The sequence below is a fragment of the Arthrobacter zhangbolii genome (genome assembly GCF_022869865.1).
GTDB lineage: Bacteria > Actinomycetota > Actinomycetes > Actinomycetales > Micrococcaceae > Arthrobacter_B > Arthrobacter_B zhangbolii.
Map to the genome: position 1 here is coordinate 3,038,171 of NZ_CP094984.1, position 225,588 is coordinate 3,263,758.

Sequence of the window (225,588 nt, forward strand, 5' to 3'; positions counted from 1 at the left end):
GAGACCATCAGCACGGCGAGGAAGCGTTTGCTGGCCCGGGCGGCGGCAACGGCGCCGAGGATCACTGCTGCGCCGATCACGGCCTGAAGGGGATTGTCGTACAGCCGGAAATCCTGCGGCATGGGTGCGGCACGAACCAGCAGCGCCGACAACGGCGTCACAATCGCCATGGACAGGATGACGAAGAGGTAGAAGGACAGCGAGCCTCGCTGGGTGCGTCCGGTGACCCAGACGGCGACGTCGTCGAGCACGCCGATGGTGCCGCGGTAGGAACGCTCCGCGTCCAGCGGGAAGGCAATGTCCCGCTGGAAGGACTCCACGTTCCGGCGCAGCAGGAACAGTGCAACGCCGGCAGCAATGGTCAGTCCGGTCAGCCCGAGGGCCGGCGTCAGCCCGTGCCAGAGGGCCAGGTGCGTGGGCGGGCCGTCAGCCGGGAACAGGTCGGCGTAGGAGGCAATCGCGGTATCCAGCGGTCCCGGCCAGAGACCAAAAACCACGGTGGCCGCGGCGAGGATGGCCGGCGCGGCGAGGAAGGACCAGGAAACCGCTTTGAACGGGGTAGGTGCGCATCCGCCCTTGGTGGCGAAGGCACCCCAGATGAAGCGCGCACTGTAGGCGAAGGTAAGGACGGAACCGATAACGACGCCGGCCAGCAGGATCCAGCCCGCGAAGGTGCCTTGCTCCTCGCCATAGTGCACGTAGGTCTCGTAAACGGATTCCTTCGCCACGAAGCCCAGGAACGGCGGGATGCCTGCCATGGAGGCGGCGCCGATGACGGCAACCACCGCCAGTTTCGGCGCAGCGCGGAAGATGCCGGAGAGTTTGCGGATGTCACGCGTTCCGGCCTGATGGTCAATGATTCCCACCACCAGGAACAGGGTGGCCTTGAAGAACCCGTGGGCAAGCAGCAGGCCCATTCCGGCCACCGCCGCTTCGCGGTTGCCCAGGCCCACCACCAGGGTCAGGAAACCGAGCTGGCTCACCGTCCCGTAGGCAAGGATCAGTTTGATGTCGAACTGCCGCAGCGCCCGCCAGCCGCCGACCAGCATGGTGAGCAGGCCCAGGATCAGCACGATCGGGTGCCACAGCAGGGTCTCGGAGAATCCGGGGGCCAGCCGCGCAATCAGGTAGATACCGGCTTTCACCATGGCCGCGGCATGCAGGTACGCGCTGACCGGAGTGGGGGCGGCCATGGCGGCCGGCAGCCAGAAGTGGAACGGCACCAGCGCGGACTTCGAGACAGCACCCACCAGCATCAGGGCGATGGCCACGTTGACCAACGTGCCCTGGGAGACCAGCTCCGGGGCCTGCGCCAGGATCTCCGAAATCCGGTAGGTCTGCGCTGCCGAGCCGAGCATGATCATGCCCACCAGCATCGCCAGACCGCCGAAGGTCGTCACGATCAGCGCCTGCAATGCCGCACGCCGTGCCGACAGGCGGTGTGCTGCGTAGCCGATCAGCAGGTAGGACAGGATGGTGGTCAGTTCCCAGAAGATGAACAGCAGGATGAGGTCATCTGCCGTAACAAGGCCGAACATCGTCGCTGCGAAAGCCAGCAGCTGCGCGCCGAAGGATCCCATCTTCGGATCATTGGGCCGGAAATACCGGGCGCAGTAGAACAGGACCAGCGCGCCAACACCGAGGATAAGGATGGAAAGAACCGCGGAAAGCGTGTCCATCCTGAACGCCAGCTCTACCCTGAGGTCAGGGATCCACGGAATAGTGACTGACGGGGGTGCGTTCGGGGCACCCGAGGCGAGCGTCTGGTCAGCACCTGTGTACCGGGGGAAGGTGGCCACCAGCCAGATGAAGGCGGCGGCAGGGAAGGCCGCAAGAACGTAGAACGCCGACCGGCCCACCTTCCGGAACAATAAGGGCGCAACCAGTGCCACCGTAAACAGAACGGTGAGCACAAATAGCACGATGATCTCCCGGACTCTCTTGTCGATGTTGCAGCGTTACAGAGCTGTAGTTATCAGGCTGTACTTATCAAGGGGCGGTCAAGGTCGGTCTATACATTCTACCCATGGCATAGACGCCACTTCCTATTCGGGCTCTTCCGCACCGGGGGCACACATCCGCGCAGCGGCGTGGAATACACGGGAAAACCCCGGTTGCGGTTAGGCTCTGCGCATGAGTCTCAGCACACACAAGGAGCCCGCGGTGGCGGCGCCCTCCCCGCAACCGGCACGCTGGAAGCAGGTGCTCGCCTGGGCCTCCTGGGACTGGGGATCCGCTGCCTTCAACGCGGTGATGACCACCTTTGTGTTCACCGTCTACCTCACCTCCTCCTCCTTTGGCGATACGGACGAGAACTCGGCAGTGCTCGGCGCCGCCCTGGCTATCGCCGGTGTGGCCGTCGCCCTGTTTGCCCCCGTTACCGGACAGCGCTCCGACGCCGGCGGCCGGCGCCGCAAATGGCTGACCATCAACACGCTGCTCACCTGCGCCCTGATGGCCGGGTGCTGGTTTGTCCTCCCCTCCCCCAATTACCTGATCCTCGGCGTGACGCTCATTGCCCTCGCAAACCTGTTCTTCGAATTTGCGGGCGTGAACTACAATGCCATGCTCCGCCAGATCTCCACCCCGGCATCCGTGGGCAGAATCAGCGGGCTCGGCTGGGCCATGGGTTATGTGGGCGGCATCGCCGCCCTGGCACTGGTTCTGGTGGGCTTTGTCCAGCCCGACGTCGGCTGGTTCGGTGTCACATCCGAAGATGGACTGAACCTGCGGTCCGTGGCCCTGTTCTCAGCCGTCTGGTTCCTGCTTTTCGCCCTGCCCCTGATGTTCGCGGTCCCCGAGGTGCCGCGCCAGGAAGCAGTGGCCCGGCTGGGTATCATTGCCTCCTACAAACTGCTCTTCAAGCGCATCCGGTCCCTGCTCAAAAGCAGCCCCCACACCATCTACTTCCTGCTCGCCAGCGCCGTCTTCCGTGACGGACTGGCCGCAGTGTTCACTTTCGGCGGAGTCATCGCGGCCGGCACCTTCGGATGGGAACTGTCCGAGGTGATTATGTTCGCCATCTTCGGCAATGTGGTGGCAGCAGTGGGATCCGTGATCGGCGGATTCCTGGACGACCGTGCCGGCCCGAAGGCCGTTATTGTGGGCTCGCTGATCGGACTTATCCTGGCCGGCACCGCCGTCGTGGTGCTGGGACCGGGCGACCAGGACATGCTTGGCCTGCAGTGGACAGGGGACACGACCTTCTGGATCTTCGGCCTGCTGCTCTGCCTGTTTGTGGGGCCTGCGCAGTCAGCGTCGCGGGCGTTCCTTGCCCGGCTTGCCCCGGAGGGTGAGGAAGGCGAACTCTTCGGCCTCTATGCAACCACCGGCCGTGCCGTCAGCTTCCTGGCACCCACGCTGTTCTCCGCCTGCATCGTGATCTTCGGCGCGCAGCGCTACGGAATCATCGGCATTATTGCCGTGCTGCTGGCCGGCCTGCTCGTGCTGCTGCCGGTGCGCTCCCCGGCCGCCGTCGGACACCCCCGCAAGGGCTCCGACGGCGCCCGGCATAAAGGCAACCGCTAGGAGGAAGCGCGGACTTCCGTCTGGCCGGCGGCGCTGACCGCGGCGTCGTCGGCCACATTGGTGCGGTGGAAGTTCAGGTGGCTGCGCGACGCCGTCGGACCACGCTGGCCCTGGTACCGGTTGCCGTACTGCCCCGAACCGTAGGCAAACTCCGCCGGCGAGCTCAGCCGGAAGAAGCACAGCTGGCCGATCTTCGACCCGGGCCAGAGCTTGATCGGCAGCGTGGCCATGTTCGACAGCTCCAGGGTGACATGCCCCGAGAAGCCCGGGTCGATAAAGCCTGCGGTGGAGTGCGTCAGCAGCCCCAGCCGGCCCAGCGAGGATTTCCCCTCCAGCCGTGCGGCGATATCGTCCGGCAGCGTGACCTGTTCATAGGTCGAACCCAGCACAAACTCGCCGGGGTGGAGGATGAACGGCTCGTCCGGTTCCACCTCCACAAGGCGGGTCAGCTCCGACTGGTCCTGCGACGGATCAATGTGGGCGTATTTGTGGTTATCGAAGAGCCGGAAGAACCGGTCGATGCGCACATCGACGCTGGAAGGCTGGACCATTGCGGGGTCATACGGGTCCAGGGCGATCCGGTTTTCGGCAATCTCGGCTCGGATGTCACGATCAGATATCAGCACTCTTCAAAAATAGCGCATACCCCTAGCGCCCGATCTCCGCACGGACGGCATAAAGCTCCGGGAAGAACGTGAGGTCCAGTGCCCGCCGGAGGAAGCCCGCACCGCTGGAACCGCCGGTGCCGCGCTTCATGCCGATAGTGCGTTCCACGGTCTTGAGGTGTCGGAAACGCCACAGCTGGAAATTGTCCTCCAGGTCCACCAGCTCCTCGCAGGCCTCATAAACATCCCAGTTCGCCTCGTGGTTCTCATAGACGTATTTGTAGACCTCCAGCAGCGACTGGTCGTAGACATGGGCCTTGCGCACATCCCGCTGAAGCAGGGCAGCGTCCACCGCGTAGCCGCGGCGGTGCAGATACCGGATGAACTCGTCATAGATACTGGTCTCCCCCAGCAGCCCCGACAGCAGTGCCTGCGCCTGCGGGTCAGCGGAGAATACTGCAATCATTGACTCGTTCTTGTTCCCCAGCAGGAACTCCACGGCACGGTACTGGTAGGACTGGAACCCGCTGGAAGCCCCGAGATCTCCGCGGAACTGCGCATATTCGGAGGGGGTCAGGGTTGCCAGTACGGACCACTGCTCGGTCAGCGAGCGCTGGATGTGCTTGATCCGGGCAATCCCCTTCATTGCTGAACGAAGGTCATCCTCCTGCAGCCGGGACCGCACGGCCAGCAGCTCATGCAGGACCAGCTTCAACCACAGCTCCGAGGTCTGGTGCTGGATGATGAACAGCATCTCGTCGTGGTGCTCGGGCCGGCTGACCGGATGCTGCGCAGAAAGCAGTTCATCCAGTGCAAGGTAGGACCCGTAGCTCATTTTGTCGCTGAAATCCCGTTCAATACCAGCTTCAAGGCTGCGGGTGTTCTCGTTGGCTTCCATGCCCACCACGGTATCCGCTGGGTATGCCAGACTTGGGGTTTTGACCCCGATCTTTCCAAGGAGTCCCAGATGGAACCGGACAATACTCCCGACGTCCCCGCAATGCCGCTGGCCAACGAGGACGCACCCGCCCCAGGCGCAGCCCTCGAGGAAGCCGTCAAAGCCGGCCGCGAGGGACGCCTCTCCAACCGTGAGGTCATGTCCGTGATCTGGACGTCCGAGCTGCTCAGCGTGGGCCGGCTGGCAAAGGAGGACGATTCCTCCTCCTTCCAGGCACTGGTGCTCAAGGCCCCCGATTCCGAGTATTCCGTGGCCGCCGTGTTCTCCACTGCAGACCGGATCCCCCAGCAGCTGCGCGAGGCGGCACCGGTGGTCGTCAAGGCTACCGGCGAGGCCACCATCCGCAGCATCGCACCCGGCTACGGCATGGCACTGAACCCCGGGCACGACGTCGGCATGGAGATCGGCCCGGACGTGGTGGCGTCGCTGACCGCCGCCTATGACCAGGCTGCCGAGCAGGCGGCACAGGAAAATTCAGTGCGTCCGGAACGCCCCGGGACGGACGGCTAATCCACCCCGATAAGGACCGAATCGGGCAGGTTGGGTTGCGTTATGGCCATTTGATGGCATTTTGCGGTCTCAGCCCTTGAAGTGTCAGTGACGGGGCCTACGCTGGTGATCCTCACCAGGAGGGCTGACAAATGACCAACTCACGCGTGACACATTCAATCTGTTCCATCGTTCCGCCGTATCTGCTGACCCGTCTCGCCGCCGCGGAAGACCCGGGCCGGGCTGCAGCGGCCGCCGCCGCGCGTCGCACCCTGACCACCCTCGGAACCGTCGAAGCGGCCCGGTCCCTGCCGCACCCGCCCCCGTCCCGCAGCACGGGGACCGCGTTCACTCCCACTCTGCGACGCATCGTCTCGGATGCCCTTGGCCAGGAGGAGCTGCCCGGCACCCCGGTGCGGTCCGAGGGGCAGCCCGCAACCGGAGACGCCGCGGTCGACGAAACGTATGAGGGGCTCGGTGCCACGTACCACCTGTTCAGCGATGCCTACGGCCGCTCCTCTGTGGACGGCGCCGGGCGGACGCTGGAAGCCACGGTGCATTACGGCCGCGACTACGACAATGCCTTCTGGGACGGGTCCCGCATGGTCCTCGGGGACGGCGACGGCGAGGTCTTTGAGCGCTTCAGCAAATCCCTCACCGTAATCGGCCATGAACTTGCACATGGATTCATCCAGTACACCGCGCAACTGGAATACCGGGACCAGTCAGGTGCCCTGAACGAGTCCATCGCCGACGTCTTCGGCGTACTGGTGGAGCAGAAGCTGCTGGGCCAGGAAGCCGGCCAGGCGAGCTGGCTGGTGGGCGAGGGCCTGTTCACCGAACATGTGGGCGGGCAGGCCCTGCGCTCACTCAAAGCACCCGGAACGGCGTACGACGACGACGTGCTGGGCAAGGACCCGCAGCCCGGATCCATGGACGACTACGTCCGCACGGCAGCGGACAACGGCGGCGTGCACATCAACTCGGGCATCCCCAACCGCGCCTTCTACCTGGTCGCAGCCGCACTGGGCGGGTATGCCTGGGAACGCGCAGGACAGATCTGGTACGACACCATTACCGAGCCCAATTTCCCGGCCGACGCCACGTTCGCAGTCTTCGCCGCTGCCACACTGACGGCCGCCGAAAAACGCTACGGAGCGGGAACCGAGGAAAGTTCTGCTGTTCAGTCCGCATGGAAAGAGGTTAACGTCATGGTATGAGACTGGTAGTAGTGCGCAGCGGCGGCTTCGCGGGAATGCAGCGTGAGTGGAGCACACAGGTCAGCCCCGAGGAAGCACGGGACCAGTGGCTGCCCCTCCTGAGCGACCCGCCGGAGACTGCGGATGACGAACCGGACCGCTTTACCTACGAGATTTCCGTCGGTCCCGCAGCGGTGACCATTCCCGAGCGCCAGGTCAAAGGCCGGTGGCGCGAGCTTGTGGAACGTGCCCGCAGCGGGGCACCCGTTGACGCGGCTGCGGCGGAGGAGCCTTCTGACGTCTCCCCCGAAGAAAACACACACCGTGCCGGCCCGGACACCGGCGGGAATAAGGGGTAAGTGACCGGGCGGGCCGCTCCGCCCAACGCGTAAACGGATCAGCCCGGCGCGTAAATTCGGCAACCGCCCGCTTCCATGTAAAGTAGGGAACTGTGCCGGAAATCTCCGGCGCTGCGGGCGTAGCTCAATGGTAGAGCGCTAGCTTCCCAAGCTTGATACGCGGGTTCGATTCCCGTCGCCCGCTCCACAGCACCGGCCGGGGTTCCCCGCAGAGCCGGCTCCCTCCCCCGCCAATCCCACGGCAGCCTGTCAAGAGCGGGGGCTCGAACTCTCCTGTGATCGGCGTAGACTTGTCCGCGATGAACCGGAAAATGTTTAAGTCCAAGATTCACCGTGCAACGGTGACCCATGCAGACCTGCACTATGTTGGGTCCGTAACGGTTGACCTCGACCTGCTCGAAGCCGCGGATATCCTCCCCGGCGAGCTCGTCTCCATTGTCGACGTCGACAACGGCGCCCGGCTGGAAACCTATACCATCGCCGGTGAGCGTGGCTCCGGGGTGCTGGGCATCAACGGCGCCGCCGCCCACCTGGTGCATGTCGGCGACACAGTCATCCTGATTACCTACGCGGACATGACCACCGACGAAGCCCGCTCCTTTGTGCCGACAGTGGTCCACGTGGATTCCTCCAACCGCATCCTGGAGCTGGGAACCGATCCCGCCGAAGCAGTCACGGAAGGGACCGAGCGTCCGCCGCTCGCCCTGAACAACACCCTCGTCCAGGGCAACACCCCGGACATCGCCACCGCCGGATAAGCGCAGCCGGTGCTGGGGGTACTCACCGGATTCGCGGTTGTCTGGCTCATCATCCTGACCGGTTATGTCATCGGCAGGCTGGGGGTGCTGGGCGAGAACGCGCAGACAGTCCTGAGCCGCCTGGCCTTCTTCGTCGCCTCGCCGGCGCTGCTCCTGACCACCCTCAGTGAAGCGGATCTGCACACCGTGTTCTCGCTGCCCCTGCTTGTGGCCGCCGCCAGCGCACTGGCCACAGCCGGGCTGTATGTGCTGGTGACCCGCTGGTGGCTGAGGCGGCCGGTGCCGGAACTGCTTATCTCCTCCATGTCGGCTTCGCTGGTCAACGCCGCGAACCTCGGGTTGCCCATCTGCGTGTATGTGCTCGGGGACGCGGCGTACATTGCCCCGGTCCTGATTTTCCAGCTCGCCTTCTTCACGCCGCTGTTCCTGATGATGCTGGATTCAGCCACCAGCGGCCGCCGCACGTCGGTCACCGTTTTCGCCGGGCAGGTGGTCCGCAACCCGATTGTGGTCGGCTCCCTGATCGGCCTCCTGCTGGCCGCCACCGGCACCCGCCTTCCGGAGATCATCCACGAACCGGTAAGCCTTATCGGCGGTGCCGCTGTGCCCGCCATGCTGCTGGCCTTCGGCCTCTCTCTGGTGGGTTCCCGGCCGATGAACGCCGACGGCGGACGCCGGGTGGACGTTGCCCTCGCCTCCGGGTTCAAGCTGGTACTCCAGCCCCTGCTGGCATACCTGCTTGCCCGCTACCTGCTTGGCATGGACGGGCACCTGCTCTTTGCCGTAGTAGTGACGGCAGCCCTGCCCACAGCGCAGAATGTGTTCGTAGCCGCCGCCAGATACGGACAGGGCGTCCTCGTTGCCAAAGACACCGTGCTGATGACCACCGTGGCTTCCCTGCCCATCCTGGTTCTGGCTGCAGCCCTGCTCGCCTGAACCGCACTTCGGCTACCCGCTTTTGTGTGGCGTAAATTACGATCAGGGCATATGGTCAAATCAAAGGCTGCTTAGTGTTGCGGCCCGTCCGCTGTCCGTCAGCGGATGCCTACGACGAGGTGGAGGCACTGTACCGATGCCAAAGGATGCAAGACACTGGGGGCGCTCCCGGAAAGGGGCCCGGTCCGCCGTCGGCGTTGCCCTGGCCCTCGGTGCGACTCTCCTGACCGGCTGCGGATCCGATGAGGGCGCAGCACCAACACTGACTTGGTACATCAACCCGGACGCCGGCGGACAGGCCGAACTGGCCAAACAGTGCAGCGACGCGTCCAACGGCGCCTACACCATCGAAACATCCCTGCTCCCCAACGACGCCGCTTCGCAGCGCGAGCAGCTGGCACGGCGTCTGGCCGCCGGGGATAAGTCCATGGACATCATGAGCCTGGACCCGCCGAACGTCCCGGAGTACGCGGAACCGGGCTATCTCGCCCCGGTTCCCGACGACGTCGCAGAGCGCACTACGCAGGGGGTCCTGGAAGGTGCCCTGGCAGGTGCGAAGTGGAAGGACGAAGTGGTGGCCGTCCCGTTCTGGGCCAACACGCAGATCCTCTGGTATCGCAAATCCGTGGCTGAAGCCGCAGGGCTCGATATGAGCAAGCCGGTGACCTGGGACCAGATCATCGAAGCCGCGAAGAGCCAGGACAAATACATCGGCGTGCAGGGGGCACGTGCGGAATCCATGACCGTCTGGGTCAATGCCCTGGTGGCATCGGCCGGCGGCACCATCGTGGAGAATCCCGATGCCTCTGCCGATGAAATCCAGCTTGGCCTCGACAGTGATGCCGGCAAGCAGGCGGCCGAGGTGGTCTCTACCATTGGCAAGGAAGGACTCGGCGGGCCGGGCCTGCCCACCCAGACCGAAAACACGTCCATGGTCCAGTTCCAGGGTGACCAGGGCTCCTTTATGGTGAACTATCCGTTCGTCTGGCCCGCCACCAATGCATCGGTGGAGGAAGGCGCGCTGCCGGAGTCCCTCATTGACGACATCGGCTGGACACTGTTTCCGGCCATGAACGAGGGTGAGGACACCGCTCCCCCGCTCGGCGGCATTAACCTCGGTGTGGGCTCCAACAGCCAGCACCCGGACCTGGCCTACGAGGCCATCGAGTGCATCGTGTCGCCGGAAAACCAGGCCCAGTACTTTGAGACCAACGGCAACCCGCCCTCGAATGAAGCCGCCTACGAGACTCCGGGCATCGAAGAGACCTTCCCGATGGCCCCGACCATCCGGGATTCGCTCGAGCTGGCCGTACCGCGCCCGCAGACCCCGTACTACAACGAAATCTCCACCGGCATCCAGCAGACGTGGACTCCGCCGAGCGACGTCAATCCGGATACCACCCCGGCCACCAGCCAGGAGTTCATCACTGAGGTCCTTCGAGGGGAGAAACTGCTGTGAGCACATCCATAGATGCGGTCCGGAACACCCCGGCCGAAGCAGCACCGCGCAAACAGCCCCTCAGCGACCGCGCCAAGGCTGAACGGCGGCTTGGTTTCTGGCTGGCGGGACCGGCTTTCATCATCATGCTGGCGGTCACCGCCTACCCCATCCTGCTGGCACTGTGGGACTCCCTGTTCAAATACCGGCTGACGGCCCCGGACGACCGCGCATTCGTCGGTCTGGGCAACTACGCCACCATCCTCACGGACGGGCTCTTCTGGCGGGATCTGGGTGTGACGGTGCTGATCACGGTGATCACGGTGGTGGTGGAACTCATCCTGGGTTTCGCGCTGGCACTGGTCATGAACAGCGCACTGAAGGCCGTCCGTGGCTGGCTCCGAACCGCCATCCTGGTGCCGTACGGCATCATTACCGTTGTTTCGGCCTTCGCCTGGTTCTACGCGTTCGACATCAACTCCGGGTACATCAACAGCTGGTTCAGCTGGGTGCCGGGCATAGATCCGGACCTGAACTGGTTTGCCGACACCTGGACGGCCCTGTTTGTCATCATGGCATCGGAAATCTGGAAAACCACCCCGTTCATCTCCCTGCTGCTTCTGGCCGGCCTGGCCCAGGTGCCCGGGGAGCTGACCGAAGCTGCGGAAGTGGACGGCGCCACCTGGTGGCAGCGGATGTCCAGGGTCATCATCCCGAACATGAAGGCCGCCATCATGGTTGCCGTGCTGTTCCGGGCACTGGATGCCTTCCGCATTTTCGACAACGTCTACATCATGACCAACGGCGCGTACGGTACCGAGGTGCTCTCGCTGCTGGCCTACCGGACCTCGATCACGCGCCTGGAGATCGGCATGGGGTCCGCCGTGTCCGTCCTGCTGTTCATCTGCGTCATCATCATCTGTTTCATCGCCATCAAACTGTTCAAAGTGGACCTTTCCGGCGCACGAGGGGGTAACTAGTGAAGTCCTCACCAGTCAAACGGCGGGTCATTTGGACCATCATTTCGGTCCTGGTCATTCTCTACGCGCTCTTCCCGGTGGCCTCGATCTTCGCGACCTCGTTCAAGCTCCCCAGTGACCTGACCTCCGGGACCTTCCTTCCCACCAACTGGTCAACCAGCAACTACGAGCAGATCCTGGTGGGCGACGCCCAGGGACTGTTCCTCAGTTCGCTCCGGAACTCGATCGGCATCTGCCTCATCGCGACGTTCATCGCGGTCATCCTGGCCACGCTGTGCGCGTACGCGATTGCCCGGTTGGACTTCCCCGGTAAGAAACTGGTCCTGACCACCGCGCTGGGTGTTTCCATCTTCCCGGTGATCTCCATCGTGACCCCGCTGTTCAACCTGTGGCGCAACATCGGCCTGTACGACACCTGGCCGGGCCTGATCATCCCCTACCTGTCCCTGACCCTGCCGATCTCCATCTGGACGCTCGCAGCGTTCTTCCGGCAGATCCCGTGGGAGCTGGAGCAGGCCGCACAGGTGGACGGCGCCACCACGTGGCAGGCGTTCCGCAAGGCCATCGTGCCCCTGGCTGCGCCGGGTGTTTTCACCACCGCCATCATCGCGTTCTTCATCGCGTGGAATGACTTTGTGTACGGCATCTCGCTGACCTCAACAGAGGCTGCCCGCCCCGTCCCGGCAGCGCTGGCGTTCTTTACCGGGGCGTCACAGTTCGAGGAGCCCACCGGTGCCATCTCCGCGGCAGCCATCATTGTCACCATTCCCGTAGTTGTCCTGGTGCTGGCGTTCCAGCGCCAAATCGTCTCCGGTCTAACCCAGGGCGCCGTCAAGGGCTAGCGCCCTTCGGCATCCGGACTCAGAAAAGGATCCCTAACCATGGCATCTATTACGCTCAACCACCTCGTCAAGAAGTACGGCGACGGTTTCCCGGCCGTCAACGACGTCAGCCTGGACATTGCCGACGGTGAGTTCATCATTCTGGTGGGCCCCTCCGGCTGCGGCAAGTCCACCCTGTTGCGCATGATCGTTGGCCTGGAGGACATCACCTCCGGAGACCTGCTGATCAACGGCGAACGCGTCAATGACAAGGCACCGCGGGACCGCAACCTGGCCATGGTGTTCCAGAACTACGCGCTGTATCCGCACCTGACCGTGTACGAAAACATCGCCTTCCCGCTTCGCCTGAACAAGGGCAAGTACAAGGAGGAGCAGGTCAAGAAGCTGGTGACCGATGCGGCCGCCACCCTGGAGCTGACCGACCACCTGGAACGCAAACCCGCCAACCTTTCCGGCGGGCAGCGGCAGCGTGTGGCCATGGGCCGTGCCATCGTCAGGCAAGCTGATGCCTTCCTGTTCGACGAGCCGCTGTCCAACCTGGACGCCAAACTGCGCGGACAAATGCGGTCCGAAATTGCACAGATGCAGCGCCGGCTGGGAACCACCAGCGTGTACGTCACCCACGACCAGACCGAGGCCATGACGCTCGGTGACCGGGTGGCCGTACTCAAGAAGGGCGTCCTGCAGCAGGTGGCTTCTCCCCGGGAACTCTATGAACAGCCGGTCAACCTGTTTGTGGCCGGTTTCATCGGTTCACCGTCCATGAACTTCCTGCCGGCCACCCTTGAAAACAATGTGTTGAAGACCGCGGTGGGTGACATCCGCATCCCCGAGGAAAAGGCCGCCAAAGCCGCCGGCAAAAAGGTGGTACTGGTCGGGATCCGCCCCGAGTTCTTCGAAGATGCGTCCCTTGTGGAGGAGAGCAAGCTGCACCACGGGTCCACGTTCACCGCACCGATCACCCACACCGAGTGGCTTGGCAACGAGCAGTACGGGTACATCCACTTCGATCCGACCCCCGAGGTCAGGGAGCTGCTCGACAGCCTGGCCCGGGATATGGATGCCGACGAGCTGCGCCCGCAGGTGGTGGTGACCCTTGACGCCGCCAGCCGGATCCGCGGCGGCCGGGACGCTGAGCTGTGGCTGGACACCCGCAAGGTGCACCTGTTCGATCCGGAGACAGGGGAGAACCTGACCCGCGATGCGGACGCCGGCGCCCGCCTGACCGAGGAAGCCAACGCCGCCCGGGCCGAGGAAATCGCGGCCGCACGTGACGAGGTTCCCGCCGCTTCCTAACGACGCCTGGCCCACCTGACACGAAGGCCGGAGCGGGACACCGATCCGGCCTTCGCCTGTCAGGACAGGTAACGTAATACCGGTGCAGGGAACATCACCGGTAATCAAGGCAGTGGCCGCATGGCTGCTAGCCCTCATGCTCACTATCGCCGCCGCCATCGTGGCGGTCTATTTCGTCAATGCCAAGGCTTACGGGCCCGAGCAGCATATCCACGACTATGTCCGGACGCTCACTGACGGTGACGGCGGTCAGGCCCTGGGTCTGCTCCACGCCGACGTCCCGGAGGCCAACGCCGCATTGCTCGACGACGACGCCCTCCGCGCATCTGTCGAGGGGCTGGCCATATCCGGGTTCGGCGACGTAAAGGACATCGGCGAGAACCGGGTCGAGGTACCCGTGACCTACACCTACGGGGACACGGAGGAAACCGCCACCTTCGTTCTGGAGAACACTGGCAAACGCTGGCTGTTCTTCGATACGTGGGATTTCGTTCCCTCGACACTGCCCACCGTCCAGATCACTGCCCCCGTACTGCGCGAAGCGTCGCTGAACGGTGTCCGGGTCACGCTGCCCGAGGGCAGCAACACCTTCGCCGCCTTCCCGCTCTCGCGGGTGGCCGCCTCATACAAAAGCCAGTACCTGGCTGCACCGGAAGAGTCCGCGGTGGTCACCGCCGAGTCCGGACGGCAGCTCACGCTGGCACCCGAAGCCACCGATGAACTGCTCTCAAAGGTGGACACGGGAATCCGTGAATTCCTGGACGGTTGCACGGCCGAAGACCGCCTGGCGCCGCCCGGATGCCCGTTCTACCACCTGACCAATAACCGGGTGGAGCAGCCCATCAAGTGGAGCATCGCCAGCTATCCGGAGGTGGAACTGACGCAGGCAGAGGGCCGCTGGATCCTGAGCCCGCTGACCGGCACGGCCCGGGTCACTGCCACCCAGGTGGATCTGTTCACCGGCGACAAGAGCCCGCTGGTAGCCGAGGAGGAATTCACGTTCAACGCCGCACTGCGGGTGGACGGCGAGGATGTAACCCTCAGCCCGCAGGTGAACTGACAACCCCGGCAGCGCAGCACCGCATGCCATAACAAAACCGCCCCGGCCATTTACGGCCGGGGCGGTTTTGTTCTACGTTCGGTTCCGCGGGGGGTCAGTCCAGTCCGCGCAGGTCCAGGACCAGTTCGGATTCCCCGCCCGGGGTGATCACAACCGGGATACCCCAGTCCTGCTGGTACATGTGGCACGCAGCGTGGTCGGGGATCTCTCCGCCGGGCTCGCCGTCGCAGGCCGCCGCACGGGCAGTGATGTGCAGGACGCCTTCGGTAACCGTGTCGGAAAGGACGATGTCCCGGGTCAGCCCCGTGGCCGTGCCGCCGCCGGAGACGAGCAGCTCTTCCGGGGAGGCGGAGATCTTCAGCTGCGTGGGGTCACCCCAGCGGTCGTCGAGCTTCTGTCCCTTGGGAGCTGCGAAGCGGACGGTGAGGGCCATCGGGCCGGCCTCCACGGCGGTCTTGGGGCGCTGTGTCTGGCGGGCCCCCTCGTCCACGGACTGGGCTTCCTTGGGGATCGGCAGCCGGAGCAGCTGATGCCGGTTGGATTCCACCACAATAAGCAGGGGCTCCCCGGCACTGCTGTCCACCAGGACATCCGAGGGTTCGGAGAGGCCGCGGGCCAGGGTGGAGACGGTGCCGGTAGCCGGGTCGTAACGGCGCACCGCGCCGTTGTACGTGTCGGCGATGGCTACGGAACCATCGGGCAGCACTGCAACGCCCAGCGGGTGCTGCAGCCGGGCAGCAGCTGCCTCACCATCACGGAACCCGAAGTCGAACAGACCGGCACCAACCGCGGTTTCCACCGTGACCCCGGCGTCGCTGACCGTGAGACGGCGCAGGGCCGACGTTTCGGAATCAGCCACCCACAGGTTGCCGTCGGCGTCTTCGGCCAGCCCGGAGGACTGGGCAAACCAGGATTCAGCCGCCGCTCCGTCGAGCAGGCCCTCCAAGCCGGTGCCGGCGAGGACGCTGACCGCACCGGTGAGCGGATCGAACGCGAAGATCTGGTGGGTGCCGGCCATGGCAACCACCAGGCGCTGCAGCCGTGCGGACCACACAAGGTCCCAGGGGGAGGACAGCGAGACCTTCAGCGGGTCCGCGCCGAGCAGATCCGAGGCATCCGCCGGAGCACTGTCCGCGAGGCCGGGTACCGCAGGCTCAGCGGATTCGGCAGCTGAACCGGCCTTGGTCTGGTTCCCGGCATCGAGCAACCTTTGCACGCCGTTGCCGGCGAGGGTGGATACGGTGCCCGTTTCGAGGTTCACGCCGCGCAGGCGGTGGTTCACGGTGTCCGCGACAACGACGTCGTACCCGGCCTGTTCCGCCACTGCAGCGGGCAGCAGGGCCACACCCTGGGGTTCATTGAACTGTGCAGTACCGGCGTCGCCGTCGGCCCAGCCCTTGGTCCCGTGGCCGATGACCCGGCGGACGGTAGTGAGATCCGCCTCCAGTTCCACGAGGCGGTGGTGGCCGGTGTCTGCCACCAGGAAGGTGCCGCCCGGCAGTGCCGTGACCTTGCCGGGGAAGCGCAGGTCACCGGCAGTAGGCTCTGCAGGCACGTAGGGGCCGTCTCCGCGGTGCAGGGTGCCCTTGGCCTCGTGTTCCTCCACAAGCTCGGCTACAAGCGATTCCAGGCCCGCTGCGTGCCCTTCACCGGACAGGTGCGCCACGATGTAGCCCTCCGGGTCCAGCACCACGAGGGTGGGCCAGGCGCGGGCGGTATAGGCCTGCCAGGTGACCAGCTCGGGATCATCCAGCACCGGATGGTGGATTTCGTAGCGTTCCACGGCCGCAGCCAGCGCTACCGGGTCAGCTTCATGCTCGAACTTGGGCGAATGCACGCCCACGGTGACCAGCACATCGGAGTACTTCTCTTCCAGGGGCCTCAGTTCGTCCAGCACGTGCAGGCAGTTGATGCAGCAGAAAGTCCAGAAATCCAGCAGCACGATCTTGCCGCGGAGATCTTCAAGGGTCAGCTGCCGGCCGCCGGTGTTCAGCCAGTTCCGGCCCTCAAGCTCAGAGGCCCGCACCCGGTATCCGGCGCGCACGGTTTCAGTCATTAACGATCTCCTTGGTCCGGGGTCCTGGCATCACGCTGCGCCAGGTTTGCAAACATGTTGTTGTAAGCGGCGAGGTCGGCGTCATTATTCCGCTCCGCTGCGCGGTCCGATCGGCGGGTCTCCCGCGCATCGGACTTGGACCACTGATACGCGACGCCGATGGCGACGAAGAGGGTCGGGATTTCACCGATCCCCCACATCAGGGAGCCGCCGAGCTGCTGGTCCTCCAGCGCGGAGAGACCCCATTCCCGGCCCATGTTGCCGAAGTAGGAGGCCTGGATCAGCGAGGTCCCGCCCATCACCGCCACACCGAAGAAGGCGTGGAAGGCCATGGTGGCCAGCAGGATGACCAGGCGCAGCGGGTACGGTGCCCGGCTGGGCAGCGGATCGATCCCGATCATCGTCAGGATGAAGATGTAGCCCGTGAGCAGGAAGTGAACCACCATCAGTTCATGGCCCACGTGTTCCCGCAGGGCAAATCCGAACAGGTCCGAGTAGTAGAAGACCACAATTGATCCGGCAAAGTTCACGGCAGCGAAGATCGGATTGGTGATGATCTTCGAGTAGCGCGAATGCACGCCGATCAGGATCCATTCACGGATACCCCGGGTGCCGTCCGGCCGCGGAGGAAGAGCCTTGAGCGCAAGGGTCACGGGGGCGCCGAGCACCAGGAACAGGGGAACCACCATGGTCAGGGCCATATGGCCGAGCATGTGGGTGCTGAACAGGACCATGCCGTACACCTGGGGTGCACCGCAGGTGATGTAGAACAGGGCCACCAGGCCAACGAGCCAGCAGATGGTCCTTAGCACCGGCCATTTGTCTCCGCGCCGGCGGACCTTGACCGCGCCGATCAGATAGGACGTGGCGAGGGTGAGGATGATGGCCACCCAGAGCCAGTCCGGCCGCCACTCGGTCAGGTAGCGTTCGGGCGTCAGCTCGGGCGGAAGGTCGTAGCCGGTGAGGATCCGGGCCGGGGAGGCATCCGGGGGAAGCTCTTCCGAGCGCGGCGGCGCGGTGCGGCCCAGGGCCACGGCAACGCCGGAAACGGCGCCCATCACCGCCAGTTCCACGGCGATCAGCTGCCACAGCACGCGCTGGGCTGAAAGCTCACCCTTCGACCCGGGGACGGCGGCGGTGCCGGTTGCTGCTGCTGACGGTGTGCGCGCCGGGTTGGCGCCGGCAAGCCGGGGAATGATCCAGCGTCGGTGCATCAGCCCCAGAAGGCCCAGCAGGAGCGTCAGTGCCGCCTTGGTGATCACCAAGGCGCCCCATTCCGTGGCGAGCTGGCCCGGGGAGGTAATGCGCAGGGAAGCGTTAACGACGCCGGAGAGAAAGACGAGCGCAAAGGCAAAACCGGCCAGTGCGGAGAACCGGGTCAGGACTACCCCGGTAATGGATCCGAGTTGCCGGGAGATTACGGCCAGCACGATCATGCCGCCGATCCAGAGGCAGACGCCGAGCAGATGCAGACCGATGGAATTCACCGCCGCGCTGTGGTCATCACCACCGGCAGAATGCCCGATCAGGGCCGTGGGCAGGAGTGCGCCGGCGGCGAGAATGCCGGTAAAGGCCAGCATGTTCAGGGACCGGACGCCGAAGGACAGTGCGGTGACAACGGCGGCAATAATGCTCACGGCCAGCCAGGCCCGGCCGGTGGCGAAGTCTGTCAGGAAGGACGCCAGGCCGGATGTGTAAGTGGGGTCCCCGCTCAGCGGCAGCCCGGAGACGTCGGAGTAGGTGAACACCATGACTGCCAGCGCCGACAGGGTCCAGGTGACAGCCGCCGCCGAGGTCAGTGTCAGAGTGCGGGTGAAGGCCGGATGTTCCGGTTCCGCCGATGCCGTCCGTTCCGTGGCGGACTTGCGGCTGCGTTTGTAGTTCAGGTTCTTGGGCAGGATCGCCACGGCGAACACCAGTGAGCCGATCACTGCGGCCATGGAAACGTTCTGCACCGCTTTGGCCACGGGCAGCGCCCAGCGTGTCAGTGCACCGGGATCGCCCAGCTGTGAGGCGCCTGCTGCGCCGGTGAAGAGCAGCGCTGCCACCAGGGCCACGAGAACCAGTGCCCCGGCCGCCGCCAGCCAGCCGTTGCGTACCGCCGGAACGGCGTTGCCGCTACCCCTCGGGGCAGCGGATTCGTCCCGGCTTCCGGCGTTCGGGGGCAGCGAACTGCCTGCGGAGCGGTCGGTCTGGGTTTTGGCGGATTTTGGCACAGTACCTATTCTCTACCCGCTGTAAAAATAGGGCCAATCATTGTTGCCCCTCTCACGGTAAACGGGTGGGTCCGGCACCTGTCCCGGGCCCGGGACAGCGGAAGGGCCGGCATCGACGATGCCGGCCCTTCCGTTACTGCGGCATCCTGCCGCTGTGGTTACTACTTCTTGGAGACAGCAGCCTTCAGCTTGGAGCCGGCGGTCAGCTTGACGCTGTGGCCTGCCGGGATCTGAATGGTTTCGCCGGTCTGCGGGTTGCGGCCCGTGCGTGCGGCGCGGTCGGTGCGCTCAACTGCCAGCCAGCCCGGGATGGTGATCTTTTCGCCGTTTGCAACGGAGGTTGCGAAGATGTCGAAGACGGCATCCAGCACGCCGTTGACTGCGGTCTGGCTGTTGCCGGACTTTTCTGCAACTGCGGCAACAAGTTCACTGCGGTTCATAGCCAATTTATGTCCTCCTGGACTCTGGGATTACTCGTGCGGAAACGCGGATGCGAAACCGCCGCTGTTCGAAAACTTACCAGCTTGCACCCCCAACTCCTGCAAAAACCCCTGATTTTCGGGGATTTTTCGGGTTTTTCGGCTTGAAAACGCGCTTTTTCTGCCTTCCAGCGCATCGATCAGGCCGACGGCGCCCAACGGCTCGCCGATCCGTACGGCGGCACGCCGTGCCCCGCCGCCGGGCCGGTCCGGCGGCGTTAAAGACAAAAGGACGGCTCCCGTTCAGGGAGCCGTCCTTTTTCAGCCGGTGATTACCAGCTGGACTTCTTGATACCCGGCAGTTCGCCTGCGTGGGCCATGTTGCGGAAACGCACGCGCGAGATACCGAACTTCTGGAGGGTACCGCGGGGGCGGCCGTCAATCTGGTCGCGGTTGCGAAGGCGGACCGGGGAAGCGTTGCGCGGAAGCTTCTGCAGGCCGAGGCGTGCAGCTTCGCGGGCTTCGTCGGTAGCGTTTTCGTCTACCAGAGTCTTCTTCAGTTCGAGGCGCTTTGCAGCGTAGCGCTCAACAACGACCTTGCGCTGCTCGTTGCGGGCAATCTTGGACTTCTTTGCCATTCTTAGCGCTCCTCACGGAATTCGACGTGCTGGCGGATCTTGGGATCGTACTTCTTCAGAACCATACGATCCGGATCGTTGCGACGGTTCTTGCGAGTTACGTAGGTGTAGCCGGTGCCCGCAGTGGACTTCAGCTTGATGATCGGACGTACGTCCTTATCCTTAGCCACTACAGCTTCACACCCTTCGCGATCAGGTCGGTAACAACAGCGTCGATGCCGCGGATGTCAATCGTCTTGATGCCGCGTGCAGAAACCTGCAGCGTCACGTTGCGGCGCAGGGACGGAACCCAGTAGCGCTTCTTCTGAATATTCGGGTCGAACCGACGCTTGTTGCGGCGGTGCGAGTGCGAAATGCTGTGACCAAAGCCGGGGATGGCTCCGGTTACCTGGCAGTAAGCTGCCATGATCTCTCCTCCAGTTGTAGTAAATATGACGGTCCTCAAAAAACAGACACAAGGCCAAAGCGCCTAAGCACCTGCCATAAAGAGCGTCCCGCCACCAGTTTTGACACCGTTATTACTGCGACTTTCCGGAGGTTGACCTGGCGGGGTGAGATCCAGCCGAAGTGCCTCGCCGCGGGGAAGACGGTGAAGTTCAGGCAGCCGAACGGGGAAACCCGGCTCGACAGCCTTCAATTCTAGGTTTATACGGGTGGCCACGCAAATGTTCAGCTGTCCGCACGGGGCAGGCAGATTAACACACGCATGACTTAACGCCTCTCTATCCTAGGGCCATCCGGCGTTTCGTTCAAACTCGCAGATACCCGGGTGCCGGCCGTCACGACGACGGCGGGTCCACCTTTGAATCCCGGGCCACCACTGCCACGCCCTTCTCCGGATCTTCCTGCGCGCCGTCCAGTTTCCGCCCTGCTCCGATCACCGCCCCGGAATCCACCACCAGGTTGGCCAGCCGCGCGCCGGAACGCACCGTAACGCCGTCCAGGAGCACGCAGGAATCCACCTCCGCCCCGGCCTCCACCACGGTTCCGGCGCTGAGGACGCTGCGGCGAACCGAGCCGTCCACACGGGCTCCGGGGGCGAGCAGGCTCTCCCGCACCGCCGCGTCCCGGCCTATATAGGCCGGAAGCCGCCGCGGGCTGGCTGACAGGATAGGCCACTGCTCATCATCGAAGTCCAGCCCGTGGCCCTCAATCAGGTCCATGTGTGCCTGATGGTAGCTCTGCGGAGTACCCATGTCCCGCCAGTACCCCGGCAACCGGTGCTCCACCACCTTTGTGTTTTCCACGAGGTACGGGATGAGCTGGTCGCCGTAGTCCTCCAGCTGTCCGTCACGCTTCACCAGCTTCTCCAGTGAGTCCAGCAGGACATCGGCGTCGTACAGGAAGATTTCCGCAGCCACGAGATCGGTTGCCGGCTTTTCGGGTTTGTACTCGAATCCGGTGACGGCGCCGTCGTCGGACACTTCGACCACACCATGGTCGCCGGGATTGTGCTCAACCCGGGTGGTGACGACGGTCAGTGCCGCGCCGCTTTGCTGGTGGGTCTGCACCACATCCCGGAAGTCCAGGCGGTAGAGATGGTCGGCACTGAGCACCAGCACCAGGTCGGGATCGAATTCCCGGATGTAGTCCACCTGCCGGTACAGGGCATCGGCGTTGCCCTGCGCGAAGCCTTCCCCCTCACCGCCCTGGAACGGAGGGAGCACACGCAGGCCGCCGTTGGTACGGTCCAGGTCCCACGGGCGGCCGCTGACCAGCTGGTCATTCAGCGACTGCGGTTTGTACTGCTCCACGATCCAGACATCACCGAATCCGCTGTTATGCAGGTTGGAGAGGGAAATGTCGATGAGGTTGTAGGAGCCGGCAACCGGCATGGCCGGTTTGGCCCGGTGATCAGTCAGGCTGCCCAGGCGCCCGCCGGTGCCACCGGCGAGGATTACGGCCAGGATTCGGGGAAAGCGCATGCTTTGGTGCCTCTCGTCGTGCCGTCTGCGATACCTACCACGCTAACAAGGACGGACACCGGAGCCGTAACCGCTAGGGTGCCTGGTCCGGGCCAAGGATGCCGTTCTCCGGGTCGATCCGGGCCAGGATCTTTTTCCCGACACGTTCCAGGTCCGCCACGTCAGCGGGAGTAAGGCCGTCGAAGACCGCATCCCTCACGGATGCCACGTGGTCCGGGGCCAGTTCCACCAGGGCGGCCATTCCCTCGTCCGTCAGCGCCGCCGTGGTGACCCGGGCATCCTCCGGAGAGGGCGTTCGGGACATCCAGCCGCGTTGTTCAAGCTTTTTGACCACGTGTGAAAGCCGCGACAGGGAGGCATTGGACCGGGCTGCCAGTTCGCTCATGGGCAGGCTCCGCTCCTCCGCTTCGGAGACCATGGCCAGGACGTGGTAGTCGAAGAGAGTGATGCGCGCCCGGCGGAACAGGTCTGTATCCAGGACTGCGGGGAGCCGGCTGGACACCGCGTACAGCGCCAGCCAGGCCTGCCGTTCCTCTGCGCTTAGCCAGCGCGGTGCATTCTCAGTCATAACGGCCCTCGTCTCGATCAAAACTTTACGCTTCAATCATCTCAGGTCCGGGACCGTCATGGAACCAGGATCCGGGGGGCCGGCAGCGTGCCTTAACCGACAGCGCCGCCGAACCATCCCTGGGGAGAAACAGTCCGGCGGCGCGTGCCGGATGCGGCCGGTAAGCGGCGGGAGCTTAGCGCTCGGCGGGCTCGGCGGGCTTGCTGCCCAGCGTGTCGAAGGGCAGCGAATCGACGTCGAGCAGCGGGTTCTCGTCCTGTCCCGCTACCAGCTCGCGGGCTTCGGCATTGCTGTCCACGCTGGGCATGGACCCGGGCATCGGGCGGTTCGCTGATTCCTTCATGATGCCCACGGCAATGGCGCCGGCGACGGAGGTGAACATCAGCCAGTAGGCGGGCATCATGTCATCACCGGTGAGCGTGATGAGCCCCTGCATGATCAGCGGCGCGGTGCCGCCGAAGATGGCAACGGCGAAGTTGTAGGAGATGCCCATGGCGCCGTAGCGGCTAGCGGTCGGGAAGAGGGCCGGCAGCGAGGACGCGAGGTTGGAGACATAGAAGGTCACCGGCACGGCCAGCAGCGCAAGCCCCAGCAGTGTGGTGGCGATGGGCCCCTGGTCAATCAGCACAAACGCCGGGATGGCCAGAACGATGGTGGATCCGGCACCCATCCAGAGCACCGGGCGGCGGCCGATACGGTCCGAGAGCCGGCCGGTCAGCGGGATGCACAGGGCCATCAGCACCAGGACGGGAATGGTCAGCAGCGTGCCGTGCAGCGGGTCGTAGCCCTTGGAGTCCGTCAGGTAGGAGGGCATGTAGGAGGTCAGGGCGTAGCCCACCGTGTTGGCGGCGGCCACCAGGACCATGGCCAGCACAATCGGGCGCCAGTAGGAGCGGAAGATGCCGAAGGTACCCAGCGCCTGGCCGTCGCCGGCAGCCGAGCTGTTGCCCACTTCCTGCGCGTCCAGGGTGGCCTGGAAGGCCGGTGATTCCTCGATCTTGAGACGGAAGTACACCGCAATGGCACCCAGCGGACCCGCAATCAGGAACGGGATCCGCCAGCCCCAGTCCAGCATGGCCTCTTCCGAGAGGCTCAGCTGCATGATGGAGACAACACCGGCGCCCAGGGCAAAACCCATGTAGCTGCCAAGGTCCAGGATGCTGGCCAGGAAGCCGCGGCGCTTGTCCGGCGCGTATTCGGTGACGAAGGTGGTGGCACCGGCATACTCGCCGCCGGTGGAGAAACCCTGGAGCATCTTCATCAGCACCAGGAGGACCGGCGCCCAGAAACCAATGGTGGCGTAGCCGGGCAGCAGGCCGATGGCGAACGTGGACGCGGACATCAGCAGCAGTGTGATGGCCAGTGTCTTCTGCCGGCCCACCCGGTCTCCCAGGCGGCCGAAGACCACTCCGCCAAGCGGACGGGCCAGATAGGTCGAGGCGAAGACGCCAAGGCTGAAGAGCAGCTGCACGTCCTTGTCGGCGTCGGACATAAAGACGGCACCCATGGTGACGGCCAGGTAGCCGTAAACACCGACGTCGAACCATTCCATGGTGTTACCGACGACGGTGCCGCTGACGGCTTTTTTCAGCATGGATTTGTCTACAACATTTACGTCATCAACCTCGAGCCGGCGGCGGCGCCGGGACGGGAAGCGCGGCTTTTTCGCCGTTGTTGCAGACGGTGCGTCCGGGGCCTCGGAAATATGGGGTGGTGCATCTTTCGGCATGTCGGTCTTCCCTCAATTTGAAGTCAGCGGCTGTGAACAGAAGCAACCGCGCGGCGCACAGTTGTGCCGGGCAGACCTACAAGTTTAGAAAAATGCACTCCCCCTGCCGAATTGAAAGCCGGTTTTTAGCCCTTTTAGGTAGCCATGCACCCGGCCGCTTATCAGATAACAAGCGGACTTATGTTTAATTCTGTGAGTTGGGACACATCAGCCCTATCGGGCGGGCAAAGGAGGCTGGATCAGCTCCGGATAGCGAGGGTTCAGGTTGTCTCCGGAGGAGACACCGCGGAGGCGCCGGCTGACCCACGGACCAAGATATTCGCGTGCCCACTGGGCATCCCGGCGCAGCTGTTCCACCCGGTTCCTTGAGCGCTGTTCCTCCAGTTCGGGAAGGTCAATGGCGTCGGTGCCGCGGAGCACTTCGAGGACCTTCTTGGCCGTCAGCATGTGGCCCGCCGGAGACATGTGCAGCCGGTCCACCGCCCAGTAGCGTTCGTCCTGCAGGATCTTCATCCGCCAGTAGTCCACCAGCACGGCGTCATTCTTATCCACGATTTCCCGGACCAGTTCGTTATAGAGGGCTGTCCGGCCCCGTGTCCGGCCGAAGACCGGCGACTGGCCGGAGTCGAATCCGGTGAAAACAAGGACGGCTGCACCGCTGGAGCGCAGCTTGGCAATCCCGCCGTCGTAGGCATCAACTATTGCGTCGATATCCACTTTGGGGCGCAGGATGTCATTCCCGCCGGCATAAACGGTGACCAGGGTGGGTGACAGGGCGATCGCGGCATCCACCTGCTCATTCAGGACCTGGTGCAGTTTCTTGCCGCGGATTGCCAGGTTGGCGTAGCCCCACGAATCATCGGCGAGCACCAGCTGCTCGGCCACGCGGTCCGCCCAGCCGCGCACGCCGTTGGGACGGGACTCGTCCTCGTCCCCCACGCCTTCCGTAAACGAATCCCCCAGGGCCACATATCGCTGCGTAAAAGTCACCACCACAGCGTACAAGCAACCGGCCGGGGACAGGGCCGGCACAGCGCCTCAGTCCGTTGCGCCGGATCCCCGGTTAGACTCAGAGCCGGTACTAGTTCGCCTGCTTACGATAAGGACCCCATGACCAGCCAAGAGACCCCGGCCCGCCAGCGCGCCGCTGTCATTGTGAATCCAATCAAGAAAACGGATTTTGACGTGCGCGTCCGGGTGGCTGAAATCTGCGCGGATGAAGGCTGGGACGAGCCGCTGTTCTTCGAAACCGAGGAAGACGATCCCGGGCATTCGATGGCACGGAAGGCCATGGAGGCCGGCGTTGACCTGGTGATCGCTGCCGGCGGTGACGGCACCGTGCGGTGCGTTGCGGCGGAACTGGCCGGCACCTCGTTCGCCATGGGCCTGCTGCCACTGGGCACGGGCAACCTGCTGGCCCGGAACCTGGACATTGGCGTGGATGACCCTGAGCAGGCTGTCCGCGCCGCCCTGAACGGAACCGAGCGGCGCATCGACGTCGTCCGTGTGACCGTGGACGAGTCGGTGGACAGTGACACCTTCCTGGTTATGGCCGGACTGGGGTACGACGCCGGCATGATGGCGGACACCCGGGACGTGCTGAAGGATAAGATCGGCTGGCTGGCCTACGTTGACGCCGGGATCCGAAACCTGCCCGGCAAGCCCGTGAAAACCACCATCTCAATTGACGGCGGCAAACCCATCCACCGCCGGCTGCGCAGTGTGATGGGCGGGAACTGCGGCAAGATCACCGGCGGTTTGGAGATTTTCCCCGGCGCGAAACTGGATGACGGGCTGCTGGACATCCTGACCCTGGCCCCCAAAGGCAAGCTGGGCTGGCTGGGCGTGATCTCCGGCCTGCTCCGCCGAGGGAAGGGAAGCAGCACATCGGTGGAGTACTACCAGTGCAAACGCGCCGAGGTCTGGACCGAGTCTCCGCTGGACTTTGAAATGGACGGCGACCATCTGGGGACGGCCACCCACATTCTCTTCGAGACGGACGCCGGTGCCCTGCGCATCCGCATGCCGCACGGCAAGAAGGACCCGGCGGTGCTGACGAATCCGGAGCCCTGACGGGCCGGCTACAGCCAGCCCATCGGATCTTCGTAGTCCCCGTGCCGCAGCACTTCAAAGTGCAGGTGCGGGCCGGTTGAGTTACCGGTGCTGCCTACACCTCCTACCACCGCGCCGGCGTCAAGGTTCTGCCCCACGGAGACATCGATGCTGTTCAGGTGGTTATAGGTGGTCTGCAGCCCGTCACCGTGATCAACCACCACACGCAGTCCCCCGCCGCCGGTGGTGTGCCAGCTGGCCTCGACCACCGTCCCGCCGAGCATGGACTTCACCGGGGTCCCGGTGACCGCACCGAAGTCCGTGCCGGTATGGAACTCGGGGTAACCAGGTGCCAGCGGATTGTCGCGGTAGCCAAACGGGGAAGTAACCACCATGTCATCCACCGGCGCAACCGGGCCCGGCTCGGCAGGCTCGGGGGCCGGAGCGTCATTGACGGGAGGTTCGGCTGCGGGTTCAGGTTCAGTGGCAGGCGCGCCTTCGCCGGCCTCGCGCCCGGCATCGGTGTCCAGTGTGGTCACCATAGCCTGGCGTTCAAGCTTTAGCTCCGGCTCTGCGGTGGCCGCGGTGCCGGCAACCACCCCGGACAGGGCGACGGCGGCGGCCACCCCCAGCGCACCGGTGCGGCGGTTGGGCGTGTCATGATCCTGAAGCCAGGCCCGGGTCCTGCCCCGCAGCGCCTTGGCGCGGACACGCAGCTGCTCGGCATCAGCGGCAAAGTCACGGGGTTTCCGCAGTGCGGCGTGCTCGCCCGGCGGACGCCGCTCCAGCAGGTCGGCAGCCCGGTTCCGGAGGTTTTGAACCGTGCGCAGCATCATCCGGGAGGAAACGGTTTCATATGCTCGTGCGGGTTCCAAAAAGTGCTCGGTCAACAATCACCTCAGTGTGAGTATTGGTCAAGGACTCTTTTGTCCCCGGACTCCTGTGTCGGGGACCGGTGGGAGCCGCCCTAATTCCCGCAGGCGGCACCACTTCCATGGTAGGAAATCCACAATGGCTGTGTCCGCCTTTTGTGGCCAATCCCAAACTCCCGGGTGACCTGCTGCGTTTCCTCCTGTGGCCGCCCTCTCACAGCCTTCCTTTACGCGCCTCCGCAAACAGCAGATACCCGAGATAGGCGCTGCCCAGCGCAGCGGTGAAGATTCCGACCGGCAGCGACGCCGCACCGAATTCAATGTGCTGGACGGCGAAGTCCGAGAGGATCAGCACCAATGCGCCCACCAGCGCCGGAGCCACGACACCGGGAGCAGACGTCCGCAGCAGCCGCAGGGCAATCTGCGGCGCCACCAGTGCCACGAAGGCCACCGGCCCGCAGACGCTGACAGCCGTGGCTGCCAGCACCACGGCCAGAATCACCGCCAGGGTTCGGGTCCGGTCCACCCGGACGCCGAGGGACTCGGCCAGCTCATCCCCCATGGCGACGAGGTTCAGCCGCCTTTGCAGCGCCGCCGCCAGGGGCAGCACCACCAGCAGCGCAAGGCCAATGGTCGCCGCATGGGACCAGGACCGGGAGGCCAGCGACCCGTTGAGGTAGAACGCCAGTGTCTGGGCCTGCTGTTCGCCCAGCGTTGTCATGGCCAGCGAGGTCAGGGCTGAGGCCACGGCTGAGATACCGATGCCTGCCACGATCATCCGTCCGGGCCGGGCGAACCCGCGGCCGGTGCTGAGCCAGACCAGCACCACGGCCAGGCCGCCGCCAAGGATGGCAGCAACGGGAACGGGCACGTATCCGGGCCACAGGGCGGTGGCCGCTGCCCCGGCGGCAGCCCCGCTGGTCAGGCCCACTACTTCCGGGCTGCCCAACGGATTCCGGGTCACCGTCTGGAAGAGTGATCCGGCCACCCCCAGTGCCATGCCGGCGCCAACGGCGGTCAGGAACCGGGGTCCGCGCAGGCGTTCGAGGACAAAGGCAGCACTCCCCTCCGGTGGGGAGACGGCCAGGGCAAACAGTTCCTGCCAGTCCAGGCCCAGCTGGCCGGCGGTGAGCGTAAACGCACCTACCAGGGTAACGGCAGCGGCCAGGAGGATGGAAAGGACCAGGCTGCGCCTGCGGTACCTGAAGCTCAGCTTCCGTCCCCATCGGAGCGTGGATACCGCCGGCGGGTTCCGGACCGGGCTCATGCGACTGCCCGCATCCGGCGCACGGCCAAGATCAGCAGGGGTGCACCCAGCAGAGCGGTCACCACGCCGGTGAGCACTTCGCCGGGCCGGGCGACGAGGCGTCCCAGGACATCGGCGAATAGCAGCAGGGACGGCCCGGCCAGGAGGCTGAGGATCAGCAGCCAGCGGTGGTCCGGACCGGTAAGGCTGCGCACAATGTGCGGCACCGCGAGTCCTACGAAACCTATGGGCCCGACGGCGGCAGTGGCCGAGGCGCACAGCAGCGTGGCCGCCAGGGCGCCGGTGATCTTGGCTGCCTGCGGGCGTACGCCCAGCGAGGCGGCAGCCTGCTCGCCCAGCGCCAGGGCATTCAGGGACCGGCCGGTGGCCAGCGCTGCCACCAGGCCCACCAGGAAGAACGGAAGAATGTCCCGGGCCTGTTCCAAGGTGCGGCCGCTCAGGGAACCCACCGCCCAGAACCGGTAGAGGGAGAAGACGTCCGGGCGGGTAAGGGCGATGGCCTGGATATAGGACATCAGCACTGCGGACATCACGGTTCCGGCCAGCACCAGCCGTACCGGTGAGGAACCGCGCCGGCCCGAGGCCAATCCGTACACCACCAGGACGGTAAGGACTGCGCCGGGCAGGGCAATCCACACGTTGGCGCCGGTGGCTCCCACGCCGAAGAAGGCCATACCGGTGACCACGGCGGCTGCTGCGCCGGCGTTGATGCCCAGGATGCCCGGGTCGGCCAGCGGATTGCGGGTCAGCCCCTGCATGATCACCCCGGCAAGAGCCAGGGCGGCCCCTGCCATGATGCCGAGGACGGTGCGGGGAATCCGGCTGGCAACGACGTCGTCGGCGTAGGAGCTGCCCGTGCCGTTGAGCTCCGCCCAGAGGGAGGCTGCCACTTCGGCGGGTCCCAGCTGGTGGGCACCTACCGCAAGGCTCGTTAGCACTGCTGCTGCCAGCAGTGCTGTTCCGGCAGCGAGCAGCACTGTCCCGCGGGCAGGGCCCACGGGACCGCGCGGGGTAATACGCCCGGCGGCCGGTGCACCTGCACCGGCCGCCGCCGGGTCCGCGGTTTCCGCCGGAACCTGCAAGGGGGTGGAACTAACCGACCTTGGCAACTGCTTCTTCAATCATCGGCTCGAACCGATCAAGGACCCACGGAACACTCAGCGGGGTGAGGAAGCTGGAGGCCATTCCCACCTGGCGGTCCAGGTTGCGAACCACGGAGCCGCGCTCGACGGCGGGAATCTGGGCGAAGAGCCGCTGCTCCTCGGTGCGCTGCTGCTCGGCTTCGTCGTTGTACCAGGTGAACAGCACATCAACGTCGTTGAGCTTTCCTGCGTTCTCCAGGCCGAGTTCCGACGTGAAGCTTCCTTCGGAGGAGGGAATGTCCTTCACCTCCGGTGCCACTGTCATTCCCAGTGCAGTGAGCAGGTCAACCCGTGCGTCACCCTCGTTGTAGAGCACCAGGGATCCCGGGGCGCCGCCGCCCCAGACGTAGGCGAAGCTCTTGCCGGCAAAGTCAGGGTGCTCGGCGGCACTGTCCGCCAGGGACTGTTCGATGCCTGCCACCGCTTCTTTTGCGGCGTCCGGCTCGCCCAGGGCCTTGCCGATCACGGTGATCTGGTCATCCCAGTCAATGTTCCAGGCCTTCTCCGGGTAAGCCACGGTGGGTGCCAGGTCATTGAGGATGTCGAAGTCCTCCTGCGTGATACCGGAGTTCGGGGCCAGGATCAGGTCCGGTTCCAGCGCCACAATGGCATCAATGTCAATGTCGGTGCCGCCGGTGAAGGTGGCCGGAAGGTCATCGCCGCGCTCCTGGATGGCTTCCGTGACCCAGGGGTAGTTCCCGTGTTCATCGTTGCCCCAGCTGACTTCCTCCACGCCCACGGGGGTGGTGCCCAGCGCGACGGCGGTGTCCGCGGAGCCCCAGCCGATGGTTACTACCCGTTCCGGCTTGGCTTCGATGACGGCCTCGCCCAGCGCGGAGTCAACGGTTACCGGGAACTGGCCGGACGCCTGGCCGGAGTCCTCCTGCGCCGTATCCCCGGCTGCGTCGGCACCGCAGCCGCTCAATGCCAGCAGGAGAGCGGGAACCGCCAGCAGAGCGGCGGCTTTCGGGGCACGTTGCATGAATTTTTCCTCTCAGAAGTCCGGCCCGCCGAGCGGCGGGCCGGTAATAAAACACAAAACGGTGGAAGCGGAAGGCGGCACGGAACGGGCGTTCCGCGGACGCGGCTAGGACTCGGCGCGTCCCTTGCGCCAGTAGCCCATAAAGGCCACCTGCTTGCGGTCGATGCCGACATCGCGGACCAGATAGCGGCGCAGTCCGCGGACCACGGCTGCTTCACCGGCAATCCAGGCGTAGAACGGCAGGGCGCCGGAAGGGGTCCCCGGGTTAGGTGAAGCCTGCACTGCGGCCTGGTCCAGTCGCTGCGGGGTTTCCCAAAGGATGGTTTCATCCACGTTGATTTCCTCGGGCTCGGTCAGCGTCCGGGTCCTGAACGGGAGGCCGTCCGCCGTTTCCACCGAGGCCCAGCCGGGCAGCGCCACGGACTGCCGTACAGCGGCGTCCAGCAGTTCCCCGTGCGGGCGGGAGCCGCGGGCCAGCCAGATGATCTGCACCCCGGAGGCGGTGGTAACGGGCTGCCGGTCCGCTGAGGAGGGAATCTCCATCAGGGCGTGGCCGGTGACGTCTGCGGGAAGGGATTCCAGAATGGAGGTAATCGCGGGAACGGCCGTTTCATCACCTGCCAGCAGCACGTGCCGGGCCATGCCGGGACGCCATTCGATGCCGCCATAGGATTCTGCCGTCACGCAGTGGGCACTGTTGGGGCCGATGATGCAGACCCGGTCTCCGGGCTGTGCGGCAGCGGCCCAGCTCGACGCCGGCCCGCCGTTGCCCTCGTCGTCGAAATGGAGCACGAAGTCCACGTCGATCTCCGGTTCCGGTCCCGAGCAGCGGGCGCCGCGCACGGTATAGGTACGCATGCAGCCGCGGGTGGCCGGGTCCAGCCTAAGCCAGTCCTGGTACCAGCCCGCTTCCAGGGTGGAGAGGTCCGGCAACGGCAGGGACGTGCCGTCGTCGTCCACGCAGGGCACAATCACCTTGATCCGCAGATCGTGGGTGTCGCCCTGGACACCGAACTCGGCCAGCCTCTCGCCCGCAAACGTAATCCGCCGGAAGTTGGCGCCCAGCTGCACCGTCCGCTTGACCTCCACGTCAAAGGACATAACGGCACCGGCGGCCTTGGCACGCCTGGGCCGGGCCGGGGTACTGACGGCAGCAGCCGTTGCCCCGTTGGCGGACACGTGGCTCATGATGCTGCCTCCATGGATTCGTTGATGCTTGAACGGTGGTCACCGGGGTTGGGCAGGTATCCCTGCCTGACGTCCGGTTCCGGTTCCGGCACGGTGCTGTGGTGGCGGCCCAGCGGGACCACCATGGGCGTTCCGGAGACCGGATCCGGGATGACCCGGGAAGCCAGGCCGAAAACGTCGCGGACCAGGTCCTCGGTCACGACGTCGGCCGGGGCGCCCTCCGCGGCGATCCGGCCGTTCTTCATGGCCACCAAATGGTCCGCATAGCGGGCGGCCAGGTTCAGGTCATGCAACACAATGGCAACGGTGGTGCCGGAGCGCCGGTTCAGGTCCGTGATCAGGTCCAGCACCTCGATCTGGTGCGTCACGTCCAGGAACGTTGTGGGTTCATCCAGCAGCAGGATGTCCGTTTCCTGTGCCAGTGCCATGGCAATCCAGACCCGCTGGCGCTGGCCGCCGGACAGCTCGTCCACGTTGCGCGACGCCAGCTGGTCGGTCTGTGTGGCGGCCAGGGCGGCGGCGACGGCGGTGTCATCCTCCGGTGTCCACTGCCGGAACCAGCCCTGGTGGGGATAGCGCCCGCGCCCCACCAGGTCCGCCACGGTGATGCCTTCGGGTGCGGTGGGGGTCTGTGGCAGCAGGCCCAGGGTGCGGGCGACCTGACGGCTGGGCAGGCTGTGGATGTCCTTGCCGTTGAGGTAGACGGTACCGCCGGTGGGCTTCAGCAGCCGGGCAAGCCCGCGCAGCAGGGTGGACTTGCCGCAGGCATTGGCCCCCACGATGATGGTGATTTTTCCCGCGGGCAGCTCCAGCGAAAGTGATTCCACCACCTTGCGCTCGTCATACCCGAGCTCCAGTTTCTGTGCGGAAAGCAGGTTCTCCATGTCAGCCTCCTTGGCCTACGCGGTTGGACGTGACCAGCAGCCACAGAAGGAAAGGTGCGCCCAGAGCGCCGGTGACCACGCCTACGGGCAGGGTGACCCCGGGGATGAGGTTGGCGCCGGCAAAATCGGCGGCGAGTACGATGCAGGCGCCCACCAGCCCTGCGGTCAGCAGCGTGGTTTCCCCGCGCATCAGCCGGCGGGCGATGGGTCCGGACAGGAACGCCACAAAGGCCACCGGCCCGGCAGCGGCCGTAGCGACGGCGGCCAGCGCCACGGCCACGATGATCAGTGCCAACCGCGCTGTTTCGACCCGGATACCCAGGCCGGCGGCGGCGTCGTCGCCCAGTTCCAGGCCGCGCAGTCTGCGCGCAAGCAGGGCCGCGGCGGGCAGCAGCACCAGCAGGGAGCCGGCAAGCACTGCTGCACGGTCCCAGCTGCTGTTGTTCAGGGAACCGTTCAGCCAGACCAGTGCCTCGGAGGCGGTACGGATATCGGTGCGGGTCAGCAGGAAGCTGACCAGTGCCTGCATCACGGCGGCGAAGCCGATGCCCACCAGGATCAGCCGATAGCCGGCCACTCCCCCGCGGCGTGCCAGGAGGTAAATGAGCAGGGCCACTGCCAGCGCCCCGACCAGCGCTACGGCGGACACGGTGGTCCCGGCAGCACCGAACAGCACAATGGCGGCAACGGCGCTGGCGCTGGCTCCGTAGCTGATGCCGATCACGTCGGGACTGGCCAGCGGGTTGCGCAGCAGGGTCTGGAAAACGGCTCCGGCAATTCCGAAGCCCACCCCAATAAGGGTGCCGATGACTGCCCGCGGGAGCTTGCTCTCCATCAGGATGTACGTGGCGCCGGGGATCTGCTCGCCGAAGAGGATGCGGAAGAAATCCGGGATGGTGAACGTGTAGGTGCCGAGCAGGACGTAGACCGCGAAGAGGACCAGCACGGCAGCGCCCAGCAGCGACGGGACCAGGACACGGTGCCTGCGGGCCTGCTTGCGGGCGGCGCGGACGGCCTCGGCGGCGCCGGCGGGTGCGGTCCGCACGGCGCGGGTTTCGGCAGCAGTGTTCGTTGCGCCAGCAGTGTTCGTTTCGGCAGCGGTGTTCACAGTTCGGCCAGCTTCCGACGGCGGACCAGCCAGATGAAGACGGGGGCGCCGATGACGGCCGTAGTGATGCCTACCGGGATCTCCCCCGGCGGCAGCAGGACCCGTCCGATGACGTCCGCGATGACAAGCAGGGCGGGGGCGAGGAGCATGGAAAAGGGCAGGATCCAGCGGTAGTCGGGACCGGTGAAGCTGCGCACCACATGGGGAATGACCAGGCCAACGAAGGCAATGGGACCGGCGGCGGCGGTGGCGGCACCGCACAGCAGCACCACGCCCAGGGCAGTGATGCCGCGGCTGAGCCCCACGCGCTGGCCCAGCCCGCGCGCGACGTCGTCGCCCAGGCTCAGCCCGTTGAGGGCACGTCCGGAGAGCAGCGCAATCAGGGCGCCTGCGGCCAGGAAGGGCAGCACGGCGAGGATGGTGTCCCAGTCACGGCCGGAAACGCTGCCCACCCGCCAGAACCGGAAGGTATCCAGCGTCTGCTGGCTGGAGACCAGCACGGCGCTGAGCATGGACATCAGTCCGGCGCTCAGCGCGGCTCCGGCCAGGGCCAGCTTCACCGGGGTGGCGCCCTCGCGTCCAATGCTGGCCACCATGTACACCACGACGGCGGCAAGGGCGGCGCCGGCGAGGGCGAACCAGATGTAACCGGTGAGGTTGGTAATGCCGAAGATGTAGATGCCGAGCACCACGGCAAAGGCCGCTCCGGCATTAACGCCAAGGATGCCGGGATCAGCCAGCGGATTGCGGGCCACGCCCTGCATCGCGGCACCCGCGAGGCCCAGGGCTGCGCCGGTTACCAGGCCCAGGACGGTGCGGGGCACCCGGGACATCACCACGGCGTGGTCGCCGTTGGCGGGGTCGAAGGCGGTGAAGGCGTCCCACACCGTGCCGGGGGCTACCGGGCGGGCGCCGACGGCCACGGATGCGGCGCAGGCCAGCACCAGAACGGCGACCGTGAGAAGCAGCAGCATCATGCGGGTGCCGGGGCGCTTTCGCCCTGCGGGGGCGGGACGTCCCTCTGCTGCCCGGGTCTGCCCGGGTGCGCCGGAGGGAACGCCGGCGGGGCGTGCGGCAACGCTCACGTAGGCACCTCCCCGGGCAGTAGCAATGCGATTTGCTTAAGTAAGGCTAGCCTATGCTCAGGGTGTTTAAGAAACGTTTATGTTGCGTATTAGGACCCGGCGCGGGTTCCTTTTCCGGCCGGGCCCTTCCGCCCGGCCCGCCCTAGTTTCCGCCGGCCCCGTGCCCGGGGGTCACGCGCTCGGATTCACGTACCGGTCCCGGCGCTGTTCCGTTCCCAAACGGCCTTCCGCCAAGGGCCTCCCGGCCGTGTTCCGAAAGCCAGTTGGAGGTATCCGGGCCCTTGGGGATGATGCCGATGGGATTGATGTCCTCGTGCACCACGTAGTAATGCGCCTTGATCTGCTCGAAGTCCACGGTGTCACCGAAGCCGGGGGTCTGGAACAGGTCCCGGGCGTAGCCCCACAGAGCCGGCATTTCGGTGAGCTTGTTCCGGTTGCATTTGAAGTGGCCGTGGTAAACCGGGTCGAAGCGCACCAGCGTGGTGAAGAGCCGGACGTCAGCCTCGGTAATGGTGTCCCCGATGAGGTAGCGCTGCGTTGAGAGCCTGTCCTCCAGCCAGTCCATGGCAGTCCACAGCCGGTCATACGCGGCGTCGTAGGCTTCCTGCGATCCGGCGAACCCGCACCGGTACACGCCGTTGTTCACCTCGGTGAAGATCCGCTTGTTCACCGCCTCCATTTCCTCCATGTGCTCGGCAGGCAGCAGGTCCGGCGCACCCTCGCGGTGGAAGTCCTTCCACTCGGTGGAGAAGTCCAGGGTGATCTGGGGAAAGTTGTTGGTAACCACCGCGCCGGTGGGAACATCCACTATCGCGGGGACGGTAATGCCGCGCTGATAGTCGGGGACGCGCTTGAAAAAGGCTTCCTGCAGGCGTTCGATGCCCAGCACCGGGTCCTTGCCGTCCGGGTCCAGGTCGAAGGTCCAGCTGCGCGCGTCATGGGTGGGGCCGGGCAGCCCCAGGGAAATCGCGTCCTCGAGTCCCAGCAGCCGGCGGACAATGATGGTCCGGTTGGCCCACGGGCAGGCCCGCGCTGCGACCAGCCGGTAGCGGCCGGCTTCCACCGGATAGCCGTCCCGGCCGTCACGGGTGATCCGGGTTTCTATGTAGTTGGTATCCCGGGTGTATTCGGTTCCGCCGGTAACGTAGGCACCCTTGGTGCTGTGGGAAGTCATGGCAATCAGACTACGCGCCCTGCCCCTCCCCTGCAGGCCTCTGCGTCCCTGAGGCTGCCGCAAACCGGAGGCACCGGTAGAGTCGGTTTCAACGCCGGCAGCAGTGCAACGGAAGGACCTTCACCATGCGAGTAGCCGTAATTGGAGCGACCGGGAATGTCGGGACTGCGGTGCTGCGCCGGCTGGCGGATGCCCGCCGGGAACGCGGCGGGGATTTGGAAGTCGTGGGCATTGCCCGCCGCATCCCCGACAAGCAGCAGCCGCCCTACAACGACGTCGAGTGGCACAGCATCGACATTGGCGACCGGGGGAACACGGCCGCCCTGACCGAAGCACTAAACGGTGCCGATGCAGTAATCCACCTGGCCTGGCTGATCCAGCCCAACCGCGACGAGGCCGAGCTGCACCGGGTCAACGTCGGGGGAACGGAAAACGCCCTCGCCGCAGCTGCCTCAGCCGGGGTACGCCAGTTTGTCTGCGCCTCCTCGGTGGGTGCCTACAGTCCCGCCCCCAAGGACCGGCTTACTGACGAGTCCTGGCCGGCCCGCGGCATTGCCAGCTCGCACTACAGCAGGCACAAGGGTGAACAGGAGGCCCTGCTGGACCGGTTTGAAACGGAGTATCCGGAGATTCCCGTGGCCCGCCTGCGGCCCGGGCTGATCTTCTCCTCGGATGCCGGCAGCGAAATCGGCGATTACTTCCTTGGCCGCCTGGTCCCGAAGTTCTTCCTGAACAGGCTTTCACTGCCGCTGATACCGCTGCCCTCCTCCTTTATCTTCCAGGCCGTGCATGCCGACGATATTGCCGATGCGTACTGGCGGGTGGTGGACCGGCGGGCCGAGGGAGCGTTTAACATTGCCGCGGATCCGATCATCACACCGGACCTGCTCGCCGGCGTGCTCGGTGCAAAGCGGATCCTGGACGTGCCGGTGAAGTTCATCCGCGCCGTCGTCGGCCTTACCTGGGCGGCCGGCCTGCAGGCCACCGATCCCGGCTGGGTGGACATGGCGGCCGGAGCGCCAGTGATGGACACTTCACGGGCCCGCGAAGTGCTGGGCTGGGAACCGCGCAGGACCTCGCTGGAATCCCTGCAGTTTGTCCTGAACGGGATGAGCGGGGGCGACGGCGTGGCCGGCTCGCCGCTGCTGGCCCCCCGCAACCGGCAGCGCTAGCCGGCAGCTGCCGGTCCGGGAAGGGTCAGACGGCTTCCCGGATCGCTGCTTCCTCGAGTCCGGCCGGCTCTTCCGGGCCGTCCTGCTCCCCAGCGCCGCCCTGCTCCCCTGCGCCGTCCTGCTCCCCTGCGCCGTCCGCAGCCGATGCCACGGCCAGCCCGAGGTCCTCTTCGAGCAGCTTTGCGTTGACCACCACGGCCAGCCGGTAGGCGTCTCCGGCTGCGGCGACCACCTGGGCCGAGGGGTCGGTGGCATTGCCGACGGCCCACACCCGCTCCTGGCTGGTGCGGCCGAGTTCGTCAGTAACTATGCAGCCGTCCCCATCGAGCTCAAGGTGTTCCGTCAGGCCCGGCTCGAGCTCAGCCTCGGGTTCAAGGAACAGCGCCTCGCAGGGGACCGTACGGCCGTCGGCAAGCACCAGTCCGGCCAGGGCGCCGCCTTCCGTTGCCAGACCGGCAACCTCTCCGCGAAGTGTCCGGATGCCCATTGCGGCAAGCCCGCCCGCGTCCTCCTCCCCCAGCTCAATGTCCCCGGGCAGCACCAGTGTCACGTCCTCGGAGAAGGTACGTACCAGCTGGGCCTGCTGGATGGATGTCCGGGCAGTGCCCAGTACGGCCAGCACCTTGCCCGCCACCTCGTACCCGTGGCAGTAGGGGCACTGCAGCACGTCCACTCCCCAGCGCCCATCAAGACCGTCAACGTCCGGCAGGACGTCGCGCAGCCCGGTGGCCAGAATCAGCTGCCGCCCGCGGAAGCTGCGTCCGTCTGCGGTCCGCACAGCAGCCGGGGGTTCCAGGCCGGTGACGGTTGCGTCCACCAAATCGACGCCGTAGCCGGCCACCTCCGCCCGTGCCAGCTCCAGCAGTTCAGCCGGAGGAACCCCGTCCCGGGTCGGAAAGCCGTGGACGTGGCCGGCCGGCGCGTTGCGCGGGCTGCCCGCATCGATAACCAGCACGCGGCGGAGAGCACGGGCGAGGACCAGCGCGGCGGTGAGGCCCGCCATGCCTCCGCCGATAATAACGACGTCGTACTCTTCGGAGAGGATTTGCGAAGTTGCCATAGGAAATTTTTACCGGACGCGGACGCGATCATCAGCATTCTTAGTAAATTCTTTACACTTTCCTTCATGGGAGAAATTACGCAGGAGAAGCCTGCATCCAAACTCAAGCAGGGCATCACCGGCCCCATGCTGTATCTGTTCATCCTTGGCGACGTTCTCGGCGCAGGCATCTATGCACTGGTGGGAGAGGTCTCGGGCGAAGTGGGGGGCGCCATCTGGGTGCCGCTCGTTGTGGCGCTGGTCCTCGCGCTGCTCACCGCGGCATCCTACGCGGAACTTGTGAGCAAGTATCCGCGCGCCGGAGGCGCGGCTGTTTTTGCCGAACGGGCGTTCAAGGTGCCGGCTATTTCCTTTCTGGTGGGCTTCGCGATGCTGGCCGCCGGAGTCACCAGCGCGGCCGGACTGGCACTGGCTTTCACCGGGGACTATCTGGCGCCCTTCCTGGATGTGCCGGCCGTTCCGGCCGCCATCGTGTTCCTGCTGCTGGTGGCTCTGTTGAACGCCCGCGGCATTTCCGAATCCGTGCGCAGCAATGTCGTGATGACCATCATCGAGGTCTCCGGGCTGGTCCTGGTGATTGTGCTGGTGGGCCTGATGCTGGGCAAGGGCGAGGGCTACACCGAGCAGATCACGCAGTTCCCCGCCGGCGTGAATCCGGGCACCGCCGTCCTGGCCGCTTCGGTGATTGCCTATTACTCATTTGTGGGATTCGAAGTGTCCGCCAATATCGCCGAGGAGGTTCGTGATGTCCGCCGGGTCTACCCGAAGGCCATCTTCGGCGCGATGCTTACCGCGGGCCTGGTCTACGTCCTGATTGGGCTGGCCGCGTCCGTGGCACTGCCCACGGAAGACCTGGCCGGATCCTCCGGGCCGCTCCTTGATGTAGTCAGCGCCACCGGATTCGGTATCCCGGATTGGACCTTCAGCCTGATCGCGCTGGTGGCAGTGGCCAACGGTGCCCTGCTGACCATGATCATGTCCTCCCGCCTGACCTACGGAATGTCCGAGCAGGGGCTCCTGCCCGGTGTGTTCGGCAAGGTCCTGCCCAACCGCAGGACCCCGTGGGTGGCCATCGCCGCCACGACAGTGGTGGCCATGATCCTGACCACCACCGGCGGCCTGGCGTCCCTGGCCGAAACGGTGGTCCTGTTGCTGCTGTTCGTTTTCCTGAGCACCAACATTGCCGTGATTGTGCTGCGCAGGGACAAGGTGGAGGAAAAGCACTTCCGCACCCCCATTGTGGTTCCTTACCTCGCCATCGCCTCCTGCATCCTGCTGCTTACCCAGCAGGACGCCGCCGTCTGGCTGCGGGCCGGGATCCTGATGGCCATCGGCCTGGTGCTGTTCGCCGCCCGCCGGCTGACCAAGGGCAAGACCTTGGGCTCAAAACGCCCCGGAGCCAAGGAAGCCAAGGGGAAGGAATCCGCGGCGCAGCAGTAAGCCCCGCACATCGAGAAGGCACGACTTACCGTTTTCGAGCCGGAAAACGGTAAGTCGTGCCCTCTCGTTTGGCAGACCTGCACTTTGTGCCTTTTCGATTGAGGCCAGGGCCCCCGCACCATGGAAAACGCCCCGGACCGCGTGGTCCGGGGCGTTCCCTATGCGTGGTTACTCATGCAGGTCGTCGTCGTAGTCCTTGCCGGCGTGCTCCTGGCGCAGCTTCCGGCCCTCCGCGATGTCCTCTTCCTCCTGCTCCTGCCGCTTCTCCGTCTGGCGGGTGTCGCGCGGGGGCAGCTGCACGGATTCCTCGGCCTGGATCCCGGCCTGCAGTTCGCGGCCGCGCTCCACCTCTGCGTCGAACTCGGCGCCGAAGAGCAGGGACAGGTTTGCCAGCCAAATCCACAGCAACAGGACAATCACGCCGCCGATGGCTCCGTAGGTAGCGTTGTAGTTGCCGAAGTTGCCGACGTAGAAGCTGAAGCCGAGGGTGGCCACGGCCAGGATCAACAGTGCGATCAGCGACCCCATGCTCATCCAGCGGAACTTGGGCTGCTTCACGTTCGGCGTGGCGTAGTAAAGGATGGCGATGATCAGCACGGCGAAAAGCACCATGACCGGCCACTTGGCAATGTTCCAGACGGTCACGGCCTGGCTCCCCAGTCCGATCACGTTGCCGATCGCTTCGGCGATCGGCCCGCTGATCACCAGCATCAGCAGCAGCGCGGCTGCCAGCAGGATCATGACCAGGGTGACCAGCAGCTGCGTGGGAAGCAGCTTCCAGATGGGCCGGCCCTCGTCGATTTCGTAGATGCGGTTCATGGACCGGCCGAACGCCTTCACATAGCCGGAGGCGGACCACAGGGCACCGAGAATACCGACAATCAGGGCGAGCCCGGCACCGCTGGATGAGGTCAGCTGCTCAATCGGGCCCTGGATCACCTTCACGGCATCCTCCGGGGCGAACTGCCGCAGCAGGTCCAGCATCGCGTTGGTGGTGGCTTCGGCCTGCCCCACCAGGCCCAGGATGGACACCATGGCCAGCAGGGCCGGGAAGATCGCCAGGACCGTGTAGTACGTCAGGGCCGCGGCCAGGTCGGTGCACTGATCCTTGGAGAATTCCCTGATGGTCTTCTTCAGGGTGTATTTCCAAGTGGGCTTGGAGACCTCGGTGGGATTGTCCGGTTTGCTCGCATGGTCCGGACTGGGAGCTGTCTCGGCCTTGCTTTTGCTGTCCTGCGCCACTACGGCCTCCTGCGGGAATCGGTGTTCAGCTTCCCATCGTATTAGTAAGCGTCCTTAGCACCAACAAGGTACCCGCAACGGGAAGCCGGCTACCGGGCAGTGCCCAGGCCGTAATAGTCCATCAGGACCGCTTCCTCTTCGGGGCTCAGCGGGTTTTCCGGATTTGCGCCGGGGGAATCGGAAATCTGGTCCTTGGAGTAGTTCACGAAGATGTCCTGCCCGTCACGCCGGGCCGCAGCCAGGGGCACGTAGTGTTCGCCGGTGTCGAAGAGCCCCAGATCCACGGTGATCCACACCGGCTGGCCGGTGCCACGGTCCAGATGAACTTCCCCCACCAGACCCAGCCGCTCGCCGTCGTTGGCCCAGACGTTGGATCCCTGGATCTGGTGGAGCACAAAAGCGTCCGTCATAACCCCTCCCTTCCCGCGCCCGGCGGGGATGCCGGGCTATCCCATTGGCGCGCGCGGCACCGGCCGGTGTCAACAGCGGGAGGGTTCCACCGGTCCCCGACGGCGGAAATCGGGATTAGCGCCGGGCGTCCTCCCCCGCGTTCTCCTCACGCTCGGCGAACACTTCCTCGCCGGGGCCGGAGAAGACCTGCCGGCGTTCCACGGCGTCGATACTGCCGGTGAAGAGCTGCGAATCGCTGGTGTCCGAACTGCGCGGCAGCGGGGCCTTCCGGGGAGCTGCAGCGGTTTCCGGTGCAGGGTTGCTGACTTCCTCCCACCGCTGGCGGGGCAGTGCATCCGGATGCCGCTCCTGCAGATAGGTCACCATGGTTTCCCGGATCAGGCAGCGCAGGTCAAACAGGGTGCCGCTGTCTGCAGCGCTGACCAGGATACGCACGCGCACCACGCCGTTCACTGCCTCTGTCACCTGCAGCACGCTGGTGCGCCCGTCCCACAGCTCGGTGCCGGCCAGGGTCTCCTTCAGCTTGGCCCGCAGATCACCCACGGGCACCCGCCAGTCCAGGTCCAGCTCCACGGTCCCCAGGATGGCCGACTGGCGGCGGGTCCAGTTCTGGAAGGGTGTGGTGGTGAAGTAGGTCGAGGGCAGGATCAGCCGGCGGTCATCCCAGATATGCACCACCACATAGGTCATGGTGATTTCCTCGATAGTGCCCCACTCGCCCTCCACCACCACGACGTCGTCGGCGCGGATGGCGTCGGTGAAGGCCAGTTGCAGTCCGGCGAAGACATTGCTCAGGGTGCCCTGCACGGCGAGGCCGGCCACAATGGAGAGCAGGCCGGCGGAGGCGAGGATACCGGCGCCAAGTGCGCGGACCTCCGGAATGGTCAGCAGCACAAAGGCCACGGCAATGGTGATCAGCACGGCAATGCCGATCCGCCGGCCCAGGATCACCTGGGTTTTCAGGCGCCGCAACCGGCGATTATCCCGGGTGTCCGTGCTGTATTTGGTGAGGATCATGGCCTCGATGATCAGCAGCATCACGACGCCGAACCAGGCCACGGCACCGATCAGCCCCACCACCAGCAGGTAGTCCAGGGTGGGCAGCCAGGAGGCACCCGGAGCCGTGGCTCCGAGAGCAATCCGGATGCCGATCAGGCTCAGCACCAGCCGCAGCGGATTGCGCGCGCGGACGGAAACATCCCGAATGCCGGGCACCTTCCGGAATGCCTTGTTGGCTGCCACACGGGCGGCAAAGGCAATGATCAGGGAGATACCTACCGCCACGAGTACGGCGAAGAGCGGTTTCAGTCGAACAGCAAGCTCAAGCAGGTCTTCCATGCAATCGATGATTGCAAACCCCGGTGGGGGGCTGTCCAATCCGCTGTTCATTGCCGGCTGAAAACAAACGGACGCCCCGGGAGGTCCCCGGGGCATCCGTTACTTCTGCGGCTGTGTTTCTACTTGGCGTTGTCCGCGGCAGTGGCGGCGTCTGCGATCATCGGCACCACGTTGTCCAGGGCGTAAGGGATACTCAGGACGTTGATGGCCGAGGTGGAGAAGACGCGGGTTGCATCGGCATCAGCCACCAGGCTTCCCTTTTTGGCAGCGGGGATCTGGCTGAGCAGCGGATCCGAGGCGATGCTGTCCGCCACCTCTTCGCTGGCGACCCAGCTGACAAAGATGTCGGAGTCCAGCTGGTTCAGGTTCTCGTCGGACCAGGGGATGTAGAACTCATCGCCCTTGCTGTTTTCGGCCACCACCGGAGCCTGGGTCAGGCCCAGCGATTCCATGAACCGCGGCCGGTTATCGAGTGCGGTGTAGACGCCGTTCTCGGCGCCCGGAGCCAGGTTGCCGTAGATGAAGGTTTTCCCTTCGAGCTGCGGGTACTCGGCGGCCTTGTCGGTGATGCTCTTTTCAGTCTCGGCGACCAGTTCGTCCGCCTTGTCGCTCAGTCCCAGCGCCTGGCCAGTCATCCGGGCGGTGTCCTGCCAGGAGGTGCCCCAGGCAGCGTCCGGGTAGGCGACCACGGGAGCAATCTTGGCCAGCTTGTCGTAGTCCTCCTGGGAGAGCCCGGAGTACGCGGCGAGGATGACATCGGGGTTGGTTGCGGCAACGTCGTCGAAGGCGATGCCGTCAGCCTCGGAGTACTGCGCCGGGGCATTGTCCGAGCCGATCGGCGCGTCCAGTTCTTCCAGCGCCTCGTCGATCCAGGGTGTGGTTCCCTGCTCATTGCCGCCGAACTCGATCAGCGGCATGCCCACCGGAACCACGCCGAGGGCCAGGGCTGTTTCAGCGTTGGCCCAGGACACAGCGGCTACCCGCTCCGGCGCCTCTTCAATGACGGTCTCACCGAAGGCATGTTCAATGGTGACGGGGAACTGATCGGCGGCGGCAGCGCTGCCGGTCGATTCGTTTTCCCCGGAGGCACCCGTGGAGCAGGCGGAGAGGGAGAGGACGGCGACGGCGGCCGCGGCAGCGGCGCGGCGCATCCGGGACAGGGCCATAGGGGGCTCCTTGTAATGAGAATTCACTGTTAACGGACGAAGCGGATCCACTCAGGCGTGGACCCAAAAGTAAGGTTAGCCTAGGTTGAGCCCAATTACGCAACGCTAACGTTGCGTAATGTGCCACGCACCCGAATGAGTCCCGATTCAGGGCCTCGCGCGGGCCATCCGCCGCAGGTCCGCTCCCGCATCCGCCAGTGCCGCAGGATCGACAGCTCGCCCCGACTCGATCAGCCTCCGGGCCGCACGGACGCTGGTTCCGGCGTCGACGGCGGCCACTCCGGCCAGCGTCCCGTCATCGGCCACACGGAACGTCATAAAACCGGGGCCGGGTGCCCCGCGCAATATTGTCCGGCCCGGCACTGAAAGGCTGCCTGCCACTTCAAGGTGCACGCCGTAACGGTCGGACCAGAACCAGTCCGCGCCGGGGGCGGGCGGTGCGTCTGCAAGGATTCCGGCCGCCGCTGCCTCGCCGGTCCGCCTGGCGGCATCCCAGTGCTCGAAGTGCCGTCCGGACAGGCTGCCGCCACCCCTCAGGCGTGCCGAGTCGCCGGCGGCGAAGACCCGGGGATGCGAAGTGCGGCCTGCCCGGTCCACCAGAATGCCGCCGTCCACCTCCAACCCGGCGTCCTCGGCAAGTGCGGTGACCGGCTCACCACCCACGGCCACAAGCACCGCTGTCGCCGTCAGCCTGCGGCCGTCTTCCAGATCCACCGAAAGGGCACGGCCATCCGCCGCGATTCCCACTGCCCGGCCCCGGACATAGCCGGTGCCGTGCGCTGCGTGCAGACCGTGCAGGTATCCAGCCATCTCCGGCCCCACCGCCCGCTCAAAGGGGAGCTCCGCCGGGTCCACCAGTGTCACTTCGGCCCCCAGACCGCGCGCCGTCGCAGCGGTTTCGGCACCGATCAGCCCCGCTCCGAGGATAACCAGCCGGGCCTCCGGCCCCATCAGTGCACGCAATTGCCCGGCATCCCCTGCAGTGCGCAGCGTCAGGACGCCGGGAAGGTCCATGCCTGGCAGTGGCAGGCGGCGGGCACGCGCTCCGGTGGCCAGCAGCACCACGTCGGCCGCCTGCTCCTGGCCCGAGGAAAGTGTCAGGACAGATTCAGCGCTTCCGGGATTAAGCTTGCAGACGCTCTCCGCGAGCAGTTCAACGCCGTTGTCTGCATACCACCGCGCCGGCGCCAGCTGCAGCCGTTCCCGGTCCAGGCTGCCGGCGAGGAAGGCCTTGCTCAGCGGCGGGCGGTCGTATGGCAGTCCGTCCGGATCCACCAGTTGGAGCGTGCCGGCATACCCTCGGCGGCGAAGCTCACGGACCGCACTGAATCCGGCTATGCCGCCGCCTACCACCGCCACCGAGGCGGGGCCTGCCGCCTCGCTCAAGCGTCCTGCGGCGTCTCGTTGGGGTACAGCCATACTTGGTCTTCGCGCACTTCCACGCGGTGCGCCTTGGCATTCACCATCGCCGGCAGGCACAGTGCTTCACCGGTGCGCAGGCAGAACCGTGCCGAGTGGATGGGGCACTCCACCTCGTCGCCTTCGATCCAGCCTTCGGCCAGAGAGGCTTCTTCGTGCGTGCAGGTGTCGTTCAGGGCGTAGAAGCGGCCGTTGTCGCTGTGGAACACTGCAATGTCATCAGCGGTGCCGGCCTTTTCGGCATCCACCACCAGGGCCTCGCCCTCGCTTATTTCATCGACATCGGCAACGCGGATACCCTCGCTCATGCCATTTCCTTCCCCGGCGCCATGCCACTAACGTGTTGTGCTGCTCTTACCTCAACACGTTACCCCGGTCCGGCCTGCTCCCCGGCGGGGACCGTCGGGGAGGATCCGTTCCCGACGCTTTCCGGCCGCAGTACCATGGCTTCCTGCGTTGTGGCCCCGGGCTCAAGGCTTCGAATCAGCGTGATCAGCTCCGCCCTCAGTTCCGGACCGATCCCGACGGTGGAATTATCCTGTTCGAGGTTCTCCGCGTCGGCCAGCAGCTTCTGCCCGCGCTCGGAGATGGCCATCAACCGGCCGCTTTTCCCCGCAGCGATGGCCACCTCTTCCACGAGGCCCTGCCCCGCCATACTCACCAGCGCCGTCCCCAGTGTCTGCGCCGTGACGCGCAGACGCCGGGCCAGCTCCGCCCGGCGCATGGGCCCGTCCACCAGCAGGACCCGCAGAACGGTGACCCGCTCCTGCGTCAGGCCCACGGCCCGCAGCTTGTTGTCCACTTGGCGCCTTACCAGCCGTGCGGCGGTTGAGAGCAGCCGCACGGGTTCCCAGTCCCCCTCGTTCTGCATCATCCTGCTTCCCTGATACGTCGTCGGTAAGCGATCCAGCTCGTCTGAAACAATCAGCGTGCTTACTATTTCAACGTGACCAGGGGTGTGCTTGTCAAGCCGGGTGGGGGTTACCGGGCCGCCCACTCGCGGAAGGCGCGCACGGCATCCCCGCCGCCTTCAATGCTCACATTCGCCGCTGCACGCCGGCCCATGGCATGAAGCGCCAGCTCCACCACGTCGGCAGAAACCAGCACCGAGGGCGACCCGGCCTTGACCCGGCGCCGCCCGAACCCGGGCAGGGCAAGCTCAACGCCGACCGGGCTGCTGCGATAGCCCATCCGGGCCATCATGCCCAGCTGCTTCCACAGCGCCTGCTGCTGCCCGGCCGGCAGCTGGCGTGCGGCGGCCGCCCCTGCCCCGCGCCGGATGTCCTCGTGATGGATGACGTATTCCACCAGGTTGGCTGCGTCTGTCCGGAAAGGTGACAACCGGCCCGGCCCCGCAGCGAACCTGTCCACCAGCGCTGCGTAGCCCTGCGGGGTGCCGGCGGCATTGGCCTCGGCCCCCAGGTTTTTCTCCTGTCCGGGTTTGGGCCGGCGGGCCACGTCGGCGGCAATCCGCCACGGAGCATGTTCCCGGAGCACCAGATGCGCCAGCAGCCTGCGAACGTCCCACCCTTCACACAGGGTTGGCGCGAAGGGGTCCGTCTCCCGCAGCGTCCGGACCAATTGCGCGCGTTCCGTTTCCACCCATGCCATGACTGTCTCCTTCGGATTGGTCTGCCGGGATACTCGCATCCGTTCCAGCGGATTTCCACGGCAATACGGTCTGCGCCCCACATTAGCCGCGAACCCCCTTTACCCTTACCTACCGCGGCGTAGCATGGTCCCCACAGCGAGCCGAGGCTGCGAGCACGGTGCGGCCCTGAACGAGGAGAAATCCCATGAGTGCCACCGATATCCAGGATGCCCAGGACGCCGGCCGAAACGGCAGTGCCCGCAAAATCAAGGACCGTGTCGTCACCGAGCAGGATGCACGCAATGCCACCGAAGCGGCCCGGGACACCGGTGAATCCCGGCCGAGTTTTGCCAAGGGCATTTATCTCGGCAACTACAACCTGGACCTGATCCGGTCCCTGCCCGACGCCGACCCGGACGAGGAAGCCCGCGCCGAGCTGTTTCTGGAAGCGCTCACCGAATACTGCCGGACCCTGGACGGCCGGCTGATCGAGCGCACGGGCGTCATTCCCGACGAGTACCTGCGCGGTCTGGCAGACCTGGGCGTTTTCGGCATCAAGATCCCCCGGCGCTACGGCGGACTCGGCCTGTCGCTGCTGCACTACGGCCGGGCACTGATGATCCTCGGCACGGTACACCCCAGCATGGGCGCACTGGTCTCCGCGCACCAATCCATCGGCGTGCCGGAACCGGTGAAGGTCTTCGGCAATGACGCGCAGAAAGAGGAGTACCTGCCCCGCTGCGCCGCCGGAGCGGTAACCGCCTTCCTGCTCACCGAGCCCGACGTCGGCTCCGACCCGGCACGGCTGCGGACCACGGCCATCCCGTCGGAGGACGGCAGCGAGTACATCATTGACGGCGTGAAGCTGTGGACCACCAACGGCGTGATCGCAGAACTGGTGGTGGTAATGGCCGCCGTCCCGCCGCACGGCGGGAACAAGGGCGGCATCAGCGCATTTGTCGTCGAGATGTCCTCCCCCGGGATCACCGTGGAAAACCGCAACAACTTCATGGGGCTGCGCGGCATTGAGAACGGGGTTACCCGCTTCACCAATGTGCGTGTCCCGGCGGCAAACCGGTTGGGCCGGGAGGGACAGGGGCTGAAGATCGCCCTCACCACGCTGAACACCGGCAGGCTGTCGATCCCTGCCATGTGCGCGGCGGCGGGCAAGTGGTCGCTGAAGATTGCCCGCGGCTGGGCCGGGGCACGTGAACAGTGGGGCCGGCCCATCGGCCGGCACGAGGCCGTTGCCAAGAAGCTCGCCTACATCGCGTCGACCAGCTTCGCCCTCGAAGCGGTCTTCGAACTCTCCGCCGAGCTGGCGGACGCCGGCACCAAGGACATTCGGATCGAAGCGGCCCTCGCCAAGCTCTGGGCCAGCGAGATGGCCTACAACATTGCCGATGAGCTGGTTCAGGTGCGCGGCGGCCGGGGGTTCGAGACGGCCGATTCCCTTGCAGCCCGGGGCGAGCGCGCCGTCCCGGCGGAACAGCAGCTGCGGGACCTGCGCATCAACCGGGTTTTCGAAGGGTCAACGGAAATCATGCACCTGTTCATCGCCCGCGAAGCGGTGGATGCCCACCTCACGGCCGCCGGGGATCTGGCGGTGGCCGACGCACCGCTGAGCGCCAAGGGCCGTGCCGCCGTAAAGGCCAGCGGCTTCTACGGCAAGTGGCTGCCCACGCTGGCCGTAGGAAAGGGCAGCGTGCCGACGTCGTACGCCGAGTTCGGTATCCTCGGCAAGCACCTGCGCTACGCCGAACGGGCCTCGCGCCGGCTCGCCCGGTCAACGTTCTACGGGATGGCCCGCTGGCAGGCGGGGCTGGAGCAGCACCAGGTGTTTTTGGGACGGATAGTGGACATCGGTGCGGAGATTTTCGCGATTTCCGCCTCCTGTGTCCGGGCCTTGGCTATCCGCCGGGAGGATCCGGCGGAGGGCCAGGGTGCCTTCGAGCTCGCGGATACATTCAGTGCCGAGTCCCGGGTGCGCATCGAATCGCTCTTTGACGAACTGTGGCGGAATTCGGACGACGCCGACCGGCAGCTCGCCAAGGGCGTCCTCGCCGGACGGTACACCTGGCTCGAGAAGGGTGTGCTTGACGCTTCCGAGGGCACCGGACCGTGGATCTCCGAAACGGCGCTCGGATCCGAGCCCAAGGAGAACCTGCACCGCTGGTACCGCTAAACCGCCGGTACCGCTGAGGTTCTGCCTGAGGTTCTGCCGGGTGGCCGGCAGGCGGCGTGACAGGCGGGGGCCGCTACCGCGCCTGGACCGTGCCCCGGCAGATCTGCACGTAGCGCGCCGCCAGTTCCTCCGGGCTGAGCGGACCGCCGGCCCGGTACCACTGGGCAACACCGGTGCACATGGTGGTGACCGCCCGGCTGGCGTCCTTGGGATACCGGGTAGCGAACCGGCCCAGCCGGGACCCTTCGGCCACGACGTCGTCCAGCAGCTTCTGCTGCCGGTCACGGGCGGCGATGTGGCCGGCGCGGGCGGGGCCTTCCAGGCTGCGGATCTCGCTGGCGGCAATAAAGGCGTGCTCCCAGCGGTAGGCATGGACCAGCACCAGGCATTCGACCAGCAGTGCAAACCGCGCCTCCACGTCTTCCCCGGCCTCGCGGAGCGCCGCGCTGCTGCGGGCGTAGAGGTCCGCCATCGCGGATTCCGCAATGCCCACCAACAATGCCTGCTTGGACGGATAGTGATGGTAGAGACCCGGGACCGAGAGTCCGGCATGGGTGGCAACGGTGCGGATGGCCGTGCCGTGGTAACCGTGCTCGACAAAGCAGTCCAGGGCCGCGCCCAGCAGGGGCGGCAGGGCGGGAACGGAGAAGTCGCGCCAGTTCGGCGGCGTCCCGGCGGCTGTCATGGCACCCTTTCGATGGATTCTCCGGCACTCTGTGACTCTTGACACAGCTGCGGTGTCTCCATCAGACTACCCATACCGAGCGGTCGCTCGGTAGTTGATGACGGAAGTTGGCGGAGCAGATGACGGAACAGACACCGGAGCAGCACATACCCGGAACCGGCGCACGGTTGGAAGGCAAAACCGCCATTGTCACCGGCGCCAGCCGCGGTATCGGACTCGCCATCGCCCGCCGTCTGGCCGCCGAAGGCGCCCGCGTCTGCATCACCGCCCGCAATATCGGCCCGCTCAAGGAAGCTGCCGCCGAGTTCCCGGAAGGCAGCGTGCTGGTGGTTGCCGGCAAGTCCGATGACCCGGACCACCGCGCCGAGGTACTGGAGACGGTAACCCGCGCCTGGGGGCAGCTGGACATCCTGGTCAACAACGCCGGCGTTAATCCGGTCTACGGTCCGCTGACCGAGCTGGATCCGGCCGCCGGCCGGCGGATCCTGGACGTCAATCTGCTCGGCACGCTGGGCTGGGTACAGGACGTCTGTGCCTACGCGGCCCTGGATTTCACCGGCCGCGGCGGGGCCATCCTGAACCTCTCCTCCGTCTCCGCCCAGACCCCGGCGCACGGCATCGGGTTTTACGGCATCAGCAAGGCCGCGGTTGAACAGCTCACCCGGACCCTCGCCGTGGAACTGGCCCCCAGCGTGCGCGTTAACGCTCTGGCGCCCGCCGTCGTCAAAACACAGTTTGCCCGCGCCCTGTACGAGGGCCGGGAGGAAAAAGTCAGCGCCTCCTATCCCCTCAAACGGCTCGGCACCCCCGAAGACATTGCCGGCGCTGCGGCCTTCCTGGTCTCCGAGGACGCCGCCTGGATCACCGGGCAGATCCTGAACCTCGACGGCGGCCTGCTCGCGGCCGGTGGCTCAGCCTAAACGCCGCTGGTTCCGCATTCTCCCCCGCTTCCTTCGCCGCGTTCCCGCCGCGTTCCCCGCCAAACCCAAAGGACCCGCCATGAGCCCCGCATCCCTGCCCCCGGAGATCGAAGACCTGCGCCTGCGCACCCGTGACTTCATCCGCGGCACGGTGATGCCCGCAGAGCCGCGTCCCGGCGAGGTGGTGCCGGAGCCGCTGCTGAAGGAACTTCGCGAAGCCGCGAAGGCGGCCGGCGTCTTCGCCCCGCATGCACCGCGCGACTACGGCGGCCAGGGAGTGCCGCTGGAACACTGGTCCCCCATCTTCCAGGAGGCAGGCTACTCGCTGATCGGACCGTCCGCATTGAACTGCATGGCACCCGATGAAGGGAACATGCACATGCTGCACCTGATCGGCAGCGAGGAGCAGAAGCGGCGCTATCTCGCCCCGCTGGTCGCCGGGGATGCCCGCTCCTGCTTCGGCATGACCGAGCCCCATCCCGGCGCCGGATCCGATCCGGCGGCCCTGCGCTCCCGTGCGGAGAAAGTCGACGGCGGCTGGCGGATCACCGGCCACAAACGCTTTACCAGCGGGGCCAACAACGCCACCTTCTGCATCGCCATGGTCCGCACCGATGCCGTGGACGGCGCACCCGCCGGAGCCACCATGCTGCTGGTGGATATGGACGCCCCCGGGGTACGGATCGGCGAGCAGCTGCACACCATGGACCGGGCCATCGGCGGCGGACATCCGCACGTGCATTTCGAGGACGTCTTTGTGCCCGACGGCGCCGTCCTCGGCGCGCCGGGCGAAGGCTTCCGCTACGCACAGGTACGCCTGGGCCCGGCACGCCTTACCCACTGCATGCGCTGGCTCGGCCTGGCCCGCCGCTCCCTGGACATAGCCCTGGACCGCACCAACCGGCGCGAGATCTTCGGCTCCGTCATGAACGAACTCGGCCTGGCGCAGGAAATGATCGCCCAGTCAGTCATTGACATTGAAACCTCCGACGCCATCATCACCAAGACCGCCGCCCTGCTGGAGGCCGATGCCAAGGCGGGCTCCGCCCTGTCCTCCGTGGCCAAGGCACACACCTCCGAGGCGGTCTACCGCGTGATCGACCGCAGCCTGCAGCTCTGCGGCGGCGACGGCGTCACCGACCGGCTGCCCCTGGCCTCCTACCTCAACGAGGTGCGGGCGTTCCGCATTTACGACGGCTCCAATGAAACCCACAAGTGGGCCATTGCCCGCCGGGCCTCGTCCGGCCGCCGCCGCGAGGTGGAGCACGGCGCCCCCTATCTTGCCGACGTCACGGACGCGGCCGGTCCCGCGGCCGGCAGCACACTGACCGACGACGCCGCGTTCCCCGCCGATGCGAAAGCCTGAACCCATGCACACCACCCCTGACGGCACCGAAGTAGTAGCCACCCGCGCCGAGGCAGAGGCTCTGGCATCCCCGCCGCTGCTGATCCTCGACGAAGTCACCGCGTTTTTCGACACCCACGGTCTTGGCGCCGGGCCACTGGCCTGGGCCTCCATTGGCGACGGGCAGTCCAACGTCACCTACCGGATCCGGCGCGGCAATGAAGACTTTGTGCTGCGCCGCGGCCCGCGTCCGCCGCTGCCGCGCTCCACCCATGACATGGTCCGCGAGGCACGGATCCAGCAGCTGCTGCGCGTGCAGGGCGTACCCGTGCCGGAAATCCTGGCCGTCTGCGAGGACGAGTCGGTGCTCGGCGTGCCCTTCTACGTTATGAACTACCTCGACGGGCTGGTCATCACCAACACCATTCCGCCCGCCCTCTCCTCGCCGGAGGACCGCCGGGCCACCAGCGCCGCCGTCGTCGACGCGCTGGTCCGCATCCACTCAGTGGACGTGAGCAGCGGGGATCTGGCCGGTTTCGGCAAACCCGAGGGATACCTCAGCCGCCAGGTGTCCCGGTTCTCTTCCCTCTGGGAGGTCAACACCATGCGCACCCTGCCCGACGTGGCACGCATCGGCGGCTGGCTGGCCGACAACGTGCCGGACAGCCAGGCCGCCGCGGTGCTGCACGGCGACTACCGGCCGGGAAACCTGATGTTTGCCCCGCAGTCCCCGGCCCGCGTCATCGCCATCCTGGACTGGGAGATGTCCGCCATCGGGGATCCGCTCGCGGATCTGGGGTACCTCACCGCCACGTATTCCGAGCCCGGCAGCGAGTCCACCCCGCTGGAGCTCACCGGCGTGACCCGGCACCCCGGGTATTTCACCCGGGAGGATGTCATTAGCGCCTACCGGGAGCGGATGGACCTGGACCTGACCGCGCTGCCCTGGTACCAGGCCCTGGCGCTGTGGAAGGCATCCATCTTCTGCGAAGCCATCTACACCCGCTGGCTCAAGGGCGAGCGCCCGCATGACACCGTGTTCGGCCCCTCGCTGGAGGAAGGCGTGCCGCAGCTGCTGCGCACCGCGGCGCAGTTCGCCGGGCTGGACCGCGCTGCACTGTAGCCGCCACGCGGTCCGCCGCCCGGCGTTGGTCAGGGAACGACGACGGCGCGGCCCAGCAGCTGGTTGTTCTTCAGCTTCTCGTAGGCGGCCGGGGCATCATCCAGGCTGAAGGTCTCGGTGTGCACGTTGATTCCTTCGCTGCGGGCGAGATCCAAAACCTCAAACAACTCCGAGCGGGAGCCCCAGTAGGGGGCACGGATGGAGGTTTCCCAGGCAGAGGTCGCCGCCATGCCCACCGGCAGGGTGCCGGCACCGACACCCACCAGCACCTGATCCCCCTGCGCCGCAAGCATCGCCTGGCCCAGGTCCAGGGTGGCCTGGTTGGTCACGAAGTCAAAGACGGCGTCCACCCCCCGGCCGCCGGTCAGGTCCCGGACCAAGGCCACCGCCCCGGGCTCGGACGGGAAGGTGTAGTGCGCTCCGACGTCGGTGGCCAGGTTCAGCTTGGCCTCGTCAATGTCCAGTGCCACCACGGTGGCAGCCGTCATGGCCCGCAGGATCTGCACCCCCACGTGGCCCAGCCCGCCCACGCCGATCACTACGGCGGTGGAGCCTGAGGGCAGCTTATCCAGCGACCCTTTGATCGCGTGGTACGGAGTGAGGCCGGCGTCCGTCAGGGAGACATTCTGCACCGGGTCCAGGTCCCCCAGGGGCACCAGGTGCCGCGGGCTGTCCACAATCAGGTATTCCGCCATGGCCCCGGGGGCGCCCAGCCCGGGCGGGGCGATGCCAAGTGCCGCGGCGTTCCGGCAGTAGTTCTCCTTGCCGCTGGAGCATTCGTAACACATCCCGCAGCCCCAGGGACCGTAGACGGCCATGGAGGTGCCGACGTCGATGTTTTGCACGCCGTCGCCGATCCGGTCCACTACCCCGGCGGCCTCATGTCCCAGCGTCAGGGGCAGTCCGTAGATGTATTCGCCCTCCGGCAGGCTCATGATGAATTCATCCGAGTGGCAGACCCCGGCGGCGGTGATCTTCAGCCGCACCTGGCCCGGTCCCGGTTCGGGGGTTTCGATTTCCACCACTTCGGGCGGCGCGCCCAGGGTGCGGTATTGAAGAGCCTTCATGGCGTGCTCCTACTCTCCGCACCGGCGAAGCTCCGCCGCAGGTACGGGTGGATGGCTTTAGCACCTTAATCGTTGCACCCGGGCTCCGGTTGCACAGCCCCTGCGCGGCCCCGGTACCGTGAGGGGCATGAAGAATCCGCTGCTTTCCCTTGCCCTTGCCGCTGTGTCTGCTGCAGGTACGCTCAGCCGGCCCGCCGACTGGTCCCCGTCCCTGCGCCGCCTTTACATCCTGGCACCGGGCGCAGCCATCGGCGCCATCAGCGTTGTGGCAGTGCAGAAGGGCACCCGCAAGGGCAGGGAACTGGCGGCCGCCTCAACGGTTGACCTGGTTACCCCGTTCACGGCCGCGGGTGAGGACGGCGCTGCGGGTGAGGCAACCGCGCCTTCCTATCTGCGTGCAGCCGGTTCCGCGCCGCGAACCCCGGCCATCGCACTGGCCGGCATGGCTGCGCTCGTGGGGGTCACCGTCAGCGGCGTTTTGGCACTGACCCTGGCACTGGATGAACAGGTTGAGAAATGGTTGGTCCGGCGCGGGGCGGCCCGTCCCCGGTGGGTGATGGCGGCGGCCGCCGCCGCCTCTTCCCTGCTTCTGGACTATGCCTTGGACGGGGCAACGGACTCCGGGGACTCCGGGAAGTCCAAGGGCTGACCAGCCCCCCCTATCCGCACACCGGACAGCCGTCAGCCGAACAGTGCCGCTGCCCGGCTGAGGGTCTGAAAGACGCCGTACGCCAGCGGAATTCCCACCAGCAGCCAGCTCACTGTGACCATCGCTTTGTTGCTCATGCGTGCTCTCCGTCCGGGGTTGGTGTCTGCGCCGGAGCCTCCGGCTCGGACTTCGGTTCGTGGTGGCGGGAGTGGACCGGTGTCACCAGCAGATTCGCGATGAACCCGACAATCAGCAGGCCCACCATGGTCAGCAGGGCGGGATAGTAGGCCCCCGCGGTCAGCTCGCCGGGAGTGCCTTGCGCGTCCAGGAATGAATTGACGATGAGCGGTCCGGCAATCCCGGCCGCGGACCAGGCGGTGAGCAGCCGGCCGTGGATGGCGCCCACTTGGAAGGTGCCGAACAGGTCCCGCAGATAGGCCGGAACCGTGGCGAATCCGCCGCCGTAGAAGGACAGGATCACGAAGGCCAGCGCTACGTAGAGGATGGTGGAGGTGTCTCCGAAGAAGGAGAGCAGGGCGTACAGGATGGCGCCGCCGCCGAGGTAGAGCATGTAGATGCGTTTGCGGCCGATCAGGTCCGAGGTGGCGGACCAGACAAAGCGGCCGCCCATGTTGCCGATCGAGAGCAGGCCCACGAATCCGCCGGCAACGGCGGCTGTGACCAGGGACGCGCCGTCGGACTGGCGGAAGAAGTCCTGGATCATCGGCGCGGCCTGTTCCAGGATGCCGATACCGGCCGTCACGTTGCAGAAGAGCACAATCCAGACGAGCCAGAACTGCCTGGTCTTGATGGCGTTGGCTGCCGAGACGTGGTTGGTGGTGACCAGGGATTTGGCGGCGACGGCGGAGGGATCAAAGCCCGCCGGTTTCCAGTCCGCGGCCGGAACCCGGATGGTCGCGGCGCCGTACAGCATGTAGATCAGATAAATGGCTGCCAGGGTCAGGAACAGCTTGCCCACCGCGTCCCCGCTGGCCACCCATCCCGGGGTACCCGAGGCCGGATCGTAGAAGGCCAGCAGCGCCGAGGACAGCGGGCTGGCAATCAGTGCACCACCGCCGAATCCCATGATCGCCATGCCCGTGGCGAGCCCGGGCCGGTCCGGGAACCACTTGATCAGGGTGGACACCGGGGAGATGTAGCCGATGCCCAGGCCGATGCCGCCGATCACCCCGTATCCCAGATACAGCAGCCAAAGCTGGTGGGTGAAGATCCCCACCGCTCCCACCACGAAGCCGCCCACCCAGAACATGGCCGAGACAAACATCGCCTTTCGGGGTCCGTTGGCATCCACCCAGGTACCCATCACAGCTGCCGAAAGCCCCAGCATCACGATGGCAATCGAGAAGATCACACCGATCTGCGTGAGGCTGGCGTCGAAATAGTCCACCAGCGCCGTCTTGTAGACGCTGGTGGCGTAGACCTGGCCAATGCACAGATGGACGGCCAAAGCGGCCGGCGGGATGAGCCATCGGTTGAAACCGGGCGGGGCGATGGTGCGGTTGCGATCCAGCCAACTCATACGGACTCCCTTGTCAGGCTGCGTCGTGCTCAGACTGTGTGTAGGAGTCAGGATGCGCCCTGAAGAACGCCGTGTCCCGGAATGACACGCGTTTTGCCGTATCGCAGGAAAACATACCGTGCAACCTACTCACCGGTAACTAATTTCCCAAAACGCTTGCTTTGTTACCGCTGGGTAGCTTAGATGTAACAGACATCACACTCACCCGGGTCGGTTTCGTCATCTGCGGAAACGGACCGGACACCATGCATTCGCGAAGGCTGCGCCCACCGGCGTGCTGCACGCAGCTCAGTCAGTCTCGACCCGTATGAAGCAGAAAAAGGATATTCAATGACGAGTTCCACGTCCGGGCGCGCATCATCCCGCCCGCACACACTTTTAACCGCCCTTTTGGCGTTGTTCCTGATCCTCCTGCTGGCCTTCTTTGTGCTGTTTACCGGCAAGGTGGCCGACGGCGCGGTGCAGCTGAGCGATGGTGCTGAGCGTGCCTCCACCGGTGCAGGGGACCTAAAGGAAGGCGCGGCCAAGGCCAAGGACGGTGCAGACAAGGTCGCTGCCGGCTCCAAGAAGGTCGACGACGGCGCCAACACCCTGGCCAACGGCATCTCCTCCGCCAAGGCCGGCGTGACCACACTGAAGGAAGGCGCCACCACGCTCGATGAGGGTGCACTGAAGCTCCTCACCGGTGCCGAGGCTGCCAACACCGGCGCCAACAAGCTTGCTGCCGGTGCCACCACTGCCAACAGCGGCGCCGGCCAGCTGGTCGTGGGCGCCAACAGCGCATCCGAGGGCGCCAACCAGCTCGCCAACGGCGCTACCACCGCCAACAACGGTGCGAAGGAGCTGCAGGCCGGTGCGAACAGTGCCGCTGACGGTGCGGGCAAACTGGCCGCCGGTGCCACTGCGGCAAACACCGGTGTCAAGGAACTCAAGACCGGCGCCAGCTCGGCCGCATCCGGCGCCAAGCAGCTGGCTGAGGGCGCTAAGTCGGCGAAGGACGGGTCGACCCAGGTGGCTGGCGGGGCCAACGAGCTTTACAAAAAGATGGAGCCTCTCTACGAGAAGGCACCCGCCCTCGCAGGGGGCGCGCAGCAGGTTGCAGACGGGATTGCAAAGGCGGCACCGGGAGCTGCCGCCGTCAACGGTGGAGTGCTGCAGATTGACGCCGGCATCAACACGGTTCAGGAAGGCCAGTCCGACACGGTGGCCAATCAGATCAAGGCTGACCTCGTCCCCTACGGCCCGAACGGCGAGTCCATGGGCGCCGCCGAACTCGAAGCCGCTGCAGACCGCATTCAGCTCCTGCCGGAAGCTTTCGGAGGCGGAAAGGAACCGGCCGATCGCCTGCGCCTGGCGGCAGCGAAACTTGAAGGCCTCGAGCGTCTGGTTGCCACCATCGATCTTGGCCTTCAGGGCAACGGAACCCCCCAGCAGCCGGGCCTCAAATACGGTGCCGCCGCAGTCTCCGACGGCTTGGCCCAGCTCAACGATCCTGCCGCTGCGCCAGCACTTGCTGCGGGAGCCGGCCAGGCCGCGGAAGGTATCGAACAGCTTTACGCAGGAGCAGGCCGGCTCTCCGCCGGCGCGACGGAACTCGATAAGGGTCTGGAAGTTCTGAAGCAGGGTGCTGATGCCCTTGCTGAGGGCAACGGCAAGCTCGCCGCCGGCGCAGGCACCCTCGCCACCGGCCTCGGCGCCCTGGAGAAGGGTTCGAAGGACCTCGTTGCAGGCAACGGCAAGCTCGCCGCCGGTGCAGGCAGCCTCGCCACCGGCCTCGGCACCCTGGAAAACGGTGCGTACACGCTGGCCGACGGCAACGGGAAGATCGCCGCCGGCGCAGGCTCCCTGGCCACTGGGCTGAGCACGCTGGAGACCGGCGCTTACACGCTGGCCGACGGCAACTACAAGATCTACGATGGCACCATCAGCCTGGCTGACGGCACCGGCCGCCTCTCCACCGGCACCGAGTCCCTGGACGAGGGCGTCACCAAGCTCGACGACGGCGGCAAGACCCTGACCGCAGGCACCAAGGACCTGAAGAAGGGTGCAGCGGACCTGGCTGACGGCAATGCCAAGCTCGCCGAAGGCAGCGAGACGCTGGCCAACGGCAACGGGGACATCGCCGACGGCGCCGACACCATGCGGGCCAGCACCACGGCCCTGACTCCGGGCGAGATCCTCACCTCCCCGAAGATCCTCGCCGTGCTGATCCCGCTGCTGCTGCTGCTGGTTCCGATCGGTATGCTGGTCGCCGGTACCCGCCGCAACGCACAGCACTAGCGTTTCGGAGCACCACCGCATCACCTCGCACCACTAAAGGAAGGGCAGGAACCGCAGCCGCGGTTCCTGCCCTTCCCCGTTAACGGGAAATGTGATGCCTAGCGTGCGGCGAGGTTCAGCTCTGCGGAGATGCGTTCCGCCGCTCTGCGCAGGGCGGGGATGGCACGGCCGGCAAACCCTTCATCCACGCGCGACACAGGACCGGAGACGGAAACAGCGGCAGGTGTGGGTGCGTTCGGCACCGCCATCGCGAAGCACCGCACGCCGAGTTCCTGCTCCTGCTCGTCGATGGAATAGCCGCGCTCCCGGATGCGTGCCAGGTCCGCCAGCAGCGCTTCGGTGCTGCCCAGGCTGTAAACGGTAGGGGTAGGCATGCCGGCCCGCTCCACCATGCTGCGCACCTTCGCATCGGGCAGCTGCGCCAGGATGGCCTTGCCGACGCCGGTGTCATGGGTGTGTGCGCGGCGCCCCACTTCAGTGAACATCCGCATGGAGTGCTGTGACGGGACCTGCGCAATGTAAACCACCATGTCGGCGTCGAGCACCGCCATGTTGGCGGTCTCGCCCAGCTCGTCCACCAGTGCCTTCAGATGCGGCAGGGCCACCGAGCCCAGCTGCTGGTTTGCCCCTTCGCCCAACCTGATCAGCTTCGGGCCCAGGGCGTAGCGCCGGTTGGGCAGCTGCCGGGCGTAGCCCAGTGCCACGAGGGTGCGCAGCAACCGGTGAATGGTGGGAAGGGGCAGACTGGCGGACGCGGACAGTTCGCTCAGCGTCACTGCACCGCCCGCATCGGCAATCAGTTCCAGCAGTTCAAAGACACGTTCCACCGACTGCACGCCGGATCCGGCGGCTCGTTCAGCCATAGTTGACCCTCCCGATACTCTCCCCGGAGTTTATCGCATCGCGGAAAAGCGTTCTCGCTCTGAGGGAGCTATGTCCCCTTGCGCATCAGGGTGACCGCCAGCGCACCGGACTCGGTGGTTTCCTTTTGGGTCAGGGTGTATCCGCCCAAATCGGCCGGGCTGCTGAACAGCCGCTTGCCCTCACCCACGGTTACCGGCAGCACCATCAGCCGGTAACCGTCCACCAGGCCGGCCTCATACAGGGAGCGGGCCAATTGGTAGCTTCCGTGCACCTGGATTTCGCCCATGCCGTGGGACTTGATCTCCTCCACTTTGTGCATCACGTCGCCGCGGATCACGCGGGTGTTGTGCCAGCCCGGGTTCTCCAGCGTGGAGGAGACCAGGTACTTGGGCATGTGGTTGAGGTGGGTGGCCACGAAATCAAACGGATCGGTGTCCGCTTCCCAGAATGGCCACAACATCTCGTAGGTGTTCCGACCCAAAAGCAGGGCATCCCCGTGGCCGAACCACTCCCCGCCTATGCGGGCAACCTCGGCGTCCATGTGCGGAATCATCCAGCCGCCGTGGGTAAATCCGCCGGAGGTGTCCTCATCGACGCTGCCCGGGCCCTGCATCACGCCGTCCAGCGTCAGGAAAGTATTGACAGTCAGTTTCACCGGACACCCCTGTTCCTCGCCCTCGTTCCAGCGTCGGCCCGGGGGGAGCGGGTGTCAACGGTCGGCGGGCAGCCTGGGCGCCGCCGTCGTCCTACCAGATGTGGGGAGCAGGACGGCGGGTGCTCGGCAGGGCCACACTGGCGCGCCATTCCTTGATCCATTCAGGGAGAACAAGGTCCGACGGCGGAACCGCGCCCACCTTCTTGAAGATCTCCTCGTTGGACAGCGGGCCGTTCTTCGAGAGGAACCTGCAGCCAATATGCGCGCTGGCGTAAATCTCGCCGTCGGCGACCATCCGCTGCTCCAGGTAGATCGCCCGGTCATCAAAACCGACAATCCTGGATTCGATGGTGTAGCGCTGATGCAGCTGCAGCGACTTGCGGAAGCTGATGGTCTCGTTGTTCACCACCGGGCTCCACTTGTGCTTTTTCATCAGATCCCACATGCCGCTGCGCACCAGCAGGTCGAACCGGCCCAGGTCCATCAGCGAGAGGTACATGCCGTTGTTCAGGTGCATCGCCACGTCAATGTCCGTGACCAGCACCCGCATGGGCACGGAGGAGGACTCAAAGAACCCCAGCTTGGGGCGGCGGCGGGCGCGGAAGAGGATCAGGATGGTGCGCAGAATCAGGTGCATGGCCGCTATATTACCGCTCAGTAACTTAGTCCGGTAGACGGCGCGGTTTCTTTTCCTTCCCGCGTCGCCGCCGCTGCCAGGCACCCGCCCTTCCGTGAGTTCCCACACCACTCTGTCCCGCCGTCGTCGGCCGCGCTAGCCTGCCCGGCATGCATACCCTTGTTGTCCTGTACGGGCACCCGCTGGATCACGATGCGTTTCGGACGCACTTCACCACCGTGCACCTGCCGCTGGCCCGGAACATTCCCGGCATCCGCGGCTTCCGACACTCGCACCGGCTCACTGCACCGGAGGGTACGGCACCCTACTTCGCCCTGTTCGAGGCGGATTTCGACGACGAGCCCGCCATGCAGGAGGCCATGACCACCGCCGAGGGCCAGCTGGCCAACGCCGACATCCCCAACTTCGCCAGCGGCGGGGTGACCGTTTTCACCTACCGGCGCTAGCTGCGCGGGCACTGTCAGTCCTCCCCGGCCACATGCTTGTACCCGCGCCGGCGGCCGTCCATCCACAGGATGACATCCATGACCCGCAGGGTGGAGACCGGGGCGGGCAGGTCCGCGCGGCTTTGAACGGCTGCGAGCCGGCGGGCCAGGTCCCTGTCATCCATGGTCAGCAGGGAATGCCATTCCTCCCACTGCGTGAGTGACGTGCCCAGACCGGCGCTTCTCGCCACCGTCGCATCCCAGATCGGGATGAGTTTGGGCCGCTTCCGTGCCAGCAGCTTGCTGGCCTTGCCGGCCCCCGTCTTCCACTGCCCGCCCTTGTAACCGCGGAAAAGATCCCAGAGCAGCCAGGCCGGGCTTTCCTTGCCCAGCACGTGGAAGTACTCCACGGGAGTGACATCCTCCATGGCAAGGTCCGCCGGGATGAGTTCCAGCAGCTCACCTATCTGGGCTGCCTTGGTTTCGAGCAGGCCTACCACCGCCGGACCGGTAATTTCCTCACCCAGCAGGGCAAGGGCCACCAGGTCATCGGCGGTGATGCGGTTCGCGACACCCGGTGCGTCCCCTCCGCCGGCCCACGTATCGAACCGCGCGCCGGTCCGCACATGCCCGGAGGTGAGTTTCTGCCGGTAGTAGCGGTGCAGGAGGTCCGCGGCGTCGTCGATGTGCTTGGCATCCAGGATTGCTGGCAGGTCCACGGTGTCCACCTCACTCGGGAGCGGTAATCAGGCCCTTCAAAACCATCCAGTCATAGGCGACGTCGGCCGGCTCCTCGCCGTTCACGTCCACTGCCAGGTTCATTTTCCTCAGTTCCTCGTCCGTCAGCAACGGTGCGATCTGGGCGAAAACGGCTTCGAGTTCCGGATATTCCTCCAGTGCTTTCGTGTTGAAGACCGGTGCGGCGTTGTAGGCGGGGAAATACGCCAGATCATCCTCCAGGATGGTCAGCCCCAGTGAGTCGATCCGCCCGTCCGTGGCAAAGACCTCGCCGAAGTTGCATTCGCCGGTATCGGTGGCCGAATACACGGCGCCGGTGTCGTAAATGCCGATGTTGCCCTCCGGGACACCCTCAGGTGAGCCGCGGGGGAGGCCGTAGCGTTCCAGCATCGGGTTCATGCCGTCGGGTCGGGAGTTGAATTCCGCCTCCAGGCAGAACGTGCGTTCCTCCACCGGCAGGGCGGCAATGTCTGAAATGCTCTCCACCCCCAGTTCCTCCGCGGCCTCATTGCGGATGGCAAACGCATAGGTGTTGTTCATGGGCGCGGGTGCCCCCCACGTCAGACCGTTGGCCAGATCCGCATCGTGTACCGCCTGCCACTGCTCCTGTTTGTCCGCTATGCCTTCGGTCATCCCCAGGTACGCAATCCAACCGGTGCCGGTGTACTCCCACGTCACAGCCGCCTGCCCGGAAACCATCAATTCGCGGGCCGGTTGGCTGCCGGGAATGTTGGTCAGGTCGGTGACCTCGAACCCGGCGGCCCTGGTGGCCAGCACGGAGATTTTGCCCAGGATCAGCTGTTCGGTGAAGTTCTTCCCCGTGACGGTAAGTTTCGCGTCATCAGGCAGGCCTTCGAGCGGCTGGATCAACCCGGGTTCGGCGTCCGGAACGTAGGAATCTGCCGGCTGCAGGCCGCATCCGGTGAGCAGCAGGCCGAAGGCGGCACCTGCTGCTGCGAACCGTAAACGGGCCGTTGACCGCGTCTTCATCAGAGTCCTTTCGGCCGGGCCATGTGTTCCACAACGCGCCCGATCCAATCCACGATCAGGGCGAGCAGGGCCACCAGCACGGCACCGGCCACCAACACGGTGGTGAGGTTCAGGTTCACTCCGGTGGTGATGAGGATGCCCAGCCCGCCGCCGTTGACGAAGGTCGCCAGGGTGGCGGTGCCTACCAGCAGCACCAGTGCGGTCCGCACCCCGGAGAGCATGATCGGCACGGCCAGCGGAAGCTCAAGTCTGAACAGCACGCCAGTCGAGCTCATTCCCACGCCGCGGCCGGCTTCTACGATGCGCGGGTCCACCTGCTGCAGCCCCACCATGGTGTTCCGCATAACGGGTAACAGGGCATACACCACCAGCGCAGTGACTGCGGCCCGGAATCCGAATCCGAGCCAGAAGGCCAGCAGTACCAGCAGCCCGATCGCCGGTGCCGCCTGCCCTATATTGGCCACGGCCATCACGGGCCCGGTGATCCGGTGCAGCCGCCCGCGTGTCAGGACCACGCCCAGCGGGATGGCAATCACCAGCACAATCACCGCGGCAACGCCGGTGAGGAGCAGATGCTGCACGGTGTAGTCCCAGAGGGCCGCCGGGGCCAGAGTGGTGCGCTCGGAGGCACTCAGCTCCGCCGTGCTCAGCCACAGCGTCAGCAGTGCAAAGGCCACCGCGATTCCTGCCAGCTGCAGGATCAGCGGACGCCACGACGCCGGCGCGGCACCATCCTGTGCCTGGGTCTGGGCCGCCGCCTGCGAAGCCACCGCGCTCACTGCGGTGCTCCGGTGCCGGCGACGTCCTGGACGGGGACCGGGTCCCCGGCACGCTGGATCATGCCGCTGTTGATGCCCACCGGCGCACTCGATGACCCCTGCTGCGCGGCGTCGTTCGCTGCAGTGATGGCCTCCATCACGGTCTGGACTGTCACCATGCCCAGGAAACTCTCGCGCGGCCCGGTGACCAGTGCCGCGCCGGTGCTGGAAACCAGCATGGTGTCCAGGGCGTCGTTCAAAGTTGCCTGGTTACCGATCACCGGAAGCCGCGGATCAACGGCGTCGGTGTGCCGGTCCAGGCGGCTGAGCTGGCGGCGGGAAAGCCATTGGATGGGCCGGCCGCGTTCATCGAGCACCACAGCATTCTGTTCGCCGGCTCCCTGCAGGCGCGAGAGGGTGTCGCTGGTGAGGTCCCCGACAGATGCCGTCACGGGCATCACCAGATCCACTTCGTTGACGCGGGTCAGGGTCAGCTGCTTCAGCCCGGCACCGGAGCCGATGAAGTTCTCCACAAATTCGTTGGCCGGACTGGCCAGGATGCGTTCCGGGGAGTCGTACTGCACCAGCTGGGCGCCCTCGTCAAAGATGGCGATCCAGTCGCCCAGCTTCACCGCCTCGTCGAAGTCATGGGTGACGCAGACAATCGTCTTGTGCAGCTCGGACTGGATATGCAGGAGTTCGTCCTGCAGCCGCTGGCGGGTGATCGGGTCCACGGCGCCGAACGGTTCATCCATCAGCAGCACCGGCGGGTCGGCCGCCAGGGCACGGGCCACACCCACCCGCTGCTGCTGTCCGCCGGACAGCTCCTTGGGATACCGGTCCCGGTACAACGCCGGGTCCAGGGACACCAGTTCCAGCAGTTCGTCCACCCGTGACCGGATACGTTCCTTGTCCCAGTTCAGCATTTTCGGAACCACGGCGATGTTCGCGGCCACGGTCATATGCGGAAACAGCCCGCCTGCCTGGATCACGTAGCCAATGCCGCGGCGCAGCTGGTCGCCGTCGATTCCGGTGACGTCTTCGCCATTGAGGATGATCCGGCCGCTGGTGGGTTCGATGAGCCGGTTGATCATTTTCAGCGTGGTGGTCTTCCCGCAGCCCGAAGGACCGACCAGCATGACAATGCTGCCTTGCGGGATCTCCATGGTCAGTCCGCCGACAGCCGGTTTCTCCTGCCCCGGGAATCGCTTAGTGACATCTTCGAGCAGGATGCCGGCACCGGCGGCCCTACCGCCGTTTGAGGGGATTTCAGTCTCAGACACGGATACCTCGCGGGGTTGTGAGCCGGCCGAGGCCGACCAGGAGCAGGTCCAGGATCAGAGCCAGCAGGATTACGCCGACGACGCCGACCACCACCGATTGGAGGGAGTTGGCACCGCCCAGCCGGGACAGGCCCGAGAAGATGAATCCGCCCAGGCCGGGGCCCAGGGCATAGGCCGCGATGGCGGCAATGCCCATGACCATTTGTGCAGAAACCCGCACCCCGGCCAGAATGACCGGCCAGGCCAGGGGCAGTTCAATCCGCAGCAGGGTACGCAGCCGGCTCATGCCGATTCCGCGTGCGGATTCCACGACGGCGGGTGAAATCCCGGACAGGCCCACCACCGCATTGCGGAGGATCGGAAGCGTCGCGTAGAACGCCACCACAATCACCGCCGGTGTGGCCCCGAATCCGACCGGAGCTATCAGCAGGCCGATCAGGGCAAAGGACGGCAGTGTCAGGCCTACGGCCGAGACGGCGTTGGCCACACCGGTAAGGGTCTTATTACGGTAGACCAAGGCCCCGATGAGCACGGCAATGACGGTGGCCAGGATCAGGCACTGCACCACCAGGCTGAAGTGCTGCCATCCGGCGAAGAGGATCTGCTGATACCGGTCCGCCACGAATTCCCACACATCAAGACCTCTTCGCTCTGGCTAGGAAAGTACCCTGGGCTCCGTTCCGGTCCTGCTGAACGGTTGCCGTGCAACGGCCGGGCCGCTGCTTTTTCCAGTTGCTTCTTCCCATTAAGCGCTGATCGGCCCGGAACCGGAACAACCCCGTGCTTGTACAGCGGGTTTACCTTGGTTTCCGGTCCGGGCGTTTGCCGCGGCTTCAGGTTCATGAGTCCGGGTGGGGCCGGTGTGGGTGCAGCACCACTGGGTCGGACTCCATGCTTTCCGACGCGCTCCGCCCGGTTCATAGCGCCACAGCACAGGCGGGTTTACCCAGTCTGCAAAAATCGACCGGTTTGGGAAATAACAGCCACTGCGCGGCGGAGGGATTTCCCAAACTGGCAGGGAAACACACAAACCGGAGCGAAACCGCTGTGCTGACGTCCGGCACCACCGGTGGCACGACGAACCATCCCTTGCGCGGTTCCGGGACGCCTTCGCGCTACGCAGTCGCGTGCTCGCTGAACCCTTTGGGGCGGCCCTGCAGCTAGTCTTCGCGGGGCTTCACGATCTCGATGACCACGTTGGTTCCACTGTCGGGGTGGTAGCTCCACGAGGCAGAGAATTCTCCCCATTCGGCGCTTTGCCGGCCGTCCATGGCCCGGGTGTTGCCCAATCGGCTGTCCACTGCATCGGGTATGTCCAATGCACGCAGGACACAGTCGACCTGGGCATCATCCGCTTCATCGCCGCCGAGGTAATCGTCGTAGCCTTCGGTGTCCATGGTCAGGCTCTGGCCTTCATCCCCCAGCTCGATACCGGCCTGGTCGGTTAGGCCGCAGCCGCGTACAGCCTCGGTCAGGGCCATCGATGGCTCCGGCTCAGATGAGAGATCGATCTGGGCGAACAGGAGCCCCGCACCCAGGCCCACCACGAGTCCAGCACCAGCGAACAGGGCATAGTTCCGCCGGTGGGATACCGGTTCGGGCGCTGTCCGGTAGGGTTCCGGCCTGTACGGTGCCGTCTGTGCGGAGGAAGAGTTCAGCGGTTCGGCGCGCGGAGGCGGCGGTACTGCCATGCCGCCGGCGGCGGGAGGAGGCGGTACCGCACTGCCACTGTCGGCGTTGGCTGGTGCAGGGGTCTGCGGGTCCGGCGTCATATTGTTTTCCTGCATTACTGCTTCTCCCATTTGCCGCAGCGGCTGGACTTGAAGTCCTGGCCCTCCGAGATTGTCACTGACGGCCGGCCGCCGCCGGGAATGTCGTTTTCGATGATGTCGTCGCCGTTCGAACCGCTGCGGTAAATGCCCCAGTAACAGCTGGACCCAACGTCCGTCGTCGTGGTGTAGGTGCCGGCACTGATGGACTTACCCACCGTCCAGGTCCCGTCGGTGATGGTGTTGGCGGCCTTTTTGGCTTCGGCGGAGGTCACGGCCGTTTCACGCGCCTTCACTGCGGTTTCCGCGGCGGCAACTGCGTCCTCCCGCTCGCCGACCTTCTTCTCCCGGTCATAGATCCCGGCGGAGAGCTTGTTGTAGTCCGTCTTCATTGCGTTGTAGTCGCTCTGGGACTTCTCCAGCTGGGCCTGGCGCTGTGCGGACTCCTCACTCAGCGCCGCGTATTCGTCGCTCCGGGTCGGATCGGTCAGGAAATGACCGCCCACGGCACCGCCTGCCAGCAGCACGACGCCGGCCACTGCCAGCCAGATCCGCTTGCCTTTCCGTGCGCCTGGGGCATCGGGGCCGACCTGCTTCGCCGCCTTTGCCGCTTTGCGGCGCTTGCCCGCCTTGGCTTCCTTGCCGGCCTCGCTGACGGGGGTATCCGAGGCGGGCGGAGCGGGCGGCGGCGGCATCGCAGGTGAAGGGATCTGGTCGGGGCTGCGTTCTTGCATGGTGCTGTTCATTTCTGGGAAAGGCCACAAAGCGGGATCCGCTCAGGCACCTTAGGTGCCGTCCTCCATTACTGTCGGCACCGGCCGCTCCGTGGTGCACACCATACACAGTGACGATGGTCACGGCAGGTCCTCCACGCGCAGCCAGCCAGGCCGAAAGGGCCGCCGCAAGGCTCCATACTGCCCGTGATTATCCCCGGATATGTCCCCGGCGTCCCCTAGAGTGTCTGTCCATGGACTCCCCGCCGCCGATCGCCTACATCGTCTTCGGCGTCGGCCTTGTGGTTCTTGGGCCTGTGTCCCTCGTGATGGGCATCCGGGCCTACACCGGACGCTATACGTCATGGCTTGCGCTGAGGGTGGCGACAGGCTCCACCGCCAAGCACTCCCGTCTGGGATTCGTTTGCTTTTGGGGAGGGTTGATGTTCACCGGGGCCCTGGCGGCGATCAGCCTGGGCCTGGTGGGCATGCCGGAAACCCTCGTCCGGGTGATTGCCGTGCTTTCATGGTCCATTGGCTTGCCGATCGCCATGATGCACCAGTATTTCCTGCCGAAATTCCTCCGGCCCGTGCTGCTGCCGCAGTGGTACCGGGAGTGGGAAGCCGCCCAGTTTGAGCGCGAGGAACGCGAGGATCAACGACGCCGTGCCCGGCGCCAACGCCGCCGGGAGAAACGCCGGAAGGAAAAAGACGCCGCCAGGCGTTAGCGCCGGCGGCCTTCCTGGCCCCGCAGCGCCTTCCAGGCACCGGTGGACCACATCGCCCAGATAACCAGCAGCGGCTGGAAGAAGAGCCGGACCAGCCGCGCGCGGTCCGAGTCCAGCCCGAAGGCGTCAGTATGCGTGACGTATTGGGAGATGTTGCCCGGGAAAATGGCAATAAAGAACGCGGCAGCAGCCAGTCCCACAGGTACCCGGCGTTTGCGCAGCAGGATCAGTTCGGCCCCGAGGCTGAGTTCGGCGACGCCGGAGAGCAGCACCACGGCGTCCTCGTCCAACGGCACCCAGTCCGGAACCTGGGCCTGGAATTCCTGCCGGGCAAAGGTCAGGTGCGAGGTCCCGGCAAAAGCCAGGAACGCACCGAGGGCGACGGCGCCGGCCCGCCGGGGTTTCGACGTCGGCGGGGCAGGGCGGACAGCAACGGCACGAAGCTTGGAAAGTGCAGACATGCCCCGACGCTAGCATCCGCTGCGCGGCCCCACACCCGCACCCGGCCCCTCGCGCATGCCGGAAGCCCGGCACAGATCACGCCATGTGCCGGCCTAGGTCAGCCGGTTATAGGCCAGCTGCGCCAGTGCCGCGGCCTGGTCCCCCAGCACCGAATCGTCGAATACCACCCGCGGCGAGTGGTTCCAGGCCGCGGTCACGGGATTGACCTCCGGCGGGGTGGCGCCCAGGAAGAGGAAGGTGCCGGGTACTTCGTTCAGGATGAGGGAAAAGTCCTCCGAGCCCATCAGCGGGTCCCGTGATTCAATCACCCGGTCCTCGCCGAAGATCTCCCGCAGCCCGATCATGGCTTCGCTGGTCCGCCCGGCGTCATTGGTGGTGACCGGATACCGGATGGTGAAGTCCACGTCGACGCTGCAGCCGTGGGCGGTGGCGATGCCTTCGGCGAGCGCCTTGGACTCCACAATGACCCGGTCCAGGGATTCCTCCGAGAGGGTCCGCACGGAGGCGCCCAGCCGCGCGGTGTCCGGGATGACGTTGATGGCTTCGCCGGCGGAGAGCTGGGTAACGGTCAGCACGATCGGGTCAAAGGCGGAGAACCGCCGGGTGGCCATGGTCTGCAGTGCGGTGGCAATCTCGGTCAGCGCGGGCACCGGGTCAACGGCGGTCTGCGGCTGGGAGCTGTGCCCGCCGGATCCCTTCACCGTGATGCGCAGTTCGTTTGCTCCGGCCATCAAAGTGCCGGGCTTGGTCCGGAAAACACCCAGCGGGCCGGGCCGGACGTGGATCCCGTAGGCCGCGACGGGACGTTCACCGGCGGCGTCGAGCACTCCTTCATCAATCATCAGGCTGGCCCCGTCATGGCCTTCCTCCCCGGGCTGGAACATAAAGATGACGCTGCCGGAAAGGTCTTCCTGCTGCGCGCACAGGAGCCGGGCGGCACCCACCAGGCCGGCGACGTGCAGGTCATGGCCGCAGGCGTGCATATTGCCATTGCCGGAGGCATAGTCCAGGTCGGTCAGCTCGGCGACAGGCAGGGCATCCATATCCCCGCGCAGCAGCACCACCGGTCCGGGCTCTGCACCCCGCAGCACGGCAATCACCGAGGTGGACTTCACTCCCAGCGTGATCTCCAGGTCAAGGCCCTCCAACGCTGCCAGGACCTTCGCCTGCGTCAGGGGCAGGTCCAGGCCGGTCTCCGGTTCGCGGTGCAGGGACCGCCGCAGCGCCACGAGCTCCGGGAGGATCGCCTGTGCTTCTTCTACAAACATGCTTCTAGTCCTGTCATCCGCGCTGATGCCCGGCTCCGGGGTCTCCGGCTGCCGTTACTTACGCAGTAAATCACTCCTTTCCCGCAGGCACAGCCTTCGAGACGGTCCGCTACCGTCCCGGACGGTAATCCAGCGGCCAATCCCATCGAGTGGTACTGATGTCCCCCTGGGGGAACCACTCGCCCCACCAGCACCACTGGATGGGAAATGCTGCCGACCGGCGGGCCCCAAGCCCGCGACGTTCATCCCTGCGGCGGACCGGCGACGTTCATCCCTGCGACGGAGCCTGCGGCACCGGCCCGGATCCTAGACTGGTCAGCATGATGGAGACTTTGGCCTTCGAGACAGCCGGCCCGGAGGCCGGGCACCGCGGCTCAGACCGCCCGCGCCGTCGGCCCCTGCTGCCCTGGCGAACCGGCGAGGACTGGGAACGCCCGGGCCCCACTGAGGAGCAGCAGCGCAATGACGTGATCGGCACGCTGATCCTGCTCCTGGTGGCTGCCGTCATTCTGGAAATCAGCCGCGGGATCGGCGCCGCAGCCGGTGAAACCCGCCCCATCTGGGCGCAGCACGCCGCGCTGGCACTGATGATCCTGCCGCTGGTGGTGCGGCGCCGCTACCCCGTCCTGGTGATGCTCGTCAGCAGCGCCGCGTTCCTGTCCCTGTCCCTGCTGGTGCCCAGCATTGCCGGGCAGGCAGCGTTCCAGGCCGCCTACTTTGCCTCCCTCTACACCGCCGTGGCGTGGGCCCGTGACCGCAGGATCCTCTGGCTCGGCACCGTGGTGGTCATAGCCGTGATGGCGTTGTGGGTACTGCTGTCCTTCACCGTCTCCTCTTCCTATGACGGCATGCTCGAACGGCTAAACGAAGGCGATGAGACCTACCGGGGCTTCCTGCCCCCGCTCACGTCGCTGGCCATCTACAACCTCGCCATCAACGGGGCCTACTTCGGCGGGGCGATCATGTTCGGCATGAGTTCCTGGCGCAGCGCGCACCAGCGCGAGCTGCTGGTGAAGCAATCCGCCCAGCTGGAGGCCCAATCCGCGGAGCTGGCACGCCAGGCGGTGCTGGATGAACGGCTGCGCATCGCCCGTGAACTGCACGACGTCGTGGCGCACCATATCGCCGTCATCGGTGTGCAGGCCGGTGCCGCACGCCGTGTGCTCGAGAAAAAACCCGATGCCGCGGCCGGTGCCCTGCAGACCATTGAAGCGTCCTCCCGTGAAGCGGTGGCCGAAATGCGCGCACTGCTGGGGGTTCTGCGCGCCGAGGACCAGCCGGCGGCGGAGTCCGACGGCGGTGCGCGGCGCACCCCGGAACCCGGCCTCGCCGATCTGCCCGCCCTGGTGGCCGAACACGAACAGCTGGGCCTGCGGGTGGCCTACCACCGCTCCGAGGAGGAGCCCGGTGCCCTGGACCGCATCCCGGCGCCGCTGGCGCTGTCCATTTACCGCACGGTGCAGGAATCCCTGGCCAACGTCCGCCGGCACTCCACGGCGTCAGCCGCCGTCGTGGCCCTGCGCACCGGCTCCACCGGGGCGACCAGTTCCACCGGTGCCGCTAAATGGGTGGAGGTGGAAACCGTGGATGACGGCCGTCCGCGCAGCGGCAGTACCGCCGGCTCCGGGTTCGGGATCCGCGGGATCCGGGAACGGGCGGCCCTGCACCGTGGCCACACTGAGATCGGTCCGCGGGAAGGCGGCGGCTGGCGCGTCCGGGTCCGCTTTCCGCTGTCCTGACCGGCGCGGAGGACGGGGGCTGGGGACACAACGCTGAGAACCCGGCACGTATGACCCGGCGCGTATGACACAGTCCTGTCACATCCCCGCCCCGGCCGCCGGTCCTCCCCGGGTACGGCCGCCCGTGCCGCTACCGTGGTGGTACGCGGTCTGTGCAGGCATGGTCCGCGCTGTGGGGGGGGGTAATCCCGTGGAAAGGGAGGATAAACAGATGGAACCGATCCGTGTCCTGCTGGCAGATGACCAGGCACTGGTGCGGGCCGGCTTCGCCATGATGCTCTCCGTCGAGGAGGAAATCGAGGTGGTGGGCCAAGTGGCCAACGGCCGCGACGCCGTGGAGTTTGCCGCCGCGAATCCGGTGGACGTCATCCTGATGGACGTGCAGATGCCGGTTCTGGACGGGATCCGCGCTACGGAACAGGTGGTGGCGGCAGGGACCGCCAAGGTCATCATCCTGACCACCTTTGAGCGCGATGACTACCTCTTTGACGCCCTGCGTGCAGGTGCCAGCGGTTTCCTGCTCAAAAACGCGGACCCGGATGACCTGGTGGCTGCGGTGCACGCCGTGGCCTGCGGGCATGCCCTGCTGGCGCCGGAGATGACGGTGCGTGTCATTGAACGTTTCGCCAGCCAGCAGCGGGACGAAACCGCCGCGGCGGATGCCGCCGGGCCGGCGTCGCCCGTCCCGTCCCCGGCCGCCAGGGAGACGCAGAAACTCCTCGATTCCCTGACCTCCCGCGAACGCGAGGTCCTGGTAAATGTGGCCGCCGGGCGCAGCAACGCCGAGATTGCCGCCGGCATGTTCGTAGCCGAGGCAACCGTCAAAACGCATGTGTCCAACCTGCTCGCCAAGATCCAGGTCCGGGACCGGGTACAGGCCGTGGTCTTCGCTTACGAATCCGGGCTCATCCTCGCGGGGGACAAACCCGCCGCGGACTAACCCGCACGGCTCTCCCCCGGACGGCTGATCCTCCGCTGCGGTGCCCTGACTAGGCTTAATGGAAACGATTCCCCATTGAGCCCGGCCTGCCGGGAAAAGGAGCGGCCACCATGCTGCAGGTACGCAGCCTCACCCGGCGGTTCGGCGACAAAACCGCCGTGGACAACGTCAGCTTCGACGTCCCCTCCGGCAAAATGACCGGGTTCGTGGGCGCCAACGGTGCCGGCAAAACCACCACCATGCGAATGATCATGGGGGTGCTCACCCCCAGTGACGGCGAAGTCCTGATGGATGACGTGCCGCTGACCGCGAAGATGCGCTCACGTTTCGGGTACATGCCCGAAGAACGCGGCCTGTATCCCAAGCAGCCCATCCTGGACCAGCTGGTTTACCTGGGCCAGCTGCACGGCATGAGCCAGAATGATGCGCGCAGTGCGGCCAAGGACATGCTGGAACGGTTCACCCTGGCGGACCGGGCCAAGGACAAACTCGAATCCCTGTCCCTGGGCAACCAGCAGCGAGTGCAGATCATCGCGTCCCTGATGCACCGGCCCACCGCCCTGATCCTGGATGAACCGTTCTCCGGCCTGGACCCGGTGGCCGTGGATTCCATGGTGGAACTGCTGCGGGACTACACCGCGCAGGGCGTGCCGGTGCTCTTCTCCAGCCACCAGCTGGACCTGGTGGACCGGCTCTGCGACAACCTGGTGGTCCTGCAGCAGGGCCGGATGATTGCTTCCGGCACCGGCGAGGACCTGCGGGCCCGCGCCGCCAACCGGCACCGGCTTACCGTCCATCCCGACGCCGGCTGGATCCGTGAAGAGCCCGGCGTGCGCGTGCTCGACGTCGCCGGCCCGGACGCCGTCGTCGAGTTCGACGACGACGCCGCCGGGCAGCGCCTGCTCGCCGCCGCCCTCCGCCGCGGCAGCGTTGAACAGTTCTCCCCCATCCGTCCGTCCCTGAGCGAGATCTACCGCGAGGTCACAGCATGAGCACCGAACGCAGCACCGCCCCCTGGGCCATCGTCACCCTCCGCGAGGTGATGGTGAAGGCCCGGGACCGCAGCTACCTCATCTCCACCCTGGTCACTCTGCTGATCATTGTGGGCACGGTCCTGTTCAACGCGTTTATGAGTTCCCGCGGCGAGGAATACACCGTTGCTGTCACCGGCACCGAAGGCCAGTCGGTGGTAGCCCTCGCGGATGAGGCAGGCCAGGCCGACGGCGGCAACACCGCCTTCGAAGCCGTCACCGCGGATTCGCCCGACGCCGCCCTGCAGCTGGTCCGGGAGGATGAGGCGGACGCCGCCCTGGTGCGTGAGGACGGCACCTGGACCCTCACCGGGCTCACCGAAATCGGCAACGGCCTGCAGGGCGGCCTGGCGGAGGCGCTGCGCAGCTACGCCCTGGAGAGCAATGCGGCTGCCGCCGGCACCACCTCCGCGGAACTGCTGGCCGGCTCCGAGCTGGAATCCCAGCTGCTGGAAGGCAGCGCGGAGAACCAGCTGCTGGCCACCATTGTCGGCTTTGTCTTCGCGTTCCTGTTCTACATGGCAGCAATTGTGTTTGGCATGGCCATTGCCACCTCCGTGCTGGAGGAAAAGCAGAACCGGGTGGTGGAAATCCTGGCTACCGCCATTCCCATCCGCCAGCTGCTGTACGGCAAGGTCGCCGGCAACACCATCCTGGCCATGGTCCAGCTGGCCCTCTATGCCGGTGCCGCCCTGCTGGCCCTGAACCTCACCGGGACCGCGGAAACCGTGGGGGCCATTGTGCCGGCGTCGGGCTGGTTCCTGGTCTTCTTCCTGGCCGGGTTCCTGATCCTCGCCTCTGCCTGGGCCATGATCGGTTCCATGGCCAGCCGCAGCGAGGACCTGAACAACAGCTCGGCCCCCGTGCTCACCGTGATCATCGTGGCCCTGTTCGCCGGGCTGTTCGCCAAGGGCCAGCTGCTGGTCGCCGCGTCCTTTGTTCCGGTGGTCTCCTCCGTGGCCATGCCGGTGCGGATGCTCAACGGCGACGTGCCGCTCTGGCAGACCCTGGTGTCCCTGGTTATTGCCCTGGCCGCCGCCTACGGCCTGCTGCGCTTCGGCGAGCGGATCTACCGCCGGGCAGTGATGCAGAGCGGCGGTTCGCTGACGCTGCGCAAGGCCATGAAGCTGGAGCAGTAGGGCTTAGAGGCCTTCCTGCATCAGGGCCGCCAGGGAACGGAACCGTTCGTTGTGCTCCAGGTCCTCAAGCAGCACCGCTTCACCATCGGGGCCGCTGAGGGGTATCCGCCAGTTCGGATACTCATCGGCGGTCCCGGGCTGGTTCTGGGTCTTTTTCTCCCCCACCAGGTCCGCCAGCGCCACTCCCAGGAGCACCGACGGGGTCTGCAGCACAAACCGGTGCAGCGCCTCCACGGTCCGCTGCACTTCCTCCCCCTCAAGCTGTCCCGCCGTCTGCCCGGAGGCATCCGCGGGCAGCAGCCCGCGTTCACGCAGGACGGCCAGCACGGCTTCCTGCGCCTCAGTGTCCGCCCGGCGCTCTTCTTCCACCGGCCGGTTGAGCAGGCCCAGGGATTCGCGCAGGTTCACGTGTTCGCCCGCCAGGTACCCCGCGGTGGGCGGCAGGTCGTGGGTGTTCACGCTGGTCAGCGCACCCACCCGGTACTCCTCGGGGGCACGCGGGCCGTCTTCGGTCTGCTCGAACCACAGGATCGAGGTGCCCAGCACCCCGCGCTCGGCCAGGTACTCCTGCACCCACGGTTCGAAAACACCCAGGTCCTCGCCGATAACGACGGCGCCGGCCCGCTGGGCTTCCAACGCCAGGATGCCGATGAGCGCCTCGTGGTCGTAGTACACGTACGCGCCCTCGCCGGGGGACTCCGCGTCCTGCGGAATCCACCAGAGCCGGAACAGGCCCAGGATGTGGTCCACCCGGATGCCGCCGGCGTGGCGGAGGATGGTTCGGATCATGTCCCGGTAGGCGGCGTAGCCGGATTCGGCCAGCCGGCCCGGGTGCCACGGCGGCTGGCTCCAGTCCTGGCCGCGCTGGTTGAACATGTCCGGCGGGGCGCCCACGGAGATGCCCTGCGTCAGTACGTCGCGCAGCATCCACGCATCGGCACCGCCGGGGTGCACGCCCACGGCCAGGTCGTGGATGATGCCGATGCCCATGCCGGCCTTTTTGGCGGCCCGCTGCACGTTCTCCAGCTGCTCGTCGCAGATCCACTGCAGCCACTTAAAGAACTCGATCCGGTCCTGCAGCCGCGGCAGCTGCGCCAGCACGTACTCGCTGTCCGGGCCGGTGGCGTCGTTCCATTCCGGGGCGCCGGGCTTCAGGTCTTCGGCCAGGGCGCACCAGCGGGCGAAGTTCTCCAGGCCCTGCCCGGCGTCGGCCTTGAATGCCTCGAACTGGCGCTGCCGTCCAGGCGTGCGCTCCACAGCGAACACGTCGCGGAGCACCGCCAGCTTGGCGGCGTAGGTGGCGTCGCGGTTCAGCTCCTCGGCGGAGGAGTTGGCCGGGTAGAGGGCACGGGCCGCCTCCCCTGCAGCTTTCCGCTGCGCGTCACCGAGGTAGGCGAATTCCGGTACCGCCTCCACCCGGATGTACAGCGGGTTGAAGAACCGGCGGGTGGTGGGCAGATAGGGCGAGGGTTCAATGGGCGGAACGGGTTCCGCGGCGTGGAGCGGGTTGATCAGCACAAACCCGGCGTTGTAGTCGGCGCCGACGACGGCGGCGAGGTCCGCCAGATCCGTCAGATCCCCAATGCCCCAGGAGCGGCGGGAGCGCAGCGAGTACAGCTGGGCCTGCGGCCCCCACGCCGGCTGCTCCTGCAGGGCGTCCGCGGTGTCCAGCCGGTCCGGGGTCACTACCAGGGTCGAGGCGGCACGGGTCTCTCCGGCTTCCAGCTCCAGCCGGTGCCATCCCAGCGGCAGGCCGCTCGGCAGGGGAACCTGTGTGCGGGCCAGGACCGCGCCCTCCACGTCGAGTTCCGCGTCGGCCTCCGCAGGCCAGTCCAGGCTGAGTTCGCTGCCGTCCTCCAGCCGGATGCGCAGCTTCGCTGCGGTGTCCCGGGGCAGGTGTACGGGCACAGCGCCGGGCCGGCCGCGACGGACGACGGCGGTGGGCGGCAGCGGACGCTTCCAGGCGGCCGTCTCCGACTCGGCAAGGGACCGGAGCAGGTCCTGCTCTGTGTCCACGGCGAGCCCGAGTGCGGTGAGGACACTGCGCAGGGTCTTCTCCGAAACCTGCTGCTCGGCCCCGTCCCATCCGGTGAACGTGGTCGCAACTTTGTGCAGGCCGGCAAGCCGGTGGAGCGGGTCGCCGGTTATGGGGGCGGACTGGGTGTTTGGCGTTTCACTCATGCACCCAATCTATGGCCCCTGTCCGGCCGCCGCATCCGCAGCTTCCGGCTGCGGGCATGCCGGAACCGGCTAGGGACTCTCCTGCGTGAGCCGCCAGCCGTCCTGGAAATCCGGATGGTCCTCGTGGACGGCCGCCAGTGCGGAGAGTGCCAGGCGGGTCCATTCCAGTTCCTCGCGGAACCGTGGATCCTCGTCGTCATCCTCTTCCAGGACCATGCGCGAGAGGGCATGGCGGCGGGCGCCCCCGATGATCTCGATGAGCATGAGCTTGGTTTCGCATTCCTTCAACAGACGCTCTTCGTACCAGCGGTCGGAGAGGGAAACATTGGAAGATGCGAGTAGTTTGCGGGCCTCGGAGATGTCCTCCTGGAAGCGTGTGACCAGGAAATCCACGATATCCATGGCCGAAGCTTACCGGCCGGGGGCGCCCCAGCGAGAGGGTCCTATGCGTGATCGGGAATATTTTATGGGTATACGTCTGTTGGCATAAATATCAACAATCTCAGGAGGCGCCTTTTGCCGGTAGCTAACGCTCCCACTCCGCCCACGACTGCCCGCGCCAAGCGCGTGCGCAGCATCCGTACCCTTCGCCGCGGGGACACCATAGAAGCCCGCAGCGGTGGCGAAACCTATTTCCACGGTGAGGTCCAGGACACGGCCCCCGGTCTGTCCACGGTCTGGATCCGGGATGAATCCAGCGGACTGCGGACCGCACTCAGCATGGATGATTTCACCCTCTGGAAGATCCCTGCCTAGGGTCCTTCCGGTCCCCTGCGTGCCCGGATGCGTCAGTCGATGAGGCTTCCGGCACTTATGTTCAAAGTTGCAGCTGTCATGCTGGCAGCCCGGTCGGAAGCGGCAAACGCCGCTGCATAGCCGACCTCGTCCAAGGTGGCGGCGCGGCCCAGCATGGTGGCGGTGGTGATGGCGTCGGCGATTTCGCCGGCGCCTTCCATGTTTTCCGGCAGGCTTTCCGGAATGCCGCCGGAGCGCAGTGTCACCACCCTGATACCGAACGGACCCAGCTCACTGGAGAGCTGGCGGCGCATGGACTCCATGGCTTCGAACGCCGTCTGGAGTCCGCCCAGGTACATCCCGGGCACCGGGTTCCCGGAGCCGCCGAACACCAGGATCACCCCCGAACGCTGGCGCATCATGTGCCGGGCCGCTGCCTGGGCGGTCAGGAACAGGGTTTGCACGGCGGTAGAGACCGGACGCAGATAATCCGCCAGGGCCATCTCCGCCATGGGGGTGCCCTGCACATCCCCGTGCTGGATAACGTTCACGGAGATGTCCAGGCTGCCCGCCGCGGCGGCCACATCATCGGCATGCCGGTTGACGGCGCTCTCATTGGTGGCGTCCAGCAATGCCGTCTGAACCTCTCCCCCGGCCCGGCGGATGCGCTCCGCAACTGCCTCGAGCGGTTCCGCCGTGCGGCCGGCAAGGAACACCCGGGCACCTTCCCGGGCAAAGGCCTGCGCTATGGCACCGCCAATGGCCCCGCCTCCGCCGTAAATGACCGCGTTCCTGCCGATGAGCATGGGCTCCATGGGGACCTCCCGGGGTTGGCCTGCGACAGCCATCATGAACCGGGCAGTGGAGGAAACACAATGTCCGCTTCAAAAGCTCCCTCACCTAGCATGGACACCATGGCCGTGGAGTGATCCGTGGCACATCTGATGGAACGGAGCTGCTTTTATGTCCTTTTCCCGTACTGTCCCGGGGCCGGTGGCCCCTGCCGTCCTGCTGTGCGACCGCCACCCGGCGGACGCGGTGGCCTTTACCGTTATTGATCCGGATCTCACGTCCGTGGACCTGACCTACGGCGAACTGCGGGAAGGCTCCGAACGGGCCGCTGCCGCCTTCGCCCGGCTCGGGGTACGCCGGGGAGACCGGGTGGCCACCCTGATGGGCAAGAGTGCCGAGTTGGTAACCGCCCTGCTGGGCCTGTGGCGCCTGGGCGCCGTCCACGTGCCGCTGTTTACCGCCTTTGCCACCCCCGCCATTCAGGTCCGGCTGGCGGCCAGCGGCGCCGCGGTAGTACTGGCCGACGCCGGGCAGCTGGACAAGGTGACGCCCCTGGTACAGGACCTGGGGCTGACGGTGCTGACCGCGGGTGGCGACGGCGGTAATGCCGCCGGTCGGGGAACTACCGGCCCGGTGGAGGCACGGGACTGGGACGAGCTGCTGCTCGCCGAGCAGCCGGGACTGGCACCCGCCGTGCTTGACCCGGCTGAGCTGCTGGTGGAAATCTTCACCTCCGGCACCACGGGGGACCCCAAGGGCGTGCCCGTACCGCTCAAGGCGCTGGACGCCTTTTCCGCCTATTTCCACTACGGACTGGACGTGCGGGAGGATGACGTGTTCTGGAACGCCGCCGATCCCGGCTGGGCCTACGGGCTCTATTACGGGATCCTGGCACCGCTGGCGGCAGGGCGGCGCAACCTGCTGCTGCGCGGAGGTTTCAACGCGAAGCTCTGCTGGGACATCCTGGACCGCTTCGCCGTGACCAATTTCGCCGCCGCGCCCACCATTTTCCGCTCCCTGCGCGCGGAGGCGCCCGACGGCGTCGGGCAGCTGTCCCTGCAGCGTGCCTCCAGTGCCGGTGAACCGCTCGACGCCGAGACCATCGGCTGGGCCGGGCGCACCCTGGGCACCGTGATCCGGGACCATTACGGGCAGACCGAAATGGGCATGTGCATTGTTAACGGCTGGGAGGAATCGGTGAACCGGGAGATCCGGCCCGGCTCCATGGGCCACGCGTTGCCGGGCTATCGCACCGAGGTCCTCAATCTCGAGGACGAGGAAACCGCAGCGGCGGGCGCGAAGGGCCGGGTGGCCATCGACGTGCCCGCCAGTCCGCTGATGTGGTTCAGCGGTTACACGGACAATCCGGACAAGAGCGCCGAGCGGTACAGCAGCGACGGGCGCTGGTACTTCACCGGGGACACCGGTTCCCGGGATGAGCAGGGCTACACCTATTTCTCCGCCCGGGACGATGACGTGATCATTATGGCCGGCTACCGGATTGGGCCGTTTGAAGTGGAATCGGTTCTGGCCACCCACCCCGACGTCGCGGAAAGCGCGGTGGTCGGCGTACCGGACGAACTGCGCGGGGAACGCCTGGAGGCATACGTGGTGCTGCGGTCCGGTTCCGGCTCGCCGGAGCTGGCCTCGGAGCTGCAGCAGCTGGTGAAGACGCAGTACGCCGCGCATGCCTATCCGCGGACGGTGCATTTTGTTGCCGAACTGCCAAAAACGCCGAGTGGAAAGCTGCAGCGTTTCCTGCTGCGTGCTTCCCACCCGGCGTCCGGTTCCTGAGGTTGGCCGGCCTGCCGGGCAACCTCAGGCGGAGCTAGATCAGCGCGTCCGAAAGGTGGTTCGGCGTGCCGAAGCGGTGCGCGGTGATGCTGACGGCCTGTTCATGCAGGAACGGCAGCAACTCCACCCGGCCCGCTTCGGTAACCGGCTGGGCGTACACGGCGATATCCGGGGTACCGCCGGTGGCTTCGGCCAGCGCCAGCGGGGATCCACCGATCAGCCGGACCCGGCCGGAGGTCAGCGCGGCGGCTGAGGCCAGCCACGCGGCGTCGCTCTCCACGGTGAACCCGATGCCGAGTTCGGTGAGTACGGCGCGGACACCGGCGGGCAGGTCGAGCGCGGAGGAGACCGTCACTGCCGATCCTGCGGTCACGCCAGCGGCCAGGACCCGAACCAGTTCAGCTGCGGACCCGCCCTCGGAGAGGCGGACCGTCACCGGCACCGGCACGTAGCGGAAGACGTTGCGCTCGGCGGACAGTGCCGAAACGTCCTTCGCGGTGCCGAACTCCGCTGCCCAGGCAGCGGCGTCACTGTGGGCGGCGCGGCGCAGGAACGCGGCGTCGGCGGCGTCGGCGGCGTCGAAGACCGTACCGGCCGATTCCGCAGCCGAGACCAGCCGTGCGGCGGTGCTTTCCGTGCCCAGCTCCGGGGCCCCGGTGCCTGCCGCGGTTTCCCAGTTGCCCAGACCGATCAGGTAGTTCGGGCCGCCGGCCTTGGTGCCGGCGCCCACGGCGGACTTCTTCCAGCCGCCGAACGGCTGGCGGCGGACAATGGCGCCGGTGATTCCGCGGTTCACGTACAGGTTGCCCGCCTGGATGCGGTTGAGCCAGACATCCATTTCCGCCGGGTCCAGCGAGTGCAGTCCCGCGGTGAGGCCGTAGTCAATGTCATTGGCCATGTCGATGGCCTCTTCCAGCGTCGCGGCGGTCATCACGCCCAGGATCGGGCCGAAGTACTCCGTGAGGTGGTATTCCGAGCCGCGGCGGACACCGGTGCGGATGCCCGGGCTCCACAGCCGGCCGCTGTCATCGAGCTGTTCGGGCTGCAGCAGCCAGGTCTCACCCTCGCTGAGCTCGGTGAGGCCGCGCAGCAGCTTGCCGGCGGCCGGTTCAATGACCGGGCCCATCTGCGTGGTGGGATCCTCCGGGTAGCCGACCTTCAGGGACTGCACTGCGTCCACCAGCTGGTTGCGGAAGCGCGGGGACTTCGCCACGGAACCCACCAGGATCACGAGTGACGCGGCCGAGCACTTCTGCCCGGCGTGGCCGAAGGCGGATGCGGCGACGTCGCGGGCGGCGAGGTCGAAGTCCGCGCTGGGGGTGACGATCACGGTGTTCTTGCCGGATGTCTCTGCCAGCAGCGGCAGGTCCGGGCGGAAGGAACGGAACAGTTCGGCGGTCTCGTAACCGCCGGTGAGGATCACGCGGTCCACGGCGGGGTTGGAGATCAGCTGGCGGCCCAGTTCCTGCTCGCCCAGCTGCACCATCTGCAGCACGTCGCGGGGCACACCTGCTTCCCACAGCGCCTCGACCATGACGGCGCCGCAGCGGGCGGACTGGCGGGCGGGCTTGATGACGACGGCGGATCCGGCGGCCAGCGCGGCCAGGGTGGAGCCGGCAGGGATGGCGACCGGGAAGTTCCACGGCGGGGTGACCACGGTCAGCCGGGACGGCACAAAGGTGGCGCCTTCGACCGTGTCCAGCTCACGGGCCAGTTCGGCGTAGTAGTGCGCGAAGTCGATGGCTTCGGATACCTCGGGGTCCGACTGGTCCAGGGTCTTGCCGGTCTCGGCAGCCATAACCTCCATCAGATCCGCGCGGCGGGCCTCCAGGACCTCACCGGCACGGTGCAGCACTTCGGCGCGCTCGGCACCGCTGAGCGCACCCCAGGCCTTGCCCCTGGTTACCGCTGTATCGATGACGGTTTCCAGTTCGGCTTCGGTGCCGACGGCGGCGGCAGCCACGGCGGCCTTGCCCAGCTCGGAGCCGGGCACCCGGGAGAGGATGTTCCGACCCCAGGCCTGGTTGGCGGGCAGCGACGGGTCGCTGTCCGGGGTGTTGTCGAAGCTGTCCGTGGCGGCTGCTGCGGCGGGCAGGGTGCGGTCCTGCACGCGGTGCGGAGCCGGCACCGTGGTGTCCAGGTTCTCCACCGAGGCCAGGAAGCGCAGCTTTTCGCGCTCGAAGAGTGCTTCATTCTCCGCCAGTTCGAAGACGGCGGACATAAAATTCTCGGAGCTGGCTCCTTCTTCGAGCCGGCGGATGAGGTAGGCGATGGCAACGTCGAATTCCGCCGGGTGCACCACCGGGGTGTAGAGCAGCAGGCTGCCGACGTCGCGGCGTACCACCTCGGCCTGGCCGGCGGCCATGCCCAGCAGCATTTCGAATTCAATGCCGTCCCGCACGCCGCGTTCCCCGGCGAGCAGCCAGGCGAAGGCGACGTCGAAGAGGTTGTGTCCGGCCACGCCGATCCGCACGTTGCCGATCCGGTCCGGGTGCAGGGCGTAGTTGATCACGCGCTTGTAGTTGGTATCGCTGTCTGCCTTGGTGTGCCAGGTGGCCAGCGGCCAGCCGTGCAGGGAGGCTTCGACCTGCTCCATGGGCAGATTGGCACCCTTGACCACGCGCACCTTGATGGCGGCGCCGCCATCGGCACGGCGGGCGGCGGCGAATTCCTGCAGCCGGATCATGGCCGAGAGGGCGTCCGGCAGGTAGGCCTGGAGCACAATGCCGGCTTCCAGGTCCTTGAATTCGGGGTTGGAGAGGATGCCGGTGAAGACCGCCATGGTCATCTCCAGATCCTTGTACTCTTCCATGTCCAGGTTGATGAACTTCTTCACCGGTGACTGCGCGGCACGGCGGAAGAGCGGGGTCAGGGACTCGATCACGTGTTCCACCGCTTCGGTGAAGGCCCAGGGGGAATGCGGGGCCACCGTGGCGGAAACCTTGATGGAGACGTAGTCGACGTCGTCGCGGGCCAGCAGGGCGTGGGTGCCCTCGAGCCGGCGGGCTGCCTCGTGCTGGCCCAGGACGGCCTCGCCCAGCAGGTTCATGTTCAGCCGGATGTTCTCCTTGCGGATGCCGGCGATGGCCTTGCCGAGCTTGGCATCGGTGGCGTCCACAATCAGGTGGCCCACCATTTCGCGCAGCACCTTGCGGGCGGCAGGGATAACCACCTGCGGCATGACCGGGCCGAGGATGCCGCCGGCGCGCACGGCAGCGCGCATGTACCAGGGCAGGAAGCCGGGTACGCGGGGGGCCAGGGCCGCGAGGTTGCGGGCGGCCACGCGGATGTCTTCGGGACGGACCACGCCGTCCACAAAACCCACGGTGAAACCGAGGCCGTCAGGGTCCTTCAGGACACCGGCCAGCTGTGCTGCCGAGGCATCCACGGGGACGGCTGCAGCCTCGGTAAGCCAGCGGCGCACAAGTGCCACGGACTGCTCTGCGAGCTGCGGATTGGGGACTGCGCCGGCGACGTCGCGGTCCTCAAAGATTTCGGTCATAAGCTGGTGCTCTTTTCGTCTAACAAGTGGCTATCCCCCCGGGGTACTGACCAATCATCCGCTTGTAGTTCAATTAGATAAAGCGATCTTTTCCCACCAATACCGGTTAGGTCTTCCGAACAATCGAAGGGGTGCTCTGCATGCTCGATATCCGCCGCCTGCGGCTGCTGCGCGAGCTGAAGGTCCGGGGCACTTTGGCCTCGGTTGCCACCGCCCTGAACTTCAGCCCGTCCTCGGTTTCACAGCAGCTGGCGCTGCTGGAAAAAGAGGTGGGCGTTGAGTTGCTGCGCAAAACCGGACGGCGGGTCACACTGACCCCACAGGCCGAGATCCTGGTGGATCATGCCGCGCAGATCCTGGACTCAATGGAACGTGCGGAGGCGGATCTGGCGGAGTCCCTGACCACGGTCACCGGTACGGTGCGGCTGGCGGTTTTCCAGTCCGCGGCACTGGCCCTGGTTCCAGATGCTCTCACCATCCTGGGGCGGGACTACCCCGAAGTGCGGATCGAAATGACCCAGCGCGAACCGGAAACGGCGCTGTACGAAACCTGGGCACGGGATTTTGATCTGGTGATCGCGGAACAGTATCCCGGACATGCTGCTCCCCGGTATCCGGGGCTGGACAGGATGCAGCTCACCACTGACGCCATCCAGCTCGCCGTACCCGAGGACCGGCTGGGCGGAGCGGATATCCGGTCCATTGCCGACACCGCCTCCTGCGCCTGGGTGATGGAGCCCCGCGGAGCGGCCTCCCGGCACTGGGCGGAGCAGGCCTGCCGCCAGGCCGGCTTCGAACCGGATGTCCGCTATGAAACGGCAGACCTGCAGGCGCAGATCCGGCTGATTGAGTCCGGCAACGCCGTCGGCCTGATGCCCGAACTGGTGTGGACCGGCCGCACCCCCACCGTGCGGCTGCTGGACCTGCCCGGCATGCCCCGGCGGACCATCTTCACGTCGGTCCGGGAAGCCGGCAGCCGCCGTCCCGCCATCCGGGCCTGCCGCGAGGTCCTGGAGCGGACGGCCCGGCTGGTGGCGTAAGGCCCGGCTGGTGGCGTAAGGGCCGGTGCGGGTTCGTCTGCTCATGGGGGTTCCGCCCGTCGTCTGCCGGTGGGGGTTCCGCGCGTCGTCTGCCGGTGGGGGTTTGGGCGCCTCCGTCTGCCGGGATGGGGTTTGGGCGCCTCCGTCTGCCGGGATGGGGTTTTCCGCACGGTTCGGGTTTCTGCTGCCGGTTTGGGACATCGCTCCTCCGCAAACCGGCAGGGATTTCCCAAACGCGCAGGGAAACCACAAAGCGGCAGGGTTTCCGGTGGCTTGTGTCCCCGATTCCCCGGGAGGACTGAGGTTATTGCCGGACGGACTCAGCTGCCCTTAGAGCCCACACGTTGCCTGAATGTCGGCAATGGTGCTTTGCCACGCAAACATATCGAATCCCGAGGCGGCATCCGGGCTTTCCGCAGCGCTAATGGCCGTGCCCAAGGACAAAATGAACTCCTCCAACTGCACGTTCAAGCCCTCCGGCGCGGTGGCGGCGATGCTGCGGATCTGCATCGCCACTGTGCGGGCGCTCTCCGGTGGCGCATTGAATCCGTAGGTGCCCTCCTGGATTCTGACAAAATAGACGGCCTGGGAAAGCGGCGCTTTGCTCTCCGGTCCGGCGAGCTTGCGGCAGGATTCCTCCAACGGATCCTTCGCCGAGGCTACCGGGGTTACAGAAGGGGCGGCCGGGAAGGAATCCGACGGCGCTGCAGCGGGTAAGGCTTCTTCCGTTGCCGAACTGCACCCGGTCAGCAGCATCAGGGCAAGGGCCATGTTGGCAGCGGTTTTTCGCATAGGTTCCCCCGGGCTCCGTGGACAGTTGCCCCAGCCTAACCCAGAACCCTTAGGCCGGAGCTTGGACTCCAGCCGTGCGCTGCGCCGATTGGGACTGCAGTCGCTGATCGCGGAACGCGTTGCCTGAGGCACGATGCGGGTTCGCCTGCCCGGCATGTTTTCCGCACGGTTCAGATTTTTTCGCACTGTTTGGGCTTATCCGCACGGTTCAAACCATCCGAAATCCACCAAACCGTCGGAATTCACCAAACCGGTCGATTTTTCCCTCCGTGCGGGAGGGGAACGCAGCAAACGGCGGGCCCCGGGAAACCCAGGACCCGCCGCTGTGGTTCTACGCCGCTGTGGCTCTGCGCTGTTGCGGTTCTACGCCGCTGTGGCTGTGCGCCGTTGTGGCTGCACGCGGTGAAACCGATAACTACACGCGGTGAAACCGTACTAGCGGCTGCCGCCGGAGCTGCCCGAGCTGCCGGAGTCCGAACCCCCGGAACCCGAACCGCCTGAGCCGCCGGAGCCGGACCCGCCCGATGTGCCTCGCCGGATGTTGGTCTCGTCTACATCCGTATCGATTTGCTCCTTGCGGACCTCCTCGGAAATGCTCTCCGTATCCGTGACGGTCTCGGTCTCCAGCCGCACACGCTCCACCGGTTCGGTGTGCTTGGAGATCACAGGTTCCTCGGCATGCAGGGTGACCTCGTGCTCATCCTCGGTCAGCTCGGCACCGGAAAGGGCGTCACCCGCGTTGGCATCCGTGATGGGCTCACGCTCAATCCGGACCTCCTCGTGGCTGACCGGAACCTGCTGGGTCACCGTTTCCGTCACGATGTACTTGCGCAGCCGAGCCTTGCCCACGGAACGGTTTTCGGTGCCAACGTTCAGGCGCTCCTCGGACCGGGTCATGGCGTCATCGATGTTGGCTCCGGACCGGGACTGATCCGAAAGGTCTGACGTGCCCGCGCCACTCGAGGTGTCGGCAGTACGCTCGTCAGAGACCAGCCCGGCGTCCATGCCGCGACCCGACTCGGTCCCGCTGCCGGTTCCGCCGCCAACGCCAGTGCCGCTGCCAACGCCGGTTCCGCTGCCACTGCCGAAGCCGGTGTCACTGTCCGATCCGGAACCGCTGTCCGTCATGGTGTCGCGTCCACCCATGGTCCCGTCGTCGGCGGAAATCGTCTCCGTTTCAGTGATGGACTCGCTCGAACCGTCGTCGTAGGCGAACCCGTAGTACCGGTAGAGGGTCACTTCCTCTTCCGGACTGATGGAGCCGTCACTGTCGATGTGCGGCGCGTTCCTGACCTCTTCCTTGGAATACGGCACCAGGACGTCAACACCGTCAACGCTTGCTTCGGTGAGGGGAATGAACGTTTCCGACGTACCGAAAAGACCGGTGTTCACCGTGACCCAGGCCGGCTCGTCCGTTTGGTCATCCAGGTAGAACGTGCCGACCGAGCCGATCCTGTCACCGTTGGGGCCCAGCACATTGCCGGACCCGGCCATAAGCCCTTCGACCTGCTGATTCGTGATCATCGTGTTCTCCTCGCGACAGCGAATCCGCCGAGTCGGTTGACCGGCGGCGGTTCACCACAGACCGCAGGAGGGGGACGCTGGCTTGTCCACGTGCATCCCGGCGGCCAGTTGGTTTGGAAGGGACCTGGCAGATACCAAGCCCACTTACAATTCCAACCCGCTGCCGGGACCCCGTCAATAGGTACCGGCAGCCCGGAGAGCCAGAGTGCCCGTCCGGGGGACGGGCACTCTGCAGGACAGGCAGGACGGCACGGGCAACCGCACAAGCAACCAGGCACGGGCAACGGGGCGCGGGCAACCGCGCGGGCAGCCGGGCGCGGGCAACCGGGCACAGGCAGGAGGGGCGCAGACAGTCAGGCGACCCGCCCGCCCGGGAGAAGAAAGCCTATGCGTCCTTCAGCAGGCTGTCGCGGACCTGCCGGCGCAGCACCTTGCCGAGCATGGACTTGGGCAGCTCCTCGATGGCAAGGATCTTCCGCGGCACCTTGTAGGGGGTAAGCCGTTCCCGGCAGTAGGCGCGCAGGGCGGCCTCATCCAGTTCCGCACCTTCCTGGAGTACGACGGCGGCCACCACCTGCTCGCCTCCGTCGGCGCGGGGCAGTCCCACGACGGCGGCGTCGAGGATGAGCTGGTGGGTGCGCAGCACTTCCTCCACCTCCGTCGGGGAGACGTTGAACCCGCCGGTGATGATCAGTTCCTTGCGCCGGTCCACCACCTTCACAAACCCGTCCTCATCAACGGTGACGATGTCCCCTGTCCGCAGCCAGCCGCCGTCGAGCAGTACCTCTGCGCTGCCTTCGGGATTGTTCCAGTATCCGGCGAACACCTGGGGTCCGCGGATCAGCAGTTCGCCGGGGGTGCCGGGATCCACATCGTTCTCCGGAGCTTCCGGATCCACCACGCGCATCTCGGTGCTGGGGAACGGAACGCCGATGGTGCCGTTGCGCCGGGAAGGGGCAAAGGGGTTGCCCAGTGCCACGGGCGAGGATTCGGTCAGGCCGTAGCCCTCCACCAGCAGCCCGCCGGAAACCTCTTCCCAAAGCTGCACCGTGGCTGCCGGCAGGGTCATGGCGCCGGAAATGGCGTAGCGGATGGTGGAGAGGTCCACACCGCGCTTCTTGGACTCCAGCGCGGTCTTTTCATAGATGGGCGGCACGGCGCAGAAGACGGTGGGCTTGGACTTCTTCGCCGCGGTCATCACCAGATCCACATCGAACTTGGGGAAAAGCACCAGCCTCGAGCCGGTGAGCACGGAGAAGGTCAGGTACAGGGTGAGGCCGAAGGCGTGGAACATCGGCAGGACACCGTAGATGACTTCCTTGCCCTCCTGCGCTCCGTGCATCCAGGCCTTGCCCTGCAGGGCATTCGAGCGCAGGTTGAAGTGCGTGAGCATTACCCCCTTGGGCACACCGGTGGTGCCAGAGGTGTACTGCAGTGCCGCCAGGTCGGTGACCTTGGGGCGCGGATGGTCCTTCGCCAGCGGAGCGGTGTCCAGCAGCTCCTCCCAGGCCAGGGTGTTTTCCGTCTTCGCCGTCAGTCCCTGGCGGGTCCGGCGTACCGACGGCAGCGGCAGGGTCAGCGCCATCCGCTTCAGCCGCGGCATGGCCTTGGTGATGTTCACGGCCACGATGGTGTCCACAGCGACGTCGTCCGGGAAGTCCTGGACCTTCTCCACCACCTTGTCCCACACGATGGCGACCTTGGCACCGTGGTTTTCGAACTGGTGGCGCAGTTCCCGCTCGGTGTACAGCGGGTTGTGGCCGACGACGACGGCGCCCAGGCGGAGCACGGCGTAGAACGCAATGAGGTACTGCGGGCAGTTGGGCAGGATGACGGCTACGCGGTGGCCCTTGCGCACACCCAGGCGGCGCAGGCCTTCGGCGGCCCGGTTGATCCGGTCGCCCAGCTCCTTGTAAGTGGTCTCAGCGCCGAAGAATTCCAGTGCCACCTTGCTGCCGAAACGGTCCACCGCGTCTTCCATCATGGCGGTGAGGGATTCCGTGGGCAGGTCAATCTGCGCCGGAACACCGCTCTGATAGTTCTTCACCCACAGCGGTTCAGACACAGATTCGGCAGCAGCGGACATGGATAGGCTCCTTAGTTTGGCTAACAACGACTATATCGAGGCACCGCTTCCGGAGATAAAAAACGAGGCCGGGCCCACCCTGGTGCCCGCTTCCGGCGCAGATCACACCTGCTGTGGCGGAGAAGTGGCGCAGAAGTGGCGGAGAAGTGGCGCAGAAGCGCCGGGCTGGCGGCGCCGGGAGCCGGGCGGCTAGGCGTCCTGGCCGGCTAGGCGTCCTGGCCGGCTAGGCCGGCGAGGTACCTGGCCAGCGCCCGCGGCGCGGACCGGGGTGCCACCGCCTCAACGGCGGCGTTGTAGTTGGTGTTGGTGTTCACGTCATAGGTGAGCAGCCGGCCGTCGGCCGCTTCGATGAATTCGATGCCGCAGACCTCAATCCCGTTGCGCCGGGCGAAGTCCAGGTACTTGGCGATCACCGGCGAGTCGAAGTCCTCGCGCAGGCTGAACAGCTGGGTGTCTGCGTCGGGGGCGATGGTGGCCCCCGGGGGCATCACGGGCCGGCCGGTGACCGGGTCAATGGCGCAGGCGTCGGCCGGGCAAAGCTGGAAGCCGCCGCGGGCGGTATCCGCCCGGATCGCGTAAATGAACTCGCCGCCGACAATCTCCGCCCGGGTAATAAAGGGTTCGGCGGCAACAATGAATTCCTGGACCAGGGTGATGCCGTCCACAGGTTCCTCGAACTCCTCCGAGGCAACGTAATCCGCCAGCTCGCCGTGCGACTCGAACTTCCGCACCCCGAGGCCCTTGCCGCCCTGGTTGTGCTTGAGGATGAACGGGGCTTCAAATTCCTTCGCAGCCGCCAGGATCTGGTCGCGGCCCACCGCTGCCACGGTGCGCGGGGTGTCAATGCCCGCAGCGCGCAGCGCGGTCAGCTGGTCCACCTTGCTCATTTCCATCTCCAGCACGCGGCGGCCGTTCACCGTGCGTCGGCCGTGCGCCTCAAGCCAGGACAGCACGGAGCGGGCATAGTCCTTGGACAGCCCGTGGTCGCGGGTATGCGCGGAGGCACTGATCCGGGACCAGAAAATCCCTTCCGGCGGTACGGCGTCCAGGTCCAGCACCCCGTCGGTGAGCAGCCATTCCTCCACGTGGATCCCCTCTGCCTCGAAGGCGCGCGCAAAGGGCGGAAACCATTCGGGATTCTCATGCAGGGCATAAACCGTGGGGGTGCTCATGGGGTTCGCTTTCGCCGGTGTACTCGTTGGTCCTGACGCGTCCCGGTGGGGCGCACCGCCACCCTAGGCCCGCCGTCGTTCTCCCGCCAGCCCGTGTGACGCTGCACGACGGCGGGGGCGGGCGCCCGGAAGCGGCCTAGCGTCCCCTGCCGGCGAGTTTGGCTACCAGCGTCTGCGGCGCCAGCTTGCTCACGGCCGCCACTACCCGGTACCGCCTGGAGGGGATGGACATACCCTTCCCGGCAAAGGCATCGGCGAGCCCCTCACGCACCACCTGCTCAACCTGCAGCCACATCCACTTGGGGTAGACGCTCTTGTCCATCTGCATGCGCTGGTGGAACTCGGTGTGCACAAATCCCGGGCACACGGCGGTGACGGTGATGCCGCGGTCCTTGTAGTAGATGTTGGCCCAGCGGCTGAAGTTGATCAGCCACGCCTTGGCGGCACTGTAGGTCCCGCGCGGCAGCAGGCCGGCAAGGGAGGCCACGTTGATGATCCGGCCGCCGCCGCCCGCCTGCATGGCGTTCAGCGCCGCATGGCTGAGCTTCAACGGAGCCGTCACCAGCACATTGAGGTGGTCCACCTCGGCATCAAGGTCATTCCGGGCAAAGTCGTTCTTCAACCCGTAGCCGGCGTTGTTCACCAGGATCCGGACGTCGGGCTCCTGCACCCGCCGGGCCACGGCGGCCACGCCGTCCTCGGTGGAAAGGTCCGCCCCGATGTATTCCGTTTTTACCGAGTATTGCTCCGCGAGCCGTGCGGCGGCATCCGCCAGCCGCCCGGTGTCCCGGCCGGTGAGCACCAGGTTGTAGCCGCGTTCGGCCAGACGGCGGGCGAATTCCGCACCGATGCCGGAGGTTGCCCCTGTGATTACTGCTGTCTGCGTCATAGCCGCCACTTTGCTATGTCCCTGCAGCTTTGGCAACGCGGCAGGCTCCTTCCCGAACGGGCTTGCCGCCCTCCCGGCGCGGGCCTAGCGTGAAGAAAACACCACCTGCCGGAAATGGGCCCCATGCCGGAATCCGCCACCCCTCCAGGCCCCGTCCCCCCGCACGGATGGCGGGACCGCACCGATGCCGGCCGTCAGCTGGGCGCAGCGCTGACGGCCTATGCCGATGCACCCCAGCTGCTGGTGCTGGGCCTGCCCCGCGGCGGTGTGCCGGTGGCAGCGGAGGTGGCGGCCGCCCTGGACGCCCCGCTGGATGTGGTGGTGGTCCGCAAAATCGGATATGCGTTGCAGCCCGAGCTCGCCGCCGGGGCGGTCGCCGGGATAGCGGGAATCACCGGAGTGGTGCGGAACCATGACGTGCTTAGCTACTGGCGCAGCCGCAGCAGCCGGGCGGACACAATGTTTAAGGCTGCCGCCGAGGAAGAGCTGGCCGAAGTGCGGCGGCGGGAAGAGCTGTTCCGGCCCGGAACCCCGGTGCGGGCGGTGCCGGGGGCAACAGTGATCCTGGTGGATGACGGCCTGGCCACCGGCTCCACTATGCGCGCGGCGCTGGGGGTGGTCCGCCGGCTGGCCCCGGCCTGGCTGGTGGCTGCCGCCCCCGTGGCCTGCGGCAGCGCAGCGGACATCCCGGCGTCGCTGGCCGACGACGTCGTGGTGCCGTGGGCACACAGCGGACTGGACGCCGTCGGACTGGCCTATGACAGTTTTCCGGAGACCACGGACGCGGAGGTCCGGGCCTTTCTGGGGGTGGGCGGACCTCCGTGGCTGCAGTAACTCTGGCCGCTGGGAACGCGCACGGGCAGACTGTCCGCTTATGGAGACCCAGCAGAGCAGTGCACAGCCGCGTCCGAACTTCTCCGGTGCCGGGTATGTCGCCCTGGGCAGCTCCTACGCTGCCGGCCCGGGGCTGGGGATTCCGGTCCCCCGCTCAGCGCCCGGCGCCCGCCGCACCGACGCGAACTATCCCCACCGCCTGGCGTCCGCGCTGGACCTGATGCTCACCGACGTCACCAGTTCCGGGGCGGTCACTGCGGACATTCTCTACCGCCGGCAATACGGCCAACCGCCCCAGGCGGACGCGCTGACCCCGGACACGGACCTGGTCACCATCACTGTGGGCGGCAATGACATTGGCTACGTCATGGGTCTGGTGGCCGCCGGTTTGCCGCCCGGTCCGGCCCGGCTCGCCGGGCTGGCAGGCGGACTGCAGCGGCTCGGCACCGGGGGCCTGGACCGGCAGCTGGTTCTGCTCGAAGCCTCCCTCACCATGGTGGGCGAACTGGTCCGCCGGCGCGCGCCGCGGGCACGGGTCCTTTTTGTCCAGTACCTTCCCGTGCTGCCGCCGGACCCCGTGGTCCGTGTGCCGCGGATGAGTACCCGGCAGGCAGCGTCCGGGCGGAGGTTCTTTACGCATCTGGCCGGTGCAACGGCGCGTGCGGCCGCGGCTACCGGGGCAACTCTGGTTCCGGTAGCCGCTGCGGGTGCGGACCACCATGCCTGGTCCGATGACCCCTGGACCACCGCGGGCATCCGTCCGCGGCCGGGCGGCCCGCTGCCCTTTCACCCAAACACGGAAGGCATGGCGGCCGTGGCCGCAATGATCGGGGCTGAGCTGACGGGTTCCGGCGCCGCTCCCTAGAGAAGCAGGGCGTGCCCGGCGGATACTTGAGGCGGGTCCAGCCGGTCCGTGGGGGCAATCTCTCTGGAGGTCCTAAGCATGTCCGCATCAGGAAGCAGTTCATATCGTCAGGACAACGGGTTTGCATTGGACGCCCTGAATCTTGCCAGATCCGCCATCCGCGGGATCCGCATCGGGCTGGGAATCACCGGCCTGGTATCCGTAATTCTTGGCCTGCTGGTCCTTTTCTGGCCCGGAGCGACACTGGAGGTCCTCGCTTTTCTCTTTGGGCTCTATTTCCTGGTTGCCGGCATTATCCGTGTGCTGCTGGGCATCTTTACCGGAATCGGCGTCGGCCTGAAGATCCTGAACATTCTTGTAGGGCTGGCCCTGCTGGTGGTTGGCGTTATTGCCATCCGGAATCCGGCGGCAACCCTGACTGCGCTCGCACTGCTGCTGGGCATCGCCTGGATCGTGGAGGGCGTCATGAGCCTGGCCGAGTCCGACCGCGGGGGCTCGCGCTGGTTCGCCATTGTGCTGGGCATCCTCAGCATCCTCGCCGGAATTGCGGTGCTGATCCTGCCGCTGGGCTCCCTTGCCGTGCTGGTGATTTACGGCGGCATTTTCCTGATCGTCCTTGGCGCCCTCCAGCTGATTCGGGCATTTACCTTCGGCCGCGGGCTGCCGCGCACGGCATAGCCTGCCAGCCCCTGTCCCCGCGGTGCACACAGCATCCAGCGTTCTTACAGCAGACACCCAGCCGGTGTTAACACAGCGCTAACCTGCAGGCGCTGCCGCGCGTAACATCGGGCCGCCACCCTTGAGGGAGCGTCTCCGCCGCGGCTGCGGCGGGACTGCCGGTCAGTAATGGGGGCTGATCCATCCCTTGACCCGCCGGCTGCACCTGCCCTTCCCTGAATGCCTGGTCGGTGTTCCGGGGGGGGGCAGGTAAACAGCGGGCACCCGACCCGAACGGGAGTACCTCCATGGACTCTGGAAACACGGCCTGGCTGCTGGCCAGTTCCGCGCTGGTCTGTCTGATGATCCCCGGCATCGCTTTTTTCTACGGCGGCATGGTGGGTTCACGGCGAATCCTGAACATGATGATGATGTGCTTTGGCGGAGCCAGCCTGGTAGCCGTCCTCTGGGTGCTGTACGGCTATTCCGCGGCCTTCGGCAACTCGCTGGGCGGGGTAGGGCTGCTGGGAAACCCGCTGGAGTTCTTCGGACTGTCCGAACTGCTCACCGAGGATCCCGCGGCATCCATCCCGCTGGCACTATTCGCCGCCTTCCAACTGATGTTCGCGTGCGTCACCACGGCCCTGGTGGCCGGGTCCGCCGCCGGGCGGATGAAGTTCGGCGCGTGGATGGTCTTCGCCGGCCTCTGGGCCTCGCTGGTCTATTTCCCGGTAGCGCACTGGGTCTTCGCATTCGACAATGCCGACGGAACGGTGACCGGCGGCTGGATTGCCAACCAGCTGGGCGCCATCGACTTTGCCGGCGGCACCGCGGTGCATTTGAACGCCGGGGTTGCCGCCCTGGCGCTGGCCCTGGTCCTGGGCCGGAGCAAGGGCTGGCCGCACTCACACGGCCAGCCGCACAGCCGGCCGCTGATCCTCCTCGGAGCCAGCCTGCTGTGGATCGGCTGGTACGGGTTCAACGCCGGGTCCGCGCTGAGCGCCGGGCACTCGGCCGCCGTCGTTTTCCTGAATACCGCCGTGGCCGCTGCGGCCGGCCTGCTCGGCTGGGCGCTGATGGAACGTATGCGCCTGGGCCGCTCCTCCAGCCTCGGAGCGGCATCCGGACTGATTGCCGCCCTCGTGGCCATCACCCCGGCCTGCGGTGCCGTCAGCCCGCTGGGCGCCGTAGCCATTGGGGCAATTGCCGGGCTGGTCTGCTCGCTGGCCATTGAGCTGAAGTTCCGGCTGGGCTTTGACGATTCCCTGGACGTGGTGGGGGTCCACGCCGTCGGCGGCCTGCTGGGCACTCTGCTGATCGGCCTGTTCGCCACCGACGCGGCACCCAACGGGGTCAGCGGCCTGTTCTACGGCGGTGGTTTCTCGCTGCTGGGCATCCAGGCGCTGGCCTGCCTGGCGGTGCTGGTGTACTCGTTCGCGGTGACCTGGCTGATTGCCAAGGTGCTGCAGCTGACCATCGGGCTGCGCATCCCGGAGGAGAGCGAACTCAAGGGCATTGACCTGATCGCCCACTCCGAATCCGCCTACCGCAATGACGAAGAACCCGTGGAACTCGGCGCACCGGCCCGCTCCTAGCCTCCTCATAGGGCAGGCCGGTTCGCTGAAAGGAGGAACGGACGCACCCTTCACGGGTGCGTCCGTTCCGTTATCCCGGCTCAGAGATCGTCGTAAAGCCCCTCCTCCTGCGCCAGGTAGGTGTCCAGCAGCCGCCGGGAATGTTCGCCCGCGGCGCCCTCCTGTGCCAGCCCGTCCTTCATGGTTTGCGCCTGGGCAGCTCCGGCGGGGAAGGGCGGCAACAGCGGCACAGCCGGATCTGTCACGACTTCGATCAGGAACGGCCGCTTGGCGGCGAGCGCCACGTCCCAGGCCTCCCCCAGCAGTTCCGGGTCCTCCACCCGGATACTTTCCAGGCCCAGCAGTTTGGCGTATTCGGCGTATTTGAAGTCCGGCAGCGACTGGCTGTCCTCGAACCGCGGGTCCCCCTCCATCTCGCGCTGCTCCCAGGTCACCTCCGCCAGTTCGCGGTTATTCAGCACACACAGGACAAACCGCGGGTCCTCCCACTGCTGCCAGAGCCGGCTCAGGGTGATCAGCTCGCTCACGCCGGCCATCTGCATGGCACCGTCCCCGGAGAGCGCCACCACCGGACGGTCGGGAGCAGCAAGTTTCGCCGCCAGTCCGTACGGCACGGAGCAGCCCATGGACGCCAGGGTGCTGGAGAGGTGCGCCGGCACCCCTTCCGGCAGCTGGAGCTGCCGGGCGTACCAATAGACGGAACTGCCGACGTCGACCGCCACCTGCGCGTTGTCCGGCAGCCGCTTGTTCAGTTCCCAGACCACGCGTTCCGGGTTGACCGGGTCCGCGTCGGTCATGGCGCGGACCCGGGCCAGCTCGTGCCAGCGGCGTACGCTTGCCTCCACCTTGCCCCGCCAGGGTGTATCCGGCTTGGCCTCCAGCAGTGGAATGAGGGCATCCAGTGCGGGACCGGCGTCTGAGGTAATGCCCACCTCCACCGGGTACCGGTTGCCGATGGCCGAGGCATCCCGGTCAATCTGCACGGCCCGGGCCGATCCGGGCGTTGGATAGAACTCGGTCCAGGGGTCATTGGAGCCGATGATCAGCAGGGTGTCGCAGTTATCCAGCACGTAGCCTGCGGACGCGGTGCCCAGATGCCCCATGGTCCCCGCGGCCAGGGGCGCCGTTTCATCCACGTAGGGCTTGCCGAGCAGGCTGGTGGTGATACCCGCACCAATCTTCTCCGCCAGGGCATGGACCTGCGCCCGCGCGTGCCGGGCACCCTGGCCTACCAGCAGCGCCACCTTCTGCCCGGAATTGATCAGGTCTGCCGCGGCCTGCACATCAGCCTCGCCGGGCTGGGTGCGGGCGGGACGGAACACCGGGGCGGTGTTCAGGATGCCGTGTTCCTGTTCCAGCTCCGGGGCCGGGGCCTGCTGCACATCATGCGGAATGATCACGACGGCGGGTGTGCCGGTAGCGAGCGCCTTCTTGAAAGCCCGGTCCAGGACCAGCGGCACCTGTTCCGGGGAATTGACCTGCTGCCGGAAGGCCGAGGCCACGTCCCGGGTCAGGTTCATCAGGTCCACCTCCTGCATATAGGAGGACCCAAGCACGCTGCGGGACTGCTGGCCGACAATGGCGACCACGGGCACACCGTCCAGCCGTGCGTCATACAGTCCGTTGAGCAGGTGGATGGCTCCCGGGCCCTGCGTGGACATCACCACCCCCACTCCGCCGGTGTATTTGGCGTGCCCCACAGCCATAAAGGCGGCGTTTTCCTCGTGCCGGACCTGGATGAATTCGGGATCTCCGCTGCGGCGCATGGCGCCGAGCACGGTGTTGATCCCATCGCCGCTGTACCCGAAGACGCGCTGCACGTTCCAGGCTTTCAGGCGATCGACAATCACATCAGCAACAAGCCGTTCACTCATGTTTCGTCCTTCCGCGTTCCGTCCGGCCGGAGCCGCCCGGCGGCCGGATGCGCACATAGTCAGGGTGCTTATGGTGCTTTCCTTTCAACCTATCCCCTTCGCGGCGTCCACGCCTCACCCGCCCATGATGTCCGGCGTCCTGATCCCGTTCCGGCACCACCGCCGGCTCCCGTCCCCTGCCTTTCGGCGGACGCTGCGCGTAATCTTGCAGCATGCCCAAGGTCATCTATTACGTAGCCTCGTCCCTGGATGGCTTTATTGCGACGGCCGACAACAACCTGGACTGGTTGCTGCAGTTCGGCTTCGAGCCCTTCCAAGCGCACTATGACCGGTTCATCGCCGGAGTCGGTGCGGTGATTATGGGTGGAGAAACCTACCGCTGGCTCCGTGCCGAGGAGCCGGATGCCTGGGCCTACAGCCAGCCGTGCTGGGTGCTGACTTCCCGGGAGGAAACCCCGCCGCCGCAGGGCGACATACGGTTTGCCGCCGGGAACGTGGAGCAGGTACTTGACGAAGCCCGGGACGCCGCCGGGGAGCGCAACGTCTGGGTGGTGGGAGGCGGCAATGTGGCGGCCCAATTTGCTGACGCCGGGCTGCTGGACGAACTGTGGGTGACCTACATGCCCGTTGCCCTGGGCAGCGGGCGGCGGCTTCTTCCGGTGGACCGCCCCACCCGGCCCATGCAGCTGGTGGCCACCACCCAGTTCAACGGCGGGGCGGCCGAGCTCCGGTTCTCCGTCCGCTAATTCCAACCGGCCGTCCATTCCCTCATCCGGCGGCATAAGAGTACTGTTTTTCACCGCATTGGAATCCTCCGCCGCGGAACACATTAGAGGGCATATTTATGCACCCCGGGCTGGCAATTAAGGCCGCGCGGAACCTGTAAAGTGTGCAGTTGAATCCGCTCTGGGCCCCGGGCGGGGATTGCATCAGAAGAAAAGCAGGCGCTGGGACACATGAAGACTGATATCCGGACCCGGAACAACGTTCGAGTGCTCGGACGCACGGAGGGCCCGGTATTGCTTTTCGCGCACGGGTTCGGCTGCGACCAGGGGATGTGGCAGCATGTGCTGCCGTATTTCACCGATGACTACAAGGTCGTCGTCTTTGACCACGTGGGCGCCGGCGGCTCGGACCTCGATGCCTATGAACCGGAAAAGTACTCCACGCTGGACGGCTACGTTTCCGACGTCCTGGAACTGTGTGAGGACCTTGACCTGGAGGATGTCACCTTCATCGGCCACAGCGTCAGCGCCATGATGGCCGTGGCCGCGGCGGCAAGGAAGCCCGACCGGCTGGGCCGGATCATCCTCGTGGCTCCCTCCGCCAGCTACATGGACTACCCGGAGGACGGATATACAGGTGGTTTCAGCCGCGCCGACCTCGACGACCTGCTGGTCTCCCTGGACACCAATTATCTGGTCTGGGCAGCAACCATGGCACCGGTCATCATGGGAAACCCCGACACTCCCGCCCTGGGCACCCGCTTGGAGGACAGCTTCTGCCGGGTCAACCCGGCCATCGCCCGCCAGTTTGCGCGGGTGGCCTTCCTGTCCGACGTCCGCCACCTTCTGAAGGACGTTTCCCTTCCCACGCTGATCATGCAGGCCTCCGCAGACCTGCTCGCCCCGGATCACGTGGGCGTCTATCTGCAGGAACGCATCCCCGGCAGCACGCTGGTGCGGATGGAAGCTACCGGCCACCTTCCGCATGTGAGCGCGCCTAAGGAGACGGCAGGCATCATCTCGCAGTATCTGCAGCAGTCGACGTAACCGTGGAGCAGCTTTTCCCTCTCGACTACGAGGCGTTGTTCAACAATGCCCCGGCCGGACACATCCTGACCCTGACGGACGGAACCGTCGTGTCCGCCAACACCATGCTCCTCTCCTGGATCGGCAAGTCCCTGGAGGAGCTGCGCGGCACCAGCCTGCTCCAGCTGCTCCCCGTGGGCGACCGCATTGTCTACACCACCCACGCCATGCCGCAGCTGGGAATGAAAGCGACTTTCGCCGAGCTCGCCGTCGACCTCCTGGGACCCGAAGGCCGGCGCATTCCGGTGCTGCTCTCCGCCACCCGCACCCCCGCCACCGCCGACCGCCCGGCGCTTGACCAGGTAGTGGCGTTCTACGCGCATGAGCGGCGGCTGTATGAACGGGACCTGATTTCCGCCCTGCGCACCGCGGAAGAGGCCGAAGCGGCACGCGCTGAGGCCGAAGCCACTCTGACCGCGCAGACCGTGGTGCTGCAGGAGAAGGACGTGGTGCTGCAGGCCTCCCTGTTGGAGAGCCTGCGCAAGGAGCTGATGCTCGAGTCCATCCTCAACACCGTGCGGGTGGGTGTGGTGGTCATTGACGAGGAAGGGCGGCGCCTGCTCACCAACCCCCGCCAGCAGTTCCACGAACGCCTGGCCGCCCCCAGTTTCACCCGGCGCCCCTCCGAGGCCGAGTTGCTCATTTTCGGGCCGGACCGCATCACCCCGGTTCCGCCGGCCGAGCGTCCGGTGCAGCGGGCATCGGAGGGGCACTCCTTCTCCGACCAGCTGGTCTGGTACGGCGAGGGCGAGGAGCAAAAGGCACTTAGCGTCTCGGCCCGTTCCATGCACGGCGACGACGACGCGTTCCAGGGCTCGGTGATCGCGTACAGCGACGTCACGGGCCTGGTGAATGCGGTGGCTGCCAAGGACGACTTCGTGGCCAATGTGTCCCACGAGCTGCGCACCCCGCTGACCTCCATCATGGGGTACCTGGAACTGGCGCTGGATGAGGAAGACGCCATCCCCTCCTATGTGGCGTCCTCCCTGAAGGTGGCGCAGCGGAACTCCGAGAAACTGCTGCACCTGGTCTCGGACCTGCTCTCCGCCGCGGCCGGTTCCGCCAGCATGGAGCTGGAGGTCACCGACCTCAGCGAGCTCATCCGCGCAGGCATCACCTCTGCGGCCCCGCGCGCGGAAATGAACGGCGTCGACATTGTCACCGAGCTGCCCGAGAACCTGCCGGCCATGCTGGATCCCAAGCGGATGGCGCAGGTCCTGGACAACCTGCTCTCCAACGCGGTCAAGTACTCCCCCGACGGCGGACAGGTCACGGTCAGCGCCTGGCGCACGGAAGCCGGGACCACGGTGCTGCGGGTCGCCGATTCCGGCATCGGCATGACCGGCGCCGAGCAGGCCGAGGTCTTTACCAAGTTCTTCCGCTCGGGCACGGCCCGCAGGGCACAGATCCCCGGCGTCGGCCTTGGCCTGGTGATTTCCAAGCGCATTGTGGAAGAGCACGGCGGCACCATCGCCTTGGAGAGCGAATCCGGCAAGGGCACTGTATTTACGGTCACACTGCCCTGATCCAGCTTGCCAGCGAACTGATTTTGCGGCCGAATGCACGGTGTGCAATCATCCGAAGGTAAAAGGCCCGGCCGTGTGTACGCACCGGCCCGGGCAGGAAGCAGCCTCCCGGGCGAGCGCGGTTGAACGGATTTCGGTAATGGCAGGAACCACAGGGGTGCGCAGGATTGCTCACCGGCTGGGCTCATTTTCAGTGGTGGGCACCGTCGCGTTTGTGGTGGATGTAGGCCTGTTCAACATCCTCTCGGCCACCCTGATCCAGGACAGCCCCATCTTGGCCAAGACCATTTCCGTGCTGGCCGCCACCACCGTGTCATGGCTGGGCAGCCGGTACATTACCTTCCGGAAACTCCGTACACGCAGCATCCGCAGTGAAACGCTGCTCTTTGCCCTGACCAACCTCGTGGGGCTGCTGATCTCCGCCGGCTGTCTCTACGTCTCGCACTACCTGCTGGGCTTCCAAAGCCAGTTCGCGGACAACATTTCCGGCAACGTGGTAGGTATCGCACTGGGCAACATCTTCCGGTATTTCGCCTACCGGTACGTGGTGTTCAACGGCCCCAGCGAGCACGCGGATGCTTCCCGGCCGGAACCGGAAAGCAGCCGCGCGGCCTGAGCGGCAGGGGCTCAGCGCTTCTTGGGAATGCGGATCAGCTTCCGGTTCACAAACTCGGCCATCCCGTACCGGGCCAGTTCCCGGCCCACGCCCGAACGCTTGACGCCGCCGAAGGGCAGGTCCTCCTGCGTACCGGAAGTGCCGTTGATCCAGACCATACCGGTCTCCAGCCGGTCAGCCACCTCCAGCGCCCTGCCTTCATCGGTGCTGAACACGGCCCCGCCCAGACCGAAGGGCGAGTTGTTGGCCAGCTCCACTGCTTCATCGGCGTTGGCGACCTTGTAAATCACGGCCGCCGGCCCGAACAGTTCCTCCGAGAAGGCACGCATGTCCTCAGTGACGTCGGTCAGGACTGTCGGCTGGACGTAGGATCCGGGACGGTCGATCCTCCCGCCGCCGGTGCGCAGGGTGGCGCCCCGCTCCACGGCGTCGCGTATCTGTTCCAGCAGCCCGTCCGCGGCGGACTGTGAGGAGAGCGGACCAAACCGCGTCTCCGGCTGCAGCGGGTCTCCGGGCTCGATGGCCGCCATGCGGGCGGTGAACTTCTCCACGAACTCCTCGTAGAGCTCCTCCACCACAATGAACCGTTTCGCCGCATTGCAGGCCTGCCCGGTGTTACCCATCCGCCCGGCAACCGCTGCCTTGACCGTCGCGTCCAGGTCTTCGGAGTCCAGGACAATGAACGGGTCGCTGCCGCCCAGTTCAAGGACATACTTCTTCAGGTTGCGTCCGGCCACTTCGGCGACGGCGGCACCGGCACGTTCGCTGCCGGTCAGCGACACACCCTGGATGCGCGGGTCGGCAATGATGTCCGCGGCCTGCTCGTTGGTGGCGAAGATGTTGGTGTAGGCACCGGAGGGGACACCGGCATCGGCGAAAATCTGTTCCATGGCCAGCGCGGACTGCGGGCAGTTGTTGGCGTGCTTGAGCAGCACCGTATTGCCCAGCATCAGGTTCGGCGCCGCGAAACGTGCCACCTGATAGTAGGGATAGTTCCACGGCATGATCCCCAGCAGGGCACCAACGGGCAGGGTACGCACCACGGCGCTGCCACCGCCCCGGGGATCAAGCTGTTCATCCGCCATAAAGCCGGGCCCCTCGGTGGCGTAGTACTCGTAGATGTTGGCGGAGAGCGCCACTTCACCCTTGGCTTCGCGCAGCGGCTTGCCCATTTCCAGGGCAATGAGGGCGGCGAGTTCGTCGGAACGCTCCCGGTAGAGTTCGGCGACGCGTGAGAGAACCTTGCTGCGGTTTTCCACCGGTTCGGCACGCCAGTGGGTAAAAGCGGCATGGGCTGAATCGATGGCCTGGCGGATTTCGCCGTCGGTGGCCGTGGGGAATTCCTGAAGGGTCTCTCCAGTGGACGGATTTACGCTCTTGTAAGCAGTCATGTGCGCCACGCTACCCGCGCGTATCGCGTCTGTAAAAGCACGGATTCCGGGGACTAAGTCCGGTTGTTTCAGTGTTTAGGCGGACATTTTTTGCTAGGAATGCCGGGGCGCGTCCGGCGATTCTTCGCTGGTGCCGTTTCCGTTCCGGCGCAGGCGCGGCAGCTTCAGTTTCGGTCGCGGCCAGCCGGCTCCGGGACGCTCCGCTGGCCGTGCCCGCCGCGGCAGCCGGACGTTGAACTCCCCCGGCCCGGGCAGCCGCCAGCCGCGCCGCCGGGCCAGGATGCACAGCACGGCGGCCGTGCCGATGGCCACGCCCATGCCCACGTTCTGCAGGCCCATGTTGTACAGGACAGCCATTTCCACGGCGGCCACCAGTGCACCGGTGGCGTACAGCGTGTTGCCACCGAAAATGGCGGGCACCCGGCCCACCACAATGTCGCGGATCATGCCGCCGCCCACGGCCGTGGCCACACCGATGAGGATGGCCGGCAGCCAGTCCAGGTTCACGGCGAGTGCCTTGGCAGTGCCGGTCGCGGCCCAGCAGCCCAGCGCGAACGCGTCGATCACTATGAGGAAGCGGTTGGCCCATTTGCCTTTGAGCTCAATGGCGTAGGCGATGAAGGCACCGGCGAGGGCGGTGATGAGGTAGGCGGGGTTGGTCAGCGCCACCGGTGTCCCTTCCTGCAGCAGGGTATCCCGCAGGACACCGCCGCCCAGGGCGGATGTCAGGGCCAGCACGATGAACCCCACCGGGTCCATCCGCAGCTGCCGGGCGACGGCTCCACCCAAAACGCCGTTGGCCAGGACACCGGCCAGGTCGACGACGTCGAAGACCGCCGCCGGGTCAAAGTAATTCACGCCGCTCCTGCTGTTGATCTGCCCCTTGTGCCGCCGTTCATTCTACGCGGGCCGGCACGCCGGCAGCGGTGCCGCAGCCGGGAATCCGCGGCCGCGGACCCTGATGCGGCACGTCCGGTACCGCTGGAGCGGGCAGGGCATCACGGCATCAGCCGTCCCCCTGCGGATAGTCCTCGTCGCTTCCCGGAACGTCGGTGTTCTGTTCCAGGATGTCGGCCTCGGACCCGTCGGGGTACACCCGGCCTTCCGGACCTGCGTCACCGGCCCCCGGCACCTCCGGGATTTCCTGCTCGATACCGTCAGTGCCGTCCCGGTGGATTTCCCCCGCGGGCCCGGCATCTCCTGCACCGGGAACGGCGGGAATGTCCTGCTCCGCCCGGTCAGCTTCGGAACCGCCGGGAATCAGCGGAAGATCGGTGTCCTTATCCATCTGAGTGCCTCCAATGCGAGCTGGCGTGACCGCGGCGGCGGCCGCTTTGGTCCTTCCTGTGTATCACCGAATCCTCCGCGGCTGAATAGCCTGCGGAACCGGTCAGGCGTCCTGCAGGTCAAGCACCACTTTGATGTCCTCGCCCTGATCTTCAAAGGCCCGGGCATAGTCAGCGAGCGGGACCCGGCGGGAGATGATCTTCTCCAGCCATCCCGTGTCGGTCCGTGCCAGCACTTCAGCGGCCTTCAGGTAATGCCTGCGGTTGGCATTGACGGTTCCAAAGACCACCCGGTTGTCCATGACCAGTCCCAGGTTCAGGGCGCCCAGGTCCAGGGGCTCCTCGGCACCGGTTTCGGAGACACCGGTCAGGCAGGTGACGGAGTTTTTGGCGCCGCGGTGCAGGACCTCCCGGATCACCGCGGGCGCACCTGTGCATTCGATGATGATGTCCGCGCTGATGCCTGAATCCGTGAGGCTGTCCGTGTGGAACACAGCCCCCAGTTCCTTCACCAGATCCGCCTTGGGTCCGTCTTCCTCCAGGTCAAAGACGTGCACTTCGAGTCCGCGCTGCACTCCGAACAGGGCGGCCAGCAGGCCCACCGGTCCGGCGCCGGTCACGGCGGCTACCCGCGGACGGAAATAGGCACGGCTGCCAATCCGGTCAATCTGCTCCCAGGCCTTGGCCAGGATGGTGGCCGGCTCCAGCAGCACTCCCACCCGGTCCAGTGACGGGTCCAGTTTCACCATCTCTTCCGGTTCGCCGCGCCAGCGTTCGCGGGCAAAACCGTCCATCCCTTCAATGCCGTGCTCGGTATAGGTGCCGGTATGGCACATGTCCCATTCGCCCGCAGCACAGGCAGGGCACTTCTCGGCACAGGGCCGGCGGACAATACCCACCACCAGGTCTCCGGCGGCAAGCCCGGAATCTTCCGGCGCCTCCAGCACGCGGCCAAGGTTCTCGTGTCCCATCACCAGATAATCCCGGTTGGCGGGTGCCGTGCCGAACTCAGCGGCAATAACCTCCCGGTCGGTGGCACACAGTCCCACCGACAGGATCTCCACCAGCACGCTGCCTTCCGCTGCATCCGGTTCCGGCAGGTCCCTCAGCTCCAGCGAATCCTTTTGTCCGGGGCTGATTGTCAGTGCCTGCATGTCCATCCCTTCGCGCACGGGGCCGTTTGCCCTCTGCATCCCACATTAGTGCCGGAGGCAGAAGGTGCTTCAACGCCAGTACACGGGGCCGGACACGCGGAAAGGCCCGCCCCTTCAGGGGCAGGCCTTTCGCCTGGTGTGGAGATGGGGGGAATCGAACCCCCGTCCGGTGTTGTTTTGCCAGGGCTTCTCCGGGCGCAGTATGCGTCGGATTTTCTCGGCCCCGGCCATCCTGCATACAGGTGGCCGGTCCGGGCCCAGCCGTCAAAAAGTCCCGAACACCCCGACGGCGGAAGTGTTCAGCAGTGGCCCTCTAAACGACGCCAGGATCCGGAGCGAGAGCGACTCCGGGCTGACGGACTACTCCGGCTGCTTAGGCAGCGAGAGCGAAGTCAGTGCGCATAGGTTTGGCACTTATTTTTTTGCAGAGAGCGTTAACGAGATAACTCTGCGTTCTCGGCCCGCTTCCCCTGGCACAACCAACATCGTCGAAACCGATCATCCCCGTATTGACTTGCCAATCAACAAGTTGCCAATCAAGCGGCGGCGCCGGTGTCCCGGCTTCCGCTGCGGGCCCTGTTCCGCCCGCATCAGGTATAACGACGACGCCGGGCCGATGATTCCCGCTCTGCCCTGCCTTGTGCCGCGGGCTTGTTGCCGCGCAGGCTGCCGCCGGCACCGCCGGGCCGGGACCGTTGTCCCCGCCCGGCAGCCAGGGAGAATCAGCGCTTACGGCCGAAGACCAGCGAGGCCAGGGCCACGGCGCCGGTCACGGTATAGACGGACGGCCAGGCCCCAATTTTCTTGGCCAGCGGGTGGGACAGGCCGAACGCGGCCACGTAGCCGGCGGTGAGGGCTGCAGCCTTGCCCGTGCCGGCGTCGCGCTTCCACAGGGCAAAGGCAGCGGCACCTGCGGCGGCAAGGACGGCTCCACCAAGCTGGCGGTTGCCGGTGTCACGGGCGGTCTTGTAGCCGCCGATCAGGCCGGCACTGGTAATCAGGGGGGTCAGCAGGGACAACGTATCTCTCCTCGGGTAGACAACAACCCCAGCTTAGGCCGGGCAAAGGACTGTGCGCACGGCGGGTCAGTGGCTGGTGGTGCCCTGCCTGGATTCCAGGACCGGCGGGATCAGGGCATCTGAGACCACACCGGTAATCCAGGCATAGACCGTCTTGTGCCAAACATCTACTGCGGTCTCGGACAGCGGCCACGAGGTGGGCGGGGCTCCGATGCCGGTGGCGTTTTCAAGTGTCTGGTCCGTGGCCAGGCGGACAACGCTGAAGGTCGTGTTCGCAACCGGGCCGCGGATCCCGGTGACGGACCAGACCCCGCGCAGGGCACCGAGAACCGCGCCCGTCCCCCAGTGCATGGCGTGGTTCCAGAGCGGGGGCCGGGCATCGGCAGCGGGTTTTTGGCCCAGCAGGCTCAGCAGGGTGCGGGCCGGAACGTAGGAATTGGGCCTCCGGGTCACAGCCTGTTCCAGTTTTTCGCCGGCGGTCATTGCTGCGACACCGGCCAGTCCGGCAACTGCGCCCTGCCCTGCTGCTTTCAAGAGCTTGCGTCCTCGGAAATCTGACATATCTGCCTCCTCGTGTGCTCGGCCTTTGCCCACCACCATAGGAGAACCGGCGGACATTTTCCTGTCCGGGCGCCCGTTGCCAAGGCACCGTAGACTGGCACTTTCCGGGCGGCGAAAGACGTGGGCAGAGGAGAATGCGGTTATGTCCTTCCCTACTCTGAGGCAGCTGCAGGACAGGCTGACGGCGTTGGCCGGATCCTGTACCGGAACCCTCGTCATTGGCGTCACCGGTGCGCCGGGGGCGGGCAAAACCACCCTGGTTGAGGCCCTGGTCCGTGCCCTGAACCCGGAACACCAGCCCGTGGAGTCCCGCCGCTTTGCCCATGTGCCGATGGACGGTTTCCACCTCTCGGACCGGGAACTGGACCGGCAGGGCCTGCGGGAGCGCAAAGGTGCCCCGGAAACCTTCGACGCATACGGCTACGCTGCCCTGCTGGACCGGTTGCTCTCCGCCGGGCGTACCGACGTCGTCTACGCCCCGGGGTTCGAGCGGACTCTGGAGCAGCCGCTGGCCGGGGATATCCCGGTTTTCCCGGCAGCCCGGATCATCCTCACCGAAGGCAACTACCTCCTGCTGGACCGCCCCGAGTGGGAACAGGTACGTGCCCGCTGCGCAGAGGTCTGGTACTGCGAACCGGAGGAGGACCTGCGGGTGCAGCGCCTGGTGGAACGGCATATCCGCTTCGGCAAGAGCCCGCAGGCAGCCGCTGCCTGGGTACAGAAGGTGGACCAGCCCAACGCGGAGCTGGTCCGGGGCTCCCGCGGGCGGGCCGACCTACTGATCCGCGGTTTCCGTAACCTGCCCTGATCACTGCCCGGCTTGGGCCGTGCCCCACGCTCGCGTATAAAAGGACGCAGACCGTACGCGCTTGACCCGGGCCCCCTGCGGCCCCGAACAGGAGACAAAGCATGGACGCAGACGCATCCCCCCGGACGCTGCTGGAAACCGGAGCCGCACTGGAACAGGTGGGTACGGGCGCGGTCTGGGCCGAGGGACCCTGCTGGGTGCCCGGACGCAACGCCGTACGGTACAGCGATGTGCGCAGCAACCGGATCCTGGAATACAGCGAAACCAGCGGTGAGCTCAGCGTCTACGGCCAGGACGTGGAGTTCACCAACGGCCGCGCCCTGGACGCGGACGGGTCGGTGGTCCAGTGCTCGCACGGGCGCCGCGCCATTGAACGGGACCGCGACGGCGCCGTGGAAACCCTGGTGGACCGTTTCGGCGGGGTGCGCTTCAACTCCCCCAACGACGTCGTTGTGAAGTCCGACGGCACCATCTGGTTCTCGGATCCCTCCTATGGCATCGACAACCCGGCCGAAGGCCACCCCGGCGAGCTGGAGTACGGGGACCGGTACGTGTTCCGTTTTGACCCGGCCAGCGGGGAACTCACCGCAGTCATCACGGACATCATGGCGCCCAACGGGCTGGCATTCTCACCGGATGAGTCCGTCCTCTATGTCTCGGACACTGCCGAGGAGACCGTCTCCCCCGCCGGTCCCGCCCAGGCCGACGGCAATCCGATCCGCGCCTACGACGTCGTGGACGGCCGGCAGGCGAAGAACGGCCGGGTGTTCGTGCGGGTAGCCCCTGGCGTACCGGACGGTTTCCGGGTGGATACGGACGGCAACATCTGGTCCTCCGGCGGCGACGGGGTGCGGGTCTTCTCCCCGGCCGGGGAACTGCTGGAACACATTCCGGTGCCGGAGACGGTCAGCAACGTCTGCTTCGGCGGCGCAGACGGCCGGACCCTGTACATGACTGCCACGTCCGGCCTGTACCGGATCCGCACCACCGCTACCGACGCCGCCGCTGCCCTCCGCGCCGGGCACTAGCGTCCCTCCTGCGTCCCGGCCCCCAGCGGGCCCGGGGACAGGTTCAGGACACTAACCGGCGCAGGCGGTACTCGAGTTTCCCGCGCCGGGTGCCGTCCTCGCTCAGGTGTGCGGTGCGCTGGATATACGCCCTGCCCCATTGCTCCAGCAGGTAGTCATCCGCGGCGCGCACATGTCCGGGCGGGAAGCGGTAGCGCAGCCGGTCAGCCAGGGCTGTCCAGTCCGCCGAGCGCAGCAGGGCCGTGGCCTCCGACAGCGAATACACGGTGTTGGCCTCAAGCACCTGGACCAGCCAGTCATAGTGTTCGGCGCGGCTGCGCGGGTTCTCGGGCAATTCCTGCTCCAGCACCTCGCGCAGGGCGGCCGCGTTCAGCTCGTCGCCGCTCTGCACGCCGGCCACCCGTGCCTCGCCGCGCAGCCGCTGCAGCGCGACCACATGGTTAATGGCGTCGAACTCCCGGTCCGCCAGTTCAATCAGCCCGGAGGCCAGGGTGAACGCCCGGTTGACTTCCGGCGGGACAGGTCCGGTGCCCTTGTACCGGATCTCATGCTCAAACTCGGCCCAGGCGTGCTGCAGGATGGTGCGGAACTGCACTTCAAAACGCTGTCCGCAGAAGTTTTCGCAGCCGGCAGGCGGGTTGTCCCGGGGCACCCGGAGGACCAGGTGCTGGCCGGAGTAGCCGAAGTCGCCGCGGGCTTTCTGCTCGGCGGATTTATCCACGTGGTCCAGTTCCTCGAAGGCGCCCGCCAGCGCTTCCATGGCGGCCGGAATATCCGATTCCAGGAACAGGATGATCCGCACGCCGATCAGGTCATCGATGTCCTCAAGCCCGTTGGCGTACCGGGGCGTGCCGTCTTCGGTGCGCCGGTCCAGTTTCCGGCCCAGGGAGTCCGCCTCCTTCACCCGGTGCTGGATGTGGTGGTAGTTCAGGCCGTCATCGCCCAGCCGGGCAAGGACTGCTGAATGGATTCCCTCATCTGCGCCCTGATAACGGCTCAGGTCCATTGCGTACGTGCCCAGCCAGTCATTGATCCGCATACTGTGCGTCGGCAAAAGTTCCATGGACAACGCGTTTCCCCTGTCTCCCACGGTTCTCCGCAGCCGGCGTCCGGCGGCGGGGTGGAACAACTGCCTCAATTGTGTGGCGCGGGCCCATGCCCCGCAAGGGTCCGGCCGGGACAGGAACGGGGCCGGGGCGGGGGGCGGGGCCGGAGCGGGGGCGCCGGAAGGGACCGCAGGGGCGGGACCGCCGGAAGGGAAGCAATTTGTCCGCCCCTCTAGACTTGGGGACATGTCAGCGCCGCTCAGCAGTGCCTTGGCGCAACGCGTCGTGGACCGCATCTCTCCCACGCTCCAGCACAACGTCAACGTGATGGACGCCGCCGGGATCATCATCGCCTCCCGGGATGCCGCCCGCATCGGCAGCCTGCATGCAGGTGCCCGGGAGGCGGCAGCCACCGGCAACCCCGTGGTCATCCGGCGCCCCGGGGAACAGGACGGAATGCGTGCCGGCGTGAACTGTCCCATCACGCTGGAGGGCACGGTTGTGGGGGTGGTGGGACTCACCGGACCGCCCGACGTCGTGCTGCCGCTGGCCGACGTGGTTGTCCTCACCATCCGCCTGCTGCTCGAGCGTGAGCGGGAAATGGATGCCAAAGCGCTGCGGGAAGCGCTGGACAGGGACCTGTTGGGACGCCTGCTCAACGGCGGGTTCGAGCCCGGATCGGTACAGCGTGCACTGGCCGGCGGCTCGCCGTCCCTGCCCGGCCCGTGGCGCATCGCGGCTGTCCTGGCGCGCGCCGAGGACGGACGTCCCATCCACCGGCTTCCGGTTGACGCCGGCAAACTCACCGATTTCCTCTCCCGCTCCGGCCGCTACCGCTGGGCGTCCTTTCAGGGTGCCCTCTGGATCCTGCTGGACGCGCACGACGACGCCGCGCTGGCTGCCGCGGCCGGCCGCAGTTCGGTGCTGCTCCTGGGCGATGCCTGCAGCGCGGACGGGCCGCTGCACGAAAGCGCCGCAACTCTGGGGCAGCTGGCGGCCCGCCCGGAGCTCCTGCCGGCGGATGAAGCCGTCCTGGGGCTTCAGGACCTGAGCGCGGAACTGGCGGTCGCCTGCATGCCCAGCGGAAGCGCCCGGCATCTGGCCGCCCGGATCGCAGAGCTGTCCGAATCCCAGCGCTCAACGCTCGCCGCGTTCCTCGGCACCGGCAGTTCCATCTCGGAGACCTCCCGCCGGCTGTTTACCCACCGCAATACCGTGATCCAGCGTCTGGAACGGATTGCGCAGGTCACGGCGCTGAACCCGCGGGACGTCCGGCATGCTCTGACCCTGCAGCTGGCCCTGGTGGCAACGCGGGCCTGACACTATGCGTTGTGCCCACTTTCGGCCGTGGATAAACGGTAATCAGTGGTTATTCCAAACATAGGCCTGTGAGTACAGACACCCTAAAGTTGGGTGGGTGCCTGATTCCCCTCCGCCCGTTATCGTCGTTGCCCCGGACTCCTTCAAGGGCAGTATCTCTGCTGCCGGGGCCGCCGCAGCCATGGCCCGCGGTGCGCGTTTCGCTTTTGGTCCGGACGCCGAGATGATCGAGATTCCAATGGCTGACGGAGGTGAAGGGACCCTCGACGCCCTGCTCGCCGCCTGGGGCCGCCCGCCGCTGCTGGTGCCCGCCACGGACGCCCTGGGACGGGCGAAAACGGCCCGCTACGGAATCTCCGCGGACGGCCGCACCGGGATCATTGAAGCGGCCGAGGGCAACGGGCTTCCCGACGTCTCGGACGTACCCCTGCAGCCGCTGCGCGCAGACAGCTACGGCGTGGGCACCATTGCCCGCGGCCTCCTTGATCAAGGCGTCGAAGAGATCCTGCTGTGCATCGGCGGGTCCGCCAGCACCGACGGAGGCACCGGGCTGCTCAGCGCGCTCGGAGTACGCTTCCTCGAAGCCGGCGGCGCCCCTGCGGCTCCCGGGGGCGGCGGACTGGCGAAGATCAGCACCGTGGACGCGTCCGGGCTGCATCCGCGCGCAACGGCCGTGAAGTGGCGGGTCGCCGTCGACGTCGCCAACCCGCTCTGCGGCAGCCACGGCGCTGCAGCCGTGTTCGGACCGCAGAAAGGGGCCGGACCGGAGGATGTGGCGCTGCTCGATGCTGGCCTGGCCAACCTCGCCAGGGTCCTCGCGGCACTGCGTCCTGACGCGGACCCGGACACCTACCTCGCCACCCCCGGCTTCGGTGCGGCCGGCGGCCTGCCGCTGGCCCTGGTTGCCCTCCTCGGAGCGGAAACCGTTCCCGGCGCGGAACTGGTGGCCGATGCCGTTGGCCTGCAGTCGGCACTGGCACGCGCCGACGTGATCCTGACCGGGGAGGGCTGCCTGGACACCCAGTCACTGGGCGGCAAGGTGGTGGACGCGGTCCGCCGCCTCGCGCCGGCAGCCAGTCCCCTGGTGGTGGTGGCGGGAACGGTTCGGCTCAGTGCTGCCGAGTGCCGGGACGCCGGGATCACCACCGCGGTGTCCCTGGCCCGCGGACCGGCAACGCTTGAGGAACTCACCGAAGATGCAGAGCTCCTCATCGAGGATGCTGCGGCCCGCGCCTGTTCAGGCCTGGCGGCCGCAGGGCAGGCCCCGCGGCGTTTTGGACTTGCCAAACACGCGTGATTCCATGATTTGTCCTGTTGATAAACATCGACGTTTTTCACTCTAAAGGAACCCCATGATTGATCTGGTAATACTGCTGGTGCTGGTAATCGGCATTGTCTTTGTCACGGCAAAGCTGAAAATCTCGCCTTTCCTGGCACTTCTCGGGGCGGCCTTCATTGGCGCATTCGCTTTCCGGCTGCCCGTTGAGGAAATCATTCCGACCATTACCACCGCGTTCGGAAACACCATGGGCAATATTGGCCTGGTGATCCTGTTCGGCACGATGATCGGCGTGATCCTGGAACGTTCCGGCGGAGCGATTGCCATGGCCGATGCGCTCATCAAGGTACTGGGCACGCGCTTCCCCACCCTGACCATGAGCATCATCGGCTACATTGTCTCGATTCCGGTGTTCTGCGATTCCGGCTACATCATCCTCAACTCGCTGAAAAAGGCCATGGCGGAGCGGGCCAAGGTGTCCCTGGTGGCCATGTCCATCGCCCTGATGACCGGCCTGTACGCCACGCACACCATGGTCCCGCCCACACCCGGGCCGCTGGCTGCGGCGTCCAACCTGAACGTGGTGGACAGCCTGGGCCTGCTGATCGGCCTGGGCCTGGTGGTGGCCGCAGTATCCGCCGGCGCCGCACTGCTCTTTGCCAACCGCTTCCTGAAGAAGGACGTGGAGCTGCTCCCGGTTCCCGCCGAAGAGGCGGATGTCAGCTATGAAGACCTGAAAACGCAGTACGGCAAACTGCCGAGCGGCTTTATGGCGTTCCTGCCGATCCTGCTGCCGATCCTGCTGATCTGCCTGTCCTCCATCACCAAGCTGCCCGGCGCACCGATGGGCGACGGCGGCCTGGCCGCCACCCTCACGTTCATCGGCACGCCCGTCATCGCCCTGGCCTTCGGTCTGGTGGCAGCCGTGTTCCTGCTCCAGGGCAAGGGCAAGCTGGCCACCTTCAACACCAACATCACCGACTCCATTGTGCTGGCCGCTCCCATCCTGCTGATCACCAGCGCCGGTGCGGCCTTTGGCGGAGTGCTGGGCAAGAGCCCGATCACGTCCTTCCTCTCCGACAACCTCGCCACGCTGGGCCTGGGCATCGCCGTGCCGTTCGTCATTTCCGCCGCGCTGAAGACCGCCCAGGGCTCCTCCACGGTGGCCATGGTGACCACCTCGGCCATGCTGCTGCCGCTGCTGGAGCCCCTGGGCCTGGCTACGGGCGCGGGTCCGGTGCTGGCGGTTTTGGCCATCGGCGCCGGAGCCATGGTGGTCTCCCACGCCAATGACTCCTACTTCTGGGTGGTGTCCCAGTTCAGCCGGATCCCCACGGCCACGGCCTACCGCACGCTGACGCCTGCCACCGCGGTGCAGGGTTTTGCCGGCTTCGGCGCCGTCTGGGTGCTGAGCCTGTTTATGATCTGATCCCCTGACGCTGCGGCGGGCTGCCCTCCGGCCGGGGAAAAGTGCCCCGGCGGGGTACCCACCCGAACGCTGCGGGTCCATACTTCTGCCGTAGCGGGTGCCGGGTCTCTCTTCCGGCACCCGGTCCCGGCGGCGGACGCCGCAAACGGATGGGAGCGGATATGGCCATCACTTCAGGCGGGAAAGGTTCAGTCCTGCGGCGGAAGCCGATTGACGACGTCGACGACGAAAAAACCGGCAACAAACTCTTCAAGAGCCTGGGGTTGTGGCAACTGACGGCCATCGGCGTGGGCGGCATTATCGGCATCGGCATTTTCACCCTTGCCGGGCTGGTGGCCAACGGCGGCCCGGACGCCTCACCGGTGGGCCCCGCCGTGTTGATTTCCTTCCTCGTGGCGGGTCTGGCCAGTGCCGCGGCTGCCATGTCCTATGCCGAATTCGCCGGCATGGTGCCGCGTGCCGGTTCCGCCTACACCTACGGTTACGTGGCCCTGGGCGAACTCATCGGCTGGTTCATCGGCTGGGACCTGCTGCTGGAATACACCGCCATTGTGGCTGTGGTGGCAATTGGCATTTCAGGTTATTTCACCGAGTTTCTCGCCGGGTTCGGCATTGACATGCCGGTGTGGATGCAGGGCACCGGGGACACCGTGGAGGGCGGGGTGATCAACCTGCCCGCCGCCGTCGTCTGCCTGTTCATCACCTGGATCCTGAGCCGCGGAACCAAGACCTTCGGCCGCTTCGAGCTGGTGGCGGTGGGCCTGAAGGTGCTGCTGATCCTGTTCATTGTCGGGTTGGGTATCTTCTACATCAACACGGATAACTACACCCCGTTTATGCCCAGCGGTTTCGGGGCGGTCTTCACCGGCGCCGCCACCGTGTTCTTCGCGGTGTTCGGCTATGACGCCATGAGTACTGCCGCCGAGGAAGCCAAGGACGGCAAAAAGCACATGCCCAAGGCCATCCTGCTGTCCCTGGCCGTGGCCATGGTGCTGTACGTACTGGCCACACTGGTGCTCACCGGAATGCAGAACTACCGCGACATCAGCCCCACCGCGGGGTTCGCGTCCGCGTTCCAGTCCGCCGGCCTGCCCGTCATTGCCACGGTGATTTCCGCCTTTGCCGTCCTCTCCATCCTCACTGTGATGCTCACCTTCCTGCTGGGTGTAACCCGGGTCTGGTTCTCCATGAGCCGTGACGGGCTGCTGCCCGGCTGGTTCGCCGGCACGGACAGGCACGGCACACCGCAGCGGGTGACCTGGATAGCCGGCGGCGCCTCGGCCCTGCTCGCCGGGTTCTTCCCCATCCGCGCCGTTGCCGACCTGACCAACATCGGCATCCTCGCTGCCTTCGTAGTGGTCTGCGTAGCCGTGATTGTGCTGCGCTACCGCCAGCCCGATGCGCCGCGGGAATTCCGGCTGCCGCTGATGCCCTGGGTACCCGCCTTCGGCGTCCTCGCATCAGGATTCCTGATGCTGCAGCTGCACTGGGAAACCTGGCTGCGCTTCGGTATCTGGCTGCTCATCGGGATGCTCATTTACGGGTTCTACGGGTACCGCCACTCCCTGCTGAATCCCAACAGTCCGCGACTGCGGCAGGTGCGGCCGGATCCGCAGCCGGAAGGCTGACCGGCACACGCCCGCAACACGGCGAACGGGCGCACATCCTATCCGCCATTTCGGTAAAAACCGGCTATTATCTGCATTAGGTCCGCATTTGGACATTAGTTGGGGAGAACAACCGAATGGGCAGTCAGTCTCAGGCCATGCCTTCTGCGCGGAGGCGGTCCACCATGCTTTACCGCCGGGCACGCAGCGGGCTCGTGCTGATCGCTGTTTTCTGGCTCTGGATGCTGATCGGCGCCGCAGACTTCATCGCCTCCCTCTTCGAGTCTCCCTTCCACGCCGCCCTGGCCCTGTACGGGCTGGGGGCACTCACCCTGGTGTCATTGCTCTTCCTCCCCATCTGTATTGCCTACCTGGTCCTGAACCGCCCTGTGTCCACTGCCCGGAACGCTTCGATGGTGCAGACGGCGGAAAACGCGGCACACAGCGACGAGGCCGGGCACGGGCTGGCACCGGTAATCCGCATGATGCCGCGCCGCGCCGTGGCCCGCGGAACGGACCTGACCAACCGTGCGGCCGCCAAGTGGCGGGACCTCGCCTCCTAGCACCTGCAGGGCCAGGCGGCCCCGCCCGGGAATGTCAGTGCCGGTTGCCAGAGTGGAGGCATGCGTTCCTCCGAGACCTCCCGTTCCGTCCTGACGGCTTCCACTGCCGCCGTTGTTCCCGCCGGACCCGTCACCCACGCCCATTACCGGCGGGAGCCGTATGTCCGGTGCCGCACGGCCAGCGGCACCGTTGACGCCAAAGCGGCGGCCTGGACACGGACGCACGTCCTCCTGCACTGGATCGACGACGACGGGCTGGCGCACAATCGGTGGACTCCCGCCGCTACGGTGCACCGGATCCCGCGGGATGACTCCGCCTGGCGTGATCCCTACGACGACTTCCGCTTCTACTACCGTCCGGTCCCTGCTGCTGCCTGAGCGTCCGCCGGACAGCCGGTGGACGCGATCCCATGCCGGAGGCCCCCGCCCGGGCGCACACTCTTGACGCCGGCCCGCCCGCGGGGGCTGATGGACGTACGCAGACGGACATAAGGTGGCGGGGCTGAGTGGATTTCCAGCATGTGATCGAGGCCGTGGGGCAGGTAATGGACCTGGCAGGCGTGGCGGCCATTGTGTTGGGTGCCCTGGCCGCCACCGTTGCAGCGGCGGCGGCGGCTCTGCAGCACCGCGGGCCGGTATACGAGGAATACCGCCAGCGGCTGGGCCGAAGCATTCTGCTGGGGCTGGAGCTGCTGGTCGCGGCGGACATCATCCGTACCGTGGCGGTTACCCCCACTTTCGAATCGGTGGGGATACTGGCCGTCATCGTGCTTATCCGCACTTTTCTGAGCTATTCCCTGCAGCTGGAAGTCACCGGATATCTCCCGTGGAAACGCCCTGCCGTAACCGGTAACGAAACGAAAAAATAAACGTTCAACAAACACGAGGCGGGCCCTTGACTTCTACTCCGGAGCAAATATCGTTCTCGGCATGATCAATCCAGTCTCGATTCTTCCGTCTGTTCTTTCTGCCTCCGAATTCGGCACAACCACCACGGAGACCACCGTTGGGGCCGGTGCACTGTTTGGCTCCATGCTTGTCTTCGGCGTCATTGGCATAGTCCTGGGCGGACTAGCCATGATGGGCATGTTCAAGAAGGCCGGGCGCAAGCCCTGGGAAGCCTTTGTGCCCGTGTATGCCCAGGTGCTGCTCTTCCGCATCGCCGGCATGTCCGGCTGGTGGTTCCTCGCCATGCTGGTGCCGGTCCTGAACCTCGTGGCCCTGGTGCTGTTGTCCATCAACCTTGCAAAGGTCTTCGGCCAGACAGCCATCATGGCGGTCCTGCTGTTCCTTTTCGGCACCATCATGTACTTCTACCTTTCCTACAGCTCGGTCCGTTACTTTGGCCCGCAGGCCACCAAGGGTCCGTTTGGCCAGGCCAGCAACCCCGGCCAGCCGTCCTACGCACCGCAGGCCTAACCCCTTCCCTACCAACCGATCGAAGGCGTGTACCGGAAGGTGCACGCCTTCGGCGTATCCGGAACCGTTCCCGGGGATGTTCCAACGGGGTTGTTCCGGCCGGGGTGTTCCGGGGCTGAGGCAACCGATTTCACCGGCGTGGAGGCACTCCCGCAATAATTGTTAGGCATGCCGAACTTAAACTGCTAGGTTGCTGTCATGGCTCGCGCTCAGATGACCCCCACCGCCCCAGGCACCCGTCCGCAACCACCCACCCGGCCGCGCAATATCCTCTTGCTTCTCGGCCCGGCACTCGTAGCCGGCGTCGCCTACCTGGACCCCGGCAACGTTGCCAGCAACATGACCGCCGGCGCCAAGTTTGGCTACCTGCTTGTCTGGGTGGTGGTGGTCGGCAACATCATGGCCTGGCTCATCCAGTACCTCTCCGCCAAGCTGGGGCTGGTCACCGGACGCAGCCTGCCCGAACTGCTGGGTGAGCGGATCGGGCGGAAGCCGGCCCGGCGGCTGTACTGGCTGCAGGCCGAACTTGTGGCAATGGCCACCGACGTGGCCGAAGTTATTGGCGGCGCCGTGGCCCTCTGGCTGCTCTTTGACCTGCCCCTGCTGCTGGGCGGGATCATCACCGGAGTCATTTCCATGGTGGTGCTCCAGCTGCAGAACACCGGCAGGCAGCGCGGCTTCGAGTACGTGATTGTGACCATGATGGCCGTTATTGCCGTCGGTTTCACCGCCGGTGTCTTCATCAGTCCGCCGGACGGTTCCTCACTGGTCGAGGGCCTGGTGCCCCGCTTTGAAGGCAGCGAGTCTGTGCTGCTTGCCGCCTCGATCCTCGGGGCCACGGTCATGCCGCACGCCATCTACGCGCATTCGGCCCTCACCCGGGACCGTTTCCCGCAGCGCTCCGCCACGCTGACCACACCCCGGCTGATCAAGGCCACCAAGTGGGACGTCACCATAGCCCTTGCGGTAGCGGGCTCGGTCAACCTCGCCATCCTGCTGCTGGCCGCCAGTTCCCTGCAGGGCGTGGAGGGCACCGATTCGCTCGAGGGCGCCCATGCCGCCATCGGCGCTTCCCTGGGCGGCGCGGTGGCGACGCTGTTCGCCGTCGGCCTGCTGGCCTCCGGCCTGGCCTCGACATCGGTGGGTGCCTATGCCGGCGCCGAGATCATGCAGGGGCTGCTGAAGGTCCGCATCCCCATGCTCCTGCGCCGCCTGATCACGCTGCTGCCTGCACTGGCGATCCTCGCCGTCGGCATCGACCCCACCTGGGCGCTGATCCTGAGCCAGGTGATCCTTTCCTTCGGTATTCCGTTTGCGCTGATCCCGCTGGTCTGGCTCACCGCGCAGCGGGGACTGATGGGCGCGTACCGGAACCACTGGGTGACCACGGCGCTGGGAGTGGTGGTCTCCGTGCTGCTGGTGGGACTGAATGTCACCCTGCTGGTGCTGACTTTCACCGGCGCCTAGTTCTACCAGGAGCGGCGCTATCCGTTGAGCGAGCCTTCCACCAGGGCAGTGGCGATGCTGTCGGCGTCGGCAACAGCGGCAAGATACCGTTCGGCGTCCAGTGCCGCGGAGCAGCCGGTCCCGGCTGCGGTGATGGCCTGCCGGTAACGGTGGTCCACCGCATCCCCGCAGGCGAACACCCCGTCCAGGTTGGTCTGCGTGGTGGGCGCCGCCACCCTGATGTATCCGTTCTCATCCAGCTCCACCTGACCCGCCAGCAGATCCGTCCGCGGAGCATGCCCGATGGCCACGAAAATTCCCTGGGCCGGAAGCTCGCGGGTGGCCCCGGTGACGGTGTCGGTTAGCGTCAGTCCGGTGACCTTGTCCTCACCGTGGATCGCGGTGACCTCAGAGTTGAATTCAAAGCGGATTTTGGCGTGGTCCCGCGCCCGCTGGGCCATAATGCGCGAGGCCCGCAGGGTGTCTCGCCGTACGACGACGGTCACGGAGTCCCCGAAGCGGGTCAGGAACAGTGCTTCCTCCATGGCTGAGTCCCCGCCGCCGACCACAACAATGGCCTGGTTGCGGAAGAAGAACCCGTCACATGTGGCACACCAGGAGATGCCGCGGCCGTTGAGTTTCTTCTCCTCCGGCAGACCGAGTTCCTTGTACACCGAGCCGGTGGCGAGGATAACGCAGCGGGCCTTGTAGCTTTGCCCGTTTCCCCCGGCCACCTTCTTGGTGTGCCCGGCAAGATCCACCGACACGGCGTCGTCGTACTCCACCACGGCACCGAACTTCTCCGCCTGCCTGCGCAGGTTTTCCATGAGGTCCGGGCCCTGGATGCCGTCGGCAAAGCCCGGAAAGTTTTCCACCTCGGTGGTGTTCATCAGGGCCCCTCCGGCCGTGACGGACCCGGCCAGGATGCGCGGCTTCAGCCCGGCACGTGCGGCGTAGATGCCCGCGGTGTAGCCCGCCGGACCGGATCCGATGATCAGTACGGAATCGGTGCCCATTTCAGTGTCCCTTTCCGGTGCCGCCGCGGGGTTTCTTCAAGTCTGGCGGGGATCAGGTTAGGGTCGTAACCCCGGACGCAGATAAGCGGTATCGGAACCGGCAAAGGAGCCAGCATTGGCAGCGGCACTCAAGAGCATCCAGCTGATCCAGCTTCCCCGCGGGGTAATCGACGCGTTGGCGGCGGGCGATCTGGACGGCGCCAACCGTCAGGCACCTCTGGAACTGACCGAGCATTTCTCCCGGGACCGCCAGCCGCTGTGGCGGATCCGCAGTGCCCAGCTTCAGGAGCACCCCGGCGACGCTGTCTGGATCACCCGGGCCGTTTACGATCCCGAGCTGCGGCGGGCTGTGGGACTGGCCGGGTTTCACGGGCCGCCCGACGATGCCGGGATGGTGGAAGTGGGATATTCGGTGGACCCGGCGTACCGGCGGCAGGGTTATGCCCGGGCCGCTTTGGAGGCGCTGCTGGCCGTTGCCGCGCAGGAACCCTCCATCCACATAGTCCGGGCCACCATCAGCCCGGATAATGAAGCGTCCCGCCGGCTGGTGGAACAGTACGGTTTCGTGGCCAACGGCGAGCAGTGGGATGACGAGGACGGGCTGGAGATCATTTACGAGGTGGACACCGGCGGGTCGGCTGGCTCAGGCGGCTGACGGCGCAGGCTCTGGAGCGGGGCTGCCGGGTGACCGGCGGCGGCGGCCGGTCGAGTACGCCGCTGGCGGCGCCGTGTGCGACGACGGCGGCCAGCTGACTACGCAGCCCGACGGCGGATTCAAAGTAAGTAGGTTGCTCCTAAAGACAGGTATTTTTCGGTCAACGACGAACGGTTTTTCGGCTCATTTCGGGACCGAAAATGTCAGTGCCGGATGAAATCCTTAGGCATGGGTCAGCTCGGGAGTACCGAACGGATAACCGAAGAATCAGGGACACAACACCAGACGGCCGAAGGCCATGCTGGCAATAAGGATGGCGCCGGCACCCCGCGCATGCTCGCGGTTTTCCATGCCGACGGCGGCGGTACGGCCGACTACGGTACGGCCGCCGACGCCGGACGTACCAGTGGACCTGCTGCAGCGGCAGACGCCAGCGCAGATTTTCCGGACGGGTTCACGGGGATCCTGACGCTGAAGAATTGGGACAGTTTTGATGAACAGGCCACCTGCGACGTGCTGGCCCGCATGGCCCATTTGGTCCGCTGGGCACAGGCTCAGGAAACGCGCCTGATCAATCACTTGGAAGAACTCTTCCGCTCAGGTCTCTGCAAGGATCTCGGCCGGGAAGAACCCGGACTGGCATTTAGCTTGGCAGCCTCGGAATGCGCCGCCGTTTTGACCGTCCCGCAGACCACCGCGCAGGCCATGATGTCGGAGGCGGCCAGGCTCTGCGAAGCCCATACCGCTACCTTGTCCGGGCTCGAAGAAGGGCGCTTCTCCTATGCCCATGCCCAGGTGGTGTTGGATCAGTGCGAGACCGTTCCAGCGTCGGAACGTCACGGGTTCGAATCCGAACTGCTGGACAAGGCCGAAGGCACAACCCGTGCCCAGTTCTCTGCCCAGGCCCGGCGACTGCGGGAGCGGACATATCCCCGGACCATTCCCGAACGGCACCTGACCGCCTTTGATAAGCGGCGGGTTGTTCTGGACCGCGACGAGGACGGCATGTCATGGCTGTCCGCGCATCTGCCGGCGGCGGACGCCCAGCAGATCTACACGGCGCTCTCCACAGCGGCCCGCGGCGAACGGACGGCAGGGGACTCCAGGACCACGGACCAGCTGCGCGCAGACATCCTGGCCCAGCTCCTTATGGGCGGTCTGGGTTCCGTCCCGTCCGGCGGGCGCAACCGTGCAGGTGCCGGCAATGAAGCCCAGCCAGGAGGGGGCAGCGGATCCAAGGATGCCGACCCCGACGCGTTCCTACCGCGGGCAGAGATTATGGTCCTCATCAACGCCGAGACTCTATTCGGTGCCAACGAGGAACCGGCCGAGCTGCACGGGTACGGTCCGATCAGTGCCGAAGCGGCCCGTAGGCTCGCCCGCACCGCTACCCGCTGGACCGGTTTGGTTCAGGATCCGGATACCGGAGAGATCCTCGGGGTTGGCAGGCGCCGAAAAGTCCCTGCCGGATTGGCCCGATGGCTAAGGGCCCGGGACGGGACCTGCCGGTTTCCTGGCTGCAGGGTTAGCACTGCAGTCTCGGAAATCGACCACACCACGGAGTGGGGAAAGGGTGGCACAACGGACCATGGAAACCTGGCCCACCTATGCCGGCGGCACCACCGGTTCAAGACGTTGGGGTTTTGGACTGCGCGTCAACCAGCACCCGGCGTGATGGAGTGGACCTCGCCTACGGGCCGGGTTTATCGGACCGACCCCTTCCTGGAAATGGGACACCGGGACACCGATCAGACGTGCCCCGAACCTGCACCGTTCTGACCCTGCGACCGGGCTCCTCGTCGGAGCCGTGAGGGGTCCGAAGCAGATGGGGCTCGGAGCAGGCTGAGGCCCGGCCAGAGCAGGTGAGACTTCCGTCGGAACGGGCTAGGGCTAGGGGCCCGGCCGGAACAGGTGAGGCTTCCGCCGGAACAGACTATGGGCCCGGCCGGGAGACGGTTAGGCTTCCCGGATGACATCGTGGGCAGAAATCACTGACGCCGTGGCAGTAGCTCTGGGCGGGAACCGGACCGAAGGAAGACGGCGTCTCCTCACGTGCTGGGAAGGTACGGGTCCGGGCGAGCACGCCCACCGATGCATCCTGGCGCACTATCTGGCAGATACGGAATCGGATCTACCAGCTGAAATAGCCTGGGACGAGGCCGCCCTGGCTGAGTATGCAGGCGTCCGGGACGGGGACCTGGTGCCTCTCGGCATCCCCTCAGCCCGCGGGTTTGCACCCTCGCTGCACCTGAACCTCGGCGACGGCTACCTCCGCCGCGGCGAGCCCGGCAAGGCACGCCGCCACCATGTATTGGGTCTCGCCGCCGCGGATGTACTGGGCACCGAAGGCTACGGCGCAATGATCCGTGCAGGTCTGGAAAACCTGGGGCTGCGAATCGAGGCGGCCCGCAACGCCGGCCCGGGCACGGCAACCGGCACATCGACCGGCACGACGGTCCACAACGCCGGCCCCGGCACAGCAACCGGAACACCGGCCGGCACGTAACTGTGGCCGGCGCCGTCGTCAGCGAATGCGGGACCGGATCCGCACCGCGGCGAGGACGGTAAAGACCACCACCATGGCCACCAGGACCAGAACAACGTAGCCCGTGGGCACCGCCCAGTCCCCCACATAGGCCGAGATGCCGAACAGCCGCTCCACCTCGTCGACCGCCTGCGGCTGGTCCGTCACCGCGCTCAGGGGACCTTCGGTCATTTCCTGGCGGACCACCATGGAAGCCTGCAGGAACGGCAGCGCACTCACGAAGTTGCGCACCCCCTCCGGGAACGCCCCCACCGGAATGTAGGAGCCCGCCGCGAAGCCGAGGATGGTGCCCACCAGCGTGGACAGGGCAGCAAAGGACCCGGGAGTGCGGACAAACGTGACAATGAACGAGCTAAGCGCCCCGAAGGCGGTACAGCTGAGCACCAGGTATCCATAGGTGCGGGCCAGCTCTCCCGCACTGAGGAACACGCCGTCGGCCAGGGCCAGGTAGGCCAGGCTCACGGCAAACACCACGGTGGTCATGATCAGTGCAATCACCACCGTGGACAGAAGATAGCCCAGCACCAGCTGCCCGCGGCCGATGGGCGAGACAAGGAAGTCCCGGAAGCGGCCTGTGGCAGTGTCATCCACAATGACGTTCACGGCGGCCAGGCCCGTGGTGATGGCGGTGATGCCGACAATGCCGGCAAACATCCAGGCGTCAACAAAGCCCTTGATGTCCTCTTCCGAGGCCTGCGGAAAGCTCTCGGCCAGGCCCTGGGTCTGCTGGTTGCCCAGAAAGAGGGTATAGAGCAGGAACAGGACCAGCGCGCCCAGCAGAGAGAAGAAAACATTCAGCCGGTCCCGGAAATACAGGCGCAGGTTCCGGCCGGTAATGTCCATAACCACGTTCACTCGGCGTCCCCCGTCCGGCCGGTGAGGGCCAAGAATACATCGTCCATGGTGCCGTGGCGGAACTCGAAGTCCAGCACGTTGCCGCCGTGTTCGGCGAGGAGCTCCCGGGCCGTGTCGGAGCGCTCCACAGCCAGCCGGACCATGTTGGCTTCACCGCCGATGACGTCCACTCCCGTCTCCCGTGCCAGCATGCGCAGGGCGCCGGGATCAGCGGAGGTGATGGACAGGACACTGCGGCTGTATTGTGCCCGCAGCGTGGTGGGCGTGCCGTCCGCGATGATCCGGCCCTTCTCGATCACGCAGACCCGGTCCGCTTCCTCGGTTTCCTCCATGTAGTGCGTGGTGAGGAAAACGGTCAGACCCTGGTTTTCGCGCAGGTCATGGATGGTGGACCAGACTATTGCGCGGCTGGCCGGATCCAGCCCGGCAGTGGGTTCGTCCAGAAAGATGATCGACGGCGAGTACAGCAGGGCACGGGCAATATCAACGCGCCGCCGCTGCCCGCCCGAGTACGTGCTGTAGCGCCGGTCAATAAAATCCTCCAACCCGACCAGACGGCTCAATTCCTGGATCCGGGCATTGTTCGCGGCCTTGTCCGGGGAGTAGAACCTCGCCCGGGTCTGCAGGTTCTCCCTGCCGGTCAGGATGGGATCCAGCATCGAATCCTGAAAGACCACGCCGATGGCCTCGCGGACTCCGTTGCCGCGGCGCACCACATCGTGCCCTGCCACCTCCACTGTTCCGGCGTCGAAGGGAAGCACAGTGGTGAGGCAGGAGATTGTGGTGGATTTACCTGCTCCGTTGGCGCCCAGGAAGGCAAACACGCTGCCTGCCTCCACCTCGAAGGACAAATCGTCCACGGCAGCAACCCGGCCGAACCGTTTGGTCAGCCCCCGCACCGCAATAGCCGAGTCTCCGCGCACCGTTCGCTCCAGTCCCACCCATCAGCCGGGCAGATCGTTCCATTCAAAGGGTGTGACCGTCTCGTTTTCCCAGTCAGTCCGAAGTATGGCATAGGCCACGGAAGCGACCCGGGAACCCTCTGCCGTGGGCCACGCCTGACGGTAATGCGCTTCCTTCACGAACCCTGCGCGGACAAACGTTTTACGCATGGCGATGTTGTCTTCCCGGGTCTGGCCCTCAAACCGCACTATCCCGGGCATCTCGGTGAAGACCAGGCGACACAGGGCCCGGACGACGTCGACGCCGAGTCCCTTCCCGCGCCAGCCTTCCGCCAGCCGCAGGTCGAAGACCGGATTATCGTCTCCGAGGTCCTCCAGCACCGTCATGCCCACGTCCTCGCCGTCGGACCGGATCCAATAGCCCTGCGACTCCCCGCTCCAGAAGTCGCCGGCGGCCACCCGCGACGCGGCCTGCTCCGCCGTTGGAGCAGGGTTCATATGGAAGGGGAAGCGGTTGGCGGAGAGGAATGCGGTAACGGCATCCGCGTCTGCGGCCGTCATCCGGTGAAGGGTGATGCTCATGCCGGGAGTCTAACCGGCCAACGCTATGGGTGGGTGGTCACCATGATCAGCTGCCAGCCTTCGGGGACCTGCGCCTGCAGCGCTTCACGTGCTTCCAGGAAGCTCTCACCCTCGGCTTCCAGTTCCCGGGTTTCGACAGGACGGATAATGCCAGTGACTTTCATGTTTCCAGCGTAGGCAGTCCGGCCCCGCAACCGTGGGCCGTCCGGTGTTGTGTCCCCCACCCCTAGTAGGATCGGGTTTCCACCGGCGGTGCATCCTGCGCTGATTCCCGGGGATCACGTACTCACTGAACACAATCGCCAGGCAGGTACCTGGTACAAGGCACAAGGCACAAGGCACAAGGAAAGGTCCGTCTCATGGCCGAGGCCCGCAGCGACACCGGGTATCCCGCGTACGCGCACCAGACCGGCTACCGGGAAACACCCCCGCCTCCGCTGCCCCCGCAGTCCTCCAGCCGGCGGGTGGCTGCCGGTGTCCTGGCCATTCCGCTGATGATCGTCAACGGGCTCGGCGCAGCCACCATGTTCACCAGTGACCGGGCCCTTTCCCCGGCCCTTGGAGTGCTGGCGGTGCTATGGCTTGCCCTGACCTGTGCGGTGCTCGCAGCCGGGATTGGACTCCTGCTCCGGCGCAGCGGCGTCGATAAGAAAGCCCCGATGCTCCTGCTCGGCAGTACAGCGGCGCTGATTGCGGTCGGTGCCCTCACCGCCTTCCTCCGTGAGGCAGCAGGGCCCATACTGTTCAGCGCATTCTTCGGCCTGCCGATCATCATTCTGCTCCTGACCCGAATGAGGCGGGAGAAAGCCGAGCGCGCCGTCCTGAACAAGCGGGCCTGACCGGCCGAGACCCCGCCGGAATTCCCGGACGGAAGCTCGACCCGCCGAATCCCCAGCCCGCCGGAAGCCTCCGCCGAATCCCCAGCCCGCCGGAAGCATCCGCCGAAGCCCACCGCCGGGTTCCCCCGCCGGAATCCCCCGACCCGGGGTATTAGAGCGCAGTACCCGTTTCCGCTGCGAGGGCCTGCAGCAGCTCGTCCTGGAAAGCGGTGTCCAGAACAGCGGCATGGGGCTGTCTGCGCCTCCTGTGGTACCAGTAGCCGCCGCTGGTGAGCGCGTCGGGATCCTCGCTGGCCGCGAGCCATTCCTGGGTTTCGTGGCCCAGGGCAAAATCATCCGGCGCGTTCGGGCCGCCCATTTTGGTAGGCACCCAGCCCGGATCCACCGCGTTGGCCAGCACCTGCGGACGGCGGCGGGCAAGGGCGGCGGAGAACGTGGTCACGTAGAGTTTGCTGTCCGCGTAGGATCCCGGTTTTCCGCCGGTCCAGTCGGCGCCGGACAGTGAGGGACGGCCGCTGAAGTGGGAGCTGCTGCTCAGGTAGATGTGCCGCTGCGGTTCCTCGAGCAGGGCGGTGAGCAGGTAGGGTGCCACCACGTTGACTTCCAGCACGGACGGACCGGTTTCCACACCGGCGTTATGGATCACCGAATCGAGGCGGTGGCCCGTGTTCAGGGTCCCGGCCAGGTTCCGTACCGAGTCCCGGTCCGCAAAGTCGGCCACCACTGCTTCCGCACCGCGGTCCAGCAGCGGTTCGAGGGCGGAGGTCCGCTCCCTGCTGCGGGCATGGACGACGACGTCGTGTCCGGCGGTAAGCAGCGCATCCGCCGCGGCGTACCCCAGTCCGTCAGTGGAACCGGTAACGAGGATCCTCATCAGCTGCACGCCTTTCCCTTTAGGCCCGGCACCGCACCGGACTATTCAACGAGGTTCGCCCTGATACCGGCGAGGAACTGCTCGCCCGCCCCGGTCAGGGAAATGTCCTTCCGCCGGGCTCCGGTCCGGGGCACCTCCACCTCTTCACCGTGCAGGAGTCCCGCGTCCTGAAGCCGTTTCAATGTCCGGTAGAGGCTGCGCTCGGTGATCTTCCATCCTGTACCGGAGGCAACCCCTGCGGCAATGCCGGCCACTGTGACCGGCTGGTGCTCGGCCACCACCCGCAGGATCACCGGTGTCAGCATCGATTTTTTGTAAGTCTCCACCCAGGAGGCGATTCGCGCCCGGATCCATTCCTCTTCCTCTGAGGGATGTGCCACCCCTTAGTCCTCCCACCCACGGCCCAGGACGGACCCGGCCAGGTGGATCAGCACGCCGGTCCCCCACACGGCACTCATCAGCAGCGTGGCTCCGAACCAGGGCGTTGCCAGCAGCTCCTGCGCCGCCTGCGCTTCCGTTCCGTCTGGTCCCAAGGCGAACAGCCGAATGACGGCGTGCAGGTTAAAGGACGCGGTGACGGCGAGGAAGGCAATGACGTGGGCGATGGCCAGTCCAAAGCGGATCCGGGTCAGCCGGCGGTAATTGCGCCAGATCCAGGCTGCGGTTCCGGCGGCCACCGCAGCGGTCAATGCGCCGCCGGCAACGCCGATTCCTCCCCCGGTCAGGGCGATGACGGCTTGGACCAATGCCATGGCGGCAACCAGGGCCAGCAGATACGGCAGCAGGAGGGAGCGGGCGTTGAGGGTGCCTGACGAGGCTGTAGTGGTGTCCATGGCTGGCACTGTACCAATAGAACACTACCTACGGTAGGGGTATATTTCCGGTACCCGGAACAGGAAAGGACCTGCAGCATGGACAGGCCCTGAGGAACATGAAAAAGGGGCCCGCTCCCCTTGCTAACAGGGAAAGCGGACCCCTTCGGATCTGTGGAGCTTAGGGGAATCGAACCCCTGACCTTTTCATTGCGAACGAAACGCTCTACCAACTGAGCTAAAGCCCCAAACTGCGCCACACGGCGCGGGTCCGGCATCGCCTTCGGCATCAAAGCCGACATCACACCGGATAACCACCCGCTAGGCTACATCGATTCTAATCACGCCGCCGTGCCGCAGCCAAACCATAAGCCCCCTTTGGAAGTCCTGCACGGTGTCGTTACGGTGGTGGCAAGGCCGCGGCCGGAGCCCGGGCACGGCCGAAGGCAAGCTCACCGGAATCAAGGAGAATCCCATGTCCGTGATCACCAAAATGCTCGAAAGCCACCCCGCCGGCCCCCGCGCCGCAGATCCCCGACTGCTGGCCGAATGCCTCGAAGCCTGCGGCGAATGTGCCTCCGTCTGCAATGCCTGCGCAGACGCCTGCCTGGGCGAGGACATGCTCGGCGATTTGGTCACCTGTATCCGGACCAATTTGGACTGTGCGCAAATCTGCGCCGCCACGGCCGCTGTGCTGTCCCGGACAGCAACCACGGGCCCCGCAACCGCCGCCCTGCTACATGCCTGCATGGCAGCCTGCGCTGCCTGCGCCGAGGAATGCCAGCAGCACGCGTCCATGCATGAGCACTGCCGGATCTGCGCCGAGGCCTGCCGGCGCTGCCTTAACGCCTGCGAAAAACTCCTGGTCTCGCTGGGCTGACCCGGCCCCGCTGCCGGGGAAACCTAGGAACGCCGGGACAGCACCAGGCCGCGCACATAAGCAGCCTGGCCGGCGTGCTCCAGGCAATCCGCGAGGATGCTCACCAGCCGGACACCGAGCGTGACGGGCGGATCCCAGGCCCGGTCCACCACCTGGTCCAGGTCCTGTGCGGAGAGCCCGGAAACAAATGCCTCCGTCCGGGCATGGACATCGTCGTAATAGCCCAGCAGCACCTCGGCGGAATGCACCCGCACCTGCGCCACCTGCTCGGAGGTATGCCCGTACCCGGTATCCTCCACGGCCAGCGGCAACCCCACCCGTTTGGCCCAGCCGTCCGCGGTCCAGGCCTGTTCCTGCCCGGCGACGTCGGCAATCTGGGCGTCCTCCACCCGGCCAAGGTGCCAGATCAACCAGGCAATGGAGTTCCCCTCCGGGTATGGGCGGTGGTTCAGGGCATCGGCGTCCAGATCCTGGACGGTCCGGCGAACCGTCTCGGGGAGGCGTCCGAAGGCATCAATTAACAGGTCACTCTGGTCCATGAGGGCAAACTCCGACGGGTTGGCGGGCAGGGTGTCGCCATCCTTTCACGTGCCTGGCACACCGTGAAGAGCCGAAGTGGCTGGCTGCGGCAGAAAAACCGGCGCAGAGTGGGTGCGCATGGACCCGTCCCGCCCTAAAATTGCCGGATGAGCTGGACTGACGAGCGTCCCGCATGGCTTCCGCCCCTTCCGTCACCACACCGCGGCCTCCTCCGGATCACGCTGGGCCTGATCCTGGTGTGCGGCACCATGCTGACCTGCCTGGCAGTTGCCGCATTCGGTGCCCTCCTGAGCATGTACTTACTCTGGCCCCTCGCCGTCGGGCTCCTGCTCCTGATGTCCGGCCTGCTCAGCCGCCGCGTCCTCTAGCCCACCGAATGCCGGGACGGTGGCTTAGTTAGGTGAGGTTTCGCTTGCTGGAAACCCCGCACCGACAGGCCTACAACAGAGACATGGCCACTCTGTTCCGTCTCCCCCGCGCGGTCCGCCGCTATCCGCTGGTGTTCGCCACCGTGCTGGCGGGTGTGGCGGTTCTGCTGCTGCAGTGGGCCGGTGCGGGCACTGCCGCTGCCTGGACCGCCAGCCTCTTCGCCTCGGCGGTGGCACTGAAAACCGCTGCGGGCATGGTCCGGGACATCCGGGCCGGCAACTGGGGGCTGGATATTCTGGCGGTTATCGCCATTGCGGCCACGGTTGCCGTGGGGGAATACCTGGCGGCGCTGATCATCGTGCTGATGCTCTCCGGCGGGCAGGCCCTGGAAGACTATGCCGCCGGGCGGGCCCGCGGTGAACTGGATGCCCTGCTGGAACGCGCACCGCAGCGTGCGCACCGGTTTCCCGGCGGCGACACCACAGCGGCCGCCGAGGACATTCCGGCCACGGAGGTGGTTGCCGGTGACCTGCTGCTGATCCGTCCGGCCGAGGTGGTGCCGGTGGACGGGGAACTCGTCTCCCCCGAAGGCGGCTTTGACGAATCCTCGCTGACCGGCGAGCCGCTGCCGGTTACCCGCTACGCCGGCGACGCCGTGCTCAGCGGTTCGGTCAACGGCACCCGCGCCGTACTGCTGCGGGCCACCGCCACGGCGGAGAACAGCCAGTACCAGCGCATTGTTGCGCTGGTGGCCGAAGCCGCAGGGTCCAAGGCACCGGTGGTCCGGCTTGCAGACCGTTTCGCGGTTCCCTTCACTGCTGTTTCCCTGCTGATCGCCGGGGTGGCGTGGGCGTTGAGCGGTGACCCCGTGCGGTTTGCCGAGGTGCTGGTCCTGGCCACGCCGTGCCCGTTGCTGATTGCCGCTCCCGTGGCATTCCTGGGCGGAATGAGCCGTTCGGCCCGCGCCGGGATCATCGTCAAGGGCGGAGCCGTGCTGGAGCAGCTGTCCAAAGCCGAGAGTGCGGCCTTCGACAAAACCGGCACCTTGACGCACGGGCAGCCCGAACTCGTGGAGGTCCGTCCGCAGCCCGGCTTTGGGGCGGAGGAAGTGCTCGGCCTGGCGGCCTCGGCAGAGCAGTACTCTTCCCACGTCCTGGCCGCCGCGGTGCAGCAGGCAGCCGCAGCCCGCGGACTTGGCCTCCAGTCCTCCCGGGACGCCCGGGAAGTGGCAACCAACGGTGTGGAAGCCGTGCTGGGCGGGCACACCGTCCGCGTGGGCAAGGAACGCTTTGTGGCTGAAACCGCCGCTGACACGGTTCCGGCACACCTGGAACCGGGCCAGATGGTGGTTTACGTCGGCATCGACGGACACTTTGCCGGCACCCTGATCATGAGTGATGCGGTGCGGGAAAACGCCGCCGCCACCCTGCACCGCCTGGCCGCACTCGGCATCCGGCGCACCGTGATGCTGACCGGAGACGGTCCGGGCACGGCAGGCGCCGTGGCGGCAGGACTCGGGATCACCGATGTCCGGGCCGGGCTGCTGCCCGCGGACAAGGTGGACGCGGTACGCACGCTCTCGCCCCGGCCGGTGATTATGGTGGGCGACGGCGTCAATGACGCTCCGGTGCTGGCGGCCGCCGACGTCGGCATCGCCATGGGGGCGCGCGGCTCCACCGCCGCCAGCGAATCCGCCGACGTTGTGCTGGTGGCCGACGACATCAGCCGGGTGGCCGACGCCGTGGAGATCGGCCGCCGGACCATGCGGGTGGCTTTGAGCAGCATCTGGTTGGGCATCATCCTGAGCGTAGGGCTGATGCTGACCGCCGCCTTCGGGTTCATTCCCGCGGTGGCCGGCGCCCTGACGCAGGAAGCGGTGGACCTGGCGGCCATCCTCAACGCCCTCCGGGCACTGCATGGCGGCCGGCGGCCGGGTGCCGCCGCCCGGGAGACGCGCTCCGGGGCAGACCGCGGGGCAGGCAGCGACGCGGATGGTGGGACAGACGGCGACGCGGATGGTGGGACAGACAGCGGCACGGACGGCGGGGCAGGCACCGGGACGGGCGGTGGGACAGGCACCGGCGCGGACGGCAGCATGGACGGCGGGACAGGCAGCGGGACGGACTCCGGCCCAGGCAGTGGGCAGGACAGCGGGCCGGCACCGACAAAGCCGTTTTTCCGGGCCGAATAAGCCTGCACCCTCTCTCCCCCACCCGCACACCGGCATCGGGATACGCCGATGAGCAGGTACGCCGATGACGGGACAAATGTGCCGCCGCGTTGGTGCCGCTATGGCTTTGCACGGGTTCCGGAGGCAGGCTATTGAAGCGGGGAAAATCCCGCGTGCACCAGCCGTCGGGGCGCCGACCCAGGGGTGAGAAGTGGATACAACCGAAAGCCCGGTCGCATGATCCCGCCCATGCTCGCCACCTTTGCGGTCCTCGCCCTGGCAGTCGCGGGATTTATGACCAACCGGGTGCCCCTCGTGATCGTCGCGCTCTTTGTTCCAGTGGCACTGTGGGCCACCGGTGTGCTCACGCTAAACGAAGCCCTGCAGGGTTTCAGTGACCCGATCACCCTGTTTATTGCCTCGCTGTTTGTTCTCAGCGAGGCCCTCGACGCCACGGGAATCACTGCATGGATCGGACAGCAGCTAGAACTTCGCTCCTCCCTGAGCCGCACCGGCCTGCTCATCACCATCATGGCCGTCGCTGCACTCCTCTCCGCGGTGATCAGCATTAACGGCGCCGTCGCTGCACTGCTGCCCGTCGTCGTCGTCGCAACCGCGCGGGCCGGCGTCGTCCCCTCGCACATGCTGATTCCGCTGGCCTTCGCCGCGAGTGCGGGATCGCTGCTGACCCTGACCGGAACTCCGGTGAACATCATCGTCTCGGACCTCTCCGCCAGCTCCGGCGGGCGGGAGTTCGGGTACTTCGAATTTGCCCTGGTGGGGCTCCCCCTGGTTGTGGTGACAACTCTCCTGGTGGTGCTCCTCGGCCGCAGGCTCCTGCCCGGGCGCACGCCCGAGCGGCTCGCGGAGGCGGGGGCTGACCCGCGGGCCCGGGTGAAGTCCTGGCGCGAGAGCTATACGGCCGACCTCGACACGGAACGGCTGTTCACGGGAAAAATGGGTGCCGTCGAGGTCCTCGTCGCGCCGCGTTCAACGCTGATCGGACGCATCGTCAGCCCAGGCATGACCACGCAGCGGGAAGACCTGGTCATCGTCGCGCTGCACCGCGGCGGGACCGCCGATGCGGCTCCCGATGATCCCGCCCCGCCCGGGACCCTGACGCTGCGCGCCGGCGACTCGGTACTGGTCCACGGCCCCTGGGACGCGCTGCGCCGCTACGTGCAGTCCGCTGATGTCATCGCCGTCGAACCGCCGCATATCCTCCAGCGGGGCGTACCGCTGGGACGCGGATGGCGCCGCTGCCTTACCGTGCTGGCCGCCACGATCCTGCTGCTGGCAACCGGCCTCCTCCCGCCGGTAATGGTGGGGCTGCTGGCCGCAGCCGCCCTGGTCCTCCTGGGGGTGGTGACCGTGCCGCAGGGGTTCCGGGCCATTTCCTGGAGCACCGTGGTCCTCATCGGCGCGCTTATCCCGCTGTCCTCGGCTTTCGTTTCCTCGGGCGCGGCAGATGGGATCGCCGCCCTGGTCCTGGATTCAGCCGGCGACGTGTCCCCGCATTTGGCCCTGCTGGTGATCTGCGTCCTCGCCCTCATCCTGGGCCAGTTCATCTCAAACGTGGCCACCGTGCTTGTGATGGGGCCGGTAGCGGTGACTTTCGCGCAAACGCTCGGGGTCAGCGTGCTGCCCTTCATGATGGGACTCAGCGTCGCCGGGGCCGCCGCCTTCCTCACCCCCATCGCCACCCCGGCCAACCTCTTGGTGATGCAGCCCGGCGGATACCGCTTCGGAGACTACTGGCGCCTCGGTTTGCCGCTCTCCTTGGTTTTCCTCGCCGCCGCAGAGCTGTACGTGCCGCTCATCTGGCGGTTCTGAGCTTTCGGGGCGCCGGGCCTAAATGCCTGATCCCGGGTAACGGTGCGGCGCCGATGGCCGCAACAGGGCGGGAACGAGGATAATGGGCCATGGTCCGGCGCCCGGACCGCTGCCGGTAATGCTGCCGGCACTAAGGGTTTCGACGCTAGGGGAATGTCCATGACGCTGGTCGACAATGCGGTCTACGTGGACGGCAAACGCAGTCACGACCCGGACAGCCTGGACGAGACCTTCGAGCTGACCCGAACCTCCGGCGGCATGGCCTGGATTGGCCTCTACCGGCCGGACGAAATAGAGCTGCTGGCCTTGGCCGAAGAGTTCGGGCTGAACCTGCTGATTGTCGAAGACGCCCTGGCCGGCCATCAGCGCTCCAAGCTGGAGCAGTACAACGAGCAGCTGTTTGTGGTGCTTCGCCCCGCGCGCTACCTGGACGACGTCGAACGCGTGGAGTTCGGGGAGCTGCACCTCTTTGTGGGACCCAACTTTGTGGTCACCGTCCGGCACGCCGAATCCCCTGACCTTGCCCGGGTGCGCAAGCGGCTGGAGCAGGAACCGGAACTGCTGATGCTCGGGCCGCAGGCGGTGCTGTACGCCGTACTGGACCAGGTGGTGGATGAGTACGCTCCGGTGGCGGCCGGACTTGAAAACGACATTGACGAAATTGAGGACCAGCTGTTCGGCGGCGACGCCGAGGTCTCCCGCCGCATCTACGAACTCTCCCGCGAGGTGATCCAGTTCCAGCGCGCCATCTCCCCGCTGCAAACCGTAGTGGGGGAACTGCGCAACAACGCTGACCAGTACGGCGTTCCGGCTGAGCTGCGGGACAACCTGGGCGATGTACTGGACCACGTGCTGCGGCTGATCGACCGGGCCAACGCGTACCGCGCCATCCTGGAAAACGCACTGACCCTGTCCTCCACGCTGGCCTCGAATCGGCTGGCCGAAACCAGCATTGAGCAGAACGAGCAGGTGAAACGGATTTCCTCCTGGGCCGCCATCCTATTTGCGCCAACCCTGGTGGGCACCGTCTACGGCATGAACTTCGAGAACATGCCGGAACTGTCCTGGCAGTTCGGTTATCCGCTGGCCCTCCTGGGAATGCTGGTGACCGGGATAGTCCTTTACCTGACCTTCAAGCGGAATAAGTGGCTGTGATGTCCCGGTGGACGGGCCGGACGCTGCTGGCACTGGTGCTGCCCGCCGCCCTGCTGTTGGCGGCATGCGGGGACGCCGCCAACAGCGCCTCACCGGACGACGGCGGCACCGCCCCGGACGCCGACGTCACCGGGGCCTGGGGAGACACAGCCAACCCGAAGGCACCGTCGCTGGAGTTTAATCCCGGCGGGCGGGTTAGCGGCACCGACGGCTGCAACCGGCTGATGGGCCACTGGAGCATCGAGGGCACCCGCGTCACCCTGCAGGACATGGCCTCCACCATGATGCTCTGCCACGACGTGGATGAATGGCTGTCCGCCGGTACAGCGGCCGACGTCGACGGCGACACCCTGCGGATCTACAACCAGGCAGGCACCGAAATCGGGGTCCTGGCGCGTCCACGCTCCGGGGCCTGACAGACACCGGGCCTAACAGAGGGAACACCGGCGGGGAGAAAGGGATGCCGTGTCCGAGGCAGCACCAACAGCACCGGCCATCCTGCGGCTGCCGTTCACCGGCCGCTGGCTGACGCAGAACAGCCCTGCCAACCGCGTCCCCAGCCACGGCACCGACCTGTTCGGCACCGCCTACGCCATCGACTTCGTGGCCGTGGACGCACACGGCCGGTCCGGACCGCCCGGATGGCGGTCCCTGCTCTCCACGGAGGCGCCGGAGATCTTCCACGGCTTCGGGGTGTCGGTGCTGGCACCGGCGTCGGGCACCGTGGTCTCCGTGCACGACGGCGAACCGGACCATCAGGCACGCCGCTCCCAGCCCGCACTGCTCGCCTACGCCCTGACGCAGCGCGGGCGGGTGCGGCAGGGCCCGAACGCAATTGCCGGCAATTCTGTGGTGATTGCCCTGGAACCGGAGGGCCCCTTTGTGCTGCTCGCGCATCTGGCCTGCGGCTCCGTGGAGGCGGTGCCGGGTGCCCGGGTTCGGGCAGGCGTCCGGATTGGCGCCTGCGGAAACTCCGGCAACAGCACCGAGCCGCATGTCCATCTCCAGGTCACGGACTCTATGGACTGGGGCACCTGCCGCGGCCTGCCAGTGGCTTTTCTGCATCCCGGAGGCGGGGCCGGACCGTGGCTGCCGCGCAACGGAGAGGTTTTCGACGCGGGTTAGGCGCGGGCTGGACGCAGGTTAGGCGCGGGCTGGACGCGGGTTAGGCGCGGGTTAGGCGCGGGCTACCGGCGCCGCTTCTGAAACCCGGAATACCCAGGGACAGTCCCGGGTTGGTCCTAAGGGAGCCTAAGTGCACAATGGATTTCGGCTCTTTTACGGCCCGTCCCGGGACACATCCCGGCCCGGCACCCACTCTCCAGAACGGCAGCAAGCACCTTGAAAAACCTTTCCCCGGAGACGGTCAGGCCCTGGCCCGCACTGTGGTCCCTGGTCATCGGCTTCTTCATGATCCTGGTGGACTCCACGATCGTAAACATCGCCACCCCGGCCATCATGGAAGACCTTGGCGCAGGCCTGGACCAGGTGATCTGGGTGATCAGTGCCTACCTGCTGGCCTACGCGGTGCCGCTGCTGATTACCGGACGGCTGGGCGACCGCTTTGGTCCCCGCCGCGTTTACCTGATCGGACTGGTGGTCTTTACCCTGTCCAGCCTTTGGTGCGGCTTTGCCAACAGCGTGGATGCGCTGATTCTGGCCCGTGTCTTCCAGGGCTTCGGCGCGGCACTGATGACCCCGCAGACCATGTCCGTGATCACCCGGATCTTCCCACCGGAAAAGCGCGGCACCGCTCTGGGTCTCTGGGGCGCCACGGCGGGCGTCGCCACCCTGGTGGGACCGATCCTCGGCGGCGTCCTGGTGGACGGCCTGGGCTGGGAATGGATCTTCTTCATTAACATCCCCGTGGGTGTGGTGGGCTTTATCCTCGCCTACCGGCTGGTGCCCCGGCTCTCCACCTCGGTGCACCGCTTCGATTACCTGGGCGTGCTGCTCAGTGCGGCGGGCATGTTTGCGCTGGTCTTCGGTATCCAGGAAGGCGAGAGCTATGACTGGGGCACCATCGCCGGGCCCATCTCGGTCTGGTCGCTGATCATTGCGGGCATTGTCCTGCTGGCCCTGTTTGTGCTCTGGCAGCGCCTGAACCGTGCCGAACCGCTGCTGCCGCTGAAGCTCTTCCGGGACCGCAACTTCTCGCTGGCCAATATCTCCATCACCGGCATGGGCTTCGCCGTGACCGCGTTCTCCCTGCCGCTGATCCTCTTCGCGCAGAACGTTCGCGGACTCAGCCCCACCCAGGCCGCCCTGCTGCTGGCCCCGATGGCTGTCCTGTCCGGCGTCCTGGCCCCGCTGGCGGGCAAAACCGTGCAACGCGGCAACCCCAAGTTCATCGCCGTCGTCGGCTTCGCCTCCATGGCCGCATCCCTGATCTGGCTCGGCGCACTGCTCAGCCCGGATGTGCCGTACTGGCAGCTCGTGCTCCCGATGCTCCTGATGGGCTTTGCGAACGCCTGCATCTGGCCCTCCGTCTCGCTCACCGCCACCCGCAATCTGGCCGCTGATGTCGCCGGCGCGGGATCCGGCGTCTACAACACCACCCGCCAGTTCGGTGCCGTGATCGGCAGCAGCGCCATTGCCGCCATCATGCAGTCCCGCCTCAGTGCACACCTGGGCGCCGGGGCGGCCGACGGCGGGACGGCACCTGCCGCCGGTGCGTTCCCGGAGGCGCTCAAGGCAGGCTATTCGGAGGCCATGGGCCAGTCGCTGTACCTGCCTGCCGCCGTGATCATCGTGGCCCTGCTGGCGGCGCTGTTCTACGCCAAGCCGGCCCCTGAGCTGACTTCCCGCGGCGCCCCCGGCAGTGCCCGCGGGGATGCCGCAAAGAGCACCGCGGCCTAGCAGACTTCGGCCCGGCGGCCGGAGCCCGCGGGGCGTAGGTCCCGCGGGCGGGCGGGTGCTGGTCCGGCCGCGGGCGGGAAAATCGACCGGTGGGAAAATCGACCGGTTTGCGTTTTTTCAGCCAGTCCAAACTGCGCGAAAGAATTCAAACAGTGCGAAAGAATGCTTATCGGCCGTAAAACCGGCGTCGGCGGGTACGCTCGCGCCATGACTATCGTCTCGAAGTTTTTCGCCGGGGTGCTCCTCGCCAACGCCGTTCCACACGGCGTCAGTGCCGTGCAGGGCAAGCAGTTCCCGACCCCGTTCGCCTCCCCGCCCGGCGTCGGGCTCTCCAGCCCCCTCGCCAACGCCGCGTGGAGTGCCCTCAACGCCGCGGGCGGCGCCGCGCTGCTTGGCGGGGGCGTGACCGGACCCCGCGATCGCGCCGCTCTACTGGCGGGGACCGTCTCCATGGGCTTTTTCCTGGCCTGGTACTTCGGCAAAGCGGATCGGCCCGCGAACGGACCGGACACGGCCATATCCGGGCGGACCGCGTAGGAGGCTGGCCGGTCAGCATCTGCAGGCAGCCCAGTCCGGGACCGTCGCGGCAGCCCCAGTCCGGGCCGGACGCGGCAGCCCAGTCCGAGCTTGCGCAGCCCAAAAAACCCGTCGCGGCAGCCCCAGCCCAATCCAAGCTTGCGCAGCCCAAGACCGGCGCGGTGGCCTCCGCGCCGGGTCCGGCTTCGGGGCTACTCCTTCTTCAGTTTGTCCTGCGCCGCTCCGGCAGCCTTCTCCACCACGTTGGGCACGTCCGTGGTCCCGTAGAACCGTGCGTCCGGACGGGTGGGCGGAGGCATGGGAGCCGACGTCGTCGGTCCGTCATGGTAGCTGAACTCACCGTGTCCGTCCGGCGTGGGTCCGGACGCCCAGGAGCCTTCGGAAGCATGCTCGCCGTCGGAGAAGTTCAGGTACTGGTAGGAGACTTCCCGGTATTCCTTGTTGAGCGGGAAGTTGCTGGGGACCGGAAGCTGTTCCATATTCTCCGCCTGAAGTTCCAGGGCCGCGGCGGTCCATTGGTTCTGGTGCATGGTGTCCCTGGCGAGCAGGAAGGACAGCAGATCCCGCACGCCGTGGTCATCCGTCATGTGATAGAGCCGGGCGACCGCGAGGCGACCCTGCATTTCGATGTTGGCATTGGAGGTGAAGTCCGCGAGCATGTTGCCGCTGGCGGTGATGTAGCCGCCGGTCCAGGGGTTGCCGTTGCTGTCCACCGGGCGGGCGCCGGCACCAGCGACAATGGCGTGCTGGACATCCATGCCTCCCATCACTGCGGCCACCGTCGGATCGGACTGCACCGCGTCATTGGTGATGCCCAGCGGGGCCTTTTCCAGCAGTTGGGCGATCATCACGGCCAGCATTTCCACGTGGCCCATTTCCTCGGCTGCGATGCCATAGAGCAGGTCCCGGTACTTGCCCGGCACATGGGAATTCCAGGACTGGAAGCCGTACTGCATGGCCACGGTAATTTCACCGTATTGTCCGCCCAGAACCTCCTGCAGCTTCCGGGCATAAACGGCGTCGGGCTTGTCCGGGGTGGATTTGAATTGGAGCTCCTGCTTATGGAAAAACATGTCATTCCTCCGCACCTTGTGGACCGCCGCGTGAGACGAGCCTCCGTTTGTTGGGGGCCGTGGCCGGTCACAGTGGTCCCAACGTAGACCGGTGTCCGGAGGCAGGGAAGAGCAAACCTGCCCCTTTCCGCGGCCAGACGGGAACCGCCCGTTTCAGGTCCCGGCCAATTGCTCCCGGCACGGGTAGTCTGCTTGCCATGGTCTCCCCCGAACTCCCGCCCGCGCCGCCTTCCGATCCAGCCGGTGCATCACCGCAGGTCACCGACGATTTCGCCGTCCGCCGGCACACCCTCCCCTCAGGACTTGGCTACACCACTACCACCGGACGGATGGTCTTCCGGAAGGAGGAGGTAAAGGACGGGAAGTCGGACGGATTCCAGCCCAAGGCGGAGATTTTTATGACCGCCTATACCGCCGATGCCCCGGAGAACGGACCCAACCGCCGGCCCGTGGTGTTCGCCTTCAACGGCGGGCCGGGGTCCGCCTCCGTCTGGCTGCACATGGGCCTTCTGGGCCCGCGGATGGTGGACTCGGGCGACGCCGGGGCGCTCACACCGCCGCCCTTCGGCCTGGTGGATAACCCGCAGACCCTGCTGCAGCACTCGGACCTGGTGATGATCGACCCGGTGAACACCGGCTTCTCCCGCGTGGTGGACGGCAACGACGCCGGCGAGTTCCACGGTTTCGAGGAGGACCGGGACCTGGTGGCCGAGGTGATCCGGCTCTGGACCACCCGCAACAACCGCTGGCTGAGCCCCAAGTACCTGGTGGGCGAGTCCTACGGCACGCTGCGCGCCGTCGCTGTGGCCGGGAAGCTCTTTGACGCGTACGGCCTGGCGGTCAACGGCCTCGGCCTGATTTCCACCGTACTGAACATGGCCACCCTGGACTTCGCACCCGGGCGGGAAACCCCGTATCCGCTGCACCTGCCCACCTATGCCGCCATTGCCCATTATCACGGCCGCCATCCCGGACGGGAACTGGCCGACGTCGTGCGCGAAGCCGAGGAGTACGCCTCCCGCGACTACGTGTACGCCCTGCACCAAGGGGCGCGGCTGGACGCCGGGGAGTACGACGACGTCGTCCGCCGGCTCGCGGAAATCACCACCCTGGACGAGGGTTTCATCCGCCGCACCAACCTGCGCTGGGACTATGCCATGTTCTCCGCCGAACTGCTGCGCGGGGAGAACCTGTCCGTGGGTCGCATCGACGGCCGGTTCGCTGCCGCCCCGGCGCACCAGCAGGACTGGATCAACTGGGACGATCCCAGCCTCACCGCTATCAACGGGCCGTACTCGGCAGCGATTAACCACTACGTGCGTGCGGAGCTGGGGTACGAGAACGACCTGCCGTACGAAATCCTCACCGGCCGCGTCCAGCCGTGGAGCTACAAGAACTTTGAAGGGGTTCCCGTGGACGTCACCGGCACGCTGGAACGGCTGCTGGTCCACAACCCGTCACTGCGGGTGCACGTGGACTACGGCTATTACGACGGCGCCACGCCGCACTTCGCCGCAGAGTATGTGTGGGCGCACATGCGCCTGGACGAGGATGCCCGGGCACGGTTCTCACACCACTACTACGAGGCCGGGCACATGATGTACGTCAAGCCGGAGTGCCGGGTGGACCAGCTGCGCAATCTCGCGGAGTTTGTCGCCGGCGCTTAGGGCTCGGCAGTCACTCCGGGCGGCGGAACAGGGCGGTAAGCAGGAAAGATTCGCCAAACCACGGAGAATCCCGGTCTTGGGTTGCCATTGGGCGGATTTCGATCTCGCCCAGGTCTGCGAAAACCCACCGAAGATCGTCCGGACTGAAGGCTATCCCTGCTTCAAACTCCCCATCTTGGTAGAGCTGCTCGTCTGGTGCTTCTGCGCCCATCTTGCCCCTGGCAAAACAGGCCAGCCCCAAATACCCGCCGGGCGCGAGGGTCCGCTGCAGGAGTTGCAGGTAGCTGATCCGGCGGTGCGGGGGAAGGTGATGCAGACAGCCCGAGTCGTAGACCAGTCCGTACGGTCCAGGCAACGCATCAGGCGGAAGCGTGAAAGCGTTGCCACAGGTGAAGGAGACGTCCAGCTGCCGGTCTGCAGCCCGTTCCCGCCCCCACTTCACCGCAGCCGAGGAGAGGTCTACGGCGTCCACGGCGTATCCGCGCTCAGCAAAAAAGAGGGCATTGCGCCCGGGCCCCGAACCCAGATCCAGTACACGGGTCGGCGAGAGCACGCCTTCGCGGACCCACCGCGCCAGGTTCTCATCGGGCTTGTCCGCAAAAAACGGAACGGGCCGGGTGCGGTCTGCGTAGAAGTTGTTCCACCAGGCGCTCCCGGCGTCGCTGGTCCAGCGGACCGATTCACGCGCAAAGAGCCCGTCCATCAGGTCGAGGAGGTCTTCAACGGACCGCATCCTGCGGTTGATCGAGGGTTCGCTCATACCGCCACACCCTATACATGATCAGCGGGTGGCGAAGTGCACCCAGACGCCCGCACCCCAGATGCCACCCGCGGTTAGCGCCAACGCGAGTTCAGCCAGGATGCCGATCCCCATCGCCTTCAGGGTGGCCAGGCTGGAGGACCAGGCGGTGGACAGGTTCCGCTGCCGCTGCCATTCGCTCAGCAGCAGGCCGGCGGCGAACCCGACGAACAGGCCAACGGCGGGGATGGTGAACATTCCGACGACGCCGAGCACCACGCCGGCAACGATGGAGCGGGTGGGAATCTGCCGCTGCTTCAGCCGCCGCCCGGTGAGAAAGAAGCTGGCGAGCATACCGGCAACCAGCAGCACCGCACCGATCCCGAAAGCCCACCAGCCCGCCGGGCTCTGCACGCCGAAGGCCCAGCCCAGCAGGGCAATGATGATCAGGATGCTGCCGGGCAGCACGGGCACCACTATGCCGGTCAGTCCCACGGCAATCACGAGGGCAGCCGCAAGGGTTACAAGGAGATCGGGATCCATTCCATCAGTCTTGCACCGCTTCCCCGCGACCGGCGTATTTCCTTTCGGGTGGTTCGGCGCCGGCGAATGTACAGATACGGGGCTTAAACCCGCCGAATAAGCCCGTTATGTGTACACCGGACGGTCATGCCCTGCTGCCGGGTTGGGTTTCAGCTGCCGGATTGGGAAATCGCTCCGCTGCAAACCGGCAGGGATTTCCCAAACCGGCAGATTCATCCCCAAACGTAGTGTTATCGCGCTCCTAGGGCCCCCTAAACCCGGACGCACTGCCTCCCTCAGGTGGAGAAATTAGTAAGGATGCTTATAAGCTGGCATCTTCAGCCCGATTCCCCGGACGGAAACAGGAGATGCAGTAATGAGCACCGACCCAGAGAACCCCGCCAACACTTCCTCGAACGGCCGCGGCGCCAACGACGGCGGCCCTCTGCGGGACCGCTCGGAACGGTCTGCCGCAGCTGCTGAGACCGCGGGCACCGTTCCCGCAGACGGTCGTAGGGTTGAAGACACCGGCACACGGGTGAGCGACGCAGCCTCCGCCTCAGCTGCCGATCAGGGTCAGGTACCGGGCCGGCATACGGGCAGCCACGCCGGTAGCTACGCCACGGATCCGGACGGCGGGCGCAACGATACCCGCGCAGTCCCGGCAGCAGAGATGCGCAACGACAGCACCGCCGGCGAGGACACCTCCACCCGGGCCGTTCCCACGCACACCACCGGCGAGGACACCCGCACCCGGGCCGTCCCCACGCACACCGCCGGCGAGGACACCTCCACCCGGGTCGCTCCGGTAACGGCAAGCCGCGACCTGCCCGGCGACTCCGGCGGTGACCGCCGCGCCCACAGGACTGCGGAGGACGGCGATGCAAGGAACGCGCGGAACGATCGGCACAGCGACGGTGTGGCGGGCGACGCCGCCCTGCCGAACCGGGACGCCCTCCTGGCCTTGGAAAAGGAACGTTTCGGCGGCATGAAGTTCGGCTCGGCGTTCTTCGGCTGGCTGACGGCCACCGGTATGGTGGTGCTGCTGACGGCGCTGGCCGCCGCGATCGGCGCCGCCATCAACCTTTCCGCCGAAACGGATCTGGGGGCGGCCCTCGAATCCGCCGCCGCCAACCAGTCCGCCGGTATTATTGGCGCCGTCATCATGCTCGCAGTACTGCTGCTTTCCTACTTTGCCGGCGGTTACGTTGCCGGCCGAATGGCACGCTTCAACGGTCTCAAGCAGGGCCTGGCTGTGTGGCTGTGGGCGCTGATCGCGGCCGCCGTCGTCATTATCCTGGGCCTGATCTACGGCAGCGATATCCGTAGCATCAGCCAGCTGAACTCCGTGGCTCCGCTGCCGGAGGATCTGAACAACGTCAGCCCCGGCACCTGGATCGCCGTGGCCGCGAGCCTGGTGGTTACACTGCTCGGCGCCGTGCTGGGCGGACTGGCCGGTATGCGCTTCCACCGCCGTATTGACCGTGCCGATTTCCGCACGGAAGACACCGTCACCCGCTAGCGGAGCGCCCTCGGATCCAAAACGGCCGCTGCTCCTCCGGGTTTCCGGGGGTGCAGCGGCCGTTTTTAGTAGGTCGGCCGGTTTGTGTGGCCGGGTGGTTTGCTGCTGGTTTTCCGCTGCCCGATCCGCAGGATTTCCCACTCTCTGGTACCCCTGCGGCTGCTGTGACCTCACCGGTACCACCGACACCACTGGGTGGGATGCTGTGCACCCGACCAGTACTACCTTGCATAACCCTTGGAGCCGGGCCTCACATCATCGTCCACGGCACCTGTTCTAACCCGCTGTATAAACAAACCGGGGCCCCGCAAACGCGGGGCCCCGGTGCAACGGTGTGTAACCAAACGGTTACGGCGAAGGCGTGCCGCCGTTGACGTTCAGCGTCTCGCCGATCACGTAGCTGGACTCCGGGGAGGCCAGGAAAACGTAAGCGGGGGCAAGCTCGGTCGGCTGTCCGGCGCGGCCCAGCGGAACGCTCTGGCCGAACTCCGGCAGGTCTTCCTTGTTCTGCCCGTCGCTGGGCTGGAGCGGCGTCCAGAACGGACCCGGCGCCACAGCATTCACGCGAATGCCCTTCGGAGCCAGCTGCTGGCCCAGGCCCTTGGTGAAGTTGTTGATCGCAGCCTTGGTGCTGGCGTAGTCCAGCAGGTTCGGCGATGGCTCATAGGCCTGGATGGAGGTGGTGTTGATGATGCTCGAACCGGCCGGCAGGTGCTTCAGCGCAGCCTTGGTCACCCGGAAGAACGAGTAGATGTTCGTCTTGAAGGTGTGGTCCAGCTGCTCGTCAGAGAGATCCTCGAGGTTGTCCACCGCAACCTGCTTGCCGGCGTTGTTGACCAGGATGTCCAGCCCGCCGAGGCCGGCCACGGCATCTTCCACGAGCTGGCTGCAGTACTCGGCGTCCTTCAGGTCACCGGGGAGCTTAACCACCTTGCGGCCGGTCTTCTCGATGACTTCGGCGATGTGCTGCGCGTCCGGTTCCTCTTCGGGGAGGTAGGAGAGGGCGACGTCGGCGCCTTCCCGGGCGAAGGCGATGGCCACGGCCGCGCCGATGCCGGAATCGCCGCCGGTTACGAGCGCCTTGCGGCCCTCCAGCCGTCCGGTGCCCCGGTAGGTGTCCTCGCCGTGGTCCACGTGCGGGGTCATGTCCTTATCGAGTCCCGGCTCGGACTGGTCCTGGACGGGAGGGGCGATGGACGGGTAACGGTCCACCGGGTTCTGGAAGGTGTACTGGTCCGAGTTGTTGCCGTTTGTCATAGAAGTTCCCACTTTCGGTAGGTCAGTCCATTTCGGGCGGTCCGGTCGGGGCCGCCGCAAAAGGCGGTCACTCACGCTTACGTAAGTATGCTTACTACCCTATGCCCGAGGGTCGGTCCGGCTCAAGTTGGGCTGCCCCCAACGACGACGGCGCACCACGGCGGCCGGCACGACGACGCCGCAGCCTGTCCCCGGGCGGACGGCACCACGGCGGCGGGCACGACGACGTCGCAGCCTGTGTCCCCGGGACGGCACGACGGCGGCCGGTACAACGACGCCGCGGCCCGCGCCCCCGGGCGGGCGGCACGACAGCGGCGGGGCCTACGGCGGCGGAGCCTACGCTCCCCGTGCCAGCCGGCGTCGTTCCCCGTCCGGCTGGTCCGGACTCCGGGTCGCCAGCAGCGCCAGGACCGCCATCAGCGCCGAACCGCACATCACCAGGGCCAGCGGCAGGGCGGTGTCCTCCCCCGCGATGCCGGTCAGCGGGGAGACCAGGGCGCCGAAGAAGAACTGTCCGCTGCCCAGTACGGCGGAGCCGCTGCCGGCAGCGAATCCTGCCTCGGCCAGGGCCAGGCTGGTGGTGTTGCCCATGATGAAGCCCACCGAGGAGGCAGCCAGGAAGATCGGCACGGCCAGCAGCAGCGGCGGAACGTCCAGCAGGATCATCAGCAGAAGGACTGCAGAGACACCCAGCAGCACCGGGACGGCGATGCTGACGGTGCGTCGCGGCGGCACCGTCCGGGCCAGGCGGGCGGAAATGAACCCGGCCAGCACCAGACCCAGCGCGTTAATACCGAACGCCACCCCGTACCCGGCCGGGGAAAGGCCCATCAGGTTCTGGTAAATGAACGGTGAGGCGGAGATGTAGCCCATCAGTACGCCGAAGGTGGAGGCGAACAGCACCGCATACCCCACGAACCGGCGTCGGCGCAGCACCGCAGCCAGCCCGCCCAGGAACGGGCCGCTGCTGCGCTTTTCCGGCGGACGGGTCTCCCGGACAACACCGGCCACCCCGGCGAGCATGGCCGCCGCAAGCCCGGCGAGGACCCAGAGCACTCCGCGCCAGCCGATGCTGCCGGCCAGGATGCCGCCCACGGTCGGTGCGAGTACGGGCGCCACGCCGCCAATGGTCATGAGCAGGCTGAAGGTGCGGGCCGCTGACTGCCCGGAGGTCAGGTCCGCCACGACGGCGCGGGCAATCACCACGCCTGCGGAGGCAAACAGGCCCTGGAAAAGCCGGCCGGCAATAAGTACCGGCAGGTTCGGCGCCACGGCACAGACCACGGAGGCCAGGACAAACAGCACGGAGCCGATCAGCAGCGGACGGAACCGCCCGTACCGGTCCGAGAACGGGCCGAAGAACAGCTGTCCGACCGCCATGCCAATCAAGAAGGCCGTGAGGGTGAGCTGGATACCCGTGGCGGTGGCACCCAGTTCGTCCGCCATCTGCGGGAAGGACGGCAGATACAGATCTGTGGCGAACGGGCCCGTGGCCGAAAGCAGTGCCAGGACCAGCAGCAGTCCCGTGGTCATGGCGGCGGGGCCGGTGGAACGGCGAAGGGCGGACATATACGCCATCTTAGGAACAATGCCCGGCCCTGCTCTGGCCGTTACGCCTGCATGACGCGCAGACTACTGGATATCTGGCCAACCTCGGGAAGGAACCCCATGGCTGAGGCACCCCGGAAACGGATTGTTGTTGGTATGGACGGCTCCGAAGAGTCCGTGCAGGCACTGCGGATGGCGGCCCGGCTGGCCGATCTGCTCGGCTGCCGGATTGAGACGCTCATTGTCTGGGAATACCCGGCCATGCTGGCAACGCCGTTTCCCACCACGGAGTTCTCTCCGCGAGTTGAGGCGGAGAATGCGCTGGCCGAGGCCGTGGACGCAGCATTTGCGGACACTGAGGTTCCGGACGGCCTGACCCGGCAGGCAGTGGCCGGACAGCCGGCACGGGTACTGATGGAGGCCAGCCGCGGAGCGGAAATGCTGGTGGTGGGCAACCGCGGACGCGGCGGGTTTGCCGGGCTGCTGCTGGGTTCGGTGAGTACGGCCGTGGCGGCCCATGCCTACTGCCCGGTGCTGATTGCCCGGCCGCACCGGGACTAGCGGCGCGGGGCACCTCCGTGCAGGCGGGCCGGGACAGGCTGGCAGGGGCACCTACGGACCAGGACCGGGGCACCACCCGGACAGGCGCGGGGCACCTCCGTGCAGGCGGGCCCGGACAGGGGCCTGTCCGGGAGCCCCAACCCAAGCCGCTAGCGGTGGGCCGGCACCTTGCGGATCAGGATCCCGGCGCCGACGGCGGCGAGCACCATGGTGATCACGCCGATCAGCGTGGTGACGCTGACGCCTGAATCGAAGGCCACCTGGGCCGAATGCAGCAGCGATGCCGCCTGGTCCGCGGGCAGGTCCTCGGCCACATGCACCGCACCACCCAGGGTTTCGCCGGCGGCAGCACTCTGCTCCGGGCTCAGTCCGCCGGGGACGGAGACGCCGCTGCGGTAGGCGGCGGTGAGGATGCTGCCCAGCACGGCGGTGCCCAGAACGGAGCCGATCTCATAGGCGGTTTCGGAAATGGCCGAGGCTGATCCGGCACGGGAGGGCGGGACGCTGGCCAGGATCAGGTCATTGGAGATGGTTTCGGCCGCACCGACGCCCACGCCAAGCAGCAGGAACGCAACGACCAGCGTCATCACGGTGACGTTCTCCCCGGAGGCGAAGACCAGGCCGTACCCGGCAGCGTTGAACAGCAGCCCGCCGGCCACCACTACGGCCGGGCGGACCCGCTTGACCAGGGGCACCACGGCGAGGCCGGTGATGATGGTCAGCACCAGGCCGGGCAGCATGGTCAGACCGGCCTCGATGGGTGTCTGGCCGACCACTAGTTGCAGGTGCTGGGACAGGAAGAAGATAAAGCCGACCATGGCGAACAGGCTGAGCAGGTTCGCTGCAATGGAGCCGGTGAAGACGGGGTTCTGGAACAGCCGGACATCCAGCATCGGCTTCTCGCGGGAAAGCTGGCGGCGGGCAAAGAGGAAGCCCAGGATCAGACCGGCGGCGATGAACGGCAGGCCGGCACCCGCGCCGTCGTGCGCGAAGGTCTTGATGCCGTAGGTGACCGAGAGCATGGCGGCCATCACCAGGACCACGCCGAGCCGGTCCACGGCTCCGGGGCTGGGATCCTTGGACTCGGGCAGCAGGATCGGCGCGAAGATCAGCAGGGGCAGCAGCACCGGAATGGAAAGCAGGAACACCGAACCCCACCAGAAGTGCTCCAGAAGTACGCCGCCCACAATCGGGCCCAGTGCCGCGCCGCCGGAGAAGCCGGCTGCCCAGATGGCCACGGCGATCCTGCGCTGGGAGGGGTCCACAAAGATGTTGCGGATCAGGGAGAGCGTGGCGGGCATCAGCATGGCACCAAAGACACCCATCAGGGCGCGGGCCACAATCAGCAGCATTGCCGACGGCGCGAAGGCCGCCACCAGGGAGAAGACACCGAAGCCGGCACTGCCGATCATCAGCAGCTTCAGCCGCCCGATCCGGTCCCCCAGACTGCCCATGGGGACCAGCAGTCCGGCCAGGACCAGGGCGTAGATATCCACGATCCACAGCAGTTCGACGCCGGTGGGCGCCAGCGCCTGGGACAGCGACGGGATGGCGAAGCTCAGGACGTTGTTGTCGATGGAGATCAGCAGAACAGGCAGCATCAGGACAGCGAGCCCCCACCATTCGCGCTTACCTGCACGCGTTACTGCGGGCTTTTCCTGGACGGCCAGCACGGCATCCTCCTTCTTGAAACATCAGCATTGTTTTTGGGCACGGGAAAACCCCGACTAGCTACTGTACCGTCTAGACTGTACGGTTCTCAAATTGCCGACTTTCCGGGCCTCGATGGCGTAGCGTAAAAGCATGTCCACCCCTCGTCCCGCCCGGGACCGCATCCTTGACGCCTATGAAGAGCTGCTCATCAATGAAGGTCCCCGCGGCGCCACCCTCGATGCCGTGGTTACCCGCGCCGAAGTCTCCAAGGGAGGCCTGCTCTATCACTTCAAGAACAAGGAAGCGATGGCCGGTGCCCTGATCGAAAAGCTTCGCGAGCTGGCCGCCGCGGACCTGCAGACCATGCGCGAGGATCCGGAAGGGCCGTCACGGTATCTGGTGCGCGGCTCGGTCTACGTGGGCAGCGACCTGGACCGGGCACTGATCGGTGTGGTGCGGCTGGCGCAGGCATCGGATCCGGTGGCCTCGGACCTGCTCAAGGACATCCACCGCAGCTGGTTTGACCTGGTGCAGCAGGAGGTCGGAGACCCTGTCATTTCCCGGGCCATCATGCTCCTGGCGGACGGACTGTATTACAACGAGGGCCTGCCCGGCGGCTGGCCGCAGGATCACCGCAATGACCGTTCCCGCTCCGTGCCCGAACTGCTCGAAGTGGTGGACCTGCTGAAGTCCCACGCCCAGCAGACCAGCGCGTAGCCCCTGGCCAACGCCGCTGCCCCCGGCGTGGCAGGAGGGCATCGCGTTGTGCGCTCTGCCACAGTAGAAGCCATGGAAACCCAACTGAGCACAGCTGACCTTTATGACGAGCGCGGCGAGGAACTGGCCTCCGTGTCGCTGCAGTTCCAGGACCTGGGCGGACACACCGCCTTTACCGGCCCCATCCGCACCGTCCGGTGCCTGGAGGACAACGGGCTGATCAAGTCCCTGCTGAACTCCCCCGGCAACGGTGCCGTCCTGGTGATCGACGGCGCCGGATCACTGAACACCGCACTGATGGGGGACATGATTGCCGCCGCCGCCGTGGAGAACGGCTGGGCCGGCGTCGTTATCAACGGCCCCATCCGTGACCGCACCGCCGTCGCCAAGCTGCCGCTGGGGGTCAAGGCGCTGGGCTCCAACCCGCGCAAGAGCGCCAAGGACTCTGTCGGCGAGGTGGACGTGCCCGTAGAGTTCGGCGGTGTCACCTTCCGTCCCGGCGCGACACTGTTTGCCGACGAGGACGGCATCCTCGTCGAACCCTAGGAGTCCCCGTGGCCAACGTGCTGCTGTTCCACCACGCGCTCGGCCTCACGGCCGGCATGGATGCCTTTGCCGACGTGCTGCGCGAAGCCGGACACACGGTCACGGTGCCCGACCTCTACGACGGCCACGTGTTCGGCGACCTGGAGGAGGGCGTGGCGTATGCCGCCGAAATCGGGATGGATGCCATTGAGGAACTGGGCGTGCAGATTGCCGGCCGTTTTCCGCCGGACATGGTCTACATCGGCTTCTCCCTGGGCGTGATGCCGGCGCAGCGGCTGGCACAGACCCGGCCCGGCGCCCGCGGTGCGGTGCTGGTCAGCGCCTGCCTCCCGCTGGGCACCTATGGCGATACGTGGCCGGCCGGTGTGCCCGTCCAGATCCACGGTATGGACGCGGACCCGTACTTCGCGGAGGAAGGGGACCTGGACGCCGCGGAAAACCTGGCCGCATCCAGCCCGGACGCAGACCTGATCCTCTATATGGGCGCCTCGCACCTGTTCGCGGACATCAGCCAGCCGGACTTTGACATGGATGCCTCCTTCGCCTTCACCCGGATGGTGCTGCAGCTGCTGGACCGGGTGGACGCAAAACCCGCTGACGCGGAACCCCGGGACGCTTAACCCCGGAACGCTTAACCACAGAAGCTGCGGCACCCGCACGGGGCGCCGCAGCTTCTGTGTGTTCAGGGGAGGGGATCCCTACGCGTTCCAGAGTCCGTAGGAGTCCGCCAGCGAGGAGATCTTCTGCGCACGGGCAAGGCGCGGCAGGTAGGAACCGTCGCCCACCACGGCGCCGGCAGCGTGGGCCTCCAGCAGTTCGTGCGCCCAGGTGATTTCGGATTCGCTCGGTGAAAGTCCGCGGTTGATGTAGTCCGTGGCCTCGGGCATCAGGCACAGCTTGCCGGTCATGCCCATGCTCTGGGTGACCTTGCAGGCCTCCAGCAGCGGCTCGCCCACGGCACCCACGGTGGGGCCGTCGATGGGGCCGGGCAGCTGGCCCACACGTGAGGCAACCACCAGCTTGGAGCGGGCGTAGGCCAACGCCATCGGATCATCCGAAGCGCCGGTGTCGCGGCGGAAATCGCCGACGCCGAAGGCCAGCCGGAAGGTGCCGGGAGCACTGGCAATGGCGGTGGCGTTTTCAATGCCAAGTGCAGACTCCACCAGGGCGAGCACCGGGGTGCCGGCCTGCAGCCGCATGGCGGTGTGGGTGACCTGCTCAGGCTTTTCGGTCATCGCGAGCATCACACCGCGCAGGCCCGGGGCCTTGGACAGGGCGGCGAGGTCATCGGCCCAGTAATCGGTTTCGATGCCGTTGACACGCACCCAGGCGGTCATGCCGGTGGACAGTGCCTCCACCACCCGCTCGCGGGCTTCAGCCTTGCCATCCGCAGGCACCGCGTCTTCCATGTCGAAGACCACGGAATCGGCCTCGGACGCCAGCGCCGGCGCAAAGTTCGCTTCATCGGCTGCTGAAGCCAGCAGCCAGGAACGGGAAAGTTTCGCGGGGAGCGCAGCAGCGCGGCTGTTTCGAAATGGGGCCATAAGAAGACACTACTTTCAGGCTTGGCAGTTACTAAAATGCGACGGGCGTCATGTGGCCACCATCACCCGTGTGACCGCGGCCGCCAGGACCCGGTCCCCGGCCGCGGTCACCCGGTCCTAGCTGTTCCGGGCCTCGCCGCGGCGCAGCAGCCGGCCCGCGGGTGCCGCCGGATCCACATCGGCGCCGGCGAGCAGCGTGCGCCGCACAACGCCGGTCAGCCGCTTTCCGGCGTAGGGCGTGATCGGGTTCTTGTGCTGCAGGGCGGCCGGGTCCACGGTGAAGGTGTCCTCCGCGGCGAAGACGGCGAAGTCTGCGTCCTTACCATCGGCAATGGCTCCCTTGTGGTCCAGCCCGGCGAGTTCGGCGGGGGCGGCGGACATCCAGCGCAGCACCTGCTCCAGGCTGATCCCGCGGGTGCGTGCCTCGGTCCAGATCAGGGCCAGGCCCAGCTGCAGCGAGGACACCCCGCCCCAGGCCACGCCAAAGTCGCCGTTCTCCAGGTCCTTCAGGTCCAGGGTGCTGGGCGAATGGTCGGAAACAATGCAGTCAATGGTCCCGTCCGCCAGGCCGGCCCACAGCTGTTCCCGGTTCGCGTCTTCGCGGATGGGCGGGCAGCATTTGAAGGCCGTGGCGCCGTCGGGAATCTCCTCGGCCTTCAGCGTGAGGTAGTGCGGGCAGGTCTCGGCGGTCAGCCGCACGCCGTCGGCCTTGGCCGTGCGGATCAGCGGCAGCGCTTCGGCGGAGGACAGGTGCAGGATGTGCGCCCGGCCGCCGGTGCGCCGGGCCGCGTCAATGACGCCGGCGATGGCGGTGTTTTCCGCGGCCGGCGGGCGGGAGGCGAGGAACCCGGCATACTGTGCTCCGGGCGGGGTGTCCGCGATGGCGGCGGGATCCTCGGCGTGCACAATCAGCAGGGCGTCGAAGGTTTTCAGTTCGGCGAGCGCCGCTTCCATTTCCGCCGGTTCCAGGTGCGGGAACTCGTCCACGCCGGAATGGACCAGGAAGCATTTGAAGCCGAACGCGCCGGCCTCGTGCAGCGGGCGCAGATCCGCTAGGTTGCCGGGCACGGCCCCGCCCCAGAAACCCACGTCCACCGCGGCCTGCGGTGCGGCGACGGCGCGCTTGGTGTCCAGCGCATCCACGCTTACGGTGGGCGGGATGCTGTTCAGCGGCATGTCGATGAGCGTGGTGACCCCGCCCGCTGCGGCGGCACGGGTGGCGGAGGCGAAGCCCTCCCACTCGGTGCGGCCGGGCTCGTTCACGTGTACGTGGGTGTCCACCAGGCCGGGCAGCAGGGTTTCGTCCGCGGCCAGCTCCATCAGCCGGTCCCCTTCGAGTCCGGTGCCCAGGGGTACGACGGCGGCAATCACCCCGCCCCGCACCCCCACTTCGGCGGGAATGGTCCCCTCCGGGGTGAGCACGGCACTGCCGCGGATCACCAGGTCGAAGTGCCCTGCTTCCTGTGCTGACGAAATACCCATCACGAACCCTCCGTTGAAGAAACACCATCCGGTGAGGTGTCACCGGCTACCAAAAAATCCGCCGCCTGCAGGAACGTGCCCGGTGACAGGCCGTCCGCCGGCGCGAAGTACTCCAGCGAGACATCCCCGGCGTAGCCGCGGGCGCGCAGCTCCCGCACCCAGCGGGCCAGGGGCAGGCTGCCGGTGCCGGGGGCGCCACGGCCTGGTGCGTCGGCAATCTGCACATGGCCAAACCGGGCTGCGTCGGCGGCAATCAGCGCGGCCACGTCCTCGCCGTTGACCGCCAGGTGATAGAAGTCCGCAAGCAGCGCCGTGTTCTCCGCCCCGGCGTCGTGCGCCTGCTGCAGGACTGCGGCCGCGTCCGCCGCGGTGCGCAGCGGATAGTCCGGCGCACCGCTGAGCGGTTCCAGCAGCACTGTCCCGCCGAAGGGCGCCACGGCTGCGGCGGCGGCACGCAGGTTCCGCAGTGCTTCCGCGTCCTGCTCCTCCGGGCTGAAGTCCGTGCTGCGGTTCCCGTACAGGGCGTTGAACAGCCGGCAGCCCAGGCGCTTCCCGATCCCGGCCACCACCGCAGCATTGGCCCTGAACTGCGCACCCCGGTCCGGCAGGGACAGCACGCCACGCTCACCGGCGGGCATGTCCCCGCCGTAGAAGTTCAGTGCCCCCAGCTGCACGCCGGCGTCGCGGACGGCTGCTTCGAACTCCCGGACCTGCGCTTCGGCGGGTACCGGCTCCTCGAACGGCCACCAGAATTCCACCGTGCCAAACCCGGCGGCCCGCGCGGCGGCGGGGCGTTCCATCAGCGGCAGTTCGGTGAACAGCGTGGAGCAGTTCACCGAGTACCCGGCCAGCGGGCCGCCGTCGGACGCCGTCATTAACGGCCGCCGAGCAGGACCTGGCGGTTGACGTCCTTGTACAGGAGGTAGCGGAAGTTGGACGGGCCGCCGGCGTAGCAGGCCTGCGGGCAGAAGGCGCGCAAGGACATGTAGTCCCCCTCCTCCACCTCCACCCAGTCCTGGTTCAGCCGGTACACGGCTTTGCCTTCCAGCACGTACAGTCCGTGTTCCATCACGTGGGTTTCCGCGAACGGGATGACGGCGCCGGGTTCGAAAGTCACTACGTTCACGTGCATGTCATAGGCCACGTCATCCACCGGGATCATCCGGGTGGTGCGCCATTTGTTGTCCGTGCCGGGCATCGCGGCGGGTTCAATGTCCTGCTCGTTGCCGAAGACCGGCTGCGGGGTGTGGCCGGCGAGCGGCTGGTAGGCCTTGCGGATCCACTGGAACTTCGCCGGCTCGCCGCCCTCGTTGTAGGCACTCCACAGGGCTTCCGGCGGCAGGTAGGCAAAACCGCCCGGTGTCAGCACGTGGTCCCGGCCGAGCAGCCGGATGGTAAGGGCTCCTTCCAGCACAAACACGAAGGATTCCACCGTCAGTTCCGGTTCCGGGGCGCGGGATCCGCCCCCGGGTGCCACCTCCACCAGGTACTGGGCGAAGGTGGTGGCCCCGCCGGCTACCGGCCGGTTCAGGATCCAGGTGCGGGTGTCCGTCCATTCGGGCAGCACGCTGGTGACAATGTCGCGCAGTACGCCGCGCGGAATCACGGTGTAGGCCTCGGTCACCACGGCGCGTCCGGTGAGCAGCTCGGTCTGACCCGGCAGGCCGCCGGCGGCTGCGTAGTAGCGCGGGGTGTCGGACTGGGGGGTATTCATCTAGCGGACCTTCTTTGGGGTGGGGAATTGGTGCCGGTCAGGACGTGGCGGGGCGGGAAGTGGACGGTGCGGAAGGCGCTGCCGGGACCGCTGCGGCGGCCTTGGGGTGGGCCAGGGCGGCGAGTTCGACGCCGGTCAGCCCGGTGCCGTCCGCCACTTCCGCCTCGGTCAGGGCGCCGCAGAGCAGTCCGCGGTGCACAAACCGGGCCAGTGCGCGGGCGGTGGCCGGTTCATCCAGCACCGTTCCCTCGAGCTTGGCAACGTAGGTGTGCAGCCGGCGGGCGGCGGCGTCGAACCCCTCCCGGTAGAAGGCGTAGGTGGCCAGGAAGCGGGTGAGCAGCTGGGCCGGGTGCAGGTCCCAGCCCTGGTAGAAGCCGCGTTCCAGGGAACGGCGCACCAGCCGGGCGTGCAGCTGCCAGGCGGCGCGGATTTCCTCCGGGGTGCCCAGCGGCAGGATGTTGGTGGAGCCGTCCGAGAGCCGGACGCCGGTGCCGGCAACGGCCACCTGCATCACGGCCTTGGCGTAGTCCGCGGCCGGGTGCTCCATGGACTGGTATTCGGCGGCGATCTGCACCGAATCGCTGTAGTCGTAGGTGCCGTAGTGCAGCGCCGAGATCCGGCCCTTGCCGCGGTGGATCAGCTGGGCCGCCGGCACGGTGCCGTTGGCGGCCAGGATGAGCTGCGGGGTTTCCACCTGCACTTCGAACCGCAGCCGTCCCGGTTCCAGTCCGTGCGCTTCCTCCAGACGTTCGCAGGTGTAGACCATGGCCTCCACCTGCTCCACGGTGGAAACCTTGGGCAGGGTCAGGACCAGGCCCTCCGGCAGCTCCCCCGCCGCGAGCAGGCCGGCCAGGAACAGGTCCAGGGTGCGTACGCCGCGGGCCCGGGTGGCCGCTTCGAAGCACTTGAACCGTATACCCACGAACGGCGGGGCGGTGCCGTCCGCCACCGCGGCAGCGACAGCGGCGGCAGCCTGCCGGGCGTGGGTATCCTCCTCCTCGTCCGGCCGCATCCCGTATCCGTCCTCGAAGTCCAGCCGCAGGTCCTCGATGGGTTCAGTCTGCAGTTTGGCCTCGACCAGGGGCACGACGGCGGCGGCCAGGTCCGCGTCCAACCCCGCCACCTCTGCCAGCTCCGTCAGCGACCCCTGCGCCGCCGCGGCGGCCAGGCCCTCCCGGCCCCAGTGGGCAGGCAGGGCCGGCACGCAGCGGTCGGCGGGAATGTAGACGGTGTGTACGGGCTGCCGGGTACCCGCGTCGCCCGGATAGGCGGCGGCCAGCAGCCGGTCGGTGTCCGCGAGGACGGCGTCCAGCCGGTGCAGGTGGCCGTCACCGAGGACGGGGGCGGGTGCGGGGGCGGTGGAGGGTTTCACGGTTACGGTCCTAGTGGGGGTCGTTTTCGGTGCTGCCGGTGGTGGCCAGCGGGATTTCCTGGCCGTCGGCGTCGAGCAGTTTTCCGTCCTGCATGTGGTCGCCGTCCTTCAGCGCCGCCGGGTCCTCAATGCGCACAATCCGGTTGGAGCCTTCGGCCCAGACCGAGGGATCCTCGGAGTTGCCGGTGCGGATGTGGTTGAAGAGGATGTTCATCAGGATCGCCATGACGGCTGCGGAGCTGATGCCGGAGTGGAAGATGGTGCCGAACCAGGTGGGGAACTCGTCATAGAAGGTGGGCGCGGCAATCGGGATCATGCCGAAGCCAATGGACGTGGCCACGATAATGAAGTTCATGTTGTTGCGGTAGTCCACCTTCGCCAGGGTGCGGATACCGCTGGCCGCCACGGTGCCGAACAGGACAATGCCCGCGCCGCCAAGGACCGGCGTCGGCACCGCTGCCACCACCCGGCCCAGGACCGGAAGCAGGCCCAGGATGACCAGGATCAGACCGCCGGCGCTGACCACAAACCGGCTCTTGACGCCGGTGATGGCCACCAGGCCCACGTTCTGAGCGAAGGCGCTCTGGGTGAAGGAGTTGAACACCGGGGACAGGGCGCTGGAGAGCATGTCCGCGCGCAGGCCGTTGGCGATGCGCTTGGAGTCCACCTTGGTTTCGACAATTTCGCCCACCGCAATGATGTCCGCGGTGGTTTCGGTCAGGGTCACCAGGATCACGATCACCATGGAGATGATGGCCGCGGCCTCAAAGGTCGGCATGCCGAACGCGAAGGGTTCCGGGACGGCGAAGATCGCGCCGCTGCCGACGGCGGAGAAGTCGGCCTTGCCGGTGACGACGGCGAAGACGGTGCCGAGCACAATGGCGATCAGGATGGAGAGCCTGGAGATGGTGGAGTTGCCGAGCTTGCTCAGCAGCAGCACCAGCAGCAGCGTCAGCGCGGCCAGGCCGATGTTCGAGACGCTGCCGTAATCCGGGGCGGCGCTGCTGCCGCCCATGGCCCAGTTCGCGGCCACGGGCATCAGCGTCAGGCCGATGGTGGTGATCACGACGCCGGTGACCACCGGCGGGAAGAAGCGGATCACCTTGGCGAAGACCGGGGTGATCAGCAGGCCGATCAGCGAGGCGACTATCACCGCACCGAACACGGACTGCAGGCCGCCGCCGCCGTCGAGGATGGCGGTCATGGTGGCCACCCCGGCGAAGGACACACCCTGGACCAGGGGCAGCTGGGAGCCGAAGAACGGGATGCCGACGGTCTGCAGCAGGGTGGCCAGGCCGCCCACGAAGAGGCAGGCGGCGACGAGCATGCCGACGTCGGTGGAATCCAGTCCGGCGGCGGTGCCGACGATCAGCGGCGGGGCGATGATGCCGCCGTACATGGTCAGCACATGCTGGAAGCCGTAGGCGAAGGTGCTGCCCAGCGGCAGTTTGGCGTCTTCCGGGCGGGCGGGCGCGCTGCCGGCCGTGGCGGGGCTGTGTTTGCGGCTCATCAGCAGAAACCGCCCACGGTATTCCAGACCGGCGAGTCCGCGACCACGCCTTCGCGCAGCACGGCGGCTTCGATCAGGCCGTAGGGGCGGTCCGCGGCGAAGAAGACCTCGTTGGGGTTGTCCAGGCCGAACGGCGCCAGGTCCACCAGGAAGTGGTGGTTGTTCGGCAGGGAGAGCCGTACTTCGGCGATCTCGGGGTGCGCGGCGATAACGGCCTTGCCCATTTCGAACATGGTCTGCTGCAGCGCCAGGGAATGCGTGTTCGCGAAGGCGTCCAGCAGCAGGGTCCGGGCGGAGGCGTACAGGGCGTTGAAATCCAGTGCGTCCAGGTCCGTGTCCGGGGCGTAGCGCCACTTCGCGGTCACGTCGGTGGCCAGGATCCGGTCGGTGGTTTCGGCCAGCGTGGTGTAGCGGTCCCGGGGGAAGCTGTGGAACTCGGAGCCGGTGGACTTCAGCACGGTCAGGCCGCTGATGCCGGAGACCAGGTGCTGCCGGCCGCCCTCGGAGACGAGCACCGCGGTGCGGATTTCTGACTTGTCCTTGGCGAAGGCGTGGTCATGGTCGCTGATCCGGTTCCAGAAGTACTGTTCAGCCGCCCAGCGGCCGCCGGAAACCCACTCGAAGCCGCCGGTGAAGTGCCGCTCCAGGCGCAGCAGGAACGCCTCGGGCGAGCCGACGCCGTCGCGGGCGAAGGCGTAAATGGTGTTCTTCTGGGTGTCGGTGGCCACCACGTGGGCATTGTCGCCCTCGGTGTGCGCTGCCTCGAAATCACCGTGCAGCTGGCTGGTGACGCTGAGGTCTTCGAGCTGGTGCCGGGCGGTGTCGCGGGTGACCTTCACCAGGCGCACCTCGGCCTTCCCGTACTGGTTGCTGCCGAGGACAATCTGGGCTGCGGTGGTGGCCTGGGTTGTTTCTGTCATGGGTTTAGCTTCCTCGGTAGGTGGAGTAGGCGAAGGGGCTCAGCAGCAGCGGTACGTGATAGTGCTGGGCCGCGTCGGTCAGGGCGAAAGTGAGGGAAACGCTGGGGAAGAAGGTCTCGGTGCCGGTGGCGGCAAAGTAGTCGCCGGTGGCGAAGTCGATCCGGTAGGTGCCGGGGGTGAGCTGTTCCGGGCCCAGGCTGGACACCCGGCCGTCGGCGTCGGTGGTGCCCTCCGCTACCCGGTCCCAGCCGTCTCCGCTGGCGGCCAGGAGGGCGACGGCGACGCCGGCGGCTGGCCGGCCGGCGCCGGTGTCCAGGATGTGGGTGGTGACGTGGCTGCGGGTCATGGGTGTAGCAGTCCTTCCAGACGCAGAATGGCTATTTCGCGCAGCTGGGCTGCGATGACGGGGACTTCCTCCGCGGGTGTGTGCCCGAGCCGCTCCTGCAGGGCGGCCAGGATTTCCTCGGCGCTGCGGCCGGCGGCGCGGATCAGGAAGACCTGGCCGAACTTCTCCTCGTAGGCGCGGTTGCCGGCCAGCAGCCGGTCCTGCACATCCTCGAGTCCGCTGACGGAGGCCTGCTCGCTGCGGGAGAAGCGGGCTTCAGTGCCGGAACCTGCCGGGCGCTCGCCGATCCGGGGATGGTGCGCCAGCGCTGCTTCGATTTCCGCCTCGGTGAAGTCCGGGGCGGCCAGTTCGGCGAAGCTGAGCAGTTCTCCGGCGGTGGCGAACGGGCGGGCTGCGGCTACCTCGTTGCACCAGCGCGGGATGTCCACACAGGGGCGCAGCATGGCTTCGGCATCGGCCCTCCGGGCGGCGTTGAACGCGGTAAGGAAGTCCGGGGCGGCGTCGTCGGGGCGGAGTTCTGAGGGCACGGGTGTCAGCTTTCAGGTAGAGCTCGTCCGTTGCCGGCGCTGAACACCCTTGACCATCGGCGGCGCCGACTTGATTCGATGTTTCCTGCAAACGGAATTGATATGCCGGTCAGTCTGGGTGAGGTACGTCATATCTGTCAAGAAACATGTCATTCCGGCGGAATAAAACTGATTTATGTTTCCCGCCGGTAAATTCCGCGGTAACCGTGCGTCTTTTTCCGGGAGAGTATTGCGCCAGCGCCCTTCTCTCCGTGACAATCCCCGGCTTCCGGCACACCTTCCTGTCCCCTCCGACCGGCCGGCCCCGCACCTTCCCACCCACTGATGCCAGTGGTGCTGGAGTGGTCCCACTGGGCAACACCAGCCCCACTTGGTGGGACCCTGTGCGGCGCGGCCCCCAGCACCGGCCGCAGCACCGGCCGCACCCGCCGCACAAAGGCACACCCCGCCCGGTTACCCGGCCATCATCCGCCGGGCCGCCGCGGTGTGCCGGGCAATCAGCTCCGGCAGGTCGACGCCGGGCAGCTGCCCGTCGACTACGCGCCAGGCACCGCCGACCATCACCCGGTCCGCGCGGTCCGCGCCGCAGAGCAGCAGGGCCGAGAGCGGATCGTGGCTGCCGGAGAAGCGCAGGTCATCCAGCCGGAACATCGCCAGGTCCGCCTGCCGGCCCGGCGCCAGTTCGCCCACATCCTTCCGCCCCAGGGCACGCGCTGATCCCTTGGTGGCCCAGCCCAGCGCACGTTCGGGCGTGATGGCTTCGGCGCCGTAGCGCAGCCGCTGCAGATACAGGGCCTGCCGCGCCTCCAGGATCAGGTTCGAAGCGTCGTTGGAAGCCGAGCCGTCCACGCCCAGCCCCACCGGGGCGCCTGCGTCCTCCAGCTCCGCCATCCGGCCAATGCCGCTGGCCAGGCGCATGTTCGACGTCGGACAGTGGGCAACGGCGGTGCCTGCCGCGCCCAGCCGGGCAACCTCGTCGTCGTTGAAATGCACGCCGTGTGCCAGCCAGGTCCGGTCCCCCAGCCAGCCGACGCTCTCCAGATAATCCACCGTCCGCAGCCCGAACATCTCCAGGCAGAAGGCTTCCTCGTCCATGGTTTCGGCCAGGTGGGTGTGCAGCCGGACGTCCTGTTCCTCGGCAAGCGCGGCGCTGTCGCGCATGATCTCCCGGGTCACCGAGAACGGCGAACAGGGGGCCAGCCCAATCTGGATCACGGCGCCGTCACCGCGTTCGTGATAGTCCCGGATCAGCCGCCGGCTGTCCTCAAGGATCACATCCGGAGCCTGGACCGTGTGCTGCGGCGGCAGGCCGCCGTCGTCCTCCCCCAGGGTCATGGAGCCGCGGGTGAGCATGGCCCGCATGCCCAGTTTCCGCACCACGTCCACCTGCACGTCAATGCCGTCCTCGAGCCCGTCGGGGAAGAGGTAGTGGTGGTCCGCGGCGGTGGTGCAGCCGGACAGCAGCAGTTCGGACAGCGCTACGGTGGTGGCCAGTTCCAGGTCCGCCGGGGTCAGCCTGGCCCACACCGGATACAGGTTCTTCAGCCAGGGGAACAGCGGGGTGTTCACCACCGGCGCCCAGGCCCGGGTGAGGGTTTGGTAGAAGTGGTGGTGCGTGTTGATCAGCCCCGGCAGCAGCACGTGGCCGGACGCGTCAAAGACCTCGGAGCAGGGCGCGGACGGGGTTTGCCCGGCTGCCAGCACCTCGGCGATGATCCCGTTCTCGATCACCAGGCCGCCGGCGGCATCCAGTCCGTTGGCGGTGAAGGCGGCCAGCGGGTTCCTGATCCAAAGGCGGGCGCGGGGTGAATCGGGTACGACGGCGGCGGGTGCGACGGCGGTGGGCGCTGAGGCGGGCGTGGAAGCGTTCATCGAACATCCTTGGGCAGACAGACCCCTCCCGGGGCCAGCTCAGTGGGCTTGTCTGCTGATCCAAGAGGCCGGTTCCGCATTCCGGTCCGCGCAGGCGGCGGGCCGGACAATCCGTGCGCCGGTGGCCTGACCGTCCGCACGGCCCCACCCTACCCAGATGACGGGGCCATCCCGGAAAATGTGAAGCAAACGACTGTGCCGCCCCTTCCCGCACCGGACGTCCCGGTCCAAGCAGTGTCCGGTACAGCAGGCTCCCGGGCGGGCGGGGCGAGGCGGCCGGGTGACCGTACGCGTCATAACCGGCGGGGTGTCCCGCGTGCCGGGACACCGTGGTAGGCTTCCGTGCAATTACCGGAGCAATTGCGGCATTCATCGTTTCCCGGCGGTGCCGGAATATGCATTCTTTTCCGCCTGCAGGGCGGATCAATGCGCGCCGTAATATGTTTCGCTTTTAGTCATTGTTTTGCGGATTTAAGGCCCCTGCCCGGTTCTCCCGGCAGGGGGAACTCACCGCTTTGGTTACTGGGTTAGCCGGTGGCGGTTGCCGCCGGCAGGTGTTGCTGGAGGGTAGGCCGCAGTGTTGGACATGCTCAATGCGCTGGCATCCGCCACGGCGGACGGTGCCCCATGCGCGGTGGCGACCATTGTGCGGGCGTCCGGCTCCGTGCCCCGCCCGGTCGGCACCTCCATGCTCATCAGCGGAACCGGAGAGATCACCGGTTCCCTTTCCGGCGGTTGCGTTGAGGCCGCCGTCGTCACCGCCGCCGAAGAGGTCCTCGCCGCGGGCCGTGCCCGGGTGGAGGCCTTCGGCTACAGCGATGCCGATGCCTTCGCCGTCGGCCTCAGCTGCGGCGGCACCCTGGAGGTCCTGATCCAGCCCGTCGCCGCCGGCACCTTTCCCCTTATCCCCGGCCCCGACGCCCCCTGTGCCCTGATCCGGCGGATCGACGCCGCAGCATCCGACGGCGGAACGGCTGCCCCGTTGCTTGTCGCCGACCCGGCCGGTGCCACCGATGCCGGTCTCCTCGCCGCCCACGGCGCGGCCCTGACCGCGATGCTGGCCATGGATCCCGCGCGTGCCGCCGCCCGGATCGCCCCGCTTATCGCGGCCGGACGGACCGGCGTCGTCGAACTGGACGGCCCGGGCCTGGACGGTCCGGGCCTGGGCGGACCGGGACTCAGCGGGCCGAAAACGGGCGCACCGGCGGACGGCGCATCGGCGAACAGCACACCGGCGCACGCCGGCCCGGGCGCTGCGTGCGAGCCCGGTGGCCCCGTCCTGTTCCTCGAATCCCGGCTCGCGCCGCCGCGGCTGATCCTGATCGGCGCCAATGATTTCTCCGCCGCGCTGGCCCGGCAGGGCCGGCTGCTGGGCTATCACGTGACCATCTGCGACGCCCGGCGCGCGTTCACCACCCCGGACCGGTTCCCCGCGGCGCACCATGTACAGGTGCAGTGGCCGGATCAGTACCTGCGCCGCGAAGCCGCAGGCGGGAACCTGGATGCCCGGACCGTGGTGTGCGTGCTCAGCCATGACGCCAAGTTTGATGTCCCGGTGCTGGCCGAGGCCCTGCGGGGCAACCTCGCCTATGTGGGGGCCATGGGATCCCGGCGCAGCCACGAACAGCGGATGGCCGCCCTGCGCGCCGCGGGCCTGACCGCCCGCGACCTGGAGAAGCTGCACTCCCCCATCGGGCTGGACATCGGCGCCGCCACACCGGAGGAAACCGCCCTGTCCGTCTTCGCCGAAATTGTTGCCGCCCGCTCCGGGGCTGCCGCCAGCGGGCAGCCGCTGCGGACCCGCAGCGGGCCCATCCATCCGTACAACCGACTTCACGCCAGCTAAGGGACCCCTATGGACATGCCTACCGTTTCCGACGTCATCCGTACCGCGGATCCGCAGCAGTGGCGCCCCGGGGATGCCTGGATGGCCGGCGGCACGGTGCTGTTCTCCTACGGATCGGACACGCTGGCCCGGCTGCTGGATATCACCGCCGCCGGCTGGGAATCCCTGACGGTGTCCGAGGACGGCCTGGAGATCGCCGCCACCTGCACCATCGCCGAGCTGTTCGCCTTCCCCGACGCCGCCCCGGCCGCGGCCCGGGAGCAGTGGCCGGCTTTGGGCCTGATTCCGCTGTGCTGTGATTCCTTTGTCGCCTCCTTTAAGGTCTGGAATGTTTCCACCGTGGGCGGGAACATCTGCACCGGCCTGCCCGCCGGACCCATGACGTCGCTGACCACGGCACTGGACGGCGTCGCACTGGTCCACTCCCCGGACGGCACCTCGCGCCGGCTGCCCGTGACCGAGCTGGTCATCGGCGACGGCCGCACCGCGCTGGCTCCGGGCGAACTGCTGCGCAGCGTCACCCTGCCCGCGTCCGCCCTGCGGGCCCGCACCGCGTTCCGGCGGCTGTCCCTGACCAACCTTGGCCGCTCCGGGGTGCTGGTGATCGGCCGGCTGGATGAGGACGGCACGTTTGTCCTGACCGTCACCGCCGCCACCAAGCGTCCGGTCCAGCTGCGGTTCGCCGCCGTGCCCACCCGGGCCGAGCTGCGCGCCGAGCTGGACCGCAGCATCGACGCCGCGCTCTGGCACGACGATGTGCACGGCCTGCCCGAATGGCGGCACTACATGACGGACCGGCTGGCCGAGGAAATCCGCGCCGAACTCGCCGCTCCGGCGCCCCCCGCTGCTTCCGCGCCGGCTCCCCCCGCTGCTTCCGCTTCCGCCAACACCCCTGCCCCGAAGGAGGGTTCCCTGTGACCTACCGGATCAATGACGCCGAGGTGGAGGCCACCCCCTTCCCCGGCCAGTGCCTGCGCACCTTCCTGCGCGAACAGGGCAACCTGGGAGTCAAAAAGGGCTGCGACGCCGGGGACTGCGGCGCCTGCACCGTGCACGTTGACGGCAAACCCGTGCACAGCTGCCTCTACCCCGCGGTGCGCGCCGAGGGCCGGGAAATCACCACCATTGAAGGCCTGGCCGGTGAGGACGGGCTGCACCCGATGCAGCAGCAGTTCCTGGACGCCCAGGGCTTCCAGTGCGGCTTCTGCACCGCCGGCATGGTGATGACCGCCGCCACCTTCGACGAGGAACAGAAGGCCAACCTGCCGCGGAACCTCAAGGGCAACCTGTGCCGCTGCACCGGCTACCGCGCCATCGGGGACGCGGTCTGCGGGCACCGGCATGTGGACGTGCCCGACGACGGCGCCCCGGCTCCGGAGGACGGCGCCGCCGCGGCCAGCACCCCCGCGCCGCGCACCGTCGGCACCAGCGTGCCGGCCCCGGCCGGCCCGGACATTGTCACCGGCCGCGCCCGCTACACCATGGACGTTCGGGCAGCCGAGCTGCCCGGGCTGCTGCACATGAAGATCCTGCGTTCCCCGCACGCGCACGCCCGGATTGTTGCCATCGATGCGAGCGCTGCCCTGGCCGTGCCCGGTGTCGAAGCGGTGCTCACGCACGAGGACGCCCCGGACCAGCTCTTCTCCACTGCCCAGCACGAACTGCACACCGACGATCCCGACGACACCCGGATCCTGGACACCGTGGTGCGTTTCCGCGGCCAGCGGGTGGCCGCCGTCGTCGCCGCATCGGTGGGTGCTGCCGCGGAAGGCGTGCGCGCACTGAAGGTCGAGTACGAACTGCTGCCCGCCGTGCTGGACACCGACGCCGCACTGGCCGACGGCGCACCCGAGGTCCACCCCGGCACGGCGGGGAACATCGTGGCGGAACTGCATTCGGAGCTCGGCGACGCGGAGGCCGGGCTCGCGGCAGCCGCCGTCGTGCACGAGAACACCTACGTCAGCCAGCGGCTGCAGCACGTGGCAATGGAAACGCACGGCTCCATCGCGTCCTTTGATGACAAGGGACGCCTGGTGGTGCGCACCTCCACGCAGGTTCCGTTCCTGATCCGCCGCGCGCTGTGCCGGGTATTCGGCCTGAAGCCGGCTTCGGTGCGGGTGCTCACCGGCCGGGTGGGCGGCGGGTTCGGCGGCAAGCAGGAAATGCTCACCGAGGACATTGTGGCCCTGGCAGCCCTGAAGCTGAACCGGCCGGTACAGCTGGAACTGACCCGCGAGGAACAGTTCACCGCCACCACCACCCGGCACCCCTTTGCCGTGCACGTCCGCGCCGGCGCCGCAGCGGACGGCACCCTGACCGCCCTTGCGGTGGACGTCACGGCGAACACCGGGGCCTACGGCAACCACGCGCCCGGCGTGATGTTCCATGGCTGCGGGGAATCCGTGGCTGTGTATAAATGCGACAACAAAAAGGTGGACGCCCGCTCGGTCTACACCAACACGCTGCCCTCCGGTGCCTTCCGCGGCTACGGGTTGAGCCAGATGATCTACGCCATCGAATCCGCCATGGACGAGCTGGCCCGCGGGCTGGGCATGGATCCGCTGGAATTCCGCCGCCGCAACGTGGTGGCCAAGGGCGATGACATGGTTTCCACCGCCCCCGAACCGGCCGAGGACGTGCACTACGGCAGCTACGGGCTGGACCAGTGCATTGACCTGGTCTCCGGCGCGCTGGCCGAGGGACGGCAGCGGCCGGAAACCTCCGGGGCGCAATTGCCCGCGGCATCGGAGCTTTCCGGCGACGGCGGGGCGGACGACGGCGGGGCGGACGGCGGCGGGTTCGCTCCCGTCGTGGACGACGGCGGGGCTGACGACGTCGACGGCTGGCTGATTGGCGAGGGCACCGCCGTCGCCATGATCGACACCGTGCCGCCGCGCGGACACATCAGCCACGCAAAGATCTCCCTGCAGGAGGACGGCCGGTACGGACTGGACGTGGGCACCTCGGAGTTCGGCAACGGCACCACCACCGTGCACACGCAGCTGGCCTCCACCGCACTGCATACCACCGCGGACCGGATCGTGATCCGGCAGTCGGACACCGATCTGGTGGACCACGACACCGGCGCCTACGGCTCTACCGGCACCGTGGTGGCGGGCAAGGCCTCGCTGGCTGCCGCGCAGGAACTGGCCACCCTGCTCAAAGGCTTTGCGGCGTCCCTGTTTTCCAACACCTCGGCCCAGGTGCAGCTGCTGGCCGACTGTGTGGAGTGCGACGGCGAACGGATCCCGCTGGCCGACGTCGCCGCCCGCGCCAGGGCCGAGGAGATCGACCTGTCCGCCGAGGGCCGCTGGGGCGGCACGCCGCGCTCGGTGGCCTTCAATGTGCAGGGCTTCCGGGTGGCGGTCCACGCGGGCACCGGCGAGCTGCGGATCCTGCAGAGCGTGCATGCCGCGGACGCCGGCGTCGTGATGAACCCGGTGCAGTGCCGCGGCCAGATTGAGGGCGGCATTGCCCAGGCACTGGGAGCTGCACTGTATGAGGAGGTGCGAATTGACGCCGAGGGTACGGTGGAAACCCGGATCCTGCGCCAGTACCACATCCCCACGTTCGCCGATGTGCCGCGCACGGAGGTCTTCTTCGCGGAAACCGATGATGCGCTGGGGCCGATGGGCGCCAAGTCCATGAGCGAGAGCCCGTTCAACCCGGTGGCTCCCGCCCTGGCCAACGCCCTGCGGGACGCCACGGGGATCCGGTTCGCCCGGCTGCCGTTTGCCCGGGACACCATCTACCTGGGCATGCGGGCGGCCCGGGAGGATTCCGGCGATGTACACGGCGACGCCCAGGCCGCCGGGAACCTGGCCGCCGGGCTGCGCGAACGGGACGCTCCGGCTCCGGCGGTGTAGGGCTGCCGGCGCGCCGGGCCGCGCCCCGGCGGCAGGCCGGTGGGTGCGGCTCAGCCCCTCCGGCTGCCCCGGCGGTGTAGGGGTTGCGGGTGCGGCTCAGCCCCTCCGGCTGATGGCGTTTCGCTCCGCTTTGTCCGTTTTCCCTCCAGTTTGGGAAATCGCTGCCGGTTTGCAGCGGAGGGATTTCCCAAACTGGAGGCGTTTTCCCAAAGTGGAGGAATTTTCCCCACCGATGGGCTTCTTCCTCAGTGCCCTGCCGGCAGGACCGGCCAGCACCAGTGCACCCAGAACGACAGCCGCGCCAAGACACTGGCCGGGGCTCAGCGCCTGCCCGGCGAGCAGCCAGCCGGCCGCGGCAGCAACCACCGGACTGAGCAGCCCGAGCAATGCGGCACTGGACGCCGGAAGCCGGTGCAGGCCGCGGAACCACAGGCTGTAGGCCAGGGCGGAGCCGATCAGACAGAGATAGGCATAACCGGCGAGGTTGATGCCGGTCAGGGCGGGCGGCGGTCCTTCCACCAGCAGCGCCAGCGGAAGCAGGAACACTCCGCCGGCGATCAGCTGCCAGGACGTGGCGGCCAGCAGCGTATCCGGGACACCCCATTTTTTGGTCAGGACCACCCCGGCGGCCATGGCTACCGCCCCTCCCAGCGCAGCCGCCACACCCACCGCGTCCAGACGGGCCTGTGCCTGCAGCACCAGCAGCCCGACGCCGGCCATCCCGGCGGTACCTGCCGCCAGTTTCCGTCCGGTCAGCCGTTCCCCGATCCAGCGCGAGGCGAAAAGCGCCACCAGCAGCGGCTGCACGGCACCCACCGTGGCGGCCACCCCGCCGGGCAGCCGGTAGGCGGCCACAAACAGCAGCGCAAAGAACAGCCCGATATTCAGCACTCCCAGCACTGCCGAACGCCACCACCACTGGCCGCGGGGCAGCCGCCGCACCAGCAGAAGCAGCAGCAGCCCTGCGGGCAGGGAGCGCAGCAAGGCGGCCAGCAGGGGCCGCTCCGGCGGCAGCAGTTCCGCTGCCACGATGTACGTGGTTCCCCAAACAATCGGCGCCAGGGCCGTCGTTAGGGTCAGGATCAAGGTTTTGCTAAGCACTTAGCTAATATAGCTAAGTGCTTAGCAAATTGCTAGAGTGCAATCATGACTGATCACGTAGGCAGGGTCCTGGAGCAGTGGGCAGCGGAGCGGCCGGACCTGGATGTTTCGCCGATGGCCGTGGTGGGGCGGCTGTCGCGGGTGGCACGCCGCTTCGATGAACAGCTGGCGGAAACGTTCGCCAAACACGGCCTGGACGCGGCCTCCTTTGACGTCCTGGCCACACTGCGCCGCTCCGGCCCGCCGTACACACTCACCCCCAAGGACCTCAGTGCCAGCTCCATGGTCACCTCCGCCGCCATAGCCCAGCGGCTGAACCGACTGGAGGCGCAGGGGTACGTGCGGCGCTCCCCCAGCTCCGCCGACCGGCGGGGCAAGCTGGTCTCGCTGACGGATGCGGGCCGGAGCGCCGTCGACGCCGCCCTCCCTGACCACGTGGCCACCGAACAGCAACTGCTGGCGGCCCTGGGTGAGGGCGAACGCGCCGCACTGGCCGCACTGCTGGCGAAATTGGATGCCTGACGCGGGCCGGAATACCCCCAGCAAAACCGTGTCCTAAGCGTTATATATATTTGTTCCCTATATTCAGTTTTCCTGAGTATCGTTCAGGGCATGAGCAAGCATGAGATGCGCGAACCGACCTTCCTGGTCCTCTCCGCCCTGGCAGACGGGCCCAAGCACGGCTACGCCCTGATCTCCGAGGCAAAGGATCTTTCCGGCGGCCGCGTGAAGCTGCAGCCCGGCACCCTGTACGGCGTGCTGGACCGGCTGCGCGAAGACGGCCTGGTGGAGATTTCCGGCGAGGACGTGGTGGACGGCCGCGCACGCCGCTACTACCGAATCACCGAGAACGGCGCCGCCACACTGGGCCGCGAAGCCGAACGGCTGGCGGCCAACGCCCGGCAGGCCATGTCCAAGCTGAAGCTGCGCGCAGCACAGGCCGGCGCATGAACACCGACGGCGCGCCCCGGCAAGCCGCCCGCCCCTCCCGGCAGGCGCACGGCACCTCCGGACAGGCGCACGGCAGCCCAGCTCCTGAAACCGGCAGGGACACCACCGCACTGGAGGCAGCCTACGCCAGGGCACTGTATGCCTACCCCGGCAGCTGGCGCCGGGAACAGGGTGCGGAAATGATCGGCGTGCTGCTCGACGTCGCGCGCAGCGAACACCGTACCCACCCCACTCCGGCAGAGCTGATTAACCTGGTGGGCAACGGCCTGGCCGCCCGCGCCCTGGCCCTGCTCGGCGCGGTGGGACGGACGCGCCGCAACGGCATCGCCTTCACCGCCACGGTGCTGGCCACCTACCTGGCCCTCACCCTGACACTGCTGGGCGAATGGGGCCCATGGGTCCGCCCGGGAACCCTGCGCTGGCGGCCCACCGGTGAAGGGTTCGGCGAGTCCCTGTTGCCGCTGGGACCGTTCACGACGGCGGCCGCAGTGGTGTATCTGGCACTGATCGCCGGGTTCCTGGCTACGTTGGCAGGCCGGCGGGCTCTGCGCCGGACGCTGCACCTCAGCGTCGCAGCTGCGGCTCCCCTGGTCAGTCTGGCCGGCACCTGGATGGAGGTGCTGGCGCCCCCATTGGTTCCCATGCTGGGGGTGAGCGCACTGGCGCTGCTGGCTTTGGCCGGCAACCCTGCCACCACTACCTCCGGACGGCTGCTGCTGGCCGTTGTCACCGCCGGTGTTTCATGGGGCGGGGTGATGCTCGCGGTGAACCGGCTCCCCGGCGGTGCCGCACTGTTCTTTTACGACACCGACAGCCTGATAGCCGTGGATGCCCGCTCCCTCACCCTGGCGGCGGTGTTCCTGATGCTCCTGGCGGGCATGCTGCTGGCCAGCGGACGGCGCGCCCTGCCCTGGACCGTGGGCCTGGCCGTGGCTGCCGTGCCCCTGCTGGTCCGGCTCTGGTCCGGTGGTTTGCTGGACGGTGGTCTGCTGGACGGCGGTTTGCTGGACGGGGCGGTACTGGACGGGGCCCTGACCGGTTCCGGTCTGCCGGCTGACGCCGGTTGGGGCGGGGGCTTCCTGCTCCTGGCTCCGGTCGCGGCCGCGGCGCTGACCGCCGTCGGCCTGCGTCTCGGAAGCATCGGCTCCCGCCGTAGGCAAGGCCTCCCCCGCACCACCTAAGACGTGTGGCCCGCTTGAGCCCACCCGCCTTACCCGCACCACCGCATTCCCTCCCGAATAACGTTCCACGGACACGCTCCCGATGAGCCGGTCCGGTACTGCCGCACACCCGCACCAGTCTCGAAAGGCACATCATGAACCTCTCCGTGAGCACCCCTTCCCGCCGCCCGGACCGCGCCCAGGGCTCCGCATCCCCCATGCCCGGCCGCCGTCGTCGTTATCTCGCCGGCCTCGGCTCCGCACTGTTGATCGGCACGGCAACACTGGCCGGCTGCTCCGCTGATGCCGGGCTGACCGTGGTGGCGGATTCCTCCGCCGACCCGTTCGAGGCCTACCTGGCCGAGGAAATGGACCAGGCGTTCTTTGCCCAGGACGTGCTCCGTTTCCAGTGCTACGCGGACAACGGCTACTCCGAGTACGCCCAGTTCATCCCCACCGAACCCCGTGCCCAGTACCGCAGCGAGCTGCTGGATCAGCTGACCGTCACTGACGCCTTCTTCGACAGCGTGCAGGATGCCACCGACCGGGGCCTGCGGTACGAGGCGGAGCAGCCCGCCCCCGCCAAGGTCTTTGTGCACGATGCAGCCTTCGACGCCGTCGCCTCCGCCTGCGACACCAAGGCCTGGGCCGCGCTGGGGAAGGACGCCGAGAACACCCTGATCGAATACAACCGGCTCGCCAGCAAGCTCTCGGGCATCTTTGACCCCACCATGGATGATCTGCAGCCCCTGCAGGCGAAAGTGGTGCAGTGCCTGGCCGACTCCGGGGAACCGGTAACCGCCGCACCGGACCAGCTCTTCGGCATGGCGCCCGGGGTCGAGCTCGGCGCCCCGGTGGAATACCCGGAACACAGCGGCCCGAAGCAGTCCGCCGGGGTGGAGATCATTCCCGCGGATACCGAAATTTCCTACGAGCCCACCCCGGCGGAGGCGGCCCTGGCCGTGAAGTACTACAACTGCTCCGTGGAAACCGGGGTGCGGGAGGAATTTGCCGCGTCGATCCTGGCGGCCAAGAAGGCCGCCGTTGCGGAACACGCAGCGGAGCTGGAGAAGCTGAACCCGCGCATCACGCAGATTGCCGCGGCCGCGAAGGACCTGCTGGACAGCTGATCCCTGCACTGTTCCGGGCGTGCCCCCGGGCCGGCGAAACCCGGTCCGGGGCATTTCCCGGCACCAGCGGCCCGCAGGGTTACGCTGTCCCGGTGATGACATGGGGGCGGCCGCCGGGGCCGGGGCCGCGCAGGATGGCCAAGCTGCTGTCGATGCTGGCCATGGCCGGAGGGACGGTCCTGTCCGGATGCCAGATCGACAGTGCGCCTATGCCTCCGGACGGCCATGTGTTCCTGACGGTCAGAGTGCAGCCGGCCGGCGAGACGGAGTCCGTGCAGGATTGCCAGGTCCGGCTGGATCCCCTGTTCAGCACTTCGCCGGCGCCCCGGGCCGCCGCTGGCATTTCGGATGCCGCCGGGGTGGTGGAGTTTGTCCAGCCGCACGGAAATTACCAGCTTTTCGTCGAGTGCCCGGGCCTGGAACCAGCGGATCCGACCTACCTCGAGCTGGACGGAAACGTCGCTTATGCGGATACGCAGGTCCTCGCCAGCCAACCCTGAGGCAGCACCCGGCACGGAACCCCTAGGCCAGGGCCCAAGGAAGGGTCGGCGTTTGCTGCGGAAGCAGGGGACGGAATATGAACAGCTCACCCATGTCCGACGACGACGGCCGGCACCGCGCCGGGCCACCCGCCGTCGGCCGTTTATGACGCTGCCCTGACACGTTGGACCGGCACCGCGTCCCTGACCGGGACAGCAGTTAGAATCAGCGCAGAAGACGCGGCGGGGGCCCGGGAGTACAACAGAAATACCGGCCCTCCGGCGGCCGGATACCCTTCCGGAGCCCGTCTTGGTCCCGTTCCCGGAAGAAGTAGAAATGCATCCCTTCACCCCCGCCTCACAGCAGGTCACCCTGCCGGTACAGCCGGCCGCCGCGGGGCAACGGCCCGGCATTGCCGGCTCGCCCCGGCCCTTCCTGCCGGACACGCTGCGCACCATCCGCTCCGCCCAGAACGGTGCCGGGCAGAAGGCCCGCCAGGTGACCCTGCTGCGCGATGATCCGGCCAAATCCGACGTTATGTCACTGCTGGCCCAGAACCGCGACCTGCTGTACCCCGGGCTGGGAGCCGGCGCAGCCGGGCTGACCCCTCCCTACCTGAAGCACCCGTCGGTGAGCTTCTGGACCGTGCGCGAAAACGGCACACTGCTGGGCTGCGGCGCACTCAAGGAACTTACCCCGCCAGTCCCCGGCAGCGGCACCACCGGCCTGTGCGGGGAAATCACGTCCATGCGCACCGCCGCGTACGCCCGCGGACTGGGTGTGGGCCAGGTGCTGCTGCAGCAGATCATCAGCAATGCCAGCGCCCGCGGCTACGCCTGCCTGCTGCTGGAAACCGGAACCCAGGACTTCTTCGCCTCCTCCCGGCGGCTGTACCAGCGCCACGGCTTTGTCGACTGCCGGCCGTTCGGCACCTACCGGGCGGATCCGGGCAGCATCTTCATGCGCCTTGACCTGCAGCCCGCCGCATCCGCAGCCGGAGCGGAGGCGGAGACGGCCGATGCCGCCGCAGCCCCCGCCGCACGGGAGCATGCCAAGCCCGGCACCCTGACCGCCATCCTCGCCGCCCAGCGGGCCATGGCGGCGCGGCCGCCGGTGCGCTGAGAGTGCCAGGCAAACCGTGAACCTGCAGCTCGATGACCCCTGCGCCCCGGATGTGCTGGCCCTGTTGGAAGAGCATCTGGCGGACATGTTCGCCACCTCCCCGGCCGAAAGCGTGCACGCCCTGGATCCGGAAGCACTGCGCGATCCGTCCGTCACTTTTTGGACGGTGCGCGGGCACGGTCTGCTGCTGGGCTGCGGCGCCCTGCGGGAACTGAACCCGCATCAGGGGGAAATTAAGTCCATGCGCACCGCCGCCTCCGCCCGCGGGCTCGGCGTCGCCACCCGGATCCTGCAGGGCATCCTGGCCGAGGCGCAGGCGCGCGGGTACCGGTCCGTGCTGCTGGAAACCGGCACCGAGGACTTCTTCGCCCCGGCCCGCCGGCTCTACGCCCGGCACGGGTTCACCGAATGCCCGCCCTTCGGCAGCTACACCGAGGACCCGCACAGCGTGTTCATGGCCCTGGACGCGGATACCTCCGGACGGTTCCCCGTCCCCGGCCGGCAAGAGACCGCCCACTAAACTGGCAGGCATGGCACTAACGACGGCGGAACCCCGCGCCCGTACCCGCACGCAGGTCCTCTGGCTCGCCGTCGGGCTTCCGGTGGCACTGCTGCTGGTGGTGCTGGGCGCGCAGATCCACGGGCTGGACTTCACCGTCTACCGTGAGGGCGCCCGGGCGTTCCTGGGCCTGGGCGAACACCGGCTGTATGACCCGGCGCTGGTGCAGACCGATACCCGCGGGCTGCCGTTCACCTATCCGCCCTTCGCCGCCCTGCTGCTGACCCCGTTCGCGTTCCTGCCCGAAGCCGTGGGGCTGGTGCTGATCACGGCCACCTCGTGCGCCTGCCTGCTGGTCACCGGGTTCCTCGTGGCCCGCTACCTGGAACGCAGCGAGGTGCTCCCGGCGAAGCTGCACCATGCCCTCGGCGGCAGCACCGGCACCGCCGTCCTGGCCGTGCTGCTGATCGGTGTGCTGGGACCGTGGCGGGAGGGACTGGGCTTCGGCCAGATCAACCCGATGCTGATGCTGCTGATTGTCGCGGACCTGCTCCGCCCGGCGTCCGCCAGGTTCCCGCGCGGCATCCTGATCGGCCTGGCGGCGGGCATCAAGCTCACGCCGCTGGCGTTCGGGCTGATTTTCCTGGTCCGGAAGGACTGGCGGGCCATCCTGGCCATGGGCGGGACCTTCGCCGCCACCGTGGCTGCAGGCTGGCTGGCCTCCCCGGAGCAGGCGCGGACGTTCTGGTTCGACTCGCTGTTTAATGCGGACCGGGTCGGCGACACGACGGATATGTACAACGTGTCGCTGAACTCGCTCATTGCCCATTTCGGCACCCCCGAGGCGCTGCAGCGTCCGCTCTGGCTGCTCGCCTCCGCCGCCGTCGTCGTCTTGGGGTTCCTCGCGATCCGGCGTTCGGATGCCCGCGGGGATGCCGTGGCGGCGATCAGCGCGAATGCCGTGGTGATGCTCGCCATCTCGCCGATTTCCTGGTTCCACCACTGGGTCTGGATTGCGCTGCTGCTGCCGGCGCTGTGGGGGGCGGTACGACGGCGGCGCGCCGGGGTGCGTGCCGCGGGCACGGCCCTGCTGGTGGCGCTGGTGCCGGTATTTATGCTCTCCTCGATCACCGTCACCATGATGCTCACCGGCACGGTGAGCGGTCAGGGGCCGGTGGCGCTGGAGCTGTTCACCGGGCTGGGCGTGGTGCTGCCGGTGGCGGCGCTGGCCTTCTGGGCCACCGCTCCGGTCTCCGCGGATCCGTCAGCGGAGCCCTCCGGCCAGCCCAGCACCAGATAGACCTCCGGCAGCCCGGCATAATGCCGGTCCAGTTCCGGCCGATGCTGCAGCCCGGCAGCCTGCGCGGTCCGCTGGGACAAGATGTTGGACGCGGTGGTCCGGGCCAGCACCGGCAGCTCCGGCAGTAGTTCCCGGCCGCGGCGGACGGCTTCGCGGGCCCCTTCCTTCGCGTAGCCCCGGCCCCAGACGGCGGGGTCATACCGGTAGTAGAGATTCAGGATGTCCCGGTCATCCACTGTTGCCCGCTGCAGCCCGGTGAAGCCGATGACGGTGCCGGGGGCGTCCCGCTCCGCCACGGCCCAGTAGCCGAACCCTTCGCGGTCCCAGTGGTCCAGGAAATCCTGCAGCAACTTCGCCGCGGACTGCGCGGTGGGCGTCACGGGATTGTGCAGATTGGTACGGGGATCGGTATGGATCCGCAGCGCGGCCTCATAGTCCGTGCGTTCCAGCCGGCGCAACAGCAAATGCTCGGTGGTGACGGGGCTCCAGTTGGCGGGGTTCTGGCTCATGCGGCCCATCCTAGGCTGGCCCACCCCCGGTTTTAGTGCCGAGCATCAGGTTGAAACGCCGAAGGGCTGGATCAGGACCAGCGGCCGACCAGGGCGCGGAACATCCTGGCAGCATCCTCCAGCGCCGCAAGCTCCAGGAACTCGTCGACGGCGTGCATCTGGGCAGGCGATCCCGGCCCCCAAACGAGCACCGGCACACCGGGCGCCGCCTGCGCCAGCACCGCACCGTCAGTGAAGTAGGGCGCGGGGCTGGAATCAACCTCGACGGCGGCGAGCGCTTCGATCCCGTCAACGGAAGAGCGCAGCGCGGGCAGCGCCAAAAGCACGTCCACCCCGGAGATCTCCGGCTGGCTTTGCCACCACTGCAGCAGTGTGGTGCCCTCACCGGCTATACGCATATCGATCACCGCTTCGGCTGCGTCGGGGACAATGTTCGGTGCGGTTCCGGAGGAGAACGTCCCCAGATTCCACGTTTCGGGGCCGAGGAACCCGTCTGCTCCCAGGGGCAGTTCCTTGCCGGCACGCACCAGGACATCGGCGAGTTTCAGCGCGGCGTTCACGCCCCGTTCCGGCGTGCTTCCGTGGGCAGCCAGACCCTCCGCGGTGACCCGCAGCCACAACGCCCCGCGATGACCCAGCACAATCCGGTTCTGCGTAGCCTCCGGAATAATCACCGCCCCCAGATCCAGCCCGGCCAGCCCCGCAGCGGCGTCGGGAGCTCCGAGGCTGCCAATCTCCTCGTCGGCAGTCATCAGCAGACCCACATTGCGGCCCAGCCGGTCCGCTTCCAGCAGGGCCGCCACCGCAGCGGCGAGCCCTCCCTTCATGTCCGTGGAGCCACGTCCGTACAGACGTCCGTCAGCGATCCGTGCCGCGAAGGGCGCCTGGCTCCACCGGGCCGGCTCCCCCACGGGCACGGTATCCACGTGGCAGGCGAACAGCAGGACCGGTCCATCTCCTGCGCCTGCGGTGAGCAGGGTCCAGGGGTATTCGCCCGGGCCGCTTCGGCGAACCCTGACATTCCGGGCCGAAGCAGACACCAGATCGGCCACAAATCCCTGCAGCGCTTCCTGCGCCGCGTGGTCGCCGGAGTCTGTTTGTCTCCTGACCAGATCCTGCAGGAGCTGCACGGTCTGTTCCTCGGTCATCAACGCTCCTTGCTGCTCTTCGTTGTAGTTCCGCCCGCTGAATCAGGAGGCGGGTTTTCCGGTGCTTTCCCGCAGTGTCATTTCCGGAGCCAGCGCGAGCCGGACAGAGGCTTCGTCTCCGTCCTCCAGCAGCAGGCGCACCGCCTGCCGGGCCATCGCTTCCAGCGGCTGCCGGACGGTGGTCAGCCGGGGCGTGCAAAGATCGGCGAATTCAATGTCGTCAAAGCCCGTGACCTGTAAATCCTTTGGCACGGCAATCCCTGACCGGTGGCAGGTCTGCAGCACGCCAATGGCAATAATGTCGGCTCCGCACACCAGCGCGTCGGGGAGAGTCCCCTGCTCGGCCATCGATGCCGTCGCGCTCCGGCCGAAGGAGGCACTGTACTCGCCCAGCATTATCCAGTTCTCGGAAAAGGACAGGTCGAAGTGCCGGCATAGCCTGCGAAAGGCCTGATGGCGTGCGGCCCCGGAGGAGTCTGTTTCCCGGGCGCCAATGAATCCCACCGACTTGACCCCCTGCTCCACCAGGTGTTCGAGGACCTGCCGGATGCCCCGCTCATCGTCCACGCCAACCCAGTCGGCGTCGAGGCCTTCAATCCGCTGGTCAACCTGCACCAGCGGCCGTGCACGTGCGGCAGCCTGCACGGCTTCCATGCTGCCTGTCGCGTCCACGGGGCTGACGATCAAACCGTCCACCTGCTGACCCAGCAGGGACTGCAGTGCTTCGCGTTCCCGCTCGACGTCCTGATGGGCGTTGCACAGCAGCAGCTGGAAGCCCCGGGCATGCAGCGCGTCTTCGACCTCCTGCACCAGATCCGTATTAAACGGGTTGGCGATTTCCGGCAGGACCATCCCGATGGTGCGGGTTTTGGAACTGCGCAATGCGCTGGCGATGGTGTTGCGCGAATATCCGAGCTTTCGGACTGACACCTGCACGGCACGTCGCAGTGCCGGATCCACAGTCTCGGCTCCTGCCAGGACCCTGGACACCGTGGCGATGGAAACGCCTGCATCGTCAGCGACCGTCCGTATGGTCACCCTTTCCAAATTCAGCCCCCTGCTGTGAAAACGTCTTCTGATACTAGGCCCATTCCAGGTGAGATAACCAGCCGAGGAAAAATCCCTCATTTGACCATTGTTTCCGGGGCGTTACAACGAACTTACATGTGACGACGCGGAAAAGAAATGTATTGACCGTTTCGGTTGCTCGGCCTAGCATCGTCCAAAACCGAGGAAACGTTTTCTCACCTATTCCGAGAGGCTCCCATGTCGACACCAGCACTGGGCGTGTTCCCACCCAAACCGTCCGCCATCGCCGAGCTCTTCGCCGCGGACAAGGTTCTCGTCGGCGCCATTCATCTGCCGCCGCTGCCCGGCAGCCCGCATTACCGCGGGCAGCCGGTCGAGGAGATCGCGGCTTACGGGCTGCAGGAGGCACGCACTTATCTGGAGAACGGTTTCAGCACCGCGATTGTGGAAAACCACTGGGACATTCCGTTCCAGAAACCCGGCGAGCACGGTTACGAAACTGCGGCAGCCATGGCTGTCATCACGCGCCGCGTGGTGGAGGAATTCGGTCCGCGAATCGGGGTCAGCATCCTCTCCAACGCCGGTGAGTGCTCCGTCGCTGCCGCGCATGCCGCCGGCGCAGGATGGATCCGGGTGAACCAGTGGGCCAACGCCTACGTCGCCAACGAGGGGTTCATCGAAGGCCAGGCCGCGGCCACCACGCGCTACCGCTCACGGATCCAGGCGCAGGGCGTGCGGGTGTTCGCCGACGTCCACGTGAAGCACGGTGCCCATGCCATCGTGGCCGACCGCACACTCGCCGAGCAGACCGAGGACGCGGAGTTCTTTGATGCTGACGTCCTGATTGCCACCGGTTCCCGGACCGGGGATGCAGCCAGCGTTGAGGAGGTGCGCGGTATCCGGGACTGCACTGTCCTGCCCGTCATCATCGGATCCGGCATCACTGCTGAGAACGCCGCTGAGCTGCTGGGTGAATGCAACGGAGCCATTGTGGCGTCATCGGTAAAGGACAACGGCCGCTGGTGGGGACGGGCCGAAGGCAGCAAAGTCCGCGCGGTGGCAAAAGCCGCCGGGATGTAGCCGGAACCATGATTGCCTTTTGTGGTTACGCGAACCGGGACGTCATTGTGCAGATGGACGTGCTGCCGTCACCGGGCGAACGCCTCCAGGCCCGGTCTATCCGGCTGTACGACGGCGGCATGGCAGCGAATGCGGCCGTGGCCGCAGCCCGGTTCGGTGCCGACGCGGTATTCGCCGGAGCGGTGGGAGCGGATCCCGAATCCGCTGCGTTCCTCGCCGCCTTGGAACGTGAAGGTGTCTCCACCGCCTGGTCCCGCACCGATGCCTTCCTGACCCACGCCGTCGTCCTGCTGGACCGGCATGGCGAGCGGGCCGTCGTCAGCGAGGATGACGCCCTGACCGGTGATGACCTCGAGGCCGTCCTGGGCAGGCTCCACCCCGGTAGCGGGCACTGGCTGTACGTGGACGGTTACCGCTGGGAACAGCCGCTCCCGGCACGCACCGAGGCCCGCATCGTCGTGGACATCGACGGATGTCACACTGCAGCCCAGGTCCGCAATGCCGCCGCTGCCGCCGGGCACCTGCTGGGCAGCCGCCGCACCTTCGAGGACACCTGCGGACTCTCACTGGAAGAGCTGCAGGAAATGTCCCGCCGCGAAGAAACCACCATTGTGCTCACCCGCGGCGCCGGCGGCCTGGATTTGCTCGAGCCAGGCCGGCCGGTCCGCCATATCCCGGCCGTCCGGGTCGAGGCCGTCGACGACACCGGCGCAGGAGACTGCTTCGCGGGAGTCTATGTCGCTGAACTTGCCCTCGGACAAACCGCGGCTGCGGCTGCCACAACAGCAGCCGCCGCAGCAGCGCTGGCCTGTACCCGCCGCGGCGCCCGGGCATCACCGGGCCGAGCTGAACTTCGCGACTTTCTTGCCACCCTCCAGACCGTTCCTGCCACCCACGGCACCCACTGAAAAGGACCCACCATGCGAAAGCGATTTACTGCCGCCCTGTCCATCGCCGCTCTGGCCCTGACCCTCTCGGCCTGCGACGGCTCGTCTGAGGCCGCTGACACCCCCGATTCCACCGGTGCCGCCGTTGCTGCCGAAATCCCCCAGCCGGAACGGATCCCCGAAACATGCGAGGCCCCCGACGGCGGCAACCTGAGGATCGGTCTGGTCACCCCGAATCTCCAGGCCCTGTTCTTCAACCAAATCAACACCGGCGCCCAGACCATCGCAGATGAGGCGGACGTGGACCTGCAGATCATCAGCGCCAACGATGACCCCATCCAGCAGGCCAACGCCGTGGAAAACCTGGTTGCCAAGAACGTGCAGGCAGTGATCGTGGCCGCCATCGATACCGAAGGCATCAAGCCCGCACTGAAGGCCGCCGCAGCGGCCGGGGTGAAGGTTGTTGCCGTTGACGGCATCGTCGAGGACCCGGCGGTCTCCACCCAGGTGGGCACGTCCAATGAGGAAAGCGGAGCCCAGATGGGTGAGTTCCTGCTGGAAGCAGCTGACGGCGATGCCGGGCCCGTCGGCATCGTCGGCGCCCTGAACTCCACCATCCAGCTTGAACGCCAGAAGGGATTCGAAGACGCGATCAAGTCCGGCGGCATGGAGGTGGGCACCGTAGTAGACGGCAAGAACGTGCAGGAAACCGCCCAGAGCTCCGCGGAAAACCTCCTGACCGGAAACCCCAACCTCGAATACGTCTATGCCACCGGTGAGCCGGCACTGATCGGCCTCGTCTCCGGCGTCAAGAACCAGAACGCCCAGGATCGGGTCAGCATTGTCGGCTGGGACCTGTCCGACGCCGCGGTTGACGGCCTGCAGGAGGGCTACGTCAAGGGCGTGGTCCAGCAGAACACCTTCCAGTTCGGCTATGACGCCATGACCGCCGCCGTGGACCTGAGCTGCGGCCGCGAGGTGGAAAGCACCATTCCCGTGCCCACCCAGATCGTCACCCCGTCGAACGTCGACGATTACCTCTACTACTTGAAGAAGTGATCCCGATGACCTCTCCCGAACTCCTCGTTGAACTCCGAGGCATCAAGAAGTCCTTCGGTCCAGTGAAATCGCTGCAGGGCGTGGACCTCAAACTGCACCGGGGCGAAGTCCTTGGCCTGGTGGGGGACAACGGCGCCGGCAAATCCACGCTGATGAAGGTGCTCGCCGGCGCCGAACAGCACGATGAAGGCGAAATCCTGATCCGCGGAAAGTCCGTGAAATTCAACAGCCCCGGTGACGCGCAGAAGGAAAACATCGGCATCGTCTACCAGGACCTGGCCCTCTGCAACACCCTCGATGTGGCGAGCAACCTGTTCCTTGGCCGTGAGCCGGTCAAGGGCAGGTTCCTGGACCGGCGGACCATGCACGAACAGGCTGCCAAGGTTTTGGATGACCTGCATGTCCGGGTCAAGTCCACCCACCAGGAAATCGGTACCCTTTCCGGCGGCCAGCGCCAGACTGTCGCCATCGCCCGGGCGGTTTCCTTCAAGCCCGACGTGCTGATTCTGGACGAGCCGACGGCGGCCCTCGCCGTGGCCGAGGTGGAGTCGGTCCTCCGCCTCATCCGCCAGGTTGCTGCGGAGGGGGTGGGCGTCATCCTGATTACCCACCGGCTGCAGGACATCTTCCGGGTCTGCGACCGGGTCACCGCCATGTACGAGGGCCAGAGCGTGGATGACCGGCCCATCAGCTCCCTGAACATTGAATCCCTCGTCGCCATGATCACCCGGTCGGACGAAGAGTACCCGGAGGCATCCTGATGACTACCCCCACACCGACCGCACGCGCCGTCCGGACCAGTTCCCCTTCGTGGCTGGAACGCTCGAATAAACCCACGCTGCTGATGGGTGCGGTCACCGTGCTCATCGCGGTGATTTTCTCCATCGCCAGCCCGGCGTTCCTGTCGCTGGGCAACCTGGCCAACCTGGCCACCCAGATTGCTCCGGTCCTGGTGATCGGCGTGGCCATGACGTTCGTCATCACGGCCGGACAGATCGATCTCTCCGTCGGCGCCATTGCCGCGTTCATTGCAGCCACCAGTGCCGAACTGATCGCCACGGGCATGGAATCATCGGTGGTCATCCTGCTGGCCTGCCTCATGGGGCTCGCCTGGGGGCTGGTCAACGGCTACCTGGTCAGTTACCAGGGCATCCCGGCCTTCATCGTCACCCTAGCGACCATGTCCGTGATCCGTGGCCTGGCGCTGCTCTCTACCGAAGGGTTCTCCATTCCCATCGGCGAGCAGACCGTGATGCGGCAGATCGGCTCCGGTTCCTTCCTCGGGATTTCCTGGCTGGCCTGGATCGGCATTGTTGTTTTCATCGCCGGACTGATCCTTATGCACAAGATGCGTTTCGGCCAGTACGTCACCGGCATCGGTTCCAACGAGGAATCGATCCGCCGGGCCGGCGTCAATACCCGCCGCATCAAGATGCTGGTCATGGCCCTCTCCGGCCTGGCCGCCGGCATCGCCGGCGTGATGATCGCAGCCCGCCTGGGGTCAGGTTCGGCGAACTCCGCCGTCGGGCTCGAACTGACGGTGATCGCCGCCGTCGTCATCGGCGGTACCGACCTGTTCGGCGGACGCGGCACGGTTGTGGGAACCCTGATCGGGGCAATCCTCACCGGGTTGATCGCCAACGGCCTGACCCTGGTGGGCATGAGTCCGTTCCTCACCCCTATTGTTACCGGCCTCGTCCTCCTCGCCGCGATCTGGATCAATATGCGCGGCAAGAAACTCTCCGATCTCGTCAGCAGGTTGAGCGGAAAATGACCACTGTCCAGACGGTTGGCGGCCCGGTTGAGCACACCGAACTGGGGCTTGTCCTGCCGCACGAGCACCTGGCAAACGATCTGGCGCGTGCCTTCACTCCCGCCGAGGACCCGCAGATCCGGACCCTGCTGGCCGGCCCGGTGACCGCAGAACTGGCACCTGTCCTGCGCGAACATCCGTATAACAGCAAAGACAACTGCGGCCTGCATGACCCCGCAGCAGTGGTTGAGGATCTGAGCGCTTTTCGGGCAGCGGGCGGGACTACGGTCATTGACCTCACTCCGCCCGGCCTGGGCCGGGACCCCGAAGCCCTGCTGAGGTATTCCGAGGCCTCCGGGGTCCGGGTAGTGATGGGTTCGGGATGGTACCTGCAGAAATTCCAGGCTGGTGAGGAACTGGCGGCCTCCGAGGAGGAGCTCACCGCACAGATTCTCGCCGACTTCGAGCGGCCGGGCGTGCGTCCCGGTGTGATCGGGGAAATCGGCGTCTCGCCGTCGTTCACCGCCGCGGAGGAAAAATCGCTGCGTGCCGCCGCCCGTGCCCAGCTGCAGTTAGGGGTGCCGCTGTTTGTCCATCTCCCCGGCTGGTTGCGGGTTGGCCACCGGGTGCTGGACATCGTGCTGGATGAATGCGGGGTGCGGCCCGAGGCAGTGGTGCTGTGCCACATGGACCCCTCATCGGAGGACCCCGGCTACCAGCTGGAGCTGGCCAAACGCGGCACCTACCTCTGTTTCGACATGCTCGGCATGCCGTACAGCTACCCGGGCGAAGGCATCTCGCCAACCCCGGACCAGGCTGCGGAGGCGGTGGCCCGGCTGATCGAGGCAGGTTACCGGGACCGGATCCTGCTCAGCCACGACGTATTCCTCAAGGGGATGCTCAGCCGCTACGGCGGCAACGGCTTCGGCTTTGTTCCCTCCGTTTTCCCCCGCTTCCTGGCGGAGCGCGGGGTATCCGGGGAAACCGCCAGGGAACTGATGACAAGGAATCCGGCGCAGCTGTTTGTCGATTCACACCACGCATAAACCACTCCACCAGTTACAAGACCACTAGTTATCCAAGAAGGAATCATGGCCAAAGTACTAATTGCCGGCGAAAGCTGGATGACCACCTCCACACACGTCAAGGGCGTCGACGAGTTCTCCGTGCACTCCTACGTGGAAGGTGTGGGTCCGCTCAAGAACGCCCTGGAAGCCGCCGGGCACGAGGTCACCCACATGCCGGCCCATCTGGTGCCGACAGAGTTTCCCGGCAGCGCCGAGGCGCTGGGCCGCTACGACGTCGTTGTGCTCTCGGACATCGGCGCCAACTCCATCCAGCTCGCCCCCGGTGTTTTTGAACGCTTTACGCCGGGCGAGGACCGGCTGCAGGCACTCGCCGACTGGACCCGCGCCGGGGGCGGGCTGGTGATGATCGGCGGTTACCTGTCCTTCTCCGGTTTCCAGGCACGTGCCGCGTTCCGCAATACCGCCATCGCCGAGGTGCTGCCGGTTGGCATGCTGGCCGAGGACGACCGGTGGGAGCTGCCCTCCGGCCTGACCGCCAAGGTGGAGATGCCCGGGCATGCGGTGTTGGGCAGCGCCGGCGAAGAGTGGCCGGCACTGCTGGGCTACAACCGCACCACGCTGCGTCCCGGTGCCGAGCTGGTGGCATCCATTAACGGTGATCCGCTGATCGCGCTGTCCGAGCATGGTTCCGGACGCAGCGCCGTCTTCACATCGGACTGCTCCCCGCACTGGGCTCCGGCGGCCTTCTGCGAGGAATGGCCGGGATACCAGCAGATCTTTGACGGCATCATCCGCTGGGTCTCCGGCGAACAATAAGACGGGTGCCCCCGGCGCCTGTTTCACGGGGCGGCCAAGCAATCCGTTATGTACGGTTGCTTGGCCGCCCCGCTCAGTCCAACGCCGTGGAGACGTGCCGCAGCCAGCGGGCCACCGTTTCCAGTTCCTCAGGGGTGAAGCCGTCATTGATGCGCGTGTTCAGTTCGTTGATGGCCCCGTGGACGACGCCGAGCGCCTCCGTTCCGGCCGGCGTCAGGGCCAGGCGGATGGTCCGGGCATCGGCCGGATCGGGTGCACGGGTGATGAGCCCGGCGGACTCCATCCGGGCCAGCAGCCCGCTCATCCCGGCCGGGGACGCCTGCACCGCGTCGGCCACTTCACCCGTGCTCGCGCCGGGATGGGAGGCGACGTACAGGAGCACCCCGCCCGCGGAGGCACTGATGCCATGCTCCCTGCCCCGGCCGGCAATCCAGCGCCGCAGCCGGCGTTCGGCGGTCAGCGTAAGGAAAAACAGGCGCGGCGGTTTCGCCGTACGCACTGACTCCCCCGGCTCGGCATTCCGGCGGGGCGCGCCTACTGCGGGCTCAGCCCTGCTTTCTCCGTCAACCACGTCAGCACCTCCGGCCACAGCTTCTCACGCGAACTGCGGCGGAAGAAGCCCATGTGCCCGGCAGGTGAATAGGTGCGCCGCTCCACCGAGGCGTTGACCAGGTGGGAGAAGACCGCGTTGATCTGCCCCGGCGTCGCCCAGAGATCGTCGGTGAACCCGATCACCAGCGCGTCCGTCTTCACCTCGGCGGTGCGCCGGGCGGCATCCATGCTCGGATCATCAAAGAAGTAGTTCGGTTTTTTGCTCCAGCCGCTCCACTCCAGCATTGCGGCACCGGGCATGTCCTCCCCCAGGCCGAGCTTCCGGCCGGGCACGGCGCCCAGCAGCCGGCCGGTCAGCGGACCGAGGAAGCTCAGGATCAGTCCCACCCGGAACCGTTCCTTCCGGTCCTCAATGGCCCTGGTGACACCGGCGTGCGAGGCCACGCCCACGAATCCGCGCAGGTCCTCCAGCCCGTTGTTCAGCGCCATGGCGTGGGCGCCGAGGCTGTGGCCCACGGCCAGGTGCGGCAGGTCGGGGAAACGGTCCCGCATCCAGGCCGACGTCGCCGGGACGTCCTGGCCCATCCAGTCGCGCATCCTCAGCTGCCGGTTCGCCTTCGGGCTGCCCGAGGCGCCGGTCCCGCGGTAGTCATAGGTCAGCACGGCAAACCCGTTTTCGGCCAGGTATTCGCCGAAGCCGGTGTACAGCCGTTCCGCCACCGCGGTGGCCGGGTGGATGACGACGGCGGCCCGGGCCGTGCCGTCGGGTAGGCGCAGGGTTCCGGCCACCGCACCGCCGGCGGGAACCGGGATGGAAATCCGTTCGGCAGTGATCGAGGTCACGTCATTATTTCGCATGCGAAACAATATACATGGGACGAACGGTTGCGGATACCCTTCGGGGTCGGACTTCTCGGTCTGGGGTGGGTGGCGGGCTGGCAGGCTGGCTGGCTGGCTGGCTGGCAGGCTGGCAGGCTGGCTGTACGGGCCCGGCACTTTGCCGCCGGTTTGTGGATTCCCTGCCGGTTTGGGTTTGTACTGCCGGTTTAAACGGGCAGCAAAAACCCAAACCGGCAGCAGATTCCCGAACCGGTCGATTTTCCAGGCCGGGACTCTCCCCGGCCCGCACAGATTCCCACGGAGTGTTACTGGTGCGACGCGTGGGGAAACATCCGCCCCACCTGCACCAGAGCGTGGGAAAACCGAGTCACCGCGAGGTTGGCAGCCAAACGAGAAGGCACAAATTACCGATTTTCAGCCGAAAAACGGTAATTTGTGCCTTCTCGATTCCCGCGAACCCTCCGGCCCGCTTAGTAACTCGCGCGGTCCCCGCCCTCCGCAGCGGGGATGTACTTCGCCGCCAGTGCCTCGCTCCCCCGGGCCAGCATCGCAACGTCGGCGCCCACCAGAATAAAGTCCACGCCGGCGTCGATATAGCGGCGGGCGGTGGCCTCGGCGAAGGCGTTCACCCCCACGGGTTTGCCAGCGGCCTTCACCACCCGGATGCAGTGCTCGACGGCGGAGACCACGTCCGGGTGCTCCTGCTGGCCCAGCAGCCCCATGGAGGCGGCCAGATCAGCAGGACCGAGGAACAGCCCGTCCACTCCCTCAACGGCGGCAATCGAAGCCACGTTGTCGACGGCGGCCACGGACTCGATCTGCACCAGCAGCGTCACGGACTCGGCGGCGTTTTCGAGGTAGCCCTCGATCCGGTTCCAGCGGGAGGCACGGGCCAGGGCGCTGCCCACGCCGCGGATCCCGTGCGGCGGATACCGGAAGGCGCGGACCAGCTCGGCCGCCTGCTCCGGGGTGTCCACCATGGGAATCAGCAGGTTCTGCGCGCCCAGGTCCAGGTACTGCTTGAGCAGCACCGCATCCCCGATGGGCGGGCGGACCACGGCACTAACAGGGTAGCCGTGCACGGCCTGCAGCTGCGCCAGCAGGGATTCAATCCCGTTGGGGCTGTGCTCGGCGTCGATCAGCAGCCAGTCCAGGCCGGAGCCGGCGCAGATTTCAGCGACCAGCGGGCTGCCGGAGCAGACCCACATACCGGTCTGGCGGCCGCCGGCGGCAAGCCGGGCGGCGAAGGTTTGCTCTACTCGAAGCGGCATGTGATGGTTCCCAACGGTCCGTAGTCAGCGAAGACGGTATCGCCCTTGTAGACCCACATGGGCCGGGTGAACGATCCGGCAAGAATAATTTCCCCGGCCTGCAGCGAGGTGCCGTGCGCGGCGAGCTTGTTCGCCAGCCAGTACACGCCGGCGGCGGGGTGGTTCAGCACGCCGGCTGCAACGCCGGTTTCCTCGATACCCTGGTTGCGGTAGAGCAGGGCGGAGACCCAGCGGAGATCGACGTCGGCCGGTTTCACCGGGTTGCCGCCCACCACCATGGCGCCCATGGCCGCGTTGTCGGAGATGGTGTCCACAATGGTCCGGCCGTCCATCTCGATCCGCGAATCCAGGATCTCCAGGGCCGGCACCACGTAGTCCGTGGCGTCCAGGACGTCGAAGAGCGTGCAATTCGGGCCGGCCAGCGGCCTGCCCAGCACAAACGCCAGCTCCACCTCGATGCGGGGATGCGTGTAGGCATCCCACTGCAGAACGGCGCCGTTCTCCAGCACCATGTCATCCAGGATGACGCCGTAGTCCGGCTCGGTAATGCCGGTGGCTGCCTGCATGGCCTTGGAGGTCAGGCCGATCTTGTGCCCGGCCAGCTTCCGGCCGGAGGCTAGCAGCCGGTCCGCCCAGAGGTTCTGCACCGCGTAGGAATCCTCCACGGTCATCTCGGGATAACGGGCGGTCAGCAGCGGCACCGGGGTCCGGGTCCGCTTGGCTTCGACCAGTTCATCGGCCACCGCCTTCAGGGTCTCTTTATCTAGCACCGTGCTGCTTTCTGTTCGTTAAAACTAAGGGTGGGACGGGGTGGGACCAGCGTCCGGGAGGACGACGACGGCGCCGGGCTCGCGCCGCCGTCGTTACCGCGCCGTCGTCGGGCCTTTCCGGCGGGGCCGGCCCTAGAGCTGGGTACCGATCTTGAAGCCCTTGGCGGCCTCGCCCGCGTAGCTGCCCGACTCGTCGTCGGGCCGGGTGTAGGAGAACCCGTCCGCGCCGATGGTGACCGCCATTTCGGAGGTCTCCGTGCGCTTGGTCAGCGGCTGCGGGTTGCCGTCCAGGTCCAGGACCAGGGAGGCCTCGGTGTACCAGGACGGGACCACGGGGTTGCCCCACCAGTCGCGGCGCTGGTTGTCGTGGACGTCCCAGGTGATGGTGGGGTTGTCCGGATCACCGGTGTAGTAGTCCTGCGTGTAGATCTCGATGCGGTGGTCATCCGGATCCAGGATGTAGAGGTAGAAGGCGTTGGATACCCCGTGCCGGCCGGGACCGCGTTCAATCCGGTCGGAAATGCGCAGCGCGCCCATCTTGTCGCAGATCTGGATGATGTTGTGCTTTTCGTGCGTGGCGAAGGCCATGTGGTGCATGCGCGGGCCGTCGCCGCCGGTCAGGGCGGTGTCATGCACGGTGTGCTTGCGGTGCATCCAGGCGGCGTAGGTGACGCCGGCGGAGTCCTTGATGTCCTCGGAGACGCGGAAGCCCAGGTCCTCCAGGTAGGCGCGGCCGCGGGGCACGTCCGGGGTGACCTGGTTGAAGTGGTCCAGGCGGACCAGTTCGCCGGCGGAGTAGAGGTCGTAGCGCTGGGTGAGGCGTTCCACGTGCTCGGTTTCGTAGAAGAACTCGTAGGGGAAGCCCAGCGGGTCCTCCACACGCACGGAGTCGCCGATGCCCTTGACGAAGCCATCCTTCCGGCGCTCGGTGCGGCAGCCCAGTTCCTTGTAATACGCCTCGGCCGTGTCCACGTCTTCGGGGCTGCGGACGCGGTAGGCCAGGGCGGCGACGGCGGCCACCGGGCCCTTGCGCAGCACCAGGTTGTGGTGGATGAACTCCTCCAGCGAACGGAGATAGATGGCGTTTTCGTCCTCTTCGGTGACGTGCAGGCCGAGGACGTCCACGTAGAACTTCCGGGACCGTTCCAGGTCCGTGACCACCAGGTCCGTGTAGGCGCAGCGGACAATGTCCGGCGGGGCAATGCCGGGGGTGGGGGTGCGGTTTTCAATCTCCATGGTTTTGCTCCTTTGCAAAAGTAAGGCGATGTGTCCGGGATTCTTTAGCCGTCAACCTTGGCGGCGTCGTCGGTCCCGAACTTGGGCGTGTGGACCTTGCCCAGGGTGATGTGCACGGCCTGCTGGTCGGTGTAGAAGTCGATGGAGCGGTAGCCGCCCTCGTGGCCCAGGCCGGAGGCCTTCACGCCGCCGAACGGGGTGCGCAGGTCGCGGACGTTGTGGCTGTTGAGCCAGACCATGCCGGCCTCGGTGTTCTGCGCGAAGTTGTGGGCGCGGGTGAGGTCGGACGTCCAGATGTAGGCGGCCAGACCGTACTTGGTGTTGTTGGCCAGTTCCAGCGCTTCGGCTTCGGTGTCGAAGGGGGTGATGGCGACGACGGGGCCGAAGATTTCCTCCTGGAAGATCCGGGCGTCGGGGGCGACGTCGGCGAAGACGGTGGGGGCAATGTAGTTGCCCTCTTCCAGGCCTTCGGGGCGGCCGCCGCCGGCCAGTAGGCGGCCTTCGGTCTTGCCGATCTCCACGTAGGATGCGACCTTCTTGAAGTGCTCGGGGTGCACCAGGGCGCCCACCTGGGTCTTCGGGTCATGCGGGTCGCCGACGACGATGGTCTTGGCGCGGGCGGCGTAGCGTTCGCAGAACTCGTCGTAGACCGGACGCTCGACCAGGATGCGGGAGCCGGCGGTGCAGCGTTCGCCGTTGAGGGAGAAGACGCCGAACAGGGCGGAGTCGATGGCGGCGTCCAGATCGGCGTCGGCGAAGATGACGCAGGGGCTCTTGCCGCCCAGCTCCATGGACAGGCCCTTCAGGTGTTCCGCGGCGTTGCGGAAGATGGTCTGCCCAGTGGTGGTTTCGCCGGTGAAGGAGATCAGCGGGACCTCGGGGTGCTTGACCAGTGCGTCGCCGGCTTCCTCGCCCAGGCCGTTGACCAGGTTAAACACACCGGCGGGGACGCCGGCTTCGGTGAAGATGTCCGCCCAGAGGGAGGCGGAGAGCGGGGTGAATTCGGCCGGCTTGAGCACCACGGTGTTTCCGGTGGCCAGGGCCGGGGCGAGCTTCCAGGACTCGAGCATAAACGGGGTGTTCCACGGGGTGATGAGCCCGGCCACGCCGATGGGCTTGCGGTTCACGTAGTTGATCTGGCTGCCGGGGACCTTCATGGCGTCGTCGAACTGGGCGACGATCAGGTCCGCGAAGAAGCGGAAGTTCTCCGCGGCGCGCAGGGCCTGGCCCTTGGCCTGGGTGATGGGCAGGCCGGTGTCGAAGGTTTCCATTTCGGCCAGGCGGGATTCCTGGGCTTCGACGGCGTCGGCAATTTTGTTGAGGATGCGGGCGCGTTCGCGCGGCTTCATCTTGGGCCACGGGCCGTTGACGAAGGCTTCGCGGGCGGCGGCGACAGCGGCGTCGATGTCTTCCTTCTGCCCGGCGGCGGCGGTGGCGTAGGTCTTGTTGGTCACCGGATCCAGTACGTCGAAGGTGGCGCCGTTGATGGAGTCCACAAACTTGCCGTTGATGAAGTGCTGGATGTGGGTGGGCAGGTTCTCCGGGACGAAGTGCGTGCTCATGGTTTCCTCTGGTCTCGAATTCGGCGGGGTCTTTGGGTCTGGCTCGTTGGATCAGCGGCCGTTTGGATCGGGGCTCGTTAGATCGGCGACGGCGGCTGGTTGGCCTGGGCCAGGAAGGCGTTGAGGGTGTTGGTGCGGTGGGTGCGCGCGGCTACTTCGATGACGCGCGGAGCGGCATGCGCCTCGATAAAATCCAGCAGCGCCGCGTGTTCCGCAACGGACGCGTGGGCCCGGTCCGGCACGTACCGGAAAACGGAGGAGCGCATGCGGCCCAGCCGGTTCCAGCCGCGGTGGACCAGGTCCAGGATGTGCGGGTTGGGGCAGCGGGCGTAGAGCAGGGCATGGAATTCGGTGTTCAGCGCGGTGAAGCGGACCGGGTCGAAGGCGGCCAGCAGCTCGCGCATCTGGTCATTCAGATCCCTGGCCCGGGCAAGTTCCTCCGCACTGATCTCCGGGGCGGCCAGCGCGGTGGCGGCGCCTTCGATGATGCTGAGGGCCTGCATGGTGTGCAGGTACAGGTCCGGGTCGATGCCGGCCACGGTCGCACCCACATTGCGTTCAAAGTGCACCAGGCCTTCGGCTTCCAGCCGCCGGATGGCTTCGCGCACCGGGACCACACTGAATCCCATCTCCGCGGCGATGCTGCTGAGCACCAGGCGGTAGCCCGGGCTCATCTCGCCGCCGAGGATGCGCTCCTTCAGCTGGGTGTAGGCCTGCTCCGATTTGGAGCCGGTGGCGGTGCTTGTTGTTCCGTTCATGTCCGCGCTGATGGGTGCGGCGCTCATGGGTCCTTTGGTCATGCCTGTTCCGTTGCCCAGGCCTCGTACTTTTCCTTCCAGGCCGCGTTCATCGGGTAGAGCCCGTCCACGGCGTGGCCGGCCTTCACCATTTCCGCGATGAACTCTTCCTGGTGCTCCTGCCGAATGCTGGCCTCCGCCAGCTCCTCGGCGAGGGCCGGCGGGATGACCAGGATGCCGTCGTCGTCGGCCACAATGATGTCGCCGGGCTGCACGGTGGCGCCGCCGCAGGCAATGGTGATGTCGGTGTCCCAGGGGACGTGCCTGCGGCCGAGGACGGCGGGGTGCGGGTTGGCGCAGTAGACGGGCAGGTCGATGCCGGCCACGGTGGAGTAGTCGCGCACGCCGCCGTCGGTGATGATGGCTGCGGCGCCGTTGTGCTTGGCGCGCAGGGCGAGGATGTCGCCCAGGGTGCCGGTGCCCTTTTCGCCGCGGGCTTCCATGACCAGGATTTCACCCTCGCCCACGGAGTCGATGGCGCGTTTCTGCGCGTTGTAGCCGCCCCCGTGGGACTTGAAGAGGTCCTCGCGGTTGGGGACGAAGCGCAGGGTGCGGGCGGTGCCCACCACCTTGCGGCCGGTGCGGGTGCCGGTGAGGCCGTCGATGGAGACGTTGTTCAGGCCGCGGGCGCGCATCTGCGAAGACAGGGTGGCGGTGGCGACGGATTCCAGCTTGGCCTTCAGTTCCGGGGTGAGGGTCTTTTGCTGCTTTTCCGGCTGCGAGCCGAGGCCGGCCTTTTCGGCGGAGCCCCAGGCCTCTTCGCGCTGCTTGTCGTCGATCTTCGGCTGCGCGCCGAAGGGGGCGAGCGGCGTCGTGCCGTCGGCGACGGTGGTGGCGAGGCGGCCGGTGGTCTTCTCCGTGCCGGGGACATCCACTTCGACTTCGAGGCGGTCGCCGGGGACGGCCACGGAGGCACCGGCGGGGGTGCCGGTGAGGATCAGGTCGCCCGGTTCCAGGGTGAGCAGCTGGGAGAGGTCGGCCACCAGCTGGGCGAAGGGGAAGAGGAGGTCTGCGGTGGTGTCGTCCTGCGCGAGGTCGCCGTTGACCCAGGTGCGGACGCGCAGGTTGCCGGGGTCGACGTCGGCCGCGTTGAGGATGGCGGGGCCCACGGGGGTGAAGCCGTCGCCGCCCTTGGAGCGGAGGTTGGAGCCCTTGTCTGCCCAGCGCAGGTCGTACACGCCCAGGTCGTTGCTGGCGGTCACTCCCCCGACGTAGCTCCAGGCGTCCTCGACGGTGACGCGGCGGGCGGTCTTGCCGATGACGAGGGCGATTTCGCCTTCGAAGCCGAGCAGTTCGCAGCCGGCCGGGCGTTCCACGCTGCCGCCGGTCAGGGCCAGGGAGGAGCTGGGCTTGAGGAAGTAGGAGGGCTGTTCCGGGGTGCGTCCGCGTTCTGCTGCCCGTGAGGGGTAGTTGATGTGGACGGCGATGACCTTGCCGGCCTGCTTGAGCGTGTCCGTGGTGGCGTCGTTGCCCATGTCTCTCCTGGATCAAGTACGAAATCGTATATGATCAGGTTGACATGTGGTGCGGGTCACGTCAAGGGGTTGAAATGCCGGTTTAGGCCACCGTGGGACTCCCACCCTTGGTTTTGTTTGCTGTGCGGCGTCTCTGCGTCCGTGAGACCTGATGGGATGTTTCGGTTCTGGGCTGTCTGGATTGCCCGGCTAATGGACCGGTACTCGTGTTCTGCACTCGTGAAACTAGATCATCCAGCAGGGGCTCCCACCGACCGTAGTCCGTAGCCTTGGCATGGCTCTCAAGCCAAAGTGGAAATTCATACTTCCCTCGAGGGGTGAAGTCGTAGCGGTACTCTCCACCGTGTTTCGCTTTGGACTTAAGGACTATCTCCTCACCTTGCTGCTCAACGAAATGTTGCATAAGCGCGGCGGGGAACATCCATTCGCTCTCTGCATCCTGCTGGCCTACGTAAGTGAGGTATTCCAGCACGGAGCGCTTGTCGAAACCGAATCTTCCGGTCATCAGGTTCCGCCCTGCCCTACCCTCCTCGTCTGAATCGAATAGGGCAACTATTTCCTGCGTGGCCTCTGCCCTCAAGAGGACCGACTGAGCAGCGACTGAGTAGGCTCCCTTGCAAGGAATGATCGTAAGACCAGCCAAGTCCTTGGACCGCCCCAGAGCCTTGATAGCCAATTCAATGAACTGTTTGTCCGTTTCTCCCTCCACGACCAGGATCACTCTGCTGCGTGATGGAACAGAAGCGTATCGATCAAGGAGTTCCGGGATGACGGAATCAACAAAAAGACCCGACAAAAGGCTGGCATGCTCCTCATTTCCCTGAGCTGTACCGACGAGCTTCGAAACGCCATCTTTAACGGTTTTCTCCAAGGCGACGACTTGAGCGGCAGGCGATCTGGAGACGATATACGGTGAATGTGAAGTGACCAGTAGCGTAACGTCATCCCGTTCAGCAAGGCCCTCAAGGTCGTCTCGAAGAGAATGTTGTGCAGCTGGGTGGAGGAAGGCTTCAGGTTCTTCAAGAGCGAATATAATAGATTGTTTACTCGCATCACTCAGATAACGAAGCAGGGCGATGAGGACACCGCCAGCCACGCCAGTTCCCTTTGATGCTAGGTCCGTCTCCACGGAATCGGTGAGTCGTATCCCGATATTCGAGAGCGTGTCCTCCAGAGAGGTCACGGCAGGAATGAGGCCAACTTCCGTAACCTCAGGAAAGAGACGTTTACTCAATTGAAGGATTTTGTCCCGCATCGGCGCAAGAAGACTTTGCTGCAGGTGTTCCTCATAAACAGTGCGAGCTTTTTCTGAGTCGCTATAAGCTGTGCCGAGTTCCTCCCGAAGTACTGAGTGTAGAATCTCACGGAATTGGCCAACGAGAAGCGCTTCAATACTCTGTCCGCTCTCGACGGAGACAAATCTAACGAGTTGACGGAACTTCTTTAGCGCTTGCTCGTTTAGCTTCGGGTCGCCGCGGCGCCCACCCACGCCTTTCGCCGCGAAATATTCTTGCCTAATCAATCCCGTGGTGCGACTGCCCCGGTATTTAACGACAAGGCGTATCTCTCCATTGGCTGCGTATGTGGGTTTCCCGAGACCTACGACGCTCTCTTCGTATTCCGTCAAGTAGCGGATCAAGGTTTTCTCGGGACTGGTGCGAGGCTTGATTTTAAATGTCAGCATTATGTGTGGATAGGCATAGCGAAGCTGCCCAGGAACGTCATTGTCGGGATTGAACTCATATGATGGGTCTAATGCGAGCTTGAGCGCTCTAACGAGGTTCGATTTTCCGCAGTTATTTGGTCCAACAAAGGAATTCATGCCGGAGACTAAGGGGACGTCAAAGGCGCCCACAAAGGAACGGAAGGATCTTATTTCTAAGCGCACTAACTTCAATTTCCACATCTCCAAGCTCTCGGAACCTGTCGTAATTCTTACATGGTCTATAGCGCTTGGTGGGCAGTGCGAAAGACGGCGTGTCGAATGTAACCCCTCTGGATGGATGGGCACTAGAAGTACTCCGGCAGCATATTCTTTGGTCGATTGTGCATGGGGATCAACCTAGCCATTGCTGTGGGTATCATCGGTACGAGCGTCATCGAGGGGCCCACTTCGGATTTGAGTGCATCACTACAAGAACGCACACAGCCGAGGAAGCAGCCTGCGCCAGAAGTAGCGACTGGGAACATACCCCAGGATCAGGCTAAGCAGCAGCGGAACCAGCGCTCGAAGTGTGGTGTCCAGACGGCGCATCAGCGACCCGGCCTGGGCGCCGGGGATCGGTCCGAACGGGGTTTCCTTGGGCGGAAGAGTCCATCGGGCTGGCCCCGGTAGTCGCCCGGAGCCGACGTGCCAAACCCCACACCTGCCAGCAGGATCGCCCGCGCCGAGCAGCAACAGCACACAACGCCCGGGTCCACGACGCCAGCGCAGCAGCAGGCAGCACCGCGCCCACCGCCGGAACCGCAGCAAAGACCGCCACAGCAATCACCCCTTGAGGCTTCCTCCATGTGAATTCGGACGCTCACGGAATATCCCTCGCAGCCCACATGGTTGCCCTAGGCATACCAACTGCAGCCAGGGAGAACCCACGTCCCGCTGCGAGCAACCGAAGGACCCCCACTTGAAACTCTTCACCCCCCTCACCGTCGGCACCATGGAACTGCCCAACCGCCTCGTCATGGCACCGATGTCCCGCGTGCGCGCCGACCGCACCGGCGTGCCCACCGACATCATGGTCGAGCACTACCGCCAGCGCGCCTCCCTGGGCCTGATCATCAGTGACGGCATCTACCCCTCCTTCACCGGCCAGGGCAACGCCCTGATGCCCGGTCTGGTCACCGAGGAGCACGTGGCCGGCTGGAAGCGCGTCACCGACGCCGTGCACGAAGCCGGCGGCCGGATCGTCGCCCAGCTGATGCACTCCGGACGCGTCGCGCACGAGAACATCAACGGCGGACGCCAGCCGCAGGCCCCCAGCGCCATCGCGGTCGAGGGCATGGCGCACACCTACGACGGCAAGCAGCCCTTCCCGGTGCCGCACGCCCTCACCGAAGCCGAACTTCCGGGCGTCGTGCAGGACTTCGTCTCCGCCGCGCGGAACGCGATGAAGGCAGGGTTCGACGGCGTCGAGCTGCACGGCGCCAACGGGTACCTGCTGCAGGAGTTCCTCTCCCCCGTCTCCAACACCCGCACCGACAACTACGGCGGCTCCCCGGAGAACCGCGCCCGGATGGTCATCGAGACCTTCCGTGCCGTGGCCGAGGCCGTCGGCGCCGAGCACACCGGCATCCGCATCTCCCCGGAGCACAACATCCAGGGCGTGCTGGAAACCGACCGCGCCGATGTGACCGCCACCTACACCGCCCTGGTGGACGGCATCGCCGACCTGAAGCCGGCCTACCTGTCCATCCTGCACGCCGACCCGGCGGACGAAATGGTCCAGGACCTGCGCCACCGCTTCGGTGGCCCGGTGCTGATGAACACCGGCTTCGGCACGGTCACCAGCCGCGAGGACGCCATCATGCTGCTCGAGGAGGACCTGGCCGACGCCGTCGTCGTCGGCCGCCCCGTCATCGCCAACCCGGACCTGGCCCGCCGCTGGCAGGAAGACCACCCGCTGAACGAGATCGACCAGGCCAACGTCTACACCGACGGCGCCGCCGGCTACACGGACTACCCGGTGCTGGAACCGGTTTCCTAACCCTGGAAGAACGACGATGACGGCCCCTCCGCACCATGCGGAGGGGCCGTCATCGTCGATTCAGACGTACTTTGCTTTTAGGCGCCTCAGCCGCGATGTATCTTTGCGCCGCCACACGCACTACGTGGATACCGAGTGCCAGGCAGTAGGCTCATCTGCGTATACAACCATGGGGGGCAAGTGGGAAAGACAAACACGCCTGCAGATGATGCTCTGGCACGACTACAGGAGGCGCGAACCGAGGCCGAGCATGCGCGCCGCGAACGAGAGGCGTGCAGGTACGCCCTGACCACCCAGCTCCTCCAAGTGACGAGCGTCGTAGAAAGGTTCACCCGACGCCGCGACCACCTGCTGGCAGCCGGAGAAGAAAACCCCGGGGAGGCCGGGCAAGCAGCTGAGCTGGCCAGCACGGCCGAACGACTCCGGAAGAATGCCGAAGGCACGCAGCAGTGGCTGGCCGACCGCATTGAACCAGCATCGGAACAGGCTCGGAAGGCAGCAGATCTTGTGGTCCGCATCGACGCAGCGGCCAAGAAACTGGAGCAAGCCATGCACAGGCTTGAGCTGGCCAGCCTAGAGAAAGCGAACCGTGAACGCCTCGCTGATTTGGAACGCATCAGCGTGGCCAGACTCCATCAACTGGGTCGGGCGAAACCCGGTCCCCGCACCGGCAGCCTCGTACCGCCGCCGCTTGCGCAGTCCGGCCTCGATACCTATGTCAGGGACGTTACCCGCCTAGCCTACGAAGCCGAGGCCCTGGCCGACCTGCAGTTGAAGGGCATCTGATGAAGCCGGTTTCCTTCAACCTCATCATGGCGTCGCATACGCAACGTGCTTCCAACCTTATTGTCATGATTGTTATTTTCCTGATTGCGGGGGCCCTTAGTCCACTGCTGCTGCCTATCCCGTTCTTTATCGCCGCATGTGTTGAAATCGTTTTTGAGCCCATCCGTTGTTGGCGCACACTCCGGTACCGGGAAGGGGAGGCAGCCTCGCTGACAGTCCGAATTCGCGGGATCTTTCCGAGCGCCCCGGACATCAGGCCCTCCCAGCTGGCGTCGTTGGTACGCCAAGGTCGCCTTACTGTCGACGGCGAGGACGGGTCTCGCCTTCGCCTGGTCCTAAGTGACGTGGTCCGCCTCAAGAAGCTCCGCGACGGGTACACGGTACGGGCGTCTTTCTGCCCGTCAGACTTCGGTCTCGGGGAGTTCGACAAAATTATGGGCGATTTGGTTCACAGCACCCCCGTGGCTACAGCCGTGCAGCGCATCAATGAGGAGGAGCGCAACCAGCGTCTGCGGGCGCCAATCGACCTGCCATACCCGGAAAAGCCTGATCTGGCCGTGACGGAAAAACCCGCGTTTTTGCAGCCACCCAAAAGTAAGGAAGGCATCTCCGACGAGAAGAAGGATCCGACTAAGACCGACGTCTGAAAAGTTTGCCAGACTAGAAGGCCTGCGGCCTGGAGATGATGCGTTCCACCTCGTTGGGCGCCTCGCCATGCGGTGCCCTACCGCCGGTAGCTCCGGGCAGTCGGCCGCCGCGTACGGCCGCCGGTCTCAGGCGTCACGGTGTGAGGATATGCCGCAGGTAACGGCCGGGCTCGTTCAGGTAGGACCTCCAGTTAGTCACCAGGTCCAGGTCATCCCACTCGCGGCGGGCTATCCCGTGGGCGCCTGTCTCATAGATGGTGGCCCCGGGAAGCGAGGCCAGCACGGGGGAATGCGTGGCACACAGAATCTGCGATCCGTTCGCTGCGAGATCGCTGAGCACGCCGATCAGGGCAAGGGTGGCACTGAAGGACAATGCGGCTTCGGGCTCATCCAGGCAGTAAAACCCGCGGGTGTTGAGGTAGGTATCCGTAAGGGCCATAAAGGACTCTCCGTGGCTCATGGCATGGAAGTTTCCGCCGCCGGCCTGGTCCTGGAAGGTGTAGTACCCGTGCATCGTTTCCGCCCGAAGGAAGAAGCCCCATTTCGGGGCACCCGGCTGCCGGACCAGGCTGATCCAGCTGCTCAGCGGGGATTCGGTTTGGTGCGTGCTGTGGGCCGAATGCACCGTTCCGCCCTCCGGCCCCAAGCCGTAGGCTGCCGCGACTGCCTCCACCAGCGTGGATTTGCCGCTGCCGTTCTCCCCCACCAAAAAGGTCACTCCGGGTGGAAGCTCCAATCCGGATTCCAGGACCGCAGCCACGGCCGGAACCGTAACGGGCCAGCCGGATGACGGAACATCCGCGTCCGCCCTGCGCCGGACTTCGCGGATCAGCCGTGGATCGTCAAGACCTCGGGAAGATGACATCTGGCTATTCTGGCAGGCTGCAGTGACAAAACCCGGGACCTGTATTGTGGCAACACTCAGCTGTTGACGCAGGAGCGTGTCAGTCGGAGTCGACGGCTGGGGGCTTGTCCCCGTCGTCGCCCCTTCGCTGTTCGACGCCGGAAGCGCCGGAAGCGCCGGTTGCGCCGGCAACACCGGATACGGGCGGAACCCGCCGCCAGGGACGCCGGTCGTAGATTGCCAGCAGCTGGGCACCCAGTCCAAGGAACACCATGGCCAGCCATACAACGATGTTCAGCCACGGAATATGCAGCGCGACAATGAGAATCAGGCCGCCGACCAGCGCCTTCACCACCGGATGCTGGTTGCCGCGGAAAATGAGCCGGCCAATGAAATAGGCACCGACAACAAAGGTGGCGAGCGTCAGCGTTATCCAGACCAACAGGACCGCCAGGGCCAGGGGCGCCCCGATGACCGTGGCCAGAAGGAGCACCACCACCAGGGGAACGGCGATTGATGCCACGAACCCGACGAGCAGCGCCAGCCATGGCCGGGGCAGGAGCCTGTCGGTCACCCGGTGCAGCAAACGGGGGAAGAGCCAGCCCGCGAGCACGGTGATAAGGCTCAGCGCAACCAGCGCATACAGCAGCCCGAGCAGCCACCCGACGAACTTCTCCCCCGCCGTGGGCTCCTGCTCGGGTTCCGGGGCGATGCGCTCCACGTTGCCGCTGACCGCATCCGCGGCGATGTTTGCCTCCTGGTCGGAGTTGTACGTGAGGTTGCCTCCGACCGTGCCGTTGATGGTGAGGTTTCCGACGCCGACCTCGACATCCCGGCCGATCGCACCGGAGATGGCGATGTCACCGGCGGCGCCCACCAGGTCGTCTCCGAATGACCCGGCATCGGTCACGGTGAGGGTTGCCGCGAAGATCGTTCCGCTGCGCGCAACCTCACCGCTGATGGTCACGTCCTGCCCGGCGAGCCGCACGTTTCCGTCCACGTTGCCGGTAATGGAAATCGTTTGGGCTGCCGCGATCACGTCCCCCGTGACATTTCCGCTGATGGTGACGCTCTGCCCGGAGACATACACGTCACCGGACACGTCATCCTGGACGTCGATGTTCACTCCGCTGTAAAACTGCGGCCCGGAGCCGTCATTCACCACGGCAAAGGGTGCGGACTGCGGGCTGGACTCCGGGGACACGGCGAATGCAGCCGCCCCCGTCGCCAGGACCAGAATGCAGACGGCTAGAAGTGCGGAGAAAGCCCGCCGGGCAAGAGAGGGAAGTCTCATCGGAATGCCTTTCCGGGGGTACGGTGTTCGGCTGTTCTTCCTCGTCAGAGGGCTGATGCAGCGGCATCCCGCGGCTGGGCAGCCGCTGCGTATCCGGCGCCGCGCTCCTGCGGCCAATATCTTCAGTGTCCTGCAGATGTCCGCCGCGCAATAGAGGCGACGGCGACTGGGCGGCACTGAGGATGATTACGGAGTTGGCAATACCTTCTCCGCCCTGCGTTGATTCATGGCCCGGTATTTTTCCGCCACGTCCCTGAGGGGAAGCCCGAGGTCAAAGACCTGGCCGCGTGCTACACGGACTACCCGGTGCTCGCTCCGGTTTCCCGGCTGAAACAAACGACGACGGCAGGCCTGCCGCGGAATGCGGGGGCCTGCCGTCGTCGTTTATTAGCGCTTTGACGGCTGCGACGAGCGGTCCTCTCCCAAGTACTGCGACTCGATGTCCTTGCTCCAGGCACGCGCGTAGAGGCCAAGAATCGCCTGTTCCCTATACGGGAAGCCCAGCCGGTTGAGTGCCAGCTGGCTGACACGCGTAGCCAGCTGCTGCGCACTGCGGCTGATGCGCTGCTTGTCAGCCCGGTACAAATACTCGTCAACGGCTCTGGCCCAGCGCTTGCGCCAGACCTCCACTGCCGTCTCTGCGGCCAACGCGGCCATTATTCGGTGGACGGGCACTACCCTGGGCGCAATCTGAGCCATCATTGTTGTGCGCACCTGTGTGGCATGCGGGCCCGCCGCACCGACACAGGTGCGCAGATGAGCGTCCCAGAAATAGTCCCAGCTAGTGGTCCTGCGGTCGGCCCAAACAGAGGACCGGGGTCCGCGCATCATTGCGTGCCCCGTATCGAAGAGAAGCAGGGCACCCAGCATCGAACGCATGTTGGGGCTGGGGAAACGGTTGACCGCCCACAACGCCAGCGTCGATGACAGCTCGGAAATCTCCGCCGCCAGTTCCAAGCCCTTAAACCCGCCAAAGTATGCAAGAGGCGCTTCAAGCAACTCAGGCACCGGTTCGCCCGGCGGCGGATAAACAACGCCAGGCGACTGGGTGATCTTGACCGCCCCCACTGTGGCTACGTTTTCGTCCGCCAGTGCACGCGCAAACTTCCAGGTGCGTTCGATGACATGCTCGGGGGCACGCAAATGCAGGTCCACGACGGGGGAAACGGGTTCCAGGCGCCGGACAAACCGAAACCTGTCCCCTTCCCCGGCCCGCAGCTGGGAAGAGAGAGGGCCAATAATATGGCGGACAATATCGTCGCCGGCCTCCTCACGATCCGGCTCAAGGGTCAGCATTGACCACAGCATGGTGCTGGATCGCGGCTGAGGACGGGCAGGTACTCCTCGATGTACAGTGTCCGATTGGATTACGCGGTTCATATCATCCCCAAAAAAAGATCGTCCTGACTTCGGGTGTGCTCCCAACGATGCGTTCCCAACACTGTGTTGCCAAAAAGCGAATGTCCATACAGATTCTTGAAAATCTTCATCCGTTTGCCTCGGGGCTTCCTTTTCTGCGTGCACATAGCCACCATGGAATGTTGCGGTAGGCGGCGCGCTGCGGCCGACCTCCCCGGTTTCTCACCAGTACAAGACGCACCTTCTAGGCGGACTTACCCGTGGTGCCCAGCTCCTCCCATAGGAAAGCCAGCATGGCGGCTCCGGCTTTGAGGATGTCGATCCGGGCGCTCTCGTCGCTGTGCCAGTTATCCTCCACCAGACCAGTCCCGAATCAGACCACGGGAATGTTCAGGGGCGAGGAGAGCAGTTCGGCTGGCCCGCCACCGGCGTTGCCCATCCGCCCCACCTTGGGCGCCTGAAAGCCTCGAGCCATTGCGCGGTCCCTACGGAGAACCGGACCCGGACGGTCGTCGAGGCCGTCAGTTCGGCGCCCGAAGCCCTCGCGAAGCTGTCAAGAGGTCCGATCCCGCCCGGCCGGGCACTATTCTGCAGAGAAAATACCGGCGAGGCCACCTCAAAACATGGAATGATCCGTTCCATGACGTCCAGCCTGGATCCAGCGACCGAACCTGTCAGCCAACAGAGTGAAGCTGCAGGCAGCGCATCGACGACGGAATACAGAGTGCTCTCCGTCAGCCGAAGCAGTAAGCACAACTTCAGCAAGGACCGGTTGGAATCGGTTCTGCTGGTGGAAGGGCTCGGCATCGACGGAGACGCTCATTCCGGTACTACCGTGCAGCATGTGTTCAGGAAGAAGTCGCACCCCGCGGAGCCCAACCTGCGGCAAGTACACCTGATCCAGGCGGAACTGTTCGACGAACTGGCGCAGGACGGCTTCGAAGTGCGTCCCGGCGACCTCGGGGAAAACATCACCACCCGCGGCATCGACCTGCTGAACCTGCCGGAGGGCACCCTCCTGCGGATCGGACCCGACGCCGTCGTCCAGATAACCGGCCTGCGGAACCCCTGCCGGCAGATCGACCGCTTCCAACCCGGCCTGCTCAAGGCCGTGTTGCCCCGCGACAGCGCCGGAAAAGTTGTGCGCAAGACGGGAGTGATGGGCATCGTCCTGACCGGTGGAATGGTAAGCATCGACGATGAAATCCGCGTGGAGGTTCCTGACGGGCCGCAGCGCCGGCTTAGGTGTGTCTGAGCAGCCAGGCGCCGACACCGACGGAACCCGGGACGGGCAAAACCCGACAGCATCCGCGCCTAAAACGCCGTTACGGAGTCAGCAGCACTTTCACCGCCCGGCGCTCATCCATGGCCCGGTAGCCTTCCGCGGCATCCTCGAGGGGAAGCGTGAGATCAAAGACCTGACCCGGATCGATGCTCCGGTTCCAGATCAGCTCGATCAATTCGGGCAGGAACCGGCGGACCGGCGCCGGGCCGCCAAGCATGTTGATTTCGGCGAAGAATAATTCCAGCCCCGGCAGGGCGACGTCGTGGGAGACACCCACGAACCCCATGTGCCCGCCGGGACGGGTGGAACGGACCGCCTGCATCATCGACTCCTGTGTGCCCACGGCCTCCACCACCGAGTGCGCGCCGAGCCCGTTGGTCATGTCCTTGATGACGGCCACGCCGTCGTCGCCCCGTTCGGCGACAATGTCCGTGGCGCCGAACCGGCGGGCCATTTCCTGCCGTTTCGGGTGCCTGCTCATGGCGATGACCCGCTCGGCGCCGAGTTGGCGTGCGGCCAGAACGGCAAGGAGCCCGACGGCGCCGTCGCCCACCACTGCCACGGTCTTGCCGGGACCTGCCTGTGCCGCCACGGCACCGAACCAGCCGGTACCGAGCACATCGGAGGCGGCCATCAGCGAAGGCAGCAGGCCGGCGTCGGGCTGGCCGGGAGTAGCGACCAGGGTGCCGTCGGCTAGCGGAATCCGCGCGAACTGCGCCTGGGTGCCGATCGCACCCATGGGATAGGCCTGCACGCAGCGGCTCTGGTAGCCGGCCCGGCAGATCTCGCAGGTGTTATCGGAGGCCCAGAAGGAGCCGACCACAAAGTCCCCGGGTTTCAGCGTGCGGACGTCGGCCCCGATCTCCGTGACCGTTCCCACGTACTCGTGGCCCATCGGCGCAGCGGATGACACCTCTTCAATGCCTCGGTACGGCCAGAGGTCGGAACCGCAGATGCAGGTTGCGGCGAGTTGGATGACAGCGTCCGTGGGCTCCAGGATCCGCGGGTCCTCCCGGTCCTGGACGCGGATATCTCCGGGGGCATGAATGACAACTCCGCGCATGAGTGTGCTCCTTCGAAGGATCCAGTGCTGTCACTTTCCAGCAGAGCACCCGGCACCTTCCCCGGGAAGTCCAAAACCTTGACGGCGAACACCGGCGGGCCATTTCGCCGGCGCGCCCGCTGCAGGAGGATGGGCGGCGGGGAACCATCGTTTCGCCGGGCGAACCCCACGCGCAGATTCGCTTGCCGCCTCCAGATCCGCGGCGCCCGGGTGTTCGGCATGGAGGTCGATCCAGCCCATGCCGCGCAGCCGTGGCCACTACGCTGGAACAATGACGCACAGCTTCGACAAGGACTACTGGGAGCAGCACTGGCACGAAGCCCCGGACACTGATCCGGACACGGGCCACGAGCCGCCCGCCAACCCCTACGTGGCACGCCTCGCGGCCGAACTTCCGGCGGGCACCGCACTGGACGCCGGCTGCGGCACGGGAGCCGAAGCCCTGGAACTGGCTGCCGCCGGCTGGGATGTGGTCGGCGCCGATGTTTCTGCGTCGGCCCTCGCCACGGCAGCCCGCCGGGCCGAAGCGCAGACCCTGTCCGGCAGCGTGACGTGGACGGAAGCTGACCTGACAGCTTGGGAGCCCAGCCGTCGCTTCGACCTGGTCACCACCAACTACGCCCACCCGGCGATGCCGCAGCTGGCGTTCTACTCCCGCGTCGCCGAGTGGGTGGCTCCGGGCGGGACGCTGCTGATTGTCGGGCACGCGCACGACGACGATGCCTCCACCGCGCACGGGCACCACCCGCCGGAGGAAGCGACGGTGACGGCCGAAGCCATCCGGGCACTCCTGGACCCGGCGGCATGGGACATCACCGTTGCTGAGGAACATCCGCGCTCCATGACCGCGCCGGACGGCACCCGGGTCACCCTGCGCGACGTCGTCGTCTCCGCCACGCGCCGCACCTAACCCGGCTGCCCGGACGGAATTTTCACAGCACCGCGGATGCTGAACCCTGCAAGGAGCAGCGCCCCACCGGCGTTGCCGACTGAACACCACCGAAGGGGTACGCAATGCCGACACTTGGAATCATTGGAAGCGGAAACATCGGCTCAGGCGTCGCGCGGCTGGCCGTTGCGGCCGGAATGAACGTGGTCATCGCCAACTCGCGCGGGCCCGAGTCCCTGCAGGACCTGGTCGCCGAATTTGGGCCGCTGGCCCAGGCAGGCACCGTGGAGGACGCAGCGAAACTCGGCGACGCCGTCGTACTCTCCATTCCCCTGAAGGCGGTGCAAGAGCTGCCGGAAGGGCTGCTGGAGGGCAGGTTTGTCCTCGACACCAGCAACTACTACCCCTCCCGGGACGGTCGCATCGCGGAGCTCGACGCCGGGACGGTGACCACCAGCGAACTGGTCTCCGGCTGGCTGCCCGGCGTGCGCTACGTCAAGGCCTTCAACAACATCCTGGCCCACCACCTGCCGCAGCTGGCCCGCCCCTCCGGAGCCCCGGACCGCTCCGCACTCCCGATTGCCGGCGACGACGACCAGGCCAAGGCCGAAGCGCAGGCGATCATCGATGCGCTGGGGTATGACACCGTGGACGCCGGACCGCTGTCCGAGAGCTGGAGGTTCGAGCCGGAATCGGCCGGGTACACGCGCATCTACCTCGCAGATCCGAACACCCCGGATGACCAGCTGCTGAGCTCGGTTCCCGGGCCGACGCCGGCCGACCGGGTCGAATCCGCCCTGGCCTCCGCCAGCCGGGTGAACGTGGCAGACCGCGTCTTCTAAGCATCAGGGGCTTCCGCCGGGTCCGGCCCGGCGGACCCCTGCCGGATGCCCGCCGACTGCCGGCCCAGCGGGCATCCGGGATGGGTTATCCCTCGCCTGAATAGTGCGCTTCGGCCTCCTTGCTCCACGCGCGCGCATAGAGTCCCAGGGTTGCCTCTTCGCGGAGGGAAATGCCCAGCCGGTTGAGCATCAGCCCGCTCGCAGCCATGGTCAGCCGCTGCGCACTCCGGCTGACCCGCTGCTTATCCGCCCGGTACAGATACAGATCGATGGCCTGCCCCCAGCGCTTGCGCCACAGATCCACCGCCGGCTCGGAGGCAAGGGCGGCCATCACCCGGTGCATGGGCATAATCCGCGGTGCCATCCGTGCCACCATGGCCCTGCGGACATGCTCTGCGGGCTGACCGGAGGCTCCTATGCAGGCCTGCAGATGGGCATTCCAGTAATAGTCCCAGCTGGTGGCCCTGCGGTCAGGCCAGAGGGCGGACCGGCGGCCGCGCATCATGGCATGGGCGGCGTCGAAGAGCAGCAGGGCCCCCAGCGTGGAGCGCATGCTCGGGCCTGGAAAGCGGTTCACCGCCCACATGGCCAGATCCGCGGACAACTCCGAAACCTCCGCCACCAGTTTCAGGCCGTGTTCCCCGCCGAACCGGGCAAACGTGGCTTCCATGAGCTCAGGGACCGGTTCGCCCGGAAGCGGCGGGTAAACAATGTCGATCGGTGTGGAGAGCTTCACCGGTCCCAGCGCTGCAGCATTCCCGTCCGCCAGCGTCCGGGCAAACTTCCACGCACGTCCAACAACAACTTCGGCGGCGCGCAAATGCAGGTGTACCGCGGGATGATCCGGGGCCGGGTTCCGGGTGAACCCAAACCGGTACCCGCCCCAGGCGCGTGCCTGGGCACTGAGCGGGACGGCAACGCGGCGGATAACCGCATCCCCCCAGTCCCTGTGCTCCGGTTCAGGTGCCGCCGATTCTATGGTCAGGATGGACCACAGGGTGCTCTCTGACAGCTGTCCCGCAGATCGGCCGGGCAGTTCTCTCCGTACGGCATGTGCTTGCGTTGTCTGGCTCATTTCATCCCCAAGATTGTTTGGCCTTTGGCTTCCCCCGCAACAAACAGACCCCCTGAGCGGGAGTCTTTGCGCCGTGCCCGGTGAACCGAAACCGGGCTGCGATACTCGTTTCCTGCGCGGAAATAGCGATTATGGCTGGCTGAGCCGGAGGGCACACGGGTAGTCGGGGTGTGGCCGGGCAGTGCCGGCCTCAGAGCTCCTTGACGGCCCGGATGGCGGCGACAGTGCGCGGAAAACCGATGTACGGGAAACAGTGCACCAGCGCGGCGACCACCGTCTGCCGGGAATTGCCCACCTGCAGGCAGGCCCGGCCGTGCGGCCCCAGCTGCGCGGCCGTGTCGCCGAGCGTGGCCAGGGCACAGAGCACCAGCAGTTCCCGCTCCGCACGCGTCAGCCCGCCGCGGGTGTAGAAGTCCCCGAAACAGAACTCCGTCAGGAACCGGGGCAGGGCCTCGTTGAAGGGCTCGGGCAGATCGGCCAGGTTGTCCCTGATCTCAGTGCCGTACAGGGGCAGCTGTTCGGCGAGTCCGCGCTGGTAGCGCCCGGCGTCGTCGTCCTCCGTTCCCTGGGCCGGCAGCGGAAGCGGAATCCCGCGGTCCCGGAACACGGCGTTGATGGTGGACAGCGCGTTGAGGGTGCGGGGAAACCCGATAAAGGGCGCCAGCTGGTACACGGCCTCGCGGATCTGCACCGGGGTGACGCCTACGTGCAGCGCCCCCGCCGTGTGGGCCGTCAGCTGCGGCAGGGTCTGCATGCAGGCAAGAACGGTCACCGTAATCAGTTCCCGGGTCCGGTCATCCAGGACGCCGGTACCGAAGACGTCGGCGAAAATGAAGCACCGCAGGATCTCCATCAGTTCGGGGTCATCCTCGTGCACGTCCCGGTCACGCGGCCCGAAGAGCCGGGCAAACGTCGCTTCTGCCTGCTCCCGGCGGGCCTCGGTGTCCTGCGGTGAACGGGGGTCCTCTGCCGTCATGGTGTGCTCCTTAGGCCCGGGCCGTCCTTCCCATGCAAGCACTCCGCCGCGGCGCCCGCCAGCAGCCGGGGAAAAACCTGCCGCCGGCCGGGTCCATCCGGCGTGCGCCGGAATTCGCTGGACGAGCCGCGTCCCGCCTCAATGCCCGTTCCCCTTCCCCGCAGACTGCGGGACCATGGCAGTCAAGAGCGTGTTCCGCCGATCGGCGAGGAGCCGGAACCATGATCCTGAACGAGACCTACATGCTGACCGACGGGCGGCCCATTCCGAAGCTGGGCCTGGGCACCTGGTTTATTGACGACGGCGCCGCAGCGCAGGCGGTCCGCGACGCGATCGGGATCGGTTACCGGAACATTGACACCGCCCAGGCCTACGGCAACGAGCGCGGGGTGGGTGAGGGCGTGCGCACCGGCGGGGTTCCCCGCGGTGAGCTGTTTGTCTCCAGCAAGCTGGCGGCAGAGATCAAGGACTACGACGACGCCGTGGCCGCCATTGACGGGTCCCTGGCCACCATGGGCCTGGAGTACCTGGACCTGATGCTGATCCACGCGCCCCAGCCCTGGAACGACTGGCGAGGCGGCACCTACGCGGAGGGAAACCGGGCGGCCTGGCGGGCGCTGGAAGAAGCGCAGCAGGCGGGCAAGCTCCGCTCCATCGGCGTCTCCAACTTCGAACAGTCCGATGTGGAGAACATCATCGAGGTCTGCACGGTGGCCCCGCAGGTGAACCAGGTGCTGTTCCACGTGGGCAACACCCCGGATGATCTTCTCTCCTACTGCACCGGGCAGGGCATCCTCATTGAGGCCTACTCCCCCATCGCCCACGGAGAGATCCTGGAGAACGCCGACGTCGCCGAGATGGCTGCACGCTACTCGGTGACCGTCCCGCAGCTGTGCATCCGTTATGCCCTGCAGCTGGGCACGGTCCCGCTGCCCAAAACGGCGAATCCGGACCATATGCGCGAGAACGCACAGGTGGACTTCACCATCTCCGACGAGGACATCAACACGCTGTGGCGGCTGCGCATCAGCGACTACGGCCAGTCCAGCCGGTTCCCGGTGTTCAGCGGTAAGTAGCCGCCACTGACCGCCGCTACGTTGAGAGGCCGCCGGGAGCTTCGGGGCCGGTGGGCCAGCGCAGCAGCGCGGCGACGCCGGCACCGCCGGGCAGCACGCCGTCGGGCACCAGAAGCAGGCTGGCGTCCGTCAGTGACGCCGCCCGCAGCATTGCGGACGGCGCGGACACGTGTCCCAGGACTTCCGCGCCGAGGGCGTGCTCCTCCGCGGTGGCAAGCCAGGGCTCGGCGCCCAGGGCCAGCATCTGCCGGTCGGCGAGCGCACTGTCGTTGAGGATCAGCACGTCCACCTGCGCCTGCTGCAGTGCAGTGACCACTGCTCCCACGCCCATGGCCGATTCGGGGTTCGCCTGCCCTTCCTGCAGGGCAAGCCGGTCCATGATTTGATCCTGTTCGGCTGCCCACTGCAGGGCAACGCGTTCCAGGACCCGGTCCTGGAAAACCTGCTGGTGGGAGTCTTCGGGGCGGGGCTCGGAATCGATCATGCTGACCAGCGGCTTGTGCGCCTCCGCCAGCTGTTCCTGCACCAGCCCCCGGGCGCGGACATCCCCGGCAAGCACAATCAGCCGGGCGCCGCTGCTGTCCACCACCCGGTCGATCGTTTCGGCCATGTCCTCCGCGTTGCGGCGCCAGACTTCCTCCGTGCGGCGCTGCATCTTGTCCTGCCCCCAGATGCCGCCGGACACTTTGTGGATGTCCTCGGTGGAACCTTCGACGTCCTCCACGGACGGAGGGCCGGGCCGGCCGACATATTCCAGCCGGATCTCCCCGCCCTCGCGTGATACGTCGGCAACAATGTACGGGAATTCCTCGGGACGGTGCTTGAGCAGCGGCAGCAGATCCGGCACCAGGTCAACGGAAACCTGCTGCGGGGACACCATTGGACCGGGGAGCAGCTCGTTCAGTTCCACCCCGCCCTGCCGGACCAGGACAAAACGCGAGATCGGGGCGGGCAGCCCGTAGGCAGGATCCACTGCGGTTTCCATCGCCTGCTGGTCCTCCGGTGGTGCCCCCTGCGCGGCCAGCGCTGCGAGGACATCCCCGGGACGGACCTCGGCGGCCTCCTTGGCGTCCACCGTGCCGGCACCGGCGTCAACATAGGCGGCGCACCACGGCCCTTGTCCCCGATACAGATCCGCAAATTTGTGGAGCTTCTCCGTCATGTCGATCTCCTTCGCACAAGGGCTGCTGCGGTGAATCAGTTTCCTCCAGCTAACACCGGTTCCGCCGGTAGTTAAAGGGTTGGGCGGACCGTGGGGCGTCAGGCGGCAGGATCGTAGGCGAAGGCCCGCACTTCCTGGGCGCACCGGCAGGCAGCGGCGAACTTCGCAGCCCATTCCAGTGCCGCCTCGCGGGTGGGTACTTCCAGTACCGTGTAGCCGCCCTCGATCTGTCGGGTCTGCGGATAGGTGCCGTCAATAACGGTCCCCTCACCGTCGACCATCACAGGCGGGACACTCTCATCGATGCCGCCGCCGAACACCCAGACGCCGGCGTCCTTGGCTTCCTGCGTCACGGCGTGGGCGGCGTCCGCCACGGACTGCATTTCCTGCTGCGGGACAATCATGGCGCTGCTGGGAAAGGAGATCAGGTACTTAGTCATGGCGGCGGACCCTTCTCGGATAGCTGGCAGGTGCCGTCCATTCTTGCGGACAACAGCACACCCGGCGAGGGGTGCGGGGCGGAAACCCGTACAGAAAACCCGGCGGACACCGGACCCGCAGACCTAGACCGCCGCTGTCTCCGAGGCAGACCGGGCCTCATCCCCGGCGCGGGAGCGGCGATACAGGACCATGTGAATGACATTCAGCACCGCAACTGCCACCAGGATGCCGAAAGCCACCCAGTTTTCCACGATCGCGTTCATCACGCAGGCAATCAACACCAGGACCAGCGTCATGATCTGCAGGGAAAGGATGGATTTCGAAGCGGACATTGCTCCTCTTTCGGCGGTCGGTCTGGGGTTCTCAGCTAAGAATCTACCTGCCGGACGTACCCCGGCCCTTTACCCGACTCCGTGCGCGTCCTTTGAGATCACGCCAAACCGGCCTAGTGCAGTGACTTCAACCCGATCACGCCGCCCACAATCATGGCCAGGAACAGGATTTTCAGCAGGGACACCGACTCCGCGCCCGTAGCCATGGCGTAAACGACGGTCAGGGTGGCGCCGATCCCCACCCACACGGCATACGAGGTGCCCAGCGGCAGTTCCCGCATGGCGAAGGCCAGCCCGGCCATGCTGGCCACCAGCGCGGTAACGAAAATAGCCGACGGCCAGAAACGGCTGAAGCCCTGCGACTTATCCAGCGCGGTGGCCCATACTGCTTCCAGGACGCCGGACAGCACCAACACAACCCATGACATAAAAATCTCCCACGGGCCGTCTTGTCGCACACCGGGTACGGCACCCCTCGTCCGGGAGACCGTGGAGCGGCCTCCCTTCCACGGTCGCACGCCCGGTTGCCGGGGGCAACTCGGGGCGGAACCGGGTTGCGGTGGAGGTTCCGGACCGGCCGCCAACAAAACGGTGCTTGTCATCCAACGGTTGACAAATCACCGATCCACAGTAGGTTGGGGGCATGGATTCCCCGGACACCGAGCCCCTGGCGCAGCTTAAGCGGCTGGTGGATCAGGCACATGGGCTCGCCGCCGGCGCGGACAAGAACGACGACGGCGCCCCGGACGCAGCAGCCGCCGTCGCCGTCGCCGTCGGCATTGAACGGGCCGCCGAGGCGCACCTGCGCTCCGCCGTCGCGGCAGCCCGCGCGGCCGGAGTGTCCTGGCAGCTCATTGGCGAGGCGCTGGGGATCTCCCGGCAGGCCGCGTTCAAACGGTTCGGATCGGCAGCAGCACTTGAAACAGGAGGAGAACTCATGACCCAGCCCGTGGTAAATCTCGAGGAACGCACCGAAGAGGTGTTCCGGATGCTCAGCAAGGGCGACTACGCCGGGGTCAAGGCACTGATGACCTTCACCTGTTCGCGCACGCTCACCAAGAAAAAGGTGATGCAGGTCTGGGATGGCGTGGTGCAGAAGACCGGGGCCCTGGAGTCGCTGTCAGACACCGTCACCCAGACCGCAGACGGCCGCAACATTGTGCTGCAGCAGATCAACCAGCTGCTGGGCGGCGGGCTGGTGGGGCAGACGCAGCTGAACCACGAGGCCGGGGAATGGATTGGCCGGGTGGCCTACAACGGTTCCGGAAAAATCACCGGAATGCTCATCGTCCATCCCATGAGCGCCTCCAACCTTCCCTTCTGACAACGCCGCGTCGGCGCGGACCATCGAACGGGCCGGTGGCATCCGGCCCGCACCGGCCCGGCCACCCGAACCCTCGGCAATGCATTGACGCCGGCCGGAACCGCGGGTCAGCGTGGAGGCATGACGCAGTCGGGCAATCGGGATGCAGACGGCGGCGGGCACGGCCCCGGCGCCGGGAACCCCCTCCCGGATGTGCCCGCGACAGCCGCCGCTTCCACGGCGGGCGAAACCGGCACCACCGACCCGGGTCCGGGACCGCAGCCGGCCTCCACTGCCCTGGACTGGGCCTTCTTCGCGTTCAGCGGTCTCGCGTCCATCTGGTTCGCCATCCTGTTGTTCCAGACCTCCCTGGAAATAGGACATATCGGCTTCCTGGTGGTTTTCTGGGCCGCACTGGCTTATCTGGTGCTGCCACGGCTGGACCGGATCCTGACCAAGATCTTTATCCCGGATTACTTCATGGGACGGACCCGCACCAATGCCGGACTGTTCGGCGACGCCGTCAACCTCGCCTTCCTGGGCAACGAGGAGCAGCTGCGCGGGGCACTCGGCCGGGCCGGCTGGCATCTCGCGGACCCGGTGACTCTGGCCAGCAGCTGGGGAATCGTCAGCTCCACCCTGCTGCACCGCAGCTATCCGAATGCCCCGGTCAGTCCGCTGCTGCTCTTTGGCCGGGAACAGGACTTTGCCTACGAGCAGGAGGTGGACGGGAACCCGCGCCAACGCCACCATGTGCGGTTCTGGCGCTGTCCGGAAGGCTGGATGCTGCCCGGCGGCATCGCCTCGGACTGGCTGGCCGCCGCCTCCTTTGACCGCGCCGTCGGGCTGTCCCTGTTTACGCTGCAGGTCACCCACCGGGTCGGAGAGAACATCGACGCCGAACGGGACTACCTCGTCGCGTCGCTGCAGCAGGTTTCGCCGGACGTCTCCGTCGACGTCATTAAGAATTTTTCCACCGGGTACCACTCGCGCAACGGCGGCGGGGACGCGATTGCCACTGATGGAGACCTGCCCGTGGTTGACGTGGGGCGCCTGCCGGAGCGGCCGGGCGAGCAGGAGGAACTGGCAGCGATCAACCGGACCGGCATCGGAACGCTGTCCCGGCTCCCGCTCCGCCGGCCGGCGCCGGTGGTCTTCGGCGCCGTGCTGGTGTTCCTGCGCGGGGTAGCCGCCCTGACGGTGGCCTCTCCCTTCCTTGCCCGCTTTGCCAATGGGCCGTGGGTGACCCAGATGCTGGGCGAGGAGAGCCAGGGGCTGGCGGACATGGGCAGCACCTACGCCCCGGCCAGTGTCTCGCTAACCGTCTTCGCCTGCGTGGAAGCGGTGCTGGCACTGTTGATCCTGCGCGGCAACAACATTGCCCGGGTCACCGCCATGTCCCTCAGCGCGGCGGCGATTATCCTGCAAATGATTGCGGTGGCCACCGGCCCGGCCGTTCCGCTGGCCGCCAACCTGTTCGGCTATTCCTTCGACATCCTGCTGATCCTGGCGCTGTCCAGCAGCCGTGCCAGGATTTACGCGCGCATGCACAGCCGCCGTCGCCGTCACCGGGTGCGCGGCGCCGGGAGCTAAAGGACCTCATTCGCTGACGCGCACGCGGCTCCGGTACTGCAGGGGCGACTCGCCCACGCTGCGCTTGAACGCCGTGCTGAAGGAACTTTCCGAGGAGTAGCCCAGCTCCAGTGCGAGGGCACGGACGCGGGTATCCCCGCCCCGCAGTTCCCGCTGCGCCACCAGCATCCGCCAGTTGTTCAGGTAGGTGCGCGGAGGTGTGCCCGCCACCTCACGGAAATGCTCCGCAAAAGCGGTGCGGGACATGGCGGACGCGCGTGCCAGGTCCTGGAGGCTCCAGGGCCGGGACGGCGAGGCATGGATCATGGCCAGGGCCGGCCGGAGCCGCTCGTCTGCCAGCAGTTTCAGCCACCCCTGCGGCAGATCCGCATCAGCGACAAAGGCCCGGAGGACATCCAACAGCAGCAGCTGCCCGTACTGGCGCACCGCAAACTCCCAGCCCATCCGCTGCCCGGAGAGTTCCTCGAACAACCGTTGAATCAGGATGTGCAGAAGCGGTGCGGATACTGTGCCGGAACGGATGTGCGCCACGGGCGGCAGGGTCTGCAGCAGCAGTTCCCTGCCCGCGGCATTCACGGTCACCCGGCCGCCGATGATGATGTCCCGGGCACTGCCGTCTCCGCTACGGACAAAACTGCCGCTGGCGGGAGGCTCCAGCCGGACGGGCGGGCCGTCACCGCTGCCGCCCTCCAACAGCAGCTCGGTGCGGCCGTTAAGGACGACGACGTCGCCGGCTTCCAGCAGCAGCGGCGTCTTCAGCCCGTCCGTGCTTAGCCGCATGCTGCCCTGCACCAAGGCGAAGAACTTCAGGTCTTCATCAATCCGGGAGCGGGATTCCCAGCGTCCGCTCACTGTCATGCCGCCGGAGATCATGCTCCGGACGCTGATGAATTCCAGGACTTCGGACAGCCGGTCACTTTCCATGGTTGTACTCTAGGGCAAAAAATCAGGACTCTACATTATTCACCGTACGGATTCGGACGGGCAGAGTGGACTTACGCTTCCCGCAGCGGGAAGGACCGAACTTTCCAGGAGTCCCCATGAATGACAGCATGATTGCCCTCGTGACCGGTGCCAACAAGGGCATTGGACGTCAGATAGCCAGCCAGCTCGCCGCCCTTGGCCACACGGTGGTGGTGGCCGCACGTAACGCCGATGCCGGTGAGCGGGCTGCCGCGGAAATGCGGGCGGAGGGCGGCAACGCCGTCGCCGTAGTCCTGGATGTCACGAACCGCGCCTCGGTGGAAGCCGCAGCGGATGCCATCAAGACCCGCTTCGGCCGGCTGGACGCCCTGGTGAACAATGCCGGTATTGTCGCGACGCCGGGCGTCAGCTTCGCTGCCCAGCAGCCGGGCTCGGCCGAGGTGGAGGAAATCCGCGCGGTATTCGAGACCAACTTCTTTGGCGTCATTTCCGTGACCGCCGCTTTCCTGCCGCTGCTGCGTCTCTCCGATGCCCCGCGCATTGTCAACGTTTCCAGCGTGGCCGGCTCCCTGGCCGCAGTGTCCGATCCGGCCAACACGAACCCGCTTGCCGCCGGCTACGCACCCTCCAAGACCGCGCTGACCTCCCTGACCCTGCAGTATGCGAAGGGCCTGGCGCCGGAGGGGATCCTGGTCAATGCGGTCTGCCCCGGCTTCGTGGCCACGGACCTGAATGGCTTCCGCGGCACCCGCACCCCGGAGCAGGGTGCCCGGGCCGCCGTACGCATGGCGACCATACCCGGCGACGGTCCCACCGGGACTTTCAGTGACGAGGACGGTCCGCTGCCCTGGTAGCCGGACCGGCAGCGGCTCAGTAGGTGGCGGACCGGTGTAGCGTGCTGACCGGCCAAGACCGGGACCCGCCCGGCTCCGGGCATTCGCTAAGCGCTGCCCGAGCTAGCCTCGGCGGGCCAGACCACCTCGAAGCGCTCGAACACCAGCTCGTCGGACTCGGACCAGCTGCCGCCCCGCGCCGCAGCGGTGCGCTGCCAGAACCTGCGATGTTCACGCCGCCAGGAGTCCAGGCTGAGATCATCCTCGCCCTCATCGCGGGCAAACGCCTCATCGGCATCGTCAAAAGTGCCAAGCCGCAGCTCCGTGGTCCGCAGGATCACGTGAGGTTCCCCGGCGCCGTCGCACACAATCCAGTGCACGCCGATCCGCGGCAAAGGTTCACCCTCAGCGGCGTATCCGGCGACGTCGGAGGAGGTGGCACGCTTGCGGCCGTCAAGAACCAGAGACAGGAGTTCATCGGCCAGCGCGGGTGAATCTCCGAACGCTTCAACGGTGTATTCCCCGGCTGCCGCTGCCCGGCCGGGGTGCGCCTCGGCGTAGGCGTCCCAAAGGCGGGCGGCGGCCTCGAAATCCAGCGGGATGGGAGAAGGTGTGTCCATACCGGTAAGTCTGACATTCCGGCCGGAGGCCAAAGAAACGCCCCGGCAGATAAAGTGCGCTATTTTCAGCAGTGCGGAATGGATGCCGGTCCGCAATATCGTGGCTGCGATTACTCGCAAGTCCCCCAACTTCGCGACGACGGGCTGCGGACCGGCACCTCCACCGTACATGATCGGAACATGTTCCGAAATAGAATGGCTGTTCGCCCGGAATTGAGGATCCCCGCTTTGAATAAGCAGCTGCAGGAAACGGCATTGGATGCGTTCAAACGCCTCCGGCTGCCTGCGCGCGTCACTCTCGATTCCCTGATTGAACACCTGCAGGTTCTCCGGGGTCGCCGAATCGTGATTATCGAAAGTGCGCATCTGACGGGCAGCAAAATCTGCGGACTGTGGATTCCCCGCGAGCAGGTGGACGTTGTTTACCACGCAGCTGCCAAAGGGCTGCTCCACCGCCGGCAAATGATTCTTCATGAACTGGCACATATGATTCTCCGGCATGATGAAGCGGAAGATGCCACCTGGCAGGGCATCAGGGTTTTCCGGGAACTCTCCGGCGAAGTGGTGGCCAAAGCCCTGGCCCGGGGCGATTTCCGGTCCGATCTGGAAGCCACCGCAGAGTATCTTGCCGACCTGCTGGCCGCTGCCATTCGGGAATCCAGCCAGGAAATCTACAGCTATGAGGCCTACTTCGAATGAGCACTATTGTTGTTGCCGCCTTTATGTGGCTGCTTGTCCTGACCCTGCTGCTGCGTGCCCGTTCCCGCCCGGATAACACCATGGTCAAAGCCGCGGTGGTCATTGCCGCTTCGCTGACCACCAACATCAACGGCGTTTACCTGTGGGCATCTGACGGCCTGCCCTGGCCCAATGCCCTGGACCTGGTGTCCAACATCCTACTGATTATCGGCGTCTACTATTTGTCCCGCGCCATTGTCCGCGGCGCCGGGGCAGGGGACGGCTCGGTGGACCGGGCTCAGCGCTGGAGTGCCGTCGCTGCCACCGGAACCGTCCTCGTGATGGTGGTGGCCTTTTGCCTCATCGACGATCCGCGCGCCTCCACCACGTTCATGCTGGACTTCGGTGACCAGCCGGCCGCCGGCATTTATTCGGGGGTCCAATACCTCTACATCTTCGCCGTAATGGCACGAACCCTGTCCACCTGTATCCGCAATGTGCCACAGATGCGGCGCAGGCGCTTCCGGGTCGGATTCCGGCTGATCGGTGCCGGCTGCGGGGTGGGCCTGGTGCTATGCACATCGGTGATCGTGATGGACATTGCCCATGTTGCCGGAGCCGAGAGCCTCATGCGGGCCGTCGGCACCGTATATGACATTTCCTACGCCCTGACCGTGGTGCTGCTGGCCTCCGGGCTGGCCGTTCCGCCACTGGGCCGGGTGCTGAATGACATCAGTGTGCGCCGGGAGGTCCGCGAGCTGGAACCGCAGGTGAAGGCCATCTGGCTTTCAACCGTCGCCCTGGCCCCGGCCGTGAGCCTGCTCGGAACCACGGCCCGCTCCCTCGAATCGGACCGGGAACACACCACCCGGGACGCCACCGATGCCATCCACCGGCTGGTGATTGAAATCCATGACTGGCTCAACGTCGGCGGCAGCACCGCTCCGGAGCTCTCCGCAGAGCACCAATCCGTGCTGGAGCGCGCCGAAGCGCTGTGCCTGAAGCAGGGACGGTCCGTCCGGTGAACCGGCCCGGCACCGTGCTCCTGGTCTCCGCCGCCGTCACTGCCGCCGTCGCCGCTGCTCTGCCCCTGCTGGCCGGGCCGCTGGTCCGCGCCAGGGTGACCGACGCCGGTCCCAGCCGGCGGCTGGTCCCGGTCCGGGGCCACGGGGGGCAGGATTCCCAGACGTACCTGGAGTTTGATCCTGATGGTTTCGCCGCCCATCCCGGCCGGCTGAGCCTGCGGGCCGCGTCCGGCGGCGGGCTCACCGTCCTGGGCCCGCCGCGCTGGGACGCCACACACCGGGGACGCGCACTGCGCAGGACCGTGGAGCGGGGAGATCCCTCCCGCGTCCTGCTCGACGGCAAGGGACAGCTCAGCGGTCACCTGGGCGAGACCCCGGAGGATTTCGGTTTTACGTATGAGGACCACCGGATTGGCGGGCTACCTGCCTGGGTCATCCCGGCGGAGGGGCCCGGCGACGTCTGGGTCATCCATGTGCACGGGCTGGGAAGTTCCCGGAGCCAGTGCCTGCGCGGGGTGGCAGCGTTTTCCCGCCTCGGCTTCACCTCGCTGCTGCCCTCCTACCGGACCTCCCTGGACCTCCCCGGGCGGCAGCACCGCAGCCATCTGGGCGTCAGCGAGTGGGCCGAAATTGACGCGGCGAGGCGCTATGCCCTCTCCCGCGGCGCCCGCAAAGTCCTTTTTGTCGGCTGGTCCCTGGGCGCCTCCATTGTCCTGCGCACCCTGCAGCAGGCGCCGGACCCCAGCACTGCCGGAGCACTGCTGGTCTCACCCGCGCTGGACTGGCCGGCCATCATCAGTGCACAGCTGCAGAAGGCCGGGTGCCCGGCCTTTGCCGCCCGCCGGGTGCCCTCCACCTTCAATCTCCTTCGCCGCAAGGGTGAACCGGTGGTGCGCTGGAAGGAAATGCCGGGTTGTTTCATGCAAAACTATTCACCTGTCCCGACTATGATTTTTCATGGTTCGGGTGACCAATCAGTACCCGTCGAGCTTTCCCGGCAATTCGCCTCGAGGCAGCAGGATCCTGTCCCGCTTGTCGAGTTTGCCGGCGCTCATCACACGCTGGAGTGGAATTCCGCCCCGGCACTCTGGGACCAGACAGTGACAGCCTGGTGCCGCTCCCTCGGATTGGACGCTGGAAAAGGGTCGATCCAAGAATTTTCGGAGGCGAAGTAGAAAGCATGACCGCTGAAAGTGCTGCCCAGCGCAACCTGAAAGAATCGCAGATCCTTGCCCGGAAAATAGATCTGCTGCTGGACGTCATGGTGACCGCCGAGGGCAGGCCCTATGAGTTCCAGGACATTCAGTCAGCGTTGGCGGAACAGGGCGTCAAACTTTCCCGCACCCGCTGGCACCACATTAAGACCGGGGACACCACCGTCCGGCAGCCCAGGGAAGTAATCGCTGCGCTGGCGGAGTTTTTCGACGTCAACCCGGCGTACCTGCTTCACGCCGACGGGCCCGTCCCCGAGCGGATCCAGCATGAGCTGGAGCTCCTGGCAGCCATGCGGCGGGCCAAGGTGAAGGAATTCGCCACCCGCACCCTGGCCGAAGTGGACAACAAAACCCTGGACGCCATCGCGGCACTCCTGGACGATTCGGCGAAGTACTAAACCGTGGCAGTACGACGACGGCGGCACCCGCCCGGGTGCCGCCGTCGTCGTTTTGCTGCGGAGACTCCTTAGTGCTGGGCCTGCCGGGCGGGCAGCAGCGGGGCGAAGAAGTCTGCCAGTTCGGCGGTCGCCCCCAGCGGCAGCACATTGGCCACGTACTGGTCCGGGCGGACCACCACTACGGCGCCGTCCCGGGAAATGCCACGCTCGGTGAAGATGTCCGAGGCCGGATTCAGGCCGTAGACCTTGGACAGGTCAGTGAGCTGGAACGGACCGACCTGCGGCTTGAACACCGCGGGCACCTTGTTGATATCAATGGCCGCGTGTTCCTGCTGGTAAATGACCTTCACATCGAACCAGGCGTCGCGGTCCGAGCCGGCGGGCATGGCGGCCAGCGGTGAATCCGGTGCGGTGTCCAGCCACTCGGCAAGCTCGGTGACGGCCGAGGGTGCGCCCGCAGCGGCAGCGTCAGCGAAAACGTAGATCCGCCAGCGGCCGTCCGCCGTCGCCTGATGGCCCAGGTGTACCGGGTTGGTGTCGCAGACCCGTTGCACCATGGCGGACTTGAAGCGCTTGCCGATCGGGAAACCGGACGCCAGGTCCTGGTGGGCGGGTTCGGCGATGAGCATGGAGGGCGTGTACTGCGTCATAAAGCCGGCCGGGAACTCGGCGGTGCGGACGTAGAAGTCCTCCAGATCCGAGGGGTTCTCGAACTCCTCGGGCTTCTTCGCCATGAGGGTGGACCATTCCTTGTCGAAATCAATGAGGTTTTTGGCCACCACCTGCCGTTCGGCGGAGTAGGTGGAGAGCAGGGCCTCCGGGCTGCGGCCGTCCAGCACGTGGCCGAGCTTCCAGCCGATGTTGAAGCCGTCCTGCATGGAGACGTTCATGCCCTGCCCGGCCTTGGCGCTGTGTGTGTGGCAGGCGTCGCCGGTGATGAACACCCGCGGGGTGCGGGTGCCCAGGTCCTCGGGCAGTACGTCGTCGAACCGGTCGGTGAGCCGGTGGCCCACCTCGTAGACGCTGTGCCAGGCGACGTTGCGGACGTCCAGCGTGTAGGGGGCCAGGATGGAGTTGGCCGTGGCAATGATCTGGTCAATGGTGGTTTTGCGGACCGCACCGTTGTCATCCTCGGGGACCACACCCAAGTCCACGTACATGCGGAACAGGTGCCCGCCCTCGCGCGGGATGAGCAGGATGGATCCGCCGTTGGAGGACTGGATGGCGCACTTGGTGCGGATGTCCGGGAAATCGGTGTTGGCGAGGATGTCCATCACGCCCCAGGCGTGGTTGGCCTTGTCGCCCTCCAGGGTGCAGCCGATGGACTGGCGGACCTGGCTGCGCGCGCCGTCGGCACCCACCACGTACTTGGCCTTCACCGTACGCTCGGTGCCCTCCTTCGGACCCGCGGTGTGCAGGAGGGTGACGGTGACCGGGTACTCGGCGTCGTCGTCGACCTCCAGGCCGCGGAACTCGAAGCCGTAGTCAGGCACCATGCGGGTGGGGGCGTTGGCCATGACCCGGGCGAAGTAGTCCAGCACGCGGGCCTGGTTGACGATCAGGTGCGGGAATTCGCTGATCCCGTGCGGATCATCCAGGGCGCGGCCGGAGCGGACAATGTTTTCCGGGTGTTCCGGGTCGGGGCGCCAGAAGCACATCTCGCTGATGCGGTAGGCCTCGGCGGTGATTTCCTCGGCGAAGCCGAAGGCCTGGAAGGTTTCCACACTGCGGGCCTGGATGCCGTCCGCCTGGCCAATGGCCAGCCGGCTGTCCCGGCGCTCGACAATCCGGGTGGTGATGTTCGGGAACTGGGACAGCTGCGCCGCCGTGAGCATACCGGCCGGTCCGGTACCCACAATCAGCACGTCCACCTCCTCGGGCAGCGCGGCCGGGCGGTCGACGCCGGTGCCTGCGGCCGGCTGAATGCGCGGGTCTCCGGATACGTAGCCGTGATGGTGGAACTGCACGGGTGTCCTCACTTCGTTGTGCCAGTAGTGCCGCCGCCCGGGTGTTCGCAGTGTGAACAAAAGTTCGTTAGTCGAGCGTGCGCGGTGTCAATACTCTACGGGAGGCATGACACAGGTCACAACCGGCGGCTTTCGGAGTCCTTTCATCGCTTTCGCAGGCGCCCGGCCAACCGGCCCGGCGGGATTCTAGGGCGTGCGGAGCCGGTGGGTACCCGGCCGAACCGGCCACACTAAATTGCAGGACGTGGGGAGCCCGTGAATACCCGGCGGAACTGGCCTGGCGGGATTCCGGGGCGTGGGGAGCCGGTGGGTACCCGGCGGAACCGCCCCGGCGGGATTCCGAGCCGATCGCTACCCGGCCGGTCTTCACCTCCGCTCCACCAGCGTCAGCCGGACGGTTTGTCCCCTGCCCGGCAGGAACCGCACTCCCGCCGCCCCTCGGCGCCCTCCGCGTCCACCACCAGCAGGCCCGACGGGTTAAAGTCCCATGTCCGCCGGACAATCTGGCATGGCCGGGTGTGGAACACCCAGCCGGACTTCATGACGTACACCTGCCCCGGCCCCAGCTGCGGCGGCACGCCCCCGCCGCCCTTTGCGCCCGCCGGTCCGTTCCCGGTGCCGGGCTGTCCAATATCTCCGTAAATTCGCGCTCTGTCCCCCATGCAGCAGATCATCCCCCTCGGGTCTGACAATTTGCCGTGAACGGGCGCGCACCCCATCTTCCGGTGCGTACCTGCCCCGGCATCAGGCCGCATGCGGGCCAATCGGAGCCGGACCGGTCATCTCAGTACCGCCTGCGCATCGGCGCCGGACCGGTCACTCAGAGCCGCAGTACCGCAGTACCGCCTGCGCATCGGCGCCTCGGGGGGCCACCCGGCATCGGACCGGGTACGGCAGGATGGATGCCATGACCATTGCAAAGACCGTCCTGCTGTTCGGGCTGGCCGCGGCCGCGGAAATCGGCGGCGCCTGGCTGATCTGGCAGGCCGTCCGGGAGGACCGCGCCTGGTGGTGGGCCGGGCTTGGCGTGATGGCCCTGGGCCTCTACGGATTTGTCGCCACACTGCAGCCGGACGCGAACTTCGGCCGGATCCTGGCAGCATACGGCGGCGTGTTTGTGGCCGGTTCGCTGGTCTGGGGCATGGTCTTTGACGGTTTCCGGCCCGACCGGTGGGACATCGCAGGCTCGCTGATCTGCCTGGCCGGGGTGGCAGTGATCATGTTCGCCCCGCGCAGCCCTGGAGCCTGACCGCCCGTCCACGCCCGGGAAATCCGGACAGTTTGCGAAAAACCGACCACTTTGGGAGAAACCGACCAGCTAAAACTGGCCGAATTTCCTTAAAGTGGCAGGAATTTCCCAAACCGGCAGCGGAATCCCAAACCGGCAGCAGAATCCCCGCCCGGCAGCAGAAACCTACCCCGCCACGTACGCCGCCAGGTGCTCCCCGGTCAGGGTGGACCCGTCCGCCACCAGCTCCGCGGGGGTTCCCTCGAAGACAATCGTTCCGCCGTCGTGTCCGGCGCCGGGCCCCAGGTCGATGATCCAGTCCGCGTGTGCCATCACGGCCTGATGGTGCTCAATCACAATCACCGATTTACCCGTATCCACCAGCCGGTCCAGCAGGGCCAGCAACTGCTGGACGTCGGCCAGGTGCAGGCCCGTGGTCGGCTCGTCCAAGACAAAAACGGATTCCTTGCCGCCCATGTTCGTGGCCAGCTTCAGCCGCTGCCGTTCCCCCCCGGAGAGCGTGGTCAGCGGCTGGCCCAGGCGCAGGTAACCCAGCCCGACGTCGGCCAGCTGGGTCAGGATCCTATGCGCAGCCGGGGTGCGGGCCTCGCCCTCGCCGAAAAAGTCCCGAGCATCGGTGACGGAGAGGGCCAGCACCTCGGCAATATTCCTGCCGCCGAACCGGTATTCCAGCACGGAAGCCTGGAACCGGCGGCCCTCGCAGGTTTCGCAGACGGATTCCACTGTGGCCATCACGCCCAGCTCGGTGTAGATCACTCCTGCTCCGTTGCAGGTGGGGCAGGCTCCCTCGGAGTTGGAGCTGAACAATGCCGGTTTAACACCGTTGGCCTTCGCGAAGGCTTTGCGGATCGGTTCCAGCAGGCCGGTGTACGTGGCGGGGTTGCTGCGCCGGGAGCCGCGGATGGGGCTTTGGTCCACGGTGACCACACCCTCGCGCCCGGACACGGACCCGTTGATCAGCGAGCTCTTGCCCGAGCCGGCCACCCCGGTGAGGACCGTGAGAACACCCAGCGGGATGTCGGCGTCGACGTTGCGCAGGTTGTTGGCGTCCGCGCCCCGAACCTCAAGGAACGAGGACGGTATCCGCACCGAATCCTTCAGCCGCGCCCGGTCCCCGAGGTGCCGGCCGGTCAGGGTTCCGCTCTCCCGCAGCCCCTCCAGCGGTCCCGCATAGGTCACGGTGCCGCCCCCGCTGCCGGCGCCGGGCCCCAGATCCACCACATGGTCGGCAATCGCGATGGTCTCGGGTTTGTGCTCCACCAGCAGCACCGTGTTGCCCTTGTCCCGCAGCTGCAGCAGCAACCGGTTCATCCGGGCAATGTCATGCGGGTGCAGGCCAATGGTGGGTTCATCGAAAACATAGGTGACATCGGTCAGCGAGGACCCCAGGTGCCGGATCATCTTGGTCCGCTGTGACTCTCCGCCGGAGAGCGTTCCCGAAGGCCGGTCCAGCGACAGGTAGCCGAGCCCGATCTCCGCGAACGCGTCCAGCAGGTGCTGCAGTCCGGCCAGCAGCGGGGCCACCGACGGTTCCTTCAGGCTGCGGACCCACGCGGCCAGGTCGCTGATCTGCATGGCGCACACGTCGGCAATGTTCAGGCCCCCGATTTTCGACGAGCGCGCCTCAGGTGCCAGCCTGGTTCCGCCGCAGTCCGGACAGGTGCTGAAGGTGATGGCCCGTTCCACAAAGGCGCGGATGTGCGGCTGCATGGATTCGGGGTCCTTGGACAGCATGGACTTCTGGATTTTGGGGATCAGTCCTTCATAGGTGAGGTTAATGCCGTCCACCTTGATCTTGGTGGGTTCCTTCCAGAGCAGGTCATGCAGCTCCCGTTTGCCGAACTTCGCAATCGGCTTGTCCATATTAAAGAACCCCGAGCCTGCGAAGATCCGCCCGTACCAGCCGTCCATGCTGTAACCGGGAATGGTGATGGCGCCTTCGGCCAGGGACTTCGCGTCGTCGTACAGGGCCGTGAGGTCAAAGTCGGTGACCGCCCCGGTGCCTTCGCAGCGCGGACACATTCCGCCCAGACGGTTGTAGACAGCCTTCTCTGCGCGGGTTTTTCCCTCGCCGCGCTCCACCGTGATGGCGCCGGTGCCCCGCACGGAGGGCACGTTGAACGAGTAGGCATTGGGCGGGCCGATCTGCGGCTGCCCGAGCCGGCTGAACAGGATACGCAGCATGGCATTGGCATCCGTGGCGGTGCCCACGGTGGAGCGCGGGTTGGAGCCCATCCGTTCCTGGTCCACGATGATCGCCGTGGTCAGCCCTTCCAGCAGGTCCACTTCCGGTCTGGCCAGCGAGGGCATAAAGCCCTGCACAAACGCACTGTAGGTCTCGTTGATCAGCCGCTGGGATTCGGCGGCAATGGTGCCGAACACCAGCGAGCTCTTTCCTGACCCGGACACCCCGGTGAAGACGGTCAGCCGCCGCTTGGGAATTTCGATGCTGAGGTCCTGCAGGTTGTTCACCCGGGCGCCCTGCACCCGGATCACGTCATGGCTGTCGGCGGCGTGCACCTCCGCCGTCGTCGTGCTGTCTGTGCTTGTGGTTCCCGCGCTCATTGCCCGCTCCGTCCGTCGGTTCGATTCTGCCCCGTGCACGGTGGCCGGGCAACGCCTTACGACGACGGCGGGTGGCCGGCGCGGGCGGTCAGGCCTGCTGCCCCAGGGCGATGAGCACCCAGGGCGCCGCCCAGAGCAGGAACATGCCCAGCAAACCCCAGGCGCCCATCTTGGGACTCCCGCTGCGGGCGCCGACCACGAGCAGGATGATGCCCAGGCTCAGCCCCGCAGCCCATCCCGGACCCATCCACACGGCCGCACCCGTCCAGCCGTCGATCTCCAGCGTGAGCCGGAAGAGGGCGAACGCCGGCAACAGGGTCAGCAGGAAACAGGTGATGCCCAGCCCCAGCGCGATGCCGCCGGACCAGCCCAGCCTTCCGGGCCGCTCGGGTGCACCCGAGATTCCCGGCTGCTCCGGCTGTGCGGGCGCGGCTGTCCTGCGTGTATCCGTCCTATTTCCCGGCAGATCCTGCGGGTCATCCTTCGCCATTCCGGCCCTTCCAGTCGCGGGTGCTTTCCCGGGACTCTACCGTGTTAACTACACCCGCCCCGCCGGATCCGGCGTCGGGCGGAGCAGGATTCCGGCACCAAAGGGCATCGCCATGGCAAAGCTTGATCTGCGGGTACGGCTGCTCGGCAGGGTACTGAAGCGGTTTTCGGTGGCCGGCAAGAGCGAGGCGCGGATTCGCGCGGAACAGAAACTGTCCGTCCGGCACAACCCCGTGACGGACTTTATGCTGGGCGGCCTCGCTGCCGGAGTGGACGTTATCAATGACACCGCTGCAGGCTCCGGAGTCCGGATTCCCGTCCGGATTTACCGTCCTGCGCAGACCGCGGAAAGCCTGCCGCTGGTGGTGTTTATGCACGGCGGCGGCTGGACCTTCGGAACCCTGAACGTCTATGACGGCATCGCCAGCACCATTGCCCGGGACGCGCGCGCCGTCGTCGTTTCCCTGGCCTACCGGCTGGCCCCCGCGCATCCCTGGCCCGCCGCGGTCGAGGACTGCTACGCCGCAATGCTGGAGGTGTCCGAACGCGCCGCGGAATGGGCGGCGGACGCCCGCCGGCTGGCGGTGGTGGGCGACAGTGCCGGCGGCAATCTGGCAGCGGTCCTGACCCTGTTGGCGCGGGACCGCTCCGGACCTGCGCTCTCCTTTCAGGGTCTGGTGTACCCGGCCACCGACCTGACCATGGGCAGCGCTTCGATTGAGGAAAATGCCAACGCGCCTATGCTCACCAAGCAGGACATGCTCCGCTACCGCAGTCTTTATGCCCCGCAGGCGGAGGATTACACCAACCCGTGTGCTTCCCCGTTGCTGGCTCCGGACCACAGCAGGCTGCCGCCGGCACTGATCCAGGTGGCCGAACACGATCCCCTCCGCGACGACGGGCTGCGTTATGCCGATGCGCTGCGGGCTGCGGGCGTGCCGGTCCGGGTGACCACGTACGTGGGGATGCCGCACGGTTATCTGGGCTTCCCCCGCGTGTTCCGCAGC

218 protein-coding genes, 2 tRNA genes, 1 other RNA gene, 1 pseudogene and 1 riboswitch (2 of these 223 only partly in view) are annotated in these 225,588 nt (G+C 66.5%); of the genes and pseudogenes, 102 read left to right on the plus strand and 120 right to left on the minus strand.

Going from position 1 to position 225,588, the window contains the following annotated elements:
- On the minus strand, window positions 1-1,922 hold the 5' portion of the coding sequence (locus tag MUK71_RS14130; RefSeq protein ID WP_227928523.1) for a Na+/H+ antiporter subunit A. 1,120 nt of this gene lie to the left of the window's left edge; only the first 1,922 of its 3,042 coding nucleotides appear in the window; the start codon lies at window positions 1,920-1,922; the stop codon falls past the left edge of the window.
- A gap of 211 nt (window positions 1,923-2,133) precedes the next feature.
- Between MUK71_RS14130 and MUK71_RS14135 the strand changes: the two genes are divergently transcribed.
- Window positions 2,134-3,528: an MFS transporter gene (locus MUK71_RS14135; protein ID WP_227928521.1), complete on the plus strand. Its 1,395-nt coding sequence runs from the start codon at window positions 2,134-2,136 to the stop codon at window positions 3,526-3,528.
- Here the strand turns inward: MUK71_RS14135 and dcd are convergent.
- Together dcd and MUK71_RS14145 are read right to left on the minus strand one after the other, a co-directional pair.
- Window positions 3,525-4,154 (minus strand): dCTP deaminase, encoded by a 630-nt coding sequence (gene dcd / locus MUK71_RS14140; RefSeq protein WP_227902649.1) that lies wholly within the window; start codon window positions 4,152-4,154, stop codon window positions 3,525-3,527. The genes MUK71_RS14135 and dcd overlap by 4 nt on opposite strands.
- 22 nt (window positions 4,155-4,176) lie before the next feature.
- Window positions 4,177-5,031, minus strand: a complete 855-nt coding sequence (locus tag MUK71_RS14145; RefSeq protein ID WP_227928520.1) for a tryptophan 2,3-dioxygenase — start codon at window positions 5,029-5,031, stop codon at window positions 4,177-4,179.
- A 69-nt stretch (window positions 5,032-5,100) separates the two neighbouring features.
- Here MUK71_RS14145 and MUK71_RS14150 point away from each other — a divergent pair, with 69 nt between their 5' ends.
- From MUK71_RS14150 to MUK71_RS14200, 11 genes are all read left to right on the plus strand, one after another.
- On the plus strand, window positions 5,101-5,601 hold the full coding sequence (locus MUK71_RS14150) for an SseB family protein (protein WP_227902653.1): 501 nt from the start codon (window positions 5,101-5,103) through the stop codon (window positions 5,599-5,601).
- A 131-nt stretch (window positions 5,602-5,732) separates the two neighbouring features.
- A complete protein-coding gene (locus tag MUK71_RS14155) occupies window positions 5,733-6,800 on the plus strand; it encodes a M4 family metallopeptidase (RefSeq protein WP_227902655.1) in 1,068 nt (355 codons plus the stop codon).
- Window positions 6,797-7,138: a protealysin inhibitor emfourin gene (locus tag MUK71_RS14160; RefSeq protein ID WP_227902657.1), complete on the plus strand. Its 342-nt coding sequence runs from the start codon at window positions 6,797-6,799 to the stop codon at window positions 7,136-7,138. Before MUK71_RS14155 ends, MUK71_RS14160 begins: the two co-directional genes overlap by 4 nt.
- Before the next feature lie 113 nt (window positions 7,139-7,251).
- Window positions 7,252-7,325: transfer RNA gene (locus MUK71_RS14165), tRNA-Gly, on the plus strand.
- A 112-nt stretch (window positions 7,326-7,437) separates the two neighbouring features.
- Window positions 7,438-7,896, plus strand: coding sequence for an aspartate 1-decarboxylase (gene panD / locus MUK71_RS14170; protein WP_227928519.1), 459 nt, complete (start codon window positions 7,438-7,440; stop codon window positions 7,894-7,896).
- Window positions 7,897-7,905: 9 nt separating this feature from the next.
- Complete coding sequence (locus MUK71_RS14175) at window positions 7,906-8,832, plus strand: AEC family transporter (protein ID WP_227902660.1); 927 nt, start codon at window positions 7,906-7,908, stop codon at window positions 8,830-8,832.
- Window positions 8,833-8,968: 136 nt separating this feature from the next.
- Entirely contained in the window at window positions 8,969-10,291 is a 1,323-nt protein-coding gene (locus MUK71_RS14180; RefSeq protein WP_227902662.1) for an extracellular solute-binding protein, read from the plus strand.
- 8 nt (window positions 10,292-10,299) lie between these two features.
- Entirely contained in the window at window positions 10,300-11,250 is a 951-nt protein-coding gene (locus tag MUK71_RS14185; protein WP_423723628.1) for a carbohydrate ABC transporter permease, read from the plus strand.
- Window positions 11,250-12,092, plus strand: a complete 843-nt coding sequence (locus MUK71_RS14190; RefSeq protein WP_227902665.1) for a carbohydrate ABC transporter permease — start codon at window positions 11,250-11,252, stop codon at window positions 12,090-12,092. The genes MUK71_RS14185 and MUK71_RS14190 overlap by 1 nt, the downstream gene beginning before the upstream one ends.
- Window positions 12,093-12,131: 39 nt before the next feature.
- Complete coding sequence (locus MUK71_RS14195) at window positions 12,132-13,388, plus strand: ABC transporter ATP-binding protein (protein WP_227902666.1); 1,257 nt, start codon at window positions 12,132-12,134, stop codon at window positions 13,386-13,388.
- 82 nt (window positions 13,389-13,470) lie between these two features.
- Window positions 13,471-14,448 (plus strand): hypothetical protein, encoded by a 978-nt coding sequence (locus tag MUK71_RS14200; RefSeq protein ID WP_227928517.1) that lies wholly within the window; start codon window positions 13,471-13,473, stop codon window positions 14,446-14,448.
- Window positions 14,449-14,542: 94 nt separating this feature from the next.
- Here MUK71_RS14200 and MUK71_RS14205 read toward each other — a convergent pair whose 3' ends face one another.
- The 11 genes from MUK71_RS14205 to MUK71_RS14255 all read right to left on the minus strand — a co-directional run bounded on the left by MUK71_RS14205 (window position 14,543) and on the right by MUK71_RS14255 (window position 24,989).
- Window positions 14,543-16,504 (minus strand): NHL domain-containing thioredoxin family protein, encoded by a 1,962-nt coding sequence (locus MUK71_RS14205; RefSeq protein WP_227928516.1) that lies wholly within the window; start codon window positions 16,502-16,504, stop codon window positions 14,543-14,545.
- Window positions 16,504-18,720 (minus strand): bifunctional copper resistance protein CopD/cytochrome c oxidase assembly protein, encoded by a 2,217-nt coding sequence (locus tag MUK71_RS14210; RefSeq protein ID WP_423724605.1) that lies wholly within the window; start codon window positions 18,718-18,720, stop codon window positions 16,504-16,506. The genes MUK71_RS14205 and MUK71_RS14210 overlap by 1 nt, the downstream gene beginning before the upstream one ends.
- A 161-nt stretch (window positions 18,721-18,881) precedes the next feature.
- Complete coding sequence (locus MUK71_RS14215; protein ID WP_269436319.1) at window positions 18,882-19,166, minus strand: HU family DNA-binding protein; 285 nt, start codon at window positions 19,164-19,166, stop codon at window positions 18,882-18,884.
- Window positions 19,167-19,190: 24 nt separating this feature from the next.
- The gene (locus MUK71_RS14220) at window positions 19,191-19,427 is read right to left on the minus strand and encodes a hypothetical protein (protein WP_227902690.1); all 237 of its coding nucleotides are present in this window, start codon (window positions 19,425-19,427) and stop codon (window positions 19,191-19,193) included.
- Window positions 19,428-19,471: 44 nt separating this feature from the next.
- Window positions 19,472-19,777, minus strand: a complete 306-nt coding sequence (gene rpsN / locus MUK71_RS14225; protein ID WP_227902692.1) for a 30S ribosomal protein S14 — start codon at window positions 19,775-19,777, stop codon at window positions 19,472-19,474.
- A 2-nt stretch (window positions 19,778-19,779) separates the two neighbouring features.
- A complete protein-coding gene (gene rpmG / locus MUK71_RS14230; RefSeq protein WP_013602737.1) occupies window positions 19,780-19,947 on the minus strand; it encodes a 50S ribosomal protein L33 in 168 nt (55 codons plus the stop codon).
- On the minus strand, window positions 19,947-20,183 hold the full coding sequence (gene rpmB, locus MUK71_RS14235; protein ID WP_146360594.1) for a 50S ribosomal protein L28: 237 nt from the start codon (window positions 20,181-20,183) through the stop codon (window positions 19,947-19,949). The genes rpmG and rpmB overlap by 1 nt, the downstream gene beginning before the upstream one ends.
- A 373-nt stretch (window positions 20,184-20,556) precedes the next feature.
- The gene (locus MUK71_RS14240) at window positions 20,557-21,702 is read right to left on the minus strand and encodes a glucose-1-phosphate adenylyltransferase family protein (RefSeq protein ID WP_227902693.1); all 1,146 of its coding nucleotides are present in this window, start codon (window positions 21,700-21,702) and stop codon (window positions 20,557-20,559) included.
- 73 nt (window positions 21,703-21,775) lie between these two features.
- Complete coding sequence (locus tag MUK71_RS14245) at window positions 21,776-22,270, minus strand: MarR family winged helix-turn-helix transcriptional regulator (protein ID WP_227902695.1); 495 nt, start codon at window positions 22,268-22,270, stop codon at window positions 21,776-21,778.
- Window positions 22,271-22,445: 175 nt separating this feature from the next.
- The gene (locus tag MUK71_RS14250; RefSeq protein WP_227902697.1) at window positions 22,446-23,999 is read right to left on the minus strand and encodes an MFS transporter; all 1,554 of its coding nucleotides are present in this window, start codon (window positions 23,997-23,999) and stop codon (window positions 22,446-22,448) included.
- 213 nt (window positions 24,000-24,212) lie between these two features.
- Window positions 24,213-24,989 (minus strand): SGNH/GDSL hydrolase family protein, encoded by a 777-nt coding sequence (locus MUK71_RS14255; protein ID WP_227902699.1) that lies wholly within the window; start codon window positions 24,987-24,989, stop codon window positions 24,213-24,215.
- Window positions 24,990-25,109: 120 nt separating this feature from the next.
- On the opposite strand from MUK71_RS14255, the gene MUK71_RS14260 reads away from it, so the two are divergent.
- The gene (locus MUK71_RS14260) at window positions 25,110-26,072 is read left to right on the plus strand and encodes a diacylglycerol/lipid kinase family protein (RefSeq protein WP_227902700.1); all 963 of its coding nucleotides are present in this window, start codon (window positions 25,110-25,112) and stop codon (window positions 26,070-26,072) included.
- Window positions 26,073-26,080: 8 nt separating this feature from the next.
- Here MUK71_RS14260 and MUK71_RS14265 read toward each other — a convergent pair whose 3' ends face one another.
- From MUK71_RS14265 to MUK71_RS14305, 9 genes are all read right to left on the minus strand, one after another.
- Complete coding sequence (locus MUK71_RS14265) at window positions 26,081-26,941, minus strand: M23 family metallopeptidase (protein ID WP_227928499.1); 861 nt, start codon at window positions 26,939-26,941, stop codon at window positions 26,081-26,083.
- 196 nt (window positions 26,942-27,137) lie between these two features.
- The gene (locus tag MUK71_RS14270; protein ID WP_227928498.1) at window positions 27,138-28,190 is read right to left on the minus strand and encodes a FecCD family ABC transporter permease; all 1,053 of its coding nucleotides are present in this window, start codon (window positions 28,188-28,190) and stop codon (window positions 27,138-27,140) included.
- The gene (locus MUK71_RS14275; RefSeq protein ID WP_227928496.1) at window positions 28,187-29,272 is read right to left on the minus strand and encodes a FecCD family ABC transporter permease; all 1,086 of its coding nucleotides are present in this window, start codon (window positions 29,270-29,272) and stop codon (window positions 28,187-28,189) included. Before MUK71_RS14275 ends, MUK71_RS14270 begins: the two co-directional genes overlap by 4 nt.
- 10 nt (window positions 29,273-29,282) lie before the next feature.
- Window positions 29,283-30,314 carry an iron-siderophore ABC transporter substrate-binding protein gene (locus tag MUK71_RS14280; RefSeq protein WP_227928494.1) on the minus strand — a complete coding sequence of 344 codons (1,032 nt, stop codon included), beginning with the start codon at window positions 30,312-30,314 and terminating at the stop codon, window positions 29,283-29,285.
- Window positions 30,315-30,419: 105 nt separating this feature from the next.
- Window positions 30,420-31,502: a siderophore-interacting protein gene (locus tag MUK71_RS14285; RefSeq protein ID WP_423723635.1), complete on the minus strand. Its 1,083-nt coding sequence runs from the start codon at window positions 31,500-31,502 to the stop codon at window positions 30,420-30,422.
- A complete protein-coding gene (locus tag MUK71_RS14290; protein WP_227928493.1) occupies window positions 31,499-32,386 on the minus strand; it encodes an ABC transporter ATP-binding protein in 888 nt (295 codons plus the stop codon). Before MUK71_RS14290 ends, MUK71_RS14285 begins: the two co-directional genes overlap by 4 nt.
- A gap of 1 nt (window position 32,387) precedes the next feature.
- Window positions 32,388-33,431, minus strand: coding sequence for a FecCD family ABC transporter permease (locus MUK71_RS14295; RefSeq protein WP_423724604.1), 1,044 nt, complete (start codon window positions 33,429-33,431; stop codon window positions 32,388-32,390).
- A gap of 59 nt (window positions 33,432-33,490) precedes the next feature.
- The gene (locus MUK71_RS14300; RefSeq protein WP_432418049.1) at window positions 33,491-34,579 is read right to left on the minus strand and encodes a FecCD family ABC transporter permease; all 1,089 of its coding nucleotides are present in this window, start codon (window positions 34,577-34,579) and stop codon (window positions 33,491-33,493) included.
- Between the two features lie 142 nt (window positions 34,580-34,721).
- Window positions 34,722-35,753 (minus strand): glutathione S-transferase family protein, encoded by a 1,032-nt coding sequence (locus tag MUK71_RS14305; RefSeq protein ID WP_227928492.1) that lies wholly within the window; start codon window positions 35,751-35,753, stop codon window positions 34,722-34,724.
- Window positions 35,754-35,878: 125 nt separating this feature from the next.
- Here MUK71_RS14305 and MUK71_RS14310 point away from each other — a divergent pair, with 125 nt between their 5' ends.
- Entirely contained in the window at window positions 35,879-36,925 is a 1,047-nt protein-coding gene (locus MUK71_RS14310; protein WP_227902712.1) for an NAD-dependent epimerase/dehydratase family protein, read from the plus strand.
- Between the two features lie 25 nt (window positions 36,926-36,950).
- On the opposite strand, the gene MUK71_RS14315 is transcribed toward MUK71_RS14310, so the two are convergent.
- Entirely contained in the window at window positions 36,951-37,985 is a 1,035-nt protein-coding gene (locus MUK71_RS14315; protein WP_227928490.1) for an NAD(P)/FAD-dependent oxidoreductase, read from the minus strand.
- A 66-nt stretch (window positions 37,986-38,051) separates the two neighbouring features.
- Here MUK71_RS14315 and MUK71_RS14320 point away from each other — a divergent pair, with 66 nt between their 5' ends.
- The gene (locus tag MUK71_RS14320) at window positions 38,052-39,425 is read left to right on the plus strand and encodes an APC family permease (RefSeq protein ID WP_227928489.1); all 1,374 of its coding nucleotides are present in this window, start codon (window positions 38,052-38,054) and stop codon (window positions 39,423-39,425) included.
- A 168-nt stretch (window positions 39,426-39,593) separates the two neighbouring features.
- Here MUK71_RS14320 and MUK71_RS14325 read toward each other — a convergent pair whose 3' ends face one another.
- The 8 genes from MUK71_RS14325 to MUK71_RS14360 all read right to left on the minus strand — a co-directional run bounded on the left by MUK71_RS14325 (window position 39,594) and on the right by MUK71_RS14360 (window position 46,612).
- Window positions 39,594-40,667 (minus strand): YihY/virulence factor BrkB family protein, encoded by a 1,074-nt coding sequence (locus MUK71_RS14325; protein WP_227928488.1) that lies wholly within the window; start codon window positions 40,665-40,667, stop codon window positions 39,594-39,596.
- Window positions 40,668-40,756: 89 nt separating this feature from the next.
- The gene (locus MUK71_RS14330) at window positions 40,757-41,077 is read right to left on the minus strand and encodes a PRC-barrel domain-containing protein (RefSeq protein ID WP_227928485.1); all 321 of its coding nucleotides are present in this window, start codon (window positions 41,075-41,077) and stop codon (window positions 40,757-40,759) included.
- Between the two features lie 115 nt (window positions 41,078-41,192).
- Window positions 41,193-42,416, minus strand: a complete 1,224-nt coding sequence (locus MUK71_RS14335) for a mechanosensitive ion channel family protein (RefSeq protein ID WP_227928483.1) — start codon at window positions 42,414-42,416, stop codon at window positions 41,193-41,195.
- A 119-nt stretch (window positions 42,417-42,535) separates the two neighbouring features.
- Window positions 42,536-43,582 carry an iron-siderophore ABC transporter substrate-binding protein gene (locus MUK71_RS14340; RefSeq protein ID WP_227928482.1) on the minus strand — a complete coding sequence of 349 codons (1,047 nt, stop codon included), beginning with the start codon at window positions 43,580-43,582 and terminating at the stop codon, window positions 42,536-42,538.
- Window positions 43,583-43,729: 147 nt separating this feature from the next.
- A complete protein-coding gene (locus MUK71_RS14345) occupies window positions 43,730-44,968 on the minus strand; it encodes an NAD(P)/FAD-dependent oxidoreductase (RefSeq protein WP_227928480.1) in 1,239 nt (412 codons plus the stop codon).
- Window positions 44,965-45,309: a bifunctional 3-phenylpropionate/cinnamic acid dioxygenase ferredoxin subunit gene (locus tag MUK71_RS14350; protein ID WP_227902724.1), complete on the minus strand. Its 345-nt coding sequence runs from the start codon at window positions 45,307-45,309 to the stop codon at window positions 44,965-44,967. Before MUK71_RS14350 ends, MUK71_RS14345 begins: the two co-directional genes overlap by 4 nt.
- Before the next feature lie 59 nt (window positions 45,310-45,368).
- Entirely contained in the window at window positions 45,369-45,875 is a 507-nt protein-coding gene (locus tag MUK71_RS14355; RefSeq protein WP_227928479.1) for a MarR family winged helix-turn-helix transcriptional regulator, read from the minus strand.
- 107 nt (window positions 45,876-45,982) lie between these two features.
- Window positions 45,983-46,612: a TIGR03085 family metal-binding protein gene (locus tag MUK71_RS14360; protein ID WP_227928478.1), complete on the minus strand. Its 630-nt coding sequence runs from the start codon at window positions 46,610-46,612 to the stop codon at window positions 45,983-45,985.
- 185 nt (window positions 46,613-46,797) lie between these two features.
- On the opposite strand from MUK71_RS14360, the gene MUK71_RS14365 reads away from it, so the two are divergent.
- The gene (locus MUK71_RS14365) at window positions 46,798-48,777 is read left to right on the plus strand and encodes an acyl-CoA dehydrogenase family protein (protein ID WP_227928477.1); all 1,980 of its coding nucleotides are present in this window, start codon (window positions 46,798-46,800) and stop codon (window positions 48,775-48,777) included.
- A gap of 73 nt (window positions 48,778-48,850) precedes the next feature.
- Here MUK71_RS14365 and MUK71_RS14370 read toward each other — a convergent pair whose 3' ends face one another.
- On the minus strand, window positions 48,851-49,462 hold the full coding sequence (locus MUK71_RS14370) for a TetR/AcrR family transcriptional regulator (protein ID WP_227902731.1): 612 nt from the start codon (window positions 49,460-49,462) through the stop codon (window positions 48,851-48,853).
- A 119-nt stretch (window positions 49,463-49,581) separates the two neighbouring features.
- On the opposite strand from MUK71_RS14370, the gene MUK71_RS14375 reads away from it, so the two are divergent.
- From MUK71_RS14375 to MUK71_RS14385, 3 genes are all read left to right on the plus strand, one after another.
- Entirely contained in the window at window positions 49,582-50,382 is an 801-nt protein-coding gene (locus MUK71_RS14375) for an SDR family oxidoreductase (RefSeq protein WP_227902733.1), read from the plus strand.
- Between the two features lie 79 nt (window positions 50,383-50,461).
- A complete protein-coding gene (locus MUK71_RS14380) occupies window positions 50,462-51,748 on the plus strand; it encodes an acyl-CoA dehydrogenase family protein (protein WP_227902735.1) in 1,287 nt (428 codons plus the stop codon).
- A 4-nt stretch (window positions 51,749-51,752) separates the two neighbouring features.
- Window positions 51,753-52,850 carry a phosphotransferase family protein gene (locus tag MUK71_RS14385; protein ID WP_227928475.1) on the plus strand — a complete coding sequence of 366 codons (1,098 nt, stop codon included), beginning with the start codon at window positions 51,753-51,755 and terminating at the stop codon, window positions 52,848-52,850.
- Window positions 52,851-52,879: 29 nt separating this feature from the next.
- Here the strand turns inward: MUK71_RS14385 and MUK71_RS14390 are convergent, their stop codons facing one another.
- Window positions 52,880-53,917, minus strand: a complete 1,038-nt coding sequence (locus MUK71_RS14390) for an NAD(P)-dependent alcohol dehydrogenase (protein WP_227902737.1) — start codon at window positions 53,915-53,917, stop codon at window positions 52,880-52,882.
- Window positions 53,918-54,044: 127 nt separating this feature from the next.
- Between MUK71_RS14390 and MUK71_RS14395 the strand changes: the two genes are divergently transcribed.
- Window positions 54,045-54,566: a hypothetical protein gene (locus MUK71_RS14395; protein WP_227928473.1), complete on the plus strand. Its 522-nt coding sequence runs from the start codon at window positions 54,045-54,047 to the stop codon at window positions 54,564-54,566.
- Between the two features lie 32 nt (window positions 54,567-54,598).
- On the opposite strand, the gene MUK71_RS16345 is transcribed toward MUK71_RS14395, so the two are convergent.
- On the minus strand, window positions 54,599-54,703 hold the full coding sequence (locus MUK71_RS16345) for an MFS transporter small subunit (RefSeq protein WP_423723643.1): 105 nt from the start codon (window positions 54,701-54,703) through the stop codon (window positions 54,599-54,601).
- Window positions 54,700-56,106, minus strand: a complete 1,407-nt coding sequence (locus MUK71_RS14400; RefSeq protein ID WP_227928472.1) for an OFA family MFS transporter — start codon at window positions 56,104-56,106, stop codon at window positions 54,700-54,702. The genes MUK71_RS16345 and MUK71_RS14400 overlap by 4 nt, the downstream gene beginning before the upstream one ends.
- 390 nt (window positions 56,107-56,496) lie before the next feature.
- On the opposite strand from MUK71_RS14400, the gene MUK71_RS14405 reads away from it, so the two are divergent.
- Entirely contained in the window at window positions 56,497-58,386 is a 1,890-nt protein-coding gene (locus MUK71_RS14405; protein ID WP_244802784.1) for a YhgE/Pip domain-containing protein, read from the plus strand.
- Between the two features lie 98 nt (window positions 58,387-58,484).
- Here MUK71_RS14405 and MUK71_RS14410 read toward each other — a convergent pair whose 3' ends face one another.
- The 3 genes from MUK71_RS14410 to MUK71_RS14420 form a co-directional block, all read right to left on the minus strand.
- The gene (locus tag MUK71_RS14410; protein WP_227928470.1) at window positions 58,485-59,249 is read right to left on the minus strand and encodes an IclR family transcriptional regulator; all 765 of its coding nucleotides are present in this window, start codon (window positions 59,247-59,249) and stop codon (window positions 58,485-58,487) included.
- A 68-nt stretch (window positions 59,250-59,317) separates the two neighbouring features.
- Window positions 59,318-59,905 (minus strand): dihydrofolate reductase family protein, encoded by a 588-nt coding sequence (locus MUK71_RS14415; RefSeq protein WP_227928468.1) that lies wholly within the window; start codon window positions 59,903-59,905, stop codon window positions 59,318-59,320.
- 91 nt (window positions 59,906-59,996) lie between these two features.
- The gene (locus MUK71_RS14420) at window positions 59,997-60,542 is read right to left on the minus strand and encodes a thioesterase family protein (protein WP_227928467.1); all 546 of its coding nucleotides are present in this window, start codon (window positions 60,540-60,542) and stop codon (window positions 59,997-59,999) included.
- 149 nt (window positions 60,543-60,691) lie between these two features.
- On the opposite strand from MUK71_RS14420, the gene MUK71_RS14425 reads away from it, so the two are divergent.
- Window positions 60,692-60,988 carry an EthD family reductase gene (locus MUK71_RS14425; protein WP_227928466.1) on the plus strand — a complete coding sequence of 99 codons (297 nt, stop codon included), beginning with the start codon at window positions 60,692-60,694 and terminating at the stop codon, window positions 60,986-60,988.
- A 14-nt stretch (window positions 60,989-61,002) separates the two neighbouring features.
- On the opposite strand, the gene MUK71_RS14430 is transcribed toward MUK71_RS14425, so the two are convergent.
- The 7 genes from MUK71_RS14430 to MUK71_RS14460 all read right to left on the minus strand — a co-directional run bounded on the left by MUK71_RS14430 (window position 61,003) and on the right by MUK71_RS14460 (window position 67,239).
- Window positions 61,003-61,686: a DUF6308 family protein gene (locus MUK71_RS14430; protein ID WP_227902750.1), complete on the minus strand. Its 684-nt coding sequence runs from the start codon at window positions 61,684-61,686 to the stop codon at window positions 61,003-61,005.
- Between the two features lie 10 nt (window positions 61,687-61,696).
- Window positions 61,697-62,695 (minus strand): glycine betaine ABC transporter substrate-binding protein, encoded by a 999-nt coding sequence (locus tag MUK71_RS14435; protein WP_227928464.1) that lies wholly within the window; start codon window positions 62,693-62,695, stop codon window positions 61,697-61,699.
- Window positions 62,695-63,465 (minus strand): ABC transporter permease, encoded by a 771-nt coding sequence (locus tag MUK71_RS14440; RefSeq protein WP_423723737.1) that lies wholly within the window; start codon window positions 63,463-63,465, stop codon window positions 62,695-62,697. Before MUK71_RS14440 ends, MUK71_RS14435 begins: the two co-directional genes overlap by 1 nt.
- Window positions 63,466-63,470: 5 nt before the next feature.
- Window positions 63,471-64,736 carry an ATP-binding cassette domain-containing protein gene (locus MUK71_RS14445; RefSeq protein WP_227928462.1) on the minus strand — a complete coding sequence of 422 codons (1,266 nt, stop codon included), beginning with the start codon at window positions 64,734-64,736 and terminating at the stop codon, window positions 63,471-63,473.
- Window positions 64,729-65,370: an ABC transporter permease gene (locus MUK71_RS14450; protein ID WP_227902756.1), complete on the minus strand. Its 642-nt coding sequence runs from the start codon at window positions 65,368-65,370 to the stop codon at window positions 64,729-64,731. Before MUK71_RS14450 ends, MUK71_RS14445 begins: the two co-directional genes overlap by 8 nt.
- 526 nt (window positions 65,371-65,896) lie before the next feature.
- On the minus strand, window positions 65,897-66,523 hold the full coding sequence (locus tag MUK71_RS14455; RefSeq protein ID WP_227928461.1) for a hypothetical protein: 627 nt from the start codon (window positions 66,521-66,523) through the stop codon (window positions 65,897-65,899).
- Window positions 66,523-67,239 (minus strand): Rv1352/Rv1906c domain-containing protein, encoded by a 717-nt coding sequence (locus tag MUK71_RS14460; protein ID WP_227928459.1) that lies wholly within the window; start codon window positions 67,237-67,239, stop codon window positions 66,523-66,525. Before MUK71_RS14460 ends, MUK71_RS14455 begins: the two co-directional genes overlap by 1 nt.
- A gap of 233 nt (window positions 67,240-67,472) precedes the next feature.
- On the opposite strand from MUK71_RS14460, the gene MUK71_RS14465 reads away from it, so the two are divergent.
- Window positions 67,473-67,946, plus strand: coding sequence for a hypothetical protein (locus MUK71_RS14465; RefSeq protein ID WP_227902761.1), 474 nt, complete (start codon window positions 67,473-67,475; stop codon window positions 67,944-67,946).
- Here the strand turns inward: MUK71_RS14465 and MUK71_RS14470 are convergent.
- Both MUK71_RS14470 and MUK71_RS14475 read right to left on the minus strand, forming a co-directional pair.
- A complete protein-coding gene (locus MUK71_RS14470) occupies window positions 67,943-68,407 on the minus strand; it encodes a DoxX family protein (RefSeq protein ID WP_227928458.1) in 465 nt (154 codons plus the stop codon). The genes MUK71_RS14465 and MUK71_RS14470 overlap by 4 nt on opposite strands.
- A gap of 93 nt (window positions 68,408-68,500) precedes the next feature.
- Complete coding sequence (locus MUK71_RS14475) at window positions 68,501-69,676, minus strand: M20 metallopeptidase family protein (protein WP_227902764.1); 1,176 nt, start codon at window positions 69,674-69,676, stop codon at window positions 68,501-68,503.
- Between the two features lie 320 nt (window positions 69,677-69,996).
- Between MUK71_RS14475 and MUK71_RS14480 the strand changes: the two genes are divergently transcribed.
- The 4 genes from MUK71_RS14480 to MUK71_RS14495 all read left to right on the plus strand — a co-directional run bounded on the left by MUK71_RS14480 (window position 69,997) and on the right by MUK71_RS14495 (window position 74,525).
- On the plus strand, window positions 69,997-71,415 hold the full coding sequence (locus MUK71_RS14480; protein WP_227928456.1) for a histidine kinase: 1,419 nt from the start codon (window positions 69,997-69,999) through the stop codon (window positions 71,413-71,415).
- A 211-nt stretch (window positions 71,416-71,626) separates the two neighbouring features.
- Window positions 71,627-72,355, plus strand: coding sequence for a response regulator (locus tag MUK71_RS14485; protein WP_227928454.1), 729 nt, complete (start codon window positions 71,627-71,629; stop codon window positions 72,353-72,355).
- A 110-nt stretch (window positions 72,356-72,465) separates the two neighbouring features.
- The gene (locus tag MUK71_RS14490; protein WP_227902773.1) at window positions 72,466-73,347 is read left to right on the plus strand and encodes an ABC transporter ATP-binding protein; all 882 of its coding nucleotides are present in this window, start codon (window positions 72,466-72,468) and stop codon (window positions 73,345-73,347) included.
- Entirely contained in the window at window positions 73,344-74,525 is a 1,182-nt protein-coding gene (locus tag MUK71_RS14495) for an ABC transporter permease (RefSeq protein WP_227928453.1), read from the plus strand. The genes MUK71_RS14490 and MUK71_RS14495 overlap by 4 nt, the downstream gene beginning before the upstream one ends.
- 3 nt (window positions 74,526-74,528) lie before the next feature.
- Here MUK71_RS14495 and malQ read toward each other — a convergent pair whose 3' ends face one another.
- Window positions 74,529-76,706, minus strand: a complete 2,178-nt coding sequence (gene malQ, locus MUK71_RS14500; RefSeq protein ID WP_227928452.1) for a 4-alpha-glucanotransferase — start codon at window positions 76,704-76,706, stop codon at window positions 74,529-74,531.
- Between the two features lie 69 nt (window positions 76,707-76,775).
- Complete coding sequence (locus tag MUK71_RS14505) at window positions 76,776-77,108, minus strand: DUF6221 family protein (protein WP_227902781.1); 333 nt, start codon at window positions 77,106-77,108, stop codon at window positions 76,776-76,778.
- A gap of 114 nt (window positions 77,109-77,222) precedes the next feature.
- Between MUK71_RS14505 and MUK71_RS14510 the strand changes: the two genes are divergently transcribed.
- On the plus strand, window positions 77,223-77,462 hold the full coding sequence (locus MUK71_RS14510; RefSeq protein ID WP_227902784.1) for a hypothetical protein: 240 nt from the start codon (window positions 77,223-77,225) through the stop codon (window positions 77,460-77,462).
- A 32-nt stretch (window positions 77,463-77,494) separates the two neighbouring features.
- On the opposite strand, the gene MUK71_RS14515 is transcribed toward MUK71_RS14510, so the two are convergent.
- Window positions 77,495-78,256, minus strand: coding sequence for an SDR family NAD(P)-dependent oxidoreductase (locus tag MUK71_RS14515; RefSeq protein ID WP_227928451.1), 762 nt, complete (start codon window positions 78,254-78,256; stop codon window positions 77,495-77,497).
- Between the two features lie 148 nt (window positions 78,257-78,404).
- Here MUK71_RS14515 and MUK71_RS14520 point away from each other — a divergent pair, with 148 nt between their 5' ends.
- Complete coding sequence (locus tag MUK71_RS14520; RefSeq protein ID WP_227928449.1) at window positions 78,405-80,027, plus strand: AMP-binding protein; 1,623 nt, start codon at window positions 78,405-78,407, stop codon at window positions 80,025-80,027.
- Window positions 80,028-80,061: 34 nt separating this feature from the next.
- On the opposite strand, the gene MUK71_RS14525 is transcribed toward MUK71_RS14520, so the two are convergent.
- Window positions 80,062-83,529, minus strand: coding sequence for a proline dehydrogenase family protein (locus MUK71_RS14525; protein ID WP_227928447.1), 3,468 nt, complete (start codon window positions 83,527-83,529; stop codon window positions 80,062-80,064).
- Between the two features lie 140 nt (window positions 83,530-83,669).
- Here MUK71_RS14525 and MUK71_RS14530 point away from each other — a divergent pair, with 140 nt between their 5' ends.
- The gene (locus MUK71_RS14530) at window positions 83,670-84,569 is read left to right on the plus strand and encodes a LysR substrate-binding domain-containing protein (protein ID WP_227902792.1); all 900 of its coding nucleotides are present in this window, start codon (window positions 83,670-83,672) and stop codon (window positions 84,567-84,569) included.
- 330 nt (window positions 84,570-84,899) lie between these two features.
- Here MUK71_RS14530 and MUK71_RS14535 read toward each other — a convergent pair whose 3' ends face one another.
- The 5 genes from MUK71_RS14535 to MUK71_RS14555 form a co-directional block, all read right to left on the minus strand.
- Window positions 84,900-85,340 carry a hypothetical protein gene (locus MUK71_RS14535; protein ID WP_227928446.1) on the minus strand — a complete coding sequence of 147 codons (441 nt, stop codon included), beginning with the start codon at window positions 85,338-85,340 and terminating at the stop codon, window positions 84,900-84,902.
- Window positions 85,341-85,796: 456 nt separating this feature from the next.
- Window positions 85,797-86,885 (minus strand): YsnF/AvaK domain-containing protein, encoded by a 1,089-nt coding sequence (locus MUK71_RS14540; protein WP_227902794.1) that lies wholly within the window; start codon window positions 86,883-86,885, stop codon window positions 85,797-85,799.
- 385 nt (window positions 86,886-87,270) lie between these two features.
- Window positions 87,271-88,971 (minus strand): long-chain-fatty-acid--CoA ligase, encoded by a 1,701-nt coding sequence (locus MUK71_RS14545; RefSeq protein WP_227902795.1) that lies wholly within the window; start codon window positions 88,969-88,971, stop codon window positions 87,271-87,273.
- A gap of 206 nt (window positions 88,972-89,177) precedes the next feature.
- Window positions 89,178-90,143 (minus strand): ATP-grasp domain-containing protein, encoded by a 966-nt coding sequence (locus tag MUK71_RS14550; RefSeq protein WP_227902797.1) that lies wholly within the window; start codon window positions 90,141-90,143, stop codon window positions 89,178-89,180.
- Window positions 90,144-90,279: 136 nt separating this feature from the next.
- Complete coding sequence (locus MUK71_RS14555) at window positions 90,280-91,032, minus strand: SDR family NAD(P)-dependent oxidoreductase (RefSeq protein ID WP_227928445.1); 753 nt, start codon at window positions 91,030-91,032, stop codon at window positions 90,280-90,282.
- Between the two features lie 123 nt (window positions 91,033-91,155).
- Here MUK71_RS14555 and MUK71_RS14560 point away from each other — a divergent pair, with 123 nt between their 5' ends.
- From MUK71_RS14560 to MUK71_RS14575, 4 genes are all read left to right on the plus strand, one after another.
- Window positions 91,156-91,866, plus strand: coding sequence for a phosphoribosyltransferase (locus tag MUK71_RS14560; protein ID WP_244802786.1), 711 nt, complete (start codon window positions 91,156-91,158; stop codon window positions 91,864-91,866).
- 40 nt (window positions 91,867-91,906) lie between these two features.
- Window positions 91,907-92,731, plus strand: coding sequence for an SGNH/GDSL hydrolase family protein (locus MUK71_RS14565; RefSeq protein WP_227928443.1), 825 nt, complete (start codon window positions 91,907-91,909; stop codon window positions 92,729-92,731).
- Window positions 92,732-92,809: 78 nt separating this feature from the next.
- Window positions 92,810-93,409, plus strand: a complete 600-nt coding sequence (locus MUK71_RS14570) for an HdeD family acid-resistance protein (protein ID WP_227902801.1) — start codon at window positions 92,810-92,812, stop codon at window positions 93,407-93,409.
- Between the two features lie 287 nt (window positions 93,410-93,696).
- Window positions 93,697-94,983, plus strand: coding sequence for an ammonium transporter (locus tag MUK71_RS14575; protein ID WP_227902802.1), 1,287 nt, complete (start codon window positions 93,697-93,699; stop codon window positions 94,981-94,983).
- 80 nt (window positions 94,984-95,063) lie between these two features.
- Here the strand turns inward: MUK71_RS14575 and MUK71_RS14580 are convergent, their stop codons facing one another.
- Window positions 95,064-96,857: a thiamine pyrophosphate-requiring protein gene (locus tag MUK71_RS14580; protein WP_227928441.1), complete on the minus strand. Its 1,794-nt coding sequence runs from the start codon at window positions 96,855-96,857 to the stop codon at window positions 95,064-95,066.
- A gap of 212 nt (window positions 96,858-97,069) precedes the next feature.
- Between MUK71_RS14580 and MUK71_RS14585 the strand changes: the two genes are divergently transcribed.
- The 4 genes from MUK71_RS14585 to MUK71_RS14600 all read left to right on the plus strand — a co-directional run bounded on the left by MUK71_RS14585 (window position 97,070) and on the right by MUK71_RS14600 (window position 100,810).
- Entirely contained in the window at window positions 97,070-97,603 is a 534-nt protein-coding gene (locus MUK71_RS14585; RefSeq protein ID WP_227928440.1) for a dihydrofolate reductase family protein, read from the plus strand.
- Window positions 97,604-97,813: 210 nt separating this feature from the next.
- The gene (locus MUK71_RS14590; RefSeq protein ID WP_227928438.1) at window positions 97,814-98,629 is read left to right on the plus strand and encodes an alpha/beta fold hydrolase; all 816 of its coding nucleotides are present in this window, start codon (window positions 97,814-97,816) and stop codon (window positions 98,627-98,629) included.
- A gap of 2 nt (window positions 98,630-98,631) precedes the next feature.
- Window positions 98,632-100,194, plus strand: a complete 1,563-nt coding sequence (locus MUK71_RS14595) for an ATP-binding protein (protein WP_227928436.1) — start codon at window positions 98,632-98,634, stop codon at window positions 100,192-100,194.
- A gap of 139 nt (window positions 100,195-100,333) precedes the next feature.
- Window positions 100,334-100,810, plus strand: coding sequence for a GtrA family protein (locus MUK71_RS14600; protein ID WP_227902807.1), 477 nt, complete (start codon window positions 100,334-100,336; stop codon window positions 100,808-100,810).
- Window positions 100,811-100,821: 11 nt separating this feature from the next.
- Here the strand turns inward: MUK71_RS14600 and MUK71_RS14605 are convergent, their stop codons facing one another.
- The 7 genes from MUK71_RS14605 to MUK71_RS14635 all read right to left on the minus strand — a co-directional run bounded on the left by MUK71_RS14605 (window position 100,822) and on the right by MUK71_RS14635 (window position 106,221).
- Window positions 100,822-102,201, minus strand: a complete 1,380-nt coding sequence (locus tag MUK71_RS14605; RefSeq protein WP_227928434.1) for an NAD-dependent succinate-semialdehyde dehydrogenase — start codon at window positions 102,199-102,201, stop codon at window positions 100,822-100,824.
- A 93-nt stretch (window positions 102,202-102,294) separates the two neighbouring features.
- Complete coding sequence (locus MUK71_RS14610; RefSeq protein WP_227928433.1) at window positions 102,295-103,059, minus strand: trimeric intracellular cation channel family protein; 765 nt, start codon at window positions 103,057-103,059, stop codon at window positions 102,295-102,297.
- Window positions 103,060-103,207: 148 nt separating this feature from the next.
- Entirely contained in the window at window positions 103,208-103,489 is a 282-nt protein-coding gene (locus tag MUK71_RS14615) for a hypothetical protein (RefSeq protein WP_227928432.1), read from the minus strand.
- Between the two features lie 102 nt (window positions 103,490-103,591).
- Window positions 103,592-104,641, minus strand: coding sequence for a glucose 1-dehydrogenase (locus MUK71_RS14620; RefSeq protein ID WP_227928431.1), 1,050 nt, complete (start codon window positions 104,639-104,641; stop codon window positions 103,592-103,594).
- Window positions 104,642-104,777: 136 nt separating this feature from the next.
- Window positions 104,778-105,147, minus strand: a transfer-messenger RNA (tmRNA) gene (ssrA, locus tag MUK71_RS14625).
- Window positions 105,148-105,363: 216 nt separating this feature from the next.
- Entirely contained in the window at window positions 105,364-105,660 is a 297-nt protein-coding gene (locus MUK71_RS14630) for a hypothetical protein (protein ID WP_227928430.1), read from the minus strand.
- 66 nt (window positions 105,661-105,726) lie between these two features.
- Window positions 105,727-106,221 carry a hypothetical protein gene (locus tag MUK71_RS14635; protein WP_227902813.1) on the minus strand — a complete coding sequence of 165 codons (495 nt, stop codon included), beginning with the start codon at window positions 106,219-106,221 and terminating at the stop codon, window positions 105,727-105,729.
- Between the two features lie 142 nt (window positions 106,222-106,363).
- Between MUK71_RS14635 and MUK71_RS14640 the strand changes: the two genes are divergently transcribed.
- Window positions 106,364-107,029 carry a nucleoside/nucleotide kinase family protein gene (locus MUK71_RS14640; RefSeq protein ID WP_227928428.1) on the plus strand — a complete coding sequence of 222 codons (666 nt, stop codon included), beginning with the start codon at window positions 106,364-106,366 and terminating at the stop codon, window positions 107,027-107,029.
- A gap of 101 nt (window positions 107,030-107,130) precedes the next feature.
- The gene (locus MUK71_RS14645) at window positions 107,131-108,057 is read left to right on the plus strand and encodes an SMP-30/gluconolactonase/LRE family protein (protein ID WP_227928426.1); all 927 of its coding nucleotides are present in this window, start codon (window positions 107,131-107,133) and stop codon (window positions 108,055-108,057) included.
- Between the two features lie 43 nt (window positions 108,058-108,100).
- Here the strand turns inward: MUK71_RS14645 and MUK71_RS14650 are convergent, their stop codons facing one another.
- Window positions 108,101-109,120, minus strand: a complete 1,020-nt coding sequence (locus MUK71_RS14650; protein WP_227902816.1) for a GTP pyrophosphokinase — start codon at window positions 109,118-109,120, stop codon at window positions 108,101-108,103.
- A gap of 229 nt (window positions 109,121-109,349) precedes the next feature.
- On the opposite strand from MUK71_RS14650, the gene MUK71_RS14655 reads away from it, so the two are divergent.
- The 9 genes from MUK71_RS14655 to MUK71_RS14695 all read left to right on the plus strand — a co-directional run bounded on the left by MUK71_RS14655 (window position 109,350) and on the right by MUK71_RS14695 (window position 118,187).
- Window positions 109,350-110,423 carry a CdaR family transcriptional regulator gene (locus MUK71_RS14655; protein WP_227928425.1) on the plus strand — a complete coding sequence of 358 codons (1,074 nt, stop codon included), beginning with the start codon at window positions 109,350-109,352 and terminating at the stop codon, window positions 110,421-110,423.
- 97 nt (window positions 110,424-110,520) lie between these two features.
- Window positions 110,521-111,720 (plus strand): glycerate kinase, encoded by a 1,200-nt coding sequence (locus tag MUK71_RS14660; protein WP_227928424.1) that lies wholly within the window; start codon window positions 110,521-110,523, stop codon window positions 111,718-111,720.
- A gap of 55 nt (window positions 111,721-111,775) precedes the next feature.
- Window positions 111,776-113,131, plus strand: coding sequence for a GntP family permease (locus tag MUK71_RS14665; protein ID WP_227928422.1), 1,356 nt, complete (start codon window positions 111,776-111,778; stop codon window positions 113,129-113,131).
- 161 nt (window positions 113,132-113,292) lie between these two features.
- Window positions 113,293-114,759 (plus strand): amino acid permease, encoded by a 1,467-nt coding sequence (locus MUK71_RS14670; protein ID WP_227928420.1) that lies wholly within the window; start codon window positions 113,293-113,295, stop codon window positions 114,757-114,759.
- 137 nt (window positions 114,760-114,896) lie between these two features.
- Window positions 114,897-115,301: a hypothetical protein gene (locus tag MUK71_RS14675; protein ID WP_244802788.1), complete on the plus strand. Its 405-nt coding sequence runs from the start codon at window positions 114,897-114,899 to the stop codon at window positions 115,299-115,301.
- Between the two features lie 60 nt (window positions 115,302-115,361).
- Window positions 115,362-115,679: a hypothetical protein gene (locus MUK71_RS14680; protein ID WP_227928417.1), complete on the plus strand. Its 318-nt coding sequence runs from the start codon at window positions 115,362-115,364 to the stop codon at window positions 115,677-115,679.
- A gap of 128 nt (window positions 115,680-115,807) precedes the next feature.
- The gene (locus MUK71_RS14685) at window positions 115,808-116,170 is read left to right on the plus strand and encodes a DUF1622 domain-containing protein (RefSeq protein ID WP_227902823.1); all 363 of its coding nucleotides are present in this window, start codon (window positions 115,808-115,810) and stop codon (window positions 116,168-116,170) included.
- Window positions 116,171-116,231: 61 nt separating this feature from the next.
- Window positions 116,232-116,720 (plus strand): DUF5684 domain-containing protein, encoded by a 489-nt coding sequence (locus MUK71_RS14690; protein ID WP_227928416.1) that lies wholly within the window; start codon window positions 116,232-116,234, stop codon window positions 116,718-116,720.
- Between the two features lie 198 nt (window positions 116,721-116,918).
- Window positions 116,919-118,187 (plus strand): Nramp family divalent metal transporter, encoded by a 1,269-nt coding sequence (locus tag MUK71_RS14695; RefSeq protein WP_227902825.1) that lies wholly within the window; start codon window positions 116,919-116,921, stop codon window positions 118,185-118,187.
- Window positions 118,188-118,204: 17 nt separating this feature from the next.
- On the opposite strand, the gene trxB is transcribed toward MUK71_RS14695, so the two are convergent.
- Window positions 118,205-119,182 (minus strand): thioredoxin-disulfide reductase, encoded by a 978-nt coding sequence (gene trxB / locus MUK71_RS14700; protein WP_227902826.1) that lies wholly within the window; start codon window positions 119,180-119,182, stop codon window positions 118,205-118,207.
- Between the two features lie 115 nt (window positions 119,183-119,297).
- Between trxB and MUK71_RS14705 the strand changes: the two genes are divergently transcribed.
- The 3 genes from MUK71_RS14705 to MUK71_RS14715 all read left to right on the plus strand — a co-directional run bounded on the left by MUK71_RS14705 (window position 119,298) and on the right by MUK71_RS14715 (window position 122,343).
- On the plus strand, window positions 119,298-119,837 hold the full coding sequence (locus MUK71_RS14705; RefSeq protein ID WP_227928415.1) for a GNAT family N-acetyltransferase: 540 nt from the start codon (window positions 119,298-119,300) through the stop codon (window positions 119,835-119,837).
- 333 nt (window positions 119,838-120,170) lie between these two features.
- Window positions 120,171-121,616, plus strand: coding sequence for an HNH endonuclease signature motif containing protein (locus tag MUK71_RS14710; RefSeq protein ID WP_227928414.1), 1,446 nt, complete (start codon window positions 120,171-120,173; stop codon window positions 121,614-121,616).
- 190 nt (window positions 121,617-121,806) lie between these two features.
- Window positions 121,807-122,343: a hypothetical protein gene (locus MUK71_RS14715; RefSeq protein WP_227928413.1), complete on the plus strand. Its 537-nt coding sequence runs from the start codon at window positions 121,807-121,809 to the stop codon at window positions 122,341-122,343.
- An 18-nt stretch (window positions 122,344-122,361) separates the two neighbouring features.
- Here the strand turns inward: MUK71_RS14715 and MUK71_RS14720 are convergent, their stop codons facing one another.
- The 4 genes from MUK71_RS14720 to MUK71_RS14735 are packed head-to-tail and all read right to left on the minus strand — an operon-like array spanning window position 122,362 to window position 124,885.
- On the minus strand, window positions 122,362-123,237 hold the full coding sequence (locus MUK71_RS14720; RefSeq protein ID WP_227902830.1) for an ABC transporter permease: 876 nt from the start codon (window positions 123,235-123,237) through the stop codon (window positions 122,362-122,364).
- Window positions 123,234-124,160: an ABC transporter ATP-binding protein gene (locus tag MUK71_RS14725; protein ID WP_244802789.1), complete on the minus strand. Its 927-nt coding sequence runs from the start codon at window positions 124,158-124,160 to the stop codon at window positions 123,234-123,236. Before MUK71_RS14725 ends, MUK71_RS14720 begins: the two co-directional genes overlap by 4 nt.
- Window positions 124,161-124,181: 21 nt before the next feature.
- Entirely contained in the window at window positions 124,182-124,721 is a 540-nt protein-coding gene (locus MUK71_RS14730; protein ID WP_227902832.1) for a GNAT family N-acetyltransferase, read from the minus strand.
- Between the two features lie 23 nt (window positions 124,722-124,744).
- A complete protein-coding gene (locus tag MUK71_RS14735; RefSeq protein WP_227928411.1) occupies window positions 124,745-124,885 on the minus strand; it encodes a hypothetical protein in 141 nt (46 codons plus the stop codon).
- 195 nt (window positions 124,886-125,080) lie between these two features.
- Here MUK71_RS14735 and MUK71_RS14740 point away from each other — a divergent pair, with 195 nt between their 5' ends.
- Entirely contained in the window at window positions 125,081-125,560 is a 480-nt protein-coding gene (locus tag MUK71_RS14740; RefSeq protein ID WP_227902834.1) for a hypothetical protein, read from the plus strand.
- Between the two features lie 151 nt (window positions 125,561-125,711).
- Here MUK71_RS14740 and MUK71_RS14745 read toward each other — a convergent pair whose 3' ends face one another.
- From MUK71_RS14745 to MUK71_RS14760, 4 genes are all read right to left on the minus strand, one after another.
- Window positions 125,712-126,434 (minus strand): SDR family NAD(P)-dependent oxidoreductase, encoded by a 723-nt coding sequence (locus tag MUK71_RS14745; RefSeq protein WP_341482027.1) that lies wholly within the window; start codon window positions 126,432-126,434, stop codon window positions 125,712-125,714.
- Between the two features lie 41 nt (window positions 126,435-126,475).
- The gene (locus MUK71_RS14750; protein ID WP_227902836.1) at window positions 126,476-126,814 is read right to left on the minus strand and encodes a PadR family transcriptional regulator; all 339 of its coding nucleotides are present in this window, start codon (window positions 126,812-126,814) and stop codon (window positions 126,476-126,478) included.
- Between the two features lie 3 nt (window positions 126,815-126,817).
- The gene (locus MUK71_RS14755; RefSeq protein ID WP_227928410.1) at window positions 126,818-127,267 is read right to left on the minus strand and encodes a hypothetical protein; all 450 of its coding nucleotides are present in this window, start codon (window positions 127,265-127,267) and stop codon (window positions 126,818-126,820) included.
- Window positions 127,268-127,421: 154 nt separating this feature from the next.
- A tRNA-Ala gene (locus tag MUK71_RS14760) sits at window positions 127,422-127,494 on the minus strand.
- Between the two features lie 227 nt (window positions 127,495-127,721).
- Between MUK71_RS14760 and MUK71_RS14765 the strand changes: the two genes are divergently transcribed.
- Window positions 127,722-128,126, plus strand: a complete 405-nt coding sequence (locus MUK71_RS14765) for a four-helix bundle copper-binding protein (protein ID WP_227902838.1) — start codon at window positions 127,722-127,724, stop codon at window positions 128,124-128,126.
- Between the two features lie 23 nt (window positions 128,127-128,149).
- Here MUK71_RS14765 and MUK71_RS14770 read toward each other — a convergent pair whose 3' ends face one another.
- Complete coding sequence (locus MUK71_RS14770) at window positions 128,150-128,665, minus strand: mycothiol transferase (RefSeq protein ID WP_227928409.1); 516 nt, start codon at window positions 128,663-128,665, stop codon at window positions 128,150-128,152.
- Window positions 128,666-128,812: 147 nt separating this feature from the next.
- On the opposite strand from MUK71_RS14770, the gene MUK71_RS14775 reads away from it, so the two are divergent.
- The 8 genes from MUK71_RS14775 to MUK71_RS14810 all read left to right on the plus strand — a co-directional run bounded on the left by MUK71_RS14775 (window position 128,813) and on the right by MUK71_RS14810 (window position 137,589).
- On the plus strand, window positions 128,813-129,034 hold the full coding sequence (locus tag MUK71_RS14775; RefSeq protein WP_227902840.1) for a hypothetical protein: 222 nt from the start codon (window positions 128,813-128,815) through the stop codon (window positions 129,032-129,034).
- Window positions 129,035-129,117: 83 nt separating this feature from the next.
- Complete coding sequence (locus MUK71_RS14780; RefSeq protein WP_227928408.1) at window positions 129,118-131,226, plus strand: heavy metal translocating P-type ATPase; 2,109 nt, start codon at window positions 129,118-129,120, stop codon at window positions 131,224-131,226.
- A gap of 216 nt (window positions 131,227-131,442) precedes the next feature.
- Window positions 131,443-133,038: an SLC13 family permease gene (locus MUK71_RS14785; protein ID WP_227928407.1), complete on the plus strand. Its 1,596-nt coding sequence runs from the start codon at window positions 131,443-131,445 to the stop codon at window positions 133,036-133,038.
- Window positions 133,039-133,197: 159 nt separating this feature from the next.
- Entirely contained in the window at window positions 133,198-134,193 is a 996-nt protein-coding gene (corA, locus tag MUK71_RS14790) for a magnesium/cobalt transporter CorA (RefSeq protein ID WP_227928406.1), read from the plus strand.
- Window positions 134,193-134,609: an META domain-containing protein gene (locus MUK71_RS14795; protein WP_227928405.1), complete on the plus strand. Its 417-nt coding sequence runs from the start codon at window positions 134,193-134,195 to the stop codon at window positions 134,607-134,609. The genes corA and MUK71_RS14795 overlap by 1 nt, the downstream gene beginning before the upstream one ends.
- Window positions 134,610-134,658: 49 nt before the next feature.
- A complete protein-coding gene (locus MUK71_RS14800) occupies window positions 134,659-135,318 on the plus strand; it encodes a M23 family metallopeptidase (RefSeq protein ID WP_227928404.1) in 660 nt (219 codons plus the stop codon).
- A gap of 216 nt (window positions 135,319-135,534) precedes the next feature.
- Window positions 135,535-137,052: a DHA2 family efflux MFS transporter permease subunit gene (locus MUK71_RS14805; RefSeq protein WP_227928403.1), complete on the plus strand. Its 1,518-nt coding sequence runs from the start codon at window positions 135,535-135,537 to the stop codon at window positions 137,050-137,052.
- A 207-nt stretch (window positions 137,053-137,259) separates the two neighbouring features.
- Window positions 137,260-137,589 (plus strand): hypothetical protein, encoded by a 330-nt coding sequence (locus MUK71_RS14810; RefSeq protein ID WP_227928402.1) that lies wholly within the window; start codon window positions 137,260-137,262, stop codon window positions 137,587-137,589.
- 191 nt (window positions 137,590-137,780) lie between these two features.
- On the opposite strand, the gene MUK71_RS14815 is transcribed toward MUK71_RS14810, so the two are convergent.
- Window positions 137,781-138,662, minus strand: a complete 882-nt coding sequence (locus tag MUK71_RS14815) for a manganese catalase (protein WP_227928401.1) — start codon at window positions 138,660-138,662, stop codon at window positions 137,781-137,783.
- A gap of 197 nt (window positions 138,663-138,859) precedes the next feature.
- Between MUK71_RS14815 and MUK71_RS14820 the strand changes: the two genes are divergently transcribed.
- Window positions 138,860-140,329 carry a S10 family peptidase gene (locus tag MUK71_RS14820; protein ID WP_227928400.1) on the plus strand — a complete coding sequence of 490 codons (1,470 nt, stop codon included), beginning with the start codon at window positions 138,860-138,862 and terminating at the stop codon, window positions 140,327-140,329.
- A gap of 10 nt (window positions 140,330-140,339) precedes the next feature.
- On the opposite strand, the gene MUK71_RS14825 is transcribed toward MUK71_RS14820, so the two are convergent.
- Window positions 140,340-141,089 carry a class I SAM-dependent methyltransferase gene (locus MUK71_RS14825; RefSeq protein ID WP_227928399.1) on the minus strand — a complete coding sequence of 250 codons (750 nt, stop codon included), beginning with the start codon at window positions 141,087-141,089 and terminating at the stop codon, window positions 140,340-140,342.
- A gap of 21 nt (window positions 141,090-141,110) precedes the next feature.
- Complete coding sequence (locus MUK71_RS14830; protein WP_227902850.1) at window positions 141,111-141,611, minus strand: DUF456 domain-containing protein; 501 nt, start codon at window positions 141,609-141,611, stop codon at window positions 141,111-141,113.
- 355 nt (window positions 141,612-141,966) lie between these two features.
- Between MUK71_RS14830 and MUK71_RS14835 the strand changes: the two genes are divergently transcribed.
- The gene (locus MUK71_RS14835; RefSeq protein WP_227928398.1) at window positions 141,967-143,112 is read left to right on the plus strand and encodes a TIGR04086 family membrane protein; all 1,146 of its coding nucleotides are present in this window, start codon (window positions 141,967-141,969) and stop codon (window positions 143,110-143,112) included.
- A 348-nt stretch (window positions 143,113-143,460) separates the two neighbouring features.
- Here the strand turns inward: MUK71_RS14835 and MUK71_RS14840 are convergent, their stop codons facing one another.
- Together MUK71_RS14840 and MUK71_RS14845 are read right to left on the minus strand one after the other, a co-directional pair.
- Window positions 143,461-144,369 carry an SDR family oxidoreductase gene (locus MUK71_RS14840; RefSeq protein WP_227902852.1) on the minus strand — a complete coding sequence of 303 codons (909 nt, stop codon included), beginning with the start codon at window positions 144,367-144,369 and terminating at the stop codon, window positions 143,461-143,463.
- Window positions 144,370-144,705: 336 nt separating this feature from the next.
- On the minus strand, window positions 144,706-145,938 hold the full coding sequence (locus MUK71_RS14845) for a multidrug effflux MFS transporter (RefSeq protein ID WP_227928397.1): 1,233 nt from the start codon (window positions 145,936-145,938) through the stop codon (window positions 144,706-144,708).
- 99 nt (window positions 145,939-146,037) lie between these two features.
- On the opposite strand from MUK71_RS14845, the gene MUK71_RS14850 reads away from it, so the two are divergent.
- A complete protein-coding gene (locus MUK71_RS14850; protein WP_227928396.1) occupies window positions 146,038-146,478 on the plus strand; it encodes a universal stress protein in 441 nt (146 codons plus the stop codon).
- Between the two features lie 149 nt (window positions 146,479-146,627).
- On the opposite strand, the gene MUK71_RS14855 is transcribed toward MUK71_RS14850, so the two are convergent.
- Window positions 146,628-148,151, minus strand: coding sequence for an MFS transporter (locus MUK71_RS14855; protein ID WP_227902855.1), 1,524 nt, complete (start codon window positions 148,149-148,151; stop codon window positions 146,628-146,630).
- A 130-nt stretch (window positions 148,152-148,281) separates the two neighbouring features.
- Between MUK71_RS14855 and MUK71_RS14860 the strand changes: the two genes are divergently transcribed.
- From MUK71_RS14860 to MUK71_RS14870, 3 genes are all read left to right on the plus strand, one after another.
- Window positions 148,282-148,848, plus strand: a complete 567-nt coding sequence (locus MUK71_RS14860) for a TetR/AcrR family transcriptional regulator (protein ID WP_227928395.1) — start codon at window positions 148,282-148,284, stop codon at window positions 148,846-148,848.
- A gap of 72 nt (window positions 148,849-148,920) precedes the next feature.
- The gene (rraA, locus tag MUK71_RS14865; protein ID WP_227928394.1) at window positions 148,921-149,394 is read left to right on the plus strand and encodes a ribonuclease E activity regulator RraA; all 474 of its coding nucleotides are present in this window, start codon (window positions 148,921-148,923) and stop codon (window positions 149,392-149,394) included.
- Between the two features lie 8 nt (window positions 149,395-149,402).
- Window positions 149,403-150,014, plus strand: a complete 612-nt coding sequence (locus MUK71_RS14870) for a dienelactone hydrolase family protein (protein WP_227928393.1) — start codon at window positions 149,403-149,405, stop codon at window positions 150,012-150,014.
- 78 nt (window positions 150,015-150,092) lie between these two features.
- Here the strand turns inward: MUK71_RS14870 and MUK71_RS14875 are convergent, their stop codons facing one another.
- The 10 genes from MUK71_RS14875 to MUK71_RS14920 form a co-directional block, all read right to left on the minus strand.
- Window positions 150,093-150,938 (minus strand): HpcH/HpaI aldolase/citrate lyase family protein, encoded by an 846-nt coding sequence (locus MUK71_RS14875; RefSeq protein WP_227902858.1) that lies wholly within the window; start codon window positions 150,936-150,938, stop codon window positions 150,093-150,095.
- 117 nt (window positions 150,939-151,055) lie between these two features.
- Window positions 151,056-152,420, minus strand: coding sequence for an allantoinase AllB (gene allB / locus MUK71_RS14880; protein ID WP_227928392.1), 1,365 nt, complete (start codon window positions 152,418-152,420; stop codon window positions 151,056-151,058).
- Complete coding sequence (locus MUK71_RS14885) at window positions 152,420-153,295, minus strand: hydroxypyruvate isomerase family protein (protein ID WP_227928391.1); 876 nt, start codon at window positions 153,293-153,295, stop codon at window positions 152,420-152,422. Before MUK71_RS14885 ends, allB begins: the two co-directional genes overlap by 1 nt.
- Window positions 153,295-154,134, minus strand: a complete 840-nt coding sequence (locus tag MUK71_RS14890; RefSeq protein WP_227902861.1) for a bifunctional allantoicase/(S)-ureidoglycine aminohydrolase — start codon at window positions 154,132-154,134, stop codon at window positions 153,295-153,297. Before MUK71_RS14890 ends, MUK71_RS14885 begins: the two co-directional genes overlap by 1 nt.
- A 37-nt stretch (window positions 154,135-154,171) precedes the next feature.
- The gene (locus MUK71_RS14895; RefSeq protein ID WP_227928390.1) at window positions 154,172-155,506 is read right to left on the minus strand and encodes a DUF6986 family protein; all 1,335 of its coding nucleotides are present in this window, start codon (window positions 155,504-155,506) and stop codon (window positions 154,172-154,174) included.
- A gap of 10 nt (window positions 155,507-155,516) precedes the next feature.
- Entirely contained in the window at window positions 155,517-157,016 is a 1,500-nt protein-coding gene (locus MUK71_RS14900; protein WP_227928389.1) for a nucleobase:cation symporter-2 family protein, read from the minus strand.
- The gene (gene pucL / locus MUK71_RS14905; RefSeq protein WP_227902864.1) at window positions 157,016-157,936 is read right to left on the minus strand and encodes a factor-independent urate hydroxylase; all 921 of its coding nucleotides are present in this window, start codon (window positions 157,934-157,936) and stop codon (window positions 157,016-157,018) included. The genes MUK71_RS14900 and pucL overlap by 1 nt, the downstream gene beginning before the upstream one ends.
- A 4-nt stretch (window positions 157,937-157,940) precedes the next feature.
- Window positions 157,941-158,282: a hydroxyisourate hydrolase gene (gene uraH / locus MUK71_RS14910; RefSeq protein ID WP_227928388.1), complete on the minus strand. Its 342-nt coding sequence runs from the start codon at window positions 158,280-158,282 to the stop codon at window positions 157,941-157,943.
- A complete protein-coding gene (uraD, locus tag MUK71_RS14915; protein ID WP_227902866.1) occupies window positions 158,279-158,809 on the minus strand; it encodes a 2-oxo-4-hydroxy-4-carboxy-5-ureidoimidazoline decarboxylase in 531 nt (176 codons plus the stop codon). Before uraD ends, uraH begins: the two co-directional genes overlap by 4 nt.
- A 453-nt stretch (window positions 158,810-159,262) precedes the next feature.
- The gene (locus MUK71_RS14920) at window positions 159,263-160,681 is read right to left on the minus strand and encodes an 8-oxoguanine deaminase (protein ID WP_227928387.1); all 1,419 of its coding nucleotides are present in this window, start codon (window positions 160,679-160,681) and stop codon (window positions 159,263-159,265) included.
- 586 nt (window positions 160,682-161,267) lie between these two features.
- On the opposite strand from MUK71_RS14920, the gene MUK71_RS14925 reads away from it, so the two are divergent.
- From MUK71_RS14925 to MUK71_RS14935, 3 genes are read left to right on the plus strand one after another with little or no spacing between them, the layout of a single operon-like run.
- Window positions 161,268-162,527, plus strand: a complete 1,260-nt coding sequence (locus MUK71_RS14925) for an XdhC family protein (RefSeq protein WP_227928508.1) — start codon at window positions 161,268-161,270, stop codon at window positions 162,525-162,527.
- Between the two features lie 9 nt (window positions 162,528-162,536).
- A complete protein-coding gene (locus MUK71_RS14930) occupies window positions 162,537-163,445 on the plus strand; it encodes an FAD binding domain-containing protein (RefSeq protein WP_227928386.1) in 909 nt (302 codons plus the stop codon).
- A complete protein-coding gene (locus MUK71_RS14935) occupies window positions 163,442-166,393 on the plus strand; it encodes a molybdopterin-dependent oxidoreductase (RefSeq protein WP_227928385.1) in 2,952 nt (983 codons plus the stop codon). Before MUK71_RS14930 ends, MUK71_RS14935 begins: the two co-directional genes overlap by 4 nt.
- A gap of 96 nt (window positions 166,394-166,489) precedes the next feature.
- On the opposite strand, the gene MUK71_RS14940 is transcribed toward MUK71_RS14935, so the two are convergent.
- Window positions 166,490-167,494 (minus strand): EamA family transporter, encoded by a 1,005-nt coding sequence (locus MUK71_RS14940; RefSeq protein WP_227928384.1) that lies wholly within the window; start codon window positions 167,492-167,494, stop codon window positions 166,490-166,492.
- A 45-nt stretch (window positions 167,495-167,539) separates the two neighbouring features.
- Here MUK71_RS14940 and MUK71_RS14945 point away from each other — a divergent pair, with 45 nt between their 5' ends.
- From MUK71_RS14945 to MUK71_RS14980, 8 genes are all read left to right on the plus strand, one after another.
- The gene (locus tag MUK71_RS14945) at window positions 167,540-168,016 is read left to right on the plus strand and encodes a MarR family winged helix-turn-helix transcriptional regulator (protein WP_227902872.1); all 477 of its coding nucleotides are present in this window, start codon (window positions 167,540-167,542) and stop codon (window positions 168,014-168,016) included.
- A gap of 90 nt (window positions 168,017-168,106) precedes the next feature.
- The gene (locus MUK71_RS14950) at window positions 168,107-168,445 is read left to right on the plus strand and encodes a PadR family transcriptional regulator (protein WP_227902873.1); all 339 of its coding nucleotides are present in this window, start codon (window positions 168,107-168,109) and stop codon (window positions 168,443-168,445) included.
- Window positions 168,442-169,626: a hypothetical protein gene (locus MUK71_RS14955; RefSeq protein ID WP_227928383.1), complete on the plus strand. Its 1,185-nt coding sequence runs from the start codon at window positions 168,442-168,444 to the stop codon at window positions 169,624-169,626. Before MUK71_RS14950 ends, MUK71_RS14955 begins: the two co-directional genes overlap by 4 nt.
- Before the next feature lie 134 nt (window positions 169,627-169,760).
- Window positions 169,761-170,735, plus strand: a complete 975-nt coding sequence (locus MUK71_RS14960; RefSeq protein ID WP_227928382.1) for a hypothetical protein — start codon at window positions 169,761-169,763, stop codon at window positions 170,733-170,735.
- A gap of 134 nt (window positions 170,736-170,869) precedes the next feature.
- Window positions 170,870-171,235: a hypothetical protein gene (locus tag MUK71_RS14965; RefSeq protein WP_227928381.1), complete on the plus strand. Its 366-nt coding sequence runs from the start codon at window positions 170,870-170,872 to the stop codon at window positions 171,233-171,235.
- A gap of 316 nt (window positions 171,236-171,551) precedes the next feature.
- Complete coding sequence (locus tag MUK71_RS14970; RefSeq protein WP_227928380.1) at window positions 171,552-172,337, plus strand: GNAT family N-acetyltransferase; 786 nt, start codon at window positions 171,552-171,554, stop codon at window positions 172,335-172,337.
- Window positions 172,338-172,353: 16 nt separating this feature from the next.
- Window positions 172,354-172,857 (plus strand): GNAT family N-acetyltransferase, encoded by a 504-nt coding sequence (locus tag MUK71_RS14975; RefSeq protein WP_227928379.1) that lies wholly within the window; start codon window positions 172,354-172,356, stop codon window positions 172,855-172,857.
- Between the two features lie 10 nt (window positions 172,858-172,867).
- Complete coding sequence (locus MUK71_RS14980) at window positions 172,868-174,136, plus strand: glycosyltransferase 87 family protein (RefSeq protein WP_244802790.1); 1,269 nt, start codon at window positions 172,868-172,870, stop codon at window positions 174,134-174,136.
- A gap of 56 nt (window positions 174,137-174,192) precedes the next feature.
- Here the strand turns inward: MUK71_RS14980 and MUK71_RS14985 are convergent.
- From MUK71_RS14985 to MUK71_RS14995, 3 genes and pseudogenes are all read right to left on the minus strand, one after another.
- A pseudogene (locus MUK71_RS14985) lies at window positions 174,193-174,654 on the minus strand (GNAT family N-acetyltransferase); the annotation flags it as partial.
- Between the two features lie 62 nt (window positions 174,655-174,716).
- A complete protein-coding gene (locus tag MUK71_RS14990) occupies window positions 174,717-175,793 on the minus strand; it encodes a M20 family metallopeptidase (RefSeq protein WP_227928377.1) in 1,077 nt (358 codons plus the stop codon).
- 42 nt (window positions 175,794-175,835) lie between these two features.
- Entirely contained in the window at window positions 175,836-176,831 is a 996-nt protein-coding gene (locus MUK71_RS14995; RefSeq protein WP_227928376.1) for a LacI family DNA-binding transcriptional regulator, read from the minus strand.
- Between the two features lie 228 nt (window positions 176,832-177,059).
- On the opposite strand from MUK71_RS14995, the gene MUK71_RS15000 reads away from it, so the two are divergent.
- The 7 genes from MUK71_RS15000 to MUK71_RS15030 are packed head-to-tail and all read left to right on the plus strand — an operon-like array spanning window position 177,060 to window position 183,445.
- Window positions 177,060-177,902, plus strand: a complete 843-nt coding sequence (locus tag MUK71_RS15000) for a BtpA/SgcQ family protein (RefSeq protein ID WP_227928375.1) — start codon at window positions 177,060-177,062, stop codon at window positions 177,900-177,902.
- Between the two features lie 8 nt (window positions 177,903-177,910).
- A complete protein-coding gene (locus MUK71_RS15005) occupies window positions 177,911-178,810 on the plus strand; it encodes a carbohydrate kinase family protein (RefSeq protein WP_227928374.1) in 900 nt (299 codons plus the stop codon).
- 12 nt (window positions 178,811-178,822) lie between these two features.
- Complete coding sequence (locus MUK71_RS15010) at window positions 178,823-179,848, plus strand: substrate-binding domain-containing protein (RefSeq protein WP_227902884.1); 1,026 nt, start codon at window positions 178,823-178,825, stop codon at window positions 179,846-179,848.
- 5 nt (window positions 179,849-179,853) lie between these two features.
- Window positions 179,854-180,609, plus strand: coding sequence for an ATP-binding cassette domain-containing protein (locus MUK71_RS15015; protein WP_227902885.1), 756 nt, complete (start codon window positions 179,854-179,856; stop codon window positions 180,607-180,609).
- A complete protein-coding gene (locus tag MUK71_RS15020) occupies window positions 180,609-181,622 on the plus strand; it encodes an ABC transporter permease (protein WP_227902886.1) in 1,014 nt (337 codons plus the stop codon). Before MUK71_RS15015 ends, MUK71_RS15020 begins: the two co-directional genes overlap by 1 nt.
- On the plus strand, window positions 181,619-182,647 hold the full coding sequence (locus MUK71_RS15025) for a phosphotriesterase family protein (RefSeq protein ID WP_227928373.1): 1,029 nt from the start codon (window positions 181,619-181,621) through the stop codon (window positions 182,645-182,647). Before MUK71_RS15020 ends, MUK71_RS15025 begins: the two co-directional genes overlap by 4 nt.
- Before the next feature lie 45 nt (window positions 182,648-182,692).
- Window positions 182,693-183,445, plus strand: coding sequence for a glutamine amidotransferase (locus MUK71_RS15030; RefSeq protein WP_227928372.1), 753 nt, complete (start codon window positions 182,693-182,695; stop codon window positions 183,443-183,445).
- A gap of 73 nt (window positions 183,446-183,518) precedes the next feature.
- Here the strand turns inward: MUK71_RS15030 and MUK71_RS15035 are convergent, their stop codons facing one another.
- From MUK71_RS15035 to MUK71_RS15075, 9 genes are all read right to left on the minus strand, one after another.
- Window positions 183,519-184,016 (minus strand): MarR family winged helix-turn-helix transcriptional regulator, encoded by a 498-nt coding sequence (locus MUK71_RS15035; RefSeq protein WP_244802793.1) that lies wholly within the window; start codon window positions 184,014-184,016, stop codon window positions 183,519-183,521.
- Window positions 183,980-184,855 (minus strand): alpha/beta hydrolase family protein, encoded by an 876-nt coding sequence (locus MUK71_RS15040; RefSeq protein ID WP_227928371.1) that lies wholly within the window; start codon window positions 184,853-184,855, stop codon window positions 183,980-183,982. Before MUK71_RS15040 ends, MUK71_RS15035 begins: the two co-directional genes overlap by 37 nt.
- A 452-nt stretch (window positions 184,856-185,307) precedes the next feature.
- Window positions 185,308-186,108 carry an HpcH/HpaI aldolase family protein gene (locus MUK71_RS15045; RefSeq protein ID WP_227928370.1) on the minus strand — a complete coding sequence of 267 codons (801 nt, stop codon included), beginning with the start codon at window positions 186,106-186,108 and terminating at the stop codon, window positions 185,308-185,310.
- The gene (gene hpaH / locus MUK71_RS15050) at window positions 186,093-186,878 is read right to left on the minus strand and encodes a 2-oxo-hept-4-ene-1,7-dioate hydratase (RefSeq protein ID WP_227928369.1); all 786 of its coding nucleotides are present in this window, start codon (window positions 186,876-186,878) and stop codon (window positions 186,093-186,095) included. Before hpaH ends, MUK71_RS15045 begins: the two co-directional genes overlap by 16 nt.
- Window positions 186,879-187,010: 132 nt before the next feature.
- A complete protein-coding gene (gene hpaD, locus MUK71_RS15055; protein ID WP_227928507.1) occupies window positions 187,011-188,108 on the minus strand; it encodes a 3,4-dihydroxyphenylacetate 2,3-dioxygenase in 1,098 nt (365 codons plus the stop codon).
- A gap of 50 nt (window positions 188,109-188,158) precedes the next feature.
- Window positions 188,159-189,676, minus strand: coding sequence for a 5-carboxymethyl-2-hydroxymuconate semialdehyde dehydrogenase (hpaE, locus tag MUK71_RS15060; RefSeq protein WP_227928368.1), 1,518 nt, complete (start codon window positions 189,674-189,676; stop codon window positions 188,159-188,161).
- A gap of 77 nt (window positions 189,677-189,753) precedes the next feature.
- Window positions 189,754-190,434: a GntR family transcriptional regulator gene (locus MUK71_RS15065; RefSeq protein ID WP_244802853.1), complete on the minus strand. Its 681-nt coding sequence runs from the start codon at window positions 190,432-190,434 to the stop codon at window positions 189,754-189,756.
- 38 nt (window positions 190,435-190,472) lie between these two features.
- Window positions 190,473-191,948: a fumarylacetoacetate hydrolase family protein gene (locus MUK71_RS15070; RefSeq protein WP_227928366.1), complete on the minus strand. Its 1,476-nt coding sequence runs from the start codon at window positions 191,946-191,948 to the stop codon at window positions 190,473-190,475.
- Window positions 191,949-192,030: 82 nt separating this feature from the next.
- Window positions 192,031-193,854: an ATP-dependent nuclease gene (locus MUK71_RS15075; RefSeq protein WP_227928505.1), complete on the minus strand. Its 1,824-nt coding sequence runs from the start codon at window positions 193,852-193,854 to the stop codon at window positions 192,031-192,033.
- A 718-nt stretch (window positions 193,855-194,572) separates the two neighbouring features.
- On the opposite strand from MUK71_RS15075, the gene MUK71_RS15080 reads away from it, so the two are divergent.
- From MUK71_RS15080 to MUK71_RS15090, 3 genes are all read left to right on the plus strand, one after another.
- Window positions 194,573-195,652: an alkene reductase gene (locus tag MUK71_RS15080; RefSeq protein WP_227928365.1), complete on the plus strand. Its 1,080-nt coding sequence runs from the start codon at window positions 194,573-194,575 to the stop codon at window positions 195,650-195,652.
- Window positions 195,653-195,958: 306 nt separating this feature from the next.
- On the plus strand, window positions 195,959-196,438 hold the full coding sequence (locus MUK71_RS15085; protein WP_227928364.1) for a hypothetical protein: 480 nt from the start codon (window positions 195,959-195,961) through the stop codon (window positions 196,436-196,438).
- Window positions 196,438-197,085 (plus strand): hypothetical protein, encoded by a 648-nt coding sequence (locus MUK71_RS15090; protein WP_227928363.1) that lies wholly within the window; start codon window positions 196,438-196,440, stop codon window positions 197,083-197,085. The genes MUK71_RS15085 and MUK71_RS15090 overlap by 1 nt, the downstream gene beginning before the upstream one ends.
- Before the next feature lie 133 nt (window positions 197,086-197,218).
- Here the strand turns inward: MUK71_RS15090 and MUK71_RS15095 are convergent, their stop codons facing one another.
- The 3 genes from MUK71_RS15095 to MUK71_RS15110 form a co-directional block, all read right to left on the minus strand.
- The gene (locus tag MUK71_RS15095) at window positions 197,219-197,950 is read right to left on the minus strand and encodes an AAA family ATPase (RefSeq protein ID WP_227928362.1); all 732 of its coding nucleotides are present in this window, start codon (window positions 197,948-197,950) and stop codon (window positions 197,219-197,221) included.
- A gap of 79 nt (window positions 197,951-198,029) precedes the next feature.
- Window positions 198,030-199,223 carry a DUF8173 domain-containing protein gene (locus MUK71_RS15100; protein ID WP_227928361.1) on the minus strand — a complete coding sequence of 398 codons (1,194 nt, stop codon included), beginning with the start codon at window positions 199,221-199,223 and terminating at the stop codon, window positions 198,030-198,032.
- Window positions 199,224-199,610: 387 nt separating this feature from the next.
- On the minus strand, window positions 199,611-200,531 hold the full coding sequence (locus MUK71_RS15110; protein WP_227928360.1) for a lantibiotic dehydratase C-terminal domain-containing protein: 921 nt from the start codon (window positions 200,529-200,531) through the stop codon (window positions 199,611-199,613).
- A 691-nt stretch (window positions 200,532-201,222) separates the two neighbouring features.
- Between MUK71_RS15110 and MUK71_RS15115 the strand changes: the two genes are divergently transcribed.
- Complete coding sequence (locus MUK71_RS15115; protein WP_227928359.1) at window positions 201,223-201,837, plus strand: MOSC domain-containing protein; 615 nt, start codon at window positions 201,223-201,225, stop codon at window positions 201,835-201,837.
- Between the two features lie 70 nt (window positions 201,838-201,907).
- Here MUK71_RS15115 and MUK71_RS15120 read toward each other — a convergent pair whose 3' ends face one another.
- Window positions 201,908-202,930: a zinc-dependent alcohol dehydrogenase family protein gene (locus tag MUK71_RS15120; protein ID WP_227928358.1), complete on the minus strand. Its 1,023-nt coding sequence runs from the start codon at window positions 202,928-202,930 to the stop codon at window positions 201,908-201,910.
- Between the two features lie 271 nt (window positions 202,931-203,201).
- Between MUK71_RS15120 and MUK71_RS15125 the strand changes: the two genes are divergently transcribed.
- Window positions 203,202-203,840: a class I SAM-dependent methyltransferase gene (locus tag MUK71_RS15125; RefSeq protein ID WP_227928357.1), complete on the plus strand. Its 639-nt coding sequence runs from the start codon at window positions 203,202-203,204 to the stop codon at window positions 203,838-203,840.
- A 104-nt stretch (window positions 203,841-203,944) separates the two neighbouring features.
- Window positions 203,945-204,661: an NADPH-dependent F420 reductase gene (locus MUK71_RS15130; RefSeq protein ID WP_227928356.1), complete on the plus strand. Its 717-nt coding sequence runs from the start codon at window positions 203,945-203,947 to the stop codon at window positions 204,659-204,661.
- Window positions 204,662-204,746: 85 nt separating this feature from the next.
- Here the strand turns inward: MUK71_RS15130 and MUK71_RS15135 are convergent, their stop codons facing one another.
- Both MUK71_RS15135 and MUK71_RS15140 read right to left on the minus strand, forming a co-directional pair.
- Complete coding sequence (locus MUK71_RS15135; RefSeq protein ID WP_227928354.1) at window positions 204,747-205,736, minus strand: lantibiotic dehydratase C-terminal domain-containing protein; 990 nt, start codon at window positions 205,734-205,736, stop codon at window positions 204,747-204,749.
- A 190-nt stretch (window positions 205,737-205,926) separates the two neighbouring features.
- Complete coding sequence (locus tag MUK71_RS15140; protein ID WP_227928352.1) at window positions 205,927-206,712, minus strand: carboxymuconolactone decarboxylase family protein; 786 nt, start codon at window positions 206,710-206,712, stop codon at window positions 205,927-205,929.
- A gap of 221 nt (window positions 206,713-206,933) precedes the next feature.
- Between MUK71_RS15140 and MUK71_RS15145 the strand changes: the two genes are divergently transcribed.
- A complete protein-coding gene (locus tag MUK71_RS15145) occupies window positions 206,934-207,788 on the plus strand; it encodes an aldo/keto reductase (protein WP_227928350.1) in 855 nt (284 codons plus the stop codon).
- Between the two features lie 16 nt (window positions 207,789-207,804).
- On the opposite strand, the gene MUK71_RS15150 is transcribed toward MUK71_RS15145, so the two are convergent.
- The 4 genes from MUK71_RS15150 to MUK71_RS15165 all read right to left on the minus strand — a co-directional run bounded on the left by MUK71_RS15150 (window position 207,805) and on the right by MUK71_RS15165 (window position 210,151).
- Window positions 207,805-208,950, minus strand: coding sequence for a baeRF2 domain-containing protein (locus MUK71_RS15150; RefSeq protein WP_227928349.1), 1,146 nt, complete (start codon window positions 208,948-208,950; stop codon window positions 207,805-207,807).
- A gap of 98 nt (window positions 208,951-209,048) precedes the next feature.
- Complete coding sequence (locus MUK71_RS15155; protein ID WP_227902915.1) at window positions 209,049-209,390, minus strand: YciI family protein; 342 nt, start codon at window positions 209,388-209,390, stop codon at window positions 209,049-209,051.
- A 123-nt stretch (window positions 209,391-209,513) separates the two neighbouring features.
- Window positions 209,514-209,723 carry a hypothetical protein gene (locus tag MUK71_RS15160; protein ID WP_227902916.1) on the minus strand — a complete coding sequence of 70 codons (210 nt, stop codon included), beginning with the start codon at window positions 209,721-209,723 and terminating at the stop codon, window positions 209,514-209,516.
- A gap of 113 nt (window positions 209,724-209,836) precedes the next feature.
- Window positions 209,837-210,151, minus strand: a complete 315-nt coding sequence (locus MUK71_RS15165; protein ID WP_227928346.1) for a DMT family transporter — start codon at window positions 210,149-210,151, stop codon at window positions 209,837-209,839.
- Between the two features lie 10 nt (window positions 210,152-210,161).
- Window positions 210,162-210,228: riboswitch (guanidine-III (ykkC-III) riboswitch) on the minus strand.
- A gap of 138 nt (window positions 210,229-210,366) precedes the next feature.
- Between MUK71_RS15165 and MUK71_RS15170 the strand changes: the two genes are divergently transcribed.
- Both MUK71_RS15170 and MUK71_RS15175 read left to right on the plus strand, forming a co-directional pair.
- Window positions 210,367-211,047 (plus strand): DUF3887 domain-containing protein, encoded by a 681-nt coding sequence (locus tag MUK71_RS15170; protein WP_227928345.1) that lies wholly within the window; start codon window positions 210,367-210,369, stop codon window positions 211,045-211,047.
- Between the two features lie 120 nt (window positions 211,048-211,167).
- Entirely contained in the window at window positions 211,168-212,619 is a 1,452-nt protein-coding gene (locus tag MUK71_RS15175) for an LssY C-terminal domain-containing protein (RefSeq protein WP_227928343.1), read from the plus strand.
- 6 nt (window positions 212,620-212,625) lie between these two features.
- Here the strand turns inward: MUK71_RS15175 and MUK71_RS15180 are convergent, their stop codons facing one another.
- Window positions 212,626-213,543, minus strand: coding sequence for an AraC family transcriptional regulator (locus MUK71_RS15180; RefSeq protein WP_227928341.1), 918 nt, complete (start codon window positions 213,541-213,543; stop codon window positions 212,626-212,628).
- 116 nt (window positions 213,544-213,659) lie between these two features.
- Between MUK71_RS15180 and MUK71_RS15185 the strand changes: the two genes are divergently transcribed.
- The gene (locus MUK71_RS15185) at window positions 213,660-214,397 is read left to right on the plus strand and encodes an SDR family oxidoreductase (RefSeq protein WP_227928339.1); all 738 of its coding nucleotides are present in this window, start codon (window positions 213,660-213,662) and stop codon (window positions 214,395-214,397) included.
- Window positions 214,398-214,483: 86 nt separating this feature from the next.
- Here MUK71_RS15185 and MUK71_RS15190 read toward each other — a convergent pair whose 3' ends face one another.
- On the minus strand, window positions 214,484-214,996 hold the full coding sequence (locus MUK71_RS15190; protein ID WP_227928337.1) for an ASCH domain-containing protein: 513 nt from the start codon (window positions 214,994-214,996) through the stop codon (window positions 214,484-214,486).
- 228 nt (window positions 214,997-215,224) lie between these two features.
- Here MUK71_RS15190 and MUK71_RS15195 point away from each other — a divergent pair, with 228 nt between their 5' ends.
- Genes MUK71_RS15195 through MUK71_RS15210 form a run of 4 tightly spaced genes read left to right on the plus strand, consistent with a single transcriptional unit; the run spans window position 215,225 to window position 218,311 of the window.
- A complete protein-coding gene (locus MUK71_RS15195; RefSeq protein ID WP_227928335.1) occupies window positions 215,225-215,695 on the plus strand; it encodes a hypothetical protein in 471 nt (156 codons plus the stop codon).
- Complete coding sequence (locus tag MUK71_RS15200; RefSeq protein ID WP_227928332.1) at window positions 215,692-216,699, plus strand: hypothetical protein; 1,008 nt, start codon at window positions 215,692-215,694, stop codon at window positions 216,697-216,699. Before MUK71_RS15195 ends, MUK71_RS15200 begins: the two co-directional genes overlap by 4 nt.
- Window positions 216,669-217,874, plus strand: a complete 1,206-nt coding sequence (locus MUK71_RS15205) for an alpha/beta hydrolase family protein (protein WP_227928331.1) — start codon at window positions 216,669-216,671, stop codon at window positions 217,872-217,874. Before MUK71_RS15200 ends, MUK71_RS15205 begins: the two co-directional genes overlap by 31 nt.
- Window positions 217,875-217,879: 5 nt before the next feature.
- Window positions 217,880-218,311 (plus strand): helix-turn-helix domain-containing protein, encoded by a 432-nt coding sequence (locus tag MUK71_RS15210; protein WP_227928329.1) that lies wholly within the window; start codon window positions 217,880-217,882, stop codon window positions 218,309-218,311.
- Window positions 218,312-218,379: 68 nt separating this feature from the next.
- Here the strand turns inward: MUK71_RS15210 and MUK71_RS15215 are convergent, their stop codons facing one another.
- A complete protein-coding gene (locus MUK71_RS15215; protein WP_227928327.1) occupies window positions 218,380-220,278 on the minus strand; it encodes an FAD-binding monooxygenase in 1,899 nt (632 codons plus the stop codon).
- A 907-nt stretch (window positions 220,279-221,185) separates the two neighbouring features.
- Here MUK71_RS15215 and MUK71_RS15220 point away from each other — a divergent pair.
- Window positions 221,186-221,527, plus strand: a complete 342-nt coding sequence (locus MUK71_RS15220; protein WP_227902928.1) for a YnfA family protein — start codon at window positions 221,186-221,188, stop codon at window positions 221,525-221,527.
- A gap of 165 nt (window positions 221,528-221,692) precedes the next feature.
- Here MUK71_RS15220 and MUK71_RS15225 read toward each other — a convergent pair whose 3' ends face one another.
- Entirely contained in the window at window positions 221,693-224,092 is a 2,400-nt protein-coding gene (locus MUK71_RS15225) for an ATP-binding cassette domain-containing protein (protein ID WP_227928325.1), read from the minus strand.
- Between the two features lie 88 nt (window positions 224,093-224,180).
- Window positions 224,181-224,582 carry a hypothetical protein gene (locus MUK71_RS15230; RefSeq protein WP_227928324.1) on the minus strand — a complete coding sequence of 134 codons (402 nt, stop codon included), beginning with the start codon at window positions 224,580-224,582 and terminating at the stop codon, window positions 224,181-224,183.
- Window positions 224,583-224,694: 112 nt separating this feature from the next.
- Between MUK71_RS15230 and MUK71_RS15235 the strand changes: the two genes are divergently transcribed.
- On the plus strand, window positions 224,695-225,588 hold the 5' portion of the coding sequence (locus MUK71_RS15235) for an alpha/beta hydrolase (RefSeq protein ID WP_227928323.1). The gene runs 90 nt beyond the window's last position; the window shows 894 of its 984 coding nt (coding positions 1-894); it begins with the start codon at window positions 224,695-224,697; its stop codon lies beyond the right edge, outside the window.

Bases quoted from the DNA above. Each gene is read 5' to 3' on its own strand.
- MUK71_RS14135 (WP_227928521.1), top strand. From the start codon at position 2,134: ATGAGTCTCAGCACACACAAGGAGCCCGCGGTGGCGGCGCCCTCCCCG.
- MUK71_RS14145 (WP_227928520.1), bottom strand. From the start codon at position 5,031: ATGGAAGCCAACGAGAACACCCGCAGCCTTGAAGCTGGTATTGAACGG.
- MUK71_RS14150 (WP_227902653.1), top strand. From the start codon at position 5,101: ATGGAACCGGACAATACTCCCGACGTCCCCGCAATGCCGCTGGCCAAC.
- MUK71_RS14155 (WP_227902655.1), top strand. From the start codon at position 5,733: ATGACCAACTCACGCGTGACACATTCAATCTGTTCCATCGTTCCGCCG.
- MUK71_RS14160 (WP_227902657.1), top strand. From the start codon at position 6,797: ATGAGACTGGTAGTAGTGCGCAGCGGCGGCTTCGCGGGAATGCAGCGT.
- panD (WP_227928519.1), top strand. From the start codon at position 7,438: ATGAACCGGAAAATGTTTAAGTCCAAGATTCACCGTGCAACGGTGACC.
- MUK71_RS14180 (WP_227902662.1), top strand. From the start codon at position 8,969: ATGCCAAAGGATGCAAGACACTGGGGGCGCTCCCGGAAAGGGGCCCGG.
- MUK71_RS14195 (WP_227902666.1), top strand. From the start codon at position 12,132: ATGGCATCTATTACGCTCAACCACCTCGTCAAGAAGTACGGCGACGGT.
- MUK71_RS14205 (WP_227928516.1), bottom strand. From the start codon at position 16,504: ATGACTGAAACCGTGCGCGCCGGATACCGGGTGCGGGCCTCTGAGCTT.
- rpsN (WP_227902692.1), bottom strand. From the start codon at position 19,777: ATGGCAAAGAAGTCCAAGATTGCCCGCAACGAGCAGCGCAAGGTCGTT.
- rpmB (WP_146360594.1), bottom strand. From the start codon at position 20,183: ATGGCAGCTTACTGCCAGGTAACCGGAGCCATCCCCGGCTTTGGTCAC.
- MUK71_RS14240 (WP_227902693.1), bottom strand. From the start codon at position 21,702: ATGCGCTTTCCCCGAATCCTGGCCGTAATCCTCGCCGGTGGCACCGGC.
- MUK71_RS14245 (WP_227902695.1), bottom strand. From the start codon at position 22,270: ATGACTGAGAATGCACCGCGCTGGCTAAGCGCAGAGGAACGGCAGGCC.
- MUK71_RS14250 (WP_227902697.1), bottom strand. From the start codon at position 23,999: ATGCCGAAAGATGCACCACCCCATATTTCCGAGGCCCCGGACGCACCG.
- MUK71_RS14260 (WP_227902700.1), top strand. From the start codon at position 25,110: ATGACCAGCCAAGAGACCCCGGCCCGCCAGCGCGCCGCTGTCATTGTG.
- MUK71_RS14270 (WP_227928498.1), bottom strand. From the start codon at position 28,190: ATGAGCCCGGTCCGGAACCCGCCGGCGGTATCCACGCTCCGATGGGGA.
- MUK71_RS14280 (WP_227928494.1), bottom strand. From the start codon at position 30,314: ATGCAACGTGCCCCGAAAGCCGCCGCTCTGCTGGCGGTTCCCGCTCTC.
- MUK71_RS14285 (WP_423723635.1), bottom strand. From the start codon at position 31,502: ATGAGCCACGTGTCCGCCAACGGGGCAACGGCTGCTGCCGTCAGTACC.
- MUK71_RS14290 (WP_227928493.1), bottom strand. From the start codon at position 32,386: ATGGAGAACCTGCTTTCCGCACAGAAACTGGAGCTCGGGTATGACGAG.
- MUK71_RS14305 (WP_227928492.1), bottom strand. From the start codon at position 35,753: ATGACTTCCCACAGCACCAAGGGTGCCTACGTTACCGGCGGAACCGAA.
- MUK71_RS14310 (WP_227902712.1), top strand. From the start codon at position 35,879: ATGCGAGTAGCCGTAATTGGAGCGACCGGGAATGTCGGGACTGCGGTG.
- MUK71_RS14315 (WP_227928490.1), bottom strand. From the start codon at position 37,985: ATGGCAACTTCGCAAATCCTCTCCGAAGAGTACGACGTCGTTATTATC.
- MUK71_RS14320 (WP_227928489.1), top strand. From the start codon at position 38,052: ATGGGAGAAATTACGCAGGAGAAGCCTGCATCCAAACTCAAGCAGGGC.
- MUK71_RS14330 (WP_227928485.1), bottom strand. From the start codon at position 41,077: ATGACGGACGCTTTTGTGCTCCACCAGATCCAGGGATCCAACGTCTGG.
- MUK71_RS14335 (WP_227928483.1), bottom strand. From the start codon at position 42,416: ATGGAAGACCTGCTTGAGCTTGCTGTTCGACTGAAACCGCTCTTCGCC.
- MUK71_RS14340 (WP_227928482.1), bottom strand. From the start codon at position 43,582: ATGGCCCTGTCCCGGATGCGCCGCGCCGCTGCCGCGGCCGCCGTCGCC.
- MUK71_RS14350 (WP_227902724.1), bottom strand. From the start codon at position 45,309: ATGAGCGAGGGTATCCGCGTTGCCGATGTCGATGAAATAAGCGAGGGC.
- MUK71_RS14355 (WP_227928479.1), bottom strand. From the start codon at position 45,875: ATGATGCAGAACGAGGGGGACTGGGAACCCGTGCGGCTGCTCTCAACC.
- MUK71_RS14360 (WP_227928478.1), bottom strand. From the start codon at position 46,612: ATGGCATGGGTGGAAACGGAACGCGCGCAATTGGTCCGGACGCTGCGG.
- MUK71_RS14365 (WP_227928477.1), top strand. From the start codon at position 46,798: ATGAGTGCCACCGATATCCAGGATGCCCAGGACGCCGGCCGAAACGGC.
- MUK71_RS14370 (WP_227902731.1), bottom strand. From the start codon at position 49,462: ATGACAGCCGCCGGGACGCCGCCGAACTGGCGCGACTTCTCCGTTCCC.
- MUK71_RS14375 (WP_227902733.1), top strand. From the start codon at position 49,582: ATGACGGAACAGACACCGGAGCAGCACATACCCGGAACCGGCGCACGG.
- MUK71_RS14380 (WP_227902735.1), top strand. From the start codon at position 50,462: ATGAGCCCCGCATCCCTGCCCCCGGAGATCGAAGACCTGCGCCTGCGC.
- MUK71_RS14385 (WP_227928475.1), top strand. From the start codon at position 51,753: ATGCACACCACCCCTGACGGCACCGAAGTAGTAGCCACCCGCGCCGAG.
- MUK71_RS14390 (WP_227902737.1), bottom strand. From the start codon at position 53,917: ATGAAGGCTCTTCAATACCGCACCCTGGGCGCGCCGCCCGAAGTGGTG.
- MUK71_RS14395 (WP_227928473.1), top strand. From the start codon at position 54,045: ATGAAGAATCCGCTGCTTTCCCTTGCCCTTGCCGCTGTGTCTGCTGCA.
- MUK71_RS16345 (WP_423723643.1), bottom strand. From the start codon at position 54,703: ATGAGCAACAAAGCGATGGTCACAGTGAGCTGGCTGCTGGTGGGAATT.
- MUK71_RS14400 (WP_227928472.1), bottom strand. From the start codon at position 56,106: ATGAGTTGGCTGGATCGCAACCGCACCATCGCCCCGCCCGGTTTCAAC.
- MUK71_RS14410 (WP_227928470.1), bottom strand. From the start codon at position 59,249: ATGGCTGAACGAGCCGCCGGATCCGGCGTGCAGTCGGTGGAACGTGTC.
- MUK71_RS14420 (WP_227928467.1), bottom strand. From the start codon at position 60,542: ATGCACCTGATTCTGCGCACCATCCTGATCCTCTTCCGCGCCCGCCGC.
- MUK71_RS14425 (WP_227928466.1), top strand. From the start codon at position 60,692: ATGCATACCCTTGTTGTCCTGTACGGGCACCCGCTGGATCACGATGCG.
- MUK71_RS14435 (WP_227928464.1), bottom strand. From the start codon at position 62,695: ATGAAGACGCGGTCAACGGCCCGTTTACGGTTCGCAGCAGCAGGTGCC.
- MUK71_RS14455 (WP_227928461.1), bottom strand. From the start codon at position 66,523: ATGCAGGAAAACAATATGACGCCGGACCCGCAGACCCCTGCACCAGCC.
- MUK71_RS14460 (WP_227928459.1), bottom strand. From the start codon at position 67,239: ATGCAAGAACGCAGCCCCGACCAGATCCCTTCACCTGCGATGCCGCCG.
- MUK71_RS14465 (WP_227902761.1), top strand. From the start codon at position 67,473: ATGGACTCCCCGCCGCCGATCGCCTACATCGTCTTCGGCGTCGGCCTT.
- MUK71_RS14470 (WP_227928458.1), bottom strand. From the start codon at position 68,407: ATGTCTGCACTTTCCAAGCTTCGTGCCGTTGCTGTCCGCCCTGCCCCG.
- MUK71_RS14475 (WP_227902764.1), bottom strand. From the start codon at position 69,676: ATGTTTGTAGAAGAAGCACAGGCGATCCTCCCGGAGCTCGTGGCGCTG.
- MUK71_RS14480 (WP_227928456.1), top strand. From the start codon at position 69,997: ATGATGGAGACTTTGGCCTTCGAGACAGCCGGCCCGGAGGCCGGGCAC.
- MUK71_RS14485 (WP_227928454.1), top strand. From the start codon at position 71,627: ATGGAACCGATCCGTGTCCTGCTGGCAGATGACCAGGCACTGGTGCGG.
- MUK71_RS14490 (WP_227902773.1), top strand. From the start codon at position 72,466: ATGCTGCAGGTACGCAGCCTCACCCGGCGGTTCGGCGACAAAACCGCC.
- MUK71_RS14495 (WP_227928453.1), top strand. From the start codon at position 73,344: ATGAGCACCGAACGCAGCACCGCCCCCTGGGCCATCGTCACCCTCCGC.
- malQ (WP_227928452.1), bottom strand. From the start codon at position 76,706: ATGAGTGAAACGCCAAACACCCAGTCCGCCCCCATAACCGGCGACCCG.
- MUK71_RS14505 (WP_227902781.1), bottom strand. From the start codon at position 77,108: ATGGATATCGTGGATTTCCTGGTCACACGCTTCCAGGAGGACATCTCC.
- MUK71_RS14515 (WP_227928451.1), bottom strand. From the start codon at position 78,256: ATGGAGCCCATGCTCATCGGCAGGAACGCGGTCATTTACGGCGGAGGC.
- MUK71_RS14520 (WP_227928449.1), top strand. From the start codon at position 78,405: ATGTCCTTTTCCCGTACTGTCCCGGGGCCGGTGGCCCCTGCCGTCCTG.
- MUK71_RS14525 (WP_227928447.1), bottom strand. From the start codon at position 83,529: ATGACCGAAATCTTTGAGGACCGCGACGTCGCCGGCGCAGTCCCCAAT.
- MUK71_RS14530 (WP_227902792.1), top strand. From the start codon at position 83,670: ATGCTCGATATCCGCCGCCTGCGGCTGCTGCGCGAGCTGAAGGTCCGG.
- MUK71_RS14535 (WP_227928446.1), bottom strand. From the start codon at position 85,340: ATGGCCCTTGCCCTGATGCTGCTGACCGGGTGCAGTTCGGCAACGGAA.
- MUK71_RS14540 (WP_227902794.1), bottom strand. From the start codon at position 86,885: ATGATCACGAATCAGCAGGTCGAAGGGCTTATGGCCGGGTCCGGCAAT.
- MUK71_RS14545 (WP_227902795.1), bottom strand. From the start codon at position 88,971: ATGTCCGCTGCTGCCGAATCTGTGTCTGAACCGCTGTGGGTGAAGAAC.
- MUK71_RS14550 (WP_227902797.1), bottom strand. From the start codon at position 90,143: ATGAGCACCCCCACGGTTTATGCCCTGCATGAGAATCCCGAATGGTTT.
- MUK71_RS14555 (WP_227928445.1), bottom strand. From the start codon at position 91,032: ATGACGCAGACAGCAGTAATCACAGGGGCAACCTCCGGCATCGGTGCG.
- MUK71_RS14560 (WP_244802786.1), top strand. From the start codon at position 91,156: ATGCCGGAATCCGCCACCCCTCCAGGCCCCGTCCCCCCGCACGGATGG.
- MUK71_RS14565 (WP_227928443.1), top strand. From the start codon at position 91,907: ATGGAGACCCAGCAGAGCAGTGCACAGCCGCGTCCGAACTTCTCCGGT.
- MUK71_RS14570 (WP_227902801.1), top strand. From the start codon at position 92,810: ATGTCCGCATCAGGAAGCAGTTCATATCGTCAGGACAACGGGTTTGCA.
- MUK71_RS14575 (WP_227902802.1), top strand. From the start codon at position 93,697: ATGGACTCTGGAAACACGGCCTGGCTGCTGGCCAGTTCCGCGCTGGTC.
- MUK71_RS14580 (WP_227928441.1), bottom strand. From the start codon at position 96,857: ATGAGTGAACGGCTTGTTGCTGATGTGATTGTCGATCGCCTGAAAGCC.
- MUK71_RS14585 (WP_227928440.1), top strand. From the start codon at position 97,070: ATGCCCAAGGTCATCTATTACGTAGCCTCGTCCCTGGATGGCTTTATT.
- MUK71_RS14590 (WP_227928438.1), top strand. From the start codon at position 97,814: ATGAAGACTGATATCCGGACCCGGAACAACGTTCGAGTGCTCGGACGC.
- MUK71_RS14600 (WP_227902807.1), top strand. From the start codon at position 100,334: ATGGCAGGAACCACAGGGGTGCGCAGGATTGCTCACCGGCTGGGCTCA.
- MUK71_RS14605 (WP_227928434.1), bottom strand. From the start codon at position 102,201: ATGACTGCTTACAAGAGCGTAAATCCGTCCACTGGAGAGACCCTTCAG.
- MUK71_RS14615 (WP_227928432.1), bottom strand. From the start codon at position 103,489: ATGGATAAGGACACCGATCTTCCGCTGATTCCCGGCGGTTCCGAAGCT.
- MUK71_RS14620 (WP_227928431.1), bottom strand. From the start codon at position 104,641: ATGCAGGCACTGACAATCAGCCCCGGACAAAAGGATTCGCTGGAGCTG.
- MUK71_RS14635 (WP_227902813.1), bottom strand. From the start codon at position 106,221: ATGTCAGATTTCCGAGGACGCAAGCTCTTGAAAGCAGCAGGGCAGGGC.
- MUK71_RS14640 (WP_227928428.1), top strand. From the start codon at position 106,364: ATGTCCTTCCCTACTCTGAGGCAGCTGCAGGACAGGCTGACGGCGTTG.
- MUK71_RS14645 (WP_227928426.1), top strand. From the start codon at position 107,131: ATGGACGCAGACGCATCCCCCCGGACGCTGCTGGAAACCGGAGCCGCA.
- MUK71_RS14650 (WP_227902816.1), bottom strand. From the start codon at position 109,120: ATGGAACTTTTGCCGACGCACAGTATGCGGATCAATGACTGGCTGGGC.
- MUK71_RS14655 (WP_227928425.1), top strand. From the start codon at position 109,350: ATGTCAGCGCCGCTCAGCAGTGCCTTGGCGCAACGCGTCGTGGACCGC.
- MUK71_RS14665 (WP_227928422.1), top strand. From the start codon at position 111,776: ATGATTGATCTGGTAATACTGCTGGTGCTGGTAATCGGCATTGTCTTT.
- MUK71_RS14670 (WP_227928420.1), top strand. From the start codon at position 113,293: ATGGCCATCACTTCAGGCGGGAAAGGTTCAGTCCTGCGGCGGAAGCCG.
- MUK71_RS14675 (WP_244802788.1), top strand. From the start codon at position 114,897: ATGCCTTCTGCGCGGAGGCGGTCCACCATGCTTTACCGCCGGGCACGC.
- MUK71_RS14680 (WP_227928417.1), top strand. From the start codon at position 115,362: ATGCGTTCCTCCGAGACCTCCCGTTCCGTCCTGACGGCTTCCACTGCC.
- MUK71_RS14690 (WP_227928416.1), top strand. From the start codon at position 116,232: ATGATCAATCCAGTCTCGATTCTTCCGTCTGTTCTTTCTGCCTCCGAA.
- MUK71_RS14695 (WP_227902825.1), top strand. From the start codon at position 116,919: ATGGCTCGCGCTCAGATGACCCCCACCGCCCCAGGCACCCGTCCGCAA.
- trxB (WP_227902826.1), bottom strand. From the start codon at position 119,182: ATGGGCACCGATTCCGTACTGATCATCGGATCCGGTCCGGCGGGCTAC.
- MUK71_RS14710 (WP_227928414.1), top strand. From the start codon at position 120,171: ATGCTCGCGGTTTTCCATGCCGACGGCGGCGGTACGGCCGACTACGGT.
- MUK71_RS14715 (WP_227928413.1), top strand. From the start codon at position 121,807: ATGACATCGTGGGCAGAAATCACTGACGCCGTGGCAGTAGCTCTGGGC.
- MUK71_RS14730 (WP_227902832.1), bottom strand. From the start codon at position 124,721: ATGAGCATCACCCTTCACCGGATGACGGCCGCAGACGCGGATGCCGTT.
- MUK71_RS14735 (WP_227928411.1), bottom strand. From the start codon at position 124,885: ATGAAAGTCACTGGCATTATCCGTCCTGTCGAAACCCGGGAACTGGAA.
- MUK71_RS14740 (WP_227902834.1), top strand. From the start codon at position 125,081: ATGGCCGAGGCCCGCAGCGACACCGGGTATCCCGCGTACGCGCACCAG.
- MUK71_RS14745 (WP_341482027.1), bottom strand. From the start codon at position 126,434: ATGAGGATCCTCGTTACCGGTTCCACTGACGGACTGGGGTACGCCGCG.
- MUK71_RS14755 (WP_227928410.1), bottom strand. From the start codon at position 127,267: ATGGACACCACTACAGCCTCGTCAGGCACCCTCAACGCCCGCTCCCTC.
- MUK71_RS14765 (WP_227902838.1), top strand. From the start codon at position 127,722: ATGTCCGTGATCACCAAAATGCTCGAAAGCCACCCCGCCGGCCCCCGC.
- MUK71_RS14770 (WP_227928409.1), bottom strand. From the start codon at position 128,665: ATGGACCAGAGTGACCTGTTAATTGATGCCTTCGGACGCCTCCCCGAG.
- MUK71_RS14775 (WP_227902840.1), top strand. From the start codon at position 128,813: ATGAGCTGGACTGACGAGCGTCCCGCATGGCTTCCGCCCCTTCCGTCA.
- MUK71_RS14780 (WP_227928408.1), top strand. From the start codon at position 129,118: ATGGCCACTCTGTTCCGTCTCCCCCGCGCGGTCCGCCGCTATCCGCTG.
- MUK71_RS14785 (WP_227928407.1), top strand. From the start codon at position 131,443: ATGATCCCGCCCATGCTCGCCACCTTTGCGGTCCTCGCCCTGGCAGTC.
- corA (WP_227928406.1), top strand. From the start codon at position 133,198: ATGACGCTGGTCGACAATGCGGTCTACGTGGACGGCAAACGCAGTCAC.
- MUK71_RS14795 (WP_227928405.1), top strand. From the start codon at position 134,193: ATGTCCCGGTGGACGGGCCGGACGCTGCTGGCACTGGTGCTGCCCGCC.
- MUK71_RS14810 (WP_227928402.1), top strand. From the start codon at position 137,260: ATGACTATCGTCTCGAAGTTTTTCGCCGGGGTGCTCCTCGCCAACGCC.
- MUK71_RS14815 (WP_227928401.1), bottom strand. From the start codon at position 138,662: ATGTTTTTCCATAAGCAGGAGCTCCAATTCAAATCCACCCCGGACAAG.
- MUK71_RS14820 (WP_227928400.1), top strand. From the start codon at position 138,860: ATGGTCTCCCCCGAACTCCCGCCCGCGCCGCCTTCCGATCCAGCCGGT.
- MUK71_RS14825 (WP_227928399.1), bottom strand. From the start codon at position 141,089: ATGAGCGAACCCTCGATCAACCGCAGGATGCGGTCCGTTGAAGACCTC.
- MUK71_RS14830 (WP_227902850.1), bottom strand. From the start codon at position 141,611: ATGGATCCCGATCTCCTTGTAACCCTTGCGGCTGCCCTCGTGATTGCC.
- MUK71_RS14835 (WP_227928398.1), top strand. From the start codon at position 141,967: ATGAGCACCGACCCAGAGAACCCCGCCAACACTTCCTCGAACGGCCGC.
- MUK71_RS14840 (WP_227902852.1), bottom strand. From the start codon at position 144,369: ATGACAAACGGCAACAACTCGGACCAGTACACCTTCCAGAACCCGGTG.
- MUK71_RS14845 (WP_227928397.1), bottom strand. From the start codon at position 145,938: ATGTCCGCCCTTCGCCGTTCCACCGGCCCCGCCGCCATGACCACGGGA.
- MUK71_RS14850 (WP_227928396.1), top strand. From the start codon at position 146,038: ATGGCTGAGGCACCCCGGAAACGGATTGTTGTTGGTATGGACGGCTCC.
- MUK71_RS14860 (WP_227928395.1), top strand. From the start codon at position 148,282: ATGTCCACCCCTCGTCCCGCCCGGGACCGCATCCTTGACGCCTATGAA.
- rraA (WP_227928394.1), top strand. From the start codon at position 148,921: ATGGAAACCCAACTGAGCACAGCTGACCTTTATGACGAGCGCGGCGAG.
- MUK71_RS14875 (WP_227902858.1), bottom strand. From the start codon at position 150,938: ATGGCCCCATTTCGAAACAGCCGCGCTGCTGCGCTCCCCGCGAAACTT.
- allB (WP_227928392.1), bottom strand. From the start codon at position 152,420: ATGGGTATTTCGTCAGCACAGGAAGCAGGGCACTTCGACCTGGTGATC.
- MUK71_RS14885 (WP_227928391.1), bottom strand. From the start codon at position 153,295: ATGACGGCGTCCGACGGCGGCCCGCTGGCCGGGTACTCGGTGAACTGC.
- MUK71_RS14890 (WP_227902861.1), bottom strand. From the start codon at position 154,134: ATGAATACCCCCCAGTCCGACACCCCGCGCTACTACGCAGCCGCCGGC.
- MUK71_RS14900 (WP_227928389.1), bottom strand. From the start codon at position 157,016: ATGAGCCGCAAACACAGCCCCGCCACGGCCGGCAGCGCGCCCGCCCGC.
- pucL (WP_227902864.1), bottom strand. From the start codon at position 157,936: ATGACAGAAACAACCCAGGCCACCACCGCAGCCCAGATTGTCCTCGGC.
- uraH (WP_227928388.1), bottom strand. From the start codon at position 158,282: ATGACCCGCAGCCACGTCACCACCCACATCCTGGACACCGGCGCCGGC.
- MUK71_RS14920 (WP_227928387.1), bottom strand. From the start codon at position 160,681: ATGAACGCTTCCACGCCCGCCTCAGCGCCCACCGCCGTCGCACCCGCC.
- MUK71_RS14925 (WP_227928508.1), top strand. From the start codon at position 161,268: ATGCTCAATGCGCTGGCATCCGCCACGGCGGACGGTGCCCCATGCGCG.
- MUK71_RS14930 (WP_227928386.1), top strand. From the start codon at position 162,537: ATGGACATGCCTACCGTTTCCGACGTCATCCGTACCGCGGATCCGCAG.
- MUK71_RS14945 (WP_227902872.1), top strand. From the start codon at position 167,540: ATGACTGATCACGTAGGCAGGGTCCTGGAGCAGTGGGCAGCGGAGCGG.
- MUK71_RS14950 (WP_227902873.1), top strand. From the start codon at position 168,107: ATGAGCAAGCATGAGATGCGCGAACCGACCTTCCTGGTCCTCTCCGCC.
- MUK71_RS14955 (WP_227928383.1), top strand. From the start codon at position 168,442: ATGAACACCGACGGCGCGCCCCGGCAAGCCGCCCGCCCCTCCCGGCAG.
- MUK71_RS14960 (WP_227928382.1), top strand. From the start codon at position 169,761: ATGAACCTCTCCGTGAGCACCCCTTCCCGCCGCCCGGACCGCGCCCAG.
- MUK71_RS14965 (WP_227928381.1), top strand. From the start codon at position 170,870: ATGGCCAAGCTGCTGTCGATGCTGGCCATGGCCGGAGGGACGGTCCTG.
- MUK71_RS14970 (WP_227928380.1), top strand. From the start codon at position 171,552: ATGCATCCCTTCACCCCCGCCTCACAGCAGGTCACCCTGCCGGTACAG.
- MUK71_RS14980 (WP_244802790.1), top strand. From the start codon at position 172,868: ATGGCACTAACGACGGCGGAACCCCGCGCCCGTACCCGCACGCAGGTC.
- MUK71_RS14990 (WP_227928377.1), bottom strand. From the start codon at position 175,793: ATGACCGAGGAACAGACCGTGCAGCTCCTGCAGGATCTGGTCAGGAGA.
- MUK71_RS15000 (WP_227928375.1), top strand. From the start codon at position 177,060: ATGTCGACACCAGCACTGGGCGTGTTCCCACCCAAACCGTCCGCCATC.
- MUK71_RS15005 (WP_227928374.1), top strand. From the start codon at position 177,911: ATGATTGCCTTTTGTGGTTACGCGAACCGGGACGTCATTGTGCAGATG.
- MUK71_RS15010 (WP_227902884.1), top strand. From the start codon at position 178,823: ATGCGAAAGCGATTTACTGCCGCCCTGTCCATCGCCGCTCTGGCCCTG.
- MUK71_RS15015 (WP_227902885.1), top strand. From the start codon at position 179,854: ATGACCTCTCCCGAACTCCTCGTTGAACTCCGAGGCATCAAGAAGTCC.
- MUK71_RS15020 (WP_227902886.1), top strand. From the start codon at position 180,609: ATGACTACCCCCACACCGACCGCACGCGCCGTCCGGACCAGTTCCCCT.
- MUK71_RS15025 (WP_227928373.1), top strand. From the start codon at position 181,619: ATGACCACTGTCCAGACGGTTGGCGGCCCGGTTGAGCACACCGAACTG.
- MUK71_RS15030 (WP_227928372.1), top strand. From the start codon at position 182,693: ATGGCCAAAGTACTAATTGCCGGCGAAAGCTGGATGACCACCTCCACA.
- MUK71_RS15040 (WP_227928371.1), bottom strand. From the start codon at position 184,855: ATGCGAAATAATGACGTGACCTCGATCACTGCCGAACGGATTTCCATC.
- MUK71_RS15045 (WP_227928370.1), bottom strand. From the start codon at position 186,108: ATGCCGCTTCGAGTAGAGCAAACCTTCGCCGCCCGGCTTGCCGCCGGC.
- hpaE (WP_227928368.1), bottom strand. From the start codon at position 189,676: ATGAGCACGCACTTCGTCCCGGAGAACCTGCCCACCCACATCCAGCAC.
- MUK71_RS15065 (WP_244802853.1), bottom strand. From the start codon at position 190,434: ATGAACGGAACAACAAGCACCGCCACCGGCTCCAAATCGGAGCAGGCC.
- MUK71_RS15070 (WP_227928366.1), bottom strand. From the start codon at position 191,948: ATGGGCAACGACGCCACCACGGACACGCTCAAGCAGGCCGGCAAGGTC.
- MUK71_RS15075 (WP_227928505.1), bottom strand. From the start codon at position 193,854: ATGTGGAAATTGAAGTTAGTGCGCTTAGAAATAAGATCCTTCCGTTCC.
- MUK71_RS15090 (WP_227928363.1), top strand. From the start codon at position 196,438: ATGAAGCCGGTTTCCTTCAACCTCATCATGGCGTCGCATACGCAACGT.
- MUK71_RS15095 (WP_227928362.1), bottom strand. From the start codon at position 197,950: ATGTCATCTTCCCGAGGTCTTGACGATCCACGGCTGATCCGCGAAGTC.
- MUK71_RS15100 (WP_227928361.1), bottom strand. From the start codon at position 199,223: ATGAGACTTCCCTCTCTTGCCCGGCGGGCTTTCTCCGCACTTCTAGCC.
- MUK71_RS15110 (WP_227928360.1), bottom strand. From the start codon at position 200,531: ATGCTGTGGTCAATGCTGACCCTTGAGCCGGATCGTGAGGAGGCCGGC.
- MUK71_RS15115 (WP_227928359.1), top strand. From the start codon at position 201,223: ATGACGTCCAGCCTGGATCCAGCGACCGAACCTGTCAGCCAACAGAGT.
- MUK71_RS15120 (WP_227928358.1), bottom strand. From the start codon at position 202,930: ATGCGCGGAGTTGTCATTCATGCCCCCGGAGATATCCGCGTCCAGGAC.
- MUK71_RS15125 (WP_227928357.1), top strand. From the start codon at position 203,202: ATGACGCACAGCTTCGACAAGGACTACTGGGAGCAGCACTGGCACGAA.
- MUK71_RS15130 (WP_227928356.1), top strand. From the start codon at position 203,945: ATGCCGACACTTGGAATCATTGGAAGCGGAAACATCGGCTCAGGCGTC.
- MUK71_RS15135 (WP_227928354.1), bottom strand. From the start codon at position 205,736: ATGAGCCAGACAACGCAAGCACATGCCGTACGGAGAGAACTGCCCGGC.
- MUK71_RS15140 (WP_227928352.1), bottom strand. From the start codon at position 206,712: ATGACGGCAGAGGACCCCCGTTCACCGCAGGACACCGAGGCCCGCCGG.
- MUK71_RS15145 (WP_227928350.1), top strand. From the start codon at position 206,934: ATGATCCTGAACGAGACCTACATGCTGACCGACGGGCGGCCCATTCCG.
- MUK71_RS15150 (WP_227928349.1), bottom strand. From the start codon at position 208,950: ATGACGGAGAAGCTCCACAAATTTGCGGATCTGTATCGGGGACAAGGG.
- MUK71_RS15155 (WP_227902915.1), bottom strand. From the start codon at position 209,390: ATGACTAAGTACCTGATCTCCTTTCCCAGCAGCGCCATGATTGTCCCG.
- MUK71_RS15160 (WP_227902916.1), bottom strand. From the start codon at position 209,723: ATGTCCGCTTCGAAATCCATCCTTTCCCTGCAGATCATGACGCTGGTC.
- MUK71_RS15165 (WP_227928346.1), bottom strand. From the start codon at position 210,151: ATGTCATGGGTTGTGTTGGTGCTGTCCGGCGTCCTGGAAGCAGTATGG.
- MUK71_RS15170 (WP_227928345.1), top strand. From the start codon at position 210,367: ATGGATTCCCCGGACACCGAGCCCCTGGCGCAGCTTAAGCGGCTGGTG.
- MUK71_RS15175 (WP_227928343.1), top strand. From the start codon at position 211,168: ATGACGCAGTCGGGCAATCGGGATGCAGACGGCGGCGGGCACGGCCCC.
- MUK71_RS15180 (WP_227928341.1), bottom strand. From the start codon at position 213,543: ATGGAAAGTGACCGGCTGTCCGAAGTCCTGGAATTCATCAGCGTCCGG.
- MUK71_RS15185 (WP_227928339.1), top strand. From the start codon at position 213,660: ATGAATGACAGCATGATTGCCCTCGTGACCGGTGCCAACAAGGGCATT.
- MUK71_RS15190 (WP_227928337.1), bottom strand. From the start codon at position 214,996: ATGGACACACCTTCTCCCATCCCGCTGGATTTCGAGGCCGCCGCCCGC.
- MUK71_RS15200 (WP_227928332.1), top strand. From the start codon at position 215,692: ATGAGCACTATTGTTGTTGCCGCCTTTATGTGGCTGCTTGTCCTGACC.
- MUK71_RS15210 (WP_227928329.1), top strand. From the start codon at position 217,880: ATGACCGCTGAAAGTGCTGCCCAGCGCAACCTGAAAGAATCGCAGATC.
- MUK71_RS15220 (WP_227902928.1), top strand. From the start codon at position 221,186: ATGACCATTGCAAAGACCGTCCTGCTGTTCGGGCTGGCCGCGGCCGCG.
- MUK71_RS15225 (WP_227928325.1), bottom strand. From the start codon at position 224,092: ATGAGCGCGGGAACCACAAGCACAGACAGCACGACGACGGCGGAGGTG.
- MUK71_RS15230 (WP_227928324.1), bottom strand. From the start codon at position 224,582: ATGGCGAAGGATGACCCGCAGGATCTGCCGGGAAATAGGACGGATACA.